This window comes from Micromonospora sp. NPDC047134, assembly GCF_040643455.1.
Classification (GTDB): Bacteria; Actinomycetota; Actinomycetes; order Mycobacteriales; family Micromonosporaceae; genus Micromonospora.
Window position 1 is genome coordinate 1 of sequence record NZ_JBEYUI010000007.1, and the last position, 229,946, is coordinate 229,946.

Here is a 229,946-nt window from a genome sequence, read left to right on the forward strand (position 1 = left end):
CACGGACGGTTCTCCCTTGCTCGGGACGACGTTCGGACGGCGTCGGCCCGGGAGACGGTCACCCGGCGGCATATCTGTGATGAGTCACGCGACACCAGTCGCGGACAGGCTTCTGATCAGGCCAGCAAGGTGGGCCGGGCCGACGCCGGCAACCCACGAGGACAGGTCGACTCCACGGCACACCCACTGCTGGCGGCCAGATCTTGCATGAGTCACTCGTAGCTCACCGACATCGAACCTACCGATACCAACTCCTCCCGGAACCGGCCCACCTATAGAAGCGTCGACGGGGAGAGAGAGGGGTGCGGGAGGGCGGGGTGTGGGAGGAGCAGGCAGGTGGGGGATGCGGCGACCGCCCGGCCTCGGGGGGCGAGGCCGGGCGGTCGGGGTGTGACGGGTCAGCTGCAGCCGCTGGTGGAGCCGCAGCCTTCGCAGACGTAGCAGCTGCCGGCGGGGCGCATCTTCGTGCCGCAGGTGAAGCAGAGCGGCGCGTCGGCGGCCTTGCCGATCACGGCTTCCAGCAGCTCAGTGCTGGAACCGACCGCCGGGGCCGGCTTGACCGCGGCGACCTCGGCGAGTTCCTGGGCCGGCTGGGCGATCGGCCCGGCCTTCGGCTCCTCCGGCCGGTGCTCCACCGGGGCGGAGGCAGCCATCGCGGTCAGGTCCGTGCCGTTGGCCTCCGCCTCGGCTTCGGCCGCCAGCTGGGCGGCCCGTTCCTTGGCGGTGAAGATGCCCAGTTCAGCGCGGCGCTCGTACGGCAGGAAGTCCAGGGCCAGGCGACGGAAGATGTAGTCCATCACCGAGGCGGCCATCCGCACGTCCGGGTCGTCCGTCATGCCGGCCGGCTCGAAGCGCATGTTGGTGAACTTGCTGACGTACGTCTCCAGGGGGACGCCGTACTGCAGGCCGATGGAGATGGCCACCGAGAAGGCGTCCATCACCCCGGCCAGGGTGGAACCCTGCTTGGACATCTTGAGGAAGACCTCGCCCAGGCCGTCGTCCGGGTAGGAGGAGGCGGTGAGGTAGCCCTCGGCGCCACCGACCGAGAAGGAGATGGTCTCCGAGGGGCGCTTCTTCGGCAGCCGCTTGCGCACCGGGCGGTACTCCACGACCTTCTCCACCACCGGCTCGACCGCGGTGGTCGGGGCCGGCTCGGCGGCCTTGTTCGGCTTGGCCACCGACAGCGGCTGGCCCACCTTGCAGTTGTCCCGGTAGATCGCCAGGGCCTTGAGGCCGAGCTTCCAGCCCTCGAAGTAGATCTTCTCAACGTCCTCGACAGTGGCCTGCTCCGGCATGTTCACCGTCTTGGAGATGGCACCGGAGATGAACGGCTGCACCGCCGCCATCATCCGGACGTGACCCATCGGGGCGATGGACCGCTCGCCCATGGCGCAGTCGAAGACCGGGTAGTGCTCCGGCTTGAGGCCGGGGGCGTCCACCACGTGGCCGTGGTCGGCGATGTGCTCGACGATCGCCTCGACCTGCTCTTCCGGGTAGCCGAGGCTACGCAGGGCGCGCGGCACGGTCTGGTTGACGATCTGCATGGAGCCGCCGCCGACCAGCTTCTTGAACTTGACCAGCGCCAGGTCCGGCTCGACTCCGGTGGTGTCGCAGTCCATCATCAGGCCGATGGTGCCGGTCGGGGCGAGGACGCTGGCCTGCGAGTTACGCCAGCCGAACTTGTCACCGATCTTGTTGCCCTGGGTCCACTGCTTGGTGGCCTCGCGGACCACTGCGGTGGCCACCGTACCGCTGGGCTTGATCTGGTCGTTGGCGGCGGCGTGCTTGCGCATCACCCGCTTGTGCGGCTCGGCGTTGCGGGCGTAGCCGTCGTACGCCCCGACGATGCCGGCCAGCTCGGCCGAGCGGCGGTACGCCGTACCAGTCATCAGCGAGGTGATCGCGGCGGACAGGGAGCGCCCCTGGTCCGAGTCGTACGGCAGGCCGGAGGCCATCAGCAGGGCACCCAGGTTGGCGTACCCGATGCCGAGCTGCCGGTACGCCCGGGTGGTCTCGCCGATCTTCTCGGTCGGGAAGTCGGCGAAGCAGATCGAGATGTCCATCGCGGTGATGACGAACTCGACCGACTTGACGAACTTCTCCACCTCGAAGCCGCCGTCGGCGCGGAGGAACTTCATCAGGTTCAGCGAGGCCAGGTTGCACGAGGAGTTGTCCAGGTGCAGGTACTCCGAGCAGGGGTTGGAGGCGGTGATCCGACCGGTCTCCGGGCAGGTGTGCCAGTCGTTGATGGTGTCGTCGTACTGGAGGCCGGGGTCGGCGCACTCCCAGGCGGCCTGGGAGATGGTGCGGAACAGCTTCTTAGCGTCGATGGTCTCGATGGTCTGCCCGTCGAGCCGACCCCGCAAGTCGAAGCCGCCGCCGTTCTCCACCGCGGTCATGAACTCGTCGGAGACCCGGACCGAGTTGTTGGCGTTCTGGTACTGCACGCTGACGATGTCGGCGCCGCCCAGGTCCATGTCGAACCCGGCGTCGCGCAGGGCGCGGATCTTGTCCTCCTCCCGCGCCTTGGTGATCACGAACTCCTCGATGTCGGGGTGGTCGACATCCAGGATGACCATCTTGGCCGCCCGCCGGGTGGCGCCGCCGGACTTGATGGTGCCCGCGCTGGCGTCCGCGCCGCGCATGAAGCTGACCGGGCCGGAGGCGGTGCCACCGGAGGAGAGCAGCTCCCGGGAGGAGCGGATCCGGGAGAGGTTGACCCCGGAGCCGGAGCCCCCCTTGAAGATCAGCCCCTCTTCCTTGTACCAGTCGAGGATGGAGTCCATCGAGTCGTCCACGGCCAGGATGAAACACGCGCTGACCTGCTGGGGTGAGGGCGTGCCGACGTTGAACCAGACCGGGGAGTTGAAGCTGAACACCTGGTGCAGCAGCATCCAGGTCAGCTCGTGGGCGAAGATCTCCGCGTCAGCCGGGCTGGCGAAGTAGCCGTACTCCTCACCGGCGGTGCGGTAGGTGGTGACCACCCGGTCGATCAGCTGCCGCAGCGACCACTCCCGCTCCGGGGTGCCCACCGCGCCCCGGAAGTACTTGGTGGTCACGATGTTGGCCGCGTTGACGCTCCAGCTCTCCGGGAACTCCACCCCCCGCTGCTCGAAGTTGATCGAGCCGTCCCGCCAGTTGGTCATCACGACGTCGCGCCGCTCCCAGGCGACCTCGTCGTACGGGTGCACGCCCTCGGTGGTCCAGACCCGCTCGACCTTCAGACCCGCGCCGGCCTTGCTTCGTGCCCTGCTTGTTGTCACGCCATCCCCCGGCATCTCATCCGCCCCCTCGTCCGCGCGGCACCGCGCGATCCGACTGTCACTACCGCTGAAAAAGTTCACTGCGCGGGGCCGGCAGCGCCGGCCGTCTCGGCCTCGGCACCCAGCCGGGCACGCGCGGCGGCCCGCAGCGTCTCGATCTCCCGCTCGAAGTCGGCGAGCGAGTCGAACGACCGGTACACGCTGGCGAACCGCAGGTAGGCGACCTCGTCCAGGTCCCGCAGGGGACCCAGGATGGCCAGCCCCACCTCGTGGCTGGGGATCTCGGCGGCCCCCTTGGCCCGGATGGTCTCCTCGACCCGCTGCGCCAGCAGGGCGATCGAGTCCTCGTCGACCGGCCGGCCCTGGCAGGCCTTGCGCACCCCACCGATGATCTTCGTACGGCTGAACGGCTCGGTCACCCCGCTGCGCTTGACGACCGCGAGCACGGCCTCCTCGACCGTGGTGAACCGTTTGCCGCACTCCGGGCAGGAGCGTCGGCGACGGATCAGCTGGCCGTCGTCGGCCTCCCGCGAGTCGACCACCCGGGAGTCGGCGTGCCGGCAGTACGGACACCGCATCGCCCGACCTCCTTGATCGACAAAGGGCACGCCTACGGCCGCCTCCGGGCACGATTCAGCGCGACGAACCATCCTTCAACCGATGGCCGCCGACTGACTGTACGGGAGTGCGTTCCGTAGTCGAACCCAACCTGTAGGCTAGTTACGCCCGTGTGACTACTACATCTAGGGGTTGAACCTAGGCCGCTGGCGAACCGCGGTCAAGTTGACCGGCGTGTCCGGCGCGTCGCCTGACAGCCCACCCGACCGGCGACTCCGACGCAACCCGAGAACCCAACGCGGCGAGGTGACGCCGGTTACCGCCCGAGGGGATCGGATCTCCGAAAAAGGCAGCGGATCGAACATCCGTTCGACCAGACGTATCATTTATCAGAACAGGCGTACGAATGTCACCGTTAGGCGTGTCGACACGCGGAGAAACCTCGTACAGATGTTTGAAAATGACTGATCTCACCTATACGGTCTGAACAGCCGGAGGTGACCATGGTCGACCTGCTGTCCGGCAGACCACCGCACGCACCACGAGCCGCCGAGGCACCCAGCGCCGACCAGGGAGGACGGACGTGACCCAGGACCGGGCCAACCGGCCACACAGCCCGCAGCAGAGCAGCGAGGCGGGGCCGCCGCCCACCCGACGCCGCAGCGTCACCCGGGCCCGGGCGGCACAGCCCGCGGTACGCCCGGTGGCCCCGGTGACCAACACCTTCCCGGACCCGGCCACCGCGGACCTCACCGCCCGGCAGCGGCGCATCCTGGACTTCATCCGTACCTGGGTGGAACGGCACGGCTACCCGCCGAGCGTGCGTGAGATCGGCGAGGCGGTCGGGCTGGTCTCCCCCTCCAGCGTCGCCTACCAGCTCAAGGAGCTGGAGAAGAAGGGCTTCCTGCGCCGGGACCCGAACCGGCCCCGGGCGGTCGACGTCCGCCCGCCCGCCGACCTCGACGACGAGTTGAGCCGCTCCCAGCGACCCACCCCGGCGTACGTGCCGATGCTCGGCCGGATCGCCGCCGGTGGGCCGATCCTCGCCGAGCAGTCGATGGAGGAGGTCTTCCCGCTGCCCCGCGAACTGGTCGGCGAGGGCGAGGTCTTCATGCTCCAGGTCAAGGGCGACTCGATGCTCGACGCGGCCATCTGCGACGGCGACTGGGTGGTGGTCCGGCAGCAGCCGACCGCCGACTCCGGGGAGATCGTCGCCGCCATGCTGGACGGCGAGGCGACCGTGAAGACCTACCGGCGCCGCGACGGTCACGTCTGGCTGATGCCGCAGAACCCGGCATTCGACCCCATTCCCGGCGACGACGCCACCATCATGGGCCGGGTGGTGGCGGTGCTGCGCCGGATCTGACCGGCACCCACCAGCCTCAGCTCGACGGACGGTGCCCAGGGACTACCTGGGCACCTACCGGTGCTGGGTGTGCCCGGCACCCTACCGGTGCGGCCAGGTCGGGACGGCCTCGAGAAGCGCCGCTGGCCGTGCCCAGTATCGCCCTGGGCACGCAACGGTGCTGGGCCTCTTCTGGTCAGTACCGGTCGCCCCGGTAGCCGTAGCTGCCGCCGGGTGGTTGGCCGTAGGGCTCGGAGTTGTCTTCGCGGTAGCGACCGGAGCGTCGACCCCGATAGTCGTTCTCGGCCGGGCCACCGCCCCGCCGCGGCGGCTCGGCACGTCCTCCACCACGCGGTGGCTGGGCAGGGCCCCCGCCGCGTGGTGGCTCGGCACGCGCATCACCCCGTGGCGGCTCCGCACGGCCGCCACCCCGTGGCGGCTCCGCACGGCCACCGCCCCGTGGGGGTTCTGCGCGGCCACCGCCCCGTGGCGGTTCGACCCGTGCACCACCTCGCGGGGGCTCCGCGCGACCGCCGGCGGGCGGCGGTCCGCCGGACCGGGCCCCGCCGCCGTACACCCCGCCGCCACCGCCGCCGGCCGGGCGGCCACCGCCGGGTCGGCCGCCGCTGCCGGGGCCGGCCTCGCCGGCGCGGCCCCCACCGCCGTAGACACCGCCACCGCCCGGACGGGCACCGTTGCCGCCGGCACGCCCCCCGTAGACCGGCCCGGAACGGGCCGCCCCGGGGCGTTCACCGTCAGGTGAGCCGCCGCCGTAGACCCCACCGCCAGCGCCGCCGTACACCGCACCGGAGCGGGCGCGGTCCTTCGGCGTACCGTCGTCGCCACCGCAGGTGGGTCCCGGGCCGTCGTCGTCGCGGTTGCCGCCCTTGCCCGCGGGTGGCCGCCGCTTGCGGGCCCGCAGGATGCCGAAGATGCCCGCGCCGACCAGCAACGCGCCGAGCACCCCGACGGAGGCGATCAGGTACGTGATGTCGTCGAGGGTCAACCCGTCCAGGAAGGACTGGCCGGTCGACTTCTTGGCCGCGTCCGGATCCTCGGCCAGGTTTTTCGGGCCCTCCGTGGAGGGGGTGTAGCTGAGGATGTCGACCGGTTCGTCGTCGTCCAGGTGACCGGCGTCGGAGACGGTCAGGAAGGTCTTCCCGTCGGTGGAGTACGAGATCGCCTCGCCGAAGGGGTCGGCCAGGGCGGTGACCCGAGGGGTGCCGTTGGTCAGGGCACCGACGAGGTCGCCGTTCTGGACGTCGTACTCGAAGGCGTCCGCGTAGGTGCGCAGCACCACCCGGGCACCGTCCGGGGACCGGGCGGCACCGGTGATCGCGACCCGCCCGAAGGTGCTCAGGGGGTTCTCGGTGTCCGTTTTCGGCAGGGTGATGTCGCCGAGCTTCTTCATCGGCACCGGCGCGGTGTCACCGGTCTTCAGGGCCCCGTCCGGGGTGAAGATCTCGGCCTTGCCGGCGGTGACCTTGGTAATGATCAGCGGCAGGTTGTCGTCGCCGATCAGCAGGGCCTCGGCGTCGCGGGGCTTGCCGTCCGGGTACGCCAGCCGGTGCAACTTGGGCTGCTCGCTGCCGTTGACCGGCATGCTCCAGACGGCCACCCGCTCGCGGCGCTGCCGGCTGGTGACGTTGTCACCGGTGTCGGCGATCCACAGCTTCTTCTTGTCCGGCGAGATGGCCAGATCCTCGGTGTCGAACGGCCCCGCGCCGGAGTAGCCCACGTCGCGAACGACCTGGCAGTCCTTGTTGAGGTAGAAGACCCGCTTGCGGTCGTCCTGGTCGGTGCTGTCGTTGATCACGATGTACCCGTTGCGGGTGGCCACCAGACCGGACATCTCCCGCAGGCGCGAATCGGTGACCGTGCACTGTTTCTTGCCCGCCTTGGTCAACGGCGCGCCGAGGGCCGCCGGCAGGACTGTGCTGGGCGCCGCCGCCCGGCCTGTCACCGCGACGGTCGACGCAGCGGAGGCAGGCTGCGGTACCGGTGCCGCCAGGACGGCACCGGTGACAGTCACGGTGGCCCCGAGCAGGCCGAGTGCCACCGTGACCGGGGAAGCAGTGCGGAGCATGAAGGAAGTGTCGCATGCCGGAGGTTTCCGCCGGGTCACGCGGCAGCCGCGTTACCCGGCGGTACGGACCGTCTCCGCCGTGTCGTGGTACGGGGCCAGTTCGGCCGCCAAGGCCTCGTTGACCCGTACGTGCAGCATCGTGCCCTCCGCCAGGTGGGCCGTACTGAGCACCTCACCCTGTCGATGGACCCGGGCCACCAGGTCACCCCGGTCGTACGGCAGCACCACTCGCACGTCGACCGCCGGACGGGGCAGCCGCTGCTCGATGGTCGCGCGCAGTTCCTCGATGCCCAGCCCGCTGTGCGCGGAGACGAACACCGCGTCCGGCCAGAGCCGCTTGAGGTGGAGCAGGGTCTCCTCGTCGGCGGCGTCGGTCTTGTTGACCACCAGCAGCTCGGGCAGCCGGTCGGCGCCGACCTCGCTCAGCACCTCCCGCACGGCCCGGACCTGCTCCTGGGGGTCGGGATGGGTGCCGTCGACCACGTGCACCACGAGATCGGCCTCGGCGACCTCCTCCAGGGTCGAGCGGAAGGCCTCGACGATCTGGTGCGGCAGGTGCCGGACGAACCCGACCGTGTCGGAGAGGGTGTAGACCCGCCCCTCGGCCGTGGTGGCGCGGCGGGTAGTCGGATCCAGGGTGGCGAACAGGGCGTCCTCCACCAGCACCCCGGCCCCGGTGAGCCGGTTGAGCAGGCTGGACTTGCCGGCGTTCGTGTAGCCGGCGATGGCCACCGCCGGGACCGCGTTGCGGGAGCGACGCGAGCGCTTGGTCTCGCGTACGGTGCTCATGGCTTTGATCTCCCGGCGCAGCCGGGCGATGCGGTGGCGGATCCGTCGCCGGTCGGTCTCCAGCTTGGTCTCACCCGGACCACGCACACCCACGCCGCCGCCGGCGCCCCCACCGCGACCGGAACCACCGGTCTGCCGGGACAGGGTCTCACCCCAACCGCGCAGCCGGGGCAGCAGGTATTCCAACTGGGCCAGCTCGACCTGGGCGCGGCCTTCCTTGCTCTTGGCGTGCTGGGCGAAGATGTCCAGGATCAGGGCGGTACGGTCGACCACCTTGACCTTGGTCCGCTGCTCCAGATTGCGCAGCTGGGACGGGGACAGTTCACCGTCGCAGATCACCGTGTCGGCACCGGCGGCGAGCACCATGGCACCCAGGTCGTCGACCTTGCCGCGGCCGATGTAGGTGGCCGGGTCCGGTCGGGTCCGTCGCTGGATGAGACCTTCGAGCACCTGGGAGCCGGCGGTCTCGGCCAGCGCGGCCAACTCGGTCAGGGAGTTCTCCGCGTCGGCCTGGGTGCCCTCGGTCCAGACCCCGACCAGGACCACCCGCTCCAGCCGCAGCTGGCGGTATTCGACCTCGGTGACGTCCGTCAGCTCGGTGGAGAGGCCGGGGACCCGTCGCAACGCCTGCCGCTCGGAGAGTTCGTACTCACCGGTGGTTGTCTCGATGTCGTCGTTGGGGACGTAGGTCTCCTGGTCTCGCAAGCGCTTCTCCTGTCCGAACTGTTGCTGTACGAAGTAATCCTGTCATGTGGCAACGCCGGTCGCACCCGCTATATGCCCAGCACACAAAGCAGCACAATTGGGGGTGGCTGCCAGAGGCCCAGGTAGAACGGGTAGAAATTCCATGAGCCGTTCGCCGCCGACGGAGGGAATTGCGTGGCCATCACCCGACTGCCCAGTGCTGGATTTTCGATCACGGTCCGTATCGCCGTGCCCGCCGACGCCTCCTCGATCGGGCGTCTCACCACCTCGGTGGGCGAGGCGGGGGCCATCGTCACCGCATTGGACGTGGTCGACTCCGACCCCAACCACGTGATCGTGGACCTCACCTGCGACACCGCCGACGCCGGCCACGCCGACCAGGTGGTCGCCGCGCTGCGGACCCTCGACGGGGTCGACGTACGTAAGGTCTCCGACCGCACCTTCCTGCTGCACCTCGGCGGCAAGATCGAGGTGAGCCCGAAGGTCGCGCTGCGGACCCGTGACGAGCTGTCCCGGGCGTACACCCCGGGGGTGGCCCGGGTCTGCCAGGCGATCGCGGACAACCCGGCCGACGCCCGCCGGCTGACCATCAAGCGCAACACCGTGGCCGTGGTCAGCGACGGCTCGGCCGTACTGGGGCTGGGCAACCTCGGCCCGGCGGCCTCCCTGCCGGTGATGGAGGGCAAGGCGGCCCTGTTCAAGCGCTTCGGCGGGGTGGACGCCTGGCCGGTGGTGCTCGACACCCAGGACACCGACGAGATCGTCGCCATCGTCAAGGCGATCGCGCCCGCGTACGGCGGGATCAACCTGGAGGACATCGCGGCGCCGCGGTGCTTCGAGATCGAGGCCCGGCTGCGTGAGGCGCTGGACATCCCGGTCTTCCACGACGACCAGCACGGCACCGCGATCTGCGTGCTGGCCGCGCTGACCAACGCGCTGCGGGTGGTCGGCAAGCGGCTGGCGGACGTACGGGTGGTCGTCTCCGGGGCCGGCGCGGCCGGCACCGCGATCATGAAGCTGCTGCTGCGCCAGGGGGTCGGCGACATCATCGCGTACGACCGCCAGGGAGCCCTGCACCGCGGCCAGCCCGACCTCAACCCGGCCTGGCAGTGGCTGGCCGAGAACACCAACCGGGACGGCTACTCGGGTGACCTGCCCGGGGCGCTGGAGGGTGCTGACGTCTTCATCGGGGTGAGCGCCCCGAACCTGCTCACCGGCGACGACATCGCCCGGATGGCCAAGGACTCGATCGTCTTCGCGCTGGCCAACCCGGACCCGGAGGTCGACCCGCGGGAGGCGCGCAAGCACGCCGCCGTGGTCGCCACCGGCCGCTCCGACCAGCCGAACCAGATCAACAACGTGCTCGCCTTCCCCGGCGTCTTCCGCGGCATGCTCGACGCGCACGCCGAGGAGTTCACCGAGGAGATGGCGCTCGCCGCCGCCCAGGCCATCGCCGACGTGGTCGGCGAGGAGAAGATCAACGCCACCGTCATCGTGCCGAGCGTCTTCGACTCCCGGGTCGCCCCGGCGGTGGCCGCCGCCGTCCGCGCCGCCGCCCAGAACCCCGCCAGCACTCCCCCGCCGGCCGCCGACCCCGGTCCCGCCGACCTCCCCGAGATCGCCGCCAACGCCTCCGCCACCCCCTGACGGGCGGAGCAGCCCCCGCGCACCTCAATCGCCCGCGCGCCCAGCCAGGCGCGCGGGCGACGCGTTTCGCTCTCCCCTCCTCGTGCAGCCTGAGTCCGCCCCACGCCTCGACCGCCCACCCTCATCCCCACACCCGCGCCCTACGCGGCCCAGGCGCGCGTTTCGCACCGGCGCGTCGCATGGCAGCCCAGTGCGGCGCGGCCCGCGCAGCCCAGCGCGTCGATCATGCACTTTCGGTCGGGACAGATGCGACATAAAGGGGCACTTCAGCGACAAAAAGTGCAAGATCGGCGAGGCGGGGCGCGGGCGGGGCGCTCGGGGCGGGGCTAGGGGGTGGGGTGGGTGAGGGTGCCGGTGGCGATGAGGAGGGCGGGGCCGGAGAGCCAGCAGGAGTCCGGGGTCAGGGTGACGGTGAGTCGGCCGCCGGGGAGGTCGACGGCCACCGTGCCGGTCTCCCGGGCCAGGCCGCGCAGGGCGACTGCGGCGACGGCGCAGGCGCCGGTGCCGCAGGACAGGGTCTCGGCGGAACCGCGCTCGTAGACCCGCATCAGCACGTGCCCGTCGACCCCGTCGAGCGGCTCCCCGGCGGTGGTGAACTCCACGTTCACCCCGCGCGGGAAGATCGCCGGGTCGTAGGCCGGTGCCCGGGTCAGGTCGAGACCGGCCAAGTCGAGGCCGGCCGGCAGTGGGCAGACCAGGTGGGGGTTGCCGACGTCCACCGCCGTGCCGCTGAGGGTCAGTCCGCCCAGGGCGGCCGTCGAGGTCGCGTACAGGTGAGGGCGGCGCATCTCGACGGCGATGTCCGCGCCGTCGAGGCGGGCCCGCACCAGTCCGGCCCGGGTGGCCACCGGCAGGACACCGTCGACCGGGGTGGCCAGTCCGGTTTCGAGCAGGAAGCGGACGAAGACCCGGGCGCCGTTGCCACACATCTCCGCGAAGGAGCCGTCGGAGTTCCAGTAGTCCATGAACCACTCGGCGTCACCGGCCAGGGCCACCCCCTCGGGGTGCTTGGCGGCCCGGACCACGCGCAGCACGCCGTCGCCGCCGATCCCCCGTCGCCGGTCGCAGATCGCGGCCACCAGGTCGGGGGTCAGGTCCAGCGCACCGTCCGGGTCGGGCAGGATCACAAAGTCGTTTCCGGTGCCATGCCCCTTGGTGAAGTTCACCCCTCCATCATCGCGCAGCGTCACCGACGATCCGCAGGGCATCCTCGACCAGGGTGGGCGCGGCCGAGTCCAGCCACCGCACCCGGGGGTCGCGCCGGAACCAGGAACGCTGGCGGCGGACGAAGCGCCGAGTGGCCCGTACGGTGTCGTCGCGGGCCTCGGTCTCGGTCAGCTCCCCGGCCAGCATCCGCAGCACCTGCTGGTAGCCGAGCGCCCGGCTGGCCGTACGCCCCTCGGGCAGACCCCGCCCGACCAGCCCTTCGGTCTCGGCGACGAGTCCCTCGGCCCACATCCGGTCCACCCGGACGGCGATCCGTTCGTCGAGCAGGGGGGTGTCCAGGTCGACGCCGATCTGCACGGCGGGGTAGTACGGTGTCGGCTCGGGCAGGGCTGCGGTGAACGGAGCCCCGGTCAGCTCGATCACCTCCAGCGCGCGGACGATCCGCCGGCCGTTGCCGGGCAGGATGCCGGCCGCCGCCGCCGGGTCGGCCTCCCGCAGCCGCGCGTACAGGGGTGCCGGGCCCTCGGTGGCCAGTTCCTCCTCCAGCCGGGCCCGCAGCACCGGGTCGGTGCCGGGGAACTCGAACTGTTCCAGTACCGCCCGCACGTACAGCCCGGAGCCGCCGACCAGCAGGGGCACCCGTCCCCGGGTGAGGATGTCGTCGACGGCCGCCCGGGCCAGCCCCTGGTACTCGGCGACACTTGCCGCCTCGGTGACCTCCCAAATGTCCAGCAGGTGGTGCGGCACCCCCTCCCGCTCGGCGAGGGTGAGCTTGGCCGTCCCGATGTCCATCCCCCGGTAGAGCTGCATCGAGTCGGCGTTGACCACCTCGCCGTCCAGGGCGTGGGCCAGGGCGATGCTCAGCGCCGACTTCCCCGCCGCCGTGGGTCCGACCACGGCGAGCACCGTGCCCGGGGTCACTGCCGTTCCCAGTTGGCCACGAAGTAGGCCACTCCGTAGGGGGCGGCGGAGTAGCTCAGCCCACCCCGCCAGGGACCGCCGGCAGCCCGGGCCGCCCCGGCCAGCACCTGCCACGGGGCCCGGCCGGCGACCCGCAGCTGCGCCGAAAGTTCCGGGTCCAGGTCGAGCAGGGCGGCCAGGTCCGCGTCGGCCAGGGCCTCGGCGACCCCGGTGTCGTACGTCTCGGCGCGGGGGTCGGCGTAGCCGGGCGCCCCCTCACCCCGGCAGGCCGACCCGTCACCCATCACCAGCAGCGCCCAGTCCGCTTCGCCCCCTAGGCCGGCGCCGAACTCCGCGCAGGCGACCGGGTCGGTCTCTCCGGCAAGGGAGTACATGGCCGGCACCGCAGGGGGCGATTCCGGGCGGGCCCGGCCCAGCAGCCAGGTGCCGATGGTCAGGCTCAGCGGCAGATCGGGTCGGCTACCGGCGGGCAGCCGACCGAGGGCCGGTTCGACCGGCAGGCCGAAGGAGGCGAGCGAGCCGTGAAAGGGCGGCTCGTGACGCAGCGTCAGCGGGCCCTCACCGACGACCAGCACCTCGGCGGCGGCGGAGTCGAGCAGCCGGGTGACCGCGGCGTGGCAGGCCCGACGGAGTTCGTCCAGTTCCGCGGCGGCGGAACCCGCGACCTCGGGAATCAGCAACGGCGGGTGTGGGCAGACGGCGGCGGCGACCAGTGGCACCCGGCAACCGTATCGGTCCGGCCGGACCGACCATGCACCCCAGGTCACCGCCGTACCCACTGAGCTGGGAGGTCAGTTCCGTGCGGCGCCGGTGCCGCAACAGCCGACCGGCGCGGTGCGGCACGCCGGTCCGGATGATGCCACGGAGTGCCTAGGACACCGTATGGTCACGGTCGGCGATAGGCGCTCGACGCGGACCGGGGCGTACCTGTGACAATGCCCGGAGAAACTTGGCTGCGCCGTGGCGGTGCCCGGGAGAGAGTTCTCCCCAGGGGCACCGGGAGAACGAGGATGGGCACATGAGCGACTGGACTGCCTTCGGACGGGTGGACGCGGACGGCACCGTCTACGTCAAGACCGCCGAGGGCGAGCGGGTGGTCGGATCCTGGCAGGCGGGAGCACCGGAGGAGGGGCTGGCACACTTCGCCCGCCGCTTCGCCGACCTGGTGACCGAGGTGAACCTGACCGAGGCACGGCTCAACTCCGGCGCTGCGGACGCGAACCACTCCCTGGCCACCGTACGACGGATTCGCGCCTCGCTGGCCGAGGCGCACGTGGTCGGTGACATCGACGCGCTGGCCGCGCGACTGGACCGGCTCGCCACGGTGGCCGAGGAGAAGGCCGGCGAGGCCAAGGCCGCCAAGGAGGCGGCCCGCAGCGAGGCCCTGGCCCGCAAGACCGCGCTGGTGGAGGAGGCGGAGAAGCTGGCCGCCGAGTCGACCGGTTGGAAGACCGCCGGCGACCGGCTCAAGGAGATCCTCGACGAGTGGAAGACCATTCGGGGGGTCGACAAGAAGACCGACGGTGAACTCTGGAAGCGGTTCGCCGCCGCCCGGGACGGGTTCACCCGTCGTCGGGGTGCGCACTTCGCCTCCCTGGACCAGCAGCGCAAGCAGGCGCAGACGGTCAAGGAGGAGCTGGTCGCCGAGGCCGAGAAGGTCAAGGACTCGACCGAGTGGGCCTCGGCCGCCAACCAGCTCAAGGAGCTGATGAACCAGTGGAAGGCCGCCCCGCGTGCCTCCAAGGAGGCCGAGCAGCGGCTGTGGGAGAGGTTCCGGGCCGCCCAGGACGCCTTCTTCACCCGGCGCAGTGAGGTCTTCTCGGCGCGGGACAACGAGCAGCGCGCCAACCTGGAGCGCAAGCAGGCGTTGCTGGCCGAGGCGGAGGCCCTCGACATCGAGGGTGACCCGAAGGGTGCTCAGGCCAAGCTGCGCGAGATCCAGGCGCAGTGGCACGAGGCCGGGCGGGTGCCGCGGGAGGCGGCTGCCGGGCTGGAGCGCCGGCTGCGTGCGATCGACGAGAAGGTCCGCGAGGTGATGGACTCGGCGTGGCGTCGGACCAGCCGGGAGGACAACCCCCTGCTGGCCCAGATGCGGGCCCAGGTCGCCGAGGCCGAGGAGCGGCTGAGCCGGGCTCAGGCCGCCGGGGACGCCCGCCGGATCAAGGAGGCGGAGCAGGCCCTCGCCTCCAAGCGCCAGTTCCTCGCTCTGGCGGAGCAGGCCGGCTGAGTCACCGCTTGCGAAAGCCCCCGGTTCCGCCTGGAACCGGGGGCTTTTTCGGTTGTCGCGCCCCTGGTCACGGCGATGTTAACGTTCGACATTTACATCGACGTCGATCTGTGATTATCTGAGGAAAGCGGTTGCCCTTTCGGGCTGGGCATGGGAGCCGTTTCCGACCAGTTCCTCCGACGGCAGGGCGCAACTCTGCGACCGCCACCGGCATCGCTGCCGCTGGGCACGGCAGCCTCCGATGTCGGGGCGTACCCCTGCCGACCACACGCCGATGACGCCTCCAGGCGTACGCCGCGACGATCCACCACCATCCATGGTCGTTGCGGCCACCCGCGTCACGGGCCCTGCGCCGCCGGTGCCGGCGACTGGTCTGTGCCGCCCTGACGCGCGTCGTCCGACCCGTTCCGCGTACCCAGAGGATGAGGAGATTGACCGTGCTTGCACTCGTCACACGTCGCCTGACCCGGCGACTGGCGGTCATGGCCGCGACGGCGGTCGTACTGCCCGCGGCGGTGGTGGCGGTGGCGGTGACCCCCGCTTCGGCGGCCACCGTGGACACCAGCGCGCAATACGTGTTCGTCAACCGCAACAGCGGCAAGGCGATGGATCTGTGGAACTGGTCCACCGCCGACGGCGGGGAGATCCGGCAGTTCACCCGTGCCGACGGCAACAATCAGCAGTTCCAGTTCGTCGACGTGGGCAACGGCTACTACCAGCTGCGCAACCGGCACTCCGGCAAGGTCGTCGCCGTCCCGAACTCCAACGACGGTGTGCAGGTCACCCAGGTCACCGCGAGCAGCGACACCAAGCAGCACTGGCGGCTCGCGGACTCCGCCAACGGCGACGTCCGGTTCATCAACCGGCACAGCAGCAAGGCCCTGGAGGTGTGGCAGTGGTCCACCGCTGACGGCGGGATGGTCTCGCAGTACGCGGATCTCGACGGCGCCAACCAGCGCTGGCAGCTGATCAGGCTGGGCAGCGGCGGCACCACTCCCCCGCCCAACCCGGCCCCGCAGACCGGCCTGGTCGGCTGGGCCACCCAGAACGGCGGCACCACCGGCGGCGGCAGCGCCGGCACCACCACGGTCACCAGCGCCTCGGCGCTGACCAGCGCGTTGAACTCCAGCAGCGCGGCGGTGATCCGGGTCTCCGGCACCATCAACTGCTCGGGGATGCTGCGGGTGCGGTCCAACAAGACCATCCTCGGCAACGCGGGAGCCACCATCGTCGGCTGCGGCTTCACCATCAACGGCGACCGAAACGTGATCATCCGGAACCTGACCTTCCGGAACTGGGGCGACGACGCGATCAACATCGAGCAGTCGGCCACCAACATCTGGGTCGACCACAACACCTTCAGCAGCGGCTACGACGGTGCGGTCGACATCAAGCGGGGGTCGGACTTCATCACCGTGTCCTGGAACCGGATCTTCAGCCACGACAAGGCGATGCTGCTCGGGCACAGCGACGACAACGGCAGCCAGGACACCGGCAAGCTGCGGGTCACCTACCACCACAACTGGTTCGACGGCAGCAATCAGCGCAACCCTCGGGTCCGCTTCGGCAACCCGGTGCACGTCTACAACAACTTCTACAGCAACGTACGCGGCTACGGCGTGGCGTCCACGATGAACGCCGGGGTGCTGGTCGAGGGGAACTACTTCGAGAACACCCCGGACCCGTTCCACCGGGGTGAGGGCGACTCCGGTCCGGGTTCCCTGGTGGCCCGCAACAACCACTTCGTCAACTCCGGCGGCGGGCAGTCCGGCGGCAGCGTGGCCGGCATCCCGTACGGCTACAGCCTGGACAGTGCCAGCAGCGTGAAGTCGATCGTGACCGGCGGCGCGGGCGCCGGTCGGATCTCGGTCTGACCGTACGACGGTCGGGGTCCGGTTTCCACCGGGCCCCGACCGGTTCAGTGTGAGACGGCGCAGCCGGTCGTCGGCGCGGGCGCTGGGGCCGGGGCACCGATGGTGGGCAGACCGAGCAACACCCCGGGGTTACGTGTCGCACGCCCCGCCTCGGCCGCGTCGCCGGCCCGGGTCCGCCGGTGCGACAGCGGCTCCCCGTCGGCGTTGAGGTGATGCGGTGCGGCGTAGGTGACCACGGTGTGCACGATGTCCCCCGGGCGGATCGCCCCGGCGTACGACCCGGCGTCGAAGTGCACCAGACGCCCGTCGCGGGCCCGCCCGGACAGCCGGCCGGTGCGCTCGTCCTTGCGGCCCTCCCCGACGGCCACCAGGACCTCCACCGGCTCGCCGACCAGCTTCTTGTTCTCCGCCCAGGTGATCTCCTCGACGCAGGCGATCAGCCGCTCGTAGCGCTCCTGCACGACCTGCTTGGGCAGTTGACCGTCCATGGTGGCGGCCGGGGTGCCGGGGCGCTTGGAGTACTGGAAGGTGAAGGCGGAGGAGAACCGGGCCGCCCGGACCACCTCCAGGGTGCGCTCGAAGTCCGCCTCGGTCTCGCCGGGGAACCCGACGATGATGTCGGTGGTGATGGCCGCGTCCGGCATCGCCGCCCGGACCTTGTCGATGATGCCCAGGTAGCGCTCGGCCCGGTACGACCGGCGCATCGCCCGCAGCACGTCGTCCGATCCGGACTGCAACGGCATGTGCAGCGAGTGGCAGACGTTCGGGGTCTCCGCCATCGCGGCGATCACGTCGTCCGTGAAGTCCTTCGGATGCGGGCTGGTGAACCGGACCCGCTCCAGCCCGTCGATCTGTCCACAGGCCCGCAGCAGCTTGCCGAAGGCGTACCGGTCGCCGAACTCCACCCCGTAGGAGTTGACGTTCTGCCCCAGCAGGGTCACCTCCAGCACACCCTCGTCGACCAGGGCGCGTACCTCGCTGAGGATGTCGCCGGGGCGTCGGTCCTTCTCCTTGCCCCGCAAAGACGGCACGATGCAGAACGTGCAGGTGTTGTTGCAGCCCACCGAGATCGACACCCAGCCGGCGTATGTCGACTCCCGCCGGGTCGGCAGGGTGCTCGGGAAGACGTCGAGGGATTCGAGGATCTCCACCTCGGCGGCGGCGTTGTGCCGGGCCCGCTCCAGCAGCACCGGCAGCGACCCGATGTTGTGGGTGCCGAAGACCACATCGACCCAGGGCGCCTTGCGGACGATGTCGCCTCGGTCCTTCTGGGCCAGGCAGCCACCGACCGCGATCTGCATCCCCGGATGCCGGTCCTTGACCGGACGCAGATGACCGAGGTTGCCGTACAGGCGGTTGTCGGCGTTCTCCCGGACCGCGCAGGTGTTGAACACCACCACGTCCGGGGAGTCCTCGGCCTCGCCCGCGCGGATGTAACCCGCCTGCTCCAGCAGGCCGGAGATGCGCTCGGAGTCGTGCACGTTCATCTGGCAGCCGTAGGTGCGTACCTGGTAGGTGCGCGGGCTGCCCGCCGCTGCGGTAGTCATGACATGCACAGCGTATCCGGCACCCTGTGGTCGGACGGAACTAGGAGGAGCCGTGTGCCGAAGCATCAAAACCCTGCGTGAGCCGTACACCCCGGAGGTCACCGACGCGGACGTGCAGGCCGCGGCTTTGCAGTACGTCCGGAAGATCTCCGGTTTCCGCGCCCCGGCGGGGCACAACGCCGCCGCCTTCGACGCCGCGGTGACCGCCGTGGCGGCCGCCACCCGCACCCTCCTGGACGACCTCGTCGTCCGCGGCCGGTAAGCGAGGGCCCCTTGTCGCCGCTCAGCCGGCCGGGTGCGCTCAGGGTTGGCGCTCACCGGCTGGGTGGCGCTCAGGCCGGCTGGGTGAGGCTCAGGCGGCGGCCAGGGCGGGGTTCACCGAGTCCGGGGCCCAGCGCGACCGGTGGCAGCGCGACCAGCCCCGGCACCGGGGGTCGGCCTCGGTGCACAGCCGCCGGTCGCTGAGCACCTCGCCCTCGTCGGTCTCCCGCACGTCGAAGTGCACCGGGCGGATGCTGCCGTCCGGTGCGACCAGCAGGTGCCGGGTCTCGTCCAGGGTGTCGTCCCGCAGCAGGCAGTTGCGGTCCAGCAGCCGGGCCAGTGCCGCGATGCTGGGCAGCTCGGGCAGCCCGTCCGGGACCCCGTAACAGTCCACGATCGTGGCGAACTCCCCGGGCGCCTGCCACACGTCGCAGACCACCGCGTACGTCGGCAGTCGCGCCGGGTCGGCGACGGCCAGGGGCATCACCACCCGACCGAGCGCATCGGCCAGTGCCGGGTAGACCTCCACCGGTCGTACCTGGTCGATTCTCCAGTTCCACAGCTCGGTCATGCCGCCTCCTCGCTGTGCTCGTCCCAGGGGCCTCGGGAGCGGGCCCTACCCACGATGGTGGGGGGCATTTGCCCTCAGGCGGGGGCAAGTTACCGGTCTGTGACCATTCTGGGCAATTTTCCCCGAGGCACCTCGCTGCGAGTATCGGGAAGGTGACAGATTATCGGGTATCGCGCACGCGGGTAAGCACGGCACGCCGCAGCCCGCACCACCTCAGCGCAGTACGACCAGGTGCTCGCCGCGCGGTAGCAGCTCACCGATCACGGGTGCGCCCGGAATCTCCCCGGCCACCAACAGGCCGCCGGAGGTCTGCGCGTCGGCCAGCAGCAACCGGTCGATCTCCCCCGCCGCCGCCAGGTCGGTCCAGGGAGTGACCCACTCCAGGTTCCGGCGCGAGCCACCGCTGACGTACCCCTCCCGGGCCGCCTCCCGGGCACCGGCCAGGTACGGCACCCGGTCGATGTCGATGGCCACCGTCAGCTCGCTGGCCCGGGCCAGCTTGGAGGCGTGGCCGAGCAGGCCGAATCCGGTCACGTCCGTGCCGCACCGCACCCCGGCCGCCACCGCCGCCTGGGCCGCCTCCCGGTTGAGGGTGGTCATCGCCGCGACCGCCTCGGGGAAGGTCTCCCCGGTGTTCTTGTGCCGGGTGTTGAGCACCCCCACACCGAGCGGCTTGGTCAGCGACAGCGGCAGTCCGGCCCGCCCCGCGTCCAGGGTGATCAGTTCCTCGGGGCGGACCAGCCCGGTGACCGCCAGGCCGTACTTCGGGCCGTCGTCGTCGACGCTGTGCCCGCCGGCCAGGTGACAGCCGGCCTCCCGGGCGACGTCACGGCCGCCACGCAGCACCTCCCGGGCCAACTCCAGGGGGAGCACCTCCCGGGGCCAGCAGAGCAGGTTGAGGGCGACCAGAGGGCGGCCGCCCATCGCGTACACGTCCGACAGGGCGTTGGTCGCGGCGATCCGGCCCCAGTCGTAGGCGTCGTCGACGACCGGGGTGAAGAAGTCCGCGGTGCTCACCACCCCGGTGTGCGGGTCCAACCGGACCACGGCGGCGTCGTCGCCATGGTCCAGTCCGACCAACAGATCCGGCGAGCTGACGGCCGGGCCCAGCCCGGCCACCATCGCCTCCAACTCACCCGGCGGAATCTTGCACGCGCATCCGCCTCCCCGGGCGTACCTGGTCAATCGCACCTGCTCTGCCACCCTCCCATGATCTACATCACCGCCCGAAATCGCCACCAGGAGCGGGCAATTTCGGACGCTGGGACGCGATCCGCCAGGGTGTTACCGCCTCGTGACCATCTGAGTTGTGTTCAGCCACGTCAGCCCGCCTACAGTGGCCGTCATCCGGGGGTCGACCGACCCCGAAAGCAATGAGGGGGACGGTGGACGACGTGACGACGGGCGAACCGCTCATCGTGCTGGACTCGGTCAACAAGTGGTTTGGGCCGCTGCACGTGCTGAACGATGTCTCGCTGTCGGTGGGTCGGGGCGAAGTGGTCGTGGTCATCGGCCCGTCCGGCTCCGGCAAGTCGACCCTGTGCCGCACGATCAACCGACTTGAGCCGATCAATTCCGGCACCATCACCTTCGACGGGCAGGAACTGCCGGCGGAGGGCAAGGCACTGGCCAAGCTGCGCAGCGAGGTCGGCATGGTGTTCCAGTCGTTCAACCTCTTCGCGCACAAGACGATCCTGGAGAACGTCACTCTGGGCCCGATCAAGGTGCGCAAGGAGAAGCCCGCCGCAGTACGCGAGCGGGGCCTGGCCCTACTCGACCGGGTGGGCATCGCCAACCAGGCCGACAAGTTCCCGGCCCAGCTCTCCGGCGGGCAGCAGCAGCGGGCCGCGATCGCGCGGGCGCTGGCCATGCAGCCCAAGGCGATGCTCTTCGACGAGCCCACGAGCGCCTTGGACCCGGAGATGGTCGGCGAGGTGCTGGACGTCATGACCTCGCTGGCCCGCGAAGGCATGACCATGGTCGTGGTCACCCACGAGATGGGCTTCGCGCGGCACGCCGCCAACCGGGTCATCTTCATGGCCGACGGCAAACTCGTGGAGGACGCTACTCCGGCGGAGTTCTTCGCCAACCCGCGTAGCGAGCGCGCCAAGGACTTCCTCTCCAAAATCCTCACGCACTAAACCCCTTAGCGGAGTGTGCCGTGACCCGGCAGGCTCCCGTTCCAGAAGGAGAAACACCTATGCGAATGAAGCGCATGGCGGCCGTCGCCGCCGCTGCCGGTCTCGCGGTCACCATGGCCGCCTGTGGCGGCGACAGCGACGAGGGCGGCAGCAGCACCGGTGCCACCGGCATCGTCGGCAAGGCCGAGAGCCAGAAGAAGCTGGTCATCGGCGTCAAGGCCGACCAGCCCGGCCTGGGTCTTCAGACCGGCAGCCAGTACGAGGGCTTCGACATCGAGATCGGCAAGATCATCGCGAAGGGCCTCGGCGTCGACGCGGGCAACATCGAGTGGAAGACCACCGTGTCGGCCAACCGTGAGCCCTTCATCGAGCAGGGCACCGTCGACCTGGTGGTGGCGACCTACACCATCAACGACGAGCGCAAGCAGAAGATCAACTTCGCTGGCCCGTACTACATCGCCGGCCAGGACCTGCTGGTCAAGTCCGACTCCACCCTGACCGGCCCGGACCAGCTGGCCGGCAAGACGGTCTGCTCGGTCAGCGGCTCGACCCCGGCCAAGCGGATCCAGGAGAACTACCCGGACGCTCGGCTGCAGCAGTTCGACTCGTACTCCAAGTGCCTGCCGCTGCTCGACGGTGGCCAGGTTGACGCGGTGACCACCGACGACATCATCCTCGCCGGCTACGCCGCGCAGGACCAGTACGCCGGCAAGTTCAAGGTCGTCGGCAGCACCTTCTCCGACGAGCCGTACGGCATCGGCCTGAAGAAGGACGACACCACCGGCTGCGAGAAGATCAACGAGATCCTCAAGGCTGCCGCCGCCGACGGTAGCTACAAGGCCGCCTGGGACACCACCCTGGGCAAGAGCGGCACCCCCGCGCCCGAGCTGGACACCACCAAGCTGACCCACTGCGGCGCATGACCGGTACCGGAGCCGGCATCCCGCGTGGGTGCCGGCTCCGGCCTGTCACCGGCCGCCAACACGTGCCCCGGGAGCCGAAGCATGCACGTATTCACTGATCCGAAGAACTTCGACGCGTACGTGTCGGGTTTCCTCTGGATCCTCAAGCTGACCGGCGCGTCAGCGGCCACCGCGCTGGTGCTCGGCGTGTTGCTGGCCGCGATGCGGGTCTCCCCCGTACCCGTACTGCGCGGCTTCGGCGCAGCCTGGGTCAACATCTTCCGTAACACCCCGCTCACCCTGGTCGTCTTCTTCTGCTACTTCGGCCTGTTCGTCACCCTCGGGCTGAGCCTGTCGCAGGATCTGGACCTCAACGTCTTCTGGCTCGGCGTGATCGGCCTGTCGACCTACACCTCCGCGTTCGTCTGCGAGGCGGTCCGCTCCGGCATCAACACCGTGCCGACCGGGCAGGCCGAAGCGGCCCGGGCCATCGGGCTGACCTTCGGGCAGACCCTGCGGATCGTGGTCCTGCCGCAGGCCGCGCGCTCGGTGGTCGCGCCGTTCGGCAGCATTCTGATCGCGCTCTGCAAGAACGCCACGATCGTCGGCACCATCGGGTTGATGGAGTCCTCCAACGTGATGAAGGACCTGATCAACTTCAACGGTGACGCCGTCATCCAGATCTTCCTGGTCTTCGCCGGCACGTTCGCCGCGCTCCTCATCCCCACCGGCTACTTCTTCGGCTGGCTGGCCAACAAACTGGCGGTGAAGCGCTGATGAGCACCAGCAGCGTCCTCTACGACCACCCGGGGCCACGCGCCAAGGTGCGCAACACCGTGCTCAGCGTGGTCTTCGGTGTCGCCCTGCTCGGGCTGGTCTACTGGATCTACACCAAGTTCGACCAGGCGAACCAGTTGGAAGCCTGGCTGTGGAAGCCGTTCACCGAGCCGAAGACCTGGACCCAGTTCATCGTGCCGGGCCTGTGGGCCACCCTGAAGGCGGCCGGGCTGGGCATGTTGCTCTCCCTGGCCTTCGGCATCATCTTCGCGGTAGCCCGGCTCTCCGACCACCTGTGGATCAGCATTCCGGCCGGTGCGATCGTGGAGTTCTTCCGGGCCGTACCCCTGCTGTTGATGATCTTCTTCATCTTCTACGGCCTGCCGTACGTGATCAACGGTCCGGTGACCGCCTTCTGGGCCGTGGTGATCGGTCTGACCCTCTACAACGGGTCGGTGCTCGCCGAGGCCTTCCGCGCCGGCATCCGGTCCGTGCCCGGTGGGCAGGCCGAGGCGGCGTACGCGATCGGTATGCGCAAGACCCAGGTCATGCAGCTGATCCTGATCCCGCAGGCGGCCCGGGCCATGCTGCCGATCATCGTCAGCCAGCTGGTGGTGCTGCTCAAGGACACCGCACTGGGCTACATCGTGGCCTACCCCGAGCTGCTCCAGCGGGGTGTCAACGACCTCGCCGCCAACTACGGCAACATCATCCCGGCGGCGATCGTCATCGCGGTGATCTACATCATCATCAACTCCCTGCTGACCGCCTTCGCCGGTTGGCTGGAGCGCCGCACCGCCACCCGCCGGGCGCGCAAACCGCGTAACAACCAGGCCCCGACCAACGCCACCACGGTCGAGCCGCAAGGCTGAGCGAACCTCGACGTACGCGACAGGGCCGGCCCATTCGGGCCGGCCCTGTCGCTTCAGTCTGTGGAGGTGCCCCCCGCCGCGCCGCTGCGGCCGGGCCCCTCGGTCAGCGGGCGATCTCGGTGACCCGGGACTCGCGGACCACGGTCACCCGGATCTGACCGGGATAGGTCAGCTCCTCCTCGATCTGCTTGGCCACGTCCCGGGCCAGCACCGCCGCGCCGATGTCGTCCACGTCGTCCGGCTTGACCATCACCCGGATCTCCCGGCCGGCCTGCATGGCGAAGACCTTCTCCACCCCGAGCTTGCCGGCGGCGATCTCCTCGATCCTCTCCAGCCGCTTCACGTACGCCTCCAGGCTCTCCCGCCGGGCCCCCGGCCGGCCCCCCGAACAGGCGTCCGAGGCCTGGGTCAGCACCGCCTCGACGGTCTGCGGCGGCACCTCGTTGTGGTGCGCCTCGATGGCGTGCACCACGTCCTCACTCTCGCCGTACTTGCGGGCCACGTCGGCGCCGATGATGGCGTGGCTGCCCTCCACCTCATGGGTGAGCGCCTTGCCGATGTCGTGCAGGAAGGCCGACCGCTTGATCAGTGGCACGTCCAGGCGCAGCTCGGCGGCCATGATGCCGGCGATGTGCGCGGTCTCCACCAGATGCTTGAGCACGTTCTGCCCGTACGAGGTGCGGTAACGCAGCCGCCCCAACAGGGTCACCAGCTCCGGGTGGATCTCGGTGATGCCGACCTCCACCAGGGCGTCCTCGGCGGCCCGCTGGCACAGCTGGTCCACCTCCTGCCGGGCCAGCTCGTGCACCTCCTCGATGCGGTGCGGGTGGATCCGCCCGTCCAGCACCAGCTTCTCCAGGGTCAGTCGACCCACCTCCCGGCGTACCGGGTCGAAGCAGGACAGCAACACCGCCTCGGGAGTGTCGTCGATGATCAGGTTGACTCCGGTCACCGACTCGAAGGCCCGGATGTTGCGGCCCTCCCGGCCGATGATCCGGCCCTTCATCTCGTCACCCGGCAGGTGCAGCACACTGACCACGCTCTCGGCGGTCTGCTCACTGGCCACCCGCTGGATGGCGTCGACCACGATGTGCCGGGCCCGCTGTTCCGCGGTCGAGCGGGCATCCGACTCGATCTCCCGCACCAGCAGCGCGGCCTCCCGCTTGGCCTGGCTCTCGATGGACTCCACCAGCTCGGCCCGGGCGGTGTCGGCGGTCAACCCCGCCACCCGCTCCAACTCGCGCCGCCGCTGGCTCTCCGCCTCGGCCAGTTCCGCCTCCCGGACGGTCAGGGCGGCCTCCCGGGCGGCGAGCGTGGCACTGGCTGCGGTCAGCTGCCGCTCCCGCTCGGCCAGTCGCTCCACCTCCTCGGTGTGCATCCGCTCCCGCTCGTCCATCCGGGCCGCCCGCCGCTCCACCTCGGCCGCCTGCTCCCGGGTGGTCGCGGCGAGCACCGCCACCTCCCGCTCACCGCTGCGTCGGGCCGCCGTGCGCAACTGCTCGGCGTCCGCCTCGGCCTGCTTGTGCGCCCGTTCCAGCACGGTGTCCGCCTCGGCCCGGGCGTCGTCGAGGACCCGCCGCGCCTCCGCCCGGGCCGCCTTGGCCTCAGCCCGGGCCGCCGCCGCCTCGGCCCGGGCCGCCGCCGCCGCGGACTTCGCCACATCGATGGTGCTGTTCGCCTCGTCGGCGGCCGTCCGGAGCGCGGCCAGGGACTGCTCCTGGCGGTCCTTCTCGGCGATGTACGCCGGATCCTCCGGCACCGGTCGCGTCTGCAGCCCGCGCAGCACCCGCGCCCCGAAGACCGCCGCGGCGAGCACCACCACGGTCAACACCAGCACGACGATCAGGAGTACGACGTCCAGGGCCCTCATGCCGGCACCCCGCCCCACCGAAGGGCCGCAGAGCCACACCGGTCAGCACCCGGCCGCAATACCGGATCATCCGGGTGCCCGGAGCTCTGCTCATCCTCGTCGGCGGCGCCGGAGTCCGCGCCGGCCCGCCCGCCACGCTCGCTCATGCCGGCCACCCGGTGAACCTCTGTCGCCCCGCCATGGCGCGCCTCCCCTGAACGTCGCGCCGTAGGAGCCGCCGGTGGGCGTGCTCCTACGGCTCTGGACGCCCGACCGGAGCGCAGGCCGCGGATAGCTCTCCCTGCCGACGGTCCGTGGGGACCCTCGGCAGGCCAGGTGCAGTTGTCGCCTCGGCCCCGGACCGGCCTGTCCGAAGCTGGCGTCAGTGGCCGTTGACGCTGGCCAAAGTGATGCTGTTCTGTTACGCGATCTATGTTGTGCGCTTAGCCTGCGCTTGGTCGGGCAATGTGAGCCTTTATGGCGAGGCTAGGTCTCCGAGGGCCTCCGGTCAAGAAGTCATGATCAAACCACCCGGACGGAACGAAGTTGCGTCGTGACGCTGCGCTGATCACGAGTCGGTCAGAGCGACACAATCGAGACGATTATCGACCCGGATCCCCGGCCCCCGGCCCAGCGGCCCGGTCAACCAGCCCCCAGTGCCGTGGCGGCAGCCACCAGAGCGGCGTTGTCCGGCGCCGGCGACCCGTCCGGCAGCCACAGGGTGTCCTCCAGCCCGATCCGGGTGGCCAGGCCCCGCCGGACCGCCTCCGCCAACACCGCCCAGACCCCGGCACCCTCGGCGTGCAACAGCACCCCAGGCCCTCCCGGCGGGAGCGCGTCGAGCATAGCGGCCGCCTCGGCCAGGGCATCCTCCGGCGCGGGCGCCATGCACTCCACCAGCACCCGACCGACCGGCACCCGCCAGCCCAGGTAGGCCTCGACCGCCGGGGGTGTCCAGAGCCCGGCCTCCACCATGACCCCCCGCTCATGCAGGGCCCGCGCCACCGCCTCCGCCCCGGGCTCGTGCGCGTTGACCGAGGCGAAGTCGGGCAGCACCGTCCAGGACTGCACCGCCGCCACCCGGGCCTGCGGATCCGGTTCCATCCACGCCCCGGTGCTCACCCCCACCGGCAGGCCCGGCACCGCCGCGCGGATCGCCACCAGGGCATCGGCGACAACCTCCGGCCGCAGGGACTCCACCCCCTCGGCGGTACGCGGATGAACATGCACCGCAGCGACCCCCAGCCCGGCGCACCGGGCCGCGTCGGCCGCCAACTCGGCAGGGCTCAACGGCACGGCAGGATGGCTGTCGCGGCCACGGTCCCCGTTGAGGCAACCCTGCAACATCCTCGCGCCTCCTGTCGGCCGGGCGGTCACCCCTCGGTGTCGGCCAGGGCGTCCGCGTCGATCTGCTCGGCGAACTCGGCCGCCTCGGCGCTCTGCGCCGCCAGGGCCTCCTTGACCGCCCGGATCGCCACCCCCGGCGGGTAGCCCTTGCGGGCCAACATGCCGACCAGCCGCCGGAACACCGCCTCCGGCTCACCCCGGACGGTACGCAGCTTCCGCTGCACCAGAGCCCGGGCCGTCTCCGCCTCCGTGCTCTCGTCCAACTCCTCCAGGGCCGCGCTGGCGGTGTCCCCGTCCACCCCGCGCTGCCGTAGCTCGTTGGCCAGGGCCCGGCGGGCCAGCCCACGACCGGAGTGCCGACTGCTCACCCAGGCCCGGGCGAACGCGGCGTCGTCGATGATGCCTACCTCGTCGTAGCGGTCGAGAACCTCGCCGGCGGTCTCCTCGGAGATGCCCCGCCGGGCCAGGGCGGTGGCCAACTCGGCGCGGGTGCGGGGGCGGACCGCCAGTTGCCGCAGGCAGATCTCCCGGGCCACCTCGGCCTCGTCCCGCCCGGCGGCAGCCACCTGGTCGGCATCGTCCCGCCCGGCGGCACCAGGGCCCGGTGTGGACTCGTCGCCGGAGGTGCGGCGGCCCCGGCGCGGACGCGGTGTGGAGTCACCCGTGCGGGGCGGACTGGCATCCCAGCCCCGCCCCGTACGGGCACGTCGTCCAGCCACTGATCAGATCGATCAGAAGTCGACCGGCGGCAGCTCCGGGCCACCGGCGGCATCGCCCGAGCCGACCCCGACACCGAGCTTCTCCAGAATCTTCTTCTCGATCTCGGCGGCCACGTCCGGGTTCTCCCGGAGGAACTCGCGGGCCTTCTCCTTGCCCTGGCCGAGCTGGTCGCCCTCGTAGGTGTACCAGGCGCCGGACTTCCGGATGATCGCCTGTTCGACACCGACATCGATCAGCGAACCCTCGCGGGAGATGCCCTTGCCGTACATGATGTCGAACTCGGCCTGCTTGAACGGAGAGGCGACCTTGTTCTTCACGACCTTGACCCGGGTGCGGTTACCGACCACGTCGGTGCCGTCCTTCAGGCTCTCGATGCGCCGCACGTCGAGCCGGACCGAGGCGTAGAACTTCAACGCCCGACCACCGGTGGTCGTCTCCGGGCTGTTGTGCACCAGGATTCCGTCAGCGAGATAGTTGTGTGATCCTTCGATCTCGATGTCGAACCGGTCCATGTTCTTGTAGTCGCGCCTGGCCTCAATCTCGAGGATCCGGGCAGGCAGCGGATACATCACGGGTTCCATGAACTGCGGCCTGACCTCGCACTGGCCACGGAACTTCGGCAGAAGCTTGTACTCCATGCACTCGGGGATGTAAGGCGCGACGATCTCCTGGAACTTCTCGGAAGCCGCCGTGGTGAATCGTAGGTACGGGATTGACCCGGTGCCCTTCGGTGCGATTCTCACATCAAGGCTGTACGTGTCGCGCAGATAGTCCGCGAGCCGCTCACGAGACCCCTCACTCATCGCCTCGACACAGATCTCGATGCGACCACTGCCGTCCTGGGTACGCTGCTGCACTCCCTTGGAGCGCAGCGTGAAGCAGCCGTCATCCATGTACCAGACAGCGAGCGCAAAGGGGGTCAGTTCCTTGAGGTAATCCCAGCTCAGGTGCTTCTTACCGTCGCCCAGGTAGACCGCCTGCCGCAGCTCGCCAAGCTCGGCGAGCGGTGTGAAGTCGGCGAACACCGCGCCCTTGTCGTTGGAGGTCCGGCTGTGCCGGATGTTGCTGAGCAGGGAGACCTTCCAGTCGAGGTAGTCGGTCTGCTTCGCGCCATGCCCCATCCGGAAACGACCGCTTTCGGCATCGGATCGCACAGGCCCGGAGATGGCACCGTCCCCCATCACTGAACCCAGCACTAACTGCCACTGCTGCGGGCTAAATACGTGAGGTTGGGCCAACATCACCCGGTCACCGGGGAGCAGCTCACCCGCCTCGCGCCAGCCGCCCGGAGTCATGATCAGATGGTTACGGGTCATTGACATGGTCGCCTGACCGCGACCGGAACCGCCACCCGCCCGCTCGACCTTGAACCGCAGGAACTCCTCGGTCGTGCCGTTGTTGAACCAGTTGACGACCCGGCGCGGGGCGAGGCACCCCAATTCCCCGTCGTAGGAGAGCACCTCGACGTCCATCTTCTCGGTTACGATCTTGCCGAGGGGCTGCTGAGAGCCGTCGGCGAGAGTGACCTTAGTGTCCCAAGATCCACACCCGAACATTACCCCGATCTTCTCGCGGAGCTGGTTGATGAAGATCGCGGTGGTGCCGGTGTTGTTGAGCACACCGGTGATCTTCCGCAGCGCCTGGCTCATCAGCCGGGCCTGGAGACCCACGTGGCTGTCGCCCATCTCACCCTCGATCTCGGCGCGCGGCACCAGCGCGGCCACCGAGTCGATCACGATGATGTCCAGCGCGCCGGAGCGGACCAGCATGTCCGCGATCTCCAGCGCCTGCTCGCCGGTGTCCGGCTGGGAGACCAGCAGGGCGTCGGTGTCGACGCCGAGGGCCCTGGCGTACTCCGGGTCGAGTGCGTGCTCGGCGTCGATGAAGGCGGCGATGCCGCCGTTGCGCTGGGCGTTGGCCACCGCGTGCAGGGCGACCGTGGTCTTACCGCTGCTCTCCGGGCCGTAGATCTCGATGACCCGCCCCCGGGGCAGACCCCCCACGCCGAGAGCCACATCGAGCGCGATGGAGCCGGTGGGGATGATCGCGGTCTGCACGACCGGCCGCTCCCCCAGCCGCATCACCGAGCCCTTGCCGAACTGTTTGTCGATCTGAGCGAGAGCAAGGTCAAGCGCCTTCTCCCGGTCAGGCCCTGCCGCCATCGTTGCCACCCCTGCCTTCGCCGGCGTCTTTCCTGAGCTTCGCGTCACGCGACACACGCTAGGCGCTGGGTCCGACAGAAAACCAGCCGACCTGCCGTGGCCTGTGGACGAGCACCTGCCTGTGGACAATAGCCGAACAGGTGTACGAGTCGGCAACAGACACGCGGAAGTAACGAATCGGCTGCTCAGCGTAGCCGGGCGGGCACCCGGTCGGGATAGGCGGCGACCACCGCACGCCACACCACGTGGGTCTGCTCACCCTCGGCCAGGGCCTGCTCGATGGTCCGCCCACCCAGCTGCGACAGCACCTGGTCGCGGGCGATGCTGGCCGCGTAGCCCGGCCCGAACGCCTCCTCCAGCCGCGTCCAGAAGTCCGTCAGCCGCACTGTGCCCGCCCCTCCTGCTCCGGTACGCCCGGCCGCACCGGACGCAACGCTAGTGCCAGCAGCGGTGCCACCGCGACCGCGGCGAGCAGGCTCAGCACCGGATAGCCCGCCCACTCCATGACGAAACCGCTGACCGCCCCGGCCAGGGCACCGGCCAACCCCATCAGCAGGTCGGACAGGCCCTGGGCGTGCGGGCGTACCGCGTCCGGCACCGACTCCGACAGCAGGGTGGAGCCGGCCACCATGGTCGCCGACCAGCCCAGCCCGAGCAGCACCAGCCCGACGGCGAGCCGGAAAGTGCTGTGCCCGGCGGTGCCGGCGACCGCGCAGGCGGCCAGCAGCATGCCGACCCCGCCGAGGATGACCCCGCGCCGGCCGAGCCGGTCGGCCAGCCAGCCGACCAGCGGCGCCAACGCGTACATGCCGGCGATGTGCAGGCTGAGCACCAGGCCGACCACCGGGAGCACCTCCTCGACGGGATAGTGGTCCCGCAGGTGCACCGGGGCCATCGCCATCACCGCCACCATCACCAGGTGGCCGACCGCCACGGCGGCGACGCCGAGCCGGGCGGCGGGCTGGGCGCGTACCACCAGCCAGCCGGCCCGCAGACCCGCGCCGCGCCCGGCCGACGGCTCGGTGGGCGACTTGACCGGCGTCCCCGCACCGGTCTCGGCGGCCACGGTCCCGGCCGGCTCGGTGGCGGTGTCCGGGCCGGTCCGGGCCGCCGCGAACCGGCGGGCCGTGAGCAGCGGGTCCGGTCGCAACCACAGCAGCAGTACGCCGGCAGCCAGCAGGAACGCCACCGTGCTGAAGGCGAAGGGACCGGACAGTGGGGGCAGTCCCCAACTCCCGCCGGCCCGGTCGGCTAGCGCGGCGAAGTTCGGTGCCGCCACCGCGCCGACCGTGGTGGCCCAGACGATCAGGGACAGCTGCCGGGCCCGACGGTCCGGCGCGGCGAGATCGACCGCGGCGTAGCGGGCCTGGAGATTGGCCGCAGAGCCGCCACCGAACATGAGCATGCCGAGGAAGAGCAGCGGGATCGACCCGCTCGCCGCGGCGAGCACCACCAGGGCCCCGCCCACGGCCCCGACGCCGTACGCGAAGGCCAGGCCGGGGCGACGGCCGTGTCGGGTGATGATCCGGGTGACCGGGATGGCGAGCAGGGCACCGCCGACCACGGAGGCGCTCAGCACCAGGCCGGAGACCGCGGTGCCGGCGATCTCGGCAGCGAGCAGCCCGCCCACGGCGATGCCGATGGTCACCCCGATGCCACCGATGATCTGGGTGCTGAACAGCAGGCGCAGGGTACGCCGCTGGATCGGCACGACGTCGGGCGGCGCGGATGCCGTGGTGGTCAGATCGGTGGTCAACGCTCGTCCTCGGCTTCCGTCACGATTCCCGGCCGCGCCCGATGATCTCCTTCGTGATCCCGGTGGTGCCGCCGTGGCCTGCTGGCGGCAAGTGTGTCACCGACCTGCCCGGTTCCGCTGTCTGGTGGTGATCCGGGTAGCCGGCGGAGCCGGGTGCGGCACGGTCAGGTCAGGGCTCGTGCGGCGACGGTCAGGTCGGCGACCAGTCCTTCGTACGCCTTGTCCTGGTCGTCCGCGCGGAGCACGGCGGAGGGGTGGATGGTGGCCAGCAGGCGGGCCGACGGCGCGTCCGTGGTGTCTCCGGCGCTGTCCACCGGTACCCGTTGGAAGTCCTCGGGGTGCTGGGCGGCGGCCGGCCAGGGCAGCAGTTCGCCACGCTGGCGGGTGACCCGGAAACCCGGACCCAGCAGGGCCTTCGCAGCGGTGGCGCCGAGCACCACGATGACCTCCGGGCTCAGCTTGGTGAACTCGGCGACCAACCAGGGTCGGCAGGCGGTGATGTGCACCTGGTCCGGGGTCTGGTGGATGCGTCGCCTGCCACGCAGTTCAAACCGGAAGTGCTTGACCGCGTTGGTGAGGTAGATGTGGCCGGGGTCGAGCCCCGCGTCATCGACCGCGCGACGCAGCAGCCGGCCCGCGGGGCCGACGAAGGGCAGTCCCTTCTGGTCCTCCATGTCGCCGGGTTGCTCACCGACGAAGACCAGCCGGGCGGTGGCGTCACCCCGACCGAAGACGGTCTGCGAGGCGTCCCGGTACAGCTCGCAGCCCCGACAGCCGGCAGCGGCCGCGCGCAGGTCGTCGAGGGTCTCCGCCTGCGGCGGGATGAACTGCTGCGCCCCGGGCGCAATATCGACCATACCCACCTTTCTACCCGCCCCACCCACCCCCGCCCCCCACCACCCCGCCAAGCCACCCCGACCCGGCCACCCGCGCCACCCGCGCCACCCGCGCCACCCGCGCCACCCGCGCCACCCGCGCCGATCATGCACTTTTGGTCTCCCTTTTGCACACGAATACGAGGTATGCCCCGACCAAAGGTGCAAGATCGCGGGGGCGGGGCGGGCGCGCGGCGGGGCGTGGGACGGCGGGGGTGGGGTGGGTTAGGTGGTGAAGTGGGGGGGTGGGGTGGGGTGGGCGGCCTGGGTGAGGGTTTGGGCCAGGGGGTGGAGGTCGGGGTCGGTGAGGGGGCTGACGGTGAGGCGTAGGGCGGGCGGGCTGGCGATGCGGAAGAGGGCGCCGGGGGCGGCCAGCCAGCCGGCGTCGCGCAGCACGGTGGAGGCGACGGTTTCGTCGGGCACCGGCACCCAGACGTTGAGCCCGCTGCGGCCGTGTGCGGTCAGGCCGCGTTCGGCGAGGGCCTCGACGAGTCCGCGGCGGCGGCGTTCGTAGCTGTCGGCGGCCCGTTCGATCAGGGCGGTCACCGCCGGGTCGCGCCACAGGGAGAGCACCAGCCGCTGCGCCACCGTGGAGACCCAGCCGGCGCCGACCCGGGTACGGCCGGCCACCCGGGCCACCGTGGTCTCGTCTCCGGCCAGCACGGCCAGGCGCAGGTCGGGGCCGAAGGGTTTGCTCACCGAGCGGAGGAAGGCCCAGTGGGCGGTCGCCCCGGCCAGGGGATGCAGCGGCACCCGGGCCAGTTCGGCGGCGTGGTCGTCCTCGATCAGCAGTACGTCGGCGCGGCCGGCCAGCAGGTCACGCAGGGCGGCGGCGCGGTCGGCGGAGACGGCCGCGCCGGTGGGGTTCTGGGCGCGACTGGTCACAATGAGCGCCCGGGCCCCGGCGGCGAGGGCGGCGGCCACCCCGGCGACCAGTGGGCCGTCGTCGTCGACCGGTACCCCGATCGGGCGTAGGCCCAGGGCGGCGATGAGGTCGAGTTGGTTGGCCCACCCGGGATCCTCCACGGCCACCGCGTCTCCGGGGCGCAGCCAGGTGGTGAGGAGTCGTTCGATGCCGTCGAGGGCCCCGCCGCTGAGGGTCAGGTCGGTGGCGGGTACGCCGTCGGCGGCCAGCCGTTCGCGTGCCGCCTCGGCGAACTCGGGCAGGGTGCCGGCGTCGGAGTAGCTGATCGCCGGGCCGATGGTGTCGGCCAGCGCGGCCAGGTGGGGGCCGAGCGGTGGGAGCAGTCCGGCCTCCGGTTCGCCTCGGGACAGGTCGCGCAGTCCGGCGGCGGATGGTGGGTGCAGGGCGGACCGGCGGGCGGCCACCGGCGGACGGGGGCGTACCCGGGTGCCGTGTCGGCCGGCGGTGACGATGAGTCCACGTTGGCGTAGTTCGGCGTAGGCGCGGGAGACCGTGGCCGGGCTGACGGCCAGGTCGGCGGCGAGGACGCGCACCGGGGGCAGGGGGTCGCCGGGGGCCAGGGCGGCGTCGCGGATGCCGGACTCGATGCTGGCGGAGATCTCGGCGGCTGTCGTACCGGTCACCTGATATCGTGCTGACACAAATTCAGTATTGTACTAGAACAAAGGCGGGAGCATGTACGCGCCGACTGCCCGAACCACCGCCAGCCGCTCCCGGGAGCGGATGAGCTACGACCGCGCCGCCGCCAACGCCGTGCTGGACGAGGCGTACCACTGTGCCCTCGGCTTCACCGTGGACGGTGAGCCCCGGGTGCTGCCCACCCTGCACGTACGCCTGGGTGACACCCTCTACCTGCACGGCTCCACCGGCAGCCGGCCCCTGCTGGCGGCCCGGGGTGCGGGGTTGCCGGTCTGCGTGGCCGTCACCCTGTTGGACGGCCTGGTCTACGCCCGCTCGCAGTTCCACCACAGCGCCAACTACCGCTCGGTGATCGCGCACGGCACCGCCCGGCTGGTCACCGACCCCGCCGAGAAGGCCGAGGTGCTGACCGCCCTGGTCGACAAGGTCGGCCCCGGCCGCGCGGCGGAGAGTCGGCCGCCGAACCGCCGGGAGCTGGCCGAGACCGCGGTGCTGGCGTTGCCGTTGACGGAGGTCTCCGTACGCTCCCGCGCCGGTGGCGTCAACGAGGACCCGGCCGACCATGCGCTGCCGCACTGGGCCGGGGTGCTTCCGCTGCGGTTGACCGCCGGGCTACCGGAGCGGGACCTCGGGGTCACCGTGCCGGTGCCGCCCTATCTGCGACCGACCCGCACCTCTTGGCATGAGCCCGTGGTGCTGGGCGGCGAGCACGTACTGCTGGAGCCCCTGGACCTGACTCACGCCGAGGGCCTGTTCGCCGCCACCGCCGACCCGCAGGTGTGGCAGCATCTCGGCGCCCCTCAGCCGGCGACCGTGGACGAGTTGAGCGCTGCCATCGGGGCCTACCTGGCCGCCGGGCTACGGGGTGAGCAGGTGCCCTGGGTACAGCGCTGCGCGGTGACCGGCGCGGTGGTCGGCACCACCTCGTACTACGAGATCGATCCCGAGCGGCGGTCGGTGGCCATCGGGCACACCATCCTCGGCCGGCCCTGGTGGCGTACCGGGATCAACACCGAGGCCAAGCTGCTGCTGCTGGAACGGGCCTTCGGCGAGTTGGCGGCGGTACGGGTGGTGTGGCACACCGACATCCGCAACGAGCGATCCCAGCGCGCCATCGAACGGCTCGGCGCGACCCGGGAGGGGGTGCTGCGTAAGCACCGGCTGCGTCCGGACGGCTCCTGGCGGGACACCGTGCAATATTCGATGACTGTCGAAGAGTGGCCGAATGCACAGGTCAGGCTGCGGGAAATGCTTCGCGCGCAGGCACCCGTGGCCTGATGATGTCCAGCGTGCTGGGGATCACCGACATCTGGACGTACGTGCTGGGCACCGTGGCCATCGTGCTGCTGCCCGGACCCAATTCGCTGTTCGTACTCTCCACCGCCGCGCGACGCGGGGTGGGCGCCGGCTACCGGGCGGCGGGTGGGGTGTTCGTCGGCGACGGGGTGCTGATGTTCCTCTCCGCCGCCGGGGTGGCCTCGCTGCTCAAGGCGTACCCGCCGATCTTCCTCGTGATCAAGTACGTGGGTGCGGCGTACCTGGGCTATGTCGGGTTGACCATGCTGCTCGCGGCCTGGCGGCGCTGGCGGGACCGCAACGATCCCGCCACCCCGCGCCTGATCGACGCCGCCCAGCCGGCGGAGATGCGCAGCCCCTTCCGCAAGGCGCTGGTGATCAGCCTGCTGAACCCGAAGGCGATCCTGTTCTTCGTCTCGTTCTTCATCCAGTTCGTCGACCCGACCTACCCCTGGCCGGCGTTGTCGTTCCTGCTGCTCGGCCTGATCGCCCAGGTGACCAGCGCGCTGTACCTGACGGCGTTGATCTTCGCTGGGACTTTCCTGGCCGCCCAGTTCCGGCAGCGGCGCCGGCTGTCCGCCGGTGCCACCTCGGCCGTCGGGGCCCTCTTCATCGGCTTCGGCCTCAAGCTCGCCCAAGGCTGAGGTGCTCGCCCAAGGCTGAGGGAAGGCTCAGGTGCCGTCGCCGCCGGTGCCGGAGCCACCGGCCGTGCCACCCAGGCCGTAGCCGGGCGGGATCGGCTCGTCGGGTGGGCGGCTGACATGGGCGGACTCGTTGACGGTCGCCGACCAGTCCGCGTGGGCCGCCGCGGCGGCGTGTCGGTTGATGGTCTGGCGCAGCCAGCCGTCGACCGTGGAGATCCAGTCTCGTTCGTCCGCGCCGACATGCCAGACCCGGAACCGGCTGATGCTGGTGTGGGTGATGCCGGCCAGCGCCAGCCGGCGATCGCACCAGAAGATCACCTCGAGGCCGGCGGAGTCGGCCACGAAGATCACCTCCAGTTCGGTGATCGGCCCGGCGTAGAGGGGGCCCACCCAGAAACCCCAGCGCTGGTGCAGGGGCAGGGTCTGCGTCACCCCGGGCAGCCGACCGTCGATCAGCCCGGCCTGACGGGCGCTGAAACCCAGGGTGTCCAGGGCCGCCAGGACATGCTGCTGGGTGGGCAGGGGATGGACGAAGACCGGCACCATCGCGCCCTGGTCCAGCGCCGGTTCGACGGCCACCTCGGTACGCAGCCCCATCCGCAGGCTGAGCAGGGGTACGCCGCCGAGGGTGGTCAGCGGGGTCTCCCAGGGCAGTGGGAACTCGAAGGGGATGGTGCGGGCCCGCCCCGCCCGCAGCACCAGGGCGTCGGAGACCTGCGCCTGGTGGAACTGCACCAGGCGGCGGGGGGCCTCCGGGTCGTCCGGCTCGACCGTGCTGACCAGGCCGAGCCGGACGTGGTAGACCGGCACGTCGACGGAACCGGCGATCAGGTTCACCCGCCCCGGCAGTCGTAGGCCGGGGCGGGTGCTCGGATTGGCCAACGTGGTCTGCACCGTCAGGCCGGTACCGCCCGGCGACACCCCCGTCAGCCGCATCCGTGCCGCTCTTACCTGAGTCGGCGCATCGCGCGCGGGATCGGGTCGGTCTCGTCGTCGAACTCCCCGATGACCTCCTCCAGCAGGTCCTCCAGGGCGACGAACCCGACCGGCCGGGTGGGACCGGCACCGTTGCGGACCATGGCCAACTGCGACTGGCGGGCCCGCATCACGGCCACCGCCTCGTTCACCGTCGCCGTGTCGGGCAGGGTGATCGCCTCGTTCATCAGATCCGCCGCGGTCGCCTCCGGCCGGACGGCGGCGGCTCGCACCGCCTCCCGTACGTGCACCAGGCCGACCACCTGACCGGCGGAGTCCAGCACCGCCAGCCGCGACCGGCCACTGTCCTGGCTGACCCGCTCGATCCGGTCGACCGGGTCGTTGTGGCGGACCGTCACCATCCGGTCGAAGGGCTCCATCACCTGGGCCACCGTGGTCCCCTGCAACGCCAGCATGCTGGTCAGCAGTTCGTGCTGGGCGGCACCGAGCAGGCCGTGCTCACGGGACTGCTCCAGCAGCATCCGCAGCTCGTCCGGGCCGTGCACCTGAGCCAACTGGTCCTGCGGGTTGACCTTCACCAGCCGCAGCATCGCGTTGGCCACCGCATTGAGCGCGGACAGCACCGGCCGGGCCACCCGGGCGAAGGCCCGGAACGGCAGGGCCAGCAGCAGGGCGGACCGCTCCGGGTGGGTGATCGCCCAGGACTTCGGCGCCATCTCGCCGACCACCAGATGCAGGAAGGTGACCAGGCTCAGGGCGAAGATCAGAGCGATCACGTGGCTGGCCCCCGAGGGCAGGCCGACGGCGTGCAGCAGCGGCCCCAACAGCCGTTCGATCGCCGGCTCGGCCAGGGCACCCAGGCCCAGGGTGCACAGGGTGATGCCCAGCTGTGCGCCGGCCAGCATCAGCGACAGTTCGCGCACCCCGTCGAGCGCGGCCTTGGCCGCCCGACCACCGCCGGCTGCCGCCTGCTCCAGGCGGTAGCGCTTGCTGGCCACCAGCGCGAACTCGGCGGCGACGAAGAATCCGTTGAGCGCCAGCAGGATCACCGAGGTGATCAGCGCGAATCCGGTGCTCACGCGCTCACCTCCTCACGCCCACCGGCGAGTTGCAGGCGGACCGAGTCGGCCACGTGCCGGTCGACCGCGAGCACCTCGACCAGGGCCCGCGGGCCCTCCTCGGTGTTGTCACCCTCGGTCGGCAGGTCGATCTCCAGTCGGTCGCCGACCTCCGGCACCCGGCCCAGCTCCCGCATGACCAGCCCGGAGAGGGTGTCGTACTCGGGGTGTTCGGGCAGCGCGATGCCGGTGCTGTCGGCTACCTCGTCGATGCGCCAGCGCGCCGGTACCACCCAGGAACCGTCGTCCTGTCGGGCCGGAGCCCGCTCCGGCGGGTCGTCCTCGTCGCGGATCGGGCCGACCAGTTCCTCGGCGATGTCCTCCAGGGTGATCACCCCGGCGAAGCCGCCGTACTCGTCGACCACGCAGGCCAACTGCCGGTGTCCGGAGCGCAGCCGGTCCAGGACGATCGGCAGGGGCAGGGTCTCCGGCACCAGCAACGGTGCTCCGGCGACCGCGCTGATCGGGGTGGTGGCCCGCTGCGCCGGAGGGACCCGGAGCACGTCGGAGATGCCGACCACTCCGACCAGGTCGTCCACCCCCTCGGCACCCCGTACCGGGAACCGGGAGCGGCCGGTGTCGAGCAGTTCGACCACCCGGCTGATGGTCTCGTCGGCGCGTACGGTGTGCACGTCGACCCGGGGCACCATGACCTCGCCCGCGGTCAGCTCACGGAAGTCGAGCCCTCGGTCGAGCAGTGCGGAGGTCTCGGCGTCCAGGTGGCCCTCCAGGCGGGACTCGGCGATGATCTGTTCCAGGTCCTCCGGGGTGGCGCCGCTGGGCAGTTCCTCGATCGGCTCGATACCGAGGCGCCGCAGCAGCCGCACCGCGGCCCGGTCGAACAGTTTGATCAGTGGGCCGGCGAGGGTCATGTAGACCAGGGTCGACCGGGCCAGGGCCCGGGCGACCGGCTCGGGCTCGGCGATGGCCAGGTTCTTCGGGGCCAACTCGCCCACCACCATCTGCACCACGGTCGCGATGACCAGGGCCAGTACGACGGAGAGCGGCAGGGTCACGCTGCTGGAGACCCCGGCCAGCCCGAGCAGCTCGGCCAGGCCGGCACCGAGGAACGGTTCGGCGACGTAACCGACCAGCAGGGCGGTGACGGTGATGCCGAGCTGGGCACCGGAGAGCATGAACGACAGCCGCGCGGTCACCTCCAGGGCCCGGGCGGAAGCCTGGTCCCCCTCGGCGGCGCGTTGCTTGAGCTTGCCCCGGTCCACGGCGACATAGCCGAATTCCTGCGCGACGAAGTAACCCGTCGCGACGGTCAGAACGATGATCAGAAGAAGCCCAACGAGGATCAACACGGGACGCTCAGGGCTCCCGGGGTCGTCGGGTCAGGGGAATGCCGGGGCTTACCCGGCTGGCTACTGCTGCCCTCCTGGGCAGAAGAGTCGATCATGCGAGCCATTCTACCGGCCGAATCCGACCGGTAGCTGAGGCTGCACCGCGTGCCTCGCGGCGGTGTGGCGCGCTCCATCGTCGCCACCTCCGCAGGCGTCGTCACCGCAGGTGTCAGCTTGCTCAGCAGCCCCTCCGGTCACCTCACCGGTCGGCCAGTTCGTCGGCGTCGAGCAGGTCCCGATTCAGCCGGCCGGTGCGGTAGGCGGCCCGACCCACCATCTGGGCGGCGACCGGGGCGGTGGCCAGTTGGAAGACTCCGACCAGGGCGACCATGCCGAGATCAGCGGGGGTACGCAACCGCAGCGCCACCCCGAGCAGCAGCAACAGCACCCCCAGCACCTGCGGCTTGGTGGCGGCGTGCATCCGGCTGAGGGTGTCGGGAAACCGCAGCACCCCGATGGCGGCGGCCAGGCTCAGCAGGGCCCCGGCGACCAGGCTGGCGGCACCCAGCCAGTCGGCCACTTCCGCCAGGGTGGGGCTCCAGTCGAGGGCCAGCACCGCCCCGACCGGGCCGGACACCGCTTCGGTTGGACCGGCAAGTGGCGGTGTCACGGCTGGTCCCGGACGGCGAAGCGGGCCAGGGAGACCGAGCCGACGAAGCCGAGCAGCCCCAGCACCACCAGTACGGGCAGGGTGCTGGCATGTCGGTTGAGCGCCGCCTCCGCGCCCACCGCGCTGACCATCGTGGCCAGCAGCATGTCGGCGGCGACCACCCGGTCCAGCAGTGAGGGCCCCCGGTAGAGCCGCACCAGGGCCAGCAGGGCGGTCACTGACAGCAGACCGGCGATCACCAGGACCAGGACGAAGTTCACCAGGACTCCTTGTCTACGGGAACGGAGCGCACCTGACGCAGTTCGGCGTCCGAACCGACCGCCGCGACGATCCGCCGCTCCACGATGCGGATCTGCTTGCGGGCGGCGACGAGGTCCGCCGGGCCGTGCACGTCGAGCACGTGCACGTAGAGAACGGCGGCCTCCCGATCCGTCTCCACGATCAAGGTGCCCGGTACGAGAGAAAGCACCTCGGCGGTGAGCGCCAGGTTGAGGTCGGTGGGTACCCGCAGCCGGACCGCCACGACGGCCGACCGGGGCACGTAGCCGGGCTGCACCGCGATCCGGGCCACATGCAGGCTGGCCCGGACCAGTTCGGCGACGAACCGCACCCCGAACACCAGCAGGCCGGGCAGCCGCAGCCGGCCACCGAAGGTCACCGGCGGCAACGGGAAGAACAGCAGCACCGCGGCGGCCACCAGCAGGCCGCCCAGCAGGTTCCCCCAGCTGAAGTCGCCCCAGAACAGGTTCCAGGCCAGCACCAGCCAGCCCACCGCGATCAGTCGGTCCCGTCGGCGCCCCCGCCCGGCCGGTGCCCCCTGCGGCCTCGCCGCCCCCGGCCCGGTCACGGCGGCCCACCCGGCAGGACGGCCTGGATGTACGGGGTCCGTTCCCGCAGGTCGACCGCCGCCCCCCGGGTCACCTCGAACAGGGGTCCCGCGACCACGGTCAGGGCCACTCCCAGGACCACCAGGGCGGCCGTGGCACCGACCGTCAGACCGGGTAGCGGGCCGCTCGGGTGGACGGTCTCGCAGGGGGCCCGCCAGAAGGCCAGGCTCCACACCCGGCTGGCCACGTAGAGGGTCAGCAGGCTGGTCACCGTGCCGACCGCGACCAGGGTCCAGGGCAGCGCCCCGCCGACGGCCACCCCGGCCTGGAGCAGCCCGAGTTTGCCGAGGAAGCCGGAGAAGGGCGGGATGCCGGCGAGGTTCATGGCCGAGACGAAGAAGAGCAGCCCGAGCAGGGGCGCCACCCGGGCCACTCCCCCGAGCCGACGCAGATCGGTACTGCCGGTGCGTTGTTCGACCAGGCCGGCGACCAGGAAGAGGGTGGTCTGGATGGTGATGTGGTGCACCACGTAGAAGATCGCCCCGACGAGTCCGGCGACCGTGCTGAGCCCGACCCCGAAGATCATGTAGCCGATGTGGCTGACCAGGGTGAAGGAGAAGAGTCGTTTCATGTCCGACTGGGCCACCGCGCCGAGGATGCCGACCAGCATGGTCAGCCCGGCCACCACCAGCAGCAGGGTGCCCGCCTGGTCGCCGGGGAAGAGCAGGGTCTGGGTCCGGATGATCGCGTACACCCCGACCTTGGTGAGCAGTCCGGCGAAGACGGCGGTGACCGGGGCCGGGGCGGTGGGGTAGCTGTCGGGCAACCAGGCCGACAGGGGGAAGACCGCCGCCTTGATGCCGAAGGCCAGCAGCAGCATCAGTTGCAGGCTCAGTCGGACCCCGCCGGGCAGGGCGTCCAGTCGGGCGGCAAGCTGGGCCAGGTTGAGGGTGCCGGTCGCCGCGTACACCAGACCCACCGAGATCAGGAAGATCATCGAGGCCAGGACGTTGACCACCACGTAGGTGGAGCCGGTACGGATGCGCAGCCGGGTGCCGTTCAGGGTGATCAGGACGAAGCTCGCGGCGAGCAGCATCTCGAAGCCGACGTACAGGTTGAACAGGTCACCGGCGAGGAAGGCGTTGGTGACGCCTGCGGTCAGCACCAGATAGGTGGGGTGGAAGATGGCCAGCGGGGCGCTCTCGCCGGTCTCCCCCTGTCCCTGGCCGATGGAGTAGAGCAGGACGCACAGGGTCACCGCGGAGGAGACGACGAGCATCAGCGCGGCCAGTTGGTCGGCCACCAGCACGATGCCGACCGGTGCGGGCCAGGCACCGATCTCGACGACCAGTGGTCCGTGCCGGTAGGACCGCACCAGCAGCAGTACCGCCACCAGCAGGGTGGCGCCCAGGCAGCTGACGCTGACCAGGCGCTGCGGCACCGGCCGGTTCGCCAGCAGCAGGGTCAGGGCCGCCCCCAGCAACGGCAGCAGCACCGGCAGCGGTACGAGGGTGTTCATCGCCGGCCCTCGCTCTCGCCCGGCAGGGGTCGGTTCATCCGGGCCCCTTCCGGCGTCGCCGGGGTGCCGGCGCGTCGAGTTGTTCGGGGTCGGCCTCCGGCGGTTCCTCGCTGAGGTCGACGGTCGAGACCTCCTTGCGGGCGGCGCGGTGCTTGATCCGCTGGTCCTCGATGTCGTCGGGCACCTCGTCGTCGCCGTCCAGGTACCAGCTGCGGTAGCTGACGGCCAGCAGGAAGGCGGTGAACCCGAAGGTGATCACGATGGCGGTCAGCACCATGGCCTGCGGCAGGGGGTCGCTCATCGCGGCCGGGTCGGTGACCCCGACCACCGGGGCCCCGCCGGGGCGGCCACCGAAGATGATGAGCAGGTTGATCCCGTTGCTGATCATGATGACCCCGAGCAGGATGCGACTCAGGCTGCGTTCCAGCAGCAGGGTCACCCCGCAACCCACGAGGATCCCGATCGCGATGAAGGACACCAGGTTGGCGCCGGTACCGGTCACCTGGGCCCTCCCCGACGTTGGACGGCCAGCCCACCGGTAAACCCGCCGGACGCCTCGATGTTGCGGTCGACCTCGGCGCCGAGACTGCGCAGCACGTCCAACGCCAACCCGATCACCACCAGGTAGACCCCGATGTCGAAGAAGAGCGAGGTGACCAGGTAGAAGTCGCCGACCAGCGGCAGCCAGAAGTCGACCTTGGCGCTGCTCAGCGCGGCTCCCCCGTCCAGCAGGGTGACCATCGCGGAGCCGACCGCCACGGCCAGTCCGGCCCCGAGCACGGTGCCGGCGCTGACCGGGGCGGCCTCGCCCAGTTCGTACCGCCCACCGGCCAGATACCGCATGGTCAGGGCCAGGCTGGCGACCAACCCGCCGGCGAAGCCGCCACCGGGCGCGTTGTGGCCGGAGAACAGCAGATAGAACGAGAACAGCACCGCGGTGTGGAAGATCAGCCTGGTGATCACCTCCAGCACCAGGGAGCGGTTGCGTTCCCGCAGGGTGACACCCCCGCGCAGCCAGACCGGCCGCCCGGCGACCGCCTCCCGCCGGTCGAGGTCCAGCCGACGGGGGCGGGGACCGGTGCGGGAGCGTTCGAAGACCAGACTGGCCACCCCGGTCGCGGCGACCACCAGCACGGACAGCTCACCCAGGGTGTCCCAGGCCCGGATGTCGACCAGGGTCACGTTCACCACGTTGCGACCGTGTCCCTGCTCGACGGCGAGTTGGGCGAAGTCCTCAGAGATGCTGCGGGCCTGGCGGGCGGTGGCGGCGGCGACGGCCAGTCCGGCGACGGTCACCCCCACGATCACCCCGACCGTCCGTCGCAGCCACCGACTGCTCCACAGTGGCCGGACGGAGAACCGGCGCGGCAGGCGGCGCAACACCAGCACGAAGACCGCGATGGTCACGGTCTCCACCAGGAACTGGGTCAGTGCCAGGTCGGGTGCCCCGTGGAGGACGAAGAGCATCGCGGTGCCGTAGCCGGTCACCCCGACCAGCAGCATCGCGGTCATCCGGCGACGGGCCCCCACGGCCAGCAGTGCGGCCACACTGATCACCAGCAGGACCACCGGCTGGACCGGGGTAACCCACGGCGCGATCGGCTGCTGCCAGGGCCGGATCGTCAGCAGCACACCACCGGGGACGGCGGCCAACACCAGCAGGATCAGGCCCAGGTACTGGGGCAGGGAACCCCGCTGGGTGACGCTGGTGACGTCGACGGCGATCCGGTCGAAGCGGTGGGTGACCCACTCGTACCCCTGTCGGCCGCCGACCGGGGCGCGGAGCCAGGCCAGCACGGGGGCCAGCGGACGGCGCGCGAGGAACAGCACCGCCCCGCCGGCCAGGGCCAGCGCGGAGAGCCCGAGGGCCAGGTTGAGGCCCGGCCACAGGGCCAGGTGCCCGTGCAGAGGCCCCAGGATTTCCGCGTACGGCCGCAGCAGGTGGTCGACCGGACCGGCAGCCGTGCCGGCGACCAGCCCGGCCAGGGCCAGGGCGGCCGGGGGCAGCAGCATCGCCGAGGGGATCGGCCCCAGGGTGGTCGGCGGGGTCTGCGGGCGGGTGCCGAAGGCCCCCCAGAGGAAGCGCAGGCTGTAGGCGACCGTGAGGACCGTGCCGAGGACCAGCACGGTCAGCACCACCGGGCGGTCGGTGAAGGCGGCGAAGATCGCCTCCTTGGCCACGTAGCCGAGCAGGGGTGGCACCCCGGCCATCGAGGCGGCCGCGAGCAGGGCCACCCCGGCCAGCACCGGTGCGGACCTTCCCAGCCCGGACAGGCGCCGCAGGTCCCGGGTGCCCGCGCCGTGGTCGATCACCCCGACCACGAGGAACAGGGTCGCCTTGAACAACGCGTGCGCGGCCAGCATCGCCAGACCGGCCAGGGCGGCGTCCGCGGTGCCCACCCCGACGGCCACCGCGAGCAGGCCGAGTTGGCTCACCGTGCCGTACGCCAGCAGCAGTTTCAGGTCGTTCTGGCGCAGCGCCGCCCAGCCGCCGACCACCATGGTGGCCAGGCCGCAGATCAGCACCACCGGGCGCCAGGGCCCCACCCCGGCCAGCACCGGGGCGAGCAGACCGAGCAGGTAGATGCCCGCCTTCACCATGGCCGCCGCGTGCAGGTACGCGCTCACCGGGGTCGGTGCCGCCATCGCCACCGGCAGCCACGAGGTGAACGGCAGCAGCGCCGACTTGGACAGGGCGCCCAGCAGGATCAGCAGCACGGCGACGACCAGGTACGCGCCACCGGGCAACGGCCGCTCGGCCAGCTCGGACCACCGGTAGGTGCCGCCGTGGTGGCCGAGCATGATGAATCCGACGAGCATGGCCAGGCCGCCCAGGCTGGTCACCATCAGCGCCTGACCGGCCGCCCAGCGGGCGGAGCGCCGCTCGGTGCTGTGCCCGATCAGCAGGTACGACAGGACCGTGGTCAGTTCCCAGCAGACATAGAGCAGCAGCAGGTCGTCCGCGAAGACCAGGCCCAGCATCGCCCCGGCGAAGCCGACCATGACGCCGGCGTACTGGGCGGTGCCCACGGCCTCCGGTGGCAGGTAGCGGGCGCTGTAGATCAGCACCATCGCCCCGACCCCGCCGACCAGCAGGGCCATCAGCCAGGACAGGGTGGTGATCCGGAAGGCCAGCTCCAACCCCAACTGCGGAATCCACCGGTACGTCTCGACGACCGCCCCGCCGTGCGCCACCTGCGGGGTCTGCACCAGCGCCCAGCCGAAGGCGGTGGCCGGGGCCAGGGCCAGGGGGTAGCAGGCGCGCGGACCCCAGCGGCGCACCAGCAGCGGCGCCGTGATGGCCGCCGCGAGGTGCAGGGTCAGCAGTACGAGCACGCGCGCTCCCGGTCGAGGTGGGGCAGCGGCGCCCGTGTCGGGTGCCTGGCGCCTGATAAGGATCAGACGACAGTTCAGGGCACTAATGGGCTAGTTCGCTGAAAAAGCCCCATATTCACCTTCGGTCTGGCCAGGGCATCACCCCGACCTCGGGTCGGTGCCGGATCAGCGGCGGGGGGCCGGTGGGACCGGGTCGCGCCCGGGACGGGGGTCCACCATCAGGTCCGGTCGGCCGATCCGCCGGGCCACCTTGTTGACCAGCCGCTGGGTGGCGGTCAGGGAGCGCACGGACAGCAGTCGGCCCCGGCTCTCCCGGCGCAGTACGAAGTAGTGCACGGCGACCCGCACCTGGGCCCGGTCGGCCGCGCTGGCCTGTGCGGTGACGAGGACCAACTCCCGCAGGCAGTCGGCCAGCCGCTCGGCCAACTCCAGGTCGGCTCCGCGCAGCCCGGCGCGCAGGGCCACCACCCGACTGTCAACCTTGCGAATCAGGACATCGGTGCCGGAGGTCCCTGGGCCCCGCTGCTCGACGGCCATCCGATCTCCTCACCCATCAGCACACCGCGGGTGAAGTTACTTTATGTTGCCTGACCTAAGCAAGCAGTTAAGTAAGACTTAACGGATTAAGCGCTCAGACAGGGACTAAAGCCTTAACTGCCCAATGACCCACCAGGGGTCCGGGTCGGCGGACCTCCAGGGTCCGGGGCAGGATGGGCTGGTGGCACCATCAAGTGCGGCCCCGACCGGTGGGGCGACCCTCTCCCGGTTCGGTGCGGCCACCCGGGAATGGTTCAGCGCCGCCTTCGAGGCACCTACGGCAGCCCAGGCCGGTGCCTGGGCCGCGGTCGCCGCCGGACGCAACGCCCTGGTGGTGGCGCCGACCGGCTCCGGCAAGACCCTAGCCGCCTTCCTCTGGTCCCTGGACCGGCTGGCCCGCGACCCCGCCCCGGCCGAACCCCGGCACCGGTGCCGGGTGCTCTACGTCAGCCCTCTGAAGGCCCTGGCGGTGGACGTCGAACGTAATCTCCGGGCCCCCCTGGCCGGCATCCGACAGGCCGCCAGCCGGCTCGGGCTGCCCCCGCCGGAGATCACCGTAGGGATGCGTACCGGCGACACCCCGGCGGACGAGCGCCGGGCCTTCGCCCGTACCCCACCGGACATCCTGATCACCACCCCGGAATCGCTGTTCCTGTTGTTGACCTCCGCGGCCCGCGACTCGCTGCGCGGGGTGCAGACGGTGATCCTGGACGAGGTGCACGCGGTGGCCGGCACCAAGCGCGGGGCCCACCTGGCGCTCTCCCTGGAGCGGCTGGACGAACTGTTGCCGGCGGCGGCGCAGCGGATCGGGCTCTCCGCGACCGTTCGACCGATCGAGGAGTGCGCCCGGTTCCTCGGCGGTTCCCGACCGGTCGAGGTGGTCGCCCCGACCACCGCCAAGACCATCGAGGTCAGCGTCCAGGTGCCGGTGGAGGACATGACCCGCCTGGACGAGCAACCCGCCCCCGAGGAGGGGCTGGACGGCCCGCGCACCGCCTCGATCTGGCCCGCCCTGGAGGAACGGGTGTACGCCCTGATCCAGGCACACCGTTCCACGATCGTGTTCACCAACTCCCGGCGCAGCGCCGAGCGACTCTGCGCCCGCCTCAACGAGCTGGCCGCCGAGGAGTCCCCCCAGGAGTCGCCGTCGGCACGGCCCACCGGGGTCACCGCCACCCCGGCGCGGATCATGGCTCAGGCCGGTGCGGTGGCCGGGGCCCTGCCGGTGATCGCCCGGGCCCACCACGGCAGTGTCTCCCGGGAGGAACGCCGGCACATCGAGGAGTCACTCAAGGCAGGTCAACTGCCCGCGGTGGTGGCCACCTCCAGCCTGGAACTCGGCATCGACATGGGCTCGGTCGACCTGGTGGTGCAGATCGAGGCACCGCCGAGCGTGGCCGCCGGTCTCCAGCGGGTGGGCCGGGCCGGGCACCAGGTAGGCGCGGTGTCGCGGGGGGTGGTGCTGCCCAAGCACCGGGGGGATCTGCTCTCCTGCGCGGTGGTGGCCGAGCGGATGAGCGAGGCCCGGATCGAGGAACTGCACCATCCCCGCAACCCGCTGGACGTGCTCGCCCAACAGATCGTCGCGATGGTCGCCCTCGACGAGTGGCGGGTCGAGGACCTGGCCACCGTGGTCCGCCGGGCGGCGCCCTTCGCCGAGTTGCCCGACTCGGCCCTGCACGCCGTACTGGACATGCTCTCCGGGCGCTATCCCTCTACCGCCTTCGCGGAGTTGCGTCCCCGGCTGGTCTGGGATCGCGCCACCGATGTGCTGACCGGCCGCCCGGGGGCCCAGCGGCTGGCGGTGACCAGCGGCGGCACCATTCCGGACCGGGGACTGTTCGGCGTCTTCCTGGCCGGGGCGGAACGCGCCGCCCGGGTCGGCGAACTGGACGAGGAGATGGTCTACGAGTCCCGGGTGGGCGACGTCTTCCTGCTCGGCTCCTCCTCCTGGCGGATCGAGGAGATCACCCCGGATCGGGTGCTGGTCTCCCCCGCCCCCGGGCAGGCCGCCAAGATGCCGTTCTGGAAGGGCGACCAGCCGGGCCGCCCGGTGGAACTGGGCCGGGCGATCGGGGCGCGGATCCGGACCCTGCTGCGCAAGGGCGACGAGGAGGCCACCGCCGCGCTGCGGGCCGCCGGGCTGGACGACTGGGCTGCCGGGAACCTACTGGCCTACCTGCGCGAACAGCAGGCCGCCACCCGCTCCCTGCCGGATGACCGGACGGTCGTGGTCGAGCGGTTCCGCGACGAGCTGGGCGACTGGCGACTGGCCGTGCACAGTGTGCTCGGGGCCCGGGTCAACGCGCCCTGGGCCCTGGCCCTCGCCCGTCGACTCGCCGAACGCTACGGGATGGACGCCCAGGTCCTGCCCTCCGACGACGGGATCGTCGTACGGCTGCCGGACACCGCCGACAGCCCGCCCGGCGCCGACGTGGTGGCCTTCGATCCCGAGGAGATCGCCCAGCTGGTGGAGGAGTCCGTCGGCTCCTCTGCACTGTTCGCCGCCCGGTTCCGGGAGTGCGCCGCCCGCTCGCTGTTGCTGCCCCGCCGTGACCCCCGCCGCCGGCAGCCGCTGTGGCAGCAGCGGCAACGCGCCGCCCAACTGCTCGACGTGGCCCGCGAGTACGCCGATTTCCCGGTCACCCTGGAGGCGGCCCGGGAGTGCCTGCAGGACGTGTTCGACGTACCCGCCCTGGTTGAGGTGATGCGCGACCTGGCCGGCCGCCGGGTCCGGCTGGTCGAGGTGGAGACCCCCCGGCCCTCACCGTTCGCCCGCTCCCTGCTCTTCGGGTACGTCGGCGCCTTCCTCTACGAGGGCGATGCCCCGCTGGCCGAGCGGCGGGCCGCCGCCCTGGCCCTGGACTCCGCCCTGCTGGGTGAGCTGCTGGGCCGGGTGGACCTGCGCGAGTTGCTGGACCCGGTGGTGCTGGCCGAGTCCGAGCGGCAACTGCGCTGGTTGACTCCCCAGCGCCGGCCCCGCGACGCGGAGGACGTGGTCGAGTTGCTGCGCCAGCTCGGCGACCTGAGCACCGGGGAACTGGCCGAGCGTGGGGTGCCGCTGGACTGGCTGACCGAGCTGACGGCCAGCCGCCGGGTGCTGCCGGTACGCATCGCCGGGCAGGACCGCTGGGTGGTCGTGGAGGACGCCGGTCGGCTGCGCGACGCCCTGGGGGTGGCCCTGCCGGTGGGGGTGGCCCAGGCGTACCTCGAACCGGTGGCCGACCCGCTGGGCGACCTGGTGGCCCGGTACGCCCGGACCCACGGCCCGTTCGCGGCGGCCAGCTGCGCGGCCCGGTTCGGGTTGGGGGTCTTCGTGGTGGAGCAGGCGCTGCGCCGCCTGGCCGCCACCGGGCGGGTGGTCTCCGGCGAGTTCACCCCGGAGTCCGTCGGCACCCAGTGGTGTGACGCCGAGGTGCTGCGGCTGCTGCGCCGCCGATCCCTGGCCGCGCTGCGCCGGGAGATCGAGCCGGTGCCGCCCCGGGCGCTGGCCACCTTCCTGCCCCGGTGGCAGCAGGTCGACTCCTCGGCCCGGGGGGTGGAGGCGGTGGCCGCCGTCGTGGAGCAGTTGCAGGGGATGTCCGTGCCCGCCTCGGCACTGGAACGGTTGATGCTCCCGGCCCGGGTGGCCGACTACTCCCCCGCCCTGCTCGACGAACTCTGCGCCAGCGGCGAGGTGCTGTGGGCCGGTGCCGGGGCGATCTCCGGCGGGGACGGCTGGGTCAGCCTGGCCTACGCCGACCTGGCACCGCTGCTGCTCCCGATGCCGGACGAGACTCTGGCCCGTACCCCCTTGCACGAGGCCGTGCTGGACGCCCTCGGCGAGGGGCAGGCGTTGTTCTTCCGGGCGCTGGCCGACCGGGTCGGTGCCACCGACGACGCCGAGCTGACCGGAGTCCTCTGGGATCTGGTCTGGGCCGGGCACCTGACCAACGACACCCTGGCCCCCCTGCGGGCGGCCCTCGGTGGGGGCGGCGCGCACCGGGCCCGACCTACCGCGGCCCGCAGTCGCTACCGGCGTCCGGGGCGGGTGGCCCTGCCCAGCCGGGGCGGCCCGCCGACGGTGGCCGGCCGCTGGTCCCGGTTGCCCGAACGGGACACCGATCCGACCCGACGGGCCGCGGCCCTGGCCGACGTGCTGCTGGAACGACACGGTGTGCTGACCCGGGGGGCGGTCGTGGCCGAGCAGGTGGCCGGCGGCTTCGCGGCGGTCTATCCGGTGCTGGCCGCCATGGAGGAACGCGGCGCCGCCCGACGTGGCTACTTCGTCGACGGGCTGGGCGCGGCACAGTTCGCCGTGCCCGGGGCGGTGGACCGGATCCGCGCCCTGGCCGAGCCGCTGGACGCCCCGAAGACTCCCGGTGGCCCGGCCCTGGTGCTGGCCGCCACCGATCCGGCCAACCCGTACGGCGCGGCGTTGCCCTGGCCGGAGCGGGTGGTCGACTCCGGCGACGCGGCCACACCGGGCACCGGCCACCGGGCCGGGCGCAAGGCCGGCGCCCTGGTCGTGCTGGTCGCCGGTGACCTGGTGCTCTACGTGGAGCGGGGCGGGCGGACCCTGCTCTCCTACGCCGACGACCCGGAGGCCCTCGCCGCCGCCGGTAAGGCCCTGGCCGGTGCGGTGGCCTCCGGCGCGTTGGGGACGATCTCGGTGGAGCGGGCCGACGGCCAGTCGGTGCGCTCCTCCGCGCTGAGCGACGCCCTCACCGCCGCCGGTTTCCGGGCCACCCCCCGCGGTCTGCGCCTGCGCGCCTGATCCTGCCGACCACCCCGCACGGTGCCCGACCGCACCGCTCGCTCAGTGCAGGTCGGCTAGGACCTTCTCGTAGCGGGGTCGGTCGGCCTTCGGGGTCGGCCCCTCCAGGTAGTTGAGCACGATGGTGCCCCGGCGGTGGGAGGCCCCGCTCCACAGCTCGGCCATGTCGATGGCGCTGCCCTCGTCGGGGAAGACGTACACCCCGATGTTGTCCGTGACGATCAGCTCGGAGCAGCCCAGTCCCAGACCGTCCGGCCCGCACTCGACCGAGCGGTTGCGCGAGTTGGCGACCTTCAGGCCGGCCTTGCGGAAGGCCGCTACGACCTCCCGGGCGCTGGGTGCCCCCGGCTGGCGGGGCGGCAGCTCCACCGGCGGTGGGCTCAGCGGCAGCCGGGGGGAGGTGCTGTCCGGCCCGGGCTTGGCCTCCGGCGGCGCGGGCGGGGCCGGTGGGACGGCGGCGCTCGCTGTGGTGGCGGGCTCCGGGGCGGCGGCCGAGGAGGACGTCGGCACGGCCGGGGTGGCCGCCGGTAGGGAGGTGGACGGCGCCGGGGCGGCCGTGGACGGCCGATCCGGGTCACCGCCGCAGCCGGTCAGCGCGACAGTGGCCGTGAGCAGGACGACGGCGGGGAGGATCATCCGTTGGGTCACTCCTGGCAGTCTGCCCAACTCGGCGGAGACCGTGCAGTGGCCGGTCGGTCAGTGCACCTGTCACCTATCCGGCAGGTGGCCGCCCTGGCAGCGGTGCCGGTGGGCCACACGTACGATCCGATGCCGTGACCAGCAGTGCACACCTCACCGGGTCGACCAAGATCGTCTCCCTGACCACCGACTACGGCCTGGCCGACGGCTTCGTGGCGGCCTGCCACGGGGTGATCGCCCGGCTGGCCCCGAGCCTCCGGGTGATCGACGTGACCCACCTGGTGCCACCGGGCGACATCCGTCGGGGTGCGGCCGTGCTCGCGCAGACCGTGCCGTACCTGCCGGTCGGGGTGCACGTGGCGGTGGTCGACCCGGGGGTGGGTACGGCTCGCCGGGGCATCGCCCTGGCCACCCCCGGTGGCCTGCTGGTCGGGCCGGACAACGGGCTGCTGATCGACGCCGCCGCCGCGCTCGGCGGGGTCACCGAGGCGGTGGAGTTGGCCAACCCGCGGTGGCTGGCCGAGCGGGTCTCGGCCACCTTCCACGGGCGGGACGTCTTCGCTCCGGTCGCGGCCCGGTTGGCCTCCGGCGCCCCGCTGTCCGAGGCCGGTCCGGCCGTCGAGGTGTCTACCCTGATCCGGCTGCCCGAGCCGGTGGTCGAGGTACGTCCGGACGGCTTCACCGCCGAGGTGTTGACGGTCGACCACTTCGGCAACCTCCAACTGGCCGCCCCGGCCGACCTGCTGCTGGCCCTGCCGGCCCGGGTCCGGATCCGCCCGGTCGGCGAGCAGACCTGGGAGCGGGTCGCGGTGCATGGTCGTACCTTCGGGGACGCTTCGCCCGGTGCCCTGGTGGCGCACCCGGACTCGGCCGGTCGGGTCGCCCTGTCGACCAACGGTGGCCGGGCGGCCGAGGTGCTCGGTGTCGCTGCCGGTACGCTGCTGCGGGTCGATGGGCTCGCCGACTGCTGACCGGTCCGGCGCCACACGCACGAAACCTCCATTGTGGAAGGCTGTCGGAGTGGAAGATCGCTGGGTGCCTGCCGCCTGTCCCTGCTGCGCGTCGCGTACCGGCGGCGGCACCTGTCCGGTGTGTTTCTGGACCGACGACGGCCAGGCCGACGCCGACGCCGAGGTGGTGCGGGGCGGTCCCAACGGGGAGCTGAGCCTGACCATGGCCCGGCTCAACTTCGCCGTCTACGGCGCCTGCCACCCCCGCTACCAGGATTCGGTACGCCCCCCTCGGCCCGAGGAACTGCCCTGACCTGGCCGGGCCGGGGTGCTCCGACCCCGACCCGATCCGGCCCTCAGCAGACCGGCACCGCGCCGCCCCAGACCGCCGAGATGTACGCGTGGCTGACGAACTGCCCGCTGGCCAGTCGATTCCACCGGTTGGTGGTGCGGTACGGGCCGGTCACGGTCTGCCCGGTCACGTAACACTCGATCGGCACGCTGGCGTACTGGGCAGCCAGGCCCCGGGTGCCGTAGTTGGTGCCCGGGCCGGTGCGGATGTTCAGCGGACCGTCTCCGACCACCCCCCGGGTGCCGGTACCCGTCCACAGGTAGGCCACGTCGACCCAGGCGTTCGTGGTCAGTTGCAGCCCGTCGAAGAAGGTCCCGTCGGCCAGGTCGATGCCGGCCGGGTTGAGCACCACCCGTCCGAACTGGTCCCGCCCGCCGTTGTAACCGGACTGGTAGGCGGCCTGGGCCTCCGGTCGACCCTGCGGCAGATCCTTCCAGTTCTCCCGCACCCCGCTGATGTTCCAGTAGTCGTCGCGGGTGTTCCACGGGCCGATGTCCCAGACCGGGGCGTACTCGCATCGGCTGCCGGTGGTGGTGCAGACCCGGACGGTGTAGTCCCCGCTGTTGCGGGGCGACAGGCTGCGCCCGGAGGGCAGGGCCACGAAGTGGTCACCGGGCACGATGACGTGCCCGTTCGCGGTCGTGTTGCCGACCAGACCGATCCGGGTGGCGAACACCCGGAAGGTGAGGCCGGGGGTGGCCGCGGTGATGGTGGGGACCTCGTCGGCGGTGAGCCGGACGGACCGGACCTGGGCGCTCGCGCCGGACCGGCTGGCGGTGAGCGTCACCCGGGTCTGCACCCGAGTGACCGGGCCGTCGAAGACGGCGGCCGGGCCGGCCGCACGCCACTCGGTCCAGCCGCCGGCCCGCCACCCTCGGACCTGGACCGTAGCGGCGGCCCCCGGCCTGACCGTGGCGGTGACCTCGACCCGGACCCGGGTGGCCGGGGCGGCCAGGGTACGGGCGGGGGTCACCAGCATCCCCTCGGCGACGAGGCTGTGCCGCCCCGGGGCCGTGGGTGGGCGGGCATCGGCCAGTCCCAGACCGGCCCGGGTGTGCCGGACGTTGACGTCGTCGGCGTCCACGACGGACAGGTCCACCTGCCACCGGTCGGTACGGGCGGCGGAGGCGGGTGTCGGGTGCAGGGTCACCGCCAACAGGGTGGCCAGGGCCATCGAGAGGAACGGAATACGGAGAGAATTCATGTCAATCCTCCATGTAGTTGGCTAATCCTGCCCAGATCGGCACAGCGATGAGAAGGGCGCTACAGATAGCGATACACGTGAATTGCGCTCGAAAGGGGGGATAATGGCGGGATGCCCGAGGGTGACACCGTGTGGAACACCGCCCGCCTCCTGGCTCGCGCCCTCACCGGAGCCCGGCTGACCGGCAGCGACTTCCGGGTGCCCCGGTTGGCCACCACCGACCTGACCGACTGGCGGGTGACCGACTGCGCCAGCCGCGGCAAGCACCTGCTGCTCCGGCTGGCGGAGCCGACCGGCGGGGCACCCTGGACCCTGCACTCCCACCTGCGGATGGACGGCACCTGGCGGGTGTACGCCCCGGGGCAACGCTGGACCGCCCGCCCGGCCCACCTGATCCGGGTGGTGCTGACCACGGCCACCGCCACCGCGGTCGGCTACCACCTGCACGAGGTGACGCTGGTGCCGACCGCCGAGGAGCACCGGCTGGTCGGGCACCTCGGCCCCGACCTGCTGGGGCCGGACTGGGACCCGGCCGAGGCGGTCCGCCGGTTGGCCGACCGACCGGCCGAGAGCATCGCGGAGGCCCTGCTGGACCAGCGCAACCTGGCCGGTGTCGGCAACCTCTACAAGTGCGAGCTGCTGTTCCTGCGCGGAGTCAACCCGCGTACCCGGGTGGAGGCCGTGCCGGACCTTCCGGGCCTGGTGGCCCTGGCGCACGATTTGCTGGCCGCCAACCGGGGCCGATGGACCCAGAGCACCACCGGGTCACTTCGTCGGGGCCAGACCAGCTACGTGTACGGGCGGCGGGCCCAGCCGTGCCGGCGGTGCGGCACCGCCATCCACAAGGAGGAACTGGGCGAACGGGTCACCTACTGGTGCCCCCGCTGCCAGCCCGCCCCGACCTGACCGCGGCGGGGTGGCGGGCGACAACACGCCGAATGAGCAGCAAATTGACACGATTGGGTACTTCCTTGCCGGCCGGTCAGGTCGCATGCTGCGGTTGAGCGCTCACGGATAGTCAATGCAGCGTGATGCGGCCGACCACGTCGGGGTGGTGACCGCCGCGCCCCGATCACCGGGAGAGCCATGGCCGTCTTCCGTAGACTCCGGTCGACCTGGCTCGACCGGACCACCCGCAGCGATCAGCCGGCTCCGCCCGCCACCCTGCCCGCCGCCCGTACCGATTCGGCGCCGGACGCCCTGGCCGGCCCCGAATCCGCCGGCAGCCCGGCCCCGGCCAGCCTGGACCCGGCGGCGGCGCCCCGTTGTTTCGGCCCGGTGCCCAACCACGCCCACAGCCCCCTGCCGGTGCTGGACGACACCGGGGCGGTGCTGGCCGGCACGGGGATCCGCAAGTTCCTGGACCCCCTGCCCGGTCTGGGCCTGGCGGGACGCACCCCGCTGGGGGCCGGACTTCCGGTGGCGCTGCCGGACACCATCAGCCATCCCGGCTGCGACTACTACGAGATCGGGCTGACGGAGTACACCCAGCGGCTGCACCGGGACCTGCCGGCGACCCGGCTGCGCGGCTACCGGCAACTGAACCTGGGCACCGACGCCGACGGACACAACACCCTCGCCCCGCCGCCCCGGGCCTGGTACCTGGGCCCGGTCATCCTGGCCCGCCGGGGCCGACCGGTACGGATCAAGTTCATCAACCAACTGCCCACCGGACCGGCCGGCGAACTCTTCCTCCCGGTGGATCCGACAGTGCCCGCCACCGGCCCGGGACCCCTCGGCGGGCCTGCCCCCTACCCGCAGAACCGGGCGGTGCTGCACCTGGCCGGGGCGCACGCCGGCTGGATCAGCGCCGGCAACCCCCACCAGTGGATCACCCCGGCCGGTGAGATCACCCCCTATCCGACCGGGGTGGGCCTGCGCCACGTGCCGGACATGCCGCCTCCCGGGCCGGGGGCCACGACCCTGTACTTCCCGAACGAACAGAGCGGACGGCTGCTCTGGTTCCACGACAACACCATCGGAATGTCCCGGCTGACTGTCTACTCCGGACAGTCGGCGCTCTGTCTGCTAGCCGACGAGGCGCAGGACCGGCTGGTGGCCGAGGGGGTACTGCCCGACGATCAACTGCCCCTGGTCTTCGAGGACAAGACCTTCGTACCGGACGACGCCCAGCTCGCCGAACAGGACCCGACCTGGGACCGACACCGCTGGGGGGCCCGGGGCAACCTGTGGCACCCGCACGTCTACCAGCCCCGGCAGAACCCGTACCAGCCCGACGGGGTCAACCCCACCGGTCGCTGGGACTACGGCCCCTGGTCCCGTACCGTGCCGGCGGCCGGACCGCAGGCCGGGCCGGTGCCGAACCCGCGCCACGACCCGGACGGCGATCCGGCGGAGCCCCCGGAGGTGCCCGGGGTTCCCCACCCCAGCGCGGTACCGGCGGTCTACGGCGACACCGTGCTGGTCAACGGCGCCGCCTACCCCTACCTGGAGGTCGAACCCCGGGTGTACCGGTGGCGCATCCTCAACGCCTGCACCGACCGCTGGCTGAACCTCCAGCTCTACCGGGCCGGCTCGGACGAGCCGATGTGGCACCCGGACGACCGGCTGGCCGACGCCCAGGCCGGTGAGGTGCCGATGGTCGAGGCGGTACGGGCACCGGGGCGGCCGGCGGGCTGGCCCACGGATGGTCGTCCCGGCGGTGTCCCCGACCCGGGGGCCAGCGGACCCGAGCTGATCCGGATCGGCAACGAGTGCGGGCTGCTGCCGGCCCCCGTGGTGATCCCCAACCGGCCGGTGGGGTTCCGCTACGACCGGCGCGATCCGGGGGTGCTCAATGTCGACGGGCACGCCCTGCTGCTGGCCCCCGGCGAGCGGGCCGACGTGCTGGTGGACTTCGCCACGGTGAACCCGGGCAGCACCCTGATCCTCTACAACGACTGTCCCGCCCCGTTTCCCGCCTTCGACCCCCGCTATGACCAGCACACCGGTGCGGCCGACCGGACCGCCGAGGGGGGTCCGCCACCCACCCTGCCCGGTTACGGTCCGAACACCCGGACCCTGGTGCAGATCCGGGTCACCGGCACCCCCGCGCAGCCGTACGACCTGGACCGGCTGCGCGATCGACTGCCGACGGCGTACGCGGCCAGCCAACGCCCCCCGATCGTGCCGGACCCGGCGTACGACCCCTGCTTCGGCACGGTCACCGCCGGGACGACCCGGATCCCGGTGCACGCCACCGGGGTCGAGTTCGTCCCCACCGGTGCCCCCGGCCCGGTCACCCTGCCGCTGACCGTCAAGGCGGTGCGGCAGGTCTTCGAGGCCGAACACGGCCGACTCACCGGGCGACTGGGGGTGGCGCATCCGCACGCCGGGCCCCGCGCCGAGACCCTCCTGCCCCTCGGGCCGACCGACCCGGCCACCGAGTTGCTGCACGTCAGCGACCCGGCGGTGCCGGTCGGGGCGCCCGGCGACGGCACCCAGCTGTGGCGGGTGTGCGGCACCGGCCGGCAGAGCCATCCGGTGCGCTTCGACGGGCTGGACGTGCAGGTGGTCGGCCGGGTAGGCCGCGACGGCACGATCCGCCCACCGGATCCGGGGGAACTGGGCTGGAAACAGATCGTCCGGGTGGACCCCGGCGAGGACGTGATCCTGGCGCTGCGCCCGGAGCCGCCGGCACTGCCGTTCAAGATCGGCGACAGCGTACGGCTGCTCGACCCGACCCGGCCGGTCGGCGTACCGGTCGGGTCCACCCCGGTCAGTCCGCTGGACGGGCGCCCGGCCTCGGTGGTCAACCAGCTGGTCAACCTGGGCTGGGAGTACCGCTGGTGCAGCGGGGCGGGCGGGCACCGTGACCAGGGCATGAGCCGCCCCCTGGTGGTGCGGGTGTCGCCCCGGGCACCCAGCGGGCTGACCGCCACCGCCGCGCCCGGTTCGGCCACCGCCCTACCGGCGATCAACCTGACCTGGACCGGTAACGGCAGCCGCCCACCGGCCACCAGTCACCTGCTGCAACGCGCCACCGACCCGACCTTCACCGACGGGTTGACCGAGTTGACCGTGGCGGCCACCGCCACCCGGTACACCGACGCCACCGTCACCCCCGGGGTCACCTACCACTACCGCATCCGGGCGGAGAACACCGTGGGCTGCTCCGCCTGGTCGAACAGCGTCCCGGCCTCGGTGCAGTTGGCGGCGCCGACGAAGCTGACCGCGGCGATACCACCGGCCGCGCCGTTGCGGGTGGCGCTGCGCTGGATCAACCGGTCCTTCGCCACCGGTGTGGACGTCCAGCGGGCCACCAACCCGACCTTCACCAGCGGGCCGGGCACCACTGCCATCGGGGTCGGCGACCACCACCTGGATCCCGCGGTCGCCCCGGACACCACCTACTACTACCGGGTACGCACCACCTACCTGGGTGCCGCCTCGCCCTGGTCGACCGTGGTCACGGTGACCAGTCCGCCGGCGCCGGGGGTGCCCACCTCGGTGAGCGTGGCCACCAGCTCACCCGGCCCGGACACCGCCGTGGTGGTGTTGAGCTGGGCGGCCAGCACTCCCGCCGGCCAGGGGGCCGGTTTCACCGTGCAGCGGGCCCTGGATGTGGCCTTCACCCGCGAACTGTCCACCTTCACCGTCACCGGCCGGGGCTTCACCAACACCGGCCTGGCCCGGGGCGTCACCTACCACTACCGGATCCGCTCCTTCAACGTGGTCGGCGCCTCCCCCTTCACCGCCCCCATCCCCATCACCACCCCGGACTGACCCCTGCGGTGTTGATCAAGAGGTTTCGGTCTGGATCCGTCGCCCCGACGACCAGAACCTCTTGATCAACGGGGCAGGTCGGGGGTGGGGTGGGGGCGCAGCTCGGACAGGGCCGAGGCGAAGCCGTGCAGCAGGTCTGTGGCCTCGGTCAGGCGGGCGGCGGCCGGGTGTTCGAGTTGGGGACGGTACTCCTCGGCCAGGTAGCCGGCGGCGGCCACCACCAGCCGCTCGTACGCCGCCACCCCGGCCTCCAGTTGGCCGGTGAGCGCCTGGTGCGCCTCCGCCAGGGGTGCCCGGGCCTCGGCGGGGGCCAGGCGGGCGGCCCGCTCCACACTGGCCACCCGGTTGGCCAACTCCCGCAGGGACTGCTCGGCGGCGCTGGCCTCGGCGACGGCCGGCTCGGCCAGGCCGGTCAGCCGACCGGTCATCCCGGCCATGGTCGCGGCGGCCCGGTCCAGCCGTTCCCAGGGCCCGGCCGCGCTGGTGCCCCGCAGGGCGGTGCGGGCCCGGGCCCGGCGTACCTCGGCCACCACCCCGGCACCGGCCGGCAGTCGTTCCACCGCGGCGACCAGGCGGGCCCGGCTGCGGGCGGCGGCCTGGGCCGGGTCCAGGGCGGGCGGGGCCGGCTGGGCGGCCAGGGCCCGCAGGTCCACCCACCGCCAAGCGGCCAGGGCGGTGGTGGCGCCCGCGGCGGCGGCCCAGGCCGCGTCGGCCAGCCCGATCCCGGCGTACGGGGTCAGAATGACGGCCGCACCCCCGAACCCACCCGCCAGTACGCTCCATCGCCGGGCAGAGCGTCGCAGCCTGCCCAGCCGCCGGAAGTAGCGGGTGCGTTCGTCTGCTGCCACCGTCGCCTCCTAGATCCCCCGCTCAGCCGGCGGCGCTGGCGTCGCCGGTGCCCCGGTCCCGGTTCATGGTCGCCCTGATCTCGTCCAGCCGGGCCACGGCCGGGTCGGCGGTCGCCGGCTGCGCGGCACCGCCCTGGGCGGCACCGGCGCCGAGCTGCTCACCGGCCATGCTGGCCCGGATCTGGTCCAGCCGGGCCGTGCCGGCGACATCCAGAGTGGCCTTCTGGATCTCCAGCATCCGCCCCTCGGCCGAGTTGCTGGCCAGTTCGGCGCGGCCCATGGCGTTGGCGTAGCGCCGCTCGATGCGGTCCCGGACCTCGTCCAGGCTGGGGGTGCTGCCGGGGGCGGTGAGGGCGGACATCGACTCCAACGAGGCGGCCACGCTCTCCTGCATCTTGGCCTGCTCCAGCTGGCTGAGCAGCTTGGCGCGCTCCGCCAGCTTCTGCTGGAGGATCATGGAATTGTTCTCCACCGCCCGGCGGGCCTGCCCGGCCGCCGCGAGGGCCTGGTCGTGCAGGGTCTTCAGGTCCTCGGCGGCCTGCTCGGCGGAGACCAGCTGGGTGGCCAGGGTCTGCGCGGACTGCTCGTAGCGCCCGGCCTCGGCCTCGTCCCCCTTGGCCCGGGCCTGGTCGGCCAGGACCAGGGCCTGACGGGCGTTGGACTGCAACCGCTCGACGTCGGACATCTGCCGGGACAGCTTCATCTCCAGCTGACGCTGGTTGCCGATCACCGCGGCGGCCTGCTGGACCAGGGCCTGGTGCTGCCGGTGCGCCTCATCGATGGCCTGCTGGAGCTGCACCTTGGGATCGGCGTGCTCGTCGATGCGGGCGCCGAAGAGCGCCATCAGGTACTTCCAACCCTTGACGAACGGGTTCGCCATCTCCGCGGTATCCCCTCAGTAGCGTTGCTGCGCCAGCCCCACCTCGGATGGCCCGGCGCGGCCACCGGCGATGGTGGGTCCATCGTCCCAGTCGAGCGCCAGCAAGACATCCGTACCGGCGACGAGGGAACGTACGCGATCAACCCTACGCGGCGGTTGCCACCGGGACCATCCGCCGACGAGCCACCCGGGGCTCAGGCGGCGCAGACCACGTCCCGGTCGGTGCGGTCGGCGGCCCGGACCCGGGTGCTGCGCAGGGTCGCCTTGAGTGGGGACTCCTGGTGCACCGAGACGGCCACCCCGTCCGCGCTGACCTGGCGTACGGCGCGGCTCGATGCCGTACCCACCGGGGTCGACTCGACCGTCTCGTTCGAGACGGGCACGAGCACCTCCGGCAACTGCTCGGCCAGCGCGACCGTGTCACTGACCTCACGCAGCAACTCGGAGAGGCGGGCGCCCAGGGCGTGGCAGATCGCGGCCAGCAGCTCGCTGGAGGGCTCCTTCTGGCCGCGTTCGATCTCGGACAGGTAGCCCAGGCTGACATTGGCGGCGGACGAGACCTCGCGCAGCGTGCGGTGCTGCCCCTGCCGGCGCGCCCGTAGTGCGTCACCGATCACCCGGCGTAGCAGGACCATCGCACCTCCCCTGGGGGACAGAGTACGCCTGACCGTGCGGCCCGGCGGCGGCACCGGCTCCGATCGACGGAGCCTTCCCGCAACCGTACCCGCTGTAGGCCGCTGCGACATCCCTCCCCGCCCGGCTAACGAGCCGCGTGGCCATTCTGAAATCTGCTCCCGACGGCCGCTTCCGCGCCTTCGGCGAGCTGGGCGTGCTCGGTGAGCAGCCGCAACGCCTCGGTCACGGTGGCACCCCGGATCTGGTCGCGTCCGCCGTCGAGGTCAAGCTCACGCACCTGGGTACCGTCCGGGCCGGCGACCGCGACGAAGACCAGCCCGACCGGCTTGCCGTCCTGCGGCTCCGGGCCGGCCACTCCGGTGGTGGCCAACCCCCAGTCGGCCCCGCAGCGGCGGCGTCCCCCCTCGGCCAGCGCCACCGCCACCTCGGCGTCGACCGGGCCGCGCTCGGCCAACAGCTGTCCCGGCACCCCGGCCAGCCATTCCTTCAGCTCGGTCGCGTACACCACCAGGCCGCCCCGGTAGACGACACTGGCCCCGGCGATCTCCACGATCGTGGCGGCCAGCAGCCCTCCGGTCAGCGACTCGACCGTGGCCAGGGTCTCCCGTCGCTCGGTGAGACGGTGCACCACGGCGGCCGCCGCGCGACCCATCGATCCTTCGGCTTCTCTGACACCCACGCCTGACATCCTTCCCGACCAGCCGGGGTTCTACTCGCCGCCGCGCGGTTCGGCCGCCCAGCGGGAGCGGGACGGGTCAGCTACGGGAGCGGCGAAGGCGCAGGGCCTGGGCGATGTAGTCGAAGCCGGTGACGACGGTCACCACCACCGCCGCCCCCATGATCCAGGGACCCACACCGGCCAGCCCGGCCGGCATCGGCCACAGGTACCAGACGATGGCCAGGATCTGCAGGGCGGTCTTGACCTTGCCGCCGCGGCTGGCCGCGATCACCCCGCGCCGGATCACCCAGAACCGCAGGGCGGTGATGCCGAGTTCGCGGGCGAGGATGAGCCCGGTCACCCACCAGGGCAGCCGGTCGTAGAAGGACAGCAGCAGCAGGGCGGCGCCGGTGAGGGCCTTGTCGGCGATCGGGTCGGCCACCTTGCCGACCGCGGTGATCAACCCGAACCGGCGGGCGATCCAGCCGTCGACCAGATCCGTGGCCGAGGCCACCGCGAAGATCAGGCAGGCGGTGATCTGCCAACCGGGGTGGGTCATGCCGGAGAAGACCACGGAGACCGCGAAGACCGGTACGAGCAGCAGCCGCAGGGCGGTCAGCGCGTTGGCGGCGTTCACCACCGGCACCCCGGCCGCCACCGGAGCCGGTGTCGACTCGGTAGCGCCGGTCATCGGCCCACGCTCGGGCACCCCATGCTGTCGTTCCCTCTCGTCTCGCCCCGCCGTCACCGTGTCGCGCCGGGCGCCGCCGAGATCATCTCATCCGGCACCGCCAGCAGGTCCACTCCCTCCGTGCCGGTCACCGTGGCCCGGACCAGGTCACCCGGGCGAAGCGCGGCCAGATCGACCCCACCGCCGTCCGGGGTGACGAGGGTGGTCGAACCGTCCACCTCCGGCGCCTGGTGGGCGGCCCGCCCCTCGACGAGATCCCCGTCGACCGAGTCGACCAGCACCTCGACGGTCGTACCGAGCCGGTCCTCGGCGCGCTGCGAGCACAGTTCGTCGGCCAGCGCGCTGAGCTTGTCGTACCGGCGCTTGATGGTGGCGGCGGAGACCTTGCCGGGCAGCCCGGCGGCCTCGGTGCCGTCCTCGTCGCTGTAGTCGAACATGCCGATCGCGTCCAGCCGGGCCTCGGTCAGGAAGCGGACCAGTTCATCGACGTCAGCCCGGGTCTCGCCCGGGAACCCGACGATGAAGTTGCTCCGGGCCCCGGCCTGGGGGTCCAGCTCCCGCGCCGAGGCCAGCAGCTCCAAGAACCGGTCGGTGGAGCCGAAGCGTCGCATCCGGCGCAGCACGGGCTCGCTGGAGTGCTGGAACGACAGGTCGAAGTAGGGCGCTACCCCCGGGGTGGTGGCGATCGCCTCGATCAGACCCGGTCGGGTCTCGGCCGGCTGGAGGTAGCTGGCCCGGACCCGGACGATGCCCTCGATCGCGGCCAGTTGCGGCAGCAGCTTCTCCAGGGCTCGGGGGTCGCCCAGGTCCTTGCCGTAGGAGGTGGAGTTCTCGCTGACCAGGACCAGCTCGCGGACACCGCTCTTGGCCAGCCACTCGGCCTCGGCCAGCAACTCGTCCGGGGTACGGGAGACGAAGGCGCCCCGGAAGGCCGGGATGGCGCAGAAGGCGCACCGGCGGTCGCAGCCGCTGGCCAGCTTGAGGGAGGCCACCGGCCCGCTGTCGAGCCGACGCCGCAGCACCGGACGCAGATGCGCCGGGGTGTGCTCGTCGACGTCCGCGCTCCGACCGTGCCCGGGCAGCGACACCGCGCTGTCCCGCCGGGCCACCGGGGTCAGCGGCAGCAGTTCCCGCCGGTCGCGGGGGGTGTGGGCGGTGAACTCGCGGCCCTCGACCACCGCGTCCAGCCGGGCGGCGATCTGCGGGTAGTCGTCGAAGCTGAGCACCGCCTGGGCCTCGGGCAGGCTGTCGGCCAACTCCCGGCCGTACCGCTCTGCCATGCAGCCCGCGGCCACCACCTTGGCGCCGGTGTCGGCGGCGGCCAGCAGGGTCTGGATCGAGTCCTGCTTGGCCTTCTCCACGAAACCGCAGGTGTTGACCACCACCACGTCGGCGCCCTCGCCGTCCGTGGTCACCTGCCAGCCGTCGGCGTGCAGTCGGGCGGCCAACTCCTCCGAGTCGACCTCGTTACGGGCACAGCCCAGGGTCAGCAGGGCTACACGACGACCGTCAGAAGAGGTGGCAGACACCATCCGAGGGTACCGGGCCGCCGTGCCTTCCCCGGCGGGGCGGGCGCGGTGTCCAACAGGTCGGGCGGATCAGCTCGGGGAGACCGGGGCCAGGGTCCGGACCAGCCGGTCGAGCAGGAACACCTCGGTGCCGCCCAGGCCGACCGAGCAGAAGACCGAGAGCTGGTCCGCGCTGGTGCGACCCGGTGCCGCCCCGGCCAGCACCGCGCCCAGGTCACGCAACCGCGAGGCGTACGGCGCTTCGGCGGCCAGCATCGGCGGCACGTACGCCCCGGCCTGCGCCGGGGAGTCGGTGACCAGCACAGCGGCGGCGTCGAGAAGATCCAGGCCGAACTCCGTACGGTCCCGCTGTTTGAAGCCGACCGCGTTGACATGGGTGCCCGGGGTCAGGTCGGCGGCGTCCAGCACCGGGGTCGGGCTGGTGGTGGCGAGCACCACCACGTCCCGGTCGTGCACCGCGGCGCGGGCGGTGTCCACCGCGCGGGCCGGGATGCCCAGTTCGGCCCGCACCCGGTCGGCGAAGGCGCTCCGACGGGCCGCCGACCGGCTGAACACGGTCACCTCCCGCAACGGGCGTACGGCGGCGGCCGCCCAGACCTGGGTCCAGGCCTGCCCGCCGGAGCCGATCACCCCCAGGGTGGTGGCCTCCGGTCGGGCCAGCGCGTCCACCGCGACCCCGCCCAGCCCACCGGTACGCCGGGACCCCAACTCCTCCCCCACGGCCACCGCCCGCACCGCGCCGGTCCGCCCGTCGTGCAGCACCACCACCTGCTCGGCTCCCGGATGACCGAAGGTGTCGTACGACCGGTAGCCGTACCACTGCCCGGTCAGGTGCCCGGCGGTGAGCACCATCCGGCCGGCGCCCAGCGGCGCGGCGGCCCGGGGCGGCGCCACCAGCCGCCCCTCGTACGCGGCCAGCAGGGCGTGGCGCATCGCCTCCACGGTGGTCGGAGCGTCCAGGGCGGCGGCGACCTCCGGATCGGAGATGAGGAGGGTCATGCCTTCCATCGTGCAACGTCAAGCGAGGTTGAGGTCCACCTCAGGTGATCGGTCTCACCTGAGCCTGGGGACCGGGGACGGTGCTACGGTCGACCCCGGTGGCCCCTGCGGCCCCCCGGACGAGTCGTGGGCGTACCCGGTCAGGTCAAGACGCCCCGGAACTGGACCCGACTCGTCCCGTGCCAGGTGGCTCGGGCGACCGTGAAGAGGTGACCCGATGGCCTGGATCGTGCTGGTGCTCTCCGGACTGCTGGAAACGGCGTGGGCGATCGCCCTGGACCGCAGCGCCGGCTTCACCCGGCCCCTCCCCTCCGCGGTCTTCGCGGTCACCCTGGTGCTGAGCATGGGTGGCCTGGCGTACGCGCTGCGGGAGATCCCGGTCGGCACCGGGTACGCCGTCTGGGTGGGCATCGGGGCGACCGGCACCGCCCTGGTGGGGATGTTCGCCCTCGGCGAGTCGACCAGCCTGCCCCGGATCCTGTGTCTGCTGCTGGTGGTCGCCGGAGTGGTCGGCCTGAAGGCCTTCCACTGACCTTCATCCCAGGGGGTGGGCGTGACGGCCCGCACCAGTGGGTAGAGACCGGACGGCAGAGGAAGACTCACCATCCGGAGGCAGACATGGCCACCAGCACCGTTCGTTCGACCAGCGCCGCCCGCATCTGCACCATCGTGGGCTTCGTGTGCGCGGTTCTCGCGTTGCTGCTCAATCCGATTCTCTTCGGAGTCATCGGTCTGGTCCTCGGCATCGTCGGCGCGGTGCTCGGCGACAAGCCACTGGGCTGGTACGCCGCCGGCGCCAACGTGGTCGCCATGCTGCTCAGCATGTTGATCCTCGGCGCCCTCTGAGCCACCGACCCGCCACGGGCCCGCCGCGACACGCGGCGGGCCCGTGACGTATGCCCATCGGTGCTCTCGGCGGCGGTCAGTCCTCGTCGCCGCGCAGGCCCGCCAGGACCTCTTCCAGCTCGTCCGGTTTGACCAGCACCTCGCGGGCCTTGGAGCCCTCCGAGGGGCCGACCACCCCCCGGGTCTCCATCAGGTCCATCAGGCGGCCGGCCTTGGCGAAGCCGACCCGCAGCTTGCGCTGGAGCATCGAGGTCGACCCGAACTGCGAGGTGACCACCAACTCGACCGCCTGCACCAGCAGGTCCAGGTCGTCGCCGATGTCCTCGTCGATCTTCTTCTTGCTGTCCTGCGCGGGGGCCAGCACGTCCGGACGGAACTCCGGTTCGCGCTGGTCCTTGCAGAACTTCACGACGTCGTTGATCTCGCGCTCGGTTACCCAGGCGCCCTGGATGCGGATCGGCTTGGAGGCGCCCATCGGCAGGAACAGCCCGTCGCCCCGACCCAGCAGCTTCTCCGCACCCGGCTGGTCGAGGATGACCCGCGAGTCGGCCAGCGAGGAGGTGGCGAAGGCCAGCCGGGAGGGCACATTGGCCTTGATCAGGCCGGTCACCACGTCCACACTCGGCCGCTGGGTGGCCAGCACCAGGTGGATGCCGGCGGCCCGGGCCAGCTGGGTGATCCGGACGATGGAGTCCTCCACGTCGCGGGGGGCGACCATCATCAGGTCGGCCAGCTCGTCCACGATCACCAGCAGGTACGGGTACGGCCGGATCTCCCGCTCGCTGCCCGGGGGCGCCTTGATCTCGCCGTTGCGGACCTTGCGGTTGAAGTCGTCGATGTGCCGGACCCCGTTGGCCGCCAGGTCGTCATAACGCATGTCCATCTCGCGGACCACCCACTCCAACGAGTCGGCGGCCTTCTTCGCGTTGGTCACGATCGGGGTGACCAGGTGCGGGATGCCCTCGTAGCCGGTCATCTCGACTCGCTTGGGGTCGATCAGCAGCAGCCGCACCTCGTCCGGGGTGGCCCGGGTCAGGATGGACACGAGCAGCGAGTTGAGGATGCTCGAGTTGTGGGTCGGTATGTTGGCCCGGCTGGCCAGATACATTTGGCTCGGGCTGTCCACCTGAATACAGCGGACGGGCACCGACGGAACCAGCCGCACGTCGACGATGTACCGGCGGGACACCGTGGCACGGTTTTCCACCACCTGCCGACTCAGCTTTCGGCTAAGCCGGAACACCTTGTCCAATGGAGTGAAGCGAATCCGATAAGCAGTCGAGGTCGTCGGCTTCCTTCCTCCAACAGCCCTCGTTGTCATCGTCGCCTTGTAGCCAAGGCCATGGATAAGTTCGAGGGTGTCACGGGCAAGCCGCTCGTTGGTGAGCGTCAACTCCACGCCGCCTCGCTTCGAGACGGTGCCGTCAGTGTCCAGCAGACCAGCCAACAGGGCACGGCGTTGAGACTCAGAGGCTCTGAGGTACACCGGCGGGATATGTTTGTCCCCGATCTCCCGAAAGAGCGCTCGCAGCGTTCGGTATGGCTGCCGATAGGGTTCAGGCGATGTCACCGGTACACAGACGCCCGCTGGCTGGCATTGCTTCCGAGCACGATAGATGGCTGCCACCGACACACCAACATGCTTGGCTGCGGCTCGCCCACCCAGTCCCTGCTCAATCAGCAACAGCGCTTCTGCGATACGTCGTTCACGGTCGGGACGGTTCGAGATGGTGTAGTGAAGTTTACTGCTCGGGTGTTTGGTCAACACGTAGCCGTCGATCCGGATCTGATCAAGAATCTCGTCGTCGGCAGTGGTGAGCATGGCAGAACCGGTCGTCCCGTCGCCCAGCCAGCATCCCAAGGTGTACGGAGCGACCGGCAGTTCCTGCTCGGGACAGCTCAGCGGGGCGGCGACATCCACGGCATGGTTGGTCCACTGTCCATTCGGTCCCACCCTAAGAGACGCGGCGATCTCAGCCGTTGTCACGCTGCCCGGGGCACGGTATTTCCGACCGACCGACCGACCGGGAGCGTGTACTCGTTGGGACAACGCCTCGTACACGTAGTGCCGGGAATAAGTGGGGACCCAACGAGTCACCACACGGCCAGCACGCTCGTACGGCACCCTGGCCAGCACCGACTTCCTGGGGGCATTCCGGAGGATCCGGTACAGCACGTTCTGGAACTGTGTGCCCAGTTCCGTCAAGACCTCCCTGCTCGACACAGGGCGGTCCGGTTCCATCAACACCTCGGTCAACCGGCCAGCGAGCAGTTCGCGATCCGCTGGTGACCAGTAGGACCCGTCCTTCCACCTGTGCAAACGTTGCGTGCGCTCGGCCCGGGTCGTCGTACGCCATTCGTGGTTGGCGTCAGCGACGATCACGGTGCCGTCAGAAAACTCCACTTCGTAACAAGGTCGACCGTGCATGACAGGCGTGGTGGCCACGACCGTGCATGGCTGGCCGTGCTCGTCGAACACCTGATCGCCGACACCGAGCTCGCCCATCGTGGACCAGCCATCAGGTGTGGCTATCGGGGTGTCCAGGGCCAGAGCCTTCCCGGCGCCGGTGGCCCCGGCGATCAGGATGTGCGGCATCTTCGCCAGGTTGGCCACCACGTAGCCGCCCTCGATGTCCTTACCCAGGGCGACCACCATCGGGTGGTGGTCGCTGGTGGCGGCGCGGGAGCGCAGCACGTCACCAAGGGCCACGTTCTCCGGGTCGGTGTTCGGGATCTCCACCCCGACCGCGCTCTTGCCGGGGATCGGGCTGAGGATGCGTACGTCCGGGGACTTGACCGCGTAGGCGATGTTGCGGGACAGCTGGGTAATCCGCTCGACCTTGACCCCGTGGCCCAGCTCGACCTCGTAGCGGGTGACCGTCGGCCCCCGGGTGAAGCCGGTGACCGCGGCGTCCACGTCGAACTGTTCGAAGACCCCGGTCAGGGCGGCGATCACCTCGTCGTTGGCCTTACTGCGGGTCTTCGGCGCGGCCCCGCTGCCGAGCATGTTCGCCGGCGGCAGGGTGTAGTCACCGGCCAGCCCGGTCAGCGCCAACTGCTCGGCGCGGGTGGGTGCCGGGGAGTGCTCCGGCGGCTCGGCCGGCTTGCGGCTGGCCGGCACCCGGGAGGGCGCCTTGCGGGGCAGGACGATGGTCTCCTGGAGATCCACATCGTCCAGGTCGTCGAAGTCTTCCGGGTCGACCGGAGGCGGGGTGCGTTTGGCGGGGCGACGCCGGGCCGGCGGGGCCGGGGCCTCCTCGGTCTCCTGCCCGGTCTGGCCGACCATGCTGCCGGCCAGCAGACCGAGCCGTTCGGGAATCTTGTTGATCGGGGTCGCCGTGACCACCAGCAGGCCGAAGACCAGCAGCAGGATCAGCAGGGGCACCGCGACCCAGGCGGTGACCGCCCGTTCCAGCAGGCTGCCCACCCCCGCGCCGATCAGGCCCCCGGCGAAGTCCCGCTCCCCCGGGTCGCCCGGCTGCTGCCCGATGTGCAGCATCGCGGCCGTGGCGATCAGCATGGAACCCCAGCCGACCCAGCCCCGGCCCCGGTGCTCGGGATCGCTGGGCTCGCGCATCAGCCGCCAGGCCCCGATGCCCAGCAGCACCGGCACCACCACGGAGATGGCGCCGAGGAACAGCCGGACGGTGTCGGCCAGGCGGGCGCCGACCGGCCCGGCGGCGGAGAACCAGAGGGCTGCCGCGCTGAGCAGGGCCAGGCCGATCATCAGCAGCCCGGCGCCGTCGCGGCGGTGCTCCGGCTCCAGGTCACGGCCCGAGGCGGCGCGTACCGCCCAGCCGACGCTGTGGGCCAGCCCCATCCACACCGCACGGACCGCCCGACCGATGTAGGCGGCCGGGCCGGGACCTCGCGAGGCGGTACGGCGGCGGGCCGGTGTGGCCTTCTTCGCCGGTTGACGGGCACGACTGTTCGCGCCAGCACGCGGCGACGCGCCGCGTCGCCGGCTCGCCTGAGAGGTACGGCCCGCCATAGCATCACCGTAACGGCGGGTCCCGCGATACGCCGGTCTTCCAGTCGGCTCCGCGTGTCGCAACGCGGTCCCCGCCACCTGTCGTGATATTCGCCTGCGAAGGGATGTCTATGGCGTCGCCGGAGTACGACGACGGTCTGGACGACCCGCTGGCCGGGCATCCGGGCACCCTGCGGCCCCTGACCCACGACCTGATCGCCGCGGTGCTCGCCCACCGGGGCCACCCGGTCACCACCGAGGCCGGGGGTGACCTGGTAGGACGGTGGGCGCAGGCGCACATCTGGTTCCTGCGCGCCGGTGACGCCGGAGAGCTGCTCCAGGTCCGTACGGTCGCCATTCACCCCTTCCCGGTGCAGGTGGTGCCCCGGCTGCACGACTTCTGCAACGGGTGGAACCGGGACCGGTTCTGGCCCAAGGCGTTCGTCCATGTCGACGACGCCGGGCAGGCCCGGGTCTGCGGCGAGGTCATCACCGACCTGGAACGGGGGGTCACCCCCCACCAACTGGACCGGCTGCTGCACCGGGGCATCGGCACCGGTTGCCGGTTGGCCGCCGAGGTGGGCCGGGTGGCCGGGACGGCCCACCGGTGAGCGGGTGGGCCACCGGTCGCCGCCACCGGCCCCGGATGTCGGCACCGGTCGAGCGCCGACCGGCCGAGCTGCTGGCCGAGGCGCGGGACATGCCGGACGGTGAGGCGCGTACGGCCGAACTGGAACGGGTGGCCGCCCTAGCGGAGGCCACCGGCGATCCCGGCACGGCGCTGGCCGCCTGGTCCGAACTGGTCGAGGCCCAGGTGCGCGGCGGCCAACGGTGGCGACTCTTCGAACCCGTCCGGCGCTGTCTGGAGGCGGCCCGCCGCCCGCACCGCCCCGAGGACGGCACACCCCTTGCGCGGCCGGACGCCGAGACCCTGCGCCGCTACCAGCGGTACGCCGTGGAGGCCCTGCTCGGCACCCCCCGGGTCGGCATCGACCAGGCCCGGTCCGTGCTGGACGACCTCGACGACCCGGCCGACACCGGGTCGGCTCTGGTCGCCCAGCTACGCTGCCGCATCGCCGATCATCTCGGCGACGAGCCCACCGCCCGGCACTGGCTGCGGCGTTGGCAGGCCGCCGACCCGGACCCGGCCGCCGGATGTCCCGACTGCCTGCCGGTCCGCCAGGCCGAACTGCTCGCCGGTTGGGGCGACTGGGCTGAGGCGATCGCCCTGGTGGCACCCCTGCTGGACGGTCCGCTGGGGTGCACCGCCCAGCCCGAGGCCGCCCTGACGGGGGCCCTGCTGCCCTGGTTGCGGGCGGGGGCGGCGCAGCAGGCGGCGCAGGCGCACGTACGGGCCTACCGGCGGCACCGGGTGGCGCCGGAGGGGTTCGACCACCTCGCCACCCACCTGCGTTACTGCGCCCTGGGCGGGCACCTGGACCGAGGGCTGGCGATCCTGGTCGAGCAGTTGCCCCGGCTCGACCAGCCGCACGAGGACCTGGCCGTGATGGAGTTCGCCGCAGCGGGGGCGCTGGTCTGCACCCTTGCCGCCGAGGAGGACGGCGATCGGATCGTACCGCGACCGGCCTATCAGGGGCGGCCCGCCGGGACCGTCCCGGTGGCGGCCCTCGGCGCCGATCTGCTCGCGGTCGCCACCGAGCTGGCCGGCAGCTTCGACGCCCGCAACGGCACCGGCCACCAGTCCGGTCGGATGGCCGCCTGGCTGGCCGAACGACCGTTGGCCGCGCCGGTGCCGCTGCCTGCGGAGGAGCCGGACGAGGCCGACGAGGGGTTCTTCTCCGGGGCACCCGACCCGGCGGGCGAGGAGGAGTTGGCCGCCCTCTCCGTGGGGATGATCACGGCCGCGCTGGACCGGCGGGGCGATCGGTACGCCCTGGACAGCGCCGGCACGGTGCGGGGGCGCTGGGGGGAGGCGGTGATCCAGTTCCGGCGGGCCGGGGAACGCGGCGAGGTGCTGCACGCCCGGGTGGTCGCCGACCGCCGGCTGCCGGCGGACCGCCGGGCCGAGGCGTACGCCTTCTGCAACGGGTGGAACCGGGACCGGCTGCTGCCCAAGGCGTACGTGCACGATCCCGGTGACGGTGAGCTGGTGCTGGCCGGTGAGGTGGCCACCGACCTGGCGTACGGGGTGGCCCCGGCCCAGGTCACCGTGCTGGTGGAGGCGGCGGTACGGACCGGGGTCGCGTACGCCGAGGCGGTCGCCGCCCTGCCCTGACCCGGTGCCGACGCACCCGGTGCGGCGGGCCCGACCGGCGCGCGGCCGGCCGGGCCCGGCCGATCAGCGCCGGCCGCCCAGGGTGCGGAAGTTCTGCGTGGTGAGCAGGGTCAGGTTGTTGCGTTGCAGGATCTCGTTGACCGGCTGGTAGAAGGTGGTGCCGCCGCGTACGCAGTCACCCGAACCGCCGGAGGTGACCCCCTGGGCCTGGTTGCCCGAGATCCACGAGCCGCCGGAGTCACCCGGTTCGGCGCAGACACTGGTCCGGACCAGCCCGCTGACCAGCCCCTCCGGGTAGCGGACGGTGGCGTTGCGGGCCTGCACGGTGCCGCAGCGCACCCCGGTGGTGGAGCCGGAACGGCAGATCGACGAGCCGACGGCCACCTCCCGGGAGCCGGCGACCCGGGCGATGCCGCCCCGGAAGTCGGTGACCTCCGGCAACACCCTGGTGTTGCTGTTCACCTGCACGAAGGCCCAGTCGTCGCCGGGGAAGGAGGAGGACCGGAAGACCCCCTGCAACTCCCCGTCCGGCCCGGAGGTGCGGGCACCGACCCGGCCACAGTGTCCGGCGGTGACGTAGCCGCCGACCACCGCGAACCCGACCGAGCAGCGTCCCGCGCCGACGAAGAACGGCTCCCCGCCCCGGACATCGGCGAAGAGGCGCGGCTGCTCCTCGGTGGCCATCCGGACCGCCTGGCGGGCCACCCCGGCGCGGGCGACGAACCGCCAGCCGGCCGCCTCGGCACCCGGCTGGGCCAGCACCACCAGACTGTTCGAGGCCACGTCGACATACCAGCCGGAGACCTGCTGGGCGTGGGCGGCGTTGCGGTCCATCCTGGTCTTGAGCGCGTCGAGCTGCCCGACCCCACGCTCGACCACCTTCGGCACCGCCCCGGTGGCCCGGACCCGTGCCGCTTCGGCCGGGTCGGCCACCGCCACGTTCAACTGGCCGCCGTCGGCGCTGAGCCAACTGCCCCCGTAGTCGGTGCCGAGTTCCGTCCGAAGCTGCTCGACCACCCCGCCGGCCCAGCGTTCCGTCTTGAGTCGGGCCGCCACCTGGGACTGGTTCAGCCCCAGGTCACGACCCATCGCCTCGACCAGTTCCGGGTCGGCACCCGGCACGGTCGGCGCGGTAGAGGCACTGGGTGCCGTGCCACCCTCACCGGCGAAGGACGGCAGCGTCACCGCCGCCGCCGCGCCCACCGCAGCCACCACGACACCGAGGGCTGTCCATTTCCTGCGGTCCATCCGCCACGCTCCTCCCGGCAGGCGCGGGCACGCCTGCCGGGGCGGAGTACGGCTCCGAGCTCCGAACGGTTCAGACCTCGACGACGGTGGGCACGATCATCGGTCGGCGCCGGTAGGCGTCGTTGACCCAGCGGCCCACCGTCCGACGGACGATCTGCTGGAGCTGGTGGGGATCGGTGATCCCGTCCGCCGCGGCCCGGTTCAGGGCCTCGGTCACCAGCGGGATCACCGCGTTGAACGCCGCGGCGTCCTCCGAGAAGCCCTTGGCGGAGACGGTGGGACCGGCGACCACCTTGCCGGTGACCGAGTCGACCACCACGGTGGCCGCGATGAACCCGCCGTCACCGAGGATGCGCCGCTCGGTGAGCAGGGACTCGCTGACGTCGCCGACGGCCAGGCCGTCGACGTAGACGTACCGGCTCTTGACCCGGCCGACCAGGCTGGCCCGGCCCTCCACCAGGTCGACCACGTCGCCGTCCTCGCAGAGCACCACCCGGTCCGGGGCCACCCCGGACTCGATGCCCAGCCGCGCGTGCGCCCGCAGGTGCCGCCACTCGCCGTGCACCGGCATCAGATTGCTCGGGCGTACGACATTGAGCAGGTAGAGCAGTTCACCGGCCGGGGCGTGCCCGGAGACGTGCACCTTGGCCACGTCCTTGTGCACCACGACCGCACCGGCCCGGGCCAGGCGGTTGATCACCCGGTAGACCGAGGTCTCGTTGCCGGGCACCAGCGAGGAGGCCAGCACCACGGTGTCCCCGGGGGCGATGGTGATGTGCCGGTGATCACCGCTGGCCATCCGGCCCAGGGCGCTCATCGGCTCCCCCTGCGAGCCGGTGGACATCAGCACGATCTGCTCCGGCGGCATGGAGGTCGCCTCGTCCAGACCGACGACCAGGCCGGCTGGGATGTTCAGCAGGCCCAGGTCACGGGCGATGCCCATGTTGCGCACCATCGACCGACCGATCAGGGCCACCTTGCGGCCGTGCTCGAGCGCCGAGTCGAAGACCTGCTGCACCCGATGCACATGGGAGGCGAAGGAGGCCACGATGATCCGACCCCGCGCCTTGGCGAAGATCGAGTCCAGGACCGGGCCGATCTCCCGTTCCGGAGTGACGAAGCCGGGGATCTCCGCGTTCGTGGAGTCCGACAGCAGCAGGTCCACACCCTCGGCGCCGAGCCGCGCGAACCCGGCCAGGTCGGTGATCCGGCCGTCCAGCGGAAGCTGGTCCATCTTGAAGTCACCGGTGTGCAGCACCAGCCCGGCCGGGGTACGGATGGCCACCGCCAGGGCGTCCGGGATGGAGTGGTTGACCGCGAAGAACTCACACTCGAACGGGCCGAGCCGTTCCCGACCGCCCTCGCGCACGGTCAGGGTGTACGGCTGGATCCGCCGCTCGGCCAGCTTCGCCTCGACCAGGGCCAGGGTGAACTGCGAGCCGACCAGGGGGATGTCGGGCTTGTGGGCGAGCAGGTACGGCACGGCGCCGATGTGGTCCTCGTGACCGTGGGTCAGCACGATCGCCTGGATGTCGTCGAGCCGGTCGAGGATGGGCCCGAAGTCCGGCAGGATCAGGTCGACCCCGGGCTGCTCCACATCGGGAAAGAGCACCCCACAGTCGACGACAAGCAACTTCCCGTCGTACTCGAAGACGGTCATGTTCCGACCGATGGCGCCGAGCCCACCGAGCGGGATGATCCGCAATCCGCCCTCCGGCAGCGGCGGGGGAAGTTGAGCCTCCTCGTTGTGCGCCTCGGTCACGCGCTCACCTCATTCTGCGGCGCCGTCACCCGGCGTCCGTGCATTCGTTTGATCATTCGGGAAGTGGTAGGCCCGCTGCCGCGCAGTCCGCGCGCAACTGGGCCACCTGGTCCTCGGTCGCCGTCACCAACGGCGACCGGACCGGGCCTGCCGGCAGGCCCTGGACGTTCAGACCGGCCTTGACCAGAATCGTGCCCTGGGTACGGAAGATTCCGGTGAACAGCGGCAGCAACCTGTGGTGCAGGGCCAAGGCGGTGGAGGTGTCGCCCGCGTCGTACGCCTCGATCATCCGCTTGGTCTCCGCGCCGGTGAAGTGCGTGGAGGTGCCGACCACGCCGACCGAGCCGACGGCCAACGCGGGCAGCGTCAGGGAGTCCTCACCACTGTAGTACGCCAGATCCGTCCGGCTGGTCACCCAACTGGTGGCGGTCAGGTCACCCTTGGCGTCCTTCACCGCGACGATCCGGCCGTGCTCGGCGAGCCGGACCAGGGTCTCGGTCTCGATCGGCACCCCGGAGCGGTGCGGGATGTCGTACAACATCACCGGCAGGCCGGTGGCGTCCGCCACCGCGGTGAAGTGTCGCAGCAACCCGGCCTGGGGCGGCTTGTTGTAGTACGGGGTGACCACGAGCAGTCCGTGGGCACCGGCCTTCTCCGCCGAGGCGGCCAGCTCGATGGTGTGCCGGGTGTCGTTGGTGCCCACCCCGGCCAGCACCCGCGCCCGGTCCCCGACGGCTTCCACCACTGTCCGGATCAGCTGTTCCTTCTCGGCGTCCGTCGTGGTCGGCGACTCACCGGTGGTGCCGTTGATCACCAGCGCGTCGTTGCGCTGCTCCACGACGAGATGGTTCGCCAGCCGTGCGGCGCCGTCCAGGTCGAGCACACCCTCGGCGGTGAACGGGGTCACCATGGCTGTGATCAGCCGACCGAAGGGGCGGGACACCGCCCGTGCCGGGGCGTCAACGTGGTCGTGCGTCATGGTGACAACCTATCGGACAGCGGAGGGAGGGCTGCCGGGGAAGGGTGGCATGCTCGCCAGGCGGGGCAGCCCCACCGCTCAGGACTGTTCAGCGAGCGGGCTCGCCGCGACCTCGGTACCGTCGGCCAGGGTCGAGATGACGAAGTCGGCGAAGACGTTCGGGGCGACCCCCTGCAACTGCCGCAGGCACTCCACCGCCAGCTCGCGGATCTCCACATCGGCGTGCTCCGTGGCCCGCATCGCGATGAAGTGCCGCCAGGCGCGGTAGTTGCCGCTGACCACGATGCGGGTCTCGGTGGCGTTCGGCAGCACCGCACGGGCCGCCTGACGGGCCTGCTTGCGCCGCAGCGTCGGGTTGGGCTCGTCGACGAAGTGCCGCTCCAGCCCCTCCAGCAGCTCGTTGTAGGCCCGTACGCTGGCCTCCGCGGCCTCCACGAAGCGCTTGTGCAGCTCGGGGTCCTCGGCGATCACCCGCGGCTCGACCATCGCCGCGTCCCGCTCCGGGACGTACCGCTGGGACAGCTGCGAGTACGAGAAGTGCCGGTGCCGGATCAGCTCATGGGTGAAGGACCGGGACACCCCGGTGAAGTAGAAGCTGACCGAACCGTGCTCCAGCACGGAGAGGTGCCCGACCTCCAGAATGTGTGCCAGGTAACCGGCGTTGGTGGCGGTGGCCGGGTTCGGCTTCTTCCAGCTCTGGTAACAGGCCCGCCCGGCGAACTCCGCGAGCGCCTGCCCCCCGTCGGCGTCCGTCGACCACGGCACATCCTGCGGTGGCTCGAAATGAGTCCACGCGATCAACCTGACCTGGGGCTGCACCATCTCCGGCATGCCGCGACTCTAACCCCAACCCCACCCTCCCCACCCCTGCACCCCCACCGCCCACACCCCACCCTCACCCCGCTGACTCCCCCGCGCCACCCCGCTGACAGCCCCGTCGATCTTGCACTTTTGGTCGCCGAAATACACCCCTTGACCACTTCTGTCCCGACAGAAAGTGCAAGATCGGCGAGCAGAGAGAGGGGCGTGTGGGGGCGTGGGGAGGGGGCGCGCGAGGGTGGGGCTAGACGTAGAGGGCGGTGAAGGGGGGCCAGGGGAGGTTGCGGGCCACCGAGAAGGCCATCCAGGCGGCCAGGAAGCCACCCACCAGTTTCGGGCCCACCCGCAGCTCGGGTAGCCGCCAGCCGAACGCCTGCCGGCCGGCCCAGGCGATGAAGAAGTACGCCAGGAACGGCAACGCGAAGACGAAGAGGAAGTGGTGCCGGGCGGCGGCCGGCAGGTCGGCGTGCAGCACGTACCACAGGGCACGGGTGCCGCCGCAGCCAGGACAGTCCAGCCCGGTGGTCATCTTGAGCAGGCAGCTCGGCAGGGCGTCCGGCGCCGACCGGGTGGGGTCGCTGAGCAGGGTGTAACCGATGCCGGCGCCGACGCAGCCGAGCGCGGCCAAGGGCACCACCCAACGGGGGGTGCGCTCGTACATCCGCGCCACGAACCGGGTCAGTCGATCCGACTCGACCACCGGATAGCCGCCCGGATGACCCGCCGGCCACCCGCCCGGACCCACCTCACCCGCCGGCATCCCGGCAACCGGCCCGGCACCCCCGGGCGCGCCAAGGGTCTGCCCGCCAACAGCCGCCCCGGCCTCGGTCGGCACGGCTTCGGTCGGTGTGCCGGGGAAGGTCGGTTCCCCGCTCGACGGGTGCGGCTGGGCGGGCGATCGGTCAACGCTCGTCACGAGCCTCACCGTACACCGGACAGGCCCACCAGGGCTGCGGCCAGCGGGGCGGCCAGGTCTCCGGCGGCCGGCGGCGCCACCGCGTCCAGTCCCAGCCAGCCGGCCAGGCGGTACAGCTCGGCGGCCAGCGCCACCGCGGTCTCCCCGGGGTCGGCCCCCGGCTCCGCCCAGGCCGCCGGCACCAGCAGCACCCCGGCCTTGCGGTCGGCCTTGAGGTCGACCCGGGCGGTGAAGCGTTCCCCCTGCCGGAAGGGCAGCACGTAGTAGCCGTACAGCCGCTTGGCCGCCGGCACGTAGATCTCGATGCGGTAGCTGAAGTCGAACAGCCGCTCGGTGCGGCCCCGTTCCCAGACCAGCGGGTCGAACGGGCTGACCAGGGTGTTGCCGCGTACCCACCGGGGTAGCCGGGCCTGGTGGTGCAGCCAGGCCGGGTGCCGCCAGCCCTGCACCGTGACCGGTTGCAGCTCCCCCGCCTCGACCAGCTCGGCGATGGCCTGTCGGGCTCCGGCCACCGGCAGCCGGAAGTAGTCGCGCAGCTCCGGCTCCGCCGCCACTCCCAGCGACCGGGCGGCGATGCCGACCAGGGTGCGGTACGCCTCGGCGTCCGTAGGCGTCGGGGCGGCCAGCACCTCGGCCGGCAGCACCCGTTCGGGCAGGTCGTAGCGGCGGGCGAAGGAGGTGGTGCGCTCGGCGGCGCAGACCTCACCGGCCCAGAAGAGGAACTCCAGGGCCTGCTTGACCGCCGACCAGTTCCACCCCCAGTTGCCGGTCGCCCGGGGCGCGTCGTGCTCGATCTCGGCCGCGGTCAGCGGCCCTCGGGCGGTCACCTCGTCGCGGACCCAGGCCACCAGGTCAGGCTGCTCCGCAGCGATGTGGCGCATGCCACCCCATGCCTCGGCCTTGGCCCGGGCCATCCGCCAGCGAAACACGGAATGCAGGCCGACCGGCACCAGCGACGCCTCATGCCCCCAGTACTCGAACAGCTCACGAGGGCTGCGGTAGGCGGCCGATTCGAGCAGCGAGGTCGGGTAGGGCCCGATCCGGCTGTAGAGCGGCAGGTAGTGCGCCCGTTGCAGCACGTTGACCGAATCCATCTGGATCAGGCCGACCCGGTCGAGCACCCGACGCAGGTGACGACGGGTGGGGGCCCCGGTGGGCGCGGGGTCGGCGAACCCCTGGGCGGCCAGCGCGATCCGCCGAGCCTGGGTGAGGGAGAGCGATTCCTTGATGGCCATCGCGGGCAGGCTACGCCAGCGGTACGACACAGGTGTGCCACGCTGGACCTGCCGTCGTCGGCCACGTAGAACGGCAGTCATGCCGACCATCCGTCGTGAACAGGCCGCCGACGCCGAGGCGATCGCCCGGGTGCACATCAGCGGGTGGCGGGCCGGGTACGCCGGGATCATGCCGGACGAGGTGCTGGATCGGCTCAACCCGGTGGCCTGGGCCCAACGGCGCCGGGATCTGGGTACCGCCGATCCGGAGCACCCCTTCACCACCCTGCTGGCCGAGATCGACGGCACGCTGGCCGGATTCACCACCTTCGGCCCGTACCGCAACAACCAGGACCGGGGCGACCTCGACCCGACCTACGGCGAGGTGGTGGCGATGTACGTGGTGCCGGAGCACTGGGGTGACGGCACGGCACCCGCCCTGCTGGCGGCGGCTCAGGCCGGTCTGCGCGAGCGGGGCCTGGCCGAGTACCGGATCTGGGTGTTGGCGGACAACCACCGGGCCCGCCGGTTCTATCAGCGGGCCGGGCTGTCACCGGACGGTGAGCGGTCGACCTACCCGGTGCCACTGTCCGGCGGGCGTGCGCCGCTGCACCTGGTCGAGCTGCGGTACGCCGGACGACTCGACCGCTGAGGCCGGTGGCTCGTCGGTCCAGCCGGGCCGGCGTACCGGCAGGAAGGCCAGCAAGGCCAGGCTGATCCAGACATAGGTGTTGCTGAACACGAACCCGTCCAGCCCGGTGAAGTCCTTCTCCCAGGCCCAGACGATCCGGCTGATCAGGAAGCCGTACCCGACGATCGCGGCGGCCAGCAGGCCACGGCGTCGGCGGCTGCCCGACGGCGCGGCGACGGCCCCCTCGACCAGCAGCAGCAGACCCGGCAGCAGCCAGACCAGGTGGTGCACCCAGGTGACCGGGCTGACCAGGCACATCACCGCGCCGGTCAGGGCCAGCCCGGCGGTCTCGTTCCCGGCGCGTACGGCGGCACGGGACCGCCACACCCACAGCGCCACGGTCACGGCCACCAGGCCCAGCCAGGCCAGGGTGCTGGGGTTGGTCGGGTCCAGTCGGGCCACCACACCGCGGAGCGACTGGTTGGAGACGAACGCCAGCTCACCGACCCGACCGGTGTTCCACAGCGCGGTGGTCCAGAACTCCCGGGAGGCGTCCGGGAACAGTGCCGCGGCCAGCACGGTGGCCCCGGTAGCGGCGGCCACGGCGGTTACCGCGGCCCGGATGCGACCGGTCACCAGCAGGTACACGATGAAGATGCCCGGGGTTAGCTTGATCGCGGTGGCCAGGCCGATGCCGATGCCGGCCCACCGGCTGCCGCCCGGCAGCAGTCGCATCAGGTCCACCGCCACCAGGAACAGCAGCAGGGTGTTGACCTGGCCGAAGTTGATGGTCTCGCGCATCGGTTCGAAGGCGGCGGCCAGGCAGAACGCCACCGCGAAGGCGAACCAGCGGGTCCACCCGGCCCGCCGGGACACCGGGTCCAGCAGCCACCAGATCAACACCGCGCTGGTAGCCACCCCGGCGGCCACGCTCACCACGATCGCCGCGTGCCAGGGCAGGTACGCCATCGGCAGCATCAGCAGCGCCGCGAAGGGCGGATAGGTGAAGCCGTACTGGGTGCCGGGGCGCAGGTGGTCGTAGAGTTCCCCGCCCTCACGGGCCCACCAGATGAGTGCCCCCCGGTAGACCTGAAGGTCGAAGAAGCCGTGCCGGGCCGCCGCCACGGACAGGAAGGCGGCCACCGCGACGGCGAGTACGACCACGAAGACGATCTGTCCGACCGTCCGCCTGGCACCCTGCGCCACCGTCGCCTCCCTCACCCTGCGTAGGCTGTCGTCCCATGGCTCTCGGGTTTGTCCGCCCGGCGCGTCCCGAGGACGCCGGCGAGATCGCACGCATCCAGCTCGCCACCTGGCGGGTCGCTTATCGGCGACTGCTGCCCCGGCATGTGCTGGCCGAGCTCGACGAGGGGTTGCTCGCTCAGCGCTGGGAGGCTGCGGTACGCCGCCCGCCCAGCGAACACCACCGGGTCCTGGTCGCGGTCGAACAGGCCGAGCAATCGTATCTGGTGGGCTTCGCCGCCTCCGGTCCGGTGGACGCCGAGGCGTTGGCCCCGAACGAGCCCGCCGAGGCCCTCGGCCCGGAGGTGGTCGCGGTGACCGACCTGCTGGTGGAGCCCCGGTGGGGCCGCCGGGGGCACGGCAGCCGCCTGCTGGCCGCCAGTGTCGACCTGTGGCGGGAGTCCGGCTTCACCACGGCGCTGGCCTGGGTCTTCGAGGGCGATCAGGCCTCCCGCAAGTTCCTTACCGCCGCCGGCTGGGAACCGGACGGTGCGGGCCGGGCGCTGGACGTGGACGACATGCTGGTCCCCCAGCTCCGCCTGCACGTGGCCCTCCCCACCGAACCGACCGACGCGGGCTGACCCGCACCTAGGCCCCCCCGGGGGCGGTCAGTCGAGCAGGGGGTCCAGGCCGAGGGTCAGGCCGGGGCGGTCGCCGACCGCGCGGACCGCGACCAGCACCCCGGGCATGAAGGACACCCGGTCGTACGAGTCGTGCCGGATGGTCAGCGTCTCACCGGCGGTGCCGAACAGCACCTCCTGGTGGGCCAGCAGCCCGGTGGCGCGGACGGCGTGCACCCGTACCCCGTCGATGTCGGCGCCCCGGGCACCGGCCACCTCGTCGGCGGTGGCGTCCGGCACCGGGCCCAGCCCGGCCTCGGCGCGGGCTGCGGCGATCAGGCGGGCGGTGTGGGTGGCCGTGCCGCTGGGGGCGTCGAGCTTGCGCGGATGATGCTGCTCGATGATCTCCACGGACTCGAAGTGCCGGGCGGCGCGGGCCGCGAACTGCATCATCAGTACGGCGCCGATGCCGAAGTTCGGGGCGATCACCACACCCACCCCGGGCTTGCCGGCCAACCAGTCGCGCACCTGGTCGAGGCGCTGCTCGGTGAAGCCGGTGGTGCCGACCACCGCGTGGATGCCCTGCTCGATGCACCAGCGCAGGTTGTCCATGACCGCGCCGGGGGTGGTGAAGTCGACGACCACCTGCGCCCCGGCCTGGGCCACCGTGGACAGTTCGTCGCCCTGGTCGACCGCCGCCACCAGCGTCGTGTCGGTAGCGGCCTCGACGGCCTTGCACACTTCGGCGCCCATCCGACCCCGCGCACCCAGTACGCCGACCCGGATCAGCCCGCCCTTTTCCCGCTCGTCAGTCACGCGGCACAACCTATCCCAACAGGTCCGCCGCCAGCCGCAGAGGCGGGAGATCCGGCGAGATGCGGCGATCACCCCGCCGGACAGCCGGACAGCCGAGGGGTCAGGCGGGGAAGTCGCGGTCGGCGAAGGGGCCGACGACTGCCAGGGACATCGGTCGGGCCAGCAGGTCGGCGGCGAGGGTGTTGACGTCCTCCAGGGTGACCGCGTCCACCCGGGCGAGCAGTTCGTTCACCGGCATCAGGTTGCCGTAGAGCAGTTCGCCCTTGGCCAGCCGGCTCATCCGCGAGCCGGTGTCCTCCAGGCCGAGCACGAAGGCCCCCTTGCTCATCCCCTTGCCCCGGGCCAGTTCGGCCTCGGTGATGCCGTGGGCGGCGGTACGCGCCAACTCGGCCCGGGTCAGCGCCAGCACCTCGTCCACCCGGCCGGGGGCACACCCGGCGTAGACGCCGAACACCCCACTGTCGGCGTACTGGCTGGCGTAGGAGTAGACCGAGTAGGCCAGCCCCCGCTGCTCCCGGATCTCCTGGAACAGCCGGCTGGACATGCCACCGCCGAGCACGTTGTTCAGCACATTCAGCGCGAAACGGCGGTCGTCCAGCCGGTCGATGGCCGGACAGCCGAGCACGATGTGCGCCTGCTCGGTCTCCTTGACCTCCACCACCGTACGGGCGGACCGGGTGCGTACCGCCGGGCTGGCCGGGCGGTGCGGCGCGGGCGGGGCCGGGTCGGTGTCCAGGGGGGTGCCGCGCAGCGCCTGCCGGACCAGCCGGACCACGGCGGCGTGGTCGAGGTTGCCGGCGGCGGCGATGACGATCTGCGGGGCGACGTACCGGCGCCGGTAGAAGGTCTGGATCTGGCGGCGGGTCATCGGGGTGACCGTGTCCGAGGTACCGGAGATCAGCCGGCCCAGGGGATGGTCGCCGTAGACGGCCCGGGCGAACAGGTCGTGCACCTCGTCGCCGGGCTCGTCGTCGTGCATGGCGATCTCCTCGAGGATCACGCCCCGCTCGGTCTCCACGTCGGCCGGTTCCAGCACCGAGTCGGCTACCAGGTCACACATCACGTCGATGGCCAGCGGCAGATCCTCGTCGAGCACCCGGGCGTAGTAGCAGGTGTACTCCTTCGTGGTGAAGGCGTTGGTCTCGCCGCCCACCGCCTCGATCGACGAGGAGATCTCCATCGCACCCCGCTTGTGGGTGCCCTTGAACAGCAGGTGCTCCAGGAAGTGCGCGGCACCGGCCGTGGACCCGGTCTCGTCCCGGGAACCGACCGCGACCCAGATGCCGAAGGAGACGCTGCGCATCGCCGGGATGGCCTCGGTCAGTACCCGCAGCCCGCTGGGCAGCACGGTGCGGCGCACCGTACCCCCCAAGGGGTCCTCACTGAGGGTGCGGGTGACGGCCCGGGTGGCGCCGCCGGCGGACCGCACGGTACCGACTGCCTGCCGGCCGGGGCCGGGTGGCGTCGCTGGCGGGCGAGTCACGGACAGAGACGTTCGCCGGGTACGACTCACGGCAACCTGCTTCCGGTACGACGAGGGGGTTGACGGTGACGAACCGGCCGGGCGACATGGTCGCCCGGCCGGTTCACTACGGTTGTCGAAGATCAGCTGTGCCGGGTACGCCGACGCGGCCGGGAGTCGCCGCCTTCGCTGCCCTCTCCGCCCTCGCCCCGCTCCGGGCCACGGCCGCCCCGGTCACCGCCACGCTCGCGGTCACCCCGGTCGCGCGGGGCACGGTCACCCCGGTCACCACGGCCTGCCGGCCGCTCGCCGCCCGCCTCGGCGGGAGCCGGTGCCTCGGCGCCCTCGGGACGGACCTTGTCCAGGTAGATCTTGCCCCGCTGGTCGATGTCGGCGATCTCGACCTCGACCTTGTCGCCGACGTTGAGGAAGTCCTCGACCTTCTCGACCCGCTTGCCGTCGCCCACCTTGGAGATGTGCAGCAGGCCGTCACGACCCGGCAGCAGCGAGATGAACGCGCCGAAGGGGGCCGTCTTGACCACGGTGCCGAGGAACCGGTCCCCGGCCTTCGGCATGGTCGGGTTGGCGATGGCGTTGATCCGGTCGACCGCCGCCTGGGCCGAAGGGCCGTTGGTGGCGCCGACGTAGATCGTGCCGTCGTCCTCGATGGAGATCTCGGCGCCGGTCTCGTCCTGGATGGCGTTGATGGTCTGACCCTTCGGGCCGATCACCATGCCGATCTTGTCGACCGGGATCTTCACCGTGGTGACCCGCGGCGCGTAGTCGGACATCTCGGCCGGGGACTCGATGGCCCGCTGCATCACGTCGAGGATGGTCTGCCGGGCCTCGTGGGCCTGCTGGAGCGCGGCGGCCAGCACGTCGGACGGGATGCCGTCGAGCTTGGTGTCGAGCTGCAGGGCGGTCACGAAGTCCCGGGTGCCGGCGACCTTGAAGTCCATGTCGCCGAAGGCGTCCTCGGCACCGAGGATGTCGGTCAGCGTCACGTACTGGGTCTTGCCGTCGACCTCGTCGGAGATGAGGCCCATGGCGATGCCGGCCACCGGGGCCTTCAGCGGCACACCGGCGCTGAGCAGGCCCAGGGTGGAGGCGCAGACCGAGCCCATCGAGGTGGAGCCGTTGGAGCCCAGGGCCTCGGAGACCTGCCGGATGGCGTACGGGAACTCCTCCCGCGAGGGCAGCACCGGGATCAGGGCCCGCTCCGCGAGGGCGCCGTGGCCGATCTCGCGGCGCTTCGGCGAACCGACCCGGCCGGTCTCACCGGTGGAGTACGGCGGGAAGTTGTAGTTGTGCATGTAGCGCTTGGACTTCTCCGGGGAGAGGGTGTCCAGGGCCTGCTCCATGCGCAGCATGTTGAGGGTGGTGACGCCCAGGATCTGGGTCTCGCCGCGCTCGAACAGCGCCGAGCCGTGCACCCGGGGCAGCACCCCGACCTCGGCGTTCAGCGGCCGGATGTCGCGCGGGCCACGCCCGTCGATGCGGACCTGCTCCCGCAGCACCCGGTTGCGCACCTCGGACTTGGTCAGCGAGCGGAAGGCAGCCGACAGCTCCTTCTCCCGGCCCTCGAAGCGCGGGCCGAGCTCCTCCACCAGGCGGGACTTGACCGCGTCCAGGGCCTCCTCGCGATCCGCCTTGCCGGCGATCTGGAGAGCCTCGGCGACATCGCCGCGAGCGAACTCGGCGACCGCGTCGTACGCGTCATCGGAGTAGTCCAGGAAGACCGGGAACTCGGCGACCGGCTTGGCGGCGACCTCGGCCAGCTCGCTCTGCGCCCGGCACAGCTCACGGATGGCCGGCTTGGCGGCCTCCAGGCCGCTGGCCACGACCTCCTCGGTCGGGGCCGGGGCGCCGTCGGCGACCAGCTTGACGGTGTGCTCGGTGGCCTCGGCCTCGACCATCATGATCGCGACGTCGCCGTCGGCCAGGGCCCGACCGGCAACCACCATGTCGAAGGTGGCCCGGCTGAGCTCGTCGTGGGTCGGGAAGGCGACCCACTGGCCGTCGACGTGCGCCATCCGGGTGGCCCCGATCGGGCCGGAGAACGGCAGGCCGGACAGCTTGGTCGACATCGAGGCGGCGTTGATCGCCACCACGTCGTACGGGTGCTGCGGGTCGAGCGCGAGGATGGTCTCGACGACCTGGACCTCGTTACGCAGGCCCTTGACGAACGACGGGCGCAGGGGCCGGTCGATCAGGCGGCAGGTGAGGATGGCGTCCTCGCTGGGACGGCCCTCCCGGCGGAAGAACGAGCCGGGGATCCGGCCCGCGGCGTACATCCGCTCCTCGACGTCGACCGTCAGCGGGAAGAAGTCGAACTGCTCCTTCGGCTGCTTGCCGGCGGTGGTGGCGGAGAGGACGACCGTCTCGCCGAGCTGAGCGACGACGGAGCCGGCGGCCTGACGGGCCAGCCGGCCGGTGGAGAAGGTGATCTCACGGGTGCCGAAGGACCCGTTGTCGATCACGGCGGTGCGGGATTCGGTGCCGAGTTTGGTCTCGGTCATGGTGCGGCAATGCTCCTTCGCATCGGGGGGCCACGAGCGGGAGCTGTACCGACGGCCGGTCTTCGATCGAAGCGCCCGGGACCACCGGCGAAAGCCGGAGACACCCGGAGGCCACTACCGGAGACCGGTACGCCGACGGCTCCCCTGTCTGGGTGCTCGCGGCCCGTGTCTCGAGGTGGTTACGCCGACGGGGGAGCGGCCCGGTGGCCACTCCCCCGTCTCACGTCACCGGCGCAGGCCGAGCCGCTCGATGAGCGACCGGTAGCGGTTGATGTCCTTCTTCTGCACGTAGTTGAGCAGCCGACGGCGGCGGCCGACCAGCAGCAGCAGCCCACGGCGGCTGTGGTGGTCGTGCTTGTGCACCTTCAGGTGCTCGGTGAGGTCAGCGATCCGCTTGGTGAGGACCGCGACCTGCACCTCCGGCGAACCGGTGTCGCCCTCGACGGTCGCGTACTCCTCGCGGATCTTGGCCTTTGCCTGCTGGTCGAGCGCCATGTTCTCCCTGTTTCAGTGGGTTGTCGATGGTGTCCGTGCGAGCCAGGCTGAATCTCTGCAGGCTGGGCATCGCTACCGGACGTCCTCGCATCCGCGGCGTCGAGCAGACATGCGAGGACCCACGTCGGTCAGCCGACGTCTTCGTCAGCCTACCAGCACCTCGTGACCATCGCCCGAATGAGGCCGTCAGGCCAGCGCCCGGCGGGTCCGTTCGACGTCCTGGGCGATCTGGGCCACCAGTGGCTCGACGCCGTCGAAGCGGACCTGTCCCCGCAGGTGGGCCACGAAATCCAGGGCCAGTCGCTCGCCGTACAGGTCGCCGTCGAAATCCAGCGCGTACGCCTCGACCCGGCGTTCCCGGCCGGCGAAGGTCGGGTTGGTGCCGATCGAGACGGCCGCGCCCAGCGGCTCACGCTGACCCCGACGGATCAGCCGGGCGGCGTAGATGCCGTCGGCCGGGATCGCGGCGTAGCGGTGGCAGAGCAGGTTGGCGGTCGGGAAGCCCAACTCCCGGCCGCGCTGGTCACCCCGGACCACGACCCCCTCCAGCCGGTGCGGACGCCCCAGGGCGCTGGCCGCCGCGGTCACGTCACCGGCATCCACGCAGGAGCGGATGTACGTCGAGGAGAAGACCGTGCCGGCCTCGGCCACCAGGGGTGCCCCCTCGACGGCGAAGCCGAAGGTACGCCCCAACTGCTCCAACAGCGCCACGTCCCCGGCGGCCCGGTGCCCGAACCGGAAGTTGTCCCCCACCACCACCAGGGCGGCGTGCAGGTGCTCGACCAGCACGTCGTGGACGAAGGCCTCCGCCGGCAGCCGGGAGAACTCGGAGGTGAACGGCACCACACAGAGCACATCGACACCGAGGGCCTCGATCAGCTCCGCCTTGCGGGCCGGCTCGGTGAGCACCGCCGGATGGGAACCCGGCCGCACCACCTCGGCCGGATGCGGGTCGAAGGTGACCACGACGGACTGCACTCCCCACTCCCGGGCGCGCGCCACCGCGTGCCCGATGGTGGCCTGGTGGCCCTTGTGCACGCCGTCGAAGACCCCGATGGTGACCACCGAACGTCCCCAACCCCCCGGCGCCGCGTCGTACCCCCGCCACCGCTGCATGCTCGTCCTTCCTGTAGCCGGTACTGCCAGGTCTTCCACTCGGGTGTCGGCCGCCGTCACGCCGGGGCGAGCACGATCTCCGCGCGGGCCCGGCCGGCCCGCTCGCTGACGATAGCGATCAACTGGCCGGCCGGATCGAAGACCGCGTACGGCCCGAGGTGGCCGATCGGGTCGAGCGGGCCGCCGTGGGAGAGCACCTTCGCCTCCTCCGGGCTGGCCACCCGGGTGGTGAAGAACCGGGCGGCGGCGGCCGCCAGCGGAAGGTCGACCACCTCGGGGGCGCGTTGTTCCAGCTCATCCAGGGTGGCGGCCTCGGCCAGGGTGAAACCCCCCACGGCGGTACGCCGCAGGGCGGTGAGGTGTCCGCCGACCCCCAGCGCCAGGCCGGCGTCCCGGGCGATCGCCCGGATGTAGGTGCCGGTCGAGCAGGCCACCTCCACGTCTACGTCCACCACCTCGGGCTGGTCCCGGCGGATGGCCAGCACCTCCAGCCGGGACACGGTGACCCGCCGGGCCGGCAGGTCGACGGTCTCGCCGTCCCGGACCCGCTTGTACGCCCGCTGCCCGTTGATCTTGACGGCGCTGACCGCGCTCGGCACCTGGTCGATCTCGCCGGTCAAGGCGGCCAGGGCGGCATGGATCGCCTCGTCGGTCAGCGCACCGGCGGATGCGGTGGCGATCACCTCGCCCTCCGCGTCGTCCGTGACGGTGGACTGGCCCAACCGGATGGTGGCGGCGTAGGTCTTGTCGGCGCCGATCACGTAGGTCAGCAGGCGGGTGGCCCGACCCACCCCGATCACCAGCACCCCGGTGGCCATCGGATCCAGGGTGCCGCCGTGGCCCACCCGGCGGGTACGCGCGAATCGGCGGATGCGCGCCACCACATCATGCGACGTCATGCCGCCCGGCTTGTCCACCACGATCAGACCGTCTGTGCTCACGACGTGCAAGCCTGCCAGATCGACCCGGCGGGCCCGGCAGCGGACGACCGGCCGCCGAAACCGGATTTACGGCGTGGAACACGACTGTGACGATGAACTCACAGCGGCGTCGGCCGATCCGGTGCCGCCGACCACGGGGAGACCGAAATGACCACCGGCGGCACATCCACCGAGCGGCCCGATGAGACTATCCGCCTGCGTACGCCCCGACCGGCGAGCACCCTGCCCGCCTGGATGCTCGATCCGCCACCTCCCAGGCGCACCCTGGGGGTGCGGGTCGCCCAGGCGTTCGCCGCCCTGCCCGGCGTGGGCCGGCTGCGCCGCCGCTGGTGGGCCTGGCAGGACCGGGACCGCCTCTACCAGCGCTACCCGACCACCTTCAAGATGGTCGCCATGGTCGTCTCCTGGATCGTGGTGATGGCCCTGGTGTCGCTGCTCTACGCCCTCTACGCCCAGATCTGACCCTGTTCCGGCCGGGATCAGGCGGCGGGTGTCGCCCGGGATTCGGTGCGGACCGCCCCGGTGACCGCCCAGGCTCCGCTGCGCAGGCGCAGCACCAGGCCGATCAGCCGGATCACGGTGAACAGCAGCAGACCCGCCCAGATGCCGCCGAGGCCGAGGGTGAAGGCGTGGGAGAGCCAGATCGCGGGGAGGAATCCGCCGAGGGCGCCGACCACGGTCAGATTACGCAGATACCGAATGTCGCCGGCACCGATCAGGACCCCGTCCAGGGCGAACACCACCCCGGCCAGGGGCAGCATGACGACGAACCAGGGCCAGGCCACCAGGGCCTGCTCGTGTACCGCCGGCTCGGCGCTGAACCAGGTCGGCACCACCCCCGCCCCGGCTGCGGCCAGCACGGCGAACGCCGCCCCGCACACCGCACCGAACCGACCGATCCGCTTGGCCAGGGCGCGGGCCGCCTGATCGTCGCCGGCCCCCAGGGCGGCACCGACCAGGGCCTGCGCGGCGATGGCCAGCGCGTCGAGCACCAGGGCCGCGAAGAACCAGAGTTGTACCGCGATCTGGTGAGCACCGACCGCGGCGGCGCCGAACCGGGCGGCGACCGCCGTCGCGGACAGGAAGCTGGCCTGGAAGGCCACCCCACGGATCAACAGGTCCCGGCTGAGGACCAGTTGCTGGCCGATGACCCGCGGGTGCGGGCGCAGGGCCACCCGCTCGGCCACCAGGGCCCCGGCGAACAGGACCCCGGAGAGGGTCTGCGCGATCACGTTCGCCACCGCGGAACCGTTCAGGCCCATCCCCACCGGATAGACCAGCACCGGGCAGAGCACCGCCGAGAGCAGGTTGGGCCCGACCACGAACCACAGCGGCCGACGGGTGTCCTGCACACCGCGCAGCCAGCCGTTGCCGGCGGCGGCCAGCAGCAGCCCGGGGGCCCCGAGGGAGGCGATGCGCAGCCACTCACCGGCGGCCCTGCCGACCTCTCCCCCGCCGGCCAGGGCACCGGTCAGCGCCGGGCCACCGACCTGCATCCCGATGGCGACCAGCACCCCAAGGGCCAGCGCCAGCCAGGAGGCCTGCACCCCCTCGGCCACCGCGGCGGCCCGGTCCCCGGAACCGAAGCGGCGGGCGGCGCGCCCGGTGGTGCCGTACGCGACGACCGTGCCCACCCAGGCGGTGAGGGTCATCACGGTGCCGCCGACGGCGACCGCCGCCAACGGAACCTGACCCAGATGCCCGACGACGGCGGTGTCCACCAGGACGTAGAGCGGCTCGGCGGCCAGCACCACGAGGGCCGGCAGGGCTAGCGCGGCGATCCGGCGGGGCGAGGCGACCCGGTCGACGGTCGGGGTGGGCTGGCTCATCGCCGCCGATACTGGCACGCGAGGTGTAAGGAGACAAGAGAAGTGTGCTGCTTACCAATGGCGGTCACGTCACACCATGGCGGGCGGTGGTGGAGCGGTGGAACTACCGGACGGTGACGCCGTACGTGCCAGGCGGTCTCGGCGTCACCGCCGGTCGGGTACGTTCACTGACGGGTGTCCATGGAGGTCTGCAGGGCGCGGCGGGCCTGCTCGCGGGCCTCGTCGGTGGTCTCGGGCTTGGGCTTGGCGGCCATGGTGAGTCCCTTCCAGGGCGCGCGTCGCCGAGCACGGCGGCGCGTCACGGGCGATGTCGCTGACGGCGCCCGACCCAGGCTCCGGGGTCGCCGGAGCGGCGGGTGGACGACCTTTACGGCCCGGGTCGGTCGACCCTGGAGGAAAGCGGCGCAGGGTATGGCTCCGCCATCCTGACCTGCGCCATAACGGCGTCGGCCGATACCCAAGTTATCGTTCAGGTCCACATGTCGCCCACGGTTCCCGACATCTGGACCGATCGAACCCGATCACCGCGCCAGGAAATGCCAGCCCACCCACCACCAGAAGCCGAACAACCCGATCCGCCCGACCGGGACCGGGCCCACCTCGTAGCGCATCACGTACGCGCAGACCTCGCCGAGGGTCGGAATCCGCGATCCCTCCCGGCGGGCCAGCCACTCGACCAGGCCGAACAGCGCCAGCCCGACCAGGAATCCACCGATCGCCAGGGCCCGCATCATCGCCGCACCAAACCCCAGAAGGCCGACAGCCACACCAGCCAGCCGGCGGACCGCACCAGCCGGTCCTCCAGCAGCGGGTCCGCCAGCCGGGAGAAGGTGGGGAAGTCGTCACCGGCCGCCGAGAAGAAGGTCGCACCCTCGAAGACGCCGAACACCAGCACCGGCAGGGTCCACCAGAGGGCACCCGAGTTCAGCCGCTGCGGGGCCGGTCGACGCGGCACCCGATTCGACATCCCGAGCCAGATCAGCATCCCGCCGGCCCCGAACACATAGAGATTTGCCTCCGTCGAGAAGGACGGAAAACGACCACCGACCAGGGAGAGAGCGACGAGCACCGGCACACTGACGACCGGGCGCTCCCAGGTTCGAGGGGCCTCTAGGGTGAGGTCGCGGGGCTGCTCCATCATCCGATTCTCCCGATCCTGTCCAGGTACGGAAAGGTCAACACCCCCTGATATCGACCCGGATATCACCCTTGCCGATTAATACGACCCTCCCCGTCTGGCACGTCCAGTTCCGTCCGGATACGCGCGATCACCTCGTCGACCGTTCCCCGTCCGGTGAAGCCGGCGGCGAGGCGATGGCCGCCGCCACCCAACGCCAGGGCCACCCGACTCACGTCGATCGCCCCCTTGCTGCGCAGGGACACCGCCCACTCGGCCACCCCGGTCTGCTTGACCACACAGCTGACGTCCGCCTCCGCGGTGCACCGGACCGGATCGATCAGGGCTTCCAACACGTACGGTCGCTGGTCGTGTCGCGCCAGGTCGTCCAGGGTGGCGTAGGTCCAGACCAGGCCGTGGCCGCCGGCGGCGGCCGGCTCCAACCGGGCCCGGCCCAGCACCTCACCGAAGAGACGCACCGCGCCGAAGGGGCGGTTGTCGAAGATCCGCCGGGAGATCTCGCCGGGACGGATGCCGGTGGCCAACAGGCGGGCCGCCATCTCGTGCACCGCCACGGTCGTCGCCTCGAACCGGAAGGAGCCGGTGTCCGTGCTCAACGCCACGTACAGACACTCGGCGATGCCGGGATCCAGGGAGACCCCGAGCCGGGCCAGCAACTCCTCCGCGACCACGGAGGTCGCCGCGGCGCCCGGGTCGATCAGGTTGACATCACCGAAGCCCGGGTTCGAGGCGTGATGGTCGAGGACCAGGGCGGTGCCCGGGCCGGTCAGCCGACCGGCCAGCTCGCCCAGCCGGGACTCACTGGCCGCGTCGAAGCAGATGACCAGATCCGGCTCCGGGTCGGCCTCCGTCGCCGGCACCAGCAACTCCTGACCGGGCAGCCCTAGCAACGGCTCCGGTATCTCCAGCGGGCCGGGAAAGGTCGCCTGGAGCCGCCCCACCCCTAGCTGACGCAGCCCTAGCCCGAAGCCGAGCATGCTGCCCAGCGCGTCGCCGTCCGGGTTGACGTGGCAGATCAGCAGCACCCGACCATCGGGGGGCAACTGCCGCACGGCCGCCACCGCCGCCGCCCAGTCGGCCTCCACCGGGCCGGTCGAGGCTGTACCGGCCGCCGAAGCCGCCAGGACTGCACCGGCGGAAGCCGGCCGGTACGGGGCCGAACCGCCGACCCCGGCCGGTCCCGGCGGCGCGGCCGTCTCGGTCGTGGCGCCGCCGGTCGGGGCGGTCACCGCCGGTCCCCGCCCCGGGCCTCGTCGACGTCGCCGGCCTCGGGCTCGCCGGAGTCCTCGTCGTCCTCGTCGTCCTCCAGGCGGTACGGCTGGGCGTCACCGGCGTACTCGGCCCGCGCCGCCAGGCGCTGCACCTCGGCGTCGGCGTTACGGGCCGCCGCCAGCAGGTCGTCGATGTGCTTGACCTGATCCTGCACGTTGTCCAGGACAAAGGTCAGAGTCGGCGAGTGGCGCAGACCCAGGGCCTTGCCGACCGTGCTGCGCAGCATGCCCTTGGCGCTGTCCAGGGCGGCGGCGGTGCCGGCCTGGGCGGCCGCGTCGCCGAGCACGGTGTAGAAGACCGTGGCATCGCGGAGATCGGCCGTGATCCGGGCGTCCGTGATGGTGATCATCCCGAGCCGGGGGTCCTTGATCTGGCTCCGCACCACCGACGCGACCAGTTCACGCACCCGCTCCGCGTGCCGGCGTACCTTGGCCGGATCCGTCATCTCGCCACCTCCACGGCGTGCCGCTACCGACCGGGCCGGTTGACGCCTACGTCACCGGGCCCGGGTCGGCCCTTAACACCTCGAACCCTACCCGCGGGGCACCCGGGCCCGCGCGGGCGGCCGACGGCCCGGACCGCTGACGGTCAGTCCTCCTCGCCGTGTAGTCGGCGACGCACCGACAGCAGTTCGATCTCCGGCCGACCGGCCACCAGCCGTTCGCAGGAGTCGAGCACCTCACGGGCGTGGGCCGGCTCGGCGGCCACCACAGCCACCCCTATCTCCGCTCGCCCGTGCAGGTCGAGCGCGCCCACCTCGGCGGCCGAGACCTCGAAGCGGCGCAGGGCCGCCACGATCGGCCGTACGTAGGATCTCTTGGCCTTCAGCGACCGGGAGTCCCCCGGCAGCAGCAGGTCGAATACTGCGGTAGCGGTATACATCGTCTGCGGACACTACCCGCATCCCACCCCACATGATCAAGGGGTTTACGCCGCCCGGCGTAAACCCCTTGATCAGTGCGTCACCGCAGGATCAGGCGCGAACCTTCTCCCGCATCTCGAAGGTCTCGATCACGTCGCCGACCTGGACGTTGTTGTAACCACCCAGAGTCAGACCGCACTCGAAGCCCTCGCGGACCTCGGTCGCGTCGTCCTTGAACCGCTTGAGCGAGCTGATCGTGAGGTTGTCCGCCACGACCGCGCCGTCGCGCAGCAGGCGCGCCTTCGCGTTGCGCCGGATGACACCCGACCGGACGATGCAACCGGAGATGTTGCCGATCTTGGACGAGCGGAAGACGTCGCGGATCTCCGCGGTGCCCAGCTCGACCTCCTCGTACTCCGGCTTGAGCAGGCCCTTGAGCGCCGCCTCGATCTCCTCGATGGCCTGGTAGATGACGGTGTAGTACCGGATCTCCACGCCCTCGCGGTCGGCCATCTCGCGGACCTTGTTCGAGGCCCGCACGTTGAAGCCGATGATCGTGACCGGCTCGGACGAGGCGCTGGCGAGCATGACGTTGCTCTCCGTGATCGCGCCGACGCCCCGGTCGAGGACCTTGAGCTGGACCTCCTCGGGGATGTCGAGGTTGAACAGCGCGTCCTCCAGGGCCTCCACCGAACCGGAGACGTCACCCTTGAGGATGAGGTTGAGCGAGGTCTTCTCGCCCTCCTTGAGCTGCTCCATGAGCGTCTCGAGGGTGGCCCGGCCACGGGAGTTGGCGAAGGACGCCGCCCGCCGCCGCGCCTGGCGCTGCTCGGCGATCTGCCGCACCGTACGGTCGTCCGCCGCAGCCAGGAAGGTGTCGCCCGCACCCGGCACCGCGGTCAGGCCGAGAACCATGACCGGACGCGCCGGACCGGCCTCGGTGAGCTGGTTGCCGTTCTCGTCGAGCATCGCCCGGACCCGGCCGTGCGCCCCACCGGCGACGATCGAGTCGCCCGCCCGCAGGGTGCCCTTCTGCACCAGCACGGTCGCCACCGCACCACGGCCCTTGTCCAGGTGCGCCTCGATGGCCACACCCTGCGCCGGCCCGTCGATCGGAGCGGTCAGCTCCAGCGACGCGTCGGCGGTGAGCAGCACCGCTTCGAGGAGTTCCTCGATGCCGATGCCGGGCTTCGCGGCCACGTTGACGAACATGGTGTCGCCGCCGTACTCCTCGGCGACCAGGCCGTACTCGGTCAGCTGCTGGCGGACCTTGTCCGGGTTGGCCTCCGGCTTGTCGACCTTGTTGACCGCGACCACGATCGGCACTTCCGCCGCCTTGGCGTGGTTGAGCGCCTCGATGGTCTGCGGCATCACGCCGTCGTCGGCCGCCACCACCAGGATCACGATGTCCGTGACCTGGGCACCACGGGCACGCATGGCGGTGAACGCCTCGTGACCCGGGGTGTCGATGAAGGTGACCGCCCGGTCCTCGCCCTCGTGCGGGACGTGGACCTGGTAGGCGCCGATGTGCTGGGTGATGCCACCGGCCTCGCCGGCCACCACGTTCGCCTTACGGATCGCGTCGAGCAGCTTGGTCTTACCGTGGTCGACGTGACCCATGACGGTCACCACCGGCGCACGGCTGACCAGGCGGTCCTCCGCGACCTCGGCGTCGAGGTCGATGTTGAACTGCGCGAGCAGCTCGCGATCCTCGTCCTCCGGGCTGACGATCTGCACGTTGAAGCCGAGGTGCTCACCCAGCAGCAGCAGGGTGTCGTCAGAGCAGGACTGGGTCGCGGTGACCATCTCGCCCAGGTTGAACATCTCCTGGACCAGCGAACCCGGGTTGGCGTTGATCTTGTCGGCGAAGTCCGACAGCGAGGCGCCCCGGGAGAGCCGGACCGTCTGCCCCTGACCCCGGGGAGCACCCGAGCTCATGGTCGGAGCCGACAGGTTGTCGAACTCCTGTCTGCGCTGCTTCTTGGACTTGCGACCACGGGTCGGCTTGCCACCCGGACGCCCGAAGGCACCGGCGGCGCCGCCGCCACGGCCACGGCCGCCGCCACCCGGACGCCCACCGCCACCGGCCGGCGCACCCGGGCGGAAACCGCCACCGGCACCGGCACCACCGCCGGGGCCGCCACGGTAGCCACCGCCACCGCCGCCACCACCGGGGCCACCGCGGTAGCCACCGCCACCGGCACCGCCGCCACCACCGGGACCGCCGCGGTAGCCGCCACCGGCACCGCCGCCACCACCGGGACGACCGGCACCGCCGCCACCACCGGGACGACCGGCACCGGGACCACCCGGACGACCGGGCCGCTGGCTCGGCATGGAGGCCGGGCTGGGCCGAGGCGGCATGGAGGCCGGGCTCGGCCGCGGCGGCATCGAGGACGGGCTGGGACGAGGTCCACCGGCACCGGCGGCCGGCGGACGCTGCTGCTGGCTGCCCTGGATGCCGAAGGGGTTGTTACCGGCACCCCGCGCCGGCGGACGGCCCTGCCGGCCACCCGGGCCGGGGGTCGGGCCGCCAGTGCGACCGGCGGCCGGGGAACCCGGACGCGGCGGCATGTTGCTGGGGCCGGGACGGGGACCCGGACGGGCGCCCCCTTCCGCCGGGGGCTCCCGGCGGACGTTGTCGCGCTGCTGCTGGCGGGCGGCCTGGGCGGCCTTGACCGCAGCCTCCTGCTCCGCCTTCAGCGCGGCCGCGCGCGCCTCCGCGGCGGCCACCTCGATGTCGTGAGCACTCGCCGGCTTGGCGACCGGGGCCGCCGCGGGCGGCGGACCGGGCACCGGGGCCTTCGGCTTGGGCCCGGGCGCCGCCGGACGCCGCGGCGGCGTCGGCTTGGCGGTGATCCGGGGCTCGCCGGGGGTCGGCGAGGACGGGGTCGGTGCCGCCGGAGCTGGCGCGGCCGACGGCGCAGCCGTCGGAGCGCCGGCGCCGCCGGAGGCGACGAAGGCGCTGCGCAGCCGCCGGGCGACCGGCGCCTCGACGGTGCTCGACGCGGACTTCACGAACTCGCCCATTTCCTTCAACTTGGCGAGAACGGTCTTGCTTTCGACCCCGAGCTCTTTTGCAAGCTCGTGTACGCGGGCCTTACCTGCCACTGCACTCCTCACTCCGAGGTCGTGCGGGCAGCACCCGCAGCGACCTCACTCGTGCACTTGAAGCCTGGTCATTTCTGGGACTTCATCGTGTGCTCATGCTGGTCGTCCTACCTTGCTAGCGACCCTCGCCCGGTCGGGTGACCGGACGTGGTGGTTGACGCGTCAGGTACTCCGCGAGGGCTCCGTCATCGGGAGCCCCGGCGAGGCGCAGCGCACGCCCGAAGGCGCGGCGCCGCACTGCCTGCGCGAAGCAGGCCGGATCCGGGTGCATGTTCGCTCCCCGACCCGGCAGTCTGCGGGTCGGATCGGGCCGGAGGCTGTAGCCAGCCTCGTCATCGATCGCGACGATCCGCAGTAACTCATTGGCCGGCGCACGCCGTCGGCAACCCACACAGGTGCGCTCCGGCCGCGCGCGTCGTGCCACTGGTGGAAGTCTACCCCTAGCTGCCCGAGACCGCGCCGCCCGGTTCCCGGACCTGATCGGCTCCGGGGCGGCCGGCAGAGCCACTCTGCTCGGCGTCGGACCGGATGTCGATCCGCCATCCGGTCAAGCGGGCAGCAAGCCGGGCGTTCTGCCCTTCCCGCCCGATGGCGAGCGACAACTGGAAATCCGGAACGGTGACCCGGGCCGCCCGGTTCGCCAGGTCGACCACCTCCACCCGCAGGGCCTTGGCCGGGGAGAGGGCGTTGCCGACGAAGGTGGCCGGATCCTCCGACCAGTCGATGATGTCGATCTTCTCGCCGTGCAGCTCGCTCATCACCGCCCGGACCCGCTGGCCCATCGGGCCGATGCAGGCGCCCTTGGCGTTGACACCGGACACGGCGGAACGCACCGCGATCTTCGTACGGTGACCTGCCTCACGGGCGATCGCGCTGATCTCCACCGTGCCGTCGGCGATCTCCGGCACCTCCAGGGCGAACAGCTTCTTCACCAGGTTCGGATGGGTACGCGACAGGGTGATCTGCGGGCCGCGCATCCCCTTGGACACGTGCACCACCACGCACCGGATCCGCTCGCCGTGGGCGTACCGCTCCCCGGGCACCTGCTCCGACTGCGGCAGGACACCTTCCAGCTTGCCCAGGTCGACCGTGACGATGCCCTTCTCGGCCCGCGCCTCGTGCGCCTGGACCACCCCGGTCACCAGGTCGCCGTCACGGCCGACGTACTCACCGAAGTGCACCTCGTCGGTGGCCTCCCGCAACCGCTGGAGGATCACCTGCTTGGCGGTCATGGCGGCGATCCGACCGAAGTCGTGCGGGGTGTCGTCCCACTCCCGGGCGACGCCACCCTCCGGGTCCATCTCCTGGGCGTAGACCAGGGCCGCGCCGCTCTTGCGGTCGATCTCCACCCGAGCGTGCGACTGGGCACCCTCGGTGTGCCGGTACGCGGTCAGCAGTGCGGTCTCGATCGCCGCGAGGATCGTGTCGAACGGGATCTCCCGCTCGCGCTCGAGTGCGCGCAGCGCCGCGAGGTCGATATTCACCTCTCCTCGTCCTCCACATCGTCATCGTCATCGTCGTCGACGTCTTCTGAATCGGGCAGTTCGTCCAGGCGGCTGAACTCGATCTGCACCCGCCCCGGGCCGAGGTCGGCGTACGGCCACGAGGCCCCCTCGCCGTCGACCTCCAACTCCACGGACTCCTCGTCCGCGGCCACCACCCGGCCGGTGACCTGTCGGTCGCTGGATTCCCCCGCCCCTCGGACGGTCACCCGGACCAACCGGCCGATGTTGCGCCGCCAGTGCCGGGGCAGGGTCAACGGCCGGTCCACCCCCGGTGAGCTGACCTCAAGCTGGTACTCCCCGGCGACGATGTCACCGCCGGTCTCCTCGGCCGCGTCCAGCGCCGCCGAGACCGCCCGGGAGATCTCCGCCACCGCGTCCAGGTTGATCCCGCCGTCCGCGTCGACGATCACCCGAACCACGTGTCGTCGACCGGCCCGGGACACGGACAGGTCCTCCAGGTCGTAGCCGGCGCCGTCGACGACCGGTGCGATCACCGCACGCAGTCGCTCCCGACGGGCGGCGAGGTCTCCTCGGGGACCCTGGCCGCCTCGCGGAGCCGGGCCGCCGCCACGGGGTCGTCCCGTCGTTCTGGTGGCACGGCCACGCTGCGTCATCTGTCCGACCCTTTCACTGCTCGCCGACTGCCATGCCGGCACGCCACCGGTGCGGACGCGCCGGTGGCTGCGCAGAGCGTAACGCGCCCACCGGAGGAGGACCCGAGCGGCGCACCGACGCCCACCGCCGTACACCGACCGTGTCGATGGTGTTGACTTGTCCGGTGGTGATGGGCAGAACGACTCGGTGGGAGGGATCCTCCCCGCCTCCCCGGCGCACCGTGCTGCGGGCGGGGGCCTTGCTGGTGCTCGGCGCAGCCGCCGCCCCGCTGACCGGCTGCGGCCTCCTGGACCGCGAGGACCCGCCACGGCCGGACCCCCTGGCCCCCCTGATCGAGGAGTCGTTGCGCCTAGCGGCCGGGCTCCGCACCACCGCCGAGGCCCATCCCGACCTGGCCGCCCGGCTGGTCCCCCTGGCCGAGACCCACGAGGCCCACGCCGACGAACTGGCCCGACTGACCGGTACGGCCCTTCCGTCGGCCGCGCCGTCCGGATCGGCCGCACCACCGTCACCCGAGCCTCCGGCGGACCGGGCAGCCGCCCTGTCCGCGCTGCGCAAGGCCGAACGGTCCGGCCGGGACTCGGCGACCGCAGCCTGCGCCGCCGCCCCGGCCGAGCGGGCCGCCCTGCTCGGCTCGATCGCCGCCGCGCGGGCCACCCACCTGGAGGCGCTCAAGTGACCGCACCCACCGGCACCGAGGACCCCCTGGTCGCCGCGCTGGCCGCCGAATACGCCGCGATCTGGGCGTACGGCCCGATCGGGGTACGGCTGGCCGACGCCGAACGCAAGGCCGCCGTCGAGGCGGAGGCCGCCCACCGCGGCCGACGCGACGCCCTGATCATGCAGTTGACCACCGGCGGCGGGGCTGTCCCACCGGACCGACCCGGTTACGCCCTGCCCTTCCCGGTGACCGACCGGGCCAGCGCCCTGCGGCTGGCGGTCGAGGTGGAGGAGCGCGCTGCGGCCTTCTGGCGGGCGGTGCTGCCGGCCAGCACGGGAGAGCAACGGGACCGGGCCCTGACCGCACTGATCGACTACTCGGTGCGGGCGACCCGCTGGCGGCGGGCGGCCGGGATCACCCCGGTGACGGTGGCCTTTCCCGGCCGTCCCGGCTGAACCGACCCCGCCCGGGGGCGAAAATATGAACATCCGTAGTGGTCGGGGCGGCTTTGCGGTTGCGGTCCGGCATACCTGGTATGCATACTCCGCTACATGTCCATCCGCCACGGCCTGCTCGCCCTGCTCGAACGCGGCCAGATGTACGGCTACCAACTCCGGGCGGCGTTCGAGGAGTCGACCGGGTCTACCTGGCCGCTGAACATCGGTCAGGTCTACACGACCCTGTCGAGGCTGGAGCGCGACGGACTCGTCAGATCCCTGCCGGAGAGCGAGACCGGACAGCGGCCGTACGAGATCACCGACGCCGGGCGGGCGGACCTGGCGCTGTGGTTCGCCACCCCGATCAGCCGCACCGACCGCCCCCGTGACGAGCTGGCGATCAAGCTGGCCCTGGCGTTGACCACACCGGGGGTCGACGTCCGCGCCGTGGTGCAGAACCAACGCACCGCCACCATGCGTACCCTCCAGGAGTTGACCCGGTTGAAATACGCCAGCGACCGGCCGGAGGATCTGCCCTGGCGACTGGTGCTCGACGCGATGATGTTCCAGGCCGAAGCCGAGGTGCGCTGGCTCGACCACTGCGAGACCAGCCTGGCCCGGCACCGCCCCCCGGTCTCCGGCCCAGCGTCCCACTCGGAGGCGGTGGGCCACACGGGTGAGGAGGCCCGACGGTGAGTGCGGCGAACGACCCGAGACCCACCCTTTCCGACCAGGGTGTCCCGCCGGTGGACGGCGGATCCGGCGGGGATGACGCCACCGAGGCCGTGCTGGAGCTGCGGGAGGTGCACCGCACCCACGGCACCGGTCCGGCCGCCGTGTACGCGCTACGCGGAGTCAGCCTGGTCGTCCGCCCCGGCGAACTGGTCGCCGTGATGGGCCCCTCCGGCTCCGGCAAGTCCACCCTGCTCACCCTGGCCGGCGGGCTGGACAGCCCGACCTCCGGTGAGGTGCGGGTGGAGGGCCAGCCGTTGCAGGCGCTGGATCGCAGCGGCCTGGCTCGACTCCGACGCCGCCGGATCGGCTACATCTTCCAGAACCTCAACCTGATCGGCAGCCTGACCGCGGTGGAGAATGTCGCACTCCCCCTGGAACTGGACGGTACGGGGGTACGTCGGGCTCGTCGATTGGCGCTGGAAGCCCTGACCGAGGTGGGCATGACGGAGTTGGGCGACCGCTTTCCGGATCAGCTCTCCGGCGGCCAGCAGCAGCGGGTGGCCATCGCCCGCGCGCTGGTCGGTGAGCGCCGCCTGGTCCTCGCCGACGAGCCGACCGGGGCGTTGGACTCACAGACCGGGGAGGCCGTGCTGCGGCTGCTGCGCCGCCGGGTCGACGCGGGCGCCGCCGGGGTGCTGGTCACCCATGAGGCCCGACACGCCGGCTGGGCGGACCGGGTGGTGTTCCTGCGCGACGGTGTGGCGGTCGACTCGACCGCCCCGTTGGTCGGCATCGAGGCCCTGCTCTCCGGCAGCGGCCGGTGAGCGACCAGGTCGACCCGAGGCTCGGCAAGGCGCGGACGGCGGAGTTCATCGGGTCGTGGCGGACCGCCCTGCGCATCGCCCGCCGGGAGACGAGACGGGCACGTGGGCGGACCGCCCTGGTGCTCGGCATGATCATTTTGCCGGTGCTGGCGCTCACCTTCGTAGCGGTCAGCGTGGACATGTCGCGGCTGACCCCCGCCGAGAATCTGGACCGCACCCTGGCCGACGCGGACGCCCAACTGCGGGTGGTCAGCCGCGTCCCGATCAGACAGAGCGCCGACGGCAACGACTGGTGGCCAACCGGCGAAGAGGTCGAGGAGAGCGAGGCCCTGGCGAAGGTCAGCGCGGACCAGGTGGCCGCGCTGCTGCCCGCCGGCAGCCGGGTCCTGCCGATCACCCACTGGGTGCCCTTCCCCGTCCGCGACGGTGACCGGGTCCGCGATCATCTGAACGCCACCGTGATCGACCTGACCGACCCGCTGGGGCACGGACTGGCCCGGGTGCACGCCGGTCGGGTTCCGGCCGGTGCCGACGAGGTCGCGGTGAACCCGGCCACCCGGCGTCAACTCGACCTCGACCTCGGTGACCAGATCGCCGCCGGCAACAACAGCCGCAGCTGGACCGTCGTCGGAGTGGTCGAGTTCCCCGGACAGTTGAGCCCCGGGGTCGCCCTGCATCCCACCGGATCACCGACGACCGCGGGGGGCGCCGACCCGAACTTCCTGGTGGACCTGCCCACCCCGATGACCGCCGAGTTGTTCCGCCAGCTCAACGAGCAGGGGGTCGTGGTCACCGCCCGCATCGCCGCGACGCCTCCCACCGTCGTCGCCGACGGACGGTTCGACCTGGCCACGTCAGGCGAGGAGATCGGTAGCGGCCTGCTGGCCGCCGGGCTGGGCCTGCTGGAGGTGGTGCTGCTGGTCGGCCCGGCCTTCGCCGTCGGGGTACGCCGACGGCGGCGGGACCTGGCGCTGGTCTCGGTGGCCGGGGGTGATGCCGCCCAGCTCCGCCGAGTGGTGCTCGCCGACGGGGTGATCCTCGGCTGCATCGGCGCCGCGATCGGCATCGCCCTCGGGGTGGCCGTGGCCTTCGCCACCCGCCCGTTGGTCGAGGAGTTCATCGTCCAGCACCGTTTCGGGGGGTACCGGGTCTGGCCCGCTGCCCTGGTCGTGATCGGGCTGGTGGCGGTGCTCGCCGGGGTACTGGCGGCACTGGCCCCGGCCTGGACGGCCGCCCGACAGGACGTGGTGGCCGGGCTGGCCGGCCGGAGAACCCCGCCGGCGCGTCCACGCCGTTGGCTGGTCATCGGGGTGCTGCTGTCCGTCGGCGGGGTGGGCGTGGCCGCCCTCGGGGCGGTGCTGACCTCACAGGTGATCATCCTGGCCGGGCTGCTGCTCGGTGAACTCGGGCTGGTCTTCGCCACCCCGACACTGGTCGGAATGGTGGCCCGGGCCGGCCGGTTCCTGCCGCTGGCCCCCCGGATCGCGCTACGCGACGCCAGCCGCAACCGTTCCTCTGCCGCCCCGGCCATCTCCGCGGTGATGGCCGCGGTCGCTGGCAGTGTCGCCCTGGGTCTCTTCCTCGCCAGTGAACAGGCCCGCGACGAGGAGCGGTTCCCCCCGATGGTGCCGGGGGGCAGCGTCCTGGTCTGGGCCGACCAATGGCCCGAGGCTGTCCCCCCGCCCACCCTCGCCGAGATCACCGGACCGGCCCGGGAGCACCTCGGCTCCCGGACGATCGCCCCGCTGGTCCTGGCCGGCTGCCTACCCGAGCACGAGGAGTGCCAGTTCAGCCCGGTGCTGCCGGCCGAACGTGCCTGCCCCTGGCAGGCAGACCAGACACTGAGCGAAGCCGACCAGCGTCGGGCCCGGGCCGACGACCGCTGCCAGGGCCCCCCGGACGCCTACTACGGCCCGTACTTCCAGGTCGCCGTGGACGACGGTTCGGCGTTGCCGATCCTCACCGGCACCGGGGCGGAGGAGACGGCCACGGCCACTGCGGTGCTGCGGGCCGGCGGGGTGGTGGTGACCGACCCCCGGTACCTGCTGAACGGCCACGTGGAGCTGCGCTACCAGGAGAGCTCCGATGGCTCGCTGAGCGGCCACACCCGGTCGGTGATCGTTCCCGGCCACGCCGTGGACAACGACCTCGGCAGCGACTGGGTCCTGCTCTCGCAGGCGGTGGCCGACCGGCTGGGGGTGGACACCCGCCACGTCGGCTGGGCGATGGACGGAACGCCGGATCCGGACCGCCACGAGCAGTTCTCCGCCGCGATCCGTCCACTCGGGTCCTTCAGCGTGGATACCCCTGACGACAGCCGGTACAGCGGCACCGTAGGGGTGCTGCTCCTGCTGGCCGGGGTCTCCGCGGTGGTGACGGTGGGTGCCGCCGGAATAGCCACCGGCCTGGCGGCGGCCGAGGGCCGCGCCGACCTGTCCACCCTCGCCGCGGTCGGCGCCAGTCCAGGCGTACGCCGACTGCTCTCCCTGTGTCAGGCCGGCGTGATCGCCGTGCTGGGTTCCCTGCTGGGCATCATCGCCGGCCTCGGCGCGGCGTTGATCATCCTGTTCTTCACCAACCGGCAGTACGCACAGGCCTGGCCGATCGAGCCGCCCTATCCGTTCGTCGTCCCCTGGCTCACCCTGGGCGTACTGGTGGTGGTGCCGCTGGTGGCGATGCTCGGGGCGGCCCTGTTCACCCGTTCCCGACTACCGGTGGAACGACGGCTGGACTGAAGTACGGCACACTGTGCGGATGTCCACACTGGGTTCCCTGGCCCGCCGACTCGGGCGGTACCGCTGGTTCGGTGCCGCCATGCGCCTGCTGGTCCCCGCCGACCGAATCGTCGGGCGACTGACCCGGGGCCGGGTGGTGGCGCTCGGGCTCGTACCGTCCCTGGTGATCACGACGACCGGCCGCCGCTCCGGCAAGCCCCGCAGCAACCCCCTGCTGTACATACCCGACGGCACGGGGTACGTGGTGATCGGTTCCAACTGGGGGCAGAAGCAACAACCGGCCTGGTCGCTCAACCTGCTGGCCAACCCCGAGGCCGAGGTCGACGTGGCGGGACGCCGCATCCCGGTACGCGCCGAGTTGGCCACCGGCGCCGAACGCGACCGCCTGTGGCAACTGCTCCTCGACGAATGGCCCGCCTACCAGGCCTACGTGGAACGAGCCGGCGACCGCCAGATCCGCATCTTCCGCCTAACCCCCACCCCCTAACCCCCACCCCCTCGCGCTGCCGCGCCACCCCGCAGCGCCCTTTTCGCGCCGATCTTGCACTTTGGGTCGCCGAAATGCGGCTTTCGCGGCTTATTCCCCGACACAAAGTGCAAGATCGGCGGGGGGCAGGGCGCGCGGGGCGGGTGCGACGAGGGCGGGATGGGGAGGGAAGGAGGGGTTAGCCCAGGCCGCCTTGGACGCCGATCAGGGCGCCGATGGCGTAGGTGGCGGCTGCTGCGGCGGCGCCCAGGAGCAGTTGGCGCAGGCCGCCGGTCCACCAGCGTCGGGCGGTGAACCGGGCGACGACCGCACCCGCGATGAACAGGCCCAACCCGCCGACCACCAGGGCCAGGGCCAGGCTGGTCGCGCCGAGCAGGTACGGCAGCAGCGGCACCAGGGCGCCGACCGAGAAGCACAGGAACGAGGAGAAGGCCGCCGTCCAGGGATTGGGCTGTTCGTCCGGGTTGACGCCCAGTTCCTCCTGGACGTGCACCCGCAGGGCGATCTCCGGGTTCTGGCGGATCGCCTCGGCCATCTGCTGGGCCAACTCGGGCGGCAGACCTCGGCCCACCCAGATGTCGGCCAACTCCTTGGCCTCGGCCTCGGGATGGCGTTCCAGTTCGCGACGTTCCTTGGCCACCTCGGCTGCGATCTGCTCGTTGGCCGACTGGACGCTGGTGTACTCACCGAGGGCCATCGAGATCGCGCCGGCCACCAGACCGGCGGTGCCGGTGAGCACGATGTTGCGCGGCGACACCCCGCCGCCGCCGACGCCCGCGATCAGGGCGATGTTGGTGACCAGTCCGTCCATCGCCCCGAACACGGCCGGCCGTAGCCAGCCGCCGGAGACGTCCGCGTGATGCGACTCCCTGAGCGCCGCCGGGGTCTCGGTCACGGCAAAGTCAGGATCTCGTGACCATCCTCGGTCACCAGGATGGTGTGCTCGAACTGGGCGGTCCACTTGCGATCCTTGGTGACCACCGTCCAGCCGTCCTCCCAGAGGTCGTACTGGTGGGTGCCGAGAGTGATCATCGGCTCGATGGTGAAGGTCATGCCCGGCTCCATCACGTCGGTGGGCCGGGGACTGTCGTAGTGCGGGACGTACAGCCCGCTGTGGAAGGCCTCACCGATGCCGTGACCGGTGAAGTCACGGACCACCCCGTACCCGAACCGCTTCGCGTACGACTCGATGACCCGACCGATGACATTGATCTGGCGGCCCGGGGCGACCGCCCGGATGCCCCGCATCATCGCCTCGTGGGTCCGCTCGACCAGCAGTCGAGTCTCCTCGCTGACCTCACCGACGCAGAAGGTGGCGTCCGTGTCGCCGTGCACCCCGCCGATGTACGCGGTGACGTCGACATTGATGATGTCGCCGTCGGCCAGCACGGTGGAGTCGGGGATGCCGTGGCAGATCACCTCGTTGAGGCTGGTGCAGCAGGACTTCGGGAAGCCCCGGTAGCCCAGGGTCGAGGGGTAGGCGTCGTTGTCGACGAGGAACTCGTGCACCACCCGGTCGATCTCGTCGGTGGTGACCCCGGGCTTGCAGTGCTCCCCGGCGAGCTGCACCGCCTGGGCGGCGATCCGCCCGGCGATCCGCATCTTCTCGATGGTCTCCGGCGTCTGCACGTGGGAGCCCTGCCAGGGCTGGGGTGCCTTCTTACCGACGTACTCGGGCCGGGTGATGTGGGCGGGTACCGGCCGCCACGGGGAGAGCCGGCCTGGGGTCAGCGGCGCACGGACGGTCATGCCCGCAAGCCTATCGCCGCGCGCTCGGTGACCCCCACCACCGTCCAGGGCCACGAGTTGTTGCCACACCAGTTCGGCTGTGTCAAGGTGTCAGCGTGGATCAAGGGGGCGCACCTCCCGTCTTCTCCGCCGTCGCGGAGACCGACGGTGATCACCTCATGGTGGTGGTCACCGGCGAGGTGGACATGGCGACCGCCGACACCATGCTCCAGACCGCGCTGCGGGAGCCGGCCACGCGGATGACCCTGGACCTGCGGGCGGTCACCTTCTTCGACTCGGCGGCCATCCATGCGGTGGTCCGACTCGCCGGCCACTACCCGCAGGCTCTGAGGGTGTTGCCCTCCCGGCAGGTGACCCGGGTACTGGAGATCGCCGGTCTGAGCGGCCAACCCTGGCTCACCCCAGGCTGAGCCCCGCCGCTCAGTCGGTCAGCCGTCGACGCAGGGTGAGCTGGGTTCCGTTCGGGGTGTGCTCGACCGACAGTTCACCGAGGGCCCGGATCAGGGACAGTCCCCGACCCCGGAAACCGGCACCGGTGGACTCCCGCCACTGGCCGGTGTCCCGCACGGTCGCCACGACCTCCCGGTTCTCCACCGACACGGTGATCTCGATCACCGGCTCCACCGGGTCGACCGGATGCTCGATCGCGTTCGCCGCCGCCTCGGAGACCGCGACGGTCAGGTCGAACAGGTCGGTCTCGCTCACCTTGTGCCCGACCAGGAAGTCCTCCAGCCGCTTACGCAGCACGCTCAGTCGGGTCGGGTCGGCCGGCAGCCGCAGGGCGAACCGGTTCAGTTCGGTCGCCTCCAGGGCGAGCACGGCCACGTCGTCCCGGCGCGGCCGGTCGGCGACCCGCTTGACCACGGCGTCCACCAGGTCCGCGACGTGTTCGCCCGGCCGGGCGGCGTCCGCCCGCAACTGGGCCAGGGCCAGGTCGATGGCGACATGCCGATCCTCGATCAGCCCGTCGGTGTAGAGCAGCAGCCGCTCACCGGCCCGCAGTTCACCGGAGACCGTCTCGTATTCCGCACCGGGGATCGCCCCGACCGGGGGCCCGAGCGCCCGGTCGTGCAGGAACTCCACCTCACCGCCCCGGATGATCAGCGGAGAGGGATGCCCGGCGTTGGCGTAGCGCACCTGACCGGTGCGCGGGCTGAACCAGAGACAGAAGACCGTGGCGAAGGTGCGTGACTCCGTGGAGTCCACCAGCCGGTTCAGCCGGGTCAGCGACTCGCCGGGATCGAAACCCTCCAGGACGTACGCCCGCAGCGCGTTACGCAGTTGGCCCATGGCCGCTGCGGCCGGTACCCCCTTGCCGACCACGTCGCCGATCACCAGGACGAGTTCGTCCTCGTCCCGGGCGACCACGTCGTACCAGTCGCCGCCGACCTCGACATCGGCGCTGCCGGGCAGGTACCGGCTGGCCACCACCGTGCCGGGCAGCTGCGGCAGGGTACGGGGCAGCAGGCTGTGCTGCAGGGTGGTGGCGATACGGTGCTCGGCCTCGTAGAGCTGGGCGTTCTCCAGTCGTACCCCGACCAGCCGGGCCAGTTGGGTCAGGGCGGCCTCGTCCGTGCCGACGCCGTCCACGGAGGGCCGCCACACCCGCAGTTCCCCCAGTTGCCGGTTGGCGGCTCCGGTCAACGGCAGTACGAAGGAGGGCTCGGTCGGGGCGGCACCCCCGCCGTCGGCCTCGTACCGTGCCCCGCCGGCGTCGACCACCACCCGGACGGCCTCGGCGAGGCTCAGGGCGTGCCGGGCGGCGACCTGGAGCACCTCGGCCGTGGAGCGGGCGGTGTTCACCGCCACCGCGGCGTCGGCGAGGGCCCGCAGCCGTCGGATGATCTGACCACGCAACTGGCCCAGTTCCACATTGGCGCGGACCCGGGCGATCAACTCCTGCCCGGAGAAGGGCTTGGTCAGGTAGTCGTCCGCGCCGACCGACAGCCCGGCCACCTCCTCCGCCGAGCCGGCCCGGGCGGAGAGCAGCACGATCGGGACGTACCGGGTGCGGGGATCCGCCCGCAGGGCGGCGACCAGGCCGAATCCGTCCATCCGGGGCATCATCACGTCGGTGAGCACCAGGTCGAAGGTGACCTGGGTGGCCAACCGCAGGGCTTCGACGCCGTCGGCGGCCGTCGTCACCTCCCAGGTCGGCGCGAGCAGCCGGGCCACATGTTCGCGCAGGTCGGGGTTGTCGTCGACGACCAGGATGTGGCCCTGGGGGTCGACGGTGGCCGGCGCCGGGAGGGTGGCAGCGGTGTCGCTGGTCCACCGCGCCGACTCGGCGACGAAGAGGGGGGCCTGGCGCGGCTCCCGCTCGGGGTCCTCGGTCTCGGCCACCCGGTCGGCGGGCAGGTGGGTGGTGCCGAACGGAACGGTGACCGTGAAGGTGCTGCCCTTGTCCACCTGGCTGCTCGCGCTGACCTGCCCGCCGTGCATCTCGGCCAACTCGCGGACCAGAGCCAGCCCGATCCCGGTGCCCTCGTGGCTGCGGGAGCGTACTCCCGGCACCCGATGGAAGCGTTCGAAGACGTGCGGCAGTTCGTCCGGGTGGATGCCCACACCGGTGTCGCTGACCTCCAGGCGGGCTACCCCGTCCACCGCCCGGACCCGGATCTGGATCTCACCCTCGAAGGTGAACTTCACCGCGTTGGAGACCAGATTGAGGACGATCTTCTCCCACATGTCCTGGTCGACGTAGACCGGCTCGGCCAACGGCGGGCAGTCCACCACCAGGCGGACCCCGGTGCGCTCGGTGGCCGACCGGAAGGTGCTGACCAACCGGCCGGTGTAGTCGGCCAGATCGGTCGGCTCGTAGTGGGCGGCCAGCCGGCCGGACTCCAGCCGGGAGAAGTCCAGCACGGTGTTGACCAACTTCAGCAGGCGCAGCCCGTTGCGGTGCATCATGGTGAGCCGCTGGGTGTCCGCCGAGGGCAACGCGGGGTCGGCGAGCATCTCCTCCAGCGGACCCAGCACCAGGGTCAGCGGGGTACGGAACTCGTGGCTGACATTGGCGAAGAAGTTGGTCTTGGCCAGATCCAGGGCGGCCAGTTCGGCGGCGCGGGCCCGCTCCTGCTCGTACGCCCGCTGTTTGCCGGCCGCCCGCGAGATCTGGGCGGCCACCAACTCGAAGAAGTCCAGGTAGTCGTCGGTGAACGGCAGCCTGCGGGCCATCCCGAGCACCAGCACCCCGGCGGGCTCGTTGGTGGCACTGATCGGCAGCACCACCGCCTCGTCGGCAGCCCCGGCGGGCACCCGGCCGAGCAGGTCGACCGTGGGCACGGTGGCGGCGACACCGGTCCTCGCCACCTCGACCAGCCGACTGGGCGGGTCCAGGGGGGCGTCGTCCACCCCGGTGACCCCGGCCTGTCGCAGGCGCCCGTCGCCGGCGTCGAGATAGAGCAGCCCGAAGGGTACGTCGGCCCGATGCCGGTCGAGTACGGCGGTGACGGCCCGACCGAGGTCCTCAATGCTGCCCGGGTCGGCCAACTCCGACCCGAGTTCGGCCAGGGTCCGCAGCCGCCGCTCACCGAGCACCCGGCCGGTGGTCTCGCTACAGATGCACAGCACGCCGTGGATCGCCCCGTCCGCACCCCGGATCGGGTCGTAGGAGACGTCGAAGTAGACGTCCTCGACGAAGCCGTGCCGGTTGAGCAGGAAGTGGTGGTCGTGTGCCTGGTACGCCTCGCCGTCGCGCAGCACCCCGGTCAGCAGCGGCCCCAGCACCTCCCAGGTCTCCGCCCAGTGCTCCCGGGCCGGTTGCCCGAGCACGGCGGGATGCTTGTCCCCGATGGTCGGCCGGTAGGCGTCGTTGTAGAAGGCGCGCAGCTCCTCGCCCCAGAACACGACGATCTGGGCCTTGGAGGCGAGCATGGTGCTCAAGGCGTTGTGCAGCGTGTCCGGCCACTGGTGCGGGCCGCCCAGCGGGCTGGTCGACCAGTCATGCTCACGGAGCAGCCTGCCCATCTCGCCGCCACCGGCGAAGGCCGCCGCGAGCAGGGGCGGGATCCCGCCGCCCGTCCCGGACGGATGACTCCCGCCCCCCACACCCCCCTGGGCCGAGTTCATGCAGCCTCCCCGGCCGTCCACATGCGCTCCGATCATCCCTGCCGCGTTCCGCTTCTACCCCGACGGACCAGCAACGTAACGCATCTGAGCCATTGGACGCTGCGGAGCGTCGTCGCACCTCCGACAGCACCGGGGGCGATCACCGTCGGCACCGGGGAGATCACAGCGGGGTGACGTACGCTCCGGTGATCCCGCCGTCGACCACGAACTGGGCGGCGGTCATGAACGAGGCGTCGTCGCTGGCCAGGAACGCCACCGCGGCGGCGATCTCGCTGGGCTCACCGAACCGCCCCATCGGCACGTGCACCAGCCGACGGGCGGCGCGTTCCGGGTCGGCCGCGAACAGTTCCCGCAGCAGCGGGGTGGCCACCGGCCCGGGACACAGGGCGTTGACCCGGATGCCCTCCCGGGCGAACTGCACACCCAACTCCCGGGTGAGGGCCAGCACCCCGCCCTTGCTCGCGGTGTAGGCGATCTGCGACGTCGCGGCACCCATCAACGCCACGAAGGAGGCGGTGTTGATGATCGATCCCCGCCCCTGCCGACGCATGTGCGGGATCACGTACTTGCAGCAGAGGTAGACGCTGGTGGTGTTGACCCGCAGCACCCGTTCCCAGGCATCCAGGCCGGTCTCCAGGATCGAGTCGTCCTCCGGCGGGGAGATGCCGGCGTTGTTGAAGGCGATGTCCACCCGCCCGTACCGCTCGACCACTGCGTCGAAGAGGGCCCGTACCGCCGACTCGTCGGCCACGTCGGCCGCCACGAAGCTGCCGTCGACCTCCTCGGCGGCCCGGCTACCGGCCTCGGTGTCGATGTCGACACAGACCACCTTCGCCCCCTCTGCGGCGAACCGGCGTACCGTGGCCAGCCCGATCCCGCTGGCCGCTCCGGTGACCACGGCGACCCGATCCTGCAACCGTCCCGGCATACTCACTCCTCCGTACTGATGAACACGTTCTTGACCTCGGTGAAGGCGTGCAGGGCGTCGGGTCCCAACTCCCGCCCCAGCCCGGAACGCTTCATCCCGCCGAAGGGGGTCCAGTACCGCACCGAGGAGTGCGAGTTGACGCTGAGGTTGCCCGCCTCGATCGCCCGGGCCACCCGCAACGCCCGGCCCACGTCCCGGGTCCAGATCGAGCCGGACAGGCCGTACTCGGTGTCGTTGGCCAGCCGGATCGCGTCCGCCTCGTCGTCGAAGGGGAGCACCGAGACCACCGGACCGAAGATCTCCGCCCGCCAGTGCGGGTCGGCGGGCGAGTCGGCGAACAGCACCGTCGGGGGGTACCAGTAGCCGGGGCCGGTGGGGCATCCGCCGGTGAAGGCGATCCGGGCGCCCTCGACGTGCCCGGCGACCCGGTCGCGGTGTCCCGCCGAGATCAGTGGGCCCATCTCGGTGTCCTCGGCGGCCGGGTCACCGACCCGGAAGGCCCGTACCGCCGGTTCGAGCAGTTCGAGGAAGCGGTCGTACACCGAGCGCTGCACCAGCAGCCGGGAGCGGGCGCAGCAGTCCTGACCGGCGTTGTCGAAGACGGCGTACGGCGCGGTGGCCGCCGCCCGTTCCAGGTCCGCGTCGGCGAAGATCACATTCGCGGACTTGCCGCCCAGCTCCAGGGTCAGCCGCTTCACCTGGGCCGCGCAACCGGCCATGATCCTGGCGCCGACCTCGGTGGAGCCGGTAAAGACGATCTTGCGTACGCCCGGGTGGGTAACGAACCGTTCGCCGACCACCTCACCCCGACCGGGCAGTACGGTGAACACCCCCTCGGGTAGGCCCGTCTCCAGTGCCAGTTCGGCCAGCCGCAGCGCGGTCAGCGGGGTCCACTCGGCGGGTTTGAGCACCACGGTGTTGCCGGCGGCCAGGGCCGGGGCGAAGCCCCAGGCGGCGATGGGCATCGGGAAGTTCCAGGGCACGATCACCCCGACCACTCCCAGCGGCTCGTGGAAGGTGACGTCGAGCCCACCCGGCACCGGGATCTGCCGTCCGGTCAGCCGCTCCGGGGCACCGGCGTAGTAGTCGAGCACGTCCCGCACGTTGCCCGCCTCCCAGCGAGCATTGCCGATGGTGTGCCCCGCATTGCGCACCTCCAGCCCCGCCAGCTCCTCGAGATGCGCATCCACCACCCCCGCGAACCGCCGCAGAATCCGCGCCCGCTCCCCCGGCGCAACTCCCCGCCACCGCTCGAACGCCTGCCCCGCCCGCTCAACCGCCGCATCCACCTCCTGCACAGAACAATCCGCAACCTCCGCCAACACGGCCCCCCGCGCCGGCTCCCAAACCACCCCCACGCACTACCTCCCTCTCTCAGCCGCCCTCACCCCAGCCCCGCCGATCTTGCGCTTTTGGTCGGGACAAAAGCCGCTAACCACTGCAAAGCAGCGACACAAAGTGCACGATCGCGGCGGAGAGAGGGGGACGGGCGGGGTCAGAGGCGTTCGAAGCCACGGGTCAGTTCCCAGTCGGTGACGGCGGCGTCGAAGGCGGACAGTTCGACCCGGGCCATGTTGGCGTAGTGGGCCACCACCTCGGCGCCGAAGGCGTCGCGGGCCACGGTGGAGGACTCCCACAGGGTCAGGGCGTCGCGCAGGGTGCCGGGGACCCGGTCGGCATCGGCGTCGTCGTACGCGTTGCCGGTGCACTCCTGCTCCAGGTCCAACTCCTGCTCGATGCCGTGCACCGCGCCCGCCACCAGCGCCGCGATCGCCAGGTAGGGGTTCACGTCGGCGCCGGGCACCCGGTTCTCCACCCGCATCCCCTGGCCGTGCCCCACCAGGCGCAGGGCACAGGTGCGATTGTCCGTGCCCCAGCGCAGGGCGGTCGGCGCGAAGGAACCCGGCTGGTACCGCTTGTAGGAGTTGATGTTCGGGGCGAAGAACAGATTCAGCTCACGCATGGTGGCGAGCAGCCCGGCGAGCACCCGCTGCCCGGTGACACTCAGGTGGGCCGGGCCGTCGCCGAGCATCGCCGAGGTGCCGGAGGCGTCCCGCAGCGAGAAGTGGATGTGGCAGGAGTTGCCCTCCCGGGCGTTCGGCTTGGCCATGAAGGTGATCGACATGCCCTCCTGGGCGGCGATCTCCTTGGCCCCGTTCTTGTAGATCACATGATGGTCGGCGCAGGCCACCGCCGCGTCGTACCGGAAGGCGATCTCGTGCTGGCCCAGGTTGCACTCGCCCTTAGCGCTTTCCGGGGTCAGCCCGGCCCCGGCCATCTGGTTGCGGATGCGCCGCAGCAACGGCTCCACCCGGGCGGTGCCCAGCAGCGAGTAGTCCACGTTGTACTGGTTGGCCGGGGTGAGATCCCGGTAGCCACGCGCCAGCGCCTGCTCGTACGAGTCACGGAACAGCACGAACTCCAACTCCGTGCCGGCGTACGCGGTCAGCCCGTGCGCGGCCAGGCGGTCCAGTTGACCGCGCAGGATCTGCCGGGGCGAGGCGACCACCGGACCGGCACCGTCCGGCCACTCCAGGTCGGCCAGGAGCATGGCGGTGCCGGGCTGCCAGGGCACCCGGCGCAGGGTGTCGAAGTCCGGCTTCATCACGAAGTCGCCGTAGCCGCGTTCCCAGCTCGACATCGCGTACCCGTCGACCGTGTTCATGTCGACATCCACGGCCAGCAGGTAGTTGCACCCCTCGCTGCCGTTGGCCACCACCTGATCGAGGAAGTACGGGGCGTGGAACCGTTTGCCCTGCAAGCGCCCCTGCATGTCGACGAGCGCCAACACCACCGTGTCGATCTCGCCCTCGGCGACGGCGACCCGCAGTTGTTCCAGCGTGAGCGGGGCTCTCCTCATCCGCGCGCCTCCATCACCAAGGTCTACCGGCCGAGCCGATGACCGTCAATGGGCCGCTCCGCTCGTACCCCGATCCCCTGCCCTGACAAACCGATCACGACTCACCTCCGGTCGCGGCGCCGAGCCCAGCCGAGGAAGCGGTCGTACAGATCCGGGGTGTGCTCGGGGTTGAGCTGGGCGAGCTGATCCCGGGCCTGGACCATCAGCCCACCCAGGTAGAGCAGCAGTCCGAGCCGGTCCTTGCGGTACTCCATCAGCAGGGCCAGCCGGGCCGGTTGACAGGGCCATTCCGCGCCGCAGTTGCGGCACCGCCAGAGCGGACGCATCGCGACGTGGGGAATCACCCGCCGCCCCATCAGCGCACCCACCGTCTGCGACCGGCATTGAAAACCCCAAGACGAGGTACGGCGAACAGACGCGAACCAACAGACATGTCGACCCTTCTCGGCGTTGGAGGGGGCCGCCCGGCCGAAGCAGGGCGACCCCGCGCAGGAGCCCACCCCACCGCCGAATCCGGACAGAGCAAGCCCGCAGTGGTGACAGTCTGGTGACCACGGCACTACTGTCGATACGCGCTCGGGACATCCGCGCAGTTCAGCGGGGTGATCGGGCATCGGCGAGCAACCCACCGTCGACACGGGGCAGAGGTTGGGGGATTGATGGGAAGTGCCACCGATTACGTGCTGGGCGAGCTGCGCATGTTCCGGACCGCACTCGGGCTGAGTCAGGATGAGTTCGGCCGAAGCATCGGCTACTCCGGCTCTCACGTCAGTTCGGTGGAAACCGGTGGTCGTCCTCCCACCAAGGACTACATGAAGGCCATCGACGCTCAGCACCACACCGGTGACCGCTTCGCCCGGATGCTTCGGGAACTGGGGCAACTCGATGCCGACCCACCCTGGCTGCGGGAGTGGATCGAGTTCGAGCGGGAGGCGACCACCCTGCGATGGTTCGAGTTGGCCTACGTTCCCGGTTTGCTTCAGACCGAGCGATACGCACGCGCCACCCTGATCGGCGGCCGGTTCAGTCCACCCGAGGTGGACAAGGCGGTTACCTCCCGGTTGGAGCGGCAACTGATCCTCGAACGTGAGCACCCGCCACAGTTCATCGCCGTGTTGGACGAGGCGATCCTCCGTCGACCGGTGCTCGACCAGCCGGGTCTGATGGCGGAACAACTCGATCACCTGACCGAGCAGGCGCGGCGGGAGCACATCCAGGTGCACGTCGTGCCTTCGGATGCCGGCATGTATCTGGGGCTGGCTGGTCAGTTCATCATCGCCGAGCTGCCGGACGGCACCCGAACCGCACATGCCGACAACCAGCTCACCGCACAGATCATCGACGCACCTGCCGACATCGCTAAGCTGGCGAAGACGTGGGAGATCGTGCGGAACGAGGCGCTCCCCCGCCGCCAGTCGTTGGAGCTGATCAAGGAAGTGGCGAAGTCATGGACATGATGGCAGCGCGGTGGCGGAAGTCGACCAGGTCCGGCGGTAACGGCGGGTCATGTGTCGAGGTTGCCGACAATCTGCCGGGGGTTGTGCTGGTCCGGGACACCAAGGATCGTACGGGCGGCACCCTGCACCTCACGCCGTCGTCGTGGCAGGCCTTCGTCACTCTCGCCAAGCAGATCGGCCCCGTGGGCTGACCACCGCACGTCGCGAGCGGAACCCTTGCTCCTCACGTGGCGTCAGGTCACATAGTCGATGGTGTGGATGAACTCCTGACCGTCGGGCGGGTGGCGCGGTTGACCGGTGTCAGCGTCCGCACCCTGCATCACTATGACGAGGTCGGCCTCCTGGTGCCGTCGGCACGAACCGCCTCGGGGCACCGGGCGTACTCCGCAGACGATGTGGAGCGGCTCCGGGAGGTGCTCGCGTACCGGCGGCTGGGTTTCGGGTTGCGGGAGATCGCCGATCTGGTGGGCGACCCGGCCACCGACCCGGTCGCGCACCTGCGCCGGCTGCGTGGCCTGCTGGTCGACCGGCAGGACCGGGCCGCCGCCATGGTGGCGGCCATCGACCGGGAGTTGGCGGCGCGGGCGATGGGCATCGGGACGACCCCGCAGGAGCCGCTGAAAGCCTTCGGAGCCCAGTTGTACGACGTCATCGGGTCGGCGTACTCAGCGACTCGGCGCACCGAGCCCCGGATCGCCGCGCGGGTCTGGGCGGCGCTGGGCGACGCGCGGACGGTCCTGAATGTCGGGGCGGGCACCGGCTCCTACGAACCACCCGACCGCGAGGTCACGGCGGTGGAGCCGTCGGCGGTCATGCGGGCACAGCGTCCCCCGGGGGCGGCACCCTGCGTGGCAGCCGCTGCGGAAAGCCTGCCCTTCGAGGACCAGTCCTTCGACGCCGCGATGGCCTTCAGCACCATTCACCACTGGCACGACCCGACCGTCGGGCTGCGCGAGATGCGGCGGGTGGCCCGCCGGGTGGTGGTGTTCACCCACGACGCCAGTGACACCGGCTGGCGTCACCGGTTCTGGCTCACTCGTGACTACCTGCCCGAGGTCGCCGACCTGGTGGCCGACCGTCCGCCGGTGGACCAGGTGGCCCGGGCGATCGGGGCCCACATCGAGCCGGTGCTCATCCCGTGGGACTGTGCGGACGGCTTCTTCGAGGCACACTGGCGCCGCCCCGAGGCGTACCTGGACGAGCGTGTCCGTGGGGCGGTTTCGGTATGGGCCAGGGTCGGCCCACAGGCGCAGCGCCGAGCGGTCGCCACCCTCCGCGAAGACCTCGCTTCCGGCCGGTGGGCCGAGCGCAACCGCGAGCTTCTCGCCCTCGACGCGGCGGAACTCGGCCTCCGGCTGCTTGTGGCCTGACCACCGACGCTGGTGCGGATCAGTCCGGCGGTGGTGCGGGGTTCGTGCTGACCCGGGCGGTCTGGGTTTCCTGCACCTGGCGGGCGGTCTCCAGGAAGTCGAGAATCGTGGCGAGTTGGTCCTCGCCGTACCTGCCGAGGGCCTGGGCACCGGCCTCGCCGACGGGTAGATAGATCTCCTGTTCTATCGCGCGGGCGAGGTCCGTGCCGCTGATCAGGACCCGCCGCCGGTTGCCGGCGTCCCGGGCACGGGTGACCAGGCCGGCCCGTTCCAGCCGGTCGATGACCGTGGTGGTCGCCGCCGGGCTGATCTTGAGGGCGCGGGTGAGTTCCCCGGCGGACAGCGGCCCGTCGTGGGCGAGGACAAGATCCATCGCGCGCAGGTCGGTGCGGTTGAGCCCGAGCCGAGCGGCGGCGGCCTCGTCGAAGGCGTCGAAGCTCTGCTGAAGCAGCCGTAGCCGCATCGCCACGTCCCGGATGAGGCTATCTTTCGACACTCGAAACCTTCTATAGTCGTAATGTACGATGGTTGAATCGATACTAGCCTACGGGGGCAGAATGACCATGGACGACCGCCGGATCCGCGAACTGTTCGATCGGCTCATGCAGGCCTGGACGGACAACGACGCCGCCGCCTACGGAGCCTGCTTCACGGACGACTCCGACTACGTCTCCTACGACGGCACCCGCGCCGTCGGTCGCCGGGACATGCAGGAGGCCCACGACCGGCTCTTCCGCGGGGTGCTCGCCGGCTCCGCCCTCGTCGGCGAGATCGAGTCGATCCGGTACGTCACCGACGGAGTGGCGATCGTCCACGGCACCGCCTCCGTACTGATGCCCTGGCGTTCCAGGCTGCCCAAGCGACGCCTGTCCCGGCAGACCCTCGTCGCCGTACGCACCGACCAGGGTTGGCGGTTCACCGCACTGCACAACGGGCGGGTGCGTCCGGTGCAGATCCCCGCCCCGGATTCGCTGCCCTCCCGCCTGGCCCAGGCCATGGGTCACACCGCCCGCCGCCTAGGGATGGGCCGGGCAACCACCCGAGTGTGACCGCCCGGGCCGAACAAGGACACGCGAAGGCGCGACGCTCGGCCACCCTCTGCGGCCCGGTGAGAGTGCAGAATGGGTGGACTGTCCAGTCAGGATCGCGCTAGGCGGGGAGAAGACATGAGTGACTGGAACGACAAGGTCATCGCCGAGTTCCGCGCCAACGGCGGGCAGGTGGGCGGCCATTTCGCCGGTGAGCCGCTGCTGCTGTTGCACACGGTCGGCGCCAGGAGCGGCCAGCCCCGCGTCAACCCGATGATGTACCAGAAGGTGGACGGCGGCTACGCGGTGTTCGCCTCCAAGGCCGGAGCGCCCACCAATCCCGACTGGTACCACAACCTGCTCGCTCAGCCCCGGGCCCGGGCGGAGATCGGCACCGACACGGTCGAGGTGGTCGCCCGAGTGGCCGGCGAGGAGGAGCGGGAGCGGATCTGGAGCGCGCAGAAGGCCGCGTACCCCATCTTCGCCGACTACGAGCGGAAGACCACCCGCAAGATCCCGGTGATCATTCTGGAACCCGTGCGGTAGGTGCACCACCCCGCCCGCTACGCATGATCCTGCGCGCCTCCCGATTCGCCGCCGGGAGCATCGTCTGCGGGCGGGGCGGCCGGCCTCGGGCGGGAAGCGGGCAGCACGACGTGACCACGGAATCCGGGACCGAGGACGAGGGCGGCAGGTCTGGTGGGCGGGGCGCCGAAGGCACTGCTCTCCACCGCCGGTGTCACCGGGGCGAAATCCGGCCCGCCGAAGTCTCCGGCGTCCGCGTCACCGTCACCCATGACCACTCCCCTGCCGTCGGTTCCTGCGTACGCCCGTTTGGTGCGCTACCGGCGCGACGCTGCGGCTCTGCTCGTACAGGATATCTTGCCTTCCATTATATTGGGAGGATGAGTTCTCGGGCGATGACCGAACCGGCCTTCTTCATCCTCACCGCGCTGCTCGACACCCCTCGCCACGGCTACGGGATCGTCTCGGAGGTCGCGGACCTGTCGCAGGGACGGGTGCAGCTCAAGATCGGTTCCCTGTACGGGGTCCTCGATCGGCTTGTCGGTGACGGTCTGGTCGAGCTGGACCGCGAGGATGCCTGGCAGGGGCGGTTGCGCCGGTACTACCGGGTCACCGAGCAGGGCCGCGCCGCCCTCGCCACGGAGGCGCACCGGCTGGCCGCCAACGCCCGCCTAGCCTCGACCCGGTTGCACGAGCAGCGGAGCCCGATCGCGGGGACCTCCTCGTGAGCCGGCTGGAGGAGCGCTACCGCCGCCTGTTACGCCTGCTGCCCGCCGCCTACCGGCAGGAGTGGGAGGACGACATGGTCGCCGCCTTCCTGGAAAGCATGGACACCGGCGACCCCGAGACCACCGCGTACCTCGCCGACTACGGCCGACCGAGCCTGTCGGAGGTCGCCAGCATCGTGGCGCTCGCCGTCCGGCTGCGCCTGGCAGAAGCTTCACCCCGCGCGTACGCCTGGGGCCAGGCCGTGCGACTGGCGACCCTGATGGCGATGCTGACCCACGCCGTGCTGGTCACCGCGAGTATCGCCGTCGCGCTGTGGTACTCGGGGAAGCTTCCCGGGTTGCCCGCGCCCCCCTCCGATCTGGTGCTCACCACGCCGTCGAGCGTCTGGAACACCACCTGGAACCTGGCCGGCTACGCCTGGCTGCCGGCCTACACAGCGCTGGTCCTCGGGCACCGGCGGGTGGCCCAGGCGGTCGCCCTGTTCGCCGTCGTGCCCCCCGCCATCACCACCGCCGTGGCGCAGGTCGCGGGCGACGTGCCGCTGTCCGTGTCGCCGTGGGCGATGCGACTCGTCGACGTCCTCCTGCTGCTCGCCATGGCAGCCTTCCGTCACGGCGGCCCGCCTGTGTCGCGGCGGCCCTGGCTCCTCGCGCTGCCGACCGGCATCATTCTCGTAGCCCTGCCGTTGTTCGCCGTCCAGGCATTCGCGCCGGCGCTGCGGCTGCTGGACTGGCCGGGCCTGTGGTGCGTGGCGGTCACCGTCGCCATGCTGGTCCATGTGACCGTTCGGGTAACCCGTCGGCGGGCGGGCACCCTGCCGTGGTCGCTGGCCTTCACCCTGCTCGCCGCAACCGCACTAGCCCTGCGAACGGTGACTCTGCCCGACCACCAGGATCAGGCACAGCGGACCACACTCACCACGATCGCCTCCCTGGAGATCGTCGCTGTGCTCGCGGTGGGCGTACCCCTGGCGGTGCTGGCAATCCGGGCCTTGCGCCAGGTCCCCTCCACCCCCGGCCAGGTTTCCGCCTGAGTCACCGCCGATCGCCACAGCGGGCGCATCGCAACAGTGAACTGGGGTCGGGGCAGTGCTGCCGGCCAGGTCCGCTACTGGGTAGCGCTCCCTTTGCTCTGCTTCAACCCACGCAATGGGCGCGTGCCGCAGAAACCGTTGCGTCGGTTGAAGCAGAGCAAAGGGCGACAGCAGGTAGAGGTGAGGTGATTCGTCGCGGCGTCGCCTAGTCGGTTCGCGGTCCTCGGATGAACTGGTCGACCGCCCTGCCCACGAGCCCCTCGGCCAGTCCCGGCGGGACCAGGTTGCCGTTGGTCAGGGTGGCGATGCCGTGCAGGGTCGCGAGCAGCACGATGCCGACCTGCTCCGGGTCGCCGGGGGCGAGTGCCCCCTCCTCCTGACCCTGCACGATCAGATCGTTCAGCAGCCCGAACGCCGCCGCAGCGGCGGCGACCAGACGGTCGGCGCCTTCGCGGTGCTTGCCGGCGAACATCAGTTCCAGCAGCGCGGCGTCCTCGGTGGCGAACCGCAGGTAGGCCGCCGCCACCCCATGCAGGCGAGGTGCGAACTGCGGGCCGGCGGCGGCGAGCGCCGCGCGCAGTTCGGCCTCCAGGCGGGCGAACCCGGCCTCCGCCAGCGCGTCCAGCAATGCCTGGCGGTCGGGGAAGTGCCGGCGCGGCGCGGCGTGGCTGACCCCCACCTCGCGAGCCAGCTCGCGCAGGGAGAGCTGGTCCACGCCGTGCTGGCGCAGGCTGCGCTCGGCGGCGGCGAGCAGTGCCGCCCGGAGGTTCCCGTGGTGGTACCCGGACATGGGCATCACTCTAACGCAATGTAGGCGTTGACATCATTGTTGTCACCGCATACATTGTTTGTCATGACTACATTCAGCACCGGCCAGATTCCCGCCATGCACAGCCGGACCGTCGTCATCACCGGCGCCAACAGCGGCATCGGCCGCGCCGCCGCCCGGGCCCTCGCCGCCCGGGGCGCCCGGGTCGTGCTCGCCGTCCGCGACACCACGAAGGGGCAGGCCGCCGCCGCGACCATGGACGGCGAGACTCTCGTACGCCGACTCGACCTGGCCGACCTCGCCTCCGTGCGTGCCTTCGCGGAGGGGTTCCAGGACCCGATCGATGTGCTGATCAACAACGCCGGTCTGATGGTGCCGCCGCTCGGCCGCACCGCCGACGGCTTCGAGCTTCAAATCGGCACCAACCACCTGGGGCACTTCGCGCTGACCAACCTGCTGCTGCCGCAGATCACCGGCCGGGTGGTCACGGTCTCCTCCGGCGGACACCGGGCCGGCGCTATCGACTTCGACGACCTCAACTGGGAACGCAAGCCCTACCGGGCCTTCCGGGCGTACGCCCAGTCGAAGTTGGCGAATCTGCTCTTCACCGCCGAGCTGCAACGCCGACTCACCGAGGTCGCGTCACCGGTGCGCGCCCTCGCCGCCCACCCCGGCCTGGCGGCCACCAACCTGCTCGGGCACCTCGACGGTGACCCCCTGCGGAGGCGTCTGGTGCACACGATTGCGGTCAACTTCCTGGCCCAGAGCGAGGAGGACGGCGCGCTGCCCACCCTGTACGCGGCCGTCGCCGACCTGCCCGGCGGCAGCTTCGCCGGCCCCGGCGGGCTGCTGCAAGGGCGCGGCGCACCGAAGCTGGTCGGCCGGTCCAAGGCCGCCCAGGACGAGGTCACCGCCCGTCGCCTGTGGCGGGTCTCCGAAGAACTGACCGGCGTACGGTTTCCGCTGCGGGTTCCCAGCGGCAGTGAACGCTGAAGGACCCCACAATTGCGTTGCCGGGAGCTGCGGCGTACCGCATTCTTGGGCTTGTGACCAGGCCCGATCGCGACGGGCCTACCCGGGCCCTCGGCACGCCCGGCAGCCGCGGCGGCGCGGGGAAACGTCACCTCTCTCTCGGGTACGGCGCAGCGCCCTACCCTGACACCCGCCCCGCGCCGCCTCGGTCCTGGTCCGACGGTCAGGCCAGCACCAGACCGGCCACCCAGAGTGCGCCGATCACCACCCCGGCCAGGAACTCGATCAGCATCGCCAGGCCCGCCGCGGCGACGGCCTGTTTGGTGGCGGGCCAGGCCAGCCCGGTGTCGCCCAGCCGCAGTCGTTCCATCAGGAAGATTCCGCCGACGAAGCCGATGACCAGACCGACGACCGGGATGACGAAGAAGCCGACCAGACCAAGCAGAGCCCCGACCAGCAGGGTGGCCGTCGGCACCCCGGCCCGTTTGAGGTTGCGGCCGGGCCAGGCGTACTTGACCACGGTGCCGCCCAGGGCCACCACGGTGGCCGCCGCCAGCACCAACCAGCGACCGGCGCCGGCCTCCCCGAACAGTGCCCACACGAGTACGCCGCCCCAGCACAGCGGCAGGGCCGGCAGGCCGGGCACCACCACCCCGGCCAGCCCGGCGAGGATGGCCAGCGCGGTGATCACCGATATCAGCGCGCCGGTTTCTGTCAGGCTCACGCCGGTTCCCCATCCGATTGCTTCATCTGTTAAGAAGGGGCCCTTTCTCTACCGCAGGCGTTAACAAGGTGCCCTTCCTTACCCGCCGGCCAGGCGGGTGGAGATGGTTTCGGCGGGTGCTGCACAGCCGAACAGGCGGCCCTGCGCGGAGTCGCAGCGTAGCGCCCGCAGCCGTTCGGCCTGGGCCTCGGTCTCCACCGCCTCGGCGGTCACCCAGAGTTCCAGGGCGTGGGCCAACCGCACCAGGGCGTCGACGATGCGTTCGTCCCGGTGGTCGGCGAGGTCCGGCTCGTCGCCCCGGATGCCCTCGACGAAGGGGGCGGCCAGTTTCAGGCAGGTGATCGGCAGCCGCCGCAGGTACGCCAGATTCGAGTAACCGGTGCCGAAGTCGTCGACGGCCAGCCGGACCCCTAGGGCGGCCAACCGGTGCAGGGTGCGCAGCGGCTCACCGCCGGAGCCCATCACGGCGCTCTCGGTCAACTCCAGTTGCAGCAGATCCGCCGGCAGTCCGCTGCTGGCCAGGGCGTCCGCCACCGTGTCCACGATCACCGGAGCGTCGGCCTGCCGGGCCGCCAGATTGACGCTGACCACCAGCCGTGCCTCGGGGAAGTCGACATACCACCGGTAGGCGTCCCGGCAGGCCTGCCGCAGCACCCACTCCCCCAGCCGCACGATCAGGCCGGTCTCCTCGGCCAACCCGATGAACATGTCCGGGCCGATCAGGCCCAGCTCGGGGTGCTGCCAGCGGACCAGCGCCTCGACCGCCAGCATCCGACCGTCCAGCAGCGACACGATCGGCTGGTAGTGCACCACGAACTCGTCCCGGTCCAGGGCCACCGGAAGCCCGGCGACCAGGGCCGAGCGGGCGATGTCCCGGGCGCTGCGCTCCGGGTCGTACACCGCCCAGCGGCCCCGGCCCTGCTCCTTGGCCCAGTACAGGGTGGTGTCGGCGGCCTTCATCAGCTCGGAGGGGCTGGTGCCGACCAGGTCCGAGCCGACGATGCCGACGCTGGCCGAGACCATCAGCTGCTGGTCGTCGATGAACACCGGGGCGGCTACCGCGGCCAGTGCCAGTTCGGCCACCGCGATCATGTCCTCGACACCGGCGTCCCCGTCGACCAGGATGACGAATTCGTCCCCGCCCATCCGGGCGACCAGGTAGCCGTGCTCGGCCACACAGCCGGCCAGCCGCCGGGCGATCGTCATGAGCAGCCGGTCGCCGAGATCGTGCCCGAGGCTGTCGTTGATCGCCTTGAAGCCGTCCAGGTCGAGGAAGCAGACCCCGACCCGGCCCGAGGTGGCCAGCAGGCGGCTGAGGGTCTCGAAGAACAGGGTCCGGTTGGGAAGCTCGGTGAGGGGATCGTGCAGCGCCTGGAAGCGCAGTCGATTTTGCAGTTCGTAGCGCTGGGTGATGTCCTCCGCCACCGCGACGGTGAACCGGGGACGACCGTCCTCGTGCCGGATCAGGGAGACCGCCAGGTCCGTCCAGACGGAGCTGCCGTCCTTGCGGTGGTAGCGCTTCTCCACCCGGACGGCGTCATGCTTGCCCTCGACCAGTTCCCGGTACAACTCCCACATGCCGGGCACGTCGTCGCGGTGGAAAAGTTCCGCCACGTTGAGGTGCCGCAGTTCCTCGATGGAGTAGCCGAGCATGTCGGCGAAGGGCTGGTTGACGTCGATGATCTGCCCGTCCACGTCGGCGATGCCGATGCCGATGGCCGCACCCCGGAAGACCGCCCGGAATCGGGCCTCGCTGTCCCGCAACGCCTGCTCGACATTGTCCCGGGCCTGCCAGGCCGACCGGGCGATCCGCTCCTGCTGGACGAAGGTGCGGTTGCGCAGGGCCCGGGCGAAACCGGCCGCCAGGCCACCCTGCATCGCCGCGATCCGGTCGTCGAGCCCGGCCGCCCCGCCCAGCACCTGGTCGGGCAGCCGGTCCGCGACCGAACGCACCGCCCACTCGATGACCCCCGGCTCGGTCAGGTGCGCCTCGACCAGGGCCTGGCCGACCTCCGCCGCCACCGCCGAGGCCACCTCCTCGGCGTCCAGCAACGCCTCGGCCAACCGCAGGGTGTACGACAGCAGCAGCCGCTGGGTGTCGGCCGCGCTCATCGGCATGAAGCCCAGGCGGCGTACCGCCTGTGCCCACTCACTCGCGTAGCTCTGCGCACCGACCGGGTCGACGGCACGCCCCCCGCCGGCGTCGACGGCCGACATCAGATCACTCCGCGGTGCGGTCGTGGCGAGCCACCGCACCGAAGGCGCCGAAACGCTGCGCCTCGGCCGCCACCTCAGCGGGTGAGTCCGGACGCCACAGCTCCATGTGCACCACACCCGGTTCGAGGATCGTCCAGTCACCGAGGAAGTCGGTGATCTCCGCCCGGGAGCGGAGGGTGATCTCGGTGCTGGTCCGCGCGGGGAGCCGCTGCGCGTCCAGCATCTCCTGGGGCTGGTCCTCGAAGGTGGAGTGCGAGATCACCAGGTGACTGCCGGGTGCGGCGGCGGCACGCAGAGTGGCCAGAATGTCGGCGGGACGGTCGGCGTCCGGAACGAAGTGCACCACCCCTGCCAGCAGGATGCCCATCGGCCGACCGAAGTCGAGCAGCTGCAACCTCTCGGCCTCGGCCAGGATCCGCTCCGGCTCGCGCAGGTCGGCGTGGATGACCCCGGTCAGCTCGTTGCCGGCCAGCAGCTCCCGACTGTGGGCCACCGCCACCGGGTCGATGTCGACGTACACCACCCGGGCCTTCGGGTCGGCGGCCTGGGCGACCTCGTGCACGTTGCCGACGGTGGGGATGCCGGAGCCGATGTCGAGGAACTGGTCGATGCCGGCGTCGAGCAGCACCCGTACCGCCCGGCGCAGGAACTCCCGACCCGCCCGCATGGTGGCCGGCAGGTTCGGGGTCATGGCCGCTATCTGATCGGCCAACTGTCGGTCGATCTCGAAATTGTGGGCGCCGCCCAGGAAGTAGTCGTACACCCGGGCCGCGCTGGGCCGGGAAAGGTCGATCTCGATTGGTGGTCCGTCCGGCTGCTGCACTGGTCACCCCAAGTCCTCGCCACAGATCAAGTGACGCTGACTACTCTAGGCCCGCGCGGCACACCCTGGGAGATCCACAAGGCTCTTTGTCGACAGCCGACCCCGCACCCGCCCGGGCCACCCCCGGGCGGGGTCAGGCGGCGGGTCAGGCGGCTTCCAGCAACAGGGCGATGCCCTGCCCCACGCCCACGCACATGGTGGCCAGGGCCCGCCGGCCGCCGCGACGACGCAGCTCCAGGGCGGCCGTCAGCGCGAGCCGGGCCCCGCTGGCACCCAGGGGGTGTCCCAGCGCGATGGCGCCACCGTTGGGGTTGACGTGCTCGGCGTCCTCGGGCAGCCCCAGCTCCCGCAGCACCGCCACGGCCTGGGCGGCGAACGCCTCGTTCAACTCGATCACGTCCAGGTCGGCCACGGTCAGGCCCTGGCGCTCAAGCAGCCGCTGGGTCGCCGGCACCGGACCGATACCCATGATCCGTGGGGGCACCCCGGCGGTCGCCGTCCCGACCACCCGGGCCAGCGGGGTGAGACCGTACTCCTCGACGGCCCGCTGCGAGGCGACCAGCAGCGCCACCGCACCGTCGTTGACCCCGGAGGAGTTGCCGGCGGTCACCGTGCCGCCGGTACGGAAGGGGGTGGGCAGGGCGCCCAGCTTCTCCATCGAGGTCTGCCGGGGATGCTCGTCGTGCTCTACCAGCCGGGTCTCCCGCCGACCGGCCGGCACGGTCACCGGCACGATCTCCTCGGCCAGCCGCCTGTCGGCCTGCGCCTTGGCGGCACGCACCTGCGAGCGGTACGCGAACTCGTCCTGGGCCAGCCGGTCCACCCCGAACTCGACGGCGACGTTCTCCGCCGTCTCCGGCATCGAGTCGACCCCCCAGCCCTGCTCCATCAGGGGGTTGACCAGCCGCCAACCGATCGTGGTGTCGTACACCTCGGCGGCGCGGGAGAAGGCGCTGGTGGCCTTCGGCATGACGAAGGGTGCCCGGCTCATGCTCTCCACCCCGCCGGCCACGACCAGATCGGCCTCCCCGGCGACGATCGCCCGGGCGGCCGAGGCCAGGGCGTCTAGGCCGGAGCCGCAGAGCCGGTTGACCGTGCTGCCGGACACCTGCTCCGGCAGCCCGCCGAGCAGCGCCGCCATCCGGGCCACGTTGCGGTTGTCCTCGCCGGCCTGGTTGGCGCAGCCGAAGACCACGTCATCGGTCCGGGACCAGTCCACCGACAGGTGCCGGGCGACCAGTTCCCGGATAACGTGCGCGGCCAGGTCGTCGGGGCGTACGCCCGCTAGCGCGCCGGCGTACCGGCCGATCGGGGTGCGGACACCGGCCACCAGGTATGCCACCGTCATCGCAGATCCTTCGGGGGTGGGAAGGCGGGGGTAGGAAGCAGCCATTGGATCAAGGGAAGCTTCGACCGCCAGGATATCGCCGACCGGGCCGGATAGGTTTGTCGGCATGGCAAGAGCCCAGTTCGACGCGGAGACCAGCCAGGCCGGTGCCTTCGTCCGCCAACCCAACCGGTTCACCGGGCGGGTCACCCCGCATTCCACTTCACCCCCCGGTGGTGGCCCGGACGAGCAGGGCCGCTGGCCCCTGGAGCCCGGCCGGTACCGGCTGATCTGGTGCCGGGCCTGCCCCTGGGCACACCGGGCCCTGATCGTGCGCGATCTGCTGGGGCTGGACGAGGTCATCTCCCTGGGCACGGTCGACCCGATCCGGGACGAGCGGGGCTGGCGGTTCACCCTCGACCCGGACGGCTTCGACCCCGTACTGGGCGTCGGTTTCCTCTCCGAGGCGTACCTCGCCACCGACCCCGACTACACCGGCCGGGTCACCGTGCCGGCCCTGGTCGACACCCGCACCGGGCGGGTGGTCACCAACGACTACCCGCAGCTCACCCTGGATCTGTCCACCGAGTGGCGACGGCTGCACGCACCGGACGCCCCGGACCTCTACCCGGTGGCGCTGCGGCCGGAGATGGACCGGCTGATGGCCGAGATCCACCGGGACGTCAACAACGGGGTGTACCGCTGCGGTTTCGCCACCTCCCAGCAGGCGTACGACGAGGCGTACCGGGCCCTGTTCGACCGGTTGGACGCGCTGTCGCAGCGGCTGGCCGACCAGCGGTACCTGATGGGCGACACGATCACCGAGGCGGACATCCGGCTGTTCACCACCCTGGTCCGCTTCGATGTGGCGTACCACGGGCACTTCAAGTGCAACCGACAGAAGCTGACCGAGATGCCGGTGCTGTGGGCGTACGCCCGGGATCTGTTCACCACCCCCGGCTTCGGGGAGACCGTCGACTTCGATCACATCAAGCGGCACTACTACGCCACCCACGACGAGATCAACCCGAGTGGTGTCGTACCGCTCGGCCCGGACCTGCACGGCTGGATGACGCCGCACGGACGTGGCTGAGCCCCGCGCGACCGGTGCGGCCGTCTGCATACTCGCCGGCGCGATCGCGGCGAGCATCGCCGTCGTCGTCGGTCCCGGTCCCAGCCTGGCCGGGTACGTCAGCGAGGCCGGGGTGCCCGGCAACCGGTACGCCTGGACCTACCGGCTGGGATTGTTCACCCTCGGCGCCGCACTGCTGCTCCTCGCCTCCGCCCTACGCGACCACCTGGCCCGGCGTGACCATCCCGGGCGGCAGCCGGACAAGGCGTTGCGGGTGGGGGTGCTGCTGCTCGTCGCGGGTGCGCTGGCCACCGGCCTGTCCGCTGCGGTGCCCTGTAGCACCGGCTGCCCACTGCCGCCGTTCGAGGCGGCGACCGTGGCGGACCTGGTGCACGGGGCGGTCAGCATCGTCGCGGCCGGCGCCACCGTCCTCGCCATGATCGCGATCGTGCTGTCCCGGGTGGCGACGGACCCGCTGCGCCGAACCGCCGGGATCAGCCTGGCGGCGGCTCTCCCCCTGGCCGGCGCCCTAGCCCTGGCCATGCTGTTCATCGGCCGGGGACCGCTGGCCGGGGTGCTGGAACGCCTACTGCTGCTGGTGATCGTCTCCTGGGGGGCGGTATCCGCTCTGATCCTCGCCACCGGGTCCGCAGCCGCCGACCGCCGGGACCCCTTGACGGGTGCTTCAGCACACCATGGCCGCCCGCCCGGATAGCACCTGCTCCGGGAGAGGATGGGCTGATGAGTGCGTTGTTCACACCCCTGACCCTGCGCGCGGTGACCCTGCCCAACCGGATCGCCCTGGCACCCATGTGCCAGTACAGTGCCGGTCCCGACGGCCTGCCCCACGACTGGCACCTGGTGCACCTGGGCACCCGGGCGGTCGGTGGGGCCGGCCTGGTGATGACCGAGGCCACCGCGGTGCTGCCGGAGGGGCGGATCAGCCCTCAGGACACCGGGATCTGGTCCGACCGGCATGTCGACGCCTGGCGTCCGGTGACCCGGTTCGTGGCCGCCCACGGGGCGGTGCCGGTCGTGCAACTGGCGCACGCCGGTTTCAAGGCCTCCACCTACCGGCCCGGGGATCCGCGCCGAGGTGGGGTACCGGACGCCGAGGGCGGATGGACTCCGATGGGGCCCACCGAGGAGCCCTTCCTGCCGGAGTACCGGGTGCCGACCGCCCTGGACGAGGCCGGCATCGCCGCCGTGGTGCGGGCCTTCGCGGTGGCGGCCGACCGGGCGGTGGCCGCGGGCTTCGCCGCCGTGGAGGTGCACGCCGCGCACGGCTACTTGCTGCACGAGTTCCTGTCGCCGTTGACCAATCACCGCACCGACGGCTGGGGTGGGGACCGGGCCGGGCGGATGCGGCTGACCCTGGAGGTCACCCGGGCGGTCCGGGCCGCCGTCGGCGAGGACCTGCCGGTGCTGGTTCGGATCTCGGCCACCGACTGGGTGGCGGGCGGCTGGACCGTGGACGACAGCGTGGCGCTCGCCACCGAGTTGGCCGCCGCCGGAGTGGACCTGGTCGACTGTTCCTCCGGCGGTGCCTCGCCGGACGCCAGCATCCCGGTCGGCCGGGGCTACCAGGTGCCGCTGGCCGCCCAGGTCCGCCGGGAGGCCCAGGTGCCCACCGGAGCGGTCGGCCTGATCGTCGAGCCGGAGCAGGCCGAGGCGATCATCGCCGAGGGTGCGGCCGACCTGGTGCTGCTCGGTCGGGAACTGCTGCGCAACCCGTACTGGCCGCACCAGGCCGCCGCCAAGCTGGGCGCCGAGGCCGCCTGGCCCCGGCAGTACCTGCGGGCGGTCTGAGCACGAGAGGCCGTACCTGCGGGCGGTCTCAGGGCGACAGGGCCGGGCCCGGCAGGCGGTCTCAGGGCGGGAGCCGGGCCCGGCCGTGCTGCCGCCGGGCTCAGCCGGCCAGGTGCCCCCAACGTTGTTCCAGGTCGCGCCACGGGCCCTGGGCCGCCACCGTGCCGCCGATCAGCACCAGCACATGGTCGGCCCGCACCAGGGCGGCCCGCTTCGAGGTGGAACCCACGACGGTCACCCCGTGCTCGCGCAGGGCCTGCCACAGGTCCAGTTCCGTGGTGACGTCCAGGGCGCTGGAGATGTCGTCGGCGATCAGCAGTTCGGTACGCGGTGCCAACGCCCGAGCCAGGGCCAGGCGCTGGAGTTGCCCGCCGGAGAGCCGGGTGCCCTTGTGCCCGATGAGCAGCCCCAGTCCGCTGCCGGTGGCCGCCAGGTCGTGTTCCAGTTGAGCGGTGGTCACGGCGTGCTCGGGGTCGACCGGATGCCCCAGGGTGATGTTGTCGGCGACCGTGCCGGAGAGCACCCGGGGCACCTGGCCGACATAACCGACCTGGTTGGGGCGCAGGAACACCTCCGGCTCGGTGACCGGATCCCCGTTCCAGGTCAACTGCCCGATGTGCGGGGCGATCCCGGCCAGGGCCCGCAGCAGGGAGGACTTGCCCGAGCCGACCGGTCCGACGACCAGCACGAGTTGACCACGCGCCACGGTCAGGTCGACATCGCGTACCGCCACGGTGCCGTCGGTGTGCCGTACCCCGAAGCCGGTCAACTCCAGCCGACGCAGCGGGGTACGCGGTGCCTGCGGTGGGGCCGGGGCGGTGCCCGCCGTGAGATCGACCCCGGGAATCCCCGCTGAGTACGCCTCGACCCCGGCCATCTCGATCGTCCGGCGGGTCCACACCCGGGCTGACGGCACCTGGGAGACCAGGGATGCGGTGGTCCACGCGAACCAGCGCGCCGCGCCCAGGGTGGCGACCGCGACCAGCGCCGCTCCGGAGGAGATGCTCCCGGCCAGGTACAGCGCCCAGACCCCGATCGGCAGCAGGCCGCTGGCCAGTGCCGGAGTGGATCTGGCCCACACCTGCACGGCGATCTCCCGGCGTTGCCGGTCGCTGCGTACCGTGTCGAGGTCGGCCAGGTGGGTCAGCACCGGACGGGTGGCCCCGGCCAGCTTGATCGTCCGGGCCGCCGACAGGCTGGACACCAGGGCGGTGGCGAAGGCCGCCCGCGCGGCCACGGTGTCGCGGGCCGCCCGCTCCAGTCGCGGCCCGAACCCGGTGGCGGCCAGCCCGGACAGCACCATCGTGCCGAGGAAGAACAGCCCCGGCACCACGCTGCCGGTGACCAGGGTCATCACGGTCAGCAGGATCACCGCTACGGTCTGGTCCAGCATGTTGTCGGCCAGTTGGACGACCCGTTCGGTGTCACCGCCCTGGGCCACCACCTCGGCCGGGGTGTGTCGGCTGATCCGGCGCGGACCGGTCTGACCGTGCACCAGGCGGGCGCTGATCCGCAGCATCTGCCGCACGAACCAGGCCGGGAACCACAGGTGGGTCCAGTAGTTGGTCGGGATGGCGACGATCAGGCCGACCGCGATGCCCAACGCGGGCAGCCAGGGGTCCCCGGTGCCGTCGACCACGTCGGCCCAGAGCCAGGCCAGGATCGGGCCGTCCAGGCCGAGAATGGCCAGTACGGCGAAGACCCCGATGACGGCCACCCCGTAACGGGGATCGTTGAGGCAGAGTCGCAGGACCTCCCGCAGGGTCTGGGTCCGGGAGGCCGGTCGCCGGTCGACACCCGACCCGGTCGTACCCCCGTCGACCTGGTCCCCCGCGACCGGCGCGATCGGTTCGGCTGTCAGGGTCGGCCCCGGATCGTCGGCGGAGCGCTCGACTCCCGGGGCCGACGGCCCGGCACCACCGGAGGGTGCCGGAGTGAGCACCCGGCCCGCCGACTCCGTCGCCACGGCCCCGACCAGTGCCGGTTCCCCGAGCACCCGAGCGGCATCGGCTTCGGCTTCGCCGAGCAGGGCGGCGGCGTCGCCGTACCCGTCCGTATTGCTGGCGGCCAGCAGTTCGGCGAAGCGGCGGGAGCTGGCCAGCGGGGCGGCCTCCACCACCGCGCCGTCGGCCAGCACCACCACCTCGTCGCACTCCCGTACGGAGGAGAGCCGGTGGGCGATGACGATGCCGATCCGGTCCCGCAGCAGCCGCGCGGTGGCCTGCTGCACCCGGGCCTCGGTGACCGGGTCCAGTCGGGCGGTGGCCTCGTCGAGGATCACCACATGGGGGTCGCGGACCAGGATGCGGGCGAAGGCGACCAGTTGTTCCTGCCCGGCGGACAGCACATGCCCACCCTCGCCGAGCCGGGTGTCCAGGCCGGCGGGCAGTTCGGCGATCCACCCGGCCAGGCCCAACTCGTGCAGGGCCCGGCCGGCGGCGTCGAGCAGTTCCGGGTCGAACAGGGCCACGTTCTCGGCGAGGGTGCCGGCCAGGATCTCGGTGCGCTGCGGCACCACCGCTATCCACCGGCGAAGCTGTTCCACATCCAGGTCGAGCACGTCCCGCCCGCCGAGCAGCACCGTGCCCGGTGGCACCTCGACCGCCCGGGTCAGCACCTTGGCCAGGGTCGACTTGCCCGAACCGGTCCGCCCGACGAGCGCGTACGACCGGCCCCGGGTGAAGGTCAGGTCGATGTCGCGCAGGGCCGGACCCCGGCCGGTGTCCGCCCCGGCCGGATAGTGGAAGGTCAGGCCGCGGATGGTCAGGTCCCCGTCGACCGGGGGGTCGCCGCCGGCGGGTTCCTGTTCGGCGTTCTGCAGCAGCTGCACCCGTCCCCAGGCGCCCAGGGCGTACTGCACCTCGGGCACCATCCGGCTGACGTGTTCGACAGTCATGCCCAGGGAGAGGGCCAGCAGCCAGATCGCCGTCAGCCGGGCGGCATCCACCCGGCCGGTGCTCAGCGCCCACACCCCGCCCAGCACCACCAGGGCGATGCCGACCCGGGTGACCCCGGCGGCGATCGTGTTCACCTGGGCACCCATCCGCCAGACCAGCAGGCCCCGGCGGAGCACCTCGGAGGCCCGGCGGGCGTACAGGCGCAGCACGTACGGGCGGGCCAGGGTGGTGCGTACGTCGTCCTGGCCGTGGATGGACTCCTCCATCACCGCCGCCAGGTCGGACCAGGCCGCCTCCTCCTTCATCCGGGCCGGGGCGATCCGGCTCGCGGGACGCCGCAGGGTGACCGCCAGCAGGATGGTCAGCAGCAGCATGCCGAGCCCGGCCGGCCACCAGACGGTCAGCCCGACCACTGTGGAGACCAGGCCCACCGCCAGCGCCTGGGCCAACCGGATGCCGGGGCCGCGTACCCCGGAGGCCACGTCGTAGACGTCACCGTCGATGCGGTCGAGCATCTCGCCCACCGGGGTGGTCTCCAGGGCGGGCACGGGTTGCCCCAGCGCCACCCGACACAGCCGACGCCGCAGGTCGGCGGACCAGTCGGCGGTCACCCCGGCCATCACCAGGCTGACCACCAGGTCGCTGAGGACGGCGACCACCAGGGCGATCGACAGCACCAGGAAGAAGCCGACGGACCGGTTCACCAGCACCGGCCCGGCCAGCGCGGCCGTGACCGCCTGACCGATGCCGCCGAGCACGATCAGGACGACCACCAGGGTCATCCGGCGGGGAGAGGTGACCCACAGATCACGAAGCAGTCGCACGGGTCAGGTCCTCCGGTGTGCTGTACGAAGGCTCCAGCCTGCGGTGGGCGACCAGCCGATTCAACCCATTTTTGCGTTATCCGGGCCACCTCACAGCGGCCCAGGTGAGCTGGGCAACTCTCGCCGCGCGTCAGAACAACACGGTGGCCAGGGTGCCGACCGGGCGGAACCCGCACCGCTCGTAGACCCGCCGGGCGGGCTGGTTGAAGTCGTTGACGTACAGGCTGACCGTCGGGGCCACCCGGTGGAGCGCGTCGCGTACCACCGCCGCCATCGCCGCCGTGGCGATGCCCCGGCCGCGCCACTCCGGCGCCACCCAGACCCCCTGGATCTGCGCGGTGTGCCGGGTGACGACCGCGAGTTCGGCCTTGAAGACCACCCGACCGTCGACGAACCGGGCGTACGCCCGATTGGCTCGGATCAGGTCGGTGACCCGGCGGCGGTACCCGCGCCCGGCGTCCTCGGTCAGCGGTGAGACCCCGACCTCCTCGGTGTACATCGCCACCGCCGCCGGGAAGAGCAGGTCTAGTTCGGCACCCCGGACCAGGCGTACGTGCGGGTCGGCCGGGACGGTCGGCAGGGCCTCCGTGACCAGCAACGGCTGGTTGGGGCGTACGTCCCGGGCCGGTCCCCAGGTGTCGCAGAGGCGGTCCCACAACTCCAGCACCGCGTCGGCCCGCCCCACGATGGAGGAGCAGATCCGGTCCTCACCGGCCAGCAGGTCGGCGAAGGCGGCCGTGGCCTGTCGGGTGGCCAGCACCGGGGTCAGGTTGCCGCCCAGCCAGCAGACCGATTCGAGCTGCCGACGGGAGCCGTACCCGAGCACCCGCCCCTCGGCCCGCCACCAGGCCAGCCCACGCGCGGCGACCCGCTCGGCGACCTGCGCTCCCGCGTACGGGTCGAGGTCGAGCAGCCGTTCGACCGCACGACGCTCCGACTCCCCCAGTTGCCGCACCGGCGCCGTCAGCACGGTTACCAGCCTGCCAGATCGGTCCGAGTCGTGTTGGCGGACGGTAACCGTCATGAGCACCCTCGGCAGCGCAGCGGGCACGGAACGTCCCGTTGATGCCTCCGAGGCCGAGACGGCGGCCCAGACACCGCCCTGGGCGGAGGTCGCCGAGGACACCGTCAACAGTTGGCACGACATCCGGCACGCGGGCGCGCAGGCCATGCAGGCCCTTCGGCAGGTGATGCTGACCGGCACCGACGACCAGCGGGAACGCGCCGCCACGGTGCTGGACGAGACCCGCCGCAAGCTGTACGCCATCCTCGCCGAATCCGAGTGACTCGGAAGGTGCTGCACTCCAGGCGCAACATCACCCTCGATGTGGGATCGAGTGGCCTCGTCTCGACGAATAGCCACTCGATCCCACATCGAGCACGATCATGGGGCCCCCGCGGAGCGCGAGGGCATCAGTGGGTGGGTCAGTGGACGCTGACGGTGGCGCCGGGGAGCAGGCCACGCAGGTCCTCGGGCAGTTCGGCGCCCATCTCGTCGGCCAGTCGTAGCGCCTCCTCGATGAGGGTCTCCACGATCTGCCCCTCGGGCACGGTCTTGATGACCTGGCCCTTGACGAAGATCTGCCCCTTGCCGTTGCCGGAGGCCACCCCCAGGTCGGCCTCGCGGGCCTCACCGGGACCGTTGACGACACAGCCCATCACGGCCACCCGCAGCGGCACCGGCAGCCCCTCCAGGCCGGCGGTGACCTCCTCGGCGAGCTTGTAGACGTCCACCTGGGCCCGCCCGCAGGAGGGGCAGGAGACGATCTCCAGGCCACGCTCACGCAGCCCCAGGGACTCCAGGATCTGGTTGCCGACCTTGATCTCCTCGACCGGCGGCGCGGACAGGGACACCCGGATGGTGTCGCCGATCCCCTCGGCCAGCAGGGCGCCGAAGGCGACCGCCGACTTGATGGTGCCCTGGAAGGCGGGGCCGGCCTCGGTGACCCCCAGGTGCAGGGGGTAGTCGCACTGCTCGGCTAGCTGGCGGTAGGCCCGGATCATCACCACGGGGTCGTTGTGCTTGACCGAGATCTTGATGTCCCGGAAGCCGTGCTCCTCGAACAGGGAGCACTCCCACAGCGCCGACTCGACCAGGGCCTCGGCGGTGGCCTTGCCGTACTTGGCGAGCAGCCGCTTGTCCAGGGAGCCGGCGTTGACCCCGATCCGGATCGGGGTACCGGCGGCGGAGGCCGCTGCCGCGATCTCCTTGACCTTGTCGTCGAACTGCCGGATGTTGCCCGGGTTGACCCGTACCGCCGCGCAGCCGGCGTCGATCGCGGCGAAGACGTACTTCGGCTGGAAGTGGATGTCGGCGATGACCGGGATCTGCGACTTGCGGGCGATCGCCGGCAGGGCCTCCACGTCGTCCTGGCTGGGCACCGCCACCCGGACGATCTGGCAGCCGGAGGCGGTCAGCTCGGCGATCTGCTGGAGAGTGGCGTTGACGTCGGCGGTCAGGGTGGTGGTCATCGACTGCACGGAGACCGGGGCACCCCCACCGACCGGCACCGAACCGACCATGATCTGGCGACTGGCCCGGCGGGGGGCCAGCGGCGGCGGCGGTACGGCGGGCATACCGAGGCGGACAGCGGTCACTTCAGGCACTCACCTTGGGAAGAGGGTGATCGGGTTGACGACGTCCGCGGTGATCGTGAGCAGGGTGAACACCCCACCGATCAGGATCACCACGTACGTGAAGGGCATCAGTTTGAAGTAGTCGACACGGCCCGGGTCGGGGCGGCGCAGCCGCGCGTACACCCAGGAGCGGGCCCGTTCGAACCAGGCGATGGCGATGTGGCCGCCGTCCAGGGGCAGCAGCGGCAGCAGGTTGAACACCCCGATGAAGAAGTTCAGCGAGATGAACAGCATGATGAAGATTTCCCAGGCGTTGTTGGCGACGGCCTCGCCGCCGAGCACGCTGGCGCCGACCACGCTGATCGGGGTGTCGATGTCACGTTCCCCACCGGTGATGGCGGTCCACAGGGCGGGGACCTTCTCCGGCAGGCGCTGCAGGGCCTGGGCGGTGGCCACCGCCATGTCGCCGATGAAGGTGCTGGTCGCGCCGACGGCCTCCACCGGGCCGTAGGAGACCAGGCCCGGGGTGCTCAGGACCAGGCCGACGCCGAGCGCGGAGACCTCGGTGACCGGACCCTCCGGGTTGTCGATCGGCGGGCGCTTGGTGGTCGCCAGGGTGGTCTCCGTGGTGGCCGGCTGGCCGTCCCGCTCGTACCCGATGGTGGCGGTGCTGCCCGGGGTGGTGGCCCGCAGGGTGGTCAGCAGCTCGCCGTAGTTGTTGATCGGGGTGCCGTTGATCGAGGTGATCCGGTCGCCGTTGCGCAGCCCGGCCGCCCCGGCCGGGCTGGCCGCGTCACCTGCGGCGCACTCCCGGTAGGTGGTGTCCGGCAGGACACAGTCCTGGATGGCGATCACCGCGGGCTCGGCCCGGATCTGCTGCTCGTCCCGCGGGAAGTCCGGGTTGGGCAGCCCGAAGGTCATCGCCGCCAGCCAGGCCGCGAAGATCGCCAACCCGAAGTGGGTGATCGACCCGGCGGACATCACGATGGTCCGCTTCCACACCGGGTAGCGCCACATGGCCCGCTTCTCGTCGCCGGGTTCGACGTCGTCGTCCTGCGGGGTCATCCCGACGATCTTGCAGAAGCCACCGAGGGGGATGCCCTTGAGGCCGTACTCGGTCTCGCCCCGCTTGAAGGAGAAGATGGTCGGGCCGAAGCCGACGAAGTAGCGGGTGACCTTCATGCCGAAGGCCTTGGCGGTGAGCATGTGGCCGGCCTCGTGCAGGCTGACCGAGACGAGGATGCCGAGGGCGAACAGCGCCACCCCGAACGCGAACGACATCAAACTCCTTCCACCGCAGCAGCGATGATCTCCTGCGCGTGCGCGCGGGCCCACGACTCGGCTTCGAGTACGTCCTCGACGTTACCCGGTTCACCGAAATCGGGAGCCCCCTCCAACACCCGCTGTAACGTGTCGACGATGCCGAGGAAGGGCAGTCGCCCGGCCACGAAGGCCGCCACACACTCCTCGTTGGCCGCGTTGTAGATCGCCGGCCGGCAGCGCCCCGCCTCGCCGGCCGCCTTGGCCAGCGCCACCGCCGGGAAGGCGGTGTCGTCCAGCGGGGCGAACTCCCAGGTGTGCGCGGCAGTCCAGTCGACCGGGGCGGCGGCCTCGGCCACCCGGTCGGGCCAGCCCAGGCCCAGGGCGATCGGCAGCCGCATGTCCGGCGGGCTGGCCTGGGCGATCGTGGACCCGTCGACGAACTCCACCATCGAATGGATCACCGACTGGGGGTGCACCATCACGGTGATGTCGGCGTACGGCACGTCGAACAGCTCGTGCGCCTCGATCACCTCCAACGCCTTGTTGACCATGGTCGCCGAGTTGATCGTGACCACCGGCCCCATGTTCCACGTCGGGTGCGCCAGGGCCTGCTCAGGCGTGACGGAGGTCAACTCCTCGCGCCGCCTGCCCCGGAAGGGTCCACCACTGGCGGTGACGATCAGTCGGCGTACCTCACCCCGGCTGCCACCGCGCAGGCACTGCGCGAGCGCCGAGTGCTCCGAATCCACCGGGACGATCTGCTCCGGCCGCGTCACCGCGGCCTTGACCAGCGAGCCGCCGGCCACCAGGGACTCCTTGTTGGCCAACGCGAGGGTACGCCCGGCCCGCAGCGCGGCCAGGGTCGGCGCCAGCCCCAGGGACCCCACCACCCCGTTGAGTACGACATCACACGGCCACTGCGCCAACTCGGTCATCGCGTCCGGACCGGCCACGATCTTGGGCAGCTTGAACTCCCCGGAGGCCCAGCCCCGCCGACTAGCCTCGGCGTAGAAGGCCAACTGAAGATCCTGGGCGGCGGAGGCCTTGGCCACCCCGACCGCCTCGACACCGAGTTCGAGCGCCTGGGCGGCGAGCAGCCCGACATTGCCGCCACCGGCACCCAGCGCCACCACCCGGAACCGGTCCGGGTTGCGCCGCACGATGTCGATGGCCTGGGTACCGATCGACCCGGTACAACCCAACAGCACAAGATCACGGGGGGAACTCACGCCGCCATTCTTCCCCACGCCCGCTGGGCGAGAAGGAAGGGCACCTTATTAACGCCTGCGGTAGAGGAAGGGCCCCTTGTTAACCGGAGGAGCTACCGTCAGCCCTCCTCGCTCGGAGGGTTCTCCTCTTCCAACGGAGCTTCCTCGCCGAGCAGGTCAGCCGGATCGATCGAGAACTCGAACGGCTCCCGCATCACGAAGGTGCTTCCGGCCGCAGCGGCGGCCACCGGTCGGTACTCGCCGTCGATCAGCTCGAACAGTGCGATGGTGGGGACTCGGTTACGCAGGTCGACCCGGAGGAAGAAGGGCACGCCGGCCGTACCGTACTCGCGCGGACGATCGATGATGTCCTTACGCCGGTTGCCGGGCGACACGACCTCGCCAAGCAGAACGGCATGCCTGATGTCCATGGTCGTGCGCCCCCCTCCGGGAACGCGCAGCACGACGAGGTCGGGGATGAAGAGATCCTGCCCGGAGACGACGTTCGCCTCCGCGTAGAGCCACAGCTTGGCCTTCCGGGCAGCCTGCTTCAACAGGTACGCGAGATCAAGCTCGGCATCCTGGTGGTCATATCCGGCGTGGGGTGTCACGATCACGCTTCCGCTCAGGACCTCAACCTTGGGGCCGTTGGTCTCCGGCAACAGGTCGAGGGCGAGCTGAGCGGTCCACGGCTCGTCGTGCCACCGCAGCACGTCGAACGACGGCCCGGCGGGCCGGTCATCGGCGTCCGGCGCGGGTTCGGGCGCGTACGCGGCCTGGGCCATCCGGGCTCACCCCCTCAGCGGAACATCTTGCTCAGCTCAGCCTAGCCAGCACAGCCCGCAGCGCACGCCATCGCACAACCTGTCCGACACAGTCGGGCAGAGCGATGTCGACCAAGCCTGTGGCACCCGCACCTCGGCGGGCTGCGATCGCGGAGCGGCCCGACCAGGCCGTACGCTGGGTCTGCCCGGCCGCCGAAAGGACCACACATGTCTGATCTTGACCACACTCCTGAACAGGCTGCCCGGGAGGCGGGGCTCCGCGAGGTCTCCGAGGCGCTACTCAACATCGAGCAGGCCATCAAACGGACTGAGCGGGCGAAGCGCACCGTCTCCATGACGGTCGGCTGTGATGATCTGGCTCGGATGTTGGATACGGCGGCCCGGAATCTGGAGATTGCTCGCAAGGACCTGTTTCAGGGTGCCTACTTCTCTGCGGATTCGCCTAAGCTCTTTTGACCATGCGCAGTGGTGAGGAGATCCGGGCGGCCCTGATCAAGTTCGTCGGCCGTTGGCAGACGTACGCGGGCAGCGAACGCTCCGAAGCGCAGACCTTCCTCAACGAGCTGTTCGAGTGCTACGGGCGCAACCGTAAGGATGCCGGGGCACTCTTCGAGGACGCGCATTCCTCCACCGGCATCATGGACCTGCACCTGCCGGGCCTGCTCATCGTGGAGATGAAGGCGCCGAAGGAGACCGGCCGACTCGCCCAGCACCGCAAGCAGGCGCTTGACTACTGGCACAACTCGGCTGACGTGGCGGCGGGGAAACCGGCGCCTCAATTCGTGGTCCTCTGCTCCTTCCACCGCTTCGAGATCTGGGAGCCGGGGAAGTACCCGAACGCCCCGCTGCTGGAGTTCGACCTCGCCGAACTACCCGACCGGTACGAGTCACTGATGGTGCTCGCCGGGGACGAGCCGCTGTTCCACCACAGCAGCCGCGAACTGACGAAGACCGCCGCCATCGCGGTGGCGAACGTCTATCAGGGCCTGCTCAGCCGACAGGCCGCGCCACCCGAGTCGATCCAGCGGTTCATCCTCCAGATGGTCTGGCTGTTCTTCGCCGAGGACTACGACATGATCGAGGGGCGGCCGACTGAGCGGACGTTGCGGTTCCTCACCGATGTTGGCGACTACTGGTCGTCGTACCTCATGCTCGGCGGCCTCTTCACCTCGCTCAACGATCCGGATGACCACGGTCGGCAGGGAGTCCTCAAGGGCACGCAGTTCGTCAACGGGGACCTCTTCGACCGGCCCGCCCTGGTGCACCTGACCAAGGACGAGGCCGCCGAGCTGCTGCGGATCGCCGAGTACAACTGGCGCAAGGTCGACCCGACCATCTTCGGGTCGCTCATCGAGGGCTTCCTCGGCACGGACCGCAGCGCCCTCGGCGCCCACTACACCCACGAAATCGACATCCTGAAGATCATCCGGCCGACCATCGTCAAACCGTGGCGGTCGCGGATCGACGCGGTGACCACCCCGGACGAGGGCGTCGCCCTGCTGGACGAGCTGTGTCGGTTCCGGGTGCTCGACCCGGCCTGCGGCTGCGGCAACTTCCTCTACGTCGCCTATCGGGAGCTGCGTCATCTGGAGCACACGCTCAAGGAGCGGATCACCGAGTTGGCGAAGAAGTCGGGCCTGCCCGTGCCGACCGGACTGCCCTACTTCCCGCTACGCAACATGCAGGGGATCGATGTGGTGCCGATGGCGACCGCCGTCGCCCGGGTCACCCTCTGGATGGGGCACCGGCAGATGATCGAAAAGTACGGCGAAGCCGAGCCGGCCCTGCCGCTGGTCAGCCTCGGCTCGATCCGTACGGCGGACGCGCTGCGGGTGCCCTGGCCGGAGACCGACTGCATCGTCGGCAACCCGCCTTTCCTCGGCTCGCAGTTCATGCGGGACGCGCACGGTGACGACTACCTCAAGTGGCTGACCAATACCTTCAAGGTCGGCATCAAGGACTTCTGCGTCTACTGGTTCCGCCGCGCCCACCAGCACCTCAAGCCGGGTCAGCGGGCCGGGCTGGTCGGCACCAACTCGATCGCCCAGAACCGCGCCCGCTCGGCCAGCCTGGAATACGTCACCAGCAACGGCGGCGTGATCACCGACGCGGTCTCCAGCCAGGTTTGGCCGGGCGAGGCCAAGGTGCACGTCAGCCTGGTCAACTGGGTCAAATCACCCGCCGAGCCGCCCACCGAGTTCACCCTCGACAACGAAGCCGTCACCGGCATCACGGCCGAGTTGAGGGCACCGGAGTCGTCGACTGGCAAGGCGCTGACGCTGACGCCCAACAAGGGTCGGTGTTTCCAAGGGCCAATTCCGGTCGGTGATTTCATCATCACCGACGAGGAGGCGCGCTCGCTGTTGCAGCGTCGAGAGGCAGGGTACCGGGATGTCGTCCGCCCCTACATCGTCAGCGAGGATATCGCGGACGATCCCGGGCAACGGCCGAGACGTTGGGTAATCGACTTTGCGCAACGGCCGCTCGAAGCCGCGATGAAGTATCCCGCTGCCCTGAGACTTGTACGGGAACGTGTCAAGCCCGTGCGCGACAGCAACAGCCGAAAATCGCGGCGGGAGAAGTGGTGGTTGTTCGGCGAAATCGCTGTCGGCATGCGTACTACGCTGACCGGCCTGCCCCGCTACATCGCGGCTGGGCGTGTTGGTAAGCGGCTGCTGTTGACCTGGTGCGAGCCGTGGACCTGCCCAAGCGATCTGGTCTACGTGTTCGCCTTCGATGACGACTACTCGATGGGGGTGCTGTCGTCCTCCACGCACAGCGCCTTCGCGTGGTCCCAGTCCTCGACTCTCAAGCGGGACATCAGATACACCCCCACTTCGGCGTTCCTGCCGTTTCCGTGGCCGTACCCGGTGACCGACGAGCAACGGGAGCGGGTGGCTGAGGCGAGCCGACGCATGATCGCGAGGCGGCAGGAGATCTGCGCCACCGAGGAGTTCGGGCTGACCCGGCTCTACAACCTGGTGGACGACGGCGCGTACTCGGATCTGAAGAAATTGCACCGCGAGCTGGATGAGGCGGTGGCTGACTGCTACGGCTGGCCGAAGTCGATCGCGCAGGACAGGGACGAGATCGCCCGGCGGTTGCTCGCCCTGAACGCGGAGATCGCCGCCGGGCAGCGTCCCTACGATCCGTTCACCGGTCGAGACGGCAGGGCGGTCGCGCAACAGCTCGGTCTTCCGGTCGCCTGACCAGGCCAGACGCCTGGTGCCGAGCCGGTCGGCAGGTCAGCCGCCGACTGTGGGTGCGTTTCTTGTCGTTGGGGCAGCAAGAAACGCACCCACAGCTCTCGGTCACGTCGGGCTCAGCCGCGCACGCCGAATCGGCCCTCGCGGGCGGCGGCGACGAACCGGGTCCAGCTCTCGGGGCCGAAGCTCAGCTCCGCGCCCTGCCGATCCTTGCTGTCGCGTACGCCGACCGCATCAGCGAACCCCGCCACCTCCACGCATTCACCGTTGCCGCCGGACCGGGACGACGTGCGCCACATCCCGTCACGCTTCATGGGTCATCTCCTTCGCGATCGCCGTGATCAGCTCACGGGAGTCATCGACATCGAGCGCCCGCTGGCCGAGCGAACGCCAAGCATCCTCGTAGGTCTGGATCTCGTGCGGCTTGTCAAGGTAAACCGCGCCGCACGGACCGTCCATGTAGATCGTGGTCGGCTCCGGCTCCCGCACGTCGGTCGGGAAGTCGAGCATGGTGAAGGTGCCTGTCTCAACCCAGCGGAACAGCCCGGCGGCCAACGGGAGCACCCGGATCTTGATGTTGTGCTGTCGACCCGCCACCATCAGCGCGTCGAGTTGCCGGGCCATGGCTGACAGGTCACGCAGCGGCCGACGCAGCACCGCCTCGCTGAGAATCACGTCGTAGTAGGGCGCCCGGGGCACCGCCCGAGCCAACAACCGCTGTCGGCGCAGCCGGACATCCACCCTGGCCTGCTGCTCCGCCGGGGACAGGTCCGGATGGTCCGTCGCGATGACCTCGGCCATGTACTCGACCGTCTGCAACAGGCCGGGAATCAGGTTGCCCTCGTACTTCCGGATTCTGGTCGCGGCGGCCTCCAGGCCGACATAGAGCTTGAACCAGTCCTTGATTACCTCCCCGTAGCTGTGCCACCAGCCGTGTGCCTTGGTTTCCCGGGCCAGGGCACGCATGGTCTGGATGGTCTCCGGGGTCGCGCGATACACCCGGCACATCGCCTCCACGTCGTTCGGGTGCATGGGGACCTGGCCGGTTTCGTACCGCCAAATTCGCGGCGTCGACCATTCCAGTTCCTTCGCGGCCGCGACCACCGTTACATGCGCGTTTTCGCGAAGTTCTCTCAAATATCTGCCGAGTTGCCTACGCGGGACGGTGCTGCCCGAGTCGTCCACGTCATCTCCTCCGCTGTTGTCGCGTAAGGCTCCTCATCCCTTGGTCCGCATTCTTTCGCAAAAGATTGCGCTAAGCCAAGGGTGAAATGACCATCGTGGATGACCAGCCGATCCCCCTGGCAGGTCACCGGGGCGGGTGCCCTTCCCCGAATCCTCATCCCGGCGCCCGCCCCGGCACCCTCACCAACAGCCAATAGGGAGGATCATGGAATCGCTCGATGATGTTCTCGGCGATATTCCGCTACCGCCCCACATCACCGCCGAAGACGTGAGCTTTGCGCTCCGCGCGATCACCGTGCACGCCGCACAAGAATGGCCCGACGGCCCGCGCTGCCGCAACGACCGGGCACCACATCCCTGCCGGCTGCACCGCTGGGGCCGCCGGGTCCTCACCCAACGCGGCCTCACCGACCAGCAGATCACCACGATGCTCGCCGAGCAGGAAGCCGCCCGCCCATGATCTACCTGTCCGGCCAGCGCCCACTCCCCCAGCACGTCCGCGCCGCCAGTTTCGACACCCGGCTACGCGGCCTCGACCCCACCCAGGTGTACGCCTACCTCGACCGGCTCGCCGAGGAGATGGAACGTCTGCACCGCGAACTGACCACCGCCAACACCGAAGCCGAACGCATCCGGCAGGCACTACGACAGTGGCAGTCCCGCCAGGCCGCCCACCGCCACCACCGCCGGGAGTCGTGATGAGTGCAGCCCGCTGGATCATCCACCTGCCCACCACCCTGACCAGCCTCGACCAGGCCACCGCCCTAGCCGTCGCGCTGCGCGACTCACTCGGCCACCTGACGGTCATCGACTTCGGCGAAACCACCCTCAGCGAAGAAGACCACCAAAGCCTGCGTACCCGAATCTGGTGCGACGCCCCACTCGACGAGCCTGGCCGCTGCCACCGCCCTAACGACCACGACGGACCCTGCGGAGGGCTTCGCGGGAGAGGAAGTCGGCTCGGCGGATGACCTCCGGGAGTCGGTAGCGCGGGCTCAGGTCGAGGGTCAGGGCGGTCGCCTGGTCGAGGGTGGTGCGGTGGCCCACCGACACGAACACCGGCTTGACTCCGGTCTGCGTACGCAGCACCCGGCCCAGCACCTCGCCGTCGGCCCGCAGCGGCGACCAGTCGCCCCGGCTTCCGCCCGGCTCGTCGTACCCGGCGACGAAGGGGGTCTTCGCCACCCCGAAGGTCGGCAGCCCGGTGACCACGCCCAGGTGACAGGCCAGCCCGAAGCGTCGGGGATGGGCGATGCCGTACCCGTCGCACACCACCAGGTCGGGCGGGGTAGCGAGCCGGTCGAGCGCCGTCAGCAGGATCGGCACCTCGCGAAACGCCAGCAGCCCGGGAACGTACGGAAACGTCACCTCGCCGGGCACGACGACCGATTCCACCTCGACGCCGGTGGCCAGGTCGAACACCACCGCGGCGGCCGTGACACGCGGCGACGATCTGTCGTACGAGACGTCGACGCCAGCCACGAGTCGTGGCGCGGTGGTCAGGTGTTCGTGCAGGTCGAGACGCTGCCGCAACTGTTCCTGGATACGCTCGGCCTCCGCGACCGACACAGGAGCCATCGACACAGGGGCCGCGATCGGCTCACCGGTGCCGGGTGGTCGGGTCACGCCGGGCGGGCCAGGATGAAGGTCTCCAACTCCGCGCCGCCGTACCAGTCGCTGCGGCGACCGACGGATGTCATGCCGAGCCGGCGGGCCACCGCCATCGAGGCGGCGTTGCCCGGGGCGACCACCGCGTGGATCAGCGGTGTCCCGGTGGCGAACTCCCGTTCCATGCAGGCGCGAGCGGCTTCGGTGGCGTACCCGTTGCCCCAGGCCTGCGGGTGCAGGTGCCAGCCCACCTCGATGTCATCGGTGAGCACCTGCTCGTCGCGCCCCGGCATCGGCTTGATCATCACCGTACCGACCACCACACCGGTCTCTCGCACCTCGATCGCCCAGGTGCCGTACCGGTTGCCGTGCTCTGCGTGCCGCCGACGCCATCTCGCCAGCCGCTCGACCGCCTGCGCCGGATCCGTCAACGGGAGCCCCGAGGCGTCACCGAGCCACTGAGCGATCTCCGGCCGGGAGTAGATCTCGAACAGCCGGGCCAGATCCGCCGGCCCATCGGTCCAGTCCCGCACGAGTAGCCGCTCGGTGGTCACGATCGTCATGAACCATGATCGTAATTACCGCCGACCTGGCCGCAACACCGTTTCCCCGGCCGGTGCAGAGCGGCCACCACTGATACGACTAGCCCTCGCCCTGCTCCGCTCCGCCGCCAGTCGCAGGCATCGCAGGCACCGGTTGGTCGAGGAGACGGGCGCTGTGGCGAATCCCCACCGGGATGCTGAGCAACGCCACACCCGCCGCCAGGAGCACCACGATTTCGGTGAGCACCTGCTGCTGCGGCCAGTTCGTCAGCAGCCGCAGCAGGTACGGCAGCCAGATCAGCCCACCGGCGAGCAGACCCGCCAGGCAGGACCGCCGGGCCAGGCCCGGCGCCATCCTGCTGACGGCGACGGTGTACACCAGGGCAGCGGCCGGCAGCACCGACAAACCGGAAGCTGCGCCCAGGGTGAAGACCGTTCCCAGGGGATCACCCGAGTTCGTTCCGGTCAGCGCGTACTCCACGAACATGACAAGTCCTGTCAGGCTCATCAGGCCGGCGACGACGACCAGCGCGGCCCGCTGTCGGCCGGCGCGTCGTACCAGCCGGGCGGCGCAGCCGACCAGAGCCACGAAGCTGCCGACGGCCACGGACAGGGGAAGGGCCACCCGCCGACCGGCGATCGCGGTCGCCTCGGTGACGCTCGGGATCGCCGTCGCGGAGGCTTCGATCCGGTAGGTGTCACCGACCGTGGTGCCGAAGCCGATCCGTTCCCAGCGGCCGGCGGAGTCGCGGCGGGCGTAGCCGTCCCGGCCGTTCGCCACCAGCACCACCACCCCGCCGTCGGCCTGGTCCCGCACCAGCAGGGCACGGGACGACAGGTACTCATCGGGGTCCTTCAAGCCGGACATCCGCAGGCCGAGTCGGGCCCGTGCGTCCTCGTCGACCTGCCAGGCCGGCCGCCAGGTCGCCCCACCGTCGCGGCTCTCCTGCACCGCCAACCGACCCGGTACGACCCGGAAGCAGTGCGTGGGCTCCCGTGCCGAGCAGTCCAGCCCGGAGGCGGCGGGCGGGGCCTGCCTACGGAACAGTTCGAGATCGGCACCCTTGAGAGCCGTGAAGGTCAGTCCGTCATCCGGGCTGATGTCCCACCAGTCGGGCTCCCGGTCACCGTGGTAGGCGTTACCGTTCCCGCCGACCACCCCACCGCGCCACTCGTACAGGACGATCGCGTCGTCGTGCTGCGGGGCGGAGGTGGCCGCGACGCCCAGTCCGGCGATCGGCAACACCACGAGCACCGCGACCATCCGCAGCCAACCGGCAAGGGTCGGCCGGGCCCTCGCGGACCGCCACGTCCACCAGGCGAGCCCCAGCGCCGGCAGGGCCAGCAGATCCGTCAGGTCAGCCCGGATCACGGACGGGCCGTTGACCACGCTCCACCACGCCGAGGCCACCGCAGCCCCCGTCGCGGTGGCCTTCACCACCGTGAACCCCACCCCCACCAGCAGGATCGCGCCGACGGCGAGCACCTCGCCCGGCAGAGGCGGTTTCCCGGTCGTACGCCGGCGGGCAGGTCTGCACCACCCCCACAGTCGAACGGCACCGACCAGCACCAGGGCCAGCAGGGGTGGCGTCATCACCATCCCGGCCACGTCACTGAGTTTGCCGGTCAACCAGCCGGGAAAGACCGCCTTCAGCAGATGGTCGTTGACGATCAGCAAGGCGGTGGCCGCCACCGTCACCGGATGGATCAACCAGCGCAGGAAGTGCTCCACCCAGGCTGCATCAGCCGCGCCCTCCCGCCGGAACCCCGCCATGTTCCACTCCCCCGTGGTCCAGTGAGCTGCCGCCCTCCACAGTCGACTCAACAGGTAACGGAGCCGTCTCGCCCGCGCCTCGAACTGGCATTTCCAAGGGTCGGTGGCGGGGCCACCAAGATCATGCCGCCCACGATCAACCGGGCTGGGGTGCACGAATCTTGGACAGTTCTCGTTAGTCGCTAACGGGAACTGTCCAAGAATTACTCTGGGCAGTTCCCGCCGACACGAGAGGCCGGCGGGAACTGCCCAGGATGATCGCTTACTGCCACAGGGCGGCGGCGACCTGCGGGTAGAGGCCCTCGGGGTGGGCCCGGAACAGCGGCTCGGTGCCGAACAGGGTCACGTTCGCCCCCTTCGCCACGCCGCTGACCACCACCGCGTGACCGGCGGCGGCCTCCTGGCCACCCCAGTGCCCGGCGAGGAAGAAGCCCTCCGCAGCCAGGCGCTGGTCGACACGGACGCCGTCACCGACGCGGGTGAAGTACTGCGGCGCGTCGACGAAGGCGGTCGGCAGCGCGTTACCGGTGATCGGCGAAGCAGGGTCGTTGACCACCTTGACGATGCCGTTGGCGTCGCTGCGTCCCGCCGCGATGGTCACGTCGAGCAGACCGGCGCGGTCGTTGAACTGCTTGCCGCTGGACCCGCGCCCGACGATGGTGCCGCCGTTCGCCAGCCACTGGTTGAAGGCGGCGGCCTGGGTGGCGTTGAGGCTCAACGGGTTGAACGACGTCGTCGAGACGAAGAAGGCGTCGAAGTCGGCGAAGGACAGGGTGCCGTTGTTGAAGGCGGTGTGGGTCACCGAGATCGGCTGGAAGCCCATCTGCTGCAGGGCGAAGATCTCACCACCGTTGGCGGCGACACCCAGGCGGGTCTTCGACACTCCGGTGGTGTTGCGGACCTGCGGCGGGGTCAGGCGGATGAACTCCACCCCGTACGCCTCGGCGACCTGACGGACCACGGACAGGTCGCCGGGCACCACGAAGGTGCCGTCGGCGGTCCGGGACAGCCGTACCCCGTCGTTGAGCAGCTTGTTGACGGCCTGGATGCCGGCCACGGAGTCGACGACCAGCCCGTAGTGGGACTGCTTGCCCGGCGGCACGGAACCGGTGGCGTGGGCCTCGGTCACCGGACGCAGCGCCTTGTCGTCCAGCTTGATGTTGCCGTCCACCTGCTGCACGGTGGCGCCCCACAGGTGACCGTGACTCCAGGCCGAGATGTCGTACATGGCGTTGAAGTCGTTGGTCACGTCCCGCCCGACCCCGAGCAGGGTGCTGGCCAGTCCCCGCTTGGCCTGACGCATGTCGACGACGTAGGTGCCGGCCTCGTAGTGCGTACGGCCCAGCTTGAACGGCCGACTGGCGCGCTGCACCTCAAGGTCGTTGTCGAGCATGAACTGCACCAGCCGGGCCGCCGCAGTGGCGCTGCGCTGGTCCTTACCGGCCGGGATGACGTACGCCCGGGCGAAGTCCTGCAGGTGGGTCTTGACGTTGTCGCCGCGGGCCAGGGAGATGGCCAGCGGGTCGTCGATCGGCCGGGTCGACTCACCGTCCACCCCACGGCGGAACCACTCCAGCTGGTTGGCGAGCAGCTCCTCACGGTTCTGGGTGGCGTACTCGAAGTTGCCCCGGATGGTGGCGGCGGCCACCGCGGTGTTGATCCGGGTGCGCTCGTGGCGCTCGGCGACGGTCAGGTTGCCCCGGGGGTTCAGCGGCACCTCGATGGTGTGGCCGATGGCGCCGTGGTACATCGCGTACATCGGGGTGAAGATCGGCGGCCAGTCGTCCCAGCCCTGGGTGCGGTCCCGGAACGGAATGTCGTTGCGCCGGGTGCCGTCGGAGTTGGTGCAGCTGGCCCGGTTCTCCCCGGTGGCCAGCACGGCCTGCTCCATGGACAGGGCGTTGCGCAGGGCGTGCTTGATGTACAGGTCGTACTCGTAGTTGTCACCGTGCGGGCCGGTGGTCGGCTCGATCAGGGTGCAGTTGACGTACCCGTGGATGTCCAACATGGTCAACGGGCTGTAGCGGACCAGTTGGGCCCGCACCGCGCGGACCTCCGGCTGCGAGGCCGTGATGTAGTCACGGTTCATGTCGAAGCCGTTGGCGTTGGCCCGGGTAGCGGCCACCCGGCCGTCCGGGTTGTTGGTGACCACGAAGGCGAAGACGTGCTTGTTGAGCATGTCCACGATCGCCGGGTCGGAGGAGAAGGCCAGATCCTGCAGGATCTGGAGGCTGGCGTCGGTGCCTTCCCACTCGTTGCCGTGGATGTTGTTGTTGACGAACAGCGGGGTGCGCCAGTTGGCGTACCCACCGGCGGCGAGCTTGGCCTGGGCCGCGTGGGGGTCGCTGATCCGCAGGTCCGACAGCTGCTGCCAGGTCTTCCACTGGGCGTCGCTCATCGGTGCGGTGGCCACCACCAGGTGCAGGTCCCGGCCGAGCACGGACTGGCCGATCACCTCCACGTTGATCCGGTTGCTGCGCTGCAGGTTGCGCAGGGCAGCCGGGATGTCGTGGTACGGGATGAGGTTGAGCGGAATCGACGCGTCGGTCAGATCCACCGGCACGTCGGCGATGACATCGTTACGCGGTTTGCCGGGCAGTTTCGCCGTCGCGGCCGGCTGGCCGGGCTTCCGGCCGGGAGCGTCGGCGGAGCGTCCGCGCTTGCCAGGCCCGACGCCGAAGGGCAGTTCGGTGTCGGACTGGCCGCGCGGCGAGGCAGCGGCCGGGCCGCGCTCTCCCGGGTCAGGGGGTGCTGCCACGGCGGCGGATGCCGGTCCGAAGAGGAGGACCGCCGCAAGGAGAGCCATCAATGGTCGTCGTACAGCCACGCAGATACCTCGCTTCGAGGAGGGGGCAGGTGGCGACTCTTGATCGCCAACGCCGTTGAATGGCTGTTCTACCAGCGACGACAGCTCAAGTCGATAGCCTGAGGGGTGCTGGTTACCTACTCAGCGGTCAGGAGGAAGGTCTCCACCTCGGTGCCGCCGTACCAGTCGGAGCGTCGGCCCACATAGGTCATGCCGAGTCGTCGACAGACCGCCATGGATCGCTCGTTGCCCGGCATGACCACCGCGTACACCTGGGGGTTGCCGGTGGCGAACTCGCGGGCCAGCACGGCCCGGGCCGCCTCGGTGGCGTAGCCGTGCCCCCAGGAGTCGGGGTGCAGATGCCACCCCACCTCGATGTCCTCGGTAGGGGTGTGGCCGTCCGCACCGGGCAACGGCTTGAGCAGTACGCTGCCCACCACCTTGCCGGTCTCGCGTACCTCGATCGCCCAGAGACCGTACCGCCCGTGGTGCGGGGCGTAGCGCTGCCGCCAGGTGACCAGCCGCTCGGCGGCCTGCTCCGGTTCGAGCAGCCGTCCCGCTCCCCCGCCCAGCCAGCGCATCACATCCTCCCGGGAGTAGATCTCGAAGATCCGGGTGAGGTCGGTCGGCGCGTCGGTCCACTCTCGCAGGACCAGCCGGTCGGTGCTGGCTACGGTCATGGCTGGCGATCCTACGTCGCCGCCCACCCCCAGAACCGCCGGCCGGGGGAAGGCCAGCCCAGGCGTGGCCGCAGTCGGTACGGGGAACAGAGGTGTGATGGGTGCAGCATGGCGACGGACGAGGCGGATCACCCAGGCCGCCTTCCGGCCGGTACGCGGACGGGACCTGTCACTGCACGCCGCCGCGATCACCTTCTACGGTGGGATCGCCGTGGTGCCGGTGGCCCTGCTGGCCATCTGGCTGACCTCCCTGCTGGCGGGGGCCGAACAGGTCCGGCGACTCACCGGGTACGCCGTGGAGGCCCTGCCGGACGCGATCGGTGCCCCGCACGCGGTGGCCGCCCTGGTCGAGGCCGGGGTGGGCCTGACCCCCTGGCTGGCCCTGGCCGCGGTGCTGCCCGCCTCGCTGTACGGCGAAGGGCTGCGCCGGGCCTTCGTGTCGGTCGCCGCCCCCCGCTCGGACGAGCACCTGGTCGGCTGGCGGGGACGACTGTTGCTGCTGCCCCTGCTCGCGCCGGCCCCGGCGCTGCTGCTGGCCATCCTGCTGGCCCTGCCGACCACCACCGGCCTGGTCCGCCGGGGCGGCTGGGCGGGCGCCCTAGGGGTGGTGCTCTCCTTCCTGGCCGTGTGGCTGGTGCTCACCCCGGTGCTGCTCTGGGTCTTCCGGGTCGTCGGCCCCGCCTCGCCGGACTGGCTGTCGACCCTGCTGGTGGGGTCGTTCACCGCGGCGAACCTCTCCGGCTTCCTGCACGGCTTCGTCCTGTTCGCCTCCCTCCCCCTGGACCTGGGCCTCCCCTTCGGTGGCCTGGACGAGGTAGGCGCCGCCGTAGCCATCCTCCTCTGGCTCTACCTCTTCCACGTCATAGTCCTGGCCGGCTACTCCGCCACCCTCGCCCTGGCCAACTGGCGCACCCGCCGTGAGGCGCGCCCCTGACCTGCGTTGATCATGAGGTTGGCGGCACTCTGAAGATCCACAAGTGCCGCTAACCTCATGATCAACGCAGGTCAGGGCAGGGGTGGGGGTGGGGTGGTTAGGGTGGGGGGATGGTGATGCGGGTTGATGTGGTGGTGGTGGGGGCGGGGCACAACGGGTTGGTTTCCGCGATCTTGTTGGCGCGGGCGGGGCTGGATGTGGTGGTGGTTGAGGGTGCTGGGGTGGTGGGTGGGGCTACTCGTACGGAGAACCCGTTCCCCCGGGTGCCGGGGTTGCGGCATTCCACTGGGTCCTACTTGCTGGGGTTGATGCCGCCGGAGTTGTTGGCGGCGCTTGACGTGCGACTGCCGGTGTTGCGGCGGGATCCGCACTACTTTCTGCCTACTCCGGGTGGGGTCGGGTCGCCGTACCTGCTGTTCGGCACGGACGCGGCGGCCACTCGGGCGCAGTTGGCCGAGTTCTTCTCCCCGGCCGATGTGGCCGCCGACGACGCGCTGCAGGCCGAACTGGCCGCGCTGCGGGCCGATCTCGCGCCGGCCTGGCTGGCCGAGCCGCTCGCCGTCGAGGAGACCGCACAGCGCTACGTCCGCCCCGAACTTCAGCAGGTCTTCGTCGACCTGGTGCGTGGTTCGGTCGCCGACTACCTGGCCCGCTTCGAGTTCCGCTCCGAACTGCTGGTCAGCATGTACGCGGTCACCGACGGCCTGTCCGGGCTCAACGCCGGCCCGGACGACCCCGGCACCGGGCACAACTTCCTGGTGCACAACATGTGCCGGCTGCCCGGTGCCGACGGCACCTGGATGATCGTCGAGGGCGGCATGGGTACGGTCTCGGGCACCTTCGCCGAGGCGGCCCGTGCGGCCGGTGCCCGGATCCTCACCGGCGCCCCGGTCACCGCGATCACCCTGGACGGCGGTGCCGCCAGCGGGGTGGTGCTCGCCGACGGCCGCGAGATCGCCGCCGAGGTGGTGCTCGGCGCCTGCGACCCGTACCGGCTGATGGAGCTGGTGCCCGACGGGGCGCTGCCGACCGAGCTGACCGAACGGATGACGGCGGTCCGGCGCACCGGCACCACCCTCAAGCTCAACCTGGCCCTGCGCGACCTGCCCCGGTTCTCCTGCCTGCCACCGGAGGCCCCGAGCCCCTTCGGCTCCACCATCCACCTGCTGCCCGGCTCGGCGTCACTGACCGCAGGCGGCGAGTCCCCGATGGCAGCGCTGCGGGGGATGTGGGCCGAGGTGCGGGCCGGACGGCTGCCGGCGGAGCCGACCATCGAGTGGTACCTGCACACCACGGTCGACCCCTCGCTGGCCGACCCGGCCGGGCACCACTCCTCGGCCCTGTTCGTCCAGTCGGTGCCGTACGACCTGGCCGGCACCACCTGGGAGGCGGCGCTGCCCGGCTACGTCGACCAACTGGTGGGCATCTGCGAACGGTACGCCCCCGGCACCGGTGACCTGATCGCCGACGCAGTGCCGCTGCCCCCGCCCGGCATCGAGGAACACTTCGGCATCACCGGCGGACACATCCACCATGTCGACAACACGGTCTCGTTTACCGACCGCATGCCGTACGCCACCGGGGTCGACGGGCTGTACGCGGGCAGCGCCGGGTGTCACCCGGCGGGCAGCGTGATCGGCGCCGCCGGCCACAACGCCGCCCGCCGCATCCTCGCCGACCTCGGCCGCACGGTATGAGGTGTAAGGAAGGGCACCTTATTAACGTCTCGCGTAGTAAAGGGGCCCCTTCTTAACACCTCAGGCAGGCGGCTCAGCTCGTCGGCTGGGCCACCTCGGTCTCCTCGCCTACCCGGTGGGCCCGGACCTTGTGGCCGACACTGGTCAGGCACCGGCCGCTGGGCAGGTCGAAGCGCCAGCCGTGCAGCTGGCAGGTCAACTGGTCGCCGTCGACGATGCCGAACCGGCTGAGGTCCGCCTTCAGGTGCGGGCAGCGGCGCTGCACCACCCAGTCGCCCAGGGTGATGTCCTCGGCGTCGACGGCCCGCTCGTGCTCGTCGTACCAGCCCTCGGCGTACTGGAGGCGCTCGGTGGACAGGCACTTGAAGAAGGCGTACACGAACTCGTTGTACTGGCCGATGCGGGCGGCGGAGAACCGGCAGGACAGGAAGAGGGAGTTGACCCAGTCCACCTCGCCGATGTGCAGCAGGTGCTCGATCAGCGCCCGCTCGGTACGGAACCGGTAGCGCACCTTCTCGTCGGCGTACGGCCGCACCTGCTTGCCCGGGAAGTCCACCACGATGGACTCGACGCTTTCGCCGTCGTAGCCGACCAGGTCGAAGCGGACCGGGCCGCCCACCCCCTTGGCCAGGTAGATCGACTCGTCGAGCAGCGGCTCGATGCGCTGCTTCAGCTCCTTGAGCACGTCGATCTCGGGGTGCCGCCAGGAGGCCTTCTCCGCCTCGATGATCGGGCGCTTGCGCTCGCGCATCTCCTCCAGGTGGGCCACCTTGTTGGCGAAGAACTCCTCCACCGGCACCGGGTGCCTCGTGCTCGCCCCGGAGGTGGTGACCTCGGAGACGCTGCCCGGCAGCAGCACGATGCCGTTGGTGCCGCCGACCTTGGCGTACTCGGTCAGGAAGACCGACTGGTCGGGGAAGATGTTCCCCTCGTCGCCGAAGATGTCGTTGAACTGCCACAGCTCGTCGTCGAGGAAGCAGGGCGGGCCGGCGATCGGGAAGACATGGTCGGCCTTCAGGTCGTCGATGTAGCGCCAGGTGCGGTCGAACTGCCGGTCCCGCTTCTGCTTGCCGAAGGCGGTCTTCGCCGACTGCGGCAGCTCGTAGACCATCGGGTACCAGATCGCCCCGGAGAACTGGAGCATGTGGGCGTGCACATGGCCCAGCTCGGCGAAGGTGCTCAGGTCGGTGGGGCGGGCGTCGTTCTGGTTGAGCAGCCGGACCCCGTCGTACTCCACCCACAGCGACGAGTCACCGATCGGGCCGTCGGTCGGGCTGGTCAGCGCCTGGATCATGATCTTCAGGCCGCCGTCCAGCTCGACGACCTCCTCGTTGCGGGTCTTCAGGAACTTCGTGAAGCCCAGCTCGCGGAACTCGTCCTCCATCTCCGAGGTGGGGAACTCCGGCAGCAGCACGGTCGCCTTCTTCGACACGTACCGCTTCAGGTGCGCCGCGTCGAAGTGGTCCCGGTGCAGGTGGGAGACGTACAGGTAGTCGACGTCGCCGAGGGTCTCCCAGTCGAGCTGGGAGTTGTCCGGGAACGGGAACCAGGAGGCGAAGTAGGCCGGATTGACCCACGGGTCGCACAGGATGCTGCCCGCCCCCGTGTCGATCCGCATGCTCGCGTGCCCGGTACCGGTCACTCGCACCGCAGTTCCCCCTCAAGAAGACAAATCAAGGCGTACGCCGAAACGCTACCGGAGGTAGCGTGCTCCCCGTCCCTCGACACCGGTAGTCCCCCCCCCCCCCGACCCACCGAAGACGGGCCCTTCGGCCCGTGCGCTCGCTTTCGGACCGGCCCGTTCGGTGCGTCACGCCGGGCCGTCCCGGGTGATCTTTTCTCTATCGGCCGGACCCTGCGCCAGGGCCGCCAGCGGGCGTGCCAGACTAACCGGAGATCCGATCGCGAGGGAAGGACCGACCAGTGGCAGGAAGCGAGCCGGTAACGTCGCCAGACCAGCACAAGCCTGGGCACCGCAAGGCCGGGCGGATCGGCGCGATCCTCACCGCGTTCGCGCTGCTGGCGATGCTCTGCGGCAACCACGAGGGCAGGGTCGAGGACCTGTGGCTGATCGGCCTGGCCGCCCTCCTGCTGCTCATCGTGGCCGGCGACGCCGTACTGCGCCGCAACGGCCTGCGTTCCTGACCCCAGCCGCCCGCCGGCATCACCCGGCGCCGCCCGTCGAGGCGCTGCCGGGTGCCGTCGGCTGCTGCGGGAGTGGGGCGACCGGGTGACCCAGGCCGGTACGGCCGCCTTATGCAGACACGAGTTGGGCCCGCCTCCGAGATCGGAGGGCGGGCCCGATTCGTCCGTACCGGTTCAGCGGCCGAACAGGATGTTCTGCACGTCCTTGAGGGCGGCGTCGACCTCCGCCTCGAAGTAGCCACCCTGCACCAGGCCGAAGCGCAGCGTGTCCAGGTCCTTCGGGTTGATCGGCATCGGGTTACGTCCGGCCATCCCGCCCAGGAGGGTGTCGAAGAAGCGGTCGACCTGGTCGGGGTCGTACCCGCTGCCGAAGCGACGCACCTGGAAACTGCGCCGGATCTGGTCCACCTGGTAGAGATCGCTGCCGGGAGGGCCGGCCATCGGCGGGCCGCCCGCCGGGGGTCCCGAGGGTCCCGCCATCGAGGGGCCGCCCAGGGCCTGTTGCGGCACCGCAGGGGGGCCTGCCGGGCCGCGCCGCAGGTCACGGTCCGACATGCGGATCTCCGCGGTCATGTCCGTACGGGCGCGTCGGCCCGCTTCGAAGCCGTCGAAGCGCGGCTCGTCCGGCGGACCGTAACCGCCCGGCCCGTCCGGGGGCCCGTAGCCGCCCGGCCGCTCCGGCAGACCGTACTTCTCCGCCCGATCCGGCGGCCCGTAGCTGTCCGGGGGGCCGTAGCTGTCCGCCCGATCCGGTGGGCCATAGCCGCCCGGCCCGGCCGGCAGGCCGCGAGGCGGGGCGCCGTGACCCATCGGGCCGGGACCTCCGGGGGCACCCGGTCCCATCGGCCCACCCGGGCCGCGCGGCGCGTCGTAGCCGCCGCGAGGTGCGTCGTACCCTCCGGCGAACGCACCGGTGGGCTCGTCATAGCGGTTGTACGGGCCGGCCTGGGCCGGCATCGGTCGGGGTGGCATCGGCGGCTGGGGCATCGCGGCCATGCCCCGGTCCTCGCGCATGGGCGGACCCATCCGGTCCGGCGGGCTCATCCGGGCCTCGCCACCGGCCCGGCCGGTGCCCCGTTCCTCAAGCTCGGCCAGCTGTCGCTCGACCCGGTCGAGGTGCAGGTCGACCTGCCACTCGTCGTAGCCGTTGAAGCGAACCCGGAAGACGACGTCGTGGACTTCCTGCGAGGTCACCGGTGCCCCCACCGGCTGGCCGGCGAGGGTCGCCTCGACCCGGTCCAGGAAAGTGTCCACCTCGTCAACCTTGTATCCCCGGCGGAGCGCCTTACGCCGGAAACGCTGACCCTGACTCGCCACTATGTCTCCTGGTCTCGTTCGCCACGCCCGGTCATGCCGGCAGGTTCCCGGCCGGGTCCGTGCCCATGTCCTCCGCGGCGGCCAGCTGCCCACACGCCCCGTCGATCTCGCGACCTCGGGTGTCCCGAACGGTGGTGGACACCCCGGCGTCGCGCAACCGCCGGACGAACTCCCGCTCCACCGGCTTCGGGCTGGCGTCCCAGCGGCTGCCCGGAGTCGGATTGAGTGGGATCAGGTTCACGTGGGCCAGCTTGCCGGCCAGCAACCGCCCGAGCAGGTCGGCTCGCCACGGCTGGTCGTTCACGTCCTTGATCATCGCGTATTCGATCGACACACGACGCCCCGTGCGAGCCGCGTACGTCCAGGCGGCGTCCAGCACCTCGGACACCTTCCAGCGCTGGTTGACCGGCACAAGTTCGTCGCGCAGCTCATCATCGGGGGCGTGCAGCGACAACGCAAGAGTCACCGAGAGGTCTTCGCTGGCCAGTCGGTGGATGGCCGGCACCAGGCCGACCGTGGAAACGGTGATGTGCCGCTGCGACAACCCCAGGCCCTCGGGGGCCGGTGCGACCAGCCGACGGATCGCGGCCACCACCCGGTTGTAGTTGGCCAGCGGCTCGCCCATGCCCATGAAGACGACATGCGACAACCTGGCCGGTGAACCCGCCACCACACCGGAGGCGGCCACCCCCGCCAGGTAGACCGCCTGGTCGACGATCTCGGCGGTGGAGAGGTTGCGGGTCAGACCGGCCTGGCCGGTGGCGCAGAAGGGGCAGGCCATCCCGCAGCCAGCCTGGCTGGAGATGCAGACGGTCACCCGATCGGAGTAACCCATCAGCACGCTCTCCACCAGCGACCCGTCGTGCAGCCGCCAGAGCGCCTTGCGGGTCGCTCCGTCGTCGCAGGCCAGCTCGCGCACCGGGTTGAGCAGCCTGGGCAGCAGCTGGTCGGCCAGCCGCTCGCGGGAGGCCGCCGGCAGGTCGGTCATCTGGGCCGGGTCGCGTACCAGCCGGCCGAAGTAGTGGGTGGAGATCTGCCGGGCCCGGAAGGCCGGCTCACCCAGGTCGGTGACCAGGGCTTTTCGGCCGGCCAGATCGAGGTCGGCGAGATGTTGCGGTGGCATCGAGGCCCGGCGCGCACCGGGCGCGTCCGGGTCGACCGGAATCAGGGGCAGACTCGTCATGACCTGTCCAGTCTGTCACGCCCGACCGGGAACGCACCCGGCCAGAGGGCCTGGATCGGACCCGTGAAGGCTGGTCCGACGTGAGCCATGCCTCAGCTCACCGCCGGGACGAGGACCACGAGCAGCAGGTACGCCGTCGGCACGGCGAACAGCACCGAGTCGAGGCGATCCATCAGGCCGCCGTGCCCGGGCAGCAGATTGCTCATGTCCTTGACCCCGAGGTCCCGCTTGATCATGGACTCGGCGAGGTCACCGAGGACGGCGGCACCGGAGACCGCCACCCCGAACACCGCTCCCCACCACGGGGCCACGTCGAACAGCAGCCAGAGCAGCACAGCGCTGCCCAGCGCCGCCGCGCTGACCGAGCCGAGGAAGCCCTCCCAGGACTTCTTCGGGCTGATCGTCGGGGCCATCGGATGCTTGCCGAAGTTGGCGCCGGCGGCGTACCCCCCGGTGTCGGAGAGCACCACGGCTACCAGGGTCACCAGCACCCGCAACGCCCCGTCGTCCGGGGAGGCCGCCAGCAGGGCGGCGAAGCCGCCGAGGAAGGGCACGTACACCGCGATCAAGGTGGCTGCGGTCATGTCCCGCCGGAAGTTGGCCGGGCCGTCCCCGAGCCGCCAGACGAGGGTGCCCGCGATCGTGACCAGCAGCCCGAGCAGCAGGGCGTCCAGTCCACCGAACCAGGCGATGGTGACCGTCAGCACCCCACCGGCGATCAGTGGTACCAGGGGCACCACAGCCCGGGCCCGGCGTACCGCGCGGGACATCTCCCAGATGCCCACCCCGAAGGCGCCGGCGAGCACCAGCAGGAAGGAGGGGGTGTAGAGGAACAGCGGCAGCAGGACCAGGGCCCCCAGGCCGAGGCCGACCGAGATGGCCGCCGGCAGGTTCCGTCCGGCGCGGCCGGTCGACGGCGGCTGGCCGGGGCTCGGGGCCGGTGGCCCGGCGGGCGGCCGTCCGCCGCCGGCGCGGCGCCGACCCCGATGACGCTTACCGGAGGGCGACTGCTCGGCGGCGGGTTCCTCCCCGGGCACCGGGGCGAACTGGGCGGTCGGCGCGTCCTCGTGATCGAGGCCGACACCGGCCGGGACCCGCTCGATCTGCCCGGTCGGGGCCTCCTCGTGGCCGAGGAGGCCGGCGGTGCCGGGCACCGGTTCGAACTGGGCGGTCGGGGTGGCGTACCGTTCGGCGCCGACCTGCGGCTGACCGGCCCAGGGGCCGGTGCCGGGGTCGAGATCCGGTTCAGGCCAGGGCAGTTGGGTGGGTTGGTCCGGCCGATCCCAGCCACGGGCCTCGGCACCACCGTAGGGGTCGAGGTGGGACATCACGCACCGGACGAGAGCGGGACGGAATCCACCACTTGCCGCACAACCACTGCCATTCCCCTACCCGCGCGAGGCGCTCCGTCTGATTTGCCGGCCAGTCGGTTGACCGATCCCCATCCTGGTATGCCCGGATCACTGGGAATCCTGCCGAGCCTACTGCACCTGTCCGCTCCGCAGCCCGCACCCGCCCTCGACCCCCACCGGGTTGATCATGAGGTTGGCGCCGTCGCCTCCATCGGCGATGACGAGAACCTCCGGACCAACCTGGCGGGGGCGGCCAGGCGGACGGGCCGGGCACCAGCGACCGGGTGCGCGCTCAGACCTCCAGGAGTTCGGTCTCCTTGTGCTTGACCAGTTCATCGACGTGCCCGACGTACCGCTGGGTCAGGTCGTCCAGTTCCTTCTCCGCGCGGCGGCCGTCGTCCTCGCCGACCTCGCCGTCCTTGACGAGCCGGTCCAGCTCTTCCTTGCCCTTGCGGCGGATGTTGCGGATGGCGACCTTGGCTTCCTCACCCTTGTGCCGGGCGACCTTGATCATGTCGCGGCGGCGCTCCTCGGTCATCTGCGGGAGCAGGATGCGCAGCTGGTTGCCCTCGTTGTTCGGGTTGACCCCGAGATCCGAGTCGCGGATCGCCTTCTCCATGGCATTGAGCTGCGAGTTGTCGTACGGCTTGATGATGGCCATCCGCGGCTCCGGGACGGCCACCGACGCCATCTGGGTCAGCGGGGTCGGGGTGCCGTAGTAGTCGATGATGACCTTGGAGAACATGGCCGGAGTGGCGCGGCCGGTGCGGATGGCACCGAACTCCTCCTTGGCGTGCTCGACCGCACGCTCCATCTTCTCCTCGGCCTCGAGGAGGGTGTCGTCGATCACCGTTCTCCTCGCCTCCTTCTTGTGCTCGTCGTGGGGCTTGTCGGTCACCGGGGCCGTCGAGATCAGATCGACGGTCGCTTCAGGTGGTGATCAGCGTGCCGATCTTCTCGCCGCCCACCGCTCGGACGATGGTGTCGTCCCCCTGGGCGCCGAAGACCAGCATCGGCAGGCCGTTCTCCATGCAGAGGCTGAAAGCGGCGGCATCGGCGACCCGCAGGTTGCGGCGCAGCACCTCGGAGAAGGTGATCGAGTCGAACTTGCTGGCGGTCGGGTCGACCCGCGGGTCGGCGGTGTAGACCCCGTCCACGCCGTTCTTGCTCATCAGCACCACGTCCGCGTGGATCTCCAACGCGCGCTGGGCGGCCACCGTGTCCGTGGAGAAGTACGGCATTCCCGCCCCGGCGCCGAAGATGACCACCCGGCCCTTCTCCAGATGCCGGATCGCCCGCAGGGGGATGTACGGCTCGGCGACCTGGGCCATCGTGATCGCACTCTGGACCCGGGTCTCGATGCCTTCCTTCTCCAGGAAGTCCTGCAGGGCCAGGCAGTTCATCACGGTGCCGAGCATGCCCATGTAGTCCGCCCGGGCCCGGTCCATGCCCCGCTTCTGGAGTTCCGCACCCCGGAAGAAGTTGCCGCCGCCGACCACCACGGAAACCTGCACCCCGCGCCGTACCACCGTGGCGATCTGCCGGGCGATGGCCTGTACGACGTCCGGGTCGACGCCGATCGCGCCACCACCGAACACCTCGCCGGAAAGCTTCAACACCACCCGACGGGACCGGCCGGGCGGTGGCGCCGTAGGGTCGTCCGCCGCCAGCGTCCGATCACTCACAACCTGCGTCATCCGCCCGTCCTTCCCCCACCGGTACACCGGGTGCATATCTGCCGCTGTCGACCTTATGGGACGAGGAGGCCGCGGTGCCTGTCGCGTACACCGGCGGCCTCCTCGTCGTGTCGTTGCTCAGCCCACGGGCGCAGGGCGCCCGACGGCGGCTCAGGCCTGGCCGACCTCGAACCGCACGAAGCGGGTGACCTCGATGCCGGCCTCGGCCAGCACCTGCTTCACGGTCTTCTTGTTGTCGGTGACCGAGGACTGCTCCAGCAGGACGAAGTCCTTGAAGAAGGAGTTCACCCGACCCTCGACGATCTTCGGCAGGGCCGCCTCGGGCTTGTTCTCCTCCCGGGCGGTCTGCTCGGCGATGCGCCGCTCGGACTCGACGACCTCGGCCGGCACCTCGTCACGGGTGAGGTACTGCGGACGCATCGCGGCGATCTGCATGGCAGCGGCGCGGGCGTCGGCGTCGGCGGCCTCGTCGGTCTTGCCGGTGTACTGCACCATCACGCCGACCGCCGGGGGCAGGTCCTGGGCCTTACGGTGCAGGTAGACCGCGACCGTGCCGTCGAGCTTGGCGAAGCGGTTCAGCACCAGCTTCTCGCCGATCTTGGCCGACTGCTCCTGGACCAGGTCGGCGACCGGACGGCCGTCGATCTCGCTGGCCAGCAGTTCCTCGGCGTTGCTCACGCCGGAACGCTCACCGTGCTCGACCAGCTGCTGGGCCAGAGCGATGAAGGCGTCGTTCTTGGCGACGAAGTCGGTCTCGCAGTTGAACTCGAGCAGGGCCTGGCCAGCGTGGGCGATCAGCCCGTTGGCGGCGGTACGACCGGCCCGCTTGCCGACATCCTTGGCGCCCTTGACGCGCAAGATCTCGACGGCCTTGTCGAAGTCGCCCTCGGCCTCGGTCAGGGCCTTCTTGCTGTCCATCATGCCGGCGCCGGTCAGGTCGCGGAGCTTCTTGACGTCCGCGGCGGTGATCTGGGACATGGCTCTCTCTTCGGTGTTGAGATTGCGATGGGATGGTCTGAGGTGCCGGTTACCCGGATTCGGGAAGTTCGTGCCGACCTGGTCGCCGCCGGTCACCATCAGCGAATCGACGGTGACCGGACGGCGGCGGGATCACTGACCGGAAACGGCAGCCGGCTGCTCGGGGGCCGGCTCGGTGGCGGCGGCGGGCTCCTCGTCAGCCTTCTTGGGCTCCTCGAGCAGCTCGCGCTCCCACTCGGCCAGCGGCTCGTCGGTGGCGACACCGGCCTCCGGCTTCTCGTCGCCACCACGGCGACGGCCGGAACGGGCGATCAGGCCGTCGGCGACGGCGGCGGCCACGACCCGGGTCAGCAGCTCGGCCGAGCGGATCGCGTCGTCGTTGCCCGGGATCGGGAAGTCGACCTCGTCCGGGTCGCAGTTGGTGTCGAGCACGGCGATCACCGGGATGCCCAGCTTGCGGGCCTCGTCGACGGCGATGTGCTCCTTCTTGGTGTCGACGATCCAGACCGCGGCCGGGAGCTTCTGCATGTCCCGCAGACCACCGAGGGTCTTGGTGAGCTTGATCTTCTCGCGGGAGAGCTGAAGGGTCTCCTTCTTGGTGTAGCCGGCAGCGGTGCCGCTGAGGTCACCGAGGGCCTCCAGCTCCTTCATCCGCTGCAGCCGCTTGTACACCGTCTGGAAGTTGGTCAGCATGCCGCCGAGCCAGCGGTGGTTGACGTACGGCTGGCCGACCCGGGTCGCCTGCTCGGCGATGGCCTCCTGGGCCTGCTTCTTGGTGCCGACGAACAGGATGCTGCCGCCCTCGGCCACCGTGTTGCGCACGAACTCGTACGCCTTCTCGATGTAGTCGAGGGTCTGGCGCAGGTCGATGATGTAGATGCCATTGCGCTCGGTGAAGATGAAGCGCTTCATCTTCGGGTTCCAGCGCCGGGTCTGGTGCCCGAAGTGAACACCACTTTCCAGCAGCTGACGCATGGTCACGACGGCCATGGTTCGTACTCCTTGGGGTCCCTGGTTCGTCCGCTCGGCCGGCGGCCGAGTGGCCTGGTGCCCGGTCGTCGGCCAGGATGGGCCCGACAGGTCGGGACCAGGGAGGCCGCCGCCGCACGACGACTTCGTGAGGAGGGCACGCGAGGTCGACCGCGCGAGGCGGTCGCCAGTCGACCAGTGTACGCCCCTGCCCCACCGCCCAGCCCCCGGGTGCAAGGAAGGGCCCCCTGTTAACGCCTGCGGTAGAGCAAGGGCCCCTTGTTAACACCTCCGAGCGCCCAGATGGTCAGCCGGTGGAGCGGCAGGTGGGTCAGCCGGCGGCCAGTGCCGCGGCGAGGAAGAGCGCCAGGCCGACCGTCAGGTAGGCGGTGGGCGGGCGTAGCCAGCCGCGCGCCCCGTCGGTGAGCGCGAACCCGGTGGTCCGCAGCCCGTACAGACCGGCCGCGAAGATCGGCAGACCGACCACCAGGAAGGTACCCACCAGCACATCGGCGGCGGAAACCGGATCCGCGGTCGCCCCGTGCAGCAACACCCGCAGGGCCGGCACCTCGAGGATCACCAACAGGACGGCGAACAGCACCGCGAGCACCGGTCGGCGGGTCCGGTAGACCCCGTCGCCGCTGGGCGACCCGGCCGGTACGCCCGGCACCTGGTAGCCGGCTTCCCCGGCCGGCCGGAAGCCGGTGTCCGTCCCGGCCTCCCCCGCCGACAGGTCACCCCGAGGGGCCACGGGCGGCATCGGCCCGGTCGGCTGCTCCAGGGGATTCACCGCCTCCGTGCCCCGTTTGGCCTCCACGATCGGATACCCGGCCAGCGGCACGGGCCGGGCCGGGTCACCCACCACGGACGCCAGCGGGGCCGGGTCACCCACCACGGACGCCAGCGGGGCCGGGTCGCTCACCATAGGCGCCGGGCGGGTCGGGTCACCCAGGGGATCTCCAGCCACCGGCGGGCTGGTCTCCTGGGCGGTCCGCCAGGGCGACCGTTCGGTGGGCAGCTCACCGGAGATGTCCGGGTCGGTCGACCCGGCTCGCCGGGCGCGCGAGGCCCGGTAGCGCTCGGGCTCGGCCGAGGTCTCGGCCAGGGGATCCGCACCGCCGAAGCGCCGCGCCGAGGTGTCGTACCGGTCCTCGTCGTCGACCCGTTGTTCGGGGGCCACCGACGGCTGGTCGTCCAGGTGTCTCGCCTGCGCCGTGCCGAGCCAGTCCGGGTCGCGGTAATCACGGTCGCCGGGGTACCAACGCGACTCCTGATCATCGGCAAAGCTACGTCGTCCATCCACGTCCGGCACGGTATGCGACCAACCGGCCGGTCGCCATTCGGCCCCGGCCCTGACCAGGACCCGAAGGGCGATTCGACCGGGTACGCAGAGCAAGAAGCTGATTCGTCACTCAGGCCCGCCTTAGCACACCAAGGGCATGATCGTCCGGCTGTCCACAACACCTCCCGTTGTCCACAGGTCGTACCACCGGGGGCACCTCGACGGCTCCGGTCCCGGCAGGGTGCCGGCCATGAGCAAGCGGAACCAGGCGGTCGGCGGGTACGGGGAGCGTTGCGCCGTCCGGCACCTGATCGAGGCAGGGCTGCGCCCGGTGGCCCGGAACTGGCGCTGCCCGGCAGGGGAGATCGACATCGTGGCCTGGGACGGGCCGGTCCTCGTCATCTGCGAGGTGAAGACCCGCCGCAACCACGACTTCGGCACCCCGGCCGAGGCGGTGGTCAGCCGCAAGGCCCACCGGCTGCGTCGGCTCGCCGTGGCGTGGCTGGCGGCCACCGGCACTACCGCCGAGGAGATCCGCTTCGACGTCGTCTCGGTCCTGCTGCCGCGCACCGGCCGGGCCCAGGTCGAACATCTCAAGGGAGCCTTCTGATGAGCTACGCCCGGGTGCTCTGTGTCGGCCTGGTCGGGGTCACCGGTCATCTGGTGGAGGTGGAGGCGGATCTCGCACCCGGCCTGCCCGCCGTGGTCATCTCCGGGCTGCCGGACACCGCCCTGCACGAGGCCCGGGACCGGGTCCGCGCCGCCGTGGTCAACTCCGGCCAGCGCTGGCCGAACCGGCGGATCACCCTGAACCTGCTACCGGCCACCATGCCCAAGTTCGGCTCGGCCTTCGATCTGGCGATCGCGGCGGCGCTGCTCGGCGGCTCCGGTGAGCTGCCCCTGGCCCCGCTGGAGGGCGTGGTGATCCTCGGCGAACTGGGCCTGGACGGCACCGTCCGACCGGTCCGGGGGGTGCTGCCGATGGCCGCCGCGGCGGCCCGGGCCGGGGTCCAGCGGGTGATCGTGCCGGCCGCCAACAGCGCCGAGGCCGCCGTGGTGCCCGGCCTGCGGGTACGCGGCGTGGACACCCTGCACCGGCTGATCGCCTACGTCCGCGACGGCGTACCCCTGATCGAGCCCCCGACCCACCTGCCGCCGCCGGCCGATCCCGGCCCCGATCTGGCCGAGGTGGCCGGGCAGGGGCTCGGTCGGCGGGCCCTGGAGGTGGCTGCCGCCGGGGGCCACCACCTGGCGCTGATCGGCCCGCCGGGGGCCGGCAAGACGATGCTGGCCGAGCGTCTGCCCTCGATTCTGCCGGAGCTGGACGACGCCGCCGCCCTGGAGGTGACCGCGCTGCACTCGATCGCCGGGCTGTTGCCGGCGGAGGGTGGGCTGCTGCGGCGGCCCCCGTTCCAGGCCCCGCACCACACCGCGACCATCCCGGCCATCGTCGGCGGCGGGACGGGGATGGCCCGGCCCGGCGCGATCTCGCTGGCCCACCGAGGGGTGCTCTTCCTGGACGAGGCTCCGGAATTCAGCCGCGCCGCCCTGGAGGCGTTACGCCAACCGCTGGAGCACGGTCGGGTGCGGTTGGCCCGTAGCCGGGGCGGCACCGAGTACCCCGCCCGGGCACAACTGGTGATCGCGGCCAATCCCTGCCCGTGCGCCAGTCCGGCCGGCGACGACCGGTGCGAGTGTCCCCCGCAGGCCCGCCGCCGCTACCTGGGTCGACTCTCCGGTCCCCTGCTCGACCGGATCGATCTTCAGGTGCGGCTGCTGCCGATGCGCGCCGCCGACCTGATGGAGGCGGGCACCCACGAGTCCTCCGCGGTGGTGGCGTCCCGGGTGCTGGCCGCTCGTAGGGCGGCGGCGGAGCGCTGGTCGGTGTTGGGTCGCCGCCTCAACGCGGAGGTGCCCGGTCAGCAACTGCGCCGGCCCCCGTGGCAGCTACCCGCCGCCGACACCGCCGAACTACGAGCCCGGCTCGACTCGGGGTCGCTCTCCGCGCGCGGCTTCGACCGGGTCATCCGGCTCGCCTGGACCATCGCCGACCTCGACGGGCGCCCCCGCCCAGACCGACACGACGTCGGCGAGGCCATCCATCTCAGGACGGGAGAGGGCATATGAGCACGTACGACGAGACCACACTGGCCCGGGTGGCGTTGACCTGGCTGGCCGAGCCGGGCACCCGCTCGGTGTACGCGCTGGTCGACGAACTCGGCCCGGTGGCCGCCCTGGATCTGCTGCTCGACGGCGGGGCGCCCCAGGAGGAGTTACGCGACAGCGTGGCGGCCCGCCGCCAGGCCGGGGATGCGCGGGCCATCGCCGCCGAGGCCCTGGAACGCGGCGAACGGCTGGGTGCCCGCGTCATCGTGCCGGATGACGACGAGTGGCCCGCCTCGGTCGAGCAACTGCGCACCCTCGTGCTGGAGGATGCGCGCCGCCGGGTCGACCGGGAGACCGCCCCACCCCTCTGCTTCTGGGTACGCGGGCCGCTGCCGCTGGCCGAGACGCTGGACCGGTCGGTGGCCGTGGTCGGGGCACGGGCCGCCACCCCGTACGGCCTGCATGTCGCCAGGGACCTGGGTTACGGCCTGGCCGACCGGGACTGGACGGTCGTCTCCGGCGGTGCCTTCGGCATCGACGCCGCCGCACACCGGGGCGCGCTGAGCGCGGGCGGCCGGACGGTCGCGGTGCTGGCCTGTGGAGTGGACCGCCCCTACCCGATGGGTAACACGGCGTTGTTCGACCGGATCGCCGACTCCGGGCTGCTGGTCAGCGAATGGCCGCCGGAGGCCGAGCCGCTTCGTCCCCGTTTCCTGATCCGCAACCGGGTGATCGCGGCCGGCACGAAGGGCACCGTGCTGGTGGAGGCGGCGGCCCGCAGCGGCGCCACCCAGACCACCCGACGGGCCCTGGCGCTGCACAAACCGGCGATGGTGGTGCCCGGTCCGGTCACCTCGGCGATGTCGGTCGGCACGCACGAGTTCCTGCGGGAGGAACCGGACGCCCGCCTGGTGACCGGGCTGGCTCAGGTGCTGGAGGAGGTGGGTCGGATCGGGGAACTGGCCCCGGTGCCACGGGGTCCGCAGCGACCCACCGACCTGATCGACGACGACGCCCGGGCGATCGTGGAGGTGATGCCCCGACGGGGCACGATCGGGGTGGACGACCTGGCCGGTCGCGCCGGTCTGGCGGTACGCACCGTGCTGCGCAAGCTGTCCCTGTTGGAGGAGTTGGCCCTGGTGGTTCGCCGCGGCGACGGCTACGCCCTGGTGACGGCCCCAGGCGCCCGCCGAGCCGCCCACCCTGACGGTGTCGCGGGCGGAGGCACCCGACCCTAGGCTGTGACCCGTGGGGGGTACGGAAGGTCGCAGCACCCGTGGCACCCGGGCCGTGCACGCGGCGCTGCCGGAGCCGCTACGCGAGGCGGTGGACGAGTTCGCCCGGCACCTGGCCTCGGTCCGCAACCGTTCGGCCCACACCGTACGGGCCTACGTCGCCGATCTGGTCTCCCTGTTGGATCACGCGCATCGGATGGGCGCCGCCGAGGTGGCCGAACTGGACCTGGACACGGTACGCAGTTGGCTGGCCAAGCAGCGCACCATGGGAGCCGCCCGGGCGTCGCTGGCCCGACGCGCGGCGGCGGCACGCACCTTCAGTGCCTGGGCGCACCGGGGCGGGCTGCTGCCCACGGATGTGGCCGCCACCCTCGCCAGTCCCCGCCCGCAGCGCACCCTGCCCACCGTGCTCCGCGCCGACCAGGCCGCCCTCCTCGTCGAGGCACCCACCCGATCCACCGCCGATGGCCGCGCCACTTCCGGCGCCCATCCCACCCCCGAGGCCGACGCCCACCCCACGGCTGGCCCTCCCACCGCCGATGGCACCGGCACAGAGGAAGCGGAGGGTGCCGAGGACGGAGAGCGGGTGGCTCGGGCGGTGCGGTGGCGTGACCGGGTGCTGCTGGAGTTGCTCTACGGCACCGGGGTGCGGGTCAGTGAGGTGTGCGGCATCGACCTGGCCGATGTCGACCATGGCCGGCGGGTGGTCCGGGTCCGGGGCAAGGGTGGCCGGGAACGGACCGTGCCGTACGGCCTGCCGGCGCAGCGGGCCCTCGACGAGTGGCTGCGACACGGGCGGCCCGTGCTGGCGGTCCCGGCCTCCGGAGAGGCGCTGCTGCTCGGCGCCCGGGGTGGCCGGCTGAATCCGACCACCGCCCGCCGGATCGTCGGTGCGTACGCCGAGGCCGCCGACCTGCCCCGGATCGGACCGCACGCGCTGCGCCACTCGGCCGCCACCCACCTGCTCGAAGGCGGGGCGGACCTGCGCGCGGTACAGGAGTTGCTGGGCCACTCCTCGCTGGCCAGTACGCAGGTCTACACCCATGTCTCGGTCGATCGGCTACGTGCGGCGTACCGCCAGGCCCACCCCCGCGCCTAAGTCGCGGCCACGACAGCGCCCGGATGGCGGAACACTTTCCGATCAAGATCCATCACCCAGGGCCCGGGGGTGGCGTTACGATCATCCGGTGAGCGTCCCGCCTCCGCCTGAGCCTATGACGGGCGCCCGCCTGCTCTTCTCCCTCGACCCGGCGGTCAGTCACCTCAACCACGGCTCGTTCGGCGCGGTGCCGATCATCGTGCAGCGGGCCCAGCAGCGGTTGCGGGACGAGATGGAGGCCGACCCGCTGCGCTTCTTCGCCACCGGCCTGGTCGACCGGATCACCCACGCCCGCCGGCACCTGGCCGGCTTCCTCGGCGCCGACCCGGACGGCACCGCCCTGACCGTCAACGCCACCACCGGGGTGGCGGTGGTGTTGCAGTCCCTAGGGCTGGGCCCGGCCGACGAGGTGCTCACCACCGATCATGGCTACGGTGCGGTCGACTTCGCCATCGCCCGGGAGTGCCGCCGCAGCGGGGCGACCCATCGGGTGCTGCCGGTGCCACTGTCGGCGACCACCGAGGAGATCGTGCAGATCGTCCGGTCCGGGCTGCGTCCGGGGCGTACCCGGCTGCTCGTGGTCGACCAGCTCACCTCGGCCACGGCACGGTTGTTGCCGGTCGCCGCCATCGTCGGGGTGGCGCGGGAACACGGGGTGTCCGTGCTCGTCGACGCCGCCCACGCTCCCGGGATGCTGCCGGCGAGCGTGCAGAGCATCGGGGCCGACTTCTGGGTCGGCAACCTGCACAAGTGGGGGTACGCCCCCCGTGGCACGGCCGTGCTGGTGGTCGCCCCGTCCTGGCGGGACCGCATCGAACCCCTGGTGGTCTCCTGGGAGCAGGCGGCCGGCTTCCCCAGCCGGGTGGAGTGGCAGGCGACCGCGGACTACACCGCCTGGCTGAGTGCCCCGGTGGGGCTCTACCTGCTGCGTACCCTCGGGGTGGACCGGGTGCGCGCGCACAACGCGGCTCTGGCGGCGTACGGCCAGCGGGTGGTGGGGGATGCCCTGGGGGTGCGGCCGGCCGATCTGCCCGAGCCCGGCGGACCCACGGTCGCCATGCGGATCATCCCGTTGCCGCCAGGGCTGGCCACCACGGTCGAGGGCGCCCTGGCGCTGCGGGCCCGGATCGCCGAGCGGCTCGCCATCCAGGTCGCGGTCAACCCCTGGAACGGGCGGGGCTGGCTGCGGCTGTGCGGCCAGGTGTACAACTCGCCCGACGAGTACGACCGGCTCGCCGGGCGGCTGCCCGCCCTGCTGGCCCAACGCTGACCGGCTTCCCGGCCAGGCTGATCGGCTCCTCGGCCAGCGGCAGCAGCCGGGTGCGACCGAGACCGAGCAGGGCCAACGGGTCCAGGTAGTCAGTACCCCGGCGCAGCCCCCAGTGCAGGCAGGCCGCCTCGGGGCAGCCCAGGTGCCCGGGCGCCAGGACCCCCAGGAGGGTGCCGGCCGCCACCGCGGTGCCGACCGTGACCACCGGTTCCACCGGCTCGTAGGTGGTGCGCAGCCCGTCGGGGTGGGTCACCGAGATCACCGGCCGGCCGGCGACCAGACCGGAGTACGAGACCGTGCCGCTGCCGGCGGCCCGGATCGGCGCGCCCGCCGGGACGATCAGATCCACCCCACGATGGCCGGACAGCCAGGGCCGAGCCGGAGGATTGAACCGGCGGCCCGGTCGAGGCACCCCCTCGACCGGCCACCGATACCCCTGCCCGGCAGACCCGACCTCTAGCGACAGCACGACGCCGGGCGACGGCACCACCCCCGACGGACCAGCCACCACCGTTGAGAGCGGCAGCATGGTGGGGGACGACCGCTGTCCGGACGAGGAGAGGGTCGGCATGAGGAGGGGCAGCAGCAGGAGGGCGCAGAGCGCCCGGGTTCGGGTCACCATGGCGGCGAGTGTGCCGATCCTGGGGCGGCCGCGCCGCCCGGCAAGGGTCGCCTGTGGACGACGCGGGGCCCTGTGGACAACCCACGCCGACGAAGTCGATCTGCTATGACCTGACGACAGCCGGGCCGGACCGCCAGTGTGGACCGATCGCGGCGGGTGGGGGTCCACCGCGCGGAAACCGGCCGGAGATCAGCCGGGGTTCAGCAGGGATCAGCCGCCGAAGCCGGAGTCGGCCGGCAGGGAGATGTCCGGCTTCTCCAGCTCCTCGACGTTGACGTCCTTGAAGGTCATCACCCGCACGTTCTTGACGAACCGGGCGGGACGGTACATGTCCCACACCCAGGCGTCGTGCATCTCGACCTCGAAGTAGACCTCGCCGTCGGAGTTGCGCACGTGCAGGTCGACCTGGTTGGCCAGATAGAACCGCCGCTCGGTCTCCACCACGTAGGAGAACTGACGGACGATGTCGCGGTACTCCCGGTAGAGCTGTAGCTCCATCTCGGTCTCGTACTTTTCGAGATCTTCCGCGCTCATCGCACTCCGCCTTCCATGACCACATCTTCCCCCACCGACGCCGGAGGCTGAGGCTGCTCGCCCAACGCCACGCCGACGGTACCCCCTGCGAAGCCTGAGCGCTCCATCGGCTCGTCCCAGCTTGCGCCCAGCGGTCGACGGGAGCGGGGTGGACGGCCGTCCAGGCCGGAGACGGCCGCTACGTTGACGTAGGAGAACCGGTGTTCCCGGCACGGACCCCGCTCGCGCAGGGCCGCCGTGTGATCGGCGGTGATGTACCCCTTGTGCTCGGCGAAGCCGTACCCCGGGTAGGTAGCCTCCAGGTCGACCATGATCCGGTCCCGGGTCACCTTGGCCAGGACGCTGGCCGCCGCTACGCAGGCCGCCACCCGGTCGCCCTTCCACACGGCCAGACCGGGCACGTCCAGGCCGTCGACCCCGAACCCGTCGGTCAACACGTACTCCGGTCGCACGGTCAGCGAGGCCAGCGCCCGACGCATCGCGGCCAGGTTGCACACGTGCAGCCCCCGGGCGTCGACCTCCTCGGCCGGGATGACCACCACGGCGTACGCCAGGGCACGCGCGACGACCTCGTCGTACACCCGCTCCCGGCTCGCCGGGGTGAGCAGCTTGGAGTCGGCCAGGCCCTCGATCTCACCTCGCCGCCCTTCCGGCAGCACTGCGGCGGCGGCCACCAGCGGCCCGGCGCAGGCCCCCCGGCCGGCCTCGTCGGCACCGGCGACGTACCGGAAGCCACGCCGTTGCAGGGCCCGCTCCAGCGCGTACAGCCCGGCTTCCCGGCGCACCACCGTGCGCGGCGGGGTCAGCATGGCGCACCGGGAGCCGTGGCCGTAGAGGCCAGGGCCCGGATCAGGACCTCGGGGAGGTCCAGGGGGTAGCACCGCTCGGCGGTGCTGCGCAGTTCCTGGGCCGACCACCACCGGTGGCCGTCCACGCTGTTGCGCTCCACCTCGCTGAATCCCGTCGTGTCGACCTCGTGTGCGGCGACCCGCACCAGGAAGAACCGCTGTTCCTGCCGGTACCACACCCCGTCGAAGGAGAACTCCGTCACCTCGGCGTGCACCGGCTCACCGAACTGGGTCATCGCCAACCGCAACCCGGTCTCCTCCGCCAACTCCCGCGCCGCGCCCTCGGGGTAGCTCTCCCCCGGGTCCAGGCCACCACCCGGGGTGAACCACCAGCGGCCGTCCTCCGGACGGGCGGGATCGAAGCCCCGGAAGAGCAGCAACCGGTCGGCCCGGTCGACCAGGAGCACCCGGGCGGCGCGCCTCGGGGTGTAGAGCGTCACCGCACCAGATTGCCAGACGTGGCCGACAACGCCCACGTCCCGTCCCCGACACCTCAGGGGGTGGGAATGGCCTCGAACTCCTCCGGCACGGTCAGCAGGGTGGCCCGGTTGAACGGCCAGAAGACCGTGAAGGCCCGGCCCACTACGTCCTTCTCCGGGATGGTCGCCGCGGTGATGTTCTCCCCGGACTGCTGGTAGTGCTCCAGGGAGTCACCGGAGGCGGAACGGTGGTCACCCATCACCCAGAGCCGACCCTGCGGGATGACGACGTCGAACTCCTGGTCCGCCGGCTTGTCCCGGTTGCCGTCGAAGGAGAAGATGTACGGCTCGTCCAGCGGCACCCCGTTGATCACCAGACGGTCCTGGGCGTCGCAGCAGACCAGCCGATCCCCGCCGACCCCGATCACCCGCTTGATGAAGTCCTCGCCCGCGGGGTTGCCGCTCCACTCGACCGGGGCCTTGAAGACGATCACCTCGCCCCGGTGCGGGGTCCGGAAGTTGTACACCAACTTGTTGACCAGCACCCGATCATCGATCTTGAGGGTGTTCTCCATGGAGGGCGACGGGATGAAGAAGGTCTGCAGTACGAAGGCCCGCACCAGTACCGCGACCAGGATCGCCACCCCCAGCAGGATGGGAAGTTCCTTCCAGAACGAGTGGCGTGGCTTGTCGGTCTGCTCGTCAATCACGGGAGGAGCCTACGTTGCCCGGATCGGTGCCACCGCGTGGAACGCGCTAGAACGGCTAGGGTGGCCGCGATCGGAAGCACCAGGACCACCCCTCCTTCGGTCGTGGGCCGCACCGGTGGGGCCGCCCCGCCGGTGGCCGTGACCGCCGGAGGCACCTCGGCGAAGGTCTCCGGCACCGGCAGGGTGTGCCAGCGGCTGGAGGGCCAGACCACCGCGAAGGCCCGGCCCACCACGTTGTCGATCGGCACCGTGCCCTGGCAGCGGGCGTCCTGGGAGACGAGCCGGTGGTCGCCGAGCACGAACATCTGACCGGGCGGGACCACGATCTCCTCGAACCGCCGGGACCGGCACTCCTGCGGGTTGGGGGGCAACTCCAGGGGGGAGTCCCGCAGCACGTACGCGGACTCGTCCAGCGGGGTGCCGTTGACCAGCACCCGCCCCTGCTCGTCGCAGCAGCTGACCCGGTCACCCGGCAGGCCGATGACCCGCTTGATGAAGTCCTTCTCCCCCGGGCGGCTCAGCCCGACCAGGTCACCCACCGTGCGGCCTAGCCGGTCGGTGAAACCCCCGGCCGGCTCCACGTCCACCTGCGGGACCCACTGGTCGGTGCCCCGGAAGACCACCACCTCGCCACGCTGCGGATCCCGCACGTTGTAGACGACCTTGTTGACCAGGACCCGGTCCCCGACCAGCAGGGTGTCCTCCATCGACCCCGAGGGGATGAAGAACGCCTGGAGCAGGAAGGTACGGATCAGCACCGCCAGGCAGAAGGCCACGACGAGCAGCAGCGGCAACTCCTGCCAGAGCGGCATCTGCCGTTTCTCACGCCGGGCCCGTCGTCGCCACGGATCAACCGAGCCGCTGTCGTCAAGCGCCTGTACCACGCCCACTCCCCGGTCCGCAGATACGACTACCGCCCGGCAGTCTCGTCGAGACTTCCCGGGCGGTAGTGGAGGTCACCCGCCAGCCATGGCGGGTCGCCGCCCCGCTGCGCCCGTACGACCAGGGTAGTGCGGTCTGGCCGGTACGACATACGCGCAGCTGAGGCGGCGTGGCGCAGCGCGAGGTCAGCTCGGCTGCTTCTCGCGCAGCTCCTTGATCTTGGCCTTCTTGCCCCGCAGCTCGCGCAGGTAGTAGAGCTTGGCGCGGCGGACGTCACCACGGGTCACGACCTCGATCCGGTCGATCGCCGGGCTGTTGATCGGGTAGGTCCGCTCGACACCGACGCCGAAGCTGAGCTTGCGGACGGTGAAGGTCTCGCGCAGTCCGGCGCCCTGGCGACGGATGACCACGCCCTGGAAGATCTGGACCCGGGAGCGGTTACCCTCGACCACTCGCGCGTGCACCTTCACGGTGTCACCGGCGCGGAAGTCGGGAAGGTCGGTGCGCTTCGACTGGGCGTCAAGAGCGTCCAGGATGTTCATCGCTCGTCCTCGTGAGGCTCACGGCGCACCGTCAATCGGCGCGCGAATGGGTGATACTGATCCCCGGATGGCGGCCGGTGGAACCGACCCCGGTCGGGGATCCTCGCAGCCGTCCACGGCGCAGACGACTGCGGCAACCCCTCTACTTTGCCATATCCCGTCCGGGCACCGGAAACCCGGCCCGGTCGAGGGTCGCCACGTCCCGTTTGTCCAACTGCTCAGGGTCGAGGGCGGCCAGCATGTCCGGCCGACGTCGGCCGGTGCGCTGCAGGGCCTCGTCGCGGCGCCAGCGGGCGATCCGCCCGTGGTCGCCGGAGCGCAGCACCTCCGGCACCTCCAGCCCCCGCCAGGCCGCCGGCTTGGTGTACATCGGCGCTTCCAGCAGCCCGTGGGCGTGTGACTCCTCGGTCAGCGAGCCGGCGTTGCCGAGCACCCCGGGCAGCAGCCGGGTGACCGCCTCCAGGATCACCAGCACGGCCACCTCGCCACCGAAGAGCACGTAGTCGCCCAGACTGACCTCGGTGACCGGCATCCGGGTGGCCGCGTGGTCCAGGACCCGCTGGTCGATGCCCTCGTACCGGCCGCAGGCGAAGATCAGGTGTGGCTCGGCGGCCAACTCGTACGCCAACGCCTGGGTGAAGGGCACCCCGGCCGGGGAGGGCACCAGCAGTCGGGGGGTCGCCGCCGACTCCGCCGGGGCCAGGGCGTCCAGGGCCGCACCCCAGGGCTCGGGCCGCATCACCATGCCCGGCCCACCGCCGTACGGGGTGTCGTCGACCGTGCGGTGCACGTCGTGGGTCCAGGTACGCAGATCGTGTACGCCCAGCCGCAGGGTGCCGTTGGCCCGGGCCTTGCCGATCAGGGACAGATCCAGGGGGGCGAAGTACTCCGGGAAGATCGACACGATGTCGACACGCATCAGGGGTGCTCCGCGATCAGAGGTCGAGCAGGCCGTCAGGCAGGTCGACCACGACGCGACCACCGGCCAGATCGACCTCGGGGACCATCACCTTGATGAAGGGAATCAGCGCGGTACGTCCCTCGGGGCGACGCAGCACCAGCAGATCCGAGGCGGGTGCGTGGTCGATCCGGGCCACCTCGCCCAGTCGCTCCCCGGCCGGGGTGACCACGGCCAGCCCGACCAGTTGGTGGTCGTGGAACTCCTCCGGGTCCTCCGGCGGGGCCACGTCGGCGCTGTCCACGGCGAGCAGGGTGCCCCGCAACGCCTCCGCGACGTTCCGGTCCAGCACGCCGTCGAAGGCGACCAGGAGATGACCCTGGTGCCAGCGGGCAGCCTCCACGGTCAGCTCGGCGGGCACCTCGTAGCGCTCTCCCGGACTGGCGGCCGGCTCCTGGCGGCCACGGGGAACCGCCCCCGGCATGGTGGTCAACACCATGCCGGGGGCGAACCGCGTCTCGGGCTCGTCCGTACGCACTTCCACGGTGACCTCACCGCGGATGCCGTGCGGCTTGCCGATCCTGCCGACGATGAGCTGCATCAGTACGAGTCGACGATGTCGACGCGCACGCCGCGCCCACCGATGGAGCCGATCACCTGGCGCAGTGCCTTGGCGGTCCGACCGGACCGCCCGATCACGGTGCCCAGGTCCTCGGGGTGCACGCGGACTTCGAGCCGCTTGCCCCGACGGGAGTCGACCATCCGGACGCGTACGTCATCGGGGTGATCGACGATGCCCTTGACCAGGTGCTCCAACGCCGGCCGCAGTGCCATGTCAGGCCTGCTCACCGGAGTCCGCAGCGGCCGGCTCCTCGGCCTTCGGCGCCTCCGCCTCGGCCTTGGCGGCCTTCTTGGCCGGCTTGGCCGGGGTGTCCGCCACACCGGCGGCGGCCTTGGCCTCGGCCTCGTAGGCGGCCGTGCGGTCGACCCGCTCCGGCGCCACCTTCAGCGGCGGCGGGGCCGGCAGGCCCTTGAACTTCTGCCAGTCACCGGTCAGCTCCAGCAGCCGCTGCACCGCCTCGCTCGGCTGGGCGCCGACGGACAGCCAGTACTGGACCCGCTCCGACTTGACCTCGATCACCGAAGGGTCTTCCTTCGGCTGGTAGATCCCGACGAACTCGATCGCCCGGCCGTCGCGCTTGGTACGCGAGTCGGCGATGACGATGCGGTACTGCGGGTTGCGGATCTTGCCCATCCGCAGGAGCCGGATCTTTACGGCCACGGTTGTTTCGCTCCTGTTGCGATCTCACCGGCCCAGGTGGGCGGTGTGCACGGGTGAGCGCCAACCGGCACAGTGGGGTTGGGCCGGAGACAGCTCGGGTGGACTGGCGGCACGCCCGGGTTAGAGGGCGCCGGACGCGCGCCGGATACCAGCCAGCCATTCTGCCAGATCCACCCGGGATCCCTCACATCGGACCGGGGCGGGTCACCCGCAGTGGCCCCGAAGTGACGCAGAACACAGCCAACTCAGCGTGCGGGTGGGCGGTCCCAGCCGGCGGGCAACTGCTCCGGGGGCACCCACTGCGGGGGTGGGGTGAAATCGCACCAGGTGCCGTCGAAGGGGAACTCCCCGGCCTCGGCCAGGGCGATCACCCGCTTGCCCTCGGCTCGTACGGCCGCCTCGTCGGTCACCCAGTAGTGCTCCGGGAAGGCCAGCCGCTCGACGAACTCGCCCTCGTCCTTCCACTCCCAGCTGCGGTCCGGGCGCACCCACACATCGAGATCCTGATCCACGATGTCGACCCCGGCCAGCCCGCCGTCGTCCCACCGGACCCCGTGCTCCTCCAGGTTGACGTACCACCCGGCGAAACGCCCCTGCGGGTCGCGGAACCACCAGACGGAATGCGCCGCCCCGGCAGGCAGGAACTTCAGCAGCGGCGGCCCGTTCCACCGCCCCTGCTTCAGTTGGAAGGTCGGAGTGAGCCACTGCGCGAACGGAACCGCCCGCATCCCCAGCCCGTCGGCGTTCACCTCGCCGGCCACCGGCGACCCCTCGGCCACCCAGAGCAGCAGCCCCCGCTCGTCATCACTGACCACCCGGGCCGGCCGAACCCACCCGATCCGCCCCCGGCGCACATTACGGTGCACCACCAACCGCCCCACCTCAAACCTCACCCCCCGACCCTACCGCCCCCCATTCCCCGCGATCTTGCACTTCTGGTCGCCGAAATGCACCTTTGCTGCGGGTTCGCCCCGACAGAAAGTGCAAGATCGACGAGCAGAGCGGGGGTGGGGGCGCGTGGGTAGCGCCTGGGGTGGGTTAGTAGGCGCGGGCGAGGATGGCGGTCAGGTTGGGTTCGTCCTCGGTGTCGGGGACGGAGTTGTCGGCGCGGACCAGGCAGCGGACGGTGACGCCCTGGGCGTTGGCCTTGGCTTCGCCTTCGACACCTACCGCCGACCACGGAACCCTTGCCCAGCCGGTGGCCGCCGCCTCGATCGCCTCCTCCAGGGTGGCCACCTCGGTGGTGCGGGACTGGCGGAAGGCCAGCGCCTGGTCGTGCAGGGCCTGCTGGTCGGCCGCCAGGGCGGCGAGCACCGCGCCGACCACGTCCGCGATGGGGGTGGGGGCCTTCGAGCCGTCCGTACGCCGGACCACGACCGCGTTGCCGGCGGCCAGGTCACGGGGGCCGACCTCGACACGTACCGGGTAGCCGCGCAGCTCGGCGTCGACGGCCCGGCGGCCGAAGGGGGTGTCCGTGCGGTCGTCGAGCAGGACCCGGACCCCGGCGTCGCGCAGGGCGTCGCGCAGCTTGGCCGCCGCCTCGCCCACACCCTCGCCGTCCTTGACCACCATGACGTACGCCTGCACCGGGGCCAGCTTTGGCGGCACCCGCAGGCCGTTGTCGTCGCCGTGGCACATGATCAGACCGCCGAGCATCCGGGTCGAGGTGCCCCAGGAGGTGGTCCAGGCGTGCTCCCGGCCGCCCTCGGCCGAGGAGTAGCTGATGTCGAAGGCCTTGGCGAAGTTCTGCCCGAGCTCGTGGCTGGTGCCGAGCTGAAGGGCCTTGCCGTCGCCCATCATGCCTTCGCAGGTGTAGGTGGCGGTCGCCCCGGCGAACCGCTCCCGGGCGGTCTTGAGCCCGACCACCACCGGGATGCCGAGCACGTTGACCATCAGGTCCTCGTACGCCTCGTGCAGGATCTTGCGGGCGTAGGCCCGGGCGTCCTCGCGGGTGGCGTGGGCGGTGTGCCCCTCCTGCCAGAGGAACTCGCTGGTGCGCAGGAAGATCCGGGGGCGCAGCTCCCAGCGGACCACGTTGGCCCACTGGTTGAGCAGCAGCGGCAGGTCCCGGTACGAGTCGATCCACTTGGCCATGAACTCGCCGATGACGGTCTCGCTGGTGGGGCGCACCACGACCGGCTCGGCCAACTGCTTGCCGCCGCCGTGGGTGACCACCGCCAGCTCCGGCGAGAAGCCCTCGACGTGCTCGGCCTCGCGCTTGAGGTAGCTCTCCGGAATGAACAGCGGGAAGTACGCGTTCTCCGCCCCGGCCGCCTTGATCCGGTCGTCCATCTCGGCCTGCATCCGCTCCCAGATGGCATAGCCGGCCGGTCGGATCACCATGGTCCCCCGCACCGGCCCGTTGTCGGCCAGCTTCGCCTTAGCGATGAGGTCCTGGTACCACCGGGGGAAGTCTTCAGCCCGGGGAGTAAGCACGCGCGCCATAACCGCACATCCTATGCAGGGGCGGACGGGGCAGCGCGATCGGGCGCGGCATCACTACCCATCGGCCGCCGTGCGGTAGGTCGGGTCAGCGGATGACCCGTCCGCGCAGCACGATGCGGGCCGGCTCGCGAACCACCCGCAGGTCCCGGCGCGGGTCCTCGGAGTAGACGACGAGGTCGGCCAGGCCACCGTCGACCAGGCCGGGGAAGCCCAGCCACTGCCGGGCCCGCCAGGTGGCGGCGGCGAGCACGTCCTCGGTGCTCATGCCGGCCTGTTCGTGCAGCAGCAGCATCTCCTCGGCGGCCAGGCCGTGGTCGATGCCACCACCGGCGTCGGTACCCACGAAGATCGGCACCCCGGCCTCGTACGCCGAACGCACCACCTCGGGGAAGCGGTCCCGCAGGGCGATCATGTGGTCGGCGTACCCGGGGAACTTGGGTCGGGCCTGGTCGGCGATGTGGCCGAAGGTCCGAATGTTGATCATCGTGGGGATCAGCGCGGTGCCCTGCCGGGCCATCAGGTCGATCAGGTCCAGGCTCAACCCGGTGCCGTGCTCGACCGAGTCCACCCCGGCCCGCACCATGATCTCCACGGCCGACTCGCTGAAGGTGTGCACGGCGGCGCGCACCCCGGCGGCGTGCGCGGCGGCCACCGCGGCGGCCATGGTGTCCGCGTCCCAGGCCGGCGCCAGGTCACCGACCCCCCGGTCGATCCAGTCCCCGACCAGCTTGACCCAGCCGCTGCCGGCCGCCGCCTGCTCGGCCACGGTCGCCGCCACCTGGGCCGCCTCGACCTCCACCCCGATGTCGCGCAGGTAGCGCCTCGGCGGCGCGATGTGCCGCCCGGCCCGGATCATCCGGGGCAGGTCGGGTTCGTCCTCAAGCTCCGGGTACGGAAAGGGGGAACCGGCGTCCCGGATCGCCAGCACACCCGCGTCCCGGTCGATCCGCGCCAAGGCCCGCGCCTGGTCCAGCGAGGTGATCGGGGTCGCGCCCCGGGCGATGCCGATGTGGCAGTGCGCGTCCACCAGCCCCGGCAGGACGAAGCCACCGTCGGCGATCGTCTCGGCACCCGGCACCGGTTCGAAGGTGATCCGGTCGCCGACCAGCCACAGATCCCGGACCTCGTCGTCCGGCAGGAGCACACCGCGCACATGCAGAGCCATGCGCACAGTCCTACCGGATCACTCTCCGTCGCTGGCGAGGAGCCCCGCCCGCCGTACGGTCAGCGCCGGCAGGTCGACCGACACCTTCCAGGGTCGCTCGGTGACGAACAGGTCCTCCGTGTGGGCGGCCACCTCGTACTCACCGGCGGAGGTCAGCACGTACTCGGTCAGGGTCATCTTCTCGTGCAGGGGGTCGACCACCCAGTAGGTGCGTACCCCGGCGCGGGCGTAGACCCGGGCCTTGTCGTAGAGGTCGCGAAAGGTCGAGGAGGGCGAGACCACCTCAACGGCCAGCAGAGCGTCCTCGACCGGCACGGGCGATCGGTCGGCGTGCTGACGACGGATCGCGACCACGTCCGGCCGAGGCTCGTTGCGGCGGTCGACCCGCATCGACAGGTCGATGCTGACCAGGTATTCCGCCGGGCAGTTGACTTCAAGCGCCAGCAGCAGCCGGACACAGAGATCTTGGTGCAGGGCAGTGGGGGACGGCACGATCAACCTTCCGTTGATCAGTTCGTACGGAAGGTCCTTCGGCAGGTCGCCGAGGTCGTCAACCGTCCACTCCGACCGCTCGGGCAGGATGGGCGCCACGGTCATGACTCCTCCTTCCAGGGGCGGCATCACCCTAAGCGCCGACAACGCCACCCGCCGTCACCGACACGCTCAGCGGGGCGGCTGGCCACCCTTGCCGAGCTTGTTGAAGTCGATCTTCGGGAGCTTGAAGCCCGGCGGGAGGCCCTGACCGGCCGCCAGGTCCTCCGGCTTCATGCCCGGCGGAAGCTGCGGCATGCCACCCGGGAAGCCACCGGGCATCCCGGCACCGGTACGCGGCCGACCGCCGCCCTTCGTACCCTTGCGCTTGTTCTTCGGGCTCTTGGTGGCCTTGCGCCGCCCGCCCGGCAGGCCCATCATGCCGCCCATCTGCTTCATCATCTTCTGCGCGTCGGCGAAGCGGTTGAGCAGCTGGTTGACGTCCATCACGGTGACCCCGGAGCCGTTGGCGATCCGGGCCCGGCGGGAGCCGTTGATGATCTTCGGGTTGGTCCGCTCGGCCGGGGTCATCGACCGGATGATCGCGGTGATCCGGTCGAAGTGCTTGTCGTCCACCTCGGCCAACTGGTCCTTGACCTGCCCCATGCCGGGCATCATGGCCAGCACGTTGGCGATCGGCCCCATCCGGCGGACCGCGATGAGCTGGTCGAGGAAGTCCTCCAGGGTGAACTGCTCGCCGCCCATCAGCTTGGCGGTCATCTTCTCCTTCTGATCGGTGTCGAAGGCCGCCTCGGCCTGCTCGATCAGAGTGAGAACGTCGCCCATGCCGAGGATCCGGCTGGCCATCCGGTCGGGGTGGAAGACGTCGAAGTCCTCCAGCTTCTCGCCGGTGGAGGCGAACAGGATCGGCTGCCCGGTGACCTCACGCACCGACAGGGCGGCACCACCCCGGGCGTCGCCGTCGAGCTTGGAGAGCACCACGCCGGTGATGCCGACGCCGTCACGGAAGGCCTCGGCGGTACGCACCGCGTCCTGGCCGACCATCGCGTCGATGACGAAGATGACCTCGTCGGGGTCGACCGCGTCCCGGATGTCGGCGGCCTGCCGCATCATCTCGGCGTCGATGCCGAGTCGACCGGCGGTGTCGACGATGACCACGTCACGGGCGGCCCGTCGGGCGTGTTCGAGGGAGGCCTTGGCCACCTGCACGGGGTCACCGACCCCGTTGCCGGGCTCCGGGGCGTACACCTCGACCCCGGCCCGGCCACCGAGCACCTGGAGCTGCCCGACGGCGTTGGGGCGCTGGAGATCGGCGGCGACCAGCAGGGGCTGGTGGCCCTGGGCCTTGAGCCAGCGGGCCAGCTTGCCGGCGAGGGTGGTCTTACCGGAACCCTGGAGGCCGGCGAGCATGATCACCGTCGGCGGCTGCTTGGCGAACTGGAGCCGACGCCCCTCGCCACCGAGGACGGCGACCAGCTCCTCGTTGACGATCTTGATGATCTGTTGGGCCGGATTGAGCGCCTGGGAGACCTCCGCACCACGCGCCCGTTCCTTGACGTTCGCGATGAAGCCCTTGACCACCGGCAGCGCGACATCGGCCTCCAGCAGCGCGAGACGGATCTCGCGCGCGGTGGCGTCGATGTCGGCGTCGGTGAGGCGTCCCTTGCCGCGGAGCTTGGTGAAGATCCCGGAGAGGCGGTCACTCAAGGTGTCAAACACGCGAACATCCCGATTGTCGTCTTCGGCGGGCACGGTACGGACACGCGGGTGGTGTCCAGCCCACCGCTAGCCTAGCCCGACCCCGCTTCCCCGGCCCGGCCCAGCCGCCCCCTTTCCCGACGGCAGCCCACCCGCACACCCGCGCCCCCACCCTGCGCGCCGCGCACTGCGCGGCTGCGGCGAGCAACATCAGGGGAAGTGCTGCCTCGTCGGCTGGTGAGGCAGCACTTTCCCCGAAACTGCTGTCCGATTTCCCGGGAGACGCCGCCGGGGGCGGTTACACGGCGGCTAGGACGGCGGCTTCCAGGCGGGTGCGGTCCTCGTCGGAGGGCCAGGAGCCGACGAGGTAGAAGACGTCGACCACGTCTCCGCCCAGGGTGGCGATGCGGGCCGCGCGGACCTGGGCGCCGGCCGCATCCAGGGCGCTGGTCACCCGGTACAGCAGGCCCGCGGCGTCCGCGGCCCGCAACTCCAGCAGTACCGCGTCGGTGGCGGCGTCCCGGTGCCAGACCACCCGTGGTTCGGCCCCGGCCCCCCGTGCGGCCAGGGCCCGTCCACGCAGTCGCTGGGTGACGGAGACGTCGCCACCGACCGCCCTACGCAGGTCGGAGCTGAGCGCCACCGGCTCGGGGGGCAGCCCGTAGCGGGGCTGCACCCGGCACTCCACCAGGGCCCGCCCGTCCACCGTCGAGGCATCGGCCGCGAGCACCTCCAGGCGGTGCAGGGCCAGGCAACCGGCCACCGTGGCGAGCAGGCCCCGCCGGTCGGCCGCGGCCACCGCCACCCGGTCCCCGGTCAGGTGTACGACCGGCAGCGGCCCCGCCACCAGGGCCGGGTCCGGGGCGGGCGGTTCCGGTACCGCCCCGGTGTCCAGGGTGGTGCGGACCCGGGCCACCAGTTCGGCGATCAGCCGACCCTTCCAGTCCGACCAGGCCCCCGGTCCGGTGGCGGCGGCATCCGCCCGGGCCAGCGCGTGCAGCAGGTCGAGGGTGGTGACGTCGCCGACCGCCTCGGCCACCCCGGAGATGGTCACCGGATCGGCCAGATCGCGGCGGGTGGCCACCTCGGGCAGCAGCAGGTGCAGCCGGACCAGGGTGCCGATCAGCTTCGCCTCGGCGGTGGGCAGGCCGATCCGGGTGGCGATGGACTCGGCGATCGGGGCGCCGACGGTGGAGTGGTCACCCGGCAGGCCCTTGCCGATGTCGTGCAGGAAGGCCCCGAGCAGCAGCAGGTCGGGGCGGTCCACGTCCCGGGTGTGTCGGCTGGCCTCGAAGGCGGTCTGCACCAGGTGCCGGTCCAGGGTGAAGCGGTGCACCGGGTTGTGCTGGGGCAGGCTGCGCAGCCGGGTCCACTCCGGCAGCCAGCCGTCGATCAGCCCGTACCGGTCGCAGGTCTCCCAGGCGGGCAGCAGCCCGGTGCCGGCACCGAGCAGGGTGGTCAGGGCGGCTCGGGCCTCCGCCGGCCAGGGGGTGGGCAGGGGTGGGCAGTAGGTGGCCAGCCATTCGCAGGTGGCCCGGGCTATCGGCAGCCCGGTGACCGCCGCCGCGGCGGCCACCCGCAGCGAGAGGTTGGGGTCGGGGCGGGCCCCGATGGCGGTGCGGGCCAGCACCAGCTCCCCGTCGTGCTCGACCACGTCCCGGGCCACCGGGCGACGCAGCGGACGCCCGTCGGCGCCTCGACGGCGGCCGGTGCGCAGCCGGTCGGCGGCCCGGAAGGCGTCGTCCAGGGCGTGGCTGACCGTCCGGGCGTCCCCGGCCACCCGACGCAGCAGGGCGTCCCCGTCACCGGCCGCTCCAGCCGGCCCCGCAGCGGTAGCCGATCCACCCGCGCCCGCGGCATCGGTGTCGGGGTCGCCGGGGGGTGTCTGGCGCAGGCCGAGCAGGGCGGCCACCCCTTCGCGTTCCTGGGCCAGCAGCCGGTCGACCCGACGACCCACCTGCTGGTGCAGGGCGTCCCGGGTGTCCAGCAGGCGAAGGTGGGCGGCGTGTACGGCGGGACGCAGCGCATCCGTGATCCCGGCCAGCGCCACGGCCCGCAGGATGCCGACGTCCCGCAACCCTCCGGCGGCCTCCTTGAGGTCGCCTTCCAGCAGGAAGGCCAGCTCGCCGTGGGCCTGCCAGCGGGCGAGGGTGGTCTCCCGCAGCGGGGCCAGTTGGCGTACGGCGGTGCGCCGCCAGTGGTCGGTGGCGCTGCGGATCAGGGTGTCGGCCAGTTCGGGGTCGCCGGCGACCAGGCGGGCGTCCAGCAGCCCCAGGGCCACCTTGACGTCGTCCTGGGCCACCGACAGGGCCTCGGCGACCGTACGTACGGAGTGGTCCAGCCGCAGGCCGGCGTCCCAGATCGGGTACCACAGCTCGGCGGCCAGTTCGTCGATCCCGGCCACCCCGGAGTGCACCAGCACCAGGTCCAGATCGCCGTAGGGGGCGCACTGTTGCCGGCCCAGCCCGCCGACCGCCAGCAGGGCGACGCCCGGCCGGTCCGGCAGCAGCCGGGCCAACCAGGCGTCGTACGCGTCCGACCGGGCCCGACGCGCGGTGGCGCCGATCCCGGCCGCTACGCCCACGACCTCGTTGACCTTCGGTGCTGCCGTGGGGCTGGAAGCCGAGGCTTGCCGAGAGGTCAACGAGGTCATCGACGGTGTCTCCTTACAGGGCGTCCAGGCCGCGCTCGCCGGTGCGGACCCGGACGACCTCCTCGACTCCGGTCACCCAGACCTTGCCGTCACCGATCTTGCCCGTCCGGGCGGCTCCGACCACGGCGTCGACGATCTTCTCGACGTCGATCTCGTCGGTCAGCACCTCCACCCGGATCTTGGGCAGGAACTCGACGGTGTACTCGGCACCCCGGTAGACCTCGGTGTGGCCCTTCTGCCGTCCGTAGCCCTGGACCTCACTGACGGTGAGTCCGGCCACGCCCAGGGCGTGCAGGGCCTCCTTGACGGCGTCCAACTGGTGCGGCTTGATGACCGCGGTCACCAGCTTCATGTCCAACCCCTCCATCTCACGAACGTTAGCTGGCGACCTTTTCGGTTACCGCCTCGGTGGGCTCACTCTTCGGCTTGGCCGAGGGGGCGATACCCGCGGCGGCGAAGGCCCCGCCACCACCACTCGTGGAGCTGAACTCGTACGCGCTCTCCGCGTGCTCGGCGTTGTCGATGCCCTCGACCTCGGCCTCGGCGCTGACCCGGAAGCCGATGGTCTTCTCGATCACCAGGCCGATGATGTACGCGACCACGAAGGAGTAGACCAGCACGGCGACCACGCCGAGTGCCTGCAGACCCAGCAGCTTGATGCCGCCGCCGTAGAGCAGACCCGCGTTGCCCTCGCCGGCCAGTACCTCGATGGCCAGGAAGCCGATGAGCAGCGAGCCGATGATGCCGCCGACCATGTGCACGGCGACCACGTCGAGGGAGTCGTCGTACTTGAGCTTGTACTTCATGCCGACCGCGAGGGCGCAGATGGCACCGGCGATCAGACCGAGGGCGATCGCGCCCAGGGGCTCCAGGAAGGCACAGGCGGGGGTGATACCGACCAGACCGGCGACCGCACCGGAGGCCGCACCCAGGGTGGTCGGCTTGCCGTCACGCAGCCACTCGACCACGATCCAGCCGAGCACCGCGGCGGCCGTGGCGACCTGGGTGTTGATCAGCGAGATGGCGGCGGTGCCGTTGGCCGCACCGGCGGAGCCGGCGTTGAAGCCGAACCAGCCGAACCACAGCAGACCCGCACCGAGCAGCACCATGGGCAGGTTGTGCGGCTTGAACTTGTCCTTCGGCCAGCCGACCCGCTTGCCGAGGACGAGAGCCAGGGCCAGGGCCGCGGCACCGGCGTTGATGTGCACCGCCGTGCCACCGGCGAAGTCGAGCACGCCGAGCTCCATGATCCAGCCGCCGCCCCAGACCCAGTGGGCGACCGGGAAGTAGACCAGGGTGGCCCAGAGGCCGGCGAAGAGCAGCCACGGGCCGAACTTGGCCCGGTCGGCGATCGCACCACTGATCAGGGCGACCGTGATCACCGCGAACATCAACTGGAAACCGGCGAACAGCAGGTCGGGGATTCCTCCCTCGGTGCCGCTTTCCAACATGCCCCGCAGACCGGCGGCGGAGAGATCACCGGTGATCCCGCCGATGTCCTCGCCGAATGCGATGCTGTAGCCGTAGAACACCCACAACAGGCTGACCAGGCCGATCGCACCGAAGCTCATCATCATCATGTTGAGCACGGACTTGGATCGCGTCATGCCGCCGTAGAACAGGGCCAGGCCGGGCGTCATGAGCAACACCAGGGCGGCAGAAGTCAAAATCCAGGCGGTGGCACCAGAATCTAGCTCCGGCACGCTGCCTCCTCTCGGGTTGTTTTCCCTCCCTCCCGGCATCGCGCAGCATCGCCCGTACGCCGGTTGGCCGGAAGCCTGGTCGCCGGCTGTTTCGACGAAGGTCCCCGGCTGGTTTCCGGACCGTGACGGCTTGTTTCGTACGTGTGAAGAAAAACGCACACCTCAGCGCTTCGACGGGGGTCAATCAGCCATTTGGTGCCGGTCTATCCCCCTGACGGTTCACCGCAGGGCGTACTCCAGGGCATGACGCTCGTAATCGAGCAGTCGAAGATCACGCATCGGCCTACGCAGGTGACCCTTGTGCACGATCCGCACGAAGGCCGGCTCCCCGGCCGCGGCCATCCGCCGGATGCCCTCGACATGGTCGACGATCCGCTTGCGGATGGTACGGATCAGCCGGTGCCGGTCCCGCGGAATCAGCCCGTACGCGTCGGCGAACAACCGCAACCGGCGCGGCCGGTCCGGACGCTTCCAGCCCAGGGTGATCGAGTCCCGGTCGGAGAAGATCGGCACCCAGGTCCAGGCCGCGTACGCCACGTCGTAGATCCGGGCACCCGGTGAGGCCAGGTCGAAGTCGATCAGCCCCAGGGTGCCGTCCGGCCGCCAGATCACGTTGTGCGGCGCGGCGTCGTGGTGACAGATCACCTCGGTGTCCGGGGGCGGGGGCCCGAAGGAGCGCCACACCGCGTTGGGCGGGGGCACGAAACCGTACTGGGCGTCGTGGAACATCCGCAGCATGGTGGCGACCGTGACCAGTGCCTCGTCGGTGACCCAGTGCGGGGCCAGCGGGTACTCCCCGCACTCCCCTTCCAGGTACGACAGCACCTCCCGGTTGCGCTCGTCCATGCCCAGGGCCCGGGGGGCGCCGGTGAACCCGACGTACTCCAGGTGACGCAGCAGGGCGTGCACCGCCGGGGTCCAGGGGCCGGCGTTACGCCGGACCGTGTCGCCGACCCGCACCACGGTGCTGACGTTCCCGCCGTGCAGGGGGATCTCCTGCGAAGTCACGTACGGTCTCCCGAGGCGCTGCGACGGGTGGCTCGGGTCACGCCAGCCCGCGTACACGCGATTGTCTCTGGTCACCCGAGGTTACGCGGTCGGCCCGGGGGCTTCGGTGCCCAGCAAGGCGTCGACGAACTGCACCGGGTCGAACGGGGCCAGGTCGTCCGGACCCTCGCCGAGCCCGACCAGCTTCACCGGAATGCCCAGCTTGCGCTGTACGGCGATCACGATGCCACCCTTGGCGGTGCCGTCGAGCTTGGTGAGCACCACCCCGGTGACATTGACCACCTCGGTGAAGACCCGGGCCTGCTCCAGCCCGTTCTGCCCGGTGGTGGCGTCCAGGATGAGCAGGGTCTCGTCGATCGGGCCGTGCTTCTCCACCACCCGCTTGACCTTGCCCAGCTCGTCCATCAGGCCGACCTTGTTCTGCAACCGGCCGGCGGTGTCCACGAGCACGGTGTCCACCCCGGTGTCGATGCCGCGTCGGACCGCGTCGAAGGCGACACTGGCCGGGTCGGCGCCCTCCGGGCCCCGGACGGTCTCCGCCCCGACCCGCCCGGCCCAGGTCTCCAACTGGTCGGCCGCGGCGGCCCGGAAGGTGTCCGCCGCTCCGAGCAGCACGGTGCGGCCGTCGGCGATGAGCACCCGGGCGATCTTGCCGCAGGTGGTGGTCTTGCCGGCGCCGTTGACCCCGACCACCAGCAGCACCGCCGGCACCCCCTCCTTGGGGGTGGTGCGCAGCGAGCGGTCCAGCTCCGGATCCAGGGCGTTGACCAGCTCGGCGGCGAGCAGGGCGCGCAGCTCGGCGGCCGAACGGGTGCCGAGCACCCGGGTCCGCTCCCGCAGCCGGTCGACGATCTCCCGGGTGGCGTCGATCCCCACGTCGGCGGTGATCAGGCTGTCCTCGATCTCCTCCCAGACGTCCTCGTCCAGGCGGTCGCGGCTGAGCAGACCGAGCAGCCCCTTGCCGAAGGCGTTCTGCGAACGGGACAGGCGGGACCGCAGCCGGACCAGCCGACCGGCCGTCGGCTCGGGCACCTCCACGGTCGGGGCCGGCGCCTCCACCACCGGCGGCGGCTCGACCAGCACTCCGGTGGACAGCTCGGCCTCGGGGGCCTCCACCGGCGGCCCGGCCAGCTCCTCCTCCGCCCGCGTGTCCACCTCGGTGCGCGGCAGCGGCGGTGCCGGCCGACGGCGCAGCCTCGGCACGACCAACCCGATGCCGCCGAGGATCAGCACACCGAGCAGGGCCAGAGCGATGAGGAGGTATTCCGTCATGCCGAAATCCTGTCAGATGGCGACGACCGCGTCTCAGCCACCGCTCCCCACCCCGGCGCGCCGACGGCGATAGTCTGCACCACAGCCAGCACTGGCCTGGCCGCCGATCGGGTAGTAGAGGTTGAACCACTCTCATCTGGAGGTTCCTCATGCCCGCCGAACTGCTCATCGGCCCACTGCTGCGCCGGGTCATCGGTACGCGGGCCACGATCTGGGTGGAGACCACGGCCCCGGCGGTGGTCACCGTCCGCACGGCCGCCGGCGCCACCGGCACGGCGCACACCTTCACCGCGTACGACCATCACTACGCCCTGGTGGTGGTCGAGGGGCTGATCCCGGACAGCGCCTCGACCTACGAGGTGTTCCTCGACGACCAGGTGGTCTGGCCGTTGCCCAAGGGGCGGTTCCCGCCGAGTGTGATCCGGACCCGGGCCGCCGACGACCGGGACCAGCCGGTACGGCTGCTCTTCGGTTCCTGCCGGGAGACCACCCAGCACGCCACCACCCGCAAGCTGCCCCCGGACGCCCTGGACGCGTACGCCCGGCGGATCCTGGCCGACCCGGACCCGGCGGCCCTGCCGGACCTGCTGGTGCTCCTCGGCGACCAGGTGTACGCCGACGAGACCTCACCGACGGTGAAGCGACTGCTCAAGCGACGGCGACACCGCCCGGCTAAGGCTCCCAGCGACCAGGTGGTCAGCTTCGACGAATACACCAAGCTCTACCTGGAGTCCTGGGGGGATCCGGAGATCCGCTGGCTGTTCTCCACCGTGCCCAGTGTGATGATCTTCGACGATCACGAGATCATCGACGACTGGAACACCTCGGCCTCCTGGCGCGCGGAGATGCGCGAGCAGCCCTGGTGGGCCGAGCGGATCGCCAGTGGCCTGGCCACCTACTGGGTGTATCAGCACCTGGGCAACCTCTCGCCGGACGAGATCGCGGCCGACCCGATCTACGCCAAGGTGACCACGGCCGGGGACGCCACCGAGGTGCTGCGCGAGTTCGGCCAGCGGGTCGACACCGAGGCCGACCTGGCGCACGACCCCGAGCGGTGGCATGCGGTGCAGTACCAGTGGAGCTACTCCCTGGATCTGGGGCGTACCCGCCTGGTCATGCTGGACACCCGGTGCAGCCGGGTGCTGCGGCCGGGCCAACGGGCGATGCTGCCGCCCGGGGAGTGGGCCTGGTTCGTCGACCGGGTGCACGGCGACTACGACCACCTGGTGGTCGGCTCCTCGCTGCCCTGGCTGCTGCCGCCGGGCATCCACCACGTCGAGGCCTGGAACGAGAAGCTGGCCGACTCGCCCCGCCCCTGGCTGGCCGCGGTGTCCGAGCGGCTCCGCCGAGGACTGGACCTGGAGCACTGGGGTGCCTTCCGCCGCTCCTTCGACGCCATGGGCGCCCTGTTCGCCCGGGTCGGCGGCGGCACCCCGGGTGAGCCGGGCGACCGCAAGGGGGCCGGTCCGGCGTACCCGCCCCCGGCATCGATCAACGTGCTCTCCGGTGATGTGCACCACTCGTACGTGGCCCGGGTCCGGTTCGCCGATCCGGCCGTACGCACCCCGGTGCACCAGTTGACCTGCTCGCCGATCCACAACCAGGTGCCGGCCGGGATGCGTCCCCTGATGCGGCTGGGCTGGGCCCGGGGACCTGCCTCGGCCACCCGGGCCCTGGCCCGCACCGCCGGGGTGCCCCGGCCGCAGGTGCGCTGGCGCAAGCTGGCCGGGCCGTACTTCGGCAACGCGGTGGCCACCCTGACGCACGCCAGCCGCACCGCCGACGTGATCATCGAGGGCACCACCAACGACGGCCACCTGCGCCAGGTGGCCCAACACCGCCTGACCCCCTGAAGGAAGGGCACCTTGTTAACGCCTCGCGTGGTAGAAGGGCCCCCGGTTAACGCTGTGCTGCGGGGCGGCCAGCAGACCGTCACCCCGGCTCCGTAATCTCGTCGCCGTGGATGACGATCTGCCGGTGAGCGTGGACGAGGATCTGCCGGTGAGCCTGCGCGAGGTGGAGGACGAGCTGGCCGCCCTGCTCCGGCGGGCCAGGGCAATCTCCTGGGAGATCGCCAGCGAGGTGCATCCGAATCTGGAGCCGAACGCGTACGGGCTGCTGCTCTGGTTGCGTCGCTCCGGCGCGATCCGGCTCACCGACCTGGCCGCCCGGCTGGGGGTCGGCAAGGGCACCCTCAGCCGCCAGATCCACAACCTGGAGACCCTCGGCCTGGTACGGCGGGACCCGGATCCGGGTGACCGGCGGGCCGCCCAGCTCAGCCTGACCGAGGAGGGCCAGCGCCGCTTCGACGCCGCCCGGGCGCCCCGACTGGGACAGATCCGGCGAGCGCTACAGAGTTGGCCGCAACAGGACGTCGAGGAGTTCGCCCGGCTGATCCGCCGGTTCAACGACGCCTGGGGCTGATCCAGACTGCCGGTCACGCGGAATAGAGCCGGGCCCGGCTCAAGTTGTTGCTTTAGGCAACCAAGTCGTACCGTTGCCTTCAGCAACATCTTCCACTCCATCTGGAGGCCCTCCCCATGACTCAGGCGAGCGCGCCCGCCCGAGCGAGCACCGTGCAGATGAGCCACCGGCAGATCCTGGAGGCCCTCTCCGGCCTGCTGCTGGGCATGTTCGTCGCGATCCTGTCCGGCACGGTCGTCGGCAACGCCCTGCCGAGGATCATCACCGATCTCAACGGCAGCCAGTCCGCGTACACCTGGGTGGTCACCTCCACCCTGCTGGCGACCACCGCGACCACCCCGCTCTGGGGCAAGCTCGCCGACCTGGTCAGCAAGAAGGCACTGGTTCAGGCCTCCCTGGCGATCTTCGTACTCGGTTCGATCCTGGCCGGGCTCTCGCAGTCCACCGGTCAACTGATCGCCTGCCGGGTGGTCCAGGGCATCGGGGCCGGTGGTCTGACCGCACTGGTGCAGGTGATCATCGCGACCATGATCTCGCCGCGGGAACGGGGCCGCTACAGCGGCTACCTGGGTTCGGTGATGGCCATCGGCACCATCGGCGGCCCGCTGATCGGCGGCGTGATCGTCGACACCCCCTGGCTCGGCTGGCGCTGGTGCTTCTACGTGGGAGTGCCCTTCGCCCTGGCCGCCCTGGTCGTACTCCAGAAGACCCTCAACCTGCCGGTGGTCCGCCGCAAGGTGGAGATCGACTGGTGGGGTGCCACCCTGATCACCGGCGCGGTGTCGCTGCTGCTGATCTGGGTGTCCCTGGCCGGCAGCCGGTACGACTGGCTCTCCTGGCAGACCGCGGTGATGGTGCCCGGCGCCCTCCTGCTCGGTGCCGCCGCCATCCGGGTAGAGACCCGGGTCAGCGAGCCGCTGATCCCGCCCCGCCTGTTCCGCAACCGCACCCTGACCCTCTCGGTGGTGGCCAGCATCGCCGTCGGTGTGGGCATGTTCGGTGCCTCGGTCTTCCTAGGCCAGTACTTCCAGATCAGCCGGGGGGCCACCCCCACCATGTCCGGCCTGATGACCCTGCCGATGATCATCGGCCTGCTGGTCTCCTCCACCGTGGTCGGCCGGCTCATCACCACCACCGGCCGGTGGAAGCGGTACCTGGTCATCGGCGCGGCCCTGCTGACCGTCGGCTTCGCCCTGATGGGCACCCTGCGGTCGGACACCCCGTACTGGCTGCTCAGCATCTACATGGCGCTGATCGGGGTGGGTGTGGGCATGACCATGCAGAACCTGGTGCTCGCCGTGCAGAACACGGTCGACCCGCACGAACTCGGCACGGCCAGTTCCGTGGTGGCCTTCTTCCGCAGCCTGGGCGGCGCGGTCGGGGTCAGCGCCCTGGGCGCCCTGCTCGGCAACAACGTGGCCCGCTACCTCAGCGACGGGCTGGCCGCCCTCGGCCTGCCGACCTCGGGGGCAGGCGGTGGGACCCTGCCGGACGTGACCACCCTGCCCGCGCCCATCCGGGCCGTGGTGGAGTCCGCGTACGGGCACGGAGCCGGGGACATCTTCCTGGCGGCCGCACCCTTCGGACTGATCGCGCTGATCGCCATCCTGTTCATCAAGGAGGTGCCACTGCTGCGGCACACCGGCGGGCCGCTCGCCGACAAGGAGGAGTCGACCGAGGACGCCGCGGTGATCCGCACCGGAGCCCGGGACTGATGAACACCGCTGATCGTCAGCAGTACGGCCCGCAGGCCCGGCCGGTGCCCTTCGAGCGGGGCACCGACGGGCCACGGGTCGTGCTGGTCGGGGTGGACGGCACCCGGACCTCGCTGCGCGCCGCCTCGTACGCCGCCGGGCTGGCCCGTCGCCAGGGCGCCCGGCTGGTGGTGGTCTTCGTCAGCTCGCCGACCGCCTACGCGGTCCTGTCCGACCTCGTCGCGGAGGCGGTGCAGCAGAGCCATGACGAACTGGCCGAGGACCTGCGTCAGGAGTGCCGGCGCAGCGCCGAGGAACTGGGCGTACCGGTGACCTTCCTGTGTCGGCGCGGCGACGCGTACGCCGAACTCTGCGCCGCGGCCGACGAGACCCAGGCGGACGCGGTCGTGGTGGGCTCCTCCGAGCAGGCCGGGCATCGCCTGGTCGGCTCGGTCGCCACCCGCCTGGTCCGCACCGGCCGCTGGCCGGTCGTCGTCGTGCCCTGACATCGAAGCCCGAAATTTCGCTCGCCGTTGTCGTACCCGGGCCGCACGATGACCGGCATGACATGGACCGCACCGCCCATCGACCGCCGCAGCGAGCCCTACCGCGCCGACGAGCGCACCATGCTGGAGGGCTGGCTCAACTACCACCGTGACACCCTGCTGCTCAAGTGCGCCGGGCTGACCGGCCAGCAACTACGGACGGCGAGCGTGTCGTCGTCCACGCTCACCCTGCTCGGTCTGGTGCGGCACATGACCGTCGTCGAGCGGTCGTGGTTCCGGCAGTGTTTCGCCGGCGAGGACCTACCCGAGTTGTACGACTTCGACACCGACCCGGACGCCGAGTTCAACACCGTGGACACCGCCGACCCCGAGGCCGACTTCGCGGCGTTCCGCGCCGAGATCACCGCTGCCGACGCGGCCACCGCCGGCCACGACCTGGACGAGGTCTTCACCCTGCGCCGCGCCGAGAAGAGCCATGAGGTCAGCCTGCGCTGGGTCTACCTGCACATGATCGAGGAGTACGCCCGGCACAACGGGCACGCCGACCTGATCCGCGAGGCGATCGACGGGGTGACCGGCGAGTGACCGGCCGCCGTCAGTAGGCCAGCACGGCCCGCAGATAGCGCAGGTCCTCCGGCCCGTTCCAGCGGTACGCCGACAGCCCGGCCACCCGGGCCCCGTTGATCGCCCGGTCCTCGTCGTCGACGAAGAGCACCCGGTCCGGCGGGGTCTCCAGGGCCACACAGGCCGCCTGGAAGTACTCCTTGGCCGGCTTGTGGATGCCGATGGCCGAGGAGTTGACCACCACGTCGAGTTCGTCCGTGAGGTCCAGGGCGGCCAGGTCGGCGTCGAGCAGGTCGGTGGCGTTGGTGCCCAACCCGACCCGGATGCCGGCGGCCCGCACCTCGCGAATGAACGCCAACACCTGCGGGTCGACCTCACCGCGGTAGCGCTGCCACTGCTCCACGGCCGCCCGGGCCCGCTCCGGGTCCCCCACCGCGGGGGTCAGCGCGTCGACCACACTGGACATCCAGTCGGCGTGGCTGACCCGGCCGGTGAGCACCGGCTGGAGCATCCCCCAGGAGGTGGCGATCTCCCCGAGCACCCCGGTGGAGAGGCCGTACTCCCGCTCCACCCCGGCGGCGACCGCCGGGTCCCAACGCCGCAGTACGCCGTCGAGGTCCACCAGGAGCGCTGACGCGCGTTCCCGAGCCACTAACCGTTCTCCTCGCCGCGGCTTCGCCGCTCGTCGTCTCCGTCGGCCCGGTTGAGCCGTTGGCTGATCACCTGGGTCACCCCGCCCCGCATGGTCACGCCGTACAGGGCGTCGGCGATCTCCATGGTCCGTTTCTGGTGGGTGATGACGATGAGCTGACTCTTCTCCCGCAACTGGGCGAGCAGGGTGATCAGCCTACCCAGGTTCACGTCGTCGAGCGCCGCCTCGACCTCGTCCATGATGTAGAACGGGCTGGGCCGGGCCCGGAAGATGGCCACCAGCATCGCCACCGCGGTCAGCGACCGCTCACCACCGGAGAGCAACGACAGCCGCTTGATCTTCTTGCCGGGTGGGCGGGCCTCGACCTCCACCCCGGTGGTCAGCAGGTCGTCCGGGTCGGTGAGCACCAGCCGCCCCTCCCCACCGGGGAACAGCACCGTGAAGACCTGCTCGAACTCCCGGGCGGTGTCGGCGAAGGCGCTGGCGAAGACCTCCAGGATCCGGTCGTCGACGTCCTTGACCACGGTGAGCAGGTCACGCCGGGTCGCCTTGAGGTCCTCCAACTGCTCGGAGAGGAACTTGTACCGCTCCTCCAGCGCGGCGAACTCCTCCAACGCCAGGGGGTTGACCTTGCCCAGCAGGGCCAGTTCGCGTTCGGCCTTGGCGGCCCGCTTCTCCTGCACCGGGCGCTCGTAGCGGACCGGCTCGGGCACCGGCAGGCCGTCGCGTTCGGCGGCGGCCACCTCGGCCTCGGTGGGCGGCACCGGCTGGCTCGGCCCGTACTCGGCGATCAGGGTCTCCACGGTCAACCCGAAGTCCTCGGCGGCCTTGGCCTCCAACTGTTCGATGCGCAGCCGCTGCTCGGCCCGGGCCACCTCGTCGCGGTGCACCTGGCTGGTCAACCGCTCCAGTTCCGCAGCGAGCCGTTTCGCGGCGGCCCGCACCTCCTGAAGCTCCGCCTCGCGGCTGGCCCGGGCCCGGGCCACCGCGTCGCGGTGCTCCTCGGCCCGGGCGATGCTGGTGGCCAGCCGGGTCAGCGCCTCCCGGGCCCCACCGGCCACGGCCCGGGCGATGCCCGCCCCCCGGACCCGCGCCGCCCGCCGCGCCGCGGCCCGTTCCCGGGCGGCCCGTTCGGCGGCGGCCTGCCGACGCAGCGAGTCGGCCCGCCCGGCGATGGAGGACACCCGCTCCTCGGCGGTACGCACCGCTAGCCGGACCTCCATCTCGTTCTGCCGGGCCTGCGGCACCATCGCGGCAAGCTGGTCACGTTCCTCGGTGGAGGGTTCCGCGTCGATCGGGGTCGCCTCGGCCAGGCGCAGCCGCTCCGCCAACTCGGCCAGGGCGGTCAGGTCCCGCTCCCGGGCGGCCTCGGCCCGGGCCCGCGATTCGCCCAGCCGGTCGGTCTCGGCCTTGGCGGACCGGGCGGCGGCACCCAACTCGGCCAGCCGGCGGGCGGCGGCGTTGCGGTGGCTCTCCGCCTCCCGTTTCGCCGCGGCGGCGTGCTGCACCCGCTCCTTGGCCTCGGCCACGGCCGCCCGGGCCTCGACCAGTTGTCCGCGCAGTTCCGCGCTGGTCTCCTCGGCGGCCAGTCGGTTGGCCCGGGCCTCCTCGACGGCCGCCTGCACCTCGATGTAGCTGGGGGCCTTCGCCGAGCCGCCGGCCGCCGCGTACGCCCCCAGCAGGTCTCCTTCGCGGGTGACCGCCCGCAGCTCGGGGTTGGCGGCGACCACCTCCGCCGCGGCGGCGAGATCGTCTACCAGCACCACGTCGCGCAGCGCCCGGTGCACCGCCGGACGGATCCGGGTGTCGCACTCGACCAGGTCGGGGGCCCAGTGCGCGCGGTCGGGCAGCTTGGGGCGCAGCGCCTCGGCGGAACCGGACATCCCCGGCCCGGCCGGACTGCCGACCAGCAGCCCGGCACGCCCGGCGTCGGAGATCTTGAGCAGCCGCATCGCCTCGACCGCCTCGTCCACCCCGCTGACCGCCACCGCGTCGGCCAGCCCGCCCAGGGCGGCGGCCAGGGCGGCCTCGTGCCCGGGGGCCACCGTGAGCAGGCCGGCCAGGCTGCCCAGCAGCCCGGGTACCTGGTCGGTGCGGGCCAGCAGGGCACCGGCACCGTCCTTGCGACGCAGGCCGAGGGCCAGGGCCTCCTCGCGGGCCTTCCAGGTGGCGGCGTCCTTCTCCGCCGCCCGTTCCGCGTCGGACAGCGAGCGGACGGTCGCCTGCGCCTGCTCCTGGACGCCGACCGCCTCGGCGTGCCGGGCGTCCAGGTCGGCGTTGTCCCGGTCGGCCTCGGTGGACTGCTCCGCCACGGCGTCCAGGTCGGCCTGGGCCCGCTCGGCCCGGGCCATGGCGTCGGCGTGGGCGGCGGCCAGTCGTTCGATCTCCTCACCGGCGCTGGTGGTCCGGGCCCTGGCCGAGTTGACCTGGCCGGTCAGCCGGGCCAGCCCTTCACGACGGTCGGCGATCGCCTTGGCGGCGGCGACCAGTTCCCGCTCGGCGGCGGCGAGCTGCCGTTCCAGTTCCTGCCGGTGCTCCACCGCCTCGGCCAGGCGGACCTGATCGTCGGTGAGCGCCGCGCGCAGTTCCTCCTCCTGCTCCCGGACCCGCTCGGCCTCGGCCTCCAACTGGTCCGGGTCCCGGCCCGGCCGCTCGTCGTCTCCGGTGGCGCTGAGGTGCCGCAGCCGTTCCACGGCGAGCTGCTCGATGGACCGGAAGCGTTCCTGCAGGGCGGAGAGCTTGTACCAGGTGTCCTGGGCGGCGGCCAGCAACGGCGCGTCCGCGGCCAGGGCCTCCTCCAGCTCGCCTAGGCGGCCCTGCACCTCGGTGTGCTCGGCCTCCACCTCCTCGCGCCGGTGCCGCAGGGCGGTCTCGTCGGCGATCTCCTTGTCCAGGGTGGTACGCAGGGTGGCCAGGTCGTCGGCGAGCAGCCGCAGCCGGGCGTCGCGCAGACTGGCCTGGATCACCGCGGCACGGCGGGCCACCTCGGCCTGGCGACCCAGCGGCTTGAGTTGACGGCGCAGTTCGGCGGTGAGGTCGGTCAGCCGGTTCAGGTTGGTCTGCATCGCGTCCAGCTTGCGCAGGGCCTTCTCCTTGCGCTTGCGATGCTTGAGGACCCCGGCCGCCTCCTCGATGAACGACCGCCGGTCCTCCGGCTTGGCGTGCAGCATCCCGTCGAGTCGGCCCTGCCCGACGATGATGTGCATCTCCCGGCCGATGCCGGAGTCGGAGAGCAGCTCCTGGATGTCGAGCAGGCGGCAGGTGTCGCCGTTGATCTCGTACTCGCTCTCGCCGGAACGGAACATCCGGCGGGTGATGGAGACCTCGGTGTACTCGATCGGCAGGGCACCGTCGGTGTTGTCGATGGTCAGGGTCACCTCGGCGCGACCCAGGGGGGCCCGCCCGGCGGTGCCGGCGAAGATGACGTCCTCCATCTTGCCGCCCCGCAGCGCCTTCGCCCCCTGCTCGCCGAGCACCCAGGCGATGGCGTCGACGACGTTGGACTTGCCGGAGCCGTTCGGGCCCACCACGCAGGTGATCCCGGGCTCCAGCTTCAGCGTCGTCGCGGAGGCGAAGGACTTGAAGCCCTTCACCGTCAGGCTCTTGAGATGCACCTTCTCGATCCTCGTCCGGTGGCCGCCGTACCGTCGCCCGGCTGCGCGGACCTTGGTGAACCCGCAGACTAACCCGGCACCGGATGACCGGTGCGATGCGACCCACCCGGTGGTGATGTCACCGGCGTCCCTAATTCACCCTGGTCGGACAACCAGTTCGATCATTCACACACCGAGTGGATCAGTTACGGACGGATCAGTAGGGCACAGAATTGCGCGCCGGCACTTGGTGTCGGCGCGCTTTTTGTGCGGTCGTGCTATTCGGTTGTGGCGGCCAGGTTGATCAGGTGAGTGCGGGTTCGGCGAGACGAAGAAGATCATCCGCCTCCGCCGCAGCCGCCGCGAGCCGATCATTCTCGGCACGCAGCCGCGTGATCTCGAACTCCAGTGACTGAACCCTGGCACGCAGTTGGGTGACCTCGTCGAGCAGGCGCCGGTCGGGCGCCGCACCTACGTGGCCGAAGAGGGCCTTCGCCATGTTGACTCCTTGAATTGCGCTGCCGGAGAGGCCGGCCAACGCGCGCCCTTGGTGTACGCGACTACCATTCCCACGGAATCTGGGCACGGCCGGGCGCGACTGGCGACACCTCCATATTGAGCCGACAGCCCCCGTTTCGTCAAGTTCTCGCAGGCCGTAGATCATCTCTGCGTCGACCAGACCCATCTTGGGAGGCTGCCACACGGCGCGGACACACTCTGTCCGGACAACCCAACTCTACGCACCGATTCGACGGAATACCTCACCCGGATGTACAGGGTCCCCTTAACTCTTTCTTAGCCACGTTGCTGCTGTTCAAAGCAAGCACGTAGCGTCACCCCGGCCCGTAATTGACCCGTGGAGGCGACAGGCGTGCACGGCTGGAACGACCCCCTCGACCCGGACGGCACCCGGCGATCCGAGCCACCGAACGACGACCCGGCCTGGCTGACCGACCGCCCGGCGCCGCGCTCGTCGTACCTGTTCGGTGACGAACCCGACAGTTCTTCCGACCGGTGGTACGACCACCAGCCCACCGAACAGTGGCAGAGCCCACACCGGTCCGCCGAGCCCACTGGTCACGATCACGGCGTCGATCACGGCAGCGGCCGGCACTACCGGGACTCCGCCTGGCCGGCGGCCGAGGCACCGTACGGCGGCACCGCGCCGGGCAGCCACGACGGCGGCTGGCGGGCCGAGGAGCCGACCACCCAGGTCGGCGGCTGGACCGACCCCCAGCCCGCCCGACACGCCGCCCCCGACGGGTACACCTCCCCCGAGCCGTACACCGTCCCGGAGCCGTACGTCACACCTGGGCCGGATCAGGCCGCGCGGTACGACCAGGCCGACCCGTACGCCGCTCCCGAGCCGTACCAGGCCGGGTGGCAGCCGGACCAGGGGTACGCCGGCAGTTGGCGGCACTCCGGCACCCAGCCGCACCACGCTCAGCCGTACGAGGCCGACTCTCGGCCGTCGGAGATCGGTACGCAGATGACCGAGGCGGAGCCCCGGCCCGCGCACCGCCGCCGGTCGCGTCCCCTGGTGCTGGGGGGTGCCGCCGCGGCGGCCACCCTGGTCGTGAGCATCGGGATCGCCGCCCTGGCCCTGCCCGGGGAGAAGGCGCCGAGCGGTACCACGGCCGAGGAGGGTCCGGTGGCCACCGGACCGGCGCTGGTGGATCCGGAGGAGCCGGTCGACACCCTGGACCCGACCGACTCGCCGAGCCCCAGCCCCAGCCTCTCGCCCAGCGCCACCTCCGCACCGAAGCCCAGCCGCACCGCCAAGCCGAGCCCCACCGCACCCGCACGCAGCAGCACCCCCTCCCAGCAGGCCGCCGAACGTCGGGGCAGCCCCAGCCGGGGTGCCACGGCCACCACCCCGCCCGCCACGGTCGGGTCCGCCACCGCCCAGACCACCCAGGTCGTCGAACTGGTCAACGAGGAACGGGCCAAGGCCGGCTGCGGCGCGCTGAGCATCGACGACAAGCTGATGACGGCGGCTCAGCGACACAGCCAGGACCAGGCCGACAACCGGAACATGTCGCACACCGGCAGCGACGGCAGCGACCCGGGCCAGCGGATCGACCGGGTCGGGTACACCTGGCAGACCTACGGCGAGAACGTGGCCTGGAACCAGCAGTCGCCCGCCGCTGTGATGGAGGCCTGGATGAACAGCCCCGGGCACCGGGCCAACATCCTCAACTGCACCTTCACCGAGATCGGGGTGGGGGTGGCCAGCAGCAACGGGCCGTACTGGACCCAGGTCTTCGCCAAGCCCCGCTGAGCCGGCGCGACGGACCGCCGCCGGGTCGCCATCAGCCGCAGCCGCGAGTCCTTGTCGGGTCTGTGCTCGTTCTACCGGGTGAGGTACGCCGGGCCGGCGTACCGGCTCGGGCGGCAGGACGCCGCCGGCGCTACCTGCGGAGCTGGCGATGCGGATCGGGCTGGGCGGGCGACCGGTACGAGGGGTACTGCTCGCCGCCCTGGCCCTCACGCTGCTGGTGTCGCCGGCCGCCTGCCGGCCGGATCTCACCCCGCCCGGGGCACCGACCACCTGGCCGGCCGCCTCGGCCCGGCTGTGGCGGTGGCAGTGGCAGCTCGACGGCCCGCTGGACCTGACGGTCGAGGCGGACGTGTTCGTCCTGGATCCGGTCGCCACCACCTCGGCGCAGACCGGTGAGCTGCGGGCCCTGGACCGCCGGCTGGTCTGCCAGGTGCATGTCGGCTCGGTGCATCCGCAGGACCCGGATGCGACCCGGTTCGCACCCCAGGTCCGTGGCGCGACCGCTGCCCGCACCGGTCGCCGGTGGCTGGACGTACGCCGATGGGAGGCCCTGCGGCCGGTGCTGGCCGACCGGTTTCGGCTCTGCCGGGGCAAGGGCTTCGGCGCGGTGCTGCTGGCCGACGCCGACGGTTACGCCCGCTCCCCCGGCTTCCCGCTGGAGTTCGACGACCAGTTGCAGTTCAACCGCCGGGTAGCGGGGTTGGCCCGTTCGCTGGACCTCTCCCCCGGCCTGCTGGGCAACCTGGGGCAGGTGGCCGCGCTGGAGCCGGACTTCGACTTCGCGGTCGACGAGGAATGCGTACGCCTCCAGCGATGCGCGAAGCTGCTGCCCTTCGTCGACGCCGGCAAGCCGGTCTTCCATGTCGAGTACGCCGGCACCCTGACGGACTTCTGTGTCACCAGCGTCGGGTACGGCTTCGCCTCCATCCGGAAGAACCGCACCCTGGACGCCTGGCGGCTGCCCTGCCCCGCCCCGTGATCGAGGTCAGCCGCGCAGGGTGGCGCGAGGGCGGGGCTGGCAGCGGGGGCAGCTGTACGACGACCGGTTCATGAAGGCCTCCCGGCGGATCGGGGCGCCGCAGCGCCGGCAGGGCTGACCCTCCCGGCCGTAGGCGTTCAGGGCCCGGTCGAAGTAGCCGCTCTCCCCGTTGACGTTGACGTACAGGGCGTCGAAGCTGGTGCCGCCCGCGACGATCGCCTCACCCAGGACGTCGCGTACGTGGCCCAGCAGCCGCCCCACCGCCGGGCCGGTCAGGGCGTCCGTCGGGCGGGTGCCGTGCAGTCCGGCCCGCCACAGCGCCTCGTCGGCGTAGATGTTGCCCACCCCGGAGATCAGGGTCTGATCGAGCAGGGCCCGCTTGACCTCGGTACGCCGACGGCGCAGCGCGGTGACGAAGTCCTGGTCGGAGAAGTGCGGATCCAGGGGATCCCGGGCGATGTGGGCGATCTCCGAGGGCAGGATCGCGCCGCCCTCGCTGACCGACAGCCCGCCGAACGTACGCTGGTCGACGAAGCGCAACTCCGGGCCCTCGTCGGCGAACCGGAAGCGGACCCGCAGGTGGTTCTCGTCCGGGGCGGCAGCCGGTTGCAGCAGCAGCTGCCCGGACATGCCCAGGTGCCCGATCACCGCGTCCCCGCTGTCCAACGGCAGCCAGAGATACTTGCCGCGCCGGCACACGTCCAGCACGATCCGCCCGGCCAGCACGTCGGCGAAGTGGGCACCCCCGGCCAGATGGCGGCGTACCGCCCGCGGGTGGCGTACCTCGACCGAGTCGATCCGTCGGCCGGTGACCCAGCGGGCCAGCCCCTGGCGGACGGTCTCCACCTCGGGCAGCTCAGGCACTTGGCGCCTGCACCTCGGGCCGGCCGCTGTCCGCGCCGATCCGCCCGTCGCCGACCGCTACCGGGTCGGCGGTCACCCCGGCGACCGCGGGCTCCTCCGTCGCCGACTCCGCCCGGTCAGCCTCGGCCTGCGCGTTCAGGGTCCGCCAGGCCGACTCGGCGGCCCGCTGCTCGGCCTCCTTCTTGCTGCGCCCGTCGGCGCCGCCGTACCGGTTGCCGGCGACCACCACCCAGGCGGTGAAGGTCTTCAGGTGATCCGGTCCGGCCCCCTCGATCCGGTACTCCGGCACACCCAGACCCAGCGCAGCCGTCAACTCCTGGAGGCTGGTCTTCCAGTCCAGGGCGGCACCCCGGCCGGCCGACTCCGCCATCAGCGGGTCGAACAGCCGGTGGATGACCATGGCGGCGGTGTCCAGCCCGTACTGGAGGTAGATCGCGCCGAGCAGGGCCTCCAGGGTGTCGGCGAGGATGCTCGCCTTGTCCCGGCCCCCGGTGGTCTCCTCCCCCTTACCCAGCAGCAGGTACGGGCCGAGCCCGTCCGGGCCCAGGCCCCGGGCCACATCGGCCAGGGCCCGCATGTTGACCACGCTGGCCCGCAACTTGGCCAACTGCCCTTCCGGCAGGTCCGGGTGGTTGTGGAAGAGGGCGGTGGTGATCACCACCCCGAGTACCGAGTCGCCCAGGAACTCCAGCCGCTCGTTGGTCGGCAGGCCACCGTTCTCGTACGCGTACGAGCGGTGGGTCAGGGCCCGCTCCAGCAGGTCCGGGTCCATTGACACGCCGAAGGCTGCCTCGAGGTGGCCGATGGAGGGGCGCCGTCGATTGTCATTGCTCATGATGTGCGTACCTCGGTGTCGGTCGTGCGATCGATGCGGTCGGCGGCGAGCAGCGCGGCTACCCGGTCGGTGGCGGCTCGCCGCCACAGGTGGGCGGCCAGTGCGATGCCGGAAGCGATGTCGGCCGGGCGGGCGGCGCCGTGACAGACCACCACGGTGCCGGCCACCCCGAGCAGCGCGGCCGCCCGAGGCGCGCCCCCGTCGGGGGGTGGCCCCCCGGCCATGGCGTACGCGCCCTCGATCGCCTTGAGCAGCACGTTACCGGTGAACCCGTCGGTGACCACCACATCGGCGCGCGTGCCGAGGCAGACGTCGTACCCCTCGACCAGGCCCACGTACCGGGCGTCAGCGGGCAGTTCCACGGCGCTCAGGAGGGGCTCGGCCAGCCGGCGGGAACGGTCGCCCTTACCGGGTTCGGTGCCCACCGAGAGCAGCCCCACCCGGGGGGCGACGAGATCGTGGCTGATGGCGGCGTACGCGGCGCCGAGCACGGCGTGCCGGGTCAGGGTCGTCGGGCCCGACTCCATCGAGCCGCCGACATCGAGCAGTACGACCGGCCCGGAGGTGCCCGGCAGGGTGGCGGCCAGCGCCGGCCGTCGGGTGTCCGGCCAGCGGCCCAGGCCGAGAGCGGCGGCGGCGACGGTGGCACCGGTCGAGCCGGCGGAGACCACCGCGTCGGCCTGACCGGTGCGGACCGCGGCGACGGCCGCCCGGACGGTGGTGTCGGCGCGGGCCGTGGTGAGATCGGCGGCCATGTCGACGGCGGTACGCGCCGGTCGAAGCGTCACCCGGGCCCGTTGGGCCGGGTCCAGGGCGCTCACCAGCACGCCGGCTGCCTTGGTCGGGCCGACGAGGAGAAGGTGCAGGTCGGGGTCGGCGCGCACCGCCCGTAGAGCGCCGTCCACCACCACGTCGGGAGCGTCGTCCCCGCCGAGGAGGTCAACGGCGATCCGTGCGGTACCCGGCTCCGTGACGACGCCGGCCGGGGAGAGCCGGCCGGCGTCGGCGGGAGCAGCGGGCGATCGCCGGGGCGTGCGTGTCGCCCGACTCGCGGTCGGAGACGTCACGCGGCGTCCGGGTCAGACCTCGAGAACCTGGCGGCCGTTGTAGGTGCCGCAGACGGAGCAGGCGGCGTGCGGCAGCTTGGGGGACTTGCACTGCGGGCAGGCCACGGTCGCGACCGCCGCGGCCTTCCAGTTCGCCCGGCGGGACCGGGTGTTGCTGCGCGACATCTTGCGCTTGGGGACGGCCACGGTTCTTACTCCTCTGTACGGGTCAGTTGCGACAGGCCCGCCCAACGCGGGTCGACCTGCTGGTGGCTGTGGTCCGCCGGCAGATCGTCCCAGTGCACCCCACACTCGGGGCACAGGCCCGGGCAGTCCTGACGGCAGAGCGGGTTGGTCGGCAGTGCGAGCACCACCGCGTCCCGCAGCGCCGGTTCCAGGTCGATCAGGTCACCCTGCAATCGACCGACTTCGTCCTCTTCGGTGGTGGCGTCCGTGGTGCTGTTCTCGTACGCGTACAGCTCCTGGATGGTCACCGTCACCGAGTCGTCGATCTCGCGTAGGCACCGACCGCACTCGCCCCGGATCGAACCGCTGACGGTCCCCGACACGAGCACGCCCTCGGACACCGACTCCATCCGCAGATCGAGTTCGAGGTCCGCGCCTTCCGGCACGCCGATCAACTCAACGCCGAGGTCCGACGGTGCCTGAACCACCCGTTCGACGGTACGCAACGCACCAGGTCGGCGCGGCAGCTCCCTCGTGTCGAGGACCAGCGGCGACCTGGGGTCGAGTGAAGAAGGCGTGTGTTTGGGCATAGTCAGACTCCGGCCGGTGAGAGGCCGACAAACGAGGTTACCTGGACAGGCACTCGAACGTCGAACCGGGGGCGGCCCCACCGCTGGCGGCGGGGCGGATGCGGGTGGCAGGCCAGCTCCGAACGATCGCCGGTTCCCGGTCGGTCACCGGTCTCCGGATTGTCGCCGGCTCTGGTCGGTGTGGCTGGAAGATCGCGGCGCCGATGCGGTCGGGCCGCTCAGAACGGTAGCGGCCGTTCCGTCTCCTCACCACCGAAGGTGCCGATCTCCCGCAGCGCGTGCATCTTGTCCCGCCCGCGCTCGATCGAGGCCAGCGCCCGGGTGAGGAACTGCTCGAAGTTGGCCAGCGCGGTGTCGACGTAGTCGTCGACCTCCTCGCGCAGGCGCTGGGCCTCGGCCCGGGCCTCGGCAATGATCCGGGCGCCCTCGTGCTCGGCGGAGACGGTGATCTCGTTCACCGAGACCAGGCGGGCGTGTTCCGCCTCACCTTCGCTGATGATCCGGTCGGCCTCCCGCTTGCCGGCCTCCATGATCTTGTCGCGTTCCTCCAGGAGAGCGGCGGCCCGGCGCAGGTCAGCCGGAAGCTCGGCACGCAACTCGTCGAGAGCAGCGATCATCTCGCCCCGATCGACCATGCAGTTGGTGCGCGACATCGGGACGGAGCGCGCCTGCTCCACGATGGCAATCAGTTCCTCGATGCGGTCGAGCGGGTCCACCGGCACCTCACTCCTGTCGTTGGTCAGGCCGACCTACATCATGCGGGCTAAGGCCAGTCTCCCGCTTCATCCAATGATGTCGTCCCACCCCCCACCCACCGCCACACCCCCACCCCCGGCGAGTCGCCCCCACACCCCCGTCTTTCCCCGCCGATCTTGCACTTTTCGTCCCCGCATAAGCCGCACAAGCGGACAAAGCAGCGACCAAAACTGCAAGATCGACGGGGAAAGGGGTGAGGGCGCGTGGGTTAGGGGGTGGGGGGTGGGGGGGTCAGGCGGGATTTGAGGGCTTCGCGGACGAGGTCGGGGACGTGGGGGGTTACGTCGCCGCCCCACTTGGCCACGTCCTTGACGAGGCTGGAGGAGAGGAAGGAGTAGAGGGGGTTCGTGGGCATGAACAACGTCTCGACACCCGCCAGGCCGATGTTCATCTGGGCCATCTGGAGTTCGTAGTCGAAGTCGCTGACCGCCCTGATGCCCTTGATCAGTACGCTCGCCTGCTGGGCGCGGCAGAAGTCCACCAGCAGCCCCCGGAAGGACTCCACCCGGACGTTGTCATAGGAGGCGGTCACCTCGCGGAGCATGGCTATCCGCTCCTCGACGGTGAACAGTCCGGTCTTTGACTGGTTGATCAGAACGCCGACGATCACCTCGTCGAACAGCCGACTGGCTCGGCCGATGATGTCGAGGTGACCATTGGTGACCGGATCGAACGAGCCGGGGCACACCGCACGTCTCATGATCGGCGACCGTACCAAATGGTGGTCTCGCCGTACCGACGACTGCGCTGACCAGTGATCCCCTCCACCCAGTCGACCGGTTCACTGCGGGTCGACCGTTCCACCACCACCATGGCCTCCGGGGCCAGCCAACCGCCCTCGACCAGGGCGGTGAGCATCGCCCGCACCCCCTCGGGCGACAGGGAGTACGGCGGGTCGGCGAAGACCACGTCGTAGGGCTCGCCGTCCGGGCCGGCCGCCAGCACGGTGCTGACCTTCCCGGTGACCAGTCGAGCGGCCGGTGCCGCGCGCAGGATCGCCATGTTCTCCCTGATCACCCGGGCCGCCCGGGCGTCGGATTCGACCAGCAGCACATGCCCCGCTCCCCGGGACAGGGCCTCCAGGCCGACCGCACCCGAGCCCGCGTACAGGTCGGCGAAGCGGGCCCCGACCAGGTCGATCTCCGCCTGCACGGAACTGAACAGGGCCTCGCGTACCCGATCTGAGGTGGGTCGGGTGCCGACTCCCGGTGGTACGGCGATCCGCCGGCCACCCAGGGTGCCGGCCACGATCCGGGTCATCGCCCACTGCCGGGGATGCCGCCGAACCCGGCCTCGCACCTGAGACCGGGCGCCCACCTGCGCCTGCTGTCGAGCCTGCTTCCGCTCATGCCGCCGACGCTACGCGACCGGCGTCGAGCCCTCCCAACGAGCCACACCATCCGAAAGGAGCACAGATCGATCGCTCCAATACAGGCCGATGGCCACTCGATCCAGGATCGAGTGCCTTCGAGCCAGCCCGAGACCACTCGATCCAGGATCGAGCGCGATCATGGTGAGCGGGTTCAGGTGACCACAACGCCAGGGGCGGTTCTCCCGCGTCCAGGAGGCAGCCGGGGGGTAGCGCGCCTCGACCGGGTAGGGACCCCGGGGGGTCAGCCCTTTTCGAGGTATTCGGCGCGGTCGGCGTCGACCAGGGCGGCCACCGAGGCGGCCAGGGCGGGCTGCCGGGCCAGTTCCGGATCCTGTTCGACCATGGTGATGGCCTCGGCCCGGGCGTCCCGGATCAGATCGGCGTCGCGGAGCAGGGACAGCAGTCGCAGGTGGGACCGCCGCCCGGACTGGGCGGCCCCCAGCACGTCGCCCTCGCGCCGCTGCTCCAGATCCAGCTCGGCCAGCTTGAACCCGTCAGTGGTGGAGGCCACCGCGTCCAGCCGCTCCCGGGCGCTGCTGCCCTCGGTCGCCTCGGTGACCAGCAGGCAGAGCCCGGGTGCGCTGCCCCGACCCACCCGGCCCCGCAACTGGTGCAGTTGGGAGACCCCGAACCGGTCGGCGTCCAGCACCACCATCATGGTCGCGTTGGGTACGTCCACCCCGACCTCGACCACCGTGGTGGCCACCAGAACGTCCAGTTCCCCGCCGGCGAAGGAGCGCATCACGGCGTCCTTCTCGTCGGCCGGCAGCCGACCGTGCAGCACCCCGATGCGCAGCCCGTGCAGTGGCCCTTCGGCCAGCAACGGGGCCACCTCGGTCACCGCCAGGGGCGGGCGTCGACCGTTGTCGTCCACCGCCGGTGGTTCCTCCTCGGCAGTGGCCTCACCGATGCGCGGGCAGACGACATACGCCTGATGGCCGGCGGCCACCTCCTCGCGCAGCCGACGCCAGGCCCGGTCCAGGAAGGCCGGTTTCTCGGCGGCCGGCACCACATGGGAGGCGATCGGTGACCGGCCCCGGGGCAACTGGGACAGGGTGGAGATCTCCAGGTCGCCGTAGACCGTCATGGCCACCGTACGGGGGATCGGGGTGGCGGTCATGACCAGCACGTGCGGGGGCTGCTCCGCCTTGGCCCGCAGGGCGTCGCGTTGCTCCACCCCGAACCGGTGCTGCTCATCGACGACCACCAGCCCCAGGTCGGCGAAGTCGACCCCCTCGTACAGCAGGGCGTGGGTGCCCAGCACGATGCCGGCGGCGCCACCGGCGACCTCGGCCAGAGCCCGGCGCCGGGCCGCCGCCCCCAGGGAGCCGGTGACCAGCTCCACCCGGGTGGCGTGCTCGGCGGCGCCCAGCTCACCGGCCTGGGCCAGCGGGCCTAGCAGGTCGAGGATGCCCCGGTAGTGCTGGGCGGCGAGCACCTCCGTCGGGGCCAGCAGCGCGGCCTGCCCGCCCGCGTCGACCACCTGGAGCATGGCGCGCAGAGCCACCACGGTCTTGCCGGAGCCCACCTCACCCTGCAACAGCCGGTGCATCGGATGGCCGGTGGCCAGGTCGGCGGCGATCTCGGCACCGACCTCACGCTGGCCGCCGGTCAGCTCGTACGGCAGCCGGGCGTCGAAGGCCGCCAGCAGACCGTCCGTCCGGGGCGGCCGGGCCCGGGCGGGCGAGGCTGCGGCCTGGTGCTTGCGCCGCACCAGGGTCAACTGCACGGCGAAGGCCTCGTCCCACTTCAACCGTCGACGGGCCCGGTACAGCTCCTCCCGGCTGGAGGGCCGATGGATCTCCCGCAGGGCACCGCCCAGGCCGACCAGGTTCCGGCTGGCCCGTACCCCCGCCGGTAGGGGGTCCTCCGGGGGGGCCACCGTGTCCAGCACCACCCGTACGCAGCGGGCGATCACCCAGGTCGGTACGGCCGCAGCGGCCGGGTAGACCGGGATGAGGGCCCCGGCGAACTCCTCGATCTGCTCGGTGGCCGCCGCCTCCCCGTCGGTCTGGTCGCCGAGCAGGACGTACTCCGGCCCGTTGAGCTGTCGTCGGCCCCGGAAATCGGTGACCTTGCCGGCGAACAGCCCCCACCGGCCGGGCCGCAGTTCCCGCTCGCGCCAGGCCTGGTTACCGAAGAAGGTCAGGGTGAGGCTGCCCCCGGAGCCGTCCCCGACGGTGACCTCCAGCAGGTTGCCCCGGCGCTGCCGCATCGGGCGTACGGCGGTGCGCTGCACCTGGGCCAGCACGGTGACCTGCTCGCCGACGTCGAGGGAGCGGATGTCGGTGTGCTCGCCGCGCTCGTCGTAGCGGCGCGGGAAGTGGTAGATCAGGTCACCGGCGGTGTGCAGGTCCAGATGCCCGGCCAGCGCCTTGGCGGTCTTCTCCCCGACCAGCCTGGCCAGGGGGGTGTCCACGGTGGACGGCTCTGCGGTCATTCGACACCCACCAGCAACGGATAGCGCGGCTGCCCGCCCGGGTAGGCCTGCACCTCGACGAAGGGCCACCGGCGGGCGATGTGGGTGGATACCGCGTCGGTCAGCCCGTCCGGCGCATCCGCCCCGACCAGCAGGGTGACCAGTTCACCGCCGCCACCCAGCAGCCGGTCGACCAGGGCCACACAGGTGTCGACCAGGTCGGCGCCGATCAGATGCACCTCCCCCTCGACCAGGGCCAGCACGTCACCGGCCCGGCAGGGACCGGCGACCGTCAGGGCGTCCCGCCCGGCGTGCACGACCTCGGCGTACCGGCAGGCCCCGGCGGCCTCGGCCATCGCGATCACGTCGTCCTCGAAGCGGCGGCGGGGATCGCGTACGGCCAGGGCGGCCAGCGCCTGCACCGGGGAGCGGGTGGGCACCACGCTGACCTTGACCCCGGAACGGTGCGCCTCCTCGGCTACCTGGTTCGCCACCGCCTGCGCGTCCGGGTCGTTGGGCAGCACCACCACCCGGGCCGCCCCGGTGCCGAAGACCGCCTCCAACAGTTCCCCGGTGGAGGGGTTGCCGGGCACCACCACCGCGCCCTCCCGGGTGAGCAGTTCGGCGATCCCGGCCCCGGCGGCGACCACCACGGCGGCCCGACCGTCCGGCGTGCGGACCGGTCTCGGCGGGCCCTGGTCGGCGAAGCGGGTCACCGAGATCTGGTACGGGCGGCCAGCGACCACCCCGGCCTCGATCGCCGCCCCGACGTCGTTGACATGCACATGGACCTGCCAGGTGCCCTGATCGCCGACCACCACCAGCGAGTCACCCAGGGCGGCCAGGGTGTCCCGCATCCGGCCGACCGCCTCGGGCTCGGCATCGAGCAGGAACTGCACCTCGTAGGCGTACTCCGGGGAGCCGGTCTCCCGGGCGGCCGTGGCCGGCGGCGAGACCCGCCGGGGCGGGGTGGCCGGCGGTGGCTCGGGGTGCTGCGGGCTCTCTCCGGTGACCACCTCGACCAGGGCGTCCAGCAGCAGGCACAGCCCGCGCCCACCGGCGTCGACCACCCCGGCGCGGGCCAGGGCGGGCAACTGCTCCGGGGTACGCGCCAGGGCCTGGGCGGCCGCATCCGCCGCCTCCCGGGCGACCACCCGCAACTGCGGGCTGTCGGCCCGCTCGGCCGCCTCGGCGGCGGCGGCGACCACGGAGAGCAGGGTGCCCTCCACCGGCCGGGTGACCGCCGAGTAGGCCGCGGTGGTGGCGGCACGCAGGGCGGCGGCCAACTCCGGGCCCTCGACCCTGGGGGTGGTGGCCAGGGTGTCCGCGAAGCCCCGCAGGATCTGCGACAGGATCACCCCGGAGTTGCCCCGGGCGCCGAGCAGGGCCCCACGGGCCATCAGCCGCAGGGCGTGCCCGTGCGGGGTGGCGGCACCGTCGGCGACCGTGTCGAGATCCATCGCCAGGGCCTGCTGCGCCGAGGTGAGGGTCAGCACCAGGTTGGTGCCGGTGTCGCCGTCGGGCACCGGATAGACGTTCAGGTCGTCGATCTCCCCCTGGTGCCGCCTCAGCGTGGCCAGCCCGCTGGCGCACCAGCGGCGCACGGCGGCGGCATCGAGGGTGTCCAGCACGCTGGGAAGCCTACTGGCGTACCCTGACAGTCGCTGGCGGGCCGGCGTGTCCGGTACGCTCCGGTGACCAGCGGGGCCTGCGTCGTGGTCGGCCCCCTGGACCGGGCCGCCGACGGCGGCCCTGCTGCCGAGCCCGGTTGGGCGAGGGCTTTCACCATCGGGTAACCTGGCCAGGTTGCCCGGGCATCGCCTGGCGGCGACCTCATGAACGTTTCAATCCCAGGAGTATCCCGTGGCTAGCGTGTGCGACGTCTGTGGCAAGGGACCGGGCTTCGGCCACAACGTGTCCCACTCGCACCGGCGGACCAACCGCCGCTGGAACCCGAACATCCAGTCGGTGCGTACCCCGGCCGGTGGCGGCACGACCAAGAAGCTGAAGGTCTGCACCTCCTGCATCAAGGCGGGCAAGGTCACCCGCGCCTGAATCGGTAGCACCGGCACCACGATCTGCATCGCCGGCGGGCCTCGATGGCCCGCCGGCATCGTCGTGTCCGCCGACCCTCCAGCGGGATGTCAGAGGGTGCGGCCGAAGGAGAGGCAGCCGGGCTCGGCGGCGTAGTAGCCGAAGTTAGGGATGCGCTCGTAGCCGGCCGAGGTGTACATCGCGATCGCCTCGGGCTGCCGGTCCCCGCACTCCAGGATGATCCGCTTGCGGCCCTGCTCACGGGCGGAGCGTTCGATGGCGGCCAGCACCGTACGGGCCACCCCCCGGCCACGGGCCTGCGGGGCGGTGTACATCCGCTTCAACTCGGCCGTCTCGCCGTCGCTGCCGTGACTGCGCCAACCACCGCAGCCGACCGGCTCACCGTCCAGGTGGGCGACCAGGAAGGTGCCGTGCGGCGAAGTGAACTCGCCGGCCTCGACCGGGGTCTCGTCGCCGTCACCGCCGTACCGGGCACCCAGGTCGGCCAGCGCGGAGGTGATCAGTCGCTGCGCCACCGGAGAGTCGAACGGCACCACGTGGATCTCGATCTGCTGCACCAGTTCAGCGTACGACCAGCCCACCCCCGCACCACCGGCGACCAGGGGACCCTGGCAGGGGCTCAGCGGAAATGGTCCCAGCCGGCCGGGCCGTCGAAGGGTGCCCCGTCCACGGTCACCCCACGGCCCTCGGCCACCCGACCGATCGGACGCCACCCGTCCGGCAGCACCACCTCCGGCGGGAAGGTCGCGGCCAGCGCGTGGTCGTCGCCACCGGCCAGCAACCAGGCGTACGGGTCGACCCCGAGGGCCTGGGCGGCGTCGCGCATCTGCGGTGGCACCTCGAAGGCCTCCCGGCGCAGGTCGACGGCCACTCCGCTGGCCCTGGCCACGTGCCCGAGGTCGGCCAGCAACCCGTCCGAGATATCGATCATGGCGGTGGCGCCGAGCCGGGCGGCCACCGGACCGGCCGCGTAGGGCACCTCCGGTCGCCGGTACGCCTCGACCAGCAGCCGGGGGGTGCGGAAGCCACGGGAGAGCACGGTGAACCCGGCCGCGGCGTAGCCGGTGCGCCCGGCCAGGGCCACCAGGTCGCCCGGTCGGGCGCCGGACCGGGTCACCGGGGGCCGTCCGGCCAGGTCGCCCAGGGCGGTGACCGCGATGGTCAGGGTGGGGCTGGCCGACATGTCCCCACCGACCACGCTCGCGCCCACCCCGGCCGCCTCGGCACCGATGCCGTCGGCGAGCTGCTCGACCCAGCCGGTCTCCACCTCCGTCGGCACGCAGAGGGCCACCAGCAGGGCGGTCGGCTCCGCCCCCATCGCCGCCACGTCGGCCAGGTTGGCCGCCGCCGCCCGACGACCGATGTCGTACGCCTCGGACCAGTCCCGGCGAAAGTGCCGCCCCTCCACCAGCACGTCGGTGGAGGCGACCACCCGGGAGTCCGGTGCGGCGACCACGGCCGCGTCGTCACCCGGCCCGAGCAGCACGGTCGATCCGTAGGACAACCGGGCGGTCACCCGGTCGATCAGGCCGAACTCGCCGACCCCCGCGACACTCACGCCGCCCCTCCGCCACACTCCGCGGCGGCGTCTGGGGCCACCCCGCCGAACCTGAAGGTACGCTCGCTCACCGCTTCTCCTCGGCCGCCGATAGGGATCACACCTGGTCCGTAAGGTACTTTCTCCCTTCGGGCCGTCTGGCAGGCGGCGACGGAGGGAGGTCGAGTCGTGGTACAGGCGTACATCCTCATCCAGACAGAGGTCGGCCGGGCGCGTGACGTGGCCGGTCTCATCGCGGATCTTCCCGGCGTGGTCCGGGTCGACGCGGTGACCGGGCCGTACGACGTGGTCGTGCTCACCGAGGCGAACACCGTCGACGAGCTCGGCAAACTCATCGTCAGCAACGTGCAGATGGTGCCCGGGATCACCCGGACCCTGACGTGTTCGGTGGTGCGGTTGTAAGTGGGAACCATGTCCGAATCTCCCACCGAGACCAGCGAGAAGGGCACCCCGAAGGGGACCGACCGGACCAGCCGCACCGCGGCCCTGGTCGCCACGGCCGTGGCCCTGCCGGTGGCCCTGCTGGTCGGCACCCTGGCCTTCGTCAACCTGGCCCCGGAGGACTCGACCCCCACGGCCTCCCCCTCGCCGACCGCACCCCGGCCGCAGTCCACCGCCCCGGTCGAGATGGCCGCCCCGGCGCTGGCCGAGCGACCGGCCACGGTCTGCCGCGCCCTGCTGTCCCAGTTGCCCGCCTCGATCCGCGACCTGCCGCAGCGGCCGGTGAGCGCCGGGCCGGAGCAGAACGCCGCCTACGGCGATCCGGCCGTGACGGTGGCCTGCGGTGGCACCGCGCCCGAGGTGAGCCCCACCGACCACGTCTACCTGGTCAACGCGGTGTGCTGGCACGCGGTGGAGCAGGTCGACGCCACCGTGCTGACCACCCTGGATCGGGAGACCCCGGTGACCGTACGGGTGCCGCACTTCTACGGCGAGGCCTTGCAGTGGGCCGCCCCGATCGCCACCACGGTCGTCGCCTCCGTCCCCTCGGCGGACTCGGTCCCGTCCGGCTGCACCTCCTGATCGAAGCCGCCAGGCCGGTCAGCACCCGAGCGAAGCCGCCGGGATCGGTCAGTACTGCCCGGGGCCGTGCAGCAGGGCGGTACGGATCAGCCGGTCCACCAGCTTCGGGTACTCCAGGCCGGAGGCCGCCCACATCCGGGGGAACATCGAGGTCGGGGTGAACCCCGGCATGGTGTTGATCTCGTTGAGGTAGACGTCCAGCTCCGGGGTGACGAAGAAGTCGGCCCGGGCCAGTCCGGCGCAGTCCAGCGCGGTGAAGGCCCGCACGGCGTAGTCGCGTACCTGCCGGGCCACCCGGTCGGGCAGGTCGGCGGGGACGTCGTACTCGCAGGCCGACTCCGCGTCGATGTACTTGGCCTCGAAGTCGTAGAAGTCGTAGTCGCCGACCACTCGCACCTCGGCCAGTACGGAGGCCTCGGGCATGCCGCCGGCCTCGCCCTCCAGCACTCCGCACTCGATCTCCCGGCCGACGATGGCCGCCTCGACCAGTACCTTGCTGTCGATCTTCCGGGCGGCGGCGACCGCGGCGTCCAGGTCCGCCCAGTCGGTGACCTTGCTGACCCCGAAGGACGATCCGGCCCGGGAGGGCTTGACGAAGACCGGCAGCCCCAGCCGCTGCTTGTCCTGCTCGCTGAGGGTCATGCCGCTGCGCAGCACCGCGTACGCGCCGACCGGGATGCCCTCGGCGGCGCAGAGCTTCTTGGTGAACTCCTTGTCCATCGCGGCGGCGGAGGCGAACACCTTGGCCCCCACGTACGGGATGCCGGCCATCTCCAACATGCCCTGGATGGTGCCGTCCTCGCCGTAGGCGCCGTGCAGCACCGGGAAGACCACGTCCACATCGGCCAGTGCCCGGGGCCCTTCGGTGGGGTCCAGCACCACCAGGCCGCCGCCGGTCGGGTCGGTCCGCAGCACGATGTCGTGGCCGGACTCGGCGGTGATCTCCGGCAGGCTACGCGCGCTGATCGACAATCGGGTGGGATCCCCGTCGGTGAGCACCCACTGGCCCGCTCGGGTGATGCCGACCGGCACCACCTCGAACTCGTCCGGGTCCAGAGCGGCGAGCACGCTGCCGGCGCTGACGCAGGAGATGCCGTGTTCCGGGCTGCGGCCGCCGAAGACGATTGCCACGCGGGTCTTGCCTGGGGTGGTCACTGCGGTCACCTTTCCGGGACGCACTGCTGGCGCTTCCCCGGATGACCTTACTGTGCGTGGCCGCAACCGGTTGCCGATACCCTGCGAGAAGCCGAGGCGGACACATCCGGTCAATCATCACCATACGGTGAGTAATCAGGCGGTCGGTCGACCGGGCAGCTCCCCCGCCCCAGGGCAGGTCGTCGGCCGATCGCGAGCACCTTGACCCGCTGCCGACCGGCCCGCACCATGCCCAGGGCCATGAAGGCGCCGGCGATGCGTTCGGCGGCCTCCCGGCTACTCGCCCCGACCACCTGGCGGCGCCGCTCGGGGGCGGTTCGTTCGTCGCGTCCACCGACGACATTCGGCCGGACATCGGTCAGTACGACCAGGAAGCGGGCCATCGGCCGCCACCCGGGTCCGTCGTGACCGCCGCGAGACTGCCCGAGGGTCGCTGCGCACATCGCCCCCCTTTCCGGTACGGGCTCATGGCAGGGCACGCGACGGCCGGGTAGGGGGAATAACCCGACCGCCGCGCGCCCCATCCCCTCCGGTCACTCACCATCACCGTCGCCACGACAACCGATGGTGAGGACTTGACGACAGCCTGACACCATCACGGTTGTGAATGCAACTCCCACACGCGTTTTCTCATGTACACGGTCTCAAATATGTGCGATCATCGATTCATGGCTCCGAAGACCGCCCGTGCCCGTCGGCTGGGCATCGCCCTGCGCCAGCACCGTGAGGCCGCCGGCCTGACCCTCGAAGTCGCGGCAGACGAGATCAACAGCACCCGCAGCACCCTGTCCCGCTACGAGAACGCGCAGACCCTGGTCAGTCCGGCCACCGTACGCGCGCTGCTCACCCTCTACGGGGTGGGGGCGGACGAGGTGGCGGCCGCCGTCGCGCTGGCCAAGGACGCCCGCAAGCCCGGTTGGTGGGTGTCCTACTCGTACCTGCTGGACCGGCGCACCATCGACTTCATCGCCCTGGAGGCGGAGGCCACCGGCATCGCCAACTTCGAGCCCTCCGTGGTGCCCGGCCTGTTGCAGACCGCCGACTACATCCGGGGGGTCATGCGGGGCGGCCCGCACACCCTCAGCGACAGCGATGTGGAGGAGCGGGTCCACCTACGGCTGGACCGGCAGCAGCGCCTCACCGGTGACGAACCCCCGATCTTCGACGCGATCATCGACGAGGCCGCGCTGCTGCGCCCGGTCGGCGACACGGCCACCATGCAGGGGCAACTGCGCCACCTGCTCAAGATGAGCGAGTTGCCGAACATCACCGTCCAGCTGATCCCGTTGGCGGCCGGCTACCACCGGGGCACCCGGGGCTCGCTGCACATCCTCGAATTCGCCGATCCGGAGGATCCGATCATCGCCTCGGTGGAGACGGTGGCCGGTCAGATGATCCTCGACCGGCCCGCAGAACTGCGCACCTGCACCAGGATCATGGAACACCTGCGGACGGTCGCGCTGAGCCCGGCGGCCAGCCGCGACGAACTGATCACGATCCTGAAGGGACGTAGCTGATGACACCGACGACCAACGCCACCCCGGCGGTGGCCGGATGGCGCAAGAGCAGCCACAGCGGTGACGAGGGGGCCTGTGTGGAGGTGGGGATGGCACCGGGCGCGGTGGCCGTACGCGACTCCAAGGACCCGCAGGGCCCGCTGCTGTTCTTCGCCCCGGCCGCCTGGACCGCCTTCGCCGGGGCACCACCGGTGCGTTGACGCGATCGGCCCTTCCCTGATCCGACAGTCACCCGGAACCGCTGACCGGGCCGGTCAAGGGCACCGCCGGCCCGGTCAGCCCCGCGTCCGTGGACAGTCGTCAGCCACCGACCAGCGGCAGCGGGGCCGGCAGGGCGCGTACGGTCGCCAGGGCGGCCAGGGCGGCGCCTCGGGCCCCGGCCATGTCCCGGTCCGGCGATGACCGCTGCATGGCCTCGGCGCCGAAGTGGACGTGGTGGGCGTAGAGGGCGGCGGCGTTGCCGTCGTTGTGGTAGACCACCGGCAGCCCTAGCCGGCGTTCCAGGGCACTACGGATGTCGTGGCCCCGCCAGGCCGGTTGGGAGAAGTTCGTGGACCCCTTAGAGGAGATGACTCCGGTGGCGCTGGCCGGACGGGGGTGTCCAGCCCGACGGCCCGCACCTGGTCGCGGGACACCCCGGTCAGGGCCAGGACCCCCTCGAAGGAACCGGCCATCGCCTCGACGGCGGCCTCCGGTCCGGCGCGTACCTCGCTGGGGGTCTCCACCAGGTGATCGACCAGGAACCGCCCATCGGCCGTGAGCACGGTGGCGTTGTTGTTCGTACCGCCGTTGTCGATGCCCACGACCACCGTTGTGCCAGCCACCCGCCAACCGCCTCCCACCGATCCGCTCTGACGTGAGGCTAGTTCTCCAACCCGCTACCCGCCATGTCGGCCAGCCGGCGGGCCGTCATCGCGGTGGCCCCCAGCGACTCGTTCCGGACGGTCGTCGGGATCAGTCCGGCCGCCCGCAGTACGGCCGCCAGCGGGTCGACCTGGGACTCGCCGACCTCCACCACCAGGTTCCCACCCGGGGCCAGCCAGCACGCCGCGTCCTCGGCCAGTCGGCGCAGCACCGCCAACCCGTCCGGCCCACCGTCCAGGGCCACCGGGGCCTCGTACCGGCGCGACTCGGCCGGCAGCAGGTCCAGGGCCGCGCTGGGCACGTACGGCGCGTTCGCCACCACCAGGTCCAGGCTGCCCCGCCAGGCCCCCGGCAGGGCCTCGAACAGGTCACCGGTGCGGACCGGCACGGCCAACTCGGCCAGGTTGCGGCGGGCACAGGCCACCGCGGCGGGGTCCACGTCGGCCGCCGCCAGCAGCCTGGGGGCGCGCAGCCGCCGCGCCAGGGCCCGGGTCAGGGCGCCGGAGCCGCAGCAGAGCTCGACCACCCTGGCCCCCGGCCCGGTCACCGCCACGGCCGCCGAGACCAGCAGGGCGGTACGCGCCCGGGGCACGAACACCCCGGGTACGACCACGATCCGCTCGCCGCAGAACTCGGCCCAGCCCAGCAGGTACTCCAGCGGTTCCCCGGCCACCCGTCGGTCGACCAGTGCGGCCAGGTTCTGCCGGCTGTCGGCCGCCTCGAGCAGCAGCCGGGCCTCGTCCTCGGCCCAGACGCAGCCGGCCCGGCGGAGCCGGTCGACCGTGGCGTCCCGTACCGCCGAGGAGACGTCGATCATCTAGCGGCGGCGTCCAGGGCGGCCGACACGTCGGCGATCAGATCGGCGGTGTCCTCCACCCCGCAGGAGAGCCGGACGAAACCGGGTGAGGTGTCGTCACCCCACTGGGCCCGTCGGTCGGCCGTGGTGTGCAGGCCACCGAAGGAGGTGGCCGCACCGACCAGCCGGGCCGCCTCCAGGAAGCGGGCCACCCGCTCGGCGGTACCCAGATCGAAGGAGAGCACCCCGGGCATCCGCCGCAGCTGACGCGAGGCCACCGGATAGGCCGGATCCGCCGGCAGGCCCGGCCACCGCAGCCCGGTCACCTCGGCACGGGCCGCCAGCAGCCCGGCCAGGGCCTCGGCGTTGGCGCTCTGCCGGGCCAGGCGCAGGTCCAGGGTGGCCAGGGACCGGTGCGCCAGCCAGGCGTCGAAGGCCCCGGGCACCGCCCCGGTGGCCGTACGCCAGGTGGTGAACCGTTGCACCAGCTCCGCTGACCGGGTGGCCAGGTAACCCAGCAGCAGATCGGAGTGCCCGGTCAGGGCCTTGGTGCCGGAGGCGACCACCAGGTCGGCACCGAGATCCAGGGGACGCTGTCCCAGCGGGGTGGCGGTGGTGTTGTCTACCGCCAGCAGGGCACCGGCGGCGTGCACCCGCTCGGCCAGCGCCGGCAGGTCCACCACGTCCAGTCCCGGGTTGGCCGGGGTCTCCACCAGCACCAGGCGTACCCCCTCGAAGGAGGGGTAGGGCCCGGCGGTCGGTGCCAGCAGCACCCGTACGCCGTTGCCGGCCAGGGTGTCCGTGGCGAAGGCCCGGACCGGGAAGTACCCGTCGGCCGGCAGCACCACGGTGTCACCGGCGCGCAGCAGCCCCAGCAGCAGCCCGGTGATGGCCGCCTGGCCGCTGGCGAAGACCCGACACTCGCCGCCCTCCAGCTCGCCGATCGCCGCCTCCAGCAGCCGCCGGGTGGGGTTGTCCGGGCGTCCGTACCCGTCGGCCGCCGCCTCCGGCCCGTGCCGGGGGTCCAGATGGTACGGCGCGGCGAAGACCGGCCCCGGCAGGAAGGGTCGGCCCGGTTCCGGGGCGGGCAGCCCGGCCCGCACACACCGGGTGCCGTCGCCGTCGCCGTCGGCCGCAGGCCGCTGCGCGAACCCGCCCTCGCTCATCCGCTCACTCCGGCTTGGTGGTACGGCTCATCAGGGCGCGTACCGCGACCCGTGGGTCGACCCCCTCGTGGCAGACCAGCTCGACCTGCTCGGTGATCGGCATCTCCACCCCGTGGGCCCGGGCCAGGTCGCGGATGGCCAGGGCGCTCTTGACCCCCTCGGCGGTCTGCCGGGTGGCCACCCGCGCCTCCTCCAGGGTGGCGCCCCGCCCCAGGTGCTCGCCGAAGGTGCGGTTGCGGGCCGACGGCGAGGAGCAGGAGGCCACCAGGTCACCCATGCCGGCCAGCCCGGCGAAGGTCAGGGGGTCCGCGCCGAGGGCCACCCCCAGCCGGGCGGTCTCGGCCAGCCCTCGGGTGACCAGCATGGCCCGGGTGTTGTGGCCGAAGCCCATCGCGGTGGCGATGCCGTACGCCAGGGCGATCACGTTCTTCACCGCCCCGCCCAGCTCACAGCCGATCACGTCGTCATTGGTGTACGGCCGGAAGTAGGGCGTGGTGATGGAGCGCTGCACCAGGGTGGCCCGGTCGGAGTCCGTGCAGGCGACCACCGTGGCGGCCGGCTGCTCGGCGGCGATCTCCGGGGCCAGGTTGGGGCCGGAGACGACGACCACCCGGTCCGCCGCCACCTGGGCGGTCTCGACGATCACCTCGCTCATCCGCTTGGTGGTGCCGAGTTCGATGCCCTTCATCAGGGACACCAGGGTGGCGTCGGGGTGCAGGTGCGGGACCCACTCGGCCAGGTTGCCCCGCAGGGTCTGCGAGGGCACCGCCAGCACCACCATCTCGGCGCCCTTGATCGCCTCTACGGGGTCGCCGGTGCCGGTGACCCGCTCCGGCAGCAGCACCCCCGGCAGGTACTCCGGGTTGCGTCGCTCCGTACGGATCAGGTCCGCGATCGGCTGTCGTCGGGCCCAGATGGTCACCTCCCGGCCGGCATCGGCCAGGATCTTCGCGAACGCCGTACCCCAGGACCCGGCGCCCAGCACCGCCACGTGCCCACTCACGCCGTCGCCTCCGGACGCTGCTCGACGTTGGCCCGACCATTGCGCTGCCACAGCGGCGGTGGGGTGCCACCCCGGATCTCGGCCAGCATGTCCCGCAGCCGCAGCATGATCACCTCAGTCATCTCCTCCAGCACCGACCGGCTGGGAGCGGCACCGGCCCACCGGCTCAGGTCGATCGGCGGGCCGGCCACCACGGTCACCGGGATCCGGGGCCGCAGGTTGAGCCGACCCCGGCGCGGGTCGAAGATGCGCTCCGGCCCCCACATCACCACCGGCACCACCGGGGCACCCGTGGCCAACGCCAGCCGAGCGGCCCCGGTCTTGCCCTTCATCGGCCACAGGTCCGGTTCCCGGGTGATGGTGCCCTCCGGGTAGATGATCACGGCGTCACCCTCGCCGAGCGCCTTGATCAGGGCGTCCAGCGACTTGGCCGCGTCGACCGTCCCCCGCTCGACCGGGATCTGCTTGCACCGGTGCAGAATCCAGCCGATCACCGGGACCTTGAACACGCTCGCCTTGCCCAGGAACTGCGGCCACCGTCCGGAGTCGTAGATGAAATGGGAGGCGACCAACGGATCGGCGTGCGACATGTGGTTCGCCACGATGATCATCGGACCCTCGGTGCCGAGGTGCTCCATCCCCCGCCAGGTACGCCGGGTCCAGACCGTCATCACCGGCTTGACCAGCACCACGGCCACCCGTTGCCAGAACCCCAGCCTGCGCTGACCCACCGTGCCTCCTCGTACCAGCCCCGCCCACCGGAGGAACCGGTGACGCCCGCAGCCGAAATCATGCCTGCTCGCCCCTGGTACGGCCAGTGAGGGTACCGATGCGAGGCTGGCAGGATGACAGTGTGAGTCAGCCATGGACCGTGGTGGTACCGGTCAAGCGTCTGACCGCCGCGAAGACCCGGCTGCGCGGCGGGGTGCCCGGCGTACCTCACGAGAAGCTGACCCTGGCCCTGATCGCCGACACCCTGGACGCGGTGCGCGCCTGTCCCGGGGTGGCCGAGATCCGGGTGGTCACCGACGACCCCCAGGTGAGCCTGCTGGCCCGGATGATCGACGCCCGGGTGCTGCCCGACCCCCCGACCCCCGGCCTGAACGCCGCCTTCCGGCACGGCGCGGCCGGGGTCGACAGGTGGGTGGTGGCCCTCACCGCCGATCTGCCCGCCCTGCGTCCGGCCGAACTGGCCGCCGCCCTGGCGGCGGCCCGGACAGGCCCGCCGCGCCTCCGGTCCTTCGTCAGCGACTGCCCCGGGACCGGCACGGTGCTGCTGGCCGCCCCGCCCGGGGTACCCCTGGATCCCCGCTTCGGGCCCGGCTCGGCCGCCGCGCACGCGCGCAGCGGGGCCCGGCCGCTCACCGCCGCCTGGCCCAGCCTGCGCCGGGATGTGGACACCGCCGCCGACCTGGCCGCTGCGGCCCGGCTCGGGCTCGGTCCCCGCACCGCTGCCCTGACCGCCGACTGCTTGACCGGCTGAGCGGCGCTGGCGGCGGGCTTGCCCCCGGCTGGGCGGCGGCTGCGTGTACGGTGCTGGGCATGCAGGGCACGGTGGCTACCTTCGACGCGGCGACCCGCAGCGGCCTGCTGCTGCTCGACGACGGCACGGAGTTGCCCTTCCCGGCTCCCGCGTTCGACGCCTCCGGGCTACGGCTGCTGCGCCTGGGTCAGCGGGTCAGGGTGGAAACCGACAGCGAGGGTGTCGTCGTCCGGGTGACCATCCCGACGATGTCCTGACCTCCCAGCTCAAGTTCAGTTCGTGTTAACCGTGACCGGGTGATTATGGGCAGGTGAGCACCCCTCGCGAAGGCCCGGACAATCCCGACCGACCCGACCCCGCGGCAGCTTCCTCCGGGTTGGCGGAGGTGCTGGACCCCGGCCCCGGGCCGGCCCTGCCGGAACCCCCCGAGACGCGGCCCGACCGCCCCCTGCCGGAGGACCGGTTCCTCAACCGGGAGCTGTCCTGGCTCGACTTCAACGCCCGGGTCCTGGCCCTGGCCGAGGACCGGCGCACCCCCCTGCTGGAGCGGGCCAAGTTCCTCGCCATCTTCGCCAGCAACCTGGACGAGTTCTACATGGTGCGGGTCGCCGGGCTGAAGCGGCGCCTCACCGCCGGGCTGCCGGTACGCGGCGGAGACGGGCTGCCCCTGCGTACCCAACTGGAACTGGTCGCCGCCAAGGCGGCCACCCTGGTGGCCCGGCACGCCGCCTGTCTCATCGACGACGTGCTGCCGGCGCTGGCGGCGGAGGACATCCGGGTGTTGGGCTGGTCCGACCTCGGCAACCGTGAGCGGGACCGGCTGCACTCCTACTTCCGCCAGCAGATCTTTCCGGTGCTCACCCCCTTGGCGGTCGACCCGGCCCACCCCTTCCCGTACATCTCCGGTCGGTCGCTCAACCTGGCCGTGTCGGTGCGCGACCCGGACGGCGGACCTGAACTGTTCGCCCGGGTCAAGGTGCCCAACAACGTGCCCCGGTTCGTCCGGGTCGACCGGGACCAGCCCGGGGTACGGGTGCTGCCGGTGGAGGACCTCATCGCCGTCCACCTGGGCCAACTCTTCTCCGGCATGCAGGTCGTGGAGTGCCACCTGTTCCGGGTCACCCGCAACGCCGAGGTGGAGGTCGACGAGGACCGCGACGAGGACCTGCTGCAGGCCCTGGAACGGGAACTGGCCCGGCGCCGGTTCGGTCCCCCGGTGCGGCTGGAGGTCGCCGACTCGATCTCCGACCACATGCTGGAGTTGCTTATCCGGGAACTGGACATGGACCGCCAGGACGTGCTGCGGGTCCGCGGGCTGCTCGACCTGTCCGCCCTGTGGCAGCTCTACGGCGAGGCGGACCGCCCCGACCTGAAGGACCCTCCCTTCGTACCGGCCACCCATCCCCGGCTGGCCGAGGGCGAGGTGCCCCGCAGCGTCTTCGCGACCCTGCGCGACGGGGACGTGCTGGTGCACCACCCGTACCACTCCTTCGCGACCAGCGTGCAACGCTTCATCGAGCAGGCCGCCGCCGACCCGAACGTGCTGGCCATCAAGCAGACCCTGTACCGCACCAGCGGGGACTCCCCCATCGTGGACGCCCTGGTGGAGGCCGCCGCGGCCGGCAAGCAGGTGGTGGTGCTGGTCGAGTTGAAGGCCCGCTTCGACGAGGTGGCCAACATCGGCTGGGCCCGCACCCTGGAACGGGCCGGATGCCACGTGGTCTACGGGCTGGTCGGCCTCAAGACCCACTGCAAGACGGCCCTGGTGGTACGCCAGGAGGGCGACCAGATCCGGCGCTACTGCCACATCGGCACCGGCAACTACCACCCCAAGACCGCCCGCCTCTACGAGGACTTCGGCATGCTGACCGCCGACCCGGACATCGGCGCCGACCTGACCGACCTGTTCAACGTGCTCACCGGCTACAGCCGGCAGACCGCGTACCGACGGCTGCTGGTGGCACCCCAGGGGGTACGCAGGGGTCTGATCGAGCGGATCGAACGGGAGATCGCCCAGGTCCGGCTCGGCCGGCCCGCCCTGGTGCAGTTCAAGGTGAACGCCCTCGTCGACGAGGCCATCACGGACGCCCTGTACCGGGCCTCCCAGGCGGGGGTACACGTCGACCTGATCATCCGGGGGATGTGCACCCTGCGTCCCGGGGTGCCGGGGCTGTCGGACAACATCCGGGTCCGCTCCATCCTCGGCCGGTTCCTGGAACACTCCCGGATCTTCCGCTTCGGCAACGACGGTGACGCCGAGTTCTGGATCGGCTCGGCCGACCTGATGCACCGCAACCTGGATCGACGGGTCGAGGCACTGGTCCAGGTCAGCGACCCGGTGGCCCGCGCCGAACTGGACCACGTGCTCCAGGCCGCGATGAGCCCGGAGGTCGAGGCGTTCGAGTTGACCGCCGACGGCAGCTGGATCCGGCGCAGCGGCACTCCCGCGGCGCCCCTGGACCATCTACAGGATCTGTTGCTGCATCGGGTCGGGGGCACCGCCGGACGAGCCGCCCGGGCAATAGGCTGAGCAGATGGTCGAGGAGGAGGATCCGGCGCTTCCCGGCCGTCGGCGTACCCTGCAACCCGATGCCGGCGTGGCCGAGATCCGAGCGGCCGGCGGGGTGGTGTGGCGACCGGCACCGGACGGCGGGGTCCAGGTGTGCCTGGTGCACCGCCCCCGGTACGGGGACTGGACGTTGCCGAAGGGCAAGCTGGAGCCGGGCGAGCATGCACTGCTGGCCGCAGTCCGGGAGGTCGCCGAGGAGGCCGACGCCCAGGCGGTACCCCAGGTGCGCCTGCCCAGCGTGCGGTACCGCAGCGAGGGCCTGGACAAGACGGTCGACTACTGGTCGATGCGGGCGGTCGGCACGGGCGGTTTCCAACCCGGCACCGAGGTCGACGAGGTGCGCTGGCTGGGGGTGGACGAGGCGATGCGGCTGGTCAGCTACCCGCACGACAACCAGGTGCTGGCCGCCTTCGCCGCGCTGCCCCGCGTGACCGCGACCATGCTGCTGGTCCGCCACGGCCACGCCGGTCGGCGACTGGACTGGTCCGGCCCGGACACCGGCCGCCCCCTGGACCCCCGTGGCTGGTCGCAGGCGCACGCCTTGGCGCCGCTGATCGCGCTGGTCCGTCCCACCCGACTGCTCTCCGCCTCGCCCCGCCGATGCGTGCAGACCCTGGACCCGGCCGCCGCGCAGCTCGACCTGCCGATCGAGATCAGCGGTGACCTGGACGAGCCCCGCGCCGGCCAGCAGGCCGACGAGTGCGCCCTGGCCGTAGCGGCAGCACTGACCGCATCAGCGGCGAACAGCGAGTCCGTAGCGGCGTGCAGCCAGGGCAAGGTCATCCCCGGCGCGCTGGAACGGCTCGCCGGCCAGCCCGGCGACTACGCCACCGGCAAGGGCGGCGGCTGGCTGCTCACCTTCACCGGCGACCGCCTGCTAGCGGCCGACCGCCTCTGAATCCCTCCCGCACGGCTGGGCGTTACGGCCGGGCCGGTGGCAGTTTGAGGGTGACGGCTACCGGCAGGTGGTCGCTGGCGGTGCTCGGGGTGGCGGTCGGGTCGGTGGCCGACAGGTCCGGGGAGACGAAGATGTGGTCGATCTGGGTACGCGGGTCGTCGGCCGGGCTGGTGGGCAGCGGGCGTACGGCCGTCAGGGCGTCGACCAGCCCGGCGTCGGTGAGGGCCGTGAAGGCCGGATCACCCGGCTCGGTGTTGAAGTCACCGGCGACGACGAGCGGCCCACCCTCGGCGTACCCGGTGGCGAATTCGGCGACCACCCGGGCCTGCACCACCGGATCCGTACCCGGTGGGGGTTGCAGGTGGGTGCTCACCACCGCCAGCCGTACGCCGTCGCTGAAGTCGACCGTCACCCCCAGGGCCTGGGCACCGGTGGGTGCGCCGACCGCAGGCAGCGTACGGGTCCGGGCCCGCTGGACCGGCCACCGGCTCAGCACCGCATCGCCCCACAGGGCCCCGGCGGCGGGCGCGAAGACGTACGGCATATCCAGCCGGTTCGCCAACAGGTGCAGGGTGTCGTGACCGCCGTTGAGCAGCCAGCCCCGGTCGACCTCGCTGAGCAGCACCACGTCGGCCCGCCCGATCGCCCGGTCCAGGGCGGCCAGGTCGAACCGCCCGTCCAAGCCGAAGCCCATCCGGATGTTGTACGCCACCAGCCGGATCTGCTCGGGTGGCCCGCCCCGGTTGGTGGCCACCAGCCACGGCCCCTGCACGGCTGCGGCGACGAGGGCGAGCAGGGCGGACAACAGGGCTGCCAGCAGGGCGACCGGCCACCCCGATCGCCCGTTGGCGAGGGGTACCGGCGGCGGCAGGGCACCGTCGGCCGCTGTCGCAGGTCGCCGCCGTCCGCCCAGCGCGACGATCCCTACCATCGCCGCCACCAGGGCGGGCAGCCAGCCGTTGGGGTAGCCGATGTCGTAGGCGGCGTAGTAGAGCACCGCCGCCAGGGCGAAGACCAGCATCCCGCCGGTCGCCGCGTACCCGCGACGGGCTGCGGTCGACCGCCCCCGGTCGGCGGCGGTCAGGGCCAGGCAGCCGCCCAGCCCCGCTGCGGTGAGCAGCATGGCGACACCGAGGAACCCCGGTGGCCCGTACCCGAACAGCAGCGCCCCGGCCAGCAGCAGCACCGGGAACAGGGGACGGCTCGGCGGCGGGGTCAACGCGCAGAACACGAACAGCGCCACCGCGGCGGCCAGGGGTGCCAGGGCGAACAGAGGGGTGCCGGCGGTGCCGGCCGCACCGAGCCAGAAGGACATCGCGGTGCTCGCGACCGCCGGTGACAACGCGACCATGCCACCCAACAGCAACCCGGGCCCGACGAGCAGCCAACTCCGGCCCGGCGGTAGCGCCTCGGTGTCGTCCTCAGGCCGACCGGATTCGGGTTTCGCGGCGAAGGCGACCACCAGCAAGGACCCCACCAGGAGGAGGCTCAGCAGCCAGGCCTCCCAGCGTCCCCACCACACCGGGTCGTGGGTACCGGTCAAGGCCTGGCCGAGCGCCCCGGCGGTCAGTCCGAGGACCAGCCCGGTCAGCGGTCGCCTGACCGGGCCGGCGATGGCGGCCAGCCACACCAGCCCGGCCAGCAGGCCCGCGGTGGCCAACCAGAGTTGGGTACGACCCCCGGGCGTCGCGGTCAACGCCAGCCGGGCGGCGCTGAGTACGGCCACCGCCACCAGGCCGACCCGACGGGCACCGACCCGGGCTACGAGGGCCGGTGCGGCCAGGGCGAGCACGAACCAGCCGAGCGCGAAGGCACCGAGCAGTTCGGCCGGGGTCGAGGCGGCCTGCCCGAAGATGGTGATGACCGACGGCAGGAAGACCCGCAGCACGTCGGTGAAGACGAGCAGACCCAACGCCAGGGTGGCGGTACCGAGGTGGCGACGACGCAACACGGTCCTCATTTCGCCGAGGGTGTGCGGCGATTCTGGTGCCACGCGGCGCGTCGGTCAACGGGGCGGTGCAGGGGGCCCGGACACGGCGAAGGGCGCCCACCACCGAGGCGGGCGCCCTTGCTCGTACGACCGGTCAGCGCCGGGTCGTGGTCTTCTTGGCCGGCGCCTTCTTCGCCGGGGCCTTCTTGGCCGCCGTGGCCTTGGCCGCCGTGGTGGTCTTGGTCGCGGTGGCCTTCTTCGCCGGTGCGGCCTTCTTCGTGGTGGTCTTCGTGGCCGCCGTGGTCTTGGTCGCGGTGGCCTTCTTCGCCGGTGCGGCCTTCTTGGTGGCCGCCGCGGTCTTCGTCGCGGTGGTCTTCTTGGCCGCCGTGGTCTTGGCCGCCGTGGTGGTGGTCTTGGTCGCGGTCGTCTTCTTCGCGGTGGTCGCCTTGGCACCGGTCGCCTTCGCGCCGGTGGTCTTGGCGGTGGTTGCGGCTGCCTTCTTCGCCGCCGCCGTGGCCTTCGGCACCTTGCCGCTGGCCACCATCTCCTTGAACCCGGCGCCTGGGCGGAAGGTCGGGACGGAGGTCTTCTTGACCTTCACCGCCTCGCCTGTGCGCGGGTTGCGCGCTGTTCGAGCGCCACGAACACGCTTCTCGAACGCTCCGAATCCGGTGATCGCCACCTTTTCGCCCTTGGTGACCGCCGCCTGGACCTCAGCGAGGACCGCGTCGAGCGCGGCCGTCGCCGTCTTCCGGTCCCCCAGGCGAACGGCGAGCGCCTCGATGAGCTCGGCCTTGTTCACGACTTCCTCCTGATTGTGCAACTGACTCGACGCGAGCCATTCTGCGCGCACGGTATGCCCTGTGCTGCCGGGACACAAACATTCGGTGGAAAAAAGCCCTTGTGTCGTAACGGATTCGCCCCCACCGGTGGCACCGGTGGGGGCGGAATCGGCGAACAGACCCGGCGAACGGCTATGCGACCCGGGGCAGGAAGGACGGCCTGGTGGTCTCGAAGGTGCTGAT

Annotated in this window: 209 protein-coding genes, 9 pseudogenes and 1 riboswitch (1 of these 219 running past the window's edge); of the genes and pseudogenes, 71 read left to right on the top strand and 147 right to left on the bottom strand. The window is 71.4% G+C overall.

All coding sequences use genetic code 11. The features are described from left to right. Positions 1-398 precede the first annotated feature (398 nt). Together ABZ795_RS11265 and nrdR are read right to left on the bottom strand one after the other, a co-directional pair. On the bottom strand, positions 399-3,278 hold the full coding sequence (locus tag ABZ795_RS11265) for a vitamin B12-dependent ribonucleotide reductase (protein WP_357530221.1): 2,880 nt from the start codon (positions 3,276-3,278) through the stop codon (positions 399-401). A 62-nt stretch (positions 3,279-3,340) separates the two neighbouring features. Next, on the bottom strand, positions 3,341-3,841 hold the full coding sequence (nrdR, locus tag ABZ795_RS11270) for a transcriptional regulator NrdR (RefSeq protein ID WP_327022122.1): 501 nt from the start codon (positions 3,839-3,841) through the stop codon (positions 3,341-3,343). A gap of 563 nt (positions 3,842-4,404) precedes the next feature. On the opposite strand from nrdR, the gene lexA reads away from it, so the two are divergent. Further along, positions 4,405-5,187, top strand: a complete 783-nt coding sequence (lexA, locus tag ABZ795_RS11275; protein WP_327022123.1) for a transcriptional repressor LexA — start codon at positions 4,405-4,407, stop codon at positions 5,185-5,187. Positions 5,188-5,362: 175 nt separating this feature from the next. On the opposite strand, the gene ABZ795_RS11280 is transcribed toward lexA, so the two are convergent. Next, entirely contained in the window at positions 5,363-7,252 is a 1,890-nt protein-coding gene (locus ABZ795_RS11280) for a hypothetical protein (RefSeq protein ID WP_357530222.1), read from the bottom strand. 51 nt (positions 7,253-7,303) lie between these two features. Beyond that, positions 7,304-8,746 carry a GTPase HflX gene (gene hflX, locus ABZ795_RS11285; RefSeq protein ID WP_357530223.1) on the bottom strand — a complete coding sequence of 481 codons (1,443 nt, stop codon included), beginning with the start codon at positions 8,744-8,746 and terminating at the stop codon, positions 7,304-7,306. Positions 8,747-8,920: 174 nt separating this feature from the next. On the opposite strand from hflX, the gene ABZ795_RS11290 reads away from it, so the two are divergent. Next, the gene (locus ABZ795_RS11290) at positions 8,921-10,393 is read left to right on the top strand and encodes an NAD-dependent malic enzyme (protein WP_357530224.1); all 1,473 of its coding nucleotides are present in this window, start codon (positions 8,921-8,923) and stop codon (positions 10,391-10,393) included. A gap of 326 nt (positions 10,394-10,719) precedes the next feature. Here ABZ795_RS11290 and dapF read toward each other — a convergent pair whose 3' ends face one another. Genes dapF through ABZ795_RS11305 form a run of 3 tightly spaced genes read right to left on the bottom strand, consistent with a single transcriptional unit; the run spans position 10,720 to position 13,200 of the window. Continuing rightward, a complete protein-coding gene (gene dapF, locus ABZ795_RS11295) occupies positions 10,720-11,559 on the bottom strand; it encodes a diaminopimelate epimerase (protein ID WP_357530225.1) in 840 nt (279 codons plus the stop codon). A gap of 7 nt (positions 11,560-11,566) precedes the next feature. Further along, entirely contained in the window at positions 11,567-12,481 is a 915-nt protein-coding gene (miaA, locus tag ABZ795_RS11300; RefSeq protein WP_357530226.1) for a tRNA (adenosine(37)-N6)-dimethylallyltransferase MiaA, read from the bottom strand. Further along, on the bottom strand, positions 12,478-13,200 hold the full coding sequence (locus tag ABZ795_RS11305) for a hypothetical protein (protein ID WP_357530227.1): 723 nt from the start codon (positions 13,198-13,200) through the stop codon (positions 12,478-12,480). The genes miaA and ABZ795_RS11305 overlap by 4 nt, the downstream gene beginning before the upstream one ends. Positions 13,201-13,499: 299 nt before the next feature. On the opposite strand from ABZ795_RS11305, the gene ABZ795_RS11310 reads away from it, so the two are divergent. Then, positions 13,500-14,708 carry a DUF349 domain-containing protein gene (locus ABZ795_RS11310; RefSeq protein WP_327022130.1) on the top strand — a complete coding sequence of 403 codons (1,209 nt, stop codon included), beginning with the start codon at positions 13,500-13,502 and terminating at the stop codon, positions 14,706-14,708. 482 nt (positions 14,709-15,190) lie between these two features. Further along, positions 15,191-16,582 (top strand): RICIN domain-containing protein, encoded by a 1,392-nt coding sequence (locus ABZ795_RS11315; protein ID WP_357530350.1) that lies wholly within the window; start codon positions 15,191-15,193, stop codon positions 16,580-16,582. 44 nt (positions 16,583-16,626) lie between these two features. Here ABZ795_RS11315 and miaB read toward each other — a convergent pair whose 3' ends face one another. Continuing rightward, entirely contained in the window at positions 16,627-18,129 is a 1,503-nt protein-coding gene (miaB, locus tag ABZ795_RS11320) for a tRNA (N6-isopentenyl adenosine(37)-C2)-methylthiotransferase MiaB (RefSeq protein WP_357530228.1), read from the bottom strand. Between the two features lie 52 nt (positions 18,130-18,181). Between miaB and ABZ795_RS11325 the strand changes: the two genes are divergently transcribed. Further along, positions 18,182-18,391, top strand: coding sequence for a DUF2277 family protein (locus ABZ795_RS11325; RefSeq protein WP_327022132.1), 210 nt, complete (start codon positions 18,182-18,184; stop codon positions 18,389-18,391). Between the two features lie 90 nt (positions 18,392-18,481). On the opposite strand, the gene ABZ795_RS11330 is transcribed toward ABZ795_RS11325, so the two are convergent. Beyond that, complete coding sequence (locus ABZ795_RS11330) at positions 18,482-18,961, bottom strand: hypothetical protein (RefSeq protein WP_327022133.1); 480 nt, start codon at positions 18,959-18,961, stop codon at positions 18,482-18,484. 213 nt (positions 18,962-19,174) lie between these two features. Next, a complete protein-coding gene (gene selD, locus ABZ795_RS11335; protein WP_327022134.1) occupies positions 19,175-20,164 on the bottom strand; it encodes a selenide, water dikinase SelD in 990 nt (329 codons plus the stop codon). Positions 20,165-20,346: 182 nt separating this feature from the next. On the opposite strand from selD, the gene ABZ795_RS11340 reads away from it, so the two are divergent. The 4 genes from ABZ795_RS11340 to ABZ795_RS11355 all read left to right on the top strand — a co-directional run bounded on the left by ABZ795_RS11340 (position 20,347) and on the right by ABZ795_RS11355 (position 23,653). Continuing rightward, positions 20,347-21,102 (top strand): amino acid ABC transporter ATP-binding protein, encoded by a 756-nt coding sequence (locus ABZ795_RS11340; RefSeq protein WP_327022135.1) that lies wholly within the window; start codon positions 20,347-20,349, stop codon positions 21,100-21,102. Between the two features lie 59 nt (positions 21,103-21,161). Continuing rightward, a complete protein-coding gene (locus tag ABZ795_RS11345; protein ID WP_327022136.1) occupies positions 21,162-22,025 on the top strand; it encodes a glutamate ABC transporter substrate-binding protein in 864 nt (287 codons plus the stop codon). Positions 22,026-22,106: 81 nt separating this feature from the next. Continuing rightward, positions 22,107-22,781 (top strand): amino acid ABC transporter permease, encoded by a 675-nt coding sequence (locus ABZ795_RS11350; RefSeq protein WP_357530229.1) that lies wholly within the window; start codon positions 22,107-22,109, stop codon positions 22,779-22,781. Further along, positions 22,781-23,653, top strand: coding sequence for an amino acid ABC transporter permease (locus ABZ795_RS11355; RefSeq protein WP_357530230.1), 873 nt, complete (start codon positions 22,781-22,783; stop codon positions 23,651-23,653). Before ABZ795_RS11350 ends, ABZ795_RS11355 begins: the two co-directional genes overlap by 1 nt. A gap of 103 nt (positions 23,654-23,756) precedes the next feature. On the opposite strand, the gene rny is transcribed toward ABZ795_RS11355, so the two are convergent. The 10 genes and pseudogenes from rny to ABZ795_RS11405 form a co-directional block, all read right to left on the bottom strand. Beyond that, positions 23,757-25,523, bottom strand: a complete 1,767-nt coding sequence (gene rny, locus ABZ795_RS11360) for a ribonuclease Y (RefSeq protein ID WP_357530231.1) — start codon at positions 25,521-25,523, stop codon at positions 23,757-23,759. A 621-nt stretch (positions 25,524-26,144) separates the two neighbouring features. Further along, the gene (locus tag ABZ795_RS11365; protein ID WP_357530232.1) at positions 26,145-26,849 is read right to left on the bottom strand and encodes a 3-keto-5-aminohexanoate cleavage protein; all 705 of its coding nucleotides are present in this window, start codon (positions 26,847-26,849) and stop codon (positions 26,145-26,147) included. A gap of 26 nt (positions 26,850-26,875) precedes the next feature. Next, positions 26,876-27,568: a regulatory protein RecX gene (locus tag ABZ795_RS11370; protein ID WP_357530233.1), complete on the bottom strand. Its 693-nt coding sequence runs from the start codon at positions 27,566-27,568 to the stop codon at positions 26,876-26,878. A gap of 12 nt (positions 27,569-27,580) precedes the next feature. Beyond that, a pseudogene (locus ABZ795_RS11375) lies at positions 27,581-28,012 on the bottom strand (recombinase RecA); the annotation flags it as partial. After that, positions 28,013-29,125 (bottom strand): annotated as a pseudogene (locus ABZ795_RS11380) (recombinase RecA); the annotation flags it as partial. Continuing rightward, positions 29,117-29,731: pseudogene (gene recA, locus ABZ795_RS11385) on the bottom strand (recombinase RecA); the annotation flags it as partial. The pseudogenes recA and ABZ795_RS11380, both read right to left, overlap by 9 nt. 185 nt (positions 29,732-29,916) lie before the next feature. Further along, positions 29,917-30,117: a DUF3046 domain-containing protein gene (locus tag ABZ795_RS11390; RefSeq protein ID WP_327022143.1), complete on the bottom strand. Its 201-nt coding sequence runs from the start codon at positions 30,115-30,117 to the stop codon at positions 29,917-29,919. After that, on the bottom strand, positions 30,108-31,487 hold the full coding sequence (locus ABZ795_RS11395; protein WP_357530234.1) for an MFS transporter: 1,380 nt from the start codon (positions 31,485-31,487) through the stop codon (positions 30,108-30,110). The genes ABZ795_RS11390 and ABZ795_RS11395 overlap by 10 nt, the downstream gene beginning before the upstream one ends. Before the next feature lie 164 nt (positions 31,488-31,651). Next, positions 31,652-32,344 (bottom strand): UdgX family uracil-DNA binding protein, encoded by a 693-nt coding sequence (locus ABZ795_RS11400; protein WP_357530235.1) that lies wholly within the window; start codon positions 32,342-32,344, stop codon positions 31,652-31,654. A 243-nt stretch (positions 32,345-32,587) separates the two neighbouring features. Next, positions 32,588-33,928, bottom strand: coding sequence for an aminotransferase class I/II-fold pyridoxal phosphate-dependent enzyme (locus tag ABZ795_RS11405; RefSeq protein WP_357530236.1), 1,341 nt, complete (start codon positions 33,926-33,928; stop codon positions 32,588-32,590). Between the two features lie 34 nt (positions 33,929-33,962). Between ABZ795_RS11405 and ABZ795_RS11410 the strand changes: the two genes are divergently transcribed. After that, a complete protein-coding gene (locus ABZ795_RS11410) occupies positions 33,963-35,204 on the top strand; it encodes a bifunctional pyridoxamine 5'-phosphate oxidase family protein/GNAT family N-acetyltransferase (protein WP_357530237.1) in 1,242 nt (413 codons plus the stop codon). After that, the gene (gene leuE / locus ABZ795_RS11415) at positions 35,204-35,866 is read left to right on the top strand and encodes a leucine efflux protein LeuE (protein WP_327022148.1); all 663 of its coding nucleotides are present in this window, start codon (positions 35,204-35,206) and stop codon (positions 35,864-35,866) included. Before ABZ795_RS11410 ends, leuE begins: the two co-directional genes overlap by 1 nt. Before the next feature lie 27 nt (positions 35,867-35,893). Here leuE and ABZ795_RS11420 read toward each other — a convergent pair whose 3' ends face one another. The 10 genes from ABZ795_RS11420 to ABZ795_RS11465 form a co-directional block, all read right to left on the bottom strand. Beyond that, a complete protein-coding gene (locus ABZ795_RS11420) occupies positions 35,894-36,802 on the bottom strand; it encodes a sporulation protein (RefSeq protein WP_327022149.1) in 909 nt (302 codons plus the stop codon). An 11-nt stretch (positions 36,803-36,813) separates the two neighbouring features. Next, positions 36,814-37,881 carry a hemolysin family protein gene (locus tag ABZ795_RS11425; RefSeq protein ID WP_357530238.1) on the bottom strand — a complete coding sequence of 356 codons (1,068 nt, stop codon included), beginning with the start codon at positions 37,879-37,881 and terminating at the stop codon, positions 36,814-36,816. Continuing rightward, positions 37,878-39,230, bottom strand: a complete 1,353-nt coding sequence (locus tag ABZ795_RS11430; RefSeq protein ID WP_357530239.1) for a hemolysin family protein — start codon at positions 39,228-39,230, stop codon at positions 37,878-37,880. The genes ABZ795_RS11425 and ABZ795_RS11430 overlap by 4 nt, the downstream gene beginning before the upstream one ends. Positions 39,231-39,468: 238 nt before the next feature. Beyond that, positions 39,469-39,798, bottom strand: a complete 330-nt coding sequence (gene mnhG / locus ABZ795_RS11435) for a monovalent cation/H(+) antiporter subunit G (RefSeq protein ID WP_327027213.1) — start codon at positions 39,796-39,798, stop codon at positions 39,469-39,471. A gap of 77 nt (positions 39,799-39,875) precedes the next feature. Continuing rightward, on the bottom strand, positions 39,876-40,139 hold the full coding sequence (locus tag ABZ795_RS11440) for a monovalent cation/H+ antiporter complex subunit F (RefSeq protein WP_327022152.1): 264 nt from the start codon (positions 40,137-40,139) through the stop codon (positions 39,876-39,878). Next, the gene (locus tag ABZ795_RS11445; protein WP_357530240.1) at positions 40,136-40,726 is read right to left on the bottom strand and encodes a Na+/H+ antiporter subunit E; all 591 of its coding nucleotides are present in this window, start codon (positions 40,724-40,726) and stop codon (positions 40,136-40,138) included. The genes ABZ795_RS11440 and ABZ795_RS11445 overlap by 4 nt, the downstream gene beginning before the upstream one ends. Next, the gene (locus ABZ795_RS11450; protein WP_357530241.1) at positions 40,723-42,225 is read right to left on the bottom strand and encodes a Na+/H+ antiporter subunit D; all 1,503 of its coding nucleotides are present in this window, start codon (positions 42,223-42,225) and stop codon (positions 40,723-40,725) included. The genes ABZ795_RS11445 and ABZ795_RS11450 overlap by 4 nt, the downstream gene beginning before the upstream one ends. Before the next feature lie 34 nt (positions 42,226-42,259). Next, positions 42,260-42,727: a Na(+)/H(+) antiporter subunit C gene (locus tag ABZ795_RS11455; protein WP_327022155.1), complete on the bottom strand. Its 468-nt coding sequence runs from the start codon at positions 42,725-42,727 to the stop codon at positions 42,260-42,262. Continuing rightward, positions 42,724-45,561: a Na+/H+ antiporter subunit A gene (locus ABZ795_RS11460; RefSeq protein ID WP_357530242.1), complete on the bottom strand. Its 2,838-nt coding sequence runs from the start codon at positions 45,559-45,561 to the stop codon at positions 42,724-42,726. The genes ABZ795_RS11455 and ABZ795_RS11460 overlap by 4 nt, the downstream gene beginning before the upstream one ends. Before the next feature lie 165 nt (positions 45,562-45,726). Continuing rightward, the gene (locus ABZ795_RS11465) at positions 45,727-46,098 is read right to left on the bottom strand and encodes a hypothetical protein (RefSeq protein WP_357530243.1); all 372 of its coding nucleotides are present in this window, start codon (positions 46,096-46,098) and stop codon (positions 45,727-45,729) included. A 124-nt stretch (positions 46,099-46,222) separates the two neighbouring features. Here ABZ795_RS11465 and ABZ795_RS11470 point away from each other — a divergent pair, with 124 nt between their 5' ends. Continuing rightward, complete coding sequence (locus ABZ795_RS11470) at positions 46,223-50,854, top strand: ATP-dependent helicase (RefSeq protein WP_357530244.1); 4,632 nt, start codon at positions 46,223-46,225, stop codon at positions 50,852-50,854. Between the two features lie 42 nt (positions 50,855-50,896). Here the strand turns inward: ABZ795_RS11470 and ABZ795_RS11475 are convergent, their stop codons facing one another. Beyond that, positions 50,897-51,502, bottom strand: a complete 606-nt coding sequence (locus ABZ795_RS11475; RefSeq protein WP_357530245.1) for a hypothetical protein — start codon at positions 51,500-51,502, stop codon at positions 50,897-50,899. Positions 51,503-51,663: 161 nt separating this feature from the next. Here ABZ795_RS11475 and ABZ795_RS11480 point away from each other — a divergent pair, with 161 nt between their 5' ends. After that, positions 51,664-52,464: an SAM-dependent chlorinase/fluorinase gene (locus ABZ795_RS11480; protein ID WP_357530351.1), complete on the top strand. Its 801-nt coding sequence runs from the start codon at positions 51,664-51,666 to the stop codon at positions 52,462-52,464. A 64-nt stretch (positions 52,465-52,528) separates the two neighbouring features. Beyond that, complete coding sequence (locus ABZ795_RS11485; protein ID WP_327022160.1) at positions 52,529-52,756, top strand: CPCC family cysteine-rich protein; 228 nt, start codon at positions 52,529-52,531, stop codon at positions 52,754-52,756. Between the two features lie 43 nt (positions 52,757-52,799). Here ABZ795_RS11485 and ABZ795_RS11490 read toward each other — a convergent pair whose 3' ends face one another. After that, positions 52,800-53,999, bottom strand: coding sequence for a hypothetical protein (locus tag ABZ795_RS11490; RefSeq protein ID WP_357530246.1), 1,200 nt, complete (start codon positions 53,997-53,999; stop codon positions 52,800-52,802). Positions 54,000-54,110: 111 nt separating this feature from the next. Here ABZ795_RS11490 and ABZ795_RS11495 point away from each other — a divergent pair, with 111 nt between their 5' ends. Together ABZ795_RS11495 and ABZ795_RS11500 are read left to right on the top strand one after the other, a co-directional pair. Continuing rightward, a complete protein-coding gene (locus ABZ795_RS11495) occupies positions 54,111-54,905 on the top strand; it encodes a DNA-formamidopyrimidine glycosylase family protein (RefSeq protein WP_357530247.1) in 795 nt (264 codons plus the stop codon). 180 nt (positions 54,906-55,085) lie between these two features. After that, the gene (locus tag ABZ795_RS11500) at positions 55,086-58,724 is read left to right on the top strand and encodes a hypothetical protein (protein WP_357530248.1); all 3,639 of its coding nucleotides are present in this window, start codon (positions 55,086-55,088) and stop codon (positions 58,722-58,724) included. 65 nt (positions 58,725-58,789) lie between these two features. Here ABZ795_RS11500 and ABZ795_RS11505 read toward each other — a convergent pair whose 3' ends face one another. From ABZ795_RS11505 to ABZ795_RS11535, 7 genes are all read right to left on the bottom strand, one after another. Then, positions 58,790-59,572 carry a hypothetical protein gene (locus ABZ795_RS11505; protein ID WP_357530249.1) on the bottom strand — a complete coding sequence of 261 codons (783 nt, stop codon included), beginning with the start codon at positions 59,570-59,572 and terminating at the stop codon, positions 58,790-58,792. Between the two features lie 22 nt (positions 59,573-59,594). Next, entirely contained in the window at positions 59,595-60,452 is an 858-nt protein-coding gene (locus ABZ795_RS11510; protein WP_327022165.1) for a PspA/IM30 family protein, read from the bottom strand. Positions 60,453-60,646: 194 nt separating this feature from the next. Further along, the gene (locus ABZ795_RS11515) at positions 60,647-61,087 is read right to left on the bottom strand and encodes a helix-turn-helix transcriptional regulator (protein WP_357530250.1); all 441 of its coding nucleotides are present in this window, start codon (positions 61,085-61,087) and stop codon (positions 60,647-60,649) included. Between the two features lie 125 nt (positions 61,088-61,212). Beyond that, positions 61,213-61,740, bottom strand: coding sequence for a CinA family protein (locus ABZ795_RS11520; protein WP_357530352.1), 528 nt, complete (start codon positions 61,738-61,740; stop codon positions 61,213-61,215). A gap of 103 nt (positions 61,741-61,843) precedes the next feature. Further along, a complete protein-coding gene (gene pgsA / locus ABZ795_RS11525) occupies positions 61,844-62,437 on the bottom strand; it encodes a CDP-diacylglycerol--glycerol-3-phosphate 3-phosphatidyltransferase (protein WP_357530251.1) in 594 nt (197 codons plus the stop codon). Positions 62,438-62,490: 53 nt separating this feature from the next. After that, positions 62,491-63,969 carry a 30S ribosomal protein S12 methylthiotransferase RimO gene (rimO, locus tag ABZ795_RS11530; protein ID WP_357530252.1) on the bottom strand — a complete coding sequence of 493 codons (1,479 nt, stop codon included), beginning with the start codon at positions 63,967-63,969 and terminating at the stop codon, positions 62,491-62,493. Between the two features lie 66 nt (positions 63,970-64,035). Beyond that, positions 64,036-64,965: an ornithine cyclodeaminase family protein gene (locus ABZ795_RS11535; protein ID WP_357530253.1), complete on the bottom strand. Its 930-nt coding sequence runs from the start codon at positions 64,963-64,965 to the stop codon at positions 64,036-64,038. A gap of 95 nt (positions 64,966-65,060) precedes the next feature. Then, positions 65,061-65,125: riboswitch (guanidine-III (ykkC-III) riboswitch) on the top strand. Between the two features lie 57 nt (positions 65,126-65,182). On the opposite strand from ABZ795_RS11535, the gene ABZ795_RS11540 reads away from it, so the two are divergent. Beyond that, entirely contained in the window at positions 65,183-65,497 is a 315-nt protein-coding gene (locus ABZ795_RS11540) for an SMR family transporter (protein WP_357530254.1), read from the top strand. An 86-nt stretch (positions 65,498-65,583) separates the two neighbouring features. Then, positions 65,584-65,811 carry a hypothetical protein gene (locus ABZ795_RS11545; protein ID WP_327022171.1) on the top strand — a complete coding sequence of 76 codons (228 nt, stop codon included), beginning with the start codon at positions 65,584-65,586 and terminating at the stop codon, positions 65,809-65,811. 76 nt (positions 65,812-65,887) lie between these two features. On the opposite strand, the pseudogene ABZ795_RS11550 reads toward ABZ795_RS11545, so the two are convergent. After that, a pseudogene (locus ABZ795_RS11550) lies at positions 65,888-66,880 on the bottom strand (FtsK/SpoIIIE domain-containing protein); the annotation flags it as partial. A 198-nt stretch (positions 66,881-67,078) separates the two neighbouring features. Then, a pseudogene (locus ABZ795_RS11555) lies at positions 67,079-69,802 on the bottom strand (DNA translocase FtsK 4TM domain-containing protein); the annotation flags it as partial. A gap of 110 nt (positions 69,803-69,912) precedes the next feature. Between ABZ795_RS11555 and ABZ795_RS11560 the strand changes: the two are divergent. Then, positions 69,913-70,392 carry a YbjN domain-containing protein gene (locus tag ABZ795_RS11560; RefSeq protein ID WP_357530255.1) on the top strand — a complete coding sequence of 160 codons (480 nt, stop codon included), beginning with the start codon at positions 69,913-69,915 and terminating at the stop codon, positions 70,390-70,392. Positions 70,393-70,427: 35 nt separating this feature from the next. Then, the gene (locus tag ABZ795_RS11565; RefSeq protein ID WP_357530256.1) at positions 70,428-72,017 is read left to right on the top strand and encodes a YbjN domain-containing protein; all 1,590 of its coding nucleotides are present in this window, start codon (positions 70,428-70,430) and stop codon (positions 72,015-72,017) included. A 63-nt stretch (positions 72,018-72,080) separates the two neighbouring features. Here the strand turns inward: ABZ795_RS11565 and ABZ795_RS11570 are convergent, their stop codons facing one another. The 6 genes from ABZ795_RS11570 to ABZ795_RS11595 all read right to left on the bottom strand — a co-directional run bounded on the left by ABZ795_RS11570 (position 72,081) and on the right by ABZ795_RS11595 (position 78,976). After that, complete coding sequence (locus ABZ795_RS11570) at positions 72,081-73,265, bottom strand: S1 family peptidase (RefSeq protein WP_357530257.1); 1,185 nt, start codon at positions 73,263-73,265, stop codon at positions 72,081-72,083. 70 nt (positions 73,266-73,335) lie between these two features. After that, positions 73,336-75,027: a ribonuclease J gene (locus ABZ795_RS11575; protein WP_357530258.1), complete on the bottom strand. Its 1,692-nt coding sequence runs from the start codon at positions 75,025-75,027 to the stop codon at positions 73,336-73,338. Positions 75,028-75,079: 52 nt separating this feature from the next. Beyond that, positions 75,080-76,006: a 4-hydroxy-tetrahydrodipicolinate synthase gene (gene dapA, locus ABZ795_RS11580; RefSeq protein WP_327022176.1), complete on the bottom strand. Its 927-nt coding sequence runs from the start codon at positions 76,004-76,006 to the stop codon at positions 75,080-75,082. A gap of 78 nt (positions 76,007-76,084) precedes the next feature. Further along, a complete protein-coding gene (thyX, locus tag ABZ795_RS11585; protein WP_357530353.1) occupies positions 76,085-76,828 on the bottom strand; it encodes an FAD-dependent thymidylate synthase in 744 nt (247 codons plus the stop codon). A 241-nt stretch (positions 76,829-77,069) separates the two neighbouring features. After that, complete coding sequence (locus ABZ795_RS11590) at positions 77,070-77,585, bottom strand: DUF2752 domain-containing protein (RefSeq protein ID WP_327027219.1); 516 nt, start codon at positions 77,583-77,585, stop codon at positions 77,070-77,072. A 161-nt stretch (positions 77,586-77,746) separates the two neighbouring features. After that, entirely contained in the window at positions 77,747-78,976 is a 1,230-nt protein-coding gene (locus ABZ795_RS11595; protein ID WP_357530259.1) for a crosslink repair DNA glycosylase YcaQ family protein, read from the bottom strand. Positions 78,977-79,055: 79 nt separating this feature from the next. On the opposite strand from ABZ795_RS11595, the gene ABZ795_RS11600 reads away from it, so the two are divergent. Continuing rightward, positions 79,056-79,607 carry a GNAT family N-acetyltransferase gene (locus ABZ795_RS11600; protein ID WP_357530260.1) on the top strand — a complete coding sequence of 184 codons (552 nt, stop codon included), beginning with the start codon at positions 79,056-79,058 and terminating at the stop codon, positions 79,605-79,607. Here the strand turns inward: ABZ795_RS11600 and ABZ795_RS11605 are convergent. Continuing rightward, positions 79,506-80,792: a glycosyltransferase family 87 protein gene (locus tag ABZ795_RS11605; RefSeq protein WP_357530354.1), complete on the bottom strand. Its 1,287-nt coding sequence runs from the start codon at positions 80,790-80,792 to the stop codon at positions 79,506-79,508. The genes ABZ795_RS11600 and ABZ795_RS11605 overlap by 102 nt on opposite strands. A 35-nt stretch (positions 80,793-80,827) precedes the next feature. On the opposite strand from ABZ795_RS11605, the gene ABZ795_RS11610 reads away from it, so the two are divergent. Next, on the top strand, positions 80,828-81,409 hold the full coding sequence (locus tag ABZ795_RS11610) for a GNAT family N-acetyltransferase (protein WP_357530261.1): 582 nt from the start codon (positions 80,828-80,830) through the stop codon (positions 81,407-81,409). Positions 81,410-81,436: 27 nt separating this feature from the next. Here the strand turns inward: ABZ795_RS11610 and dapB are convergent, their stop codons facing one another. The 6 genes from dapB to truB all read right to left on the bottom strand — a co-directional run bounded on the left by dapB (position 81,437) and on the right by truB (position 88,695). Beyond that, positions 81,437-82,204: a 4-hydroxy-tetrahydrodipicolinate reductase gene (gene dapB / locus ABZ795_RS11615; RefSeq protein ID WP_357530262.1), complete on the bottom strand. Its 768-nt coding sequence runs from the start codon at positions 82,202-82,204 to the stop codon at positions 81,437-81,439. Between the two features lie 100 nt (positions 82,205-82,304). Further along, entirely contained in the window at positions 82,305-83,633 is a 1,329-nt protein-coding gene (locus ABZ795_RS11620; RefSeq protein ID WP_357530263.1) for a pitrilysin family protein, read from the bottom strand. Positions 83,634-83,809: 176 nt separating this feature from the next. Further along, a complete protein-coding gene (locus ABZ795_RS11625) occupies positions 83,810-86,185 on the bottom strand; it encodes a polyribonucleotide nucleotidyltransferase (RefSeq protein ID WP_357530264.1) in 2,376 nt (791 codons plus the stop codon). 225 nt (positions 86,186-86,410) lie between these two features. Next, a complete protein-coding gene (gene rpsO, locus ABZ795_RS11630; protein ID WP_137782330.1) occupies positions 86,411-86,680 on the bottom strand; it encodes a 30S ribosomal protein S15 in 270 nt (89 codons plus the stop codon). 186 nt (positions 86,681-86,866) lie between these two features. Beyond that, a complete protein-coding gene (locus tag ABZ795_RS11635; protein ID WP_327022183.1) occupies positions 86,867-87,796 on the bottom strand; it encodes a bifunctional riboflavin kinase/FAD synthetase in 930 nt (309 codons plus the stop codon). A 56-nt stretch (positions 87,797-87,852) separates the two neighbouring features. Further along, positions 87,853-88,695 (bottom strand): tRNA pseudouridine(55) synthase TruB, encoded by an 843-nt coding sequence (gene truB / locus ABZ795_RS11640; RefSeq protein ID WP_327027222.1) that lies wholly within the window; start codon positions 88,693-88,695, stop codon positions 87,853-87,855. A 189-nt stretch (positions 88,696-88,884) separates the two neighbouring features. Between truB and ABZ795_RS11645 the strand changes: the two genes are divergently transcribed. Next, positions 88,885-89,199, top strand: a complete 315-nt coding sequence (locus ABZ795_RS11645) for a hypothetical protein (RefSeq protein ID WP_327022184.1) — start codon at positions 88,885-88,887, stop codon at positions 89,197-89,199. A 17-nt stretch (positions 89,200-89,216) separates the two neighbouring features. On the opposite strand, the gene ABZ795_RS11650 is transcribed toward ABZ795_RS11645, so the two are convergent. The 11 genes and pseudogenes from ABZ795_RS11650 to rimP form a co-directional block, all read right to left on the bottom strand. Next, the gene (locus tag ABZ795_RS11650) at positions 89,217-90,566 is read right to left on the bottom strand and encodes an MATE family efflux transporter (RefSeq protein ID WP_357530265.1); all 1,350 of its coding nucleotides are present in this window, start codon (positions 90,564-90,566) and stop codon (positions 89,217-89,219) included. 164 nt (positions 90,567-90,730) lie between these two features. Continuing rightward, complete coding sequence (locus ABZ795_RS11655) at positions 90,731-90,868, bottom strand: hypothetical protein (RefSeq protein ID WP_327022186.1); 138 nt, start codon at positions 90,866-90,868, stop codon at positions 90,731-90,733. Between the two features lie 219 nt (positions 90,869-91,087). Further along, a complete protein-coding gene (locus ABZ795_RS11660; RefSeq protein ID WP_181445169.1) occupies positions 91,088-91,297 on the bottom strand; it encodes a DUF6186 family protein in 210 nt (69 codons plus the stop codon). Further along, positions 91,297-91,704, bottom strand: a complete 408-nt coding sequence (locus ABZ795_RS11665) for a hypothetical protein (RefSeq protein ID WP_327027223.1) — start codon at positions 91,702-91,704, stop codon at positions 91,297-91,299. The genes ABZ795_RS11660 and ABZ795_RS11665 overlap by 1 nt, the downstream gene beginning before the upstream one ends. 65 nt (positions 91,705-91,769) lie before the next feature. After that, positions 91,770-92,828, bottom strand: coding sequence for a bifunctional oligoribonuclease/PAP phosphatase NrnA (locus ABZ795_RS11670; RefSeq protein ID WP_357530355.1), 1,059 nt, complete (start codon positions 92,826-92,828; stop codon positions 91,770-91,772). A gap of 101 nt (positions 92,829-92,929) precedes the next feature. Beyond that, positions 92,930-93,421: a 30S ribosome-binding factor RbfA gene (rbfA, locus tag ABZ795_RS11675; protein WP_327022187.1), complete on the bottom strand. Its 492-nt coding sequence runs from the start codon at positions 93,419-93,421 to the stop codon at positions 92,930-92,932. A gap of 143 nt (positions 93,422-93,564) precedes the next feature. Further along, the gene (locus ABZ795_RS11680; protein WP_327022188.1) at positions 93,565-93,858 is read right to left on the bottom strand and encodes a DUF503 domain-containing protein; all 294 of its coding nucleotides are present in this window, start codon (positions 93,856-93,858) and stop codon (positions 93,565-93,567) included. A 91-nt stretch (positions 93,859-93,949) separates the two neighbouring features. Continuing rightward, positions 93,950-96,949 (bottom strand): translation initiation factor IF-2, encoded by a 3,000-nt coding sequence (infB, locus tag ABZ795_RS11685; RefSeq protein WP_327022189.1) that lies wholly within the window; start codon positions 96,947-96,949, stop codon positions 93,950-93,952. 93 nt (positions 96,950-97,042) lie between these two features. Further along, positions 97,043-97,373: pseudogene (locus tag ABZ795_RS11690) on the bottom strand (YlxR family protein). Positions 97,374-97,389: 16 nt separating this feature from the next. Further along, positions 97,390-98,433, bottom strand: coding sequence for a transcription termination factor NusA (gene nusA, locus ABZ795_RS11695; protein ID WP_327022190.1), 1,044 nt, complete (start codon positions 98,431-98,433; stop codon positions 97,390-97,392). After that, a complete protein-coding gene (gene rimP, locus ABZ795_RS11700) occupies positions 98,430-99,068 on the bottom strand; it encodes a ribosome maturation factor RimP (protein WP_357530266.1) in 639 nt (212 codons plus the stop codon). The genes nusA and rimP overlap by 4 nt, the downstream gene beginning before the upstream one ends. Positions 99,069-99,289: 221 nt before the next feature. Between rimP and ABZ795_RS11705 the strand changes: the two genes are divergently transcribed. The 6 genes from ABZ795_RS11705 to ABZ795_RS11730 all read left to right on the top strand — a co-directional run bounded on the left by ABZ795_RS11705 (position 99,290) and on the right by ABZ795_RS11730 (position 104,888). Further along, positions 99,290-99,748 (top strand): hypothetical protein, encoded by a 459-nt coding sequence (locus tag ABZ795_RS11705; protein ID WP_327027225.1) that lies wholly within the window; start codon positions 99,290-99,292, stop codon positions 99,746-99,748. Beyond that, on the top strand, positions 99,745-100,185 hold the full coding sequence (locus ABZ795_RS11710; RefSeq protein WP_327022192.1) for a ferritin-like domain-containing protein: 441 nt from the start codon (positions 99,745-99,747) through the stop codon (positions 100,183-100,185). The genes ABZ795_RS11705 and ABZ795_RS11710 overlap by 4 nt, the downstream gene beginning before the upstream one ends. A 96-nt stretch (positions 100,186-100,281) precedes the next feature. Beyond that, on the top strand, positions 100,282-100,863 hold the full coding sequence (locus ABZ795_RS11715; protein ID WP_327022193.1) for a PadR family transcriptional regulator: 582 nt from the start codon (positions 100,282-100,284) through the stop codon (positions 100,861-100,863). Positions 100,864-100,913: 50 nt separating this feature from the next. Continuing rightward, positions 100,914-101,666: an ABC transporter ATP-binding protein gene (locus tag ABZ795_RS11720; RefSeq protein WP_357530356.1), complete on the top strand. Its 753-nt coding sequence runs from the start codon at positions 100,914-100,916 to the stop codon at positions 101,664-101,666. Then, positions 101,663-104,401 (top strand): FtsX-like permease family protein, encoded by a 2,739-nt coding sequence (locus tag ABZ795_RS11725; protein ID WP_357530267.1) that lies wholly within the window; start codon positions 101,663-101,665, stop codon positions 104,399-104,401. The genes ABZ795_RS11720 and ABZ795_RS11725 overlap by 4 nt, the downstream gene beginning before the upstream one ends. A 19-nt stretch (positions 104,402-104,420) precedes the next feature. Next, complete coding sequence (locus ABZ795_RS11730; RefSeq protein ID WP_327022195.1) at positions 104,421-104,888, top strand: nitroreductase family deazaflavin-dependent oxidoreductase; 468 nt, start codon at positions 104,421-104,423, stop codon at positions 104,886-104,888. Positions 104,889-105,066: 178 nt separating this feature from the next. Here ABZ795_RS11730 and ABZ795_RS11735 read toward each other — a convergent pair whose 3' ends face one another. Continuing rightward, positions 105,067-105,783: a VIT1/CCC1 transporter family protein gene (locus tag ABZ795_RS11735; protein WP_357530268.1), complete on the bottom strand. Its 717-nt coding sequence runs from the start codon at positions 105,781-105,783 to the stop codon at positions 105,067-105,069. After that, on the bottom strand, positions 105,780-106,637 hold the full coding sequence (map, locus tag ABZ795_RS11740; protein ID WP_357530269.1) for a type I methionyl aminopeptidase: 858 nt from the start codon (positions 106,635-106,637) through the stop codon (positions 105,780-105,782). Before map ends, ABZ795_RS11735 begins: the two co-directional genes overlap by 4 nt. 95 nt (positions 106,638-106,732) lie before the next feature. Here map and ABZ795_RS11745 point away from each other — a divergent pair, with 95 nt between their 5' ends. Beyond that, positions 106,733-107,047, top strand: a complete 315-nt coding sequence (locus ABZ795_RS11745; protein WP_357530270.1) for an STAS domain-containing protein — start codon at positions 106,733-106,735, stop codon at positions 107,045-107,047. Between the two features lie 10 nt (positions 107,048-107,057). Here ABZ795_RS11745 and ABZ795_RS11750 read toward each other — a convergent pair whose 3' ends face one another. The 5 genes from ABZ795_RS11750 to ABZ795_RS11770 all read right to left on the bottom strand — a co-directional run bounded on the left by ABZ795_RS11750 (position 107,058) and on the right by ABZ795_RS11770 (position 114,852). Next, entirely contained in the window at positions 107,058-110,708 is a 3,651-nt protein-coding gene (locus ABZ795_RS11750; protein ID WP_357530271.1) for a SpoIIE family protein phosphatase, read from the bottom strand. 160 nt (positions 110,709-110,868) lie between these two features. Continuing rightward, positions 110,869-111,636 (bottom strand): 3-oxoacyl-ACP reductase, encoded by a 768-nt coding sequence (locus ABZ795_RS11755; protein ID WP_357530272.1) that lies wholly within the window; start codon positions 111,634-111,636, stop codon positions 110,869-110,871. A 2-nt stretch (positions 111,637-111,638) separates the two neighbouring features. Continuing rightward, positions 111,639-112,988, bottom strand: coding sequence for an aldehyde dehydrogenase family protein (locus ABZ795_RS11760; RefSeq protein ID WP_357530357.1), 1,350 nt, complete (start codon positions 112,986-112,988; stop codon positions 111,639-111,641). A 143-nt stretch (positions 112,989-113,131) separates the two neighbouring features. Continuing rightward, positions 113,132-114,496 (bottom strand): glutamine synthetase family protein, encoded by a 1,365-nt coding sequence (locus ABZ795_RS11765; RefSeq protein ID WP_357530273.1) that lies wholly within the window; start codon positions 114,494-114,496, stop codon positions 113,132-113,134. 101 nt (positions 114,497-114,597) lie between these two features. Further along, the gene (locus tag ABZ795_RS11770) at positions 114,598-114,852 is read right to left on the bottom strand and encodes a flavin reductase (RefSeq protein ID WP_102659042.1); all 255 of its coding nucleotides are present in this window, start codon (positions 114,850-114,852) and stop codon (positions 114,598-114,600) included. Positions 114,853-115,155: 303 nt separating this feature from the next. Here ABZ795_RS11770 and ABZ795_RS11775 point away from each other — a divergent pair, with 303 nt between their 5' ends. From ABZ795_RS11775 to ABZ795_RS11785, 3 genes are all read left to right on the top strand, one after another. Then, on the top strand, positions 115,156-115,953 hold the full coding sequence (locus tag ABZ795_RS11775; RefSeq protein WP_357530274.1) for a helix-turn-helix transcriptional regulator: 798 nt from the start codon (positions 115,156-115,158) through the stop codon (positions 115,951-115,953). Further along, positions 115,950-116,144: a DUF397 domain-containing protein gene (locus ABZ795_RS11780; protein ID WP_357530358.1), complete on the top strand. Its 195-nt coding sequence runs from the start codon at positions 115,950-115,952 to the stop codon at positions 116,142-116,144. Before ABZ795_RS11775 ends, ABZ795_RS11780 begins: the two co-directional genes overlap by 4 nt. Before the next feature lie 63 nt (positions 116,145-116,207). Next, positions 116,208-117,323 (top strand): MerR family transcriptional regulator, encoded by a 1,116-nt coding sequence (locus ABZ795_RS11785; protein ID WP_357530275.1) that lies wholly within the window; start codon positions 116,208-116,210, stop codon positions 117,321-117,323. Between the two features lie 19 nt (positions 117,324-117,342). Here the strand turns inward: ABZ795_RS11785 and ABZ795_RS11790 are convergent, their stop codons facing one another. After that, complete coding sequence (locus ABZ795_RS11790; RefSeq protein ID WP_357530276.1) at positions 117,343-117,819, bottom strand: MarR family transcriptional regulator; 477 nt, start codon at positions 117,817-117,819, stop codon at positions 117,343-117,345. A gap of 61 nt (positions 117,820-117,880) precedes the next feature. Between ABZ795_RS11790 and ABZ795_RS11795 the strand changes: the two genes are divergently transcribed. Both ABZ795_RS11795 and ABZ795_RS11800 read left to right on the top strand, forming a co-directional pair. Continuing rightward, positions 117,881-118,372 (top strand): SgcJ/EcaC family oxidoreductase, encoded by a 492-nt coding sequence (locus tag ABZ795_RS11795; protein ID WP_357530277.1) that lies wholly within the window; start codon positions 117,881-117,883, stop codon positions 118,370-118,372. Between the two features lie 117 nt (positions 118,373-118,489). After that, positions 118,490-118,897 (top strand): nitroreductase family deazaflavin-dependent oxidoreductase, encoded by a 408-nt coding sequence (locus ABZ795_RS11800; RefSeq protein WP_357530278.1) that lies wholly within the window; start codon positions 118,490-118,492, stop codon positions 118,895-118,897. Positions 118,898-118,914: 17 nt separating this feature from the next. Here the strand turns inward: ABZ795_RS11800 and ABZ795_RS11805 are convergent, their stop codons facing one another. Beyond that, the gene (locus ABZ795_RS11805) at positions 118,915-119,148 is read right to left on the bottom strand and encodes a hypothetical protein (protein ID WP_357530279.1); all 234 of its coding nucleotides are present in this window, start codon (positions 119,146-119,148) and stop codon (positions 118,915-118,917) included. 108 nt (positions 119,149-119,256) lie between these two features. On the opposite strand from ABZ795_RS11805, the gene ABZ795_RS11810 reads away from it, so the two are divergent. Both ABZ795_RS11810 and ABZ795_RS11815 read left to right on the top strand, forming a co-directional pair. After that, positions 119,257-119,604 (top strand): PadR family transcriptional regulator, encoded by a 348-nt coding sequence (locus ABZ795_RS11810; protein ID WP_357530280.1) that lies wholly within the window; start codon positions 119,257-119,259, stop codon positions 119,602-119,604. After that, a complete protein-coding gene (locus tag ABZ795_RS11815; protein WP_357530281.1) occupies positions 119,601-120,638 on the top strand; it encodes a hypothetical protein in 1,038 nt (345 codons plus the stop codon). The genes ABZ795_RS11810 and ABZ795_RS11815 overlap by 4 nt, the downstream gene beginning before the upstream one ends. Positions 120,639-120,843: 205 nt before the next feature. On the opposite strand, the gene ABZ795_RS11820 is transcribed toward ABZ795_RS11815, so the two are convergent. Further along, positions 120,844-121,428: a TetR/AcrR family transcriptional regulator gene (locus ABZ795_RS11820; protein ID WP_357530282.1), complete on the bottom strand. Its 585-nt coding sequence runs from the start codon at positions 121,426-121,428 to the stop codon at positions 120,844-120,846. Positions 121,429-121,491: 63 nt separating this feature from the next. On the opposite strand from ABZ795_RS11820, the gene ABZ795_RS11825 reads away from it, so the two are divergent. Continuing rightward, positions 121,492-122,400 carry an oxidoreductase gene (locus ABZ795_RS11825; protein WP_357530283.1) on the top strand — a complete coding sequence of 303 codons (909 nt, stop codon included), beginning with the start codon at positions 121,492-121,494 and terminating at the stop codon, positions 122,398-122,400. A 202-nt stretch (positions 122,401-122,602) separates the two neighbouring features. Here ABZ795_RS11825 and ABZ795_RS11830 read toward each other — a convergent pair whose 3' ends face one another. The 4 genes from ABZ795_RS11830 to pcaF form a co-directional block, all read right to left on the bottom strand. After that, entirely contained in the window at positions 122,603-123,103 is a 501-nt protein-coding gene (locus ABZ795_RS11830) for a DUF456 domain-containing protein (protein WP_357530284.1), read from the bottom strand. Between the two features lie 78 nt (positions 123,104-123,181). Then, positions 123,182-125,320, bottom strand: a complete 2,139-nt coding sequence (locus ABZ795_RS11835) for an EAL domain-containing protein (RefSeq protein WP_357530285.1) — start codon at positions 125,318-125,320, stop codon at positions 123,182-123,184. Between the two features lie 4 nt (positions 125,321-125,324). Further along, positions 125,325-126,143 carry an SAM-dependent methyltransferase gene (locus ABZ795_RS11840; protein WP_357530286.1) on the bottom strand — a complete coding sequence of 273 codons (819 nt, stop codon included), beginning with the start codon at positions 126,141-126,143 and terminating at the stop codon, positions 125,325-125,327. A gap of 145 nt (positions 126,144-126,288) precedes the next feature. Beyond that, entirely contained in the window at positions 126,289-127,491 is a 1,203-nt protein-coding gene (gene pcaF, locus ABZ795_RS11845; protein WP_357530287.1) for a 3-oxoadipyl-CoA thiolase, read from the bottom strand. A 106-nt stretch (positions 127,492-127,597) separates the two neighbouring features. On the opposite strand from pcaF, the gene ABZ795_RS11850 reads away from it, so the two are divergent. The 3 genes from ABZ795_RS11850 to ABZ795_RS11860 are packed head-to-tail and all read left to right on the top strand — an operon-like array spanning position 127,598 to position 130,351. Further along, positions 127,598-128,563 (top strand): glutathione S-transferase C-terminal domain-containing protein, encoded by a 966-nt coding sequence (locus ABZ795_RS11850; RefSeq protein WP_357530288.1) that lies wholly within the window; start codon positions 127,598-127,600, stop codon positions 128,561-128,563. Further along, entirely contained in the window at positions 128,556-129,257 is a 702-nt protein-coding gene (locus ABZ795_RS11855) for a DUF998 domain-containing protein (RefSeq protein WP_357530289.1), read from the top strand. Before ABZ795_RS11850 ends, ABZ795_RS11855 begins: the two co-directional genes overlap by 8 nt. 26 nt (positions 129,258-129,283) lie before the next feature. After that, positions 129,284-130,351, top strand: a complete 1,068-nt coding sequence (locus tag ABZ795_RS11860; protein ID WP_357530290.1) for an NADH:flavin oxidoreductase/NADH oxidase — start codon at positions 129,284-129,286, stop codon at positions 130,349-130,351. A 100-nt stretch (positions 130,352-130,451) separates the two neighbouring features. On the opposite strand, the gene ABZ795_RS11865 is transcribed toward ABZ795_RS11860, so the two are convergent. Then, complete coding sequence (locus ABZ795_RS11865; protein WP_357530291.1) at positions 130,452-134,072, bottom strand: ABC transporter ATP-binding protein; 3,621 nt, start codon at positions 134,070-134,072, stop codon at positions 130,452-130,454. 130 nt (positions 134,073-134,202) lie between these two features. Then, positions 134,203-135,042, bottom strand: a complete 840-nt coding sequence (locus ABZ795_RS11870; RefSeq protein WP_357530292.1) for a GNAT family N-acetyltransferase — start codon at positions 135,040-135,042, stop codon at positions 134,203-134,205. 103 nt (positions 135,043-135,145) lie between these two features. Between ABZ795_RS11870 and ABZ795_RS11875 the strand changes: the two are divergent. Then, positions 135,146-135,358, top strand: a pseudogene (locus ABZ795_RS11875) (PadR family transcriptional regulator); the annotation flags it as partial. 139 nt (positions 135,359-135,497) lie between these two features. Here the strand turns inward: ABZ795_RS11875 and ispG are convergent. The 4 genes from ispG to ABZ795_RS11895 all read right to left on the bottom strand — a co-directional run bounded on the left by ispG (position 135,498) and on the right by ABZ795_RS11895 (position 139,905). Further along, complete coding sequence (ispG, locus tag ABZ795_RS11880; RefSeq protein WP_357530293.1) at positions 135,498-136,670, bottom strand: flavodoxin-dependent (E)-4-hydroxy-3-methylbut-2-enyl-diphosphate synthase; 1,173 nt, start codon at positions 136,668-136,670, stop codon at positions 135,498-135,500. A gap of 9 nt (positions 136,671-136,679) precedes the next feature. Further along, positions 136,680-137,930: a site-2 protease family protein gene (locus tag ABZ795_RS11885; protein WP_357530294.1), complete on the bottom strand. Its 1,251-nt coding sequence runs from the start codon at positions 137,928-137,930 to the stop codon at positions 136,680-136,682. After that, entirely contained in the window at positions 137,930-139,141 is a 1,212-nt protein-coding gene (gene dxr, locus ABZ795_RS11890) for a 1-deoxy-D-xylulose-5-phosphate reductoisomerase (RefSeq protein WP_357530295.1), read from the bottom strand. Before dxr ends, ABZ795_RS11885 begins: the two co-directional genes overlap by 1 nt. Positions 139,142-139,239: 98 nt before the next feature. Then, positions 139,240-139,905 carry a Uma2 family endonuclease gene (locus ABZ795_RS11895; RefSeq protein WP_357530296.1) on the bottom strand — a complete coding sequence of 222 codons (666 nt, stop codon included), beginning with the start codon at positions 139,903-139,905 and terminating at the stop codon, positions 139,240-139,242. Positions 139,906-140,112: 207 nt separating this feature from the next. On the opposite strand from ABZ795_RS11895, the gene ABZ795_RS11900 reads away from it, so the two are divergent. Further along, entirely contained in the window at positions 140,113-140,361 is a 249-nt protein-coding gene (locus ABZ795_RS11900; protein WP_327022226.1) for a hypothetical protein, read from the top strand. Positions 140,362-140,363: 2 nt separating this feature from the next. Beyond that, positions 140,364-143,114, top strand: coding sequence for a DNA methyltransferase (locus ABZ795_RS11905; RefSeq protein WP_357530297.1), 2,751 nt, complete (start codon positions 140,364-140,366; stop codon positions 143,112-143,114). Between the two features lie 113 nt (positions 143,115-143,227). Here ABZ795_RS11905 and ABZ795_RS11910 read toward each other — a convergent pair whose 3' ends face one another. Together ABZ795_RS11910 and ABZ795_RS11915 are read right to left on the bottom strand one after the other, a co-directional pair. Then, positions 143,228-143,410 (bottom strand): DUF397 domain-containing protein, encoded by a 183-nt coding sequence (locus ABZ795_RS11910; protein WP_327027229.1) that lies wholly within the window; start codon positions 143,408-143,410, stop codon positions 143,228-143,230. Between the two features lie 4 nt (positions 143,411-143,414). Then, positions 143,415-144,296 (bottom strand): helix-turn-helix transcriptional regulator, encoded by an 882-nt coding sequence (locus ABZ795_RS11915; protein ID WP_327022228.1) that lies wholly within the window; start codon positions 144,294-144,296, stop codon positions 143,415-143,417. Positions 144,297-144,501: 205 nt separating this feature from the next. Between ABZ795_RS11915 and ABZ795_RS11920 the strand changes: the two genes are divergently transcribed. The 3 genes from ABZ795_RS11920 to ABZ795_RS11930 are packed head-to-tail and all read left to right on the top strand — an operon-like array spanning position 144,502 to position 145,267. Next, positions 144,502-144,756 carry a hypothetical protein gene (locus tag ABZ795_RS11920; protein ID WP_357530298.1) on the top strand — a complete coding sequence of 85 codons (255 nt, stop codon included), beginning with the start codon at positions 144,502-144,504 and terminating at the stop codon, positions 144,754-144,756. Then, a complete protein-coding gene (locus ABZ795_RS11925) occupies positions 144,753-144,995 on the top strand; it encodes a DivIVA domain-containing protein (RefSeq protein WP_357530299.1) in 243 nt (80 codons plus the stop codon). Before ABZ795_RS11920 ends, ABZ795_RS11925 begins: the two co-directional genes overlap by 4 nt. Then, complete coding sequence (locus ABZ795_RS11930) at positions 144,995-145,267, top strand: hypothetical protein (protein ID WP_357530300.1); 273 nt, start codon at positions 144,995-144,997, stop codon at positions 145,265-145,267. The genes ABZ795_RS11925 and ABZ795_RS11930 overlap by 1 nt, the downstream gene beginning before the upstream one ends. On the opposite strand, the gene ABZ795_RS11935 is transcribed toward ABZ795_RS11930, so the two are convergent. From ABZ795_RS11935 to ABZ795_RS11955, 5 genes are all read right to left on the bottom strand, one after another. Then, positions 145,206-145,874, bottom strand: a complete 669-nt coding sequence (locus ABZ795_RS11935; RefSeq protein ID WP_357530301.1) for an endonuclease V — start codon at positions 145,872-145,874, stop codon at positions 145,206-145,208. The two genes, ABZ795_RS11930 and ABZ795_RS11935, sit on opposite strands and share 62 nt — an antisense overlap. A gap of 44 nt (positions 145,875-145,918) precedes the next feature. After that, on the bottom strand, positions 145,919-146,467 hold the full coding sequence (locus ABZ795_RS11940) for a GNAT family N-acetyltransferase (RefSeq protein WP_357530302.1): 549 nt from the start codon (positions 146,465-146,467) through the stop codon (positions 145,919-145,921). Positions 146,468-146,546: 79 nt separating this feature from the next. Then, on the bottom strand, positions 146,547-148,220 hold the full coding sequence (locus ABZ795_RS11945; RefSeq protein ID WP_357530303.1) for a hypothetical protein: 1,674 nt from the start codon (positions 148,218-148,220) through the stop codon (positions 146,547-146,549). Positions 148,221-148,482: 262 nt separating this feature from the next. After that, the gene (locus tag ABZ795_RS11950) at positions 148,483-150,978 is read right to left on the bottom strand and encodes a M14 family metallopeptidase (RefSeq protein ID WP_357530304.1); all 2,496 of its coding nucleotides are present in this window, start codon (positions 150,976-150,978) and stop codon (positions 148,483-148,485) included. A 185-nt stretch (positions 150,979-151,163) separates the two neighbouring features. Further along, a complete protein-coding gene (locus ABZ795_RS11955) occupies positions 151,164-151,706 on the bottom strand; it encodes a GNAT family N-acetyltransferase (RefSeq protein ID WP_357530305.1) in 543 nt (180 codons plus the stop codon). A 97-nt stretch (positions 151,707-151,803) separates the two neighbouring features. Between ABZ795_RS11955 and ABZ795_RS11960 the strand changes: the two genes are divergently transcribed. Together ABZ795_RS11960 and ABZ795_RS11965 are read left to right on the top strand one after the other, a co-directional pair. Beyond that, complete coding sequence (locus tag ABZ795_RS11960; protein WP_357530306.1) at positions 151,804-152,640, top strand: YhjD/YihY/BrkB family envelope integrity protein; 837 nt, start codon at positions 151,804-151,806, stop codon at positions 152,638-152,640. Positions 152,641-152,750: 110 nt separating this feature from the next. Continuing rightward, a complete protein-coding gene (locus tag ABZ795_RS11965) occupies positions 152,751-154,337 on the top strand; it encodes an NAD(P)/FAD-dependent oxidoreductase (RefSeq protein ID WP_357530307.1) in 1,587 nt (528 codons plus the stop codon). Between the two features lie 73 nt (positions 154,338-154,410). On the opposite strand, the gene ABZ795_RS11970 is transcribed toward ABZ795_RS11965, so the two are convergent. Continuing rightward, positions 154,411-155,985: a Rieske 2Fe-2S domain-containing protein gene (locus tag ABZ795_RS11970; protein ID WP_357530308.1), complete on the bottom strand. Its 1,575-nt coding sequence runs from the start codon at positions 155,983-155,985 to the stop codon at positions 154,411-154,413. Positions 155,986-156,260: 275 nt separating this feature from the next. Here ABZ795_RS11970 and ABZ795_RS11975 point away from each other — a divergent pair, with 275 nt between their 5' ends. Then, positions 156,261-156,482, top strand: a complete 222-nt coding sequence (locus ABZ795_RS11975) for a DUF2631 domain-containing protein (RefSeq protein WP_327022239.1) — start codon at positions 156,261-156,263, stop codon at positions 156,480-156,482. A 174-nt stretch (positions 156,483-156,656) separates the two neighbouring features. Here the strand turns inward: ABZ795_RS11975 and ABZ795_RS11980 are convergent, their stop codons facing one another. From ABZ795_RS11980 to ABZ795_RS12015, 8 genes and pseudogenes are all read right to left on the bottom strand, one after another. Further along, entirely contained in the window at positions 156,657-157,799 is a 1,143-nt protein-coding gene (locus ABZ795_RS11980) for a DivIVA domain-containing protein (protein ID WP_357530309.1), read from the bottom strand. Positions 157,800-157,830: 31 nt separating this feature from the next. Next, on the bottom strand, positions 157,831-158,982 hold the full coding sequence (rlmN, locus tag ABZ795_RS11985; RefSeq protein WP_327022241.1) for a 23S rRNA (adenine(2503)-C(2))-methyltransferase RlmN: 1,152 nt from the start codon (positions 158,980-158,982) through the stop codon (positions 157,831-157,833). Between the two features lie 92 nt (positions 158,983-159,074). Beyond that, positions 159,075-160,310 carry a phosphatidate cytidylyltransferase gene (locus tag ABZ795_RS11990; RefSeq protein ID WP_357530359.1) on the bottom strand — a complete coding sequence of 412 codons (1,236 nt, stop codon included), beginning with the start codon at positions 160,308-160,310 and terminating at the stop codon, positions 159,075-159,077. Positions 160,311-160,626: 316 nt separating this feature from the next. Then, complete coding sequence (gene frr / locus ABZ795_RS11995) at positions 160,627-161,184, bottom strand: ribosome recycling factor (protein WP_327027231.1); 558 nt, start codon at positions 161,182-161,184, stop codon at positions 160,627-160,629. A gap of 79 nt (positions 161,185-161,263) precedes the next feature. After that, entirely contained in the window at positions 161,264-162,031 is a 768-nt protein-coding gene (gene pyrH, locus ABZ795_RS12000; protein ID WP_357530310.1) for a UMP kinase, read from the bottom strand. A 150-nt stretch (positions 162,032-162,181) separates the two neighbouring features. Next, positions 162,182-163,009, bottom strand: a complete 828-nt coding sequence (gene tsf / locus ABZ795_RS12005) for a translation elongation factor Ts (protein ID WP_327022243.1) — start codon at positions 163,007-163,009, stop codon at positions 162,182-162,184. Between the two features lie 132 nt (positions 163,010-163,141). Next, on the bottom strand, positions 163,142-163,999 hold the full coding sequence (gene rpsB, locus ABZ795_RS12010) for a 30S ribosomal protein S2 (protein ID WP_327022244.1): 858 nt from the start codon (positions 163,997-163,999) through the stop codon (positions 163,142-163,144). A gap of 310 nt (positions 164,000-164,309) precedes the next feature. Next, positions 164,310-165,318, bottom strand: a pseudogene (locus tag ABZ795_RS12015) (hypothetical protein). Between the two features lie 192 nt (positions 165,319-165,510). Between ABZ795_RS12015 and ABZ795_RS12020 the strand changes: the two are divergent. From ABZ795_RS12020 to ABZ795_RS12040, 5 genes are all read left to right on the top strand, one after another. Further along, positions 165,511-165,870, top strand: coding sequence for a YraN family protein (locus tag ABZ795_RS12020; RefSeq protein WP_357530311.1), 360 nt, complete (start codon positions 165,511-165,513; stop codon positions 165,868-165,870). Then, a complete protein-coding gene (locus ABZ795_RS12025) occupies positions 165,870-167,387 on the top strand; it encodes a YifB family Mg chelatase-like AAA ATPase (RefSeq protein ID WP_327022246.1) in 1,518 nt (505 codons plus the stop codon). Before ABZ795_RS12020 ends, ABZ795_RS12025 begins: the two co-directional genes overlap by 1 nt. Next, positions 167,384-168,604 carry a DNA-processing protein DprA gene (locus ABZ795_RS12030; protein ID WP_357530312.1) on the top strand — a complete coding sequence of 407 codons (1,221 nt, stop codon included), beginning with the start codon at positions 167,384-167,386 and terminating at the stop codon, positions 168,602-168,604. Before ABZ795_RS12025 ends, ABZ795_RS12030 begins: the two co-directional genes overlap by 4 nt. A gap of 10 nt (positions 168,605-168,614) precedes the next feature. Continuing rightward, complete coding sequence (locus tag ABZ795_RS12035; protein ID WP_357530313.1) at positions 168,615-169,700, top strand: tyrosine recombinase XerC; 1,086 nt, start codon at positions 168,615-168,617, stop codon at positions 169,698-169,700. Positions 169,701-169,788: 88 nt separating this feature from the next. Next, entirely contained in the window at positions 169,789-170,970 is a 1,182-nt protein-coding gene (locus tag ABZ795_RS12040) for an aminotransferase class V-fold PLP-dependent enzyme (protein ID WP_357530314.1), read from the top strand. Here the strand turns inward: ABZ795_RS12040 and ABZ795_RS12045 are convergent. The 21 genes from ABZ795_RS12045 to ftsY form a co-directional block, all read right to left on the bottom strand. Beyond that, entirely contained in the window at positions 170,858-171,499 is a 642-nt protein-coding gene (locus tag ABZ795_RS12045; RefSeq protein WP_357530360.1) for a M23 family metallopeptidase, read from the bottom strand. The genes ABZ795_RS12040 and ABZ795_RS12045 overlap by 113 nt on opposite strands. A 303-nt stretch (positions 171,500-171,802) precedes the next feature. Beyond that, positions 171,803-172,126, bottom strand: a complete 324-nt coding sequence (locus tag ABZ795_RS12050; protein ID WP_007075222.1) for a DUF2469 domain-containing protein — start codon at positions 172,124-172,126, stop codon at positions 171,803-171,805. After that, on the bottom strand, positions 172,123-172,935 hold the full coding sequence (locus ABZ795_RS12055) for a ribonuclease HII (RefSeq protein WP_357530315.1): 813 nt from the start codon (positions 172,933-172,935) through the stop codon (positions 172,123-172,125). Before ABZ795_RS12055 ends, ABZ795_RS12050 begins: the two co-directional genes overlap by 4 nt. Next, complete coding sequence (locus ABZ795_RS12060; protein ID WP_357530316.1) at positions 172,929-173,414, bottom strand: NUDIX domain-containing protein; 486 nt, start codon at positions 173,412-173,414, stop codon at positions 172,929-172,931. Before ABZ795_RS12060 ends, ABZ795_RS12055 begins: the two co-directional genes overlap by 7 nt. A 53-nt stretch (positions 173,415-173,467) precedes the next feature. Then, entirely contained in the window at positions 173,468-174,103 is a 636-nt protein-coding gene (gene lepB / locus ABZ795_RS12065) for a signal peptidase I (protein ID WP_357530317.1), read from the bottom strand. Then, positions 174,100-174,987, bottom strand: coding sequence for a signal peptidase I (gene lepB, locus ABZ795_RS12070; protein ID WP_327022253.1), 888 nt, complete (start codon positions 174,985-174,987; stop codon positions 174,100-174,102). Before lepB (ABZ795_RS12070) ends, lepB (ABZ795_RS12065) begins: the two co-directional genes overlap by 4 nt. 183 nt (positions 174,988-175,170) lie before the next feature. Continuing rightward, on the bottom strand, positions 175,171-175,527 hold the full coding sequence (rplS, locus tag ABZ795_RS12075; protein WP_327022254.1) for a 50S ribosomal protein L19: 357 nt from the start codon (positions 175,525-175,527) through the stop codon (positions 175,171-175,173). 142 nt (positions 175,528-175,669) lie between these two features. Beyond that, on the bottom strand, positions 175,670-176,446 hold the full coding sequence (gene trmD / locus ABZ795_RS12080) for a tRNA (guanosine(37)-N1)-methyltransferase TrmD (RefSeq protein WP_357530318.1): 777 nt from the start codon (positions 176,444-176,446) through the stop codon (positions 175,670-175,672). Between the two features lie 16 nt (positions 176,447-176,462). Then, positions 176,463-177,026, bottom strand: a complete 564-nt coding sequence (gene rimM / locus ABZ795_RS12085; RefSeq protein ID WP_327022256.1) for a ribosome maturation factor RimM — start codon at positions 177,024-177,026, stop codon at positions 176,463-176,465. Next, positions 177,026-177,286, bottom strand: coding sequence for an RNA-binding protein (locus ABZ795_RS12090; protein WP_357530361.1), 261 nt, complete (start codon positions 177,284-177,286; stop codon positions 177,026-177,028). The genes rimM and ABZ795_RS12090 overlap by 1 nt, the downstream gene beginning before the upstream one ends. Continuing rightward, positions 177,261-177,707 carry a 30S ribosomal protein S16 gene (rpsP, locus tag ABZ795_RS12095; RefSeq protein ID WP_327022257.1) on the bottom strand — a complete coding sequence of 149 codons (447 nt, stop codon included), beginning with the start codon at positions 177,705-177,707 and terminating at the stop codon, positions 177,261-177,263. The genes ABZ795_RS12090 and rpsP overlap by 26 nt, the downstream gene beginning before the upstream one ends. Positions 177,708-177,952: 245 nt before the next feature. Beyond that, on the bottom strand, positions 177,953-178,600 hold the full coding sequence (locus ABZ795_RS12100) for a DUF402 domain-containing protein (RefSeq protein WP_357530319.1): 648 nt from the start codon (positions 178,598-178,600) through the stop codon (positions 177,953-177,955). Positions 178,601-178,745: 145 nt separating this feature from the next. Continuing rightward, a complete protein-coding gene (gene proS, locus ABZ795_RS12105) occupies positions 178,746-180,152 on the bottom strand; it encodes a proline--tRNA ligase (RefSeq protein ID WP_357530320.1) in 1,407 nt (468 codons plus the stop codon). Between the two features lie 85 nt (positions 180,153-180,237). After that, positions 180,238-181,317, bottom strand: a complete 1,080-nt coding sequence (locus ABZ795_RS12110; protein ID WP_357530321.1) for an amidohydrolase family protein — start codon at positions 181,315-181,317, stop codon at positions 180,238-180,240. A gap of 18 nt (positions 181,318-181,335) precedes the next feature. After that, entirely contained in the window at positions 181,336-181,914 is a 579-nt protein-coding gene (locus tag ABZ795_RS12115) for a Uma2 family endonuclease (protein ID WP_327022261.1), read from the bottom strand. Between the two features lie 66 nt (positions 181,915-181,980). Then, entirely contained in the window at positions 181,981-183,528 is a 1,548-nt protein-coding gene (gene ffh / locus ABZ795_RS12120) for a signal recognition particle protein (RefSeq protein WP_357530322.1), read from the bottom strand. A gap of 277 nt (positions 183,529-183,805) precedes the next feature. Next, the gene (locus ABZ795_RS12125; RefSeq protein ID WP_357530323.1) at positions 183,806-186,160 is read right to left on the bottom strand and encodes a [protein-PII] uridylyltransferase; all 2,355 of its coding nucleotides are present in this window, start codon (positions 186,158-186,160) and stop codon (positions 183,806-183,808) included. Positions 186,161-186,173: 13 nt separating this feature from the next. Then, positions 186,174-186,512, bottom strand: coding sequence for a P-II family nitrogen regulator (locus ABZ795_RS12130; protein ID WP_165521895.1), 339 nt, complete (start codon positions 186,510-186,512; stop codon positions 186,174-186,176). Positions 186,513-186,537: 25 nt separating this feature from the next. After that, on the bottom strand, positions 186,538-187,863 hold the full coding sequence (locus tag ABZ795_RS12135) for an ammonium transporter (protein WP_327022264.1): 1,326 nt from the start codon (positions 187,861-187,863) through the stop codon (positions 186,538-186,540). A gap of 219 nt (positions 187,864-188,082) precedes the next feature. Then, a complete protein-coding gene (locus ABZ795_RS12140) occupies positions 188,083-188,946 on the bottom strand; it encodes an aminoglycoside phosphotransferase family protein (RefSeq protein WP_327022265.1) in 864 nt (287 codons plus the stop codon). 6 nt (positions 188,947-188,952) lie between these two features. Continuing rightward, positions 188,953-190,143: a signal recognition particle-docking protein FtsY gene (ftsY, locus tag ABZ795_RS12145; RefSeq protein WP_327022266.1), complete on the bottom strand. Its 1,191-nt coding sequence runs from the start codon at positions 190,141-190,143 to the stop codon at positions 188,953-188,955. A gap of 149 nt (positions 190,144-190,292) precedes the next feature. Here ftsY and ABZ795_RS12150 point away from each other — a divergent pair, with 149 nt between their 5' ends. The 5 genes from ABZ795_RS12150 to ABZ795_RS12170 all read left to right on the top strand — a co-directional run bounded on the left by ABZ795_RS12150 (position 190,293) and on the right by ABZ795_RS12170 (position 195,352). Further along, the gene (locus ABZ795_RS12150; protein WP_357530324.1) at positions 190,293-191,996 is read left to right on the top strand and encodes an alkaline phosphatase D family protein; all 1,704 of its coding nucleotides are present in this window, start codon (positions 190,293-190,295) and stop codon (positions 191,994-191,996) included. 106 nt (positions 191,997-192,102) lie between these two features. Beyond that, positions 192,103-192,567, top strand: a complete 465-nt coding sequence (locus ABZ795_RS12155; RefSeq protein WP_327022268.1) for a MarR family transcriptional regulator — start codon at positions 192,103-192,105, stop codon at positions 192,565-192,567. Positions 192,568-192,683: 116 nt separating this feature from the next. Further along, positions 192,684-194,282 carry an MDR family MFS transporter gene (locus tag ABZ795_RS12160; RefSeq protein WP_357530325.1) on the top strand — a complete coding sequence of 533 codons (1,599 nt, stop codon included), beginning with the start codon at positions 192,684-192,686 and terminating at the stop codon, positions 194,280-194,282. Then, complete coding sequence (locus tag ABZ795_RS12165; RefSeq protein ID WP_327022270.1) at positions 194,282-194,767, top strand: universal stress protein; 486 nt, start codon at positions 194,282-194,284, stop codon at positions 194,765-194,767. Before ABZ795_RS12160 ends, ABZ795_RS12165 begins: the two co-directional genes overlap by 1 nt. 57 nt (positions 194,768-194,824) lie before the next feature. Continuing rightward, positions 194,825-195,352, top strand: coding sequence for a DinB family protein (locus tag ABZ795_RS12170; RefSeq protein ID WP_357530326.1), 528 nt, complete (start codon positions 194,825-194,827; stop codon positions 195,350-195,352). A gap of 10 nt (positions 195,353-195,362) precedes the next feature. Here the strand turns inward: ABZ795_RS12170 and ABZ795_RS12175 are convergent, their stop codons facing one another. From ABZ795_RS12175 to ABZ795_RS12185, 3 genes are all read right to left on the bottom strand, one after another. Next, entirely contained in the window at positions 195,363-195,983 is a 621-nt protein-coding gene (locus tag ABZ795_RS12175) for an HAD-IA family hydrolase (RefSeq protein WP_327022272.1), read from the bottom strand. After that, positions 195,983-199,597: a chromosome segregation protein SMC gene (gene smc / locus ABZ795_RS12180; RefSeq protein WP_357530327.1), complete on the bottom strand. Its 3,615-nt coding sequence runs from the start codon at positions 199,595-199,597 to the stop codon at positions 195,983-195,985. The genes ABZ795_RS12175 and smc overlap by 1 nt, the downstream gene beginning before the upstream one ends. Before the next feature lie 283 nt (positions 199,598-199,880). Further along, entirely contained in the window at positions 199,881-200,075 is a 195-nt protein-coding gene (locus ABZ795_RS12185; protein ID WP_357530328.1) for a hypothetical protein, read from the bottom strand. 357 nt (positions 200,076-200,432) lie between these two features. Between ABZ795_RS12185 and ABZ795_RS12190 the strand changes: the two genes are divergently transcribed. Both ABZ795_RS12190 and ABZ795_RS12195 read left to right on the top strand, forming a co-directional pair. Beyond that, complete coding sequence (locus ABZ795_RS12190; RefSeq protein WP_357530329.1) at positions 200,433-201,857, top strand: CAP domain-containing protein; 1,425 nt, start codon at positions 200,433-200,435, stop codon at positions 201,855-201,857. Between the two features lie 148 nt (positions 201,858-202,005). Beyond that, positions 202,006-202,836 (top strand): endo alpha-1,4 polygalactosaminidase, encoded by an 831-nt coding sequence (locus ABZ795_RS12195; RefSeq protein WP_357530330.1) that lies wholly within the window; start codon positions 202,006-202,008, stop codon positions 202,834-202,836. A 6-nt stretch (positions 202,837-202,842) separates the two neighbouring features. Here ABZ795_RS12195 and mutM read toward each other — a convergent pair whose 3' ends face one another. From mutM to ABZ795_RS12245, 10 genes are all read right to left on the bottom strand, one after another. Beyond that, the gene (gene mutM, locus ABZ795_RS12200; protein ID WP_357530331.1) at positions 202,843-203,700 is read right to left on the bottom strand and encodes a bifunctional DNA-formamidopyrimidine glycosylase/DNA-(apurinic or apyrimidinic site) lyase; all 858 of its coding nucleotides are present in this window, start codon (positions 203,698-203,700) and stop codon (positions 202,843-202,845) included. Next, entirely contained in the window at positions 203,693-204,535 is an 843-nt protein-coding gene (rnc, locus tag ABZ795_RS12205) for a ribonuclease III (protein WP_357530332.1), read from the bottom strand. Before rnc ends, mutM begins: the two co-directional genes overlap by 8 nt. After that, a complete protein-coding gene (locus ABZ795_RS12210; RefSeq protein ID WP_357530362.1) occupies positions 204,532-205,485 on the bottom strand; it encodes a phosphate acyltransferase PlsX in 954 nt (317 codons plus the stop codon). Before ABZ795_RS12210 ends, rnc begins: the two co-directional genes overlap by 4 nt. A gap of 129 nt (positions 205,486-205,614) precedes the next feature. Further along, positions 205,615-205,788: a 50S ribosomal protein L32 gene (gene rpmF / locus ABZ795_RS12215; protein ID WP_013732077.1), complete on the bottom strand. Its 174-nt coding sequence runs from the start codon at positions 205,786-205,788 to the stop codon at positions 205,615-205,617. A 5-nt stretch (positions 205,789-205,793) separates the two neighbouring features. After that, entirely contained in the window at positions 205,794-206,357 is a 564-nt protein-coding gene (locus ABZ795_RS12220) for a YceD family protein (RefSeq protein ID WP_327022279.1), read from the bottom strand. Positions 206,358-206,575: 218 nt separating this feature from the next. Continuing rightward, complete coding sequence (locus ABZ795_RS12225) at positions 206,576-207,073, bottom strand: hypothetical protein (protein ID WP_327022280.1); 498 nt, start codon at positions 207,071-207,073, stop codon at positions 206,576-206,578. A gap of 248 nt (positions 207,074-207,321) precedes the next feature. Then, positions 207,322-207,813 (bottom strand): pantetheine-phosphate adenylyltransferase, encoded by a 492-nt coding sequence (coaD, locus tag ABZ795_RS12230; protein WP_357530333.1) that lies wholly within the window; start codon positions 207,811-207,813, stop codon positions 207,322-207,324. Beyond that, on the bottom strand, positions 207,810-208,373 hold the full coding sequence (rsmD, locus tag ABZ795_RS12235) for a 16S rRNA (guanine(966)-N(2))-methyltransferase RsmD (protein ID WP_357530334.1): 564 nt from the start codon (positions 208,371-208,373) through the stop codon (positions 207,810-207,812). The genes coaD and rsmD overlap by 4 nt, the downstream gene beginning before the upstream one ends. 353 nt (positions 208,374-208,726) lie before the next feature. Then, positions 208,727-210,925, bottom strand: coding sequence for an ATP-dependent DNA helicase RecG (gene recG / locus ABZ795_RS12240; RefSeq protein WP_357530335.1), 2,199 nt, complete (start codon positions 210,923-210,925; stop codon positions 208,727-208,729). Beyond that, entirely contained in the window at positions 210,922-212,535 is a 1,614-nt protein-coding gene (locus ABZ795_RS12245) for a DAK2 domain-containing protein (protein WP_357530336.1), read from the bottom strand. The genes recG and ABZ795_RS12245 overlap by 4 nt, the downstream gene beginning before the upstream one ends. 232 nt (positions 212,536-212,767) lie before the next feature. Here ABZ795_RS12245 and rpmB point away from each other — a divergent pair, with 232 nt between their 5' ends. Beyond that, positions 212,768-212,959 (top strand): 50S ribosomal protein L28, encoded by a 192-nt coding sequence (rpmB, locus tag ABZ795_RS12250; protein ID WP_007075181.1) that lies wholly within the window; start codon positions 212,768-212,770, stop codon positions 212,957-212,959. Between the two features lie 89 nt (positions 212,960-213,048). Here the strand turns inward: rpmB and ABZ795_RS12255 are convergent, their stop codons facing one another. Next, positions 213,049-213,516: a GNAT family N-acetyltransferase gene (locus tag ABZ795_RS12255; RefSeq protein ID WP_357530337.1), complete on the bottom strand. Its 468-nt coding sequence runs from the start codon at positions 213,514-213,516 to the stop codon at positions 213,049-213,051. A 62-nt stretch (positions 213,517-213,578) separates the two neighbouring features. After that, positions 213,579-214,517, bottom strand: coding sequence for a thiamine-phosphate kinase (locus tag ABZ795_RS12260; protein ID WP_357530338.1), 939 nt, complete (start codon positions 214,515-214,517; stop codon positions 213,579-213,581). Between the two features lie 168 nt (positions 214,518-214,685). Between ABZ795_RS12260 and ABZ795_RS12265 the strand changes: the two genes are divergently transcribed. Both ABZ795_RS12265 and ABZ795_RS12270 read left to right on the top strand, forming a co-directional pair. Then, complete coding sequence (locus tag ABZ795_RS12265; RefSeq protein ID WP_013732068.1) at positions 214,686-214,919, top strand: Lrp/AsnC ligand binding domain-containing protein; 234 nt, start codon at positions 214,686-214,688, stop codon at positions 214,917-214,919. 9 nt (positions 214,920-214,928) lie between these two features. Next, the gene (locus ABZ795_RS12270; RefSeq protein WP_357530339.1) at positions 214,929-215,540 is read left to right on the top strand and encodes a DUF3515 family protein; all 612 of its coding nucleotides are present in this window, start codon (positions 214,929-214,931) and stop codon (positions 215,538-215,540) included. Positions 215,541-215,588: 48 nt separating this feature from the next. Here ABZ795_RS12270 and ABZ795_RS12275 read toward each other — a convergent pair whose 3' ends face one another. Both ABZ795_RS12275 and ABZ795_RS12280 read right to left on the bottom strand, forming a co-directional pair. After that, positions 215,589-216,695 carry a D-alanine--D-alanine ligase family protein gene (locus ABZ795_RS12275; protein WP_327022288.1) on the bottom strand — a complete coding sequence of 369 codons (1,107 nt, stop codon included), beginning with the start codon at positions 216,693-216,695 and terminating at the stop codon, positions 215,589-215,591. A gap of 110 nt (positions 216,696-216,805) precedes the next feature. Beyond that, positions 216,806-217,078, bottom strand: a complete 273-nt coding sequence (locus ABZ795_RS12280) for a hypothetical protein (RefSeq protein ID WP_357530340.1) — start codon at positions 217,076-217,078, stop codon at positions 216,806-216,808. A 285-nt stretch (positions 217,079-217,363) separates the two neighbouring features. Here ABZ795_RS12280 and ABZ795_RS12285 point away from each other — a divergent pair, with 285 nt between their 5' ends. Both ABZ795_RS12285 and ABZ795_RS12290 read left to right on the top strand, forming a co-directional pair. Further along, the gene (locus tag ABZ795_RS12285; protein WP_327022290.1) at positions 217,364-218,212 is read left to right on the top strand and encodes a helix-turn-helix transcriptional regulator; all 849 of its coding nucleotides are present in this window, start codon (positions 217,364-217,366) and stop codon (positions 218,210-218,212) included. Further along, a complete protein-coding gene (locus tag ABZ795_RS12290) occupies positions 218,212-218,412 on the top strand; it encodes a DUF397 domain-containing protein (protein WP_327022291.1) in 201 nt (66 codons plus the stop codon). The genes ABZ795_RS12285 and ABZ795_RS12290 overlap by 1 nt, the downstream gene beginning before the upstream one ends. Before the next feature lie 196 nt (positions 218,413-218,608). Here the strand turns inward: ABZ795_RS12290 and ABZ795_RS12295 are convergent. The 5 genes and pseudogenes from ABZ795_RS12295 to ABZ795_RS12315 form a co-directional block, all read right to left on the bottom strand. Beyond that, a pseudogene (locus tag ABZ795_RS12295) lies at positions 218,609-219,021 on the bottom strand (ROK family protein); the annotation flags it as partial. Positions 219,022-219,074: 53 nt separating this feature from the next. After that, on the bottom strand, positions 219,075-219,893 hold the full coding sequence (locus ABZ795_RS12300) for a putative protein N(5)-glutamine methyltransferase (RefSeq protein WP_357530341.1): 819 nt from the start codon (positions 219,891-219,893) through the stop codon (positions 219,075-219,077). Continuing rightward, entirely contained in the window at positions 219,890-221,038 is a 1,149-nt protein-coding gene (locus ABZ795_RS12305) for a cystathionine gamma-lyase (RefSeq protein WP_327022294.1), read from the bottom strand. The genes ABZ795_RS12300 and ABZ795_RS12305 overlap by 4 nt, the downstream gene beginning before the upstream one ends. 4 nt (positions 221,039-221,042) lie before the next feature. Next, positions 221,043-222,041 carry an NAD(P)H-dependent glycerol-3-phosphate dehydrogenase gene (locus tag ABZ795_RS12310; protein ID WP_327022295.1) on the bottom strand — a complete coding sequence of 333 codons (999 nt, stop codon included), beginning with the start codon at positions 222,039-222,041 and terminating at the stop codon, positions 221,043-221,045. Beyond that, a complete protein-coding gene (locus ABZ795_RS12315; RefSeq protein WP_357530342.1) occupies positions 222,038-222,772 on the bottom strand; it encodes a lysophospholipid acyltransferase family protein in 735 nt (244 codons plus the stop codon). Before ABZ795_RS12315 ends, ABZ795_RS12310 begins: the two co-directional genes overlap by 4 nt. Positions 222,773-222,894: 122 nt before the next feature. Here ABZ795_RS12315 and cofC point away from each other — a divergent pair, with 122 nt between their 5' ends. From cofC to ABZ795_RS12335, 4 genes are read left to right on the top strand one after another with little or no spacing between them, the layout of a single operon-like run. Then, positions 222,895-223,524, top strand: a complete 630-nt coding sequence (gene cofC, locus ABZ795_RS12320; protein WP_357530343.1) for a 2-phospho-L-lactate guanylyltransferase — start codon at positions 222,895-222,897, stop codon at positions 223,522-223,524. 59 nt (positions 223,525-223,583) lie between these two features. Next, a complete protein-coding gene (locus tag ABZ795_RS12325; protein WP_327022298.1) occupies positions 223,584-223,781 on the top strand; it encodes a cold-shock protein in 198 nt (65 codons plus the stop codon). 53 nt (positions 223,782-223,834) lie between these two features. Further along, positions 223,835-226,054, top strand: coding sequence for an RNA degradosome polyphosphate kinase (locus ABZ795_RS12330; RefSeq protein ID WP_357530344.1), 2,220 nt, complete (start codon positions 223,835-223,837; stop codon positions 226,052-226,054). 4 nt (positions 226,055-226,058) lie between these two features. Next, positions 226,059-226,991, top strand: coding sequence for an NUDIX hydrolase (locus ABZ795_RS12335; protein WP_357530345.1), 933 nt, complete (start codon positions 226,059-226,061; stop codon positions 226,989-226,991). Positions 226,992-227,013: 22 nt separating this feature from the next. Here the strand turns inward: ABZ795_RS12335 and ABZ795_RS12340 are convergent, their stop codons facing one another. The 3 genes from ABZ795_RS12340 to leuD all read right to left on the bottom strand — a co-directional run. After that, entirely contained in the window at positions 227,014-228,951 is a 1,938-nt protein-coding gene (locus ABZ795_RS12340) for an endonuclease/exonuclease/phosphatase family protein (RefSeq protein WP_357530346.1), read from the bottom strand. 124 nt (positions 228,952-229,075) lie between these two features. Beyond that, positions 229,076-229,723: an HU family DNA-binding protein gene (locus ABZ795_RS12345; protein ID WP_357530347.1), complete on the bottom strand. Its 648-nt coding sequence runs from the start codon at positions 229,721-229,723 to the stop codon at positions 229,076-229,078. A 172-nt stretch (positions 229,724-229,895) separates the two neighbouring features. Continuing rightward, on the bottom strand, positions 229,896-229,946 hold the 3' end of the coding sequence (gene leuD / locus ABZ795_RS12350) for a 3-isopropylmalate dehydratase small subunit (RefSeq protein ID WP_357530348.1). Its footprint extends 537 nt past the window's final position; 51 of the gene's 588 nt are visible here — the last part of the coding sequence; its start codon lies off the right edge, out of view; the stop codon is at positions 229,896-229,898.

Bases quoted from the DNA above. Each gene is read 5' to 3' on its own strand.
- ABZ795_RS11265 (WP_357530221.1), bottom strand. From the start codon at position 3,278: ATGCCGGGGGATGGCGTGACAACAAGCAGGGCACGAAGCAAGGCCGGC.
- nrdR (WP_327022122.1), bottom strand. From the start codon at position 3,841: ATGCGGTGTCCGTACTGCCGGCACGCCGACTCCCGGGTGGTCGACTCG.
- ABZ795_RS11280 (WP_357530222.1), bottom strand. From the start codon at position 7,252: ATGCTCCGCACTGCTTCCCCGGTCACGGTGGCACTCGGCCTGCTCGGG.
- ABZ795_RS11310 (WP_327022130.1), top strand. From the start codon at position 13,500: ATGAGCGACTGGACTGCCTTCGGACGGGTGGACGCGGACGGCACCGTC.
- ABZ795_RS11315 (WP_357530350.1), top strand. From the start codon at position 15,191: ATGGCCGCGACGGCGGTCGTACTGCCCGCGGCGGTGGTGGCGGTGGCG.
- miaB (WP_357530228.1), bottom strand. From the start codon at position 18,129: ATGACTACCGCAGCGGCGGGCAGCCCGCGCACCTACCAGGTACGCACC.
- ABZ795_RS11330 (WP_327022133.1), bottom strand. From the start codon at position 18,961: ATGACCGAGCTGTGGAACTGGAGAATCGACCAGGTACGACCGGTGGAG.
- ABZ795_RS11345 (WP_327022136.1), top strand. From the start codon at position 21,162: ATGCGAATGAAGCGCATGGCGGCCGTCGCCGCCGCTGCCGGTCTCGCG.
- ABZ795_RS11350 (WP_357530229.1), top strand. From the start codon at position 22,107: ATGCACGTATTCACTGATCCGAAGAACTTCGACGCGTACGTGTCGGGT.
- ABZ795_RS11355 (WP_357530230.1), top strand. From the start codon at position 22,781: ATGAGCACCAGCAGCGTCCTCTACGACCACCCGGGGCCACGCGCCAAG.
- rny (WP_357530231.1), bottom strand. From the start codon at position 25,523: ATGAGGGCCCTGGACGTCGTACTCCTGATCGTCGTGCTGGTGTTGACC.
- ABZ795_RS11365 (WP_357530232.1), bottom strand. From the start codon at position 26,849: ATGTTGCAGGGTTGCCTCAACGGGGACCGTGGCCGCGACAGCCATCCT.
- ABZ795_RS11400 (WP_357530235.1), bottom strand. From the start codon at position 32,344: ATGGTCGATATTGCGCCCGGGGCGCAGCAGTTCATCCCGCCGCAGGCG.
- ABZ795_RS11410 (WP_357530237.1), top strand. From the start codon at position 33,963: ATGTACGCGCCGACTGCCCGAACCACCGCCAGCCGCTCCCGGGAGCGG.
- leuE (WP_327022148.1), top strand. From the start codon at position 35,204: ATGATGTCCAGCGTGCTGGGGATCACCGACATCTGGACGTACGTGCTG.
- ABZ795_RS11420 (WP_327022149.1), bottom strand. From the start codon at position 36,802: ATGCGGCTGACGGGGGTGTCGCCGGGCGGTACCGGCCTGACGGTGCAG.
- ABZ795_RS11450 (WP_357530241.1), bottom strand. From the start codon at position 42,225: ATGAACACCCTCGTACCGCTGCCGGTGCTGCTGCCGTTGCTGGGGGCG.
- ABZ795_RS11465 (WP_357530243.1), bottom strand. From the start codon at position 46,098: ATGGCCGTCGAGCAGCGGGGCCCAGGGACCTCCGGCACCGATGTCCTG.
- ABZ795_RS11470 (WP_357530244.1), top strand. From the start codon at position 46,223: ATGACCCACCAGGGGTCCGGGTCGGCGGACCTCCAGGGTCCGGGGCAG.
- ABZ795_RS11490 (WP_357530246.1), bottom strand. From the start codon at position 53,999: ATGAATTCTCTCCGTATTCCGTTCCTCTCGATGGCCCTGGCCACCCTG.
- ABZ795_RS11495 (WP_357530247.1), top strand. From the start codon at position 54,111: ATGCCCGAGGGTGACACCGTGTGGAACACCGCCCGCCTCCTGGCTCGC.
- ABZ795_RS11500 (WP_357530248.1), top strand. From the start codon at position 55,086: ATGGCCGTCTTCCGTAGACTCCGGTCGACCTGGCTCGACCGGACCACC.
- ABZ795_RS11510 (WP_327022165.1), bottom strand. From the start codon at position 60,452: ATGGCGAACCCGTTCGTCAAGGGTTGGAAGTACCTGATGGCGCTCTTC.
- ABZ795_RS11515 (WP_357530250.1), bottom strand. From the start codon at position 61,087: ATGGTCCTGCTACGCCGGGTGATCGGTGACGCACTACGGGCGCGCCGG.
- ABZ795_RS11520 (WP_357530352.1), bottom strand. From the start codon at position 61,740: ATGGGTCGCGCGGCGGCCGCCGTGGTGCACCGTCTCACCGAGCGACGG.
- pgsA (WP_357530251.1), bottom strand. From the start codon at position 62,437: ATGACCGGCGCTACCGAGTCGACACCGGCTCCGGTGGCGGCCGGGGTG.
- rimO (WP_357530252.1), bottom strand. From the start codon at position 63,969: ATGGTGTCTGCCACCTCTTCTGACGGTCGTCGTGTAGCCCTGCTGACC.
- ABZ795_RS11535 (WP_357530253.1), bottom strand. From the start codon at position 64,965: ATGACCCTCCTCATCTCCGATCCGGAGGTCGCCGCCGCCCTGGACGCT.
- ABZ795_RS11540 (WP_357530254.1), top strand. From the start codon at position 65,183: ATGGCCTGGATCGTGCTGGTGCTCTCCGGACTGCTGGAAACGGCGTGG.
- ABZ795_RS11545 (WP_327022171.1), top strand. From the start codon at position 65,584: ATGGCCACCAGCACCGTTCGTTCGACCAGCGCCGCCCGCATCTGCACC.
- ABZ795_RS11560 (WP_357530255.1), top strand. From the start codon at position 69,913: ATGGCGTCGCCGGAGTACGACGACGGTCTGGACGACCCGCTGGCCGGG.
- ABZ795_RS11565 (WP_357530256.1), top strand. From the start codon at position 70,428: ATGTCGGCACCGGTCGAGCGCCGACCGGCCGAGCTGCTGGCCGAGGCG.
- ABZ795_RS11570 (WP_357530257.1), bottom strand. From the start codon at position 73,265: ATGGACCGCAGGAAATGGACAGCCCTCGGTGTCGTGGTGGCTGCGGTG.
- dapA (WP_327022176.1), bottom strand. From the start codon at position 76,006: ATGACGCACGACCACGTTGACGCCCCGGCACGGGCGGTGTCCCGCCCC.
- thyX (WP_357530353.1), bottom strand. From the start codon at position 76,828: ATGGTGCAGCCCCAGGTCAGGTTGATCGCGTGGACTCATTTCGAGCCA.
- ABZ795_RS11590 (WP_327027219.1), bottom strand. From the start codon at position 77,585: ATGCCGGCGGGTGAGGTGGGTCCGGGCGGGTGGCCGGCGGGTCATCCG.
- ABZ795_RS11595 (WP_357530259.1), bottom strand. From the start codon at position 78,976: ATGGCCATCAAGGAATCGCTCTCCCTCACCCAGGCTCGGCGGATCGCG.
- ABZ795_RS11600 (WP_357530260.1), top strand. From the start codon at position 79,056: ATGCCGACCATCCGTCGTGAACAGGCCGCCGACGCCGAGGCGATCGCC.
- ABZ795_RS11610 (WP_357530261.1), top strand. From the start codon at position 80,828: ATGGCTCTCGGGTTTGTCCGCCCGGCGCGTCCCGAGGACGCCGGCGAG.
- ABZ795_RS11625 (WP_357530264.1), bottom strand. From the start codon at position 86,185: ATGACCGAGACCAAACTCGGCACCGAATCCCGCACCGCCGTGATCGAC.
- rpsO (WP_137782330.1), bottom strand. From the start codon at position 86,680: ATGGCGCTCGACCAGCAGGCAAAGGCCAAGATCCGCGAGGAGTACGCG.
- ABZ795_RS11635 (WP_327022183.1), bottom strand. From the start codon at position 87,796: ATGCAGCGGTGGCGGGGGTACGACGCGGCGCCGGGGGGTTGGGGACGT.
- truB (WP_327027222.1), bottom strand. From the start codon at position 88,695: ATGACGTCGCATGATGTGGTGGCGCGCATCCGCCGATTCGCGCGTACC.
- ABZ795_RS11645 (WP_327022184.1), top strand. From the start codon at position 88,885: ATGACCACCGGCGGCACATCCACCGAGCGGCCCGATGAGACTATCCGC.
- ABZ795_RS11650 (WP_357530265.1), bottom strand. From the start codon at position 90,566: ATGAGCCAGCCCACCCCGACCGTCGACCGGGTCGCCTCGCCCCGCCGG.
- ABZ795_RS11660 (WP_181445169.1), bottom strand. From the start codon at position 91,297: ATGCGGGCCCTGGCGATCGGTGGATTCCTGGTCGGGCTGGCGCTGTTC.
- ABZ795_RS11665 (WP_327027223.1), bottom strand. From the start codon at position 91,704: ATGGAGCAGCCCCGCGACCTCACCCTAGAGGCCCCTCGAACCTGGGAG.
- rbfA (WP_327022187.1), bottom strand. From the start codon at position 93,421: ATGACGGATCCGGCCAAGGTACGCCGGCACGCGGAGCGGGTGCGTGAA.
- ABZ795_RS11680 (WP_327022188.1), bottom strand. From the start codon at position 93,858: ATGTATACCGCTACCGCAGTATTCGACCTGCTGCTGCCGGGGGACTCC.
- rimP (WP_357530266.1), bottom strand. From the start codon at position 99,068: ATGACGCAGCGTGGCCGTGCCACCAGAACGACGGGACGACCCCGTGGC.
- ABZ795_RS11715 (WP_327022193.1), top strand. From the start codon at position 100,282: ATGTCCATCCGCCACGGCCTGCTCGCCCTGCTCGAACGCGGCCAGATG.
- ABZ795_RS11730 (WP_327022195.1), top strand. From the start codon at position 104,421: ATGTCCACACTGGGTTCCCTGGCCCGCCGACTCGGGCGGTACCGCTGG.
- map (WP_357530269.1), bottom strand. From the start codon at position 106,637: ATGACCGTCCGTGCGCCGCTGACCCCAGGCCGGCTCTCCCCGTGGCGG.
- ABZ795_RS11750 (WP_357530271.1), bottom strand. From the start codon at position 110,708: ATGAACTCGGCCCAGGGGGGTGTGGGGGGCGGGAGTCATCCGTCCGGG.
- ABZ795_RS11755 (WP_357530272.1), bottom strand. From the start codon at position 111,636: ATGCCGGGACGGTTGCAGGATCGGGTCGCCGTGGTCACCGGAGCGGCC.
- ABZ795_RS11765 (WP_357530273.1), bottom strand. From the start codon at position 114,496: ATGAGGAGAGCCCCGCTCACGCTGGAACAACTGCGGGTCGCCGTCGCC.
- ABZ795_RS11770 (WP_102659042.1), bottom strand. From the start codon at position 114,852: ATGGGGCGGCGGGTGATTCCCCACGTCGCGATGCGTCCGCTCTGGCGG.
- ABZ795_RS11775 (WP_357530274.1), top strand. From the start codon at position 115,156: ATGGGAAGTGCCACCGATTACGTGCTGGGCGAGCTGCGCATGTTCCGG.
- ABZ795_RS11780 (WP_357530358.1), top strand. From the start codon at position 115,950: ATGATGGCAGCGCGGTGGCGGAAGTCGACCAGGTCCGGCGGTAACGGC.
- ABZ795_RS11795 (WP_357530277.1), top strand. From the start codon at position 117,881: ATGACCATGGACGACCGCCGGATCCGCGAACTGTTCGATCGGCTCATG.
- ABZ795_RS11800 (WP_357530278.1), top strand. From the start codon at position 118,490: ATGAGTGACTGGAACGACAAGGTCATCGCCGAGTTCCGCGCCAACGGC.
- ABZ795_RS11805 (WP_357530279.1), bottom strand. From the start codon at position 119,148: ATGGGTGACGGTGACGCGGACGCCGGAGACTTCGGCGGGCCGGATTTC.
- ABZ795_RS11810 (WP_357530280.1), top strand. From the start codon at position 119,257: ATGAGTTCTCGGGCGATGACCGAACCGGCCTTCTTCATCCTCACCGCG.
- ABZ795_RS11820 (WP_357530282.1), bottom strand. From the start codon at position 121,428: ATGTCCGGGTACCACCACGGGAACCTCCGGGCGGCACTGCTCGCCGCC.
- ABZ795_RS11825 (WP_357530283.1), top strand. From the start codon at position 121,492: ATGACTACATTCAGCACCGGCCAGATTCCCGCCATGCACAGCCGGACC.
- ABZ795_RS11835 (WP_357530285.1), bottom strand. From the start codon at position 125,320: ATGTCGGCCGTCGACGCCGGCGGGGGGCGTGCCGTCGACCCGGTCGGT.
- pcaF (WP_357530287.1), bottom strand. From the start codon at position 127,491: ATGACGGTGGCATACCTGGTGGCCGGTGTCCGCACCCCGATCGGCCGG.
- ABZ795_RS11850 (WP_357530288.1), top strand. From the start codon at position 127,598: ATGGCAAGAGCCCAGTTCGACGCGGAGACCAGCCAGGCCGGTGCCTTC.
- ABZ795_RS11860 (WP_357530290.1), top strand. From the start codon at position 129,284: ATGAGTGCGTTGTTCACACCCCTGACCCTGCGCGCGGTGACCCTGCCC.
- ABZ795_RS11885 (WP_357530294.1), bottom strand. From the start codon at position 137,930: ATGTCGTTCGCGTTCGGGGTGGCGCTGTTCGCCCTCGGCATCCTCGTC.
- ABZ795_RS11895 (WP_357530296.1), bottom strand. From the start codon at position 139,905: ATGGCCCAGGCCGCGTACGCGCCCGAACCCGCGCCGGACGCCGATGAC.
- ABZ795_RS11900 (WP_327022226.1), top strand. From the start codon at position 140,113: ATGTCTGATCTTGACCACACTCCTGAACAGGCTGCCCGGGAGGCGGGG.
- ABZ795_RS11905 (WP_357530297.1), top strand. From the start codon at position 140,364: ATGCGCAGTGGTGAGGAGATCCGGGCGGCCCTGATCAAGTTCGTCGGC.
- ABZ795_RS11910 (WP_327027229.1), bottom strand. From the start codon at position 143,410: ATGTGGCGCACGTCGTCCCGGTCCGGCGGCAACGGTGAATGCGTGGAG.
- ABZ795_RS11920 (WP_357530298.1), top strand. From the start codon at position 144,502: ATGGAATCGCTCGATGATGTTCTCGGCGATATTCCGCTACCGCCCCAC.
- ABZ795_RS11925 (WP_357530299.1), top strand. From the start codon at position 144,753: ATGATCTACCTGTCCGGCCAGCGCCCACTCCCCCAGCACGTCCGCGCC.
- ABZ795_RS11930 (WP_357530300.1), top strand. From the start codon at position 144,995: ATGAGTGCAGCCCGCTGGATCATCCACCTGCCCACCACCCTGACCAGC.
- ABZ795_RS11935 (WP_357530301.1), bottom strand. From the start codon at position 145,874: ATGGCTCCTGTGTCGGTCGCGGAGGCCGAGCGTATCCAGGAACAGTTG.
- ABZ795_RS11940 (WP_357530302.1), bottom strand. From the start codon at position 146,467: ATGACGATCGTGACCACCGAGCGGCTACTCGTGCGGGACTGGACCGAT.
- ABZ795_RS11945 (WP_357530303.1), bottom strand. From the start codon at position 148,220: ATGGCGGGGTTCCGGCGGGAGGGCGCGGCTGATGCAGCCTGGGTGGAG.
- ABZ795_RS11955 (WP_357530305.1), bottom strand. From the start codon at position 151,706: ATGACCGTAGCCAGCACCGACCGGCTGGTCCTGCGAGAGTGGACCGAC.
- ABZ795_RS11960 (WP_357530306.1), top strand. From the start codon at position 151,804: ATGGGTGCAGCATGGCGACGGACGAGGCGGATCACCCAGGCCGCCTTC.
- ABZ795_RS11965 (WP_357530307.1), top strand. From the start codon at position 152,751: ATGGTGATGCGGGTTGATGTGGTGGTGGTGGGGGCGGGGCACAACGGG.
- rlmN (WP_327022241.1), bottom strand. From the start codon at position 158,982: ATGACGAGTCTGCCCCTGATTCCGGTCGACCCGGACGCGCCCGGTGCG.
- ABZ795_RS11990 (WP_357530359.1), bottom strand. From the start codon at position 160,310: ATGTCCCACCTCGACCCCTACGGTGGTGCCGAGGCCCGTGGCTGGGAT.
- pyrH (WP_357530310.1), bottom strand. From the start codon at position 162,031: ATGACGCAGGTTGTGAGTGATCGGACGCTGGCGGCGGACGACCCTACG.
- tsf (WP_327022243.1), bottom strand. From the start codon at position 163,009: ATGTCCCAGATCACCGCCGCGGACGTCAAGAAGCTCCGCGACCTGACC.
- rpsB (WP_327022244.1), bottom strand. From the start codon at position 163,999: ATGGCCGTCGTGACCATGCGTCAGCTGCTGGAAAGTGGTGTTCACTTC.
- ABZ795_RS12020 (WP_357530311.1), top strand. From the start codon at position 165,511: ATGAGCAAGCGGAACCAGGCGGTCGGCGGGTACGGGGAGCGTTGCGCC.
- ABZ795_RS12025 (WP_327022246.1), top strand. From the start codon at position 165,870: ATGAGCTACGCCCGGGTGCTCTGTGTCGGCCTGGTCGGGGTCACCGGT.
- ABZ795_RS12030 (WP_357530312.1), top strand. From the start codon at position 167,384: ATGAGCACGTACGACGAGACCACACTGGCCCGGGTGGCGTTGACCTGG.
- ABZ795_RS12045 (WP_357530360.1), bottom strand. From the start codon at position 171,499: ATGCTGCCGCTCTCAACGGTGGTGGCTGGTCCGTCGGGGGTGGTGCCG.
- ABZ795_RS12050 (WP_007075222.1), bottom strand. From the start codon at position 172,126: ATGAGCGCGGAAGATCTCGAAAAGTACGAGACCGAGATGGAGCTACAG.
- ABZ795_RS12055 (WP_357530315.1), bottom strand. From the start codon at position 172,935: ATGCTGACCCCGCCGCGCACGGTGGTGCGCCGGGAAGCCGGGCTGTAC.
- rplS (WP_327022254.1), bottom strand. From the start codon at position 175,527: ATGAACATCCTGGACGCTCTTGACGCCCAGTCGAAGCGCACCGACCTT.
- trmD (WP_357530318.1), bottom strand. From the start codon at position 176,446: ATGCGTGTCGACATCGTGTCGATCTTCCCGGAGTACTTCGCCCCCCTG.
- rimM (WP_327022256.1), bottom strand. From the start codon at position 177,026: ATGCAGCTCATCGTCGGCAGGATCGGCAAGCCGCACGGCATCCGCGGT.
- proS (WP_357530320.1), bottom strand. From the start codon at position 180,152: ATGGCGCGCGTGCTTACTCCCCGGGCTGAAGACTTCCCCCGGTGGTAC.
- ABZ795_RS12110 (WP_357530321.1), bottom strand. From the start codon at position 181,317: ATGGCTCTGCATGTGCGCGGTGTGCTCCTGCCGGACGACGAGGTCCGG.
- ABZ795_RS12115 (WP_327022261.1), bottom strand. From the start codon at position 181,914: ATGACCGTGGCGCCCATCCTGCCCGAGCGGTCGGAGTGGACGGTTGAC.
- ABZ795_RS12125 (WP_357530323.1), bottom strand. From the start codon at position 186,160: ATGACCTCGTTGACCTCTCGGCAAGCCTCGGCTTCCAGCCCCACGGCA.
- ABZ795_RS12130 (WP_165521895.1), bottom strand. From the start codon at position 186,512: ATGAAGCTGGTGACCGCGGTCATCAAGCCGCACCAGTTGGACGCCGTC.
- ftsY (WP_327022266.1), bottom strand. From the start codon at position 190,143: ATGACGGAATACCTCCTCATCGCTCTGGCCCTGCTCGGTGTGCTGATC.
- ABZ795_RS12150 (WP_357530324.1), top strand. From the start codon at position 190,293: ATGCCCGCCGAACTGCTCATCGGCCCACTGCTGCGCCGGGTCATCGGT.
- ABZ795_RS12160 (WP_357530325.1), top strand. From the start codon at position 192,684: ATGACTCAGGCGAGCGCGCCCGCCCGAGCGAGCACCGTGCAGATGAGC.
- ABZ795_RS12165 (WP_327022270.1), top strand. From the start codon at position 194,282: ATGAACACCGCTGATCGTCAGCAGTACGGCCCGCAGGCCCGGCCGGTG.
- ABZ795_RS12170 (WP_357530326.1), top strand. From the start codon at position 194,825: ATGACATGGACCGCACCGCCCATCGACCGCCGCAGCGAGCCCTACCGC.
- ABZ795_RS12185 (WP_357530328.1), bottom strand. From the start codon at position 200,075: ATGGCGAAGGCCCTCTTCGGCCACGTAGGTGCGGCGCCCGACCGGCGC.
- ABZ795_RS12195 (WP_357530330.1), top strand. From the start codon at position 202,006: ATGCGGATCGGGCTGGGCGGGCGACCGGTACGAGGGGTACTGCTCGCC.
- rnc (WP_357530332.1), bottom strand. From the start codon at position 204,535: ATGAGCAATGACAATCGACGGCGCCCCTCCATCGGCCACCTCGAGGCA.
- ABZ795_RS12220 (WP_327022279.1), bottom strand. From the start codon at position 206,357: ATGCCCAAACACACGCCTTCTTCACTCGACCCCAGGTCGCCGCTGGTC.
- coaD (WP_357530333.1), bottom strand. From the start codon at position 207,813: ATGAGACGTGCGGTGTGCCCCGGCTCGTTCGATCCGGTCACCAATGGT.
- rsmD (WP_357530334.1), bottom strand. From the start codon at position 208,373: ATGACCCGGATCGTGGCCGGCACCCTGGGTGGCCGGCGGATCGCCGTA.
- recG (WP_357530335.1), bottom strand. From the start codon at position 210,925: ATGACCGCAGAGCCGTCCACCGTGGACACCCCCCTGGCCAGGCTGGTC.
- ABZ795_RS12270 (WP_357530339.1), top strand. From the start codon at position 214,929: ATGTCCGAATCTCCCACCGAGACCAGCGAGAAGGGCACCCCGAAGGGG.
- ABZ795_RS12280 (WP_357530340.1), bottom strand. From the start codon at position 217,078: ATGGCCCGCTTCCTGGTCGTACTGACCGATGTCCGGCCGAATGTCGTC.
- ABZ795_RS12285 (WP_327022290.1), top strand. From the start codon at position 217,364: ATGGCTCCGAAGACCGCCCGTGCCCGTCGGCTGGGCATCGCCCTGCGC.
- ABZ795_RS12290 (WP_327022291.1), top strand. From the start codon at position 218,212: ATGACACCGACGACCAACGCCACCCCGGCGGTGGCCGGATGGCGCAAG.
- ABZ795_RS12300 (WP_357530341.1), bottom strand. From the start codon at position 219,893: ATGATCGACGTCTCCTCGGCGGTACGGGACGCCACGGTCGACCGGCTC.
- ABZ795_RS12305 (WP_327022294.1), bottom strand. From the start codon at position 221,038: ATGAGCGAGGGCGGGTTCGCGCAGCGGCCTGCGGCCGACGGCGACGGC.
- ABZ795_RS12325 (WP_327022298.1), top strand. From the start codon at position 223,584: ATGCAGGGCACGGTGGCTACCTTCGACGCGGCGACCCGCAGCGGCCTG.
- ABZ795_RS12335 (WP_357530345.1), top strand. From the start codon at position 226,059: ATGGTCGAGGAGGAGGATCCGGCGCTTCCCGGCCGTCGGCGTACCCTG.
- ABZ795_RS12340 (WP_357530346.1), bottom strand. From the start codon at position 228,951: ATGAGGACCGTGTTGCGTCGTCGCCACCTCGGTACCGCCACCCTGGCG.